This is a genomic window from Pseudocitrobacter vendiensis, assembly GCF_943590815.1.
GTDB classification, from domain to species: domain Bacteria; phylum Pseudomonadota; class Gammaproteobacteria; order Enterobacterales; family Enterobacteriaceae; genus Pseudocitrobacter; species Pseudocitrobacter vendiensis.
The window spans coordinates 57,672-288,357 of record NZ_CALSBS010000003.1; the positions used below are offsets into that span (position 1 = coordinate 57,672).

Sequence of the window (230,686 nt, forward strand, 5' to 3'; positions counted from 1 at the left end):
TTCGCAGTTTGCAGATTGGCCGCGTGATTCGCCATGAACAGGATGCGTTCGTGCTGCACGGACGTTTGCAGGGCGAAGAGCGCGAAACCACCATCGGCCTCACCAAAGATAAGCTGGGCGACAGCAAAGTACGCATCGACGGCACCGACGGTCATAAAGTTGCCGAACTGGCGCTGCTGATGCCGATGCAACTCATCACGCCCGAGGGGTTTACTTTACTCAACGGCGGCCCCAAATACAGAAGAGCATTCCTTGATTGGGGATGCTTCCACAACGAAGCCGGGTTCTTTACCGCCTGGAGCAACCTCAAGCGCCTGCTGAAGCAGCGCAACGCCGCGCTACGCCAGGTCAGCCGCTATGAACAGCTACGCCCCTGGGATAAAGAATTGATTCCCCTGGCGGAACAAATCAGCCGCTGGCGTGCCGAATACAGCACCGGTATCGCCGAGGATATGGCGGATACCTGCAAACAGTTTTTACCGGAGTTCTCCCTCACCTTCTCATTCCAGCGCGGCTGGGAAAAAGAGACGGATTATGCCGAGGTGCTGGAGCGGAACTTCGAGCGTGACAGAATGCTGACCTACACCGCGCACGGCCCGCATAAAGCGGACTTTCGCATACGCGCCGACGGCGCACCGGTGGAAGATACGCTGTCGCGCGGGCAGCTTAAGCTGCTGATGTGCGCACTGCGCCTGGCACAAGGCGAGTTTCTGACCCGCGAAAGCGGTCGGCGCTGCCTGTACCTGATAGATGATTTTGCCTCTGAACTTGATGACGCGCGTCGCGGGCTGCTGGCCAGCCGCTTAAAAGCGACGCAGTCACAGGTTTTTGTCAGCGCGATCAGCGCTGAACACGTTATAGACATGTCGGATGAAAATTCGAAGATGTTTACCGTGGAAAAGGGTAAAATAACGGATTAACCCAAGTTTAAATGAGCGAGAAACGTTGATGTCGAATTCTTATGACTCCTCCAGTATCAAAGTCCTGAAAGGGCTGGATGCGGTGCGTAAGCGCCCGGGTATGTATATCGGCGACACGGATGACGGCACCGGTCTGCACCACATGGTATTCGAGGTTGTGGATAACGCTATCGACGAAGCGCTCGCAGGGTACTGTAAAGACATCGTTGTCACCATCCATAGCGATAACTCCGTATCCGTACAGGATGATGGCCGTGGTATCCCAACCGGCATTCACCCGGAAGAGGGCGTGTCCGCCGCCGAAGTTATCATGACCGTACTGCACGCAGGCGGTAAATTCGATGATAACTCCTATAAAGTTTCCGGCGGTCTGCACGGCGTAGGCGTTTCCGTGGTTAACGCCCTGTCGCAGAAACTGGAACTGGTTATCCAGCGCGATAACAAAGTTCACCGTCAGATTTACGCGCACGGCGTACCAGAAGCACCCCTTGCTGTCACTGGTGAAACCGAAAAAACCGGGACAATGGTTCGCTTCTGGCCGAGCCTTGAAACCTTTACCAACGTCACCGAATTTGAGTATGACATCCTGGCGAAACGCCTGCGCGAATTGTCATTCCTCAACTCCGGCGTGTCTATTCGTCTGAAAGACAAGCGTGACGGCAAAGAAGACCACTTCCACTACGAAGGCGGCATCAAGGCGTTTGTTGAATATCTCAACAAAAACAAAACGCCAATTCACCCGAATATCTTCTATTTCTCCACTGAAAAAGACGGTATCGGCGTTGAAGTTGCGTTGCAGTGGAATGATGGCTTCCAGGAAAACATCTACTGCTTTACCAACAACATTCCGCAGCGCGACGGCGGTACGCACCTGGCTGGCTTCCGTGCGGCGATGACCCGTACCCTGAACGCCTACATGGACAAAGAAGGCTATAGCAAAAAAGCCAAAGTCAGCGCCACCGGTGACGATGCGCGTGAAGGCCTGATTGCGGTAGTCTCCGTGAAAGTGCCGGACCCGAAATTCTCTTCTCAGACCAAAGACAAACTGGTTTCTTCTGAGGTGAAATCGGCGGTGGAACAGCAGATGAACGAACTGCTGAGCGAATACCTGCTGGAAAACCCGTCCGACGCGAAAATCGTGGTTGGCAAAATTATCGATGCCGCGCGCGCGCGTGAAGCCGCACGTCGTGCTCGTGAAATGACCCGACGTAAAGGCGCGCTCGACTTAGCAGGCCTGCCGGGCAAACTGGCTGACTGCCAGGAACGCGACCCGGCGCACTCCGAACTGTACCTTGTGGAAGGGGACTCTGCGGGCGGCTCTGCAAAACAGGGGCGTAACCGTAAGAACCAGGCGATCCTGCCGCTGAAAGGTAAAATCCTCAACGTTGAGAAGGCGCGCTTCGACAAGATGCTCTCTTCTCAGGAAGTCGCCACGCTGATTACCGCGCTGGGTTGCGGCATTGGTCGTGACGAGTACAACCCGGATAAACTGCGCTATCACAGCATCATCATCATGACCGATGCGGACGTCGATGGTTCGCACATCCGTACCCTGCTGCTGACCTTCTTCTACCGTCAGATGCCGGAAATTGTGGAACGTGGCCACGTCTACATCGCGCAGCCGCCGCTCTACAAAGTGAAGAAAGGCAAGCAGGAACAGTACATCAAAGATGATGAAGCGATGGATCAGTACCAGCTTACCATTGCGCTGGACGGTGCAACGCTGCATACCACTGAAGGCGCGCCAGCTCTGTCGGGTGAAGCGCTGGAAAAACTGGTTTCTGAATACAACGCCACGCAGAAAATGATTGGCCGTATGGAGCGTCGATTCCCGAAATCCATGCTCAAAGAACTGGTTTATCAGCCGACGCTGACCGAAGCTGATCTGTCTGATGAACAGACCGTCACCCGTTGGGTGAATGCGCTGGTTACTGAGCTGAACGAAAACGAACAGCATGGCAGCCTGTGGAAGTTTGATGTTCGCCATAACAGCGAACAGAACCACTTCGAACCGATCATTCGCGTGCGTACACACGGCGTTGATACTGATTATCCGCTGGATCACGAATTCGTGGTTGGGCCGGAATATCGCCGTATCTGCACGCTGGGCGAGAAACTGCGTGGTCTGGTGGAAGAAGATGCGTTTATCGAACGTGGTGAACGCCGTCAGCCGGTTGCCAGCTTCGAGCAGGCGCTGGAGTGGCTGGTGAAAGAATCCCGTCGTGGTCTGGCTATCCAGCGTTATAAAGGTCTGGGCGAGATGAACCCGGAACAGCTGTGGGAAACCACCATGGACCCGGAAAGCCGCCGCATGCTGCGCGTTACCGTGAAAGATGCGATTGCCGCCGACCAGCTGTTTACCACCCTGATGGGTGATGCCGTTGAACCGCGTCGCGCGTTTATCGAAGAGAACGCCCTGAAAGCGGCGAATATCGATATCTAAACCGTTGGCAAATGCCCGGTGGCGCAGCGCTTACCGGGCCTACAATGATCTTTTGTAGGCCGGATAAGGCGTTTACGCCGCCATCCGGAAAAACAATGCCATCATGGAACGCCTGAATTTATTCAGGCGTTTTTTTTCGTCGACTGATGCAAGTTCGGAATCACAAACGAGTTGTAGCGGGGCGGTGACGATATCGACAGCGACGGATAGGGGTTAGAACGCCTTGCATTAAGCAGTACCCTCCTCTCTGATTTCGAAGGTAAAGGGCTTAGCAATGCGCTCGATTCGTTCACTCGCGTTTTTGGCAATAACATCATTCCTTGAAAGGTAAAAACTCAAATCAAAAACCCTGATGTTTTGTCCCTTTTGAATATCAGGTGCAAACGTTTGTACTTTCTTCAATTGCTGTTCATCGAACGAGCCTTGTTCTTTTTAGTTCATCTCTGGTTTAAAAAAACGCCACACCCTGCTTCTTCATCTGCTGGTGGAGCGCCTCAATGGCAATATCCGCCACCGCGCATTTCGCGTCCACTGCCAGTGCTGCGGCGATCCCGGCGGCCTGGCCCAGCGCAAAACAGGTAGGCATCACGCGTGCGGAAGAGAGCGCGACGTGACTCGCCGACAGGGTACGCCCGGCAACCAGCAAGCTTTTAATGTTTTGTGGCACCAGGCAGCGATAGGGGATGTCGTAGCTATCAATTTTTCGCTCATGACAGACTTTTTCACCCTGGGGGCTATGAATATCAATTTCGTAATTGGTTTGCGCGATAACATCTTCAAAGCGACGCGCGTTGAGCAGATCATCTTCCGTAAGCGTGTACATTCCGCAGATGCGATGGCTTTCGCGAACGCCCGTTTCGGCGGCGATATGCGACAAAATGTAGTTTTCAAAGCCGTTACGTTGCAGATAGTGGGCGACGGAAAAAACCTGCTTTAGCGCCTCAACTTCCGCGCGGCTGCTATCGGCAATTAGCGCGCCGTTGCCTTTTACGCGAGTCATATTAACGATAAGCGTACCGTCGGGTTTCAGTTCCCATAGCAAACGGCGCCCTTGCGGTAAATCCTCTACATTTTCATAGTGATAACATCCATCAGGCAACGCCGCCTGTACCGGACTGCCGGTATTCTGCATCTGGAACATCAGCGTCATCGGCTGTGTTAAGCCATCTTCATCGCGCCCGGTTTCATAAGGGGCTCCAGCGGCGATGGCGACTTCCGCATTGCCGGTGCAATCAATCACTACGCGACCTTTTAGCGTTTTCACGCCTTCCCGCGTTTTCACGATCACCGCGTTCACCGTACCGTTCTCCACTACCGGTGCGATAAAATCGGTGTGATAAAGCAGCTGAATATTTTCCTGCTCAATCATCCTGTTCAGGTGGTAGCGTAGCAGCAGAGGATTGAACTGAATTTTGAGTTTCTCTGGCTGCGTGTTTTGCAGCAAAAAATCGGGGCGAATGGCGGTAATAATTTCCCGATAAATCCCGGTCAGATTACCAATCGTCATAAAAATACTAACCGTACCAAGGGTAGCCATTCCCCCCGGTTGCCCGGAACGTTCAACCAGAATGACACTCGCACCGCTGCGAGCTGCGGAAATTGCCGCGGCGACGCCCGCTGGCCCGGCGCCGACCACGATAACGTCCGCTTCAGCATAAAGAGGGGCTTCCAGCAAAATTTGCGTTGTTCCTGACATCTCTCTTCCTTACGCCGTTTCAACGACGCTATCAAAGGCATCGCGATATTCGCTCACGCGCATGCCAAAAATAATATGAAATTCATCCGGGGCAGGATGTGTCACGCCGAGCGCATCGGTGATGGTTTTCATTCCGTTCATATCGACTTGCTGTGGGGAAATAATTTTGATACGCAGACGGGAAATACAGTTGTTAATTTCCTTTATATTTCCTTTACCACCCAGTTTTTCCAGGATCTCTTTCGCGACATCATCAGTAGAGGCATTTTGTCGTATGAGTTTTGATGATCGAATTTCCAGTTCTTTTACCGCGTCAGTATCTTCGGTACCCTCACGACCCGGTGTCGGAATATTGAATTTCTCAATATACCATTTAAAGGTAAAAAGGTAGATGAAGAACAACGCAATACCGAGAAGCACAATCGGTATCCATGTCGATTTATGACCCTGTAATATACCGTTGAAGAGAATTTCAATTAATGTGCTGCCGCCAAGATAAGATGTATTTGTTGCATCGAGAATAGCGAAAGAGAGCCCCTGCAATGTGCAATCGATTAAAAATAGCGGTGGCGCGAGGAACATATACATAAAAGTAAATGGCTCGACGACGCCAGCAAACATTGCCGCAACAGCAGCCGAGATAGCTACCGTTTTTACGCGCTGGCGATCTTTTGCCGCCAGCCAGATACCGATAAGCGCACCGGGAATACCAAACACTTTACCAGGCGTATCGCCCTGACCCAGCCATAACCGGGTAATTTGATGGATGTTCTCGCTAAAATCCGGCGTGGCAAGCGCCGCAACGGTAATGGCTTTTGTGCCAACGTACGTCTGTCCACCAATCTCAAGCGTGCCGCCGACCGGCGTGTAATGCACCAGTGAATACCAGACATGCTGTAGCCCGGTCGGCAACAGCAGTTTTTCAATAAACCCAAACATAAACGAACCGAATATTCCGGCCTTCGCCAGCGCTGAAGCTGCATAATATAGCCCGCCGCCAATCCACGGCCAGACGAACGGAATTAGCAAACCAATCACTAATCCGCTAAGACCTGCAAGAATAGGTGGGAGATGTCGACCTTGATAAAAACCGAAGATTAACGGTAGCTTACGCGTGCTGTTGTGATTTGTTATCGCAGCAGCCAGTGCGCCAATCAGGATTCCACCCAGAACACCGGTATCCACGGTTTGGATGCCCAGCACGACGTTTTGCATTGCCTGGCGCATTGCCATGGTTTGCGATATCGCCAGTACGTTACTTTGTGTGTTTACGGCTACATCCGGTTTCAACAGCATTCCGGCGGCATTAAGCATTAATCCGGAAAAAACCAGCATGAAGATGTAGCCAATAAGTGCTGAAAGCGCCGCGGTCTCTTTCTTACCTTTTTCCGCCATACCAATGGCGATAGAAAGGCAGAATATCAGTGGCATATAAGCAATAATCACCATTCCGGTTTGTGTCAGGAGGTTAGCGATAAACGCAATAACCGGTGATTGAAGCCAGGGTAGATCGGCAGCGAAGTGCGGATTTTTAAGTACCGCACCTATTGATAATAATAATGCAAAGCAGCTCATTACCGCGACGGCAGGAATAAATGAGCGACCGAGCGCAGAGAAATAGTCCTGTAATTTCGCTCTCATGGAATCATCCGTTATTTGAATGGCTGATAATATCTTGATGTCTTATAATCAACTTAATTAATATCTTTATTGTGAATGTGTTTTGATTGCTAATATTTATTAGTAAAGAGTATCAGCCGTAATAAAAAGAGTGAAAGGGAACGTTCCCTTATTTCGTTGGCGATCACAAAAATTCCCATAAATGTTTCATGGACAATAACCCAACACGCCTTCCACACTGACCTATACTTCTCTCATTATGTATTCACCACTAAAAGGAGTGGAAAATGGGACTTTTTGATGAAGTTGTCGGCTCGTTTCTGAACGGCGACGCCGGGAAGTATCAGGCTATCCTGAACTGGGTGAACGAGCAGGGCGGCATTCAGGCATTGCTGCAAAAACTGCAAAACGGTGGGTTGGGTGACATTCTGTCCACGTGGATTAGCAATCAGCACAGCAACCAGCCGGTGAGTGGCGATCAGCTTGAATCGGCATTGGGCACGCCAGCGGTCTCCGATCTCGGCCAAAAACTGGGTATCGATACCGGTTCTGCATCGACTATGTTGGCGGAATATCTGCCGAAAGTCATAGATGCGCTCTCGCCGCAGGGCGAAGTTGAACCGCAGGCGCATAACGATTTACTTAGTGCAGGAATGGATCTTCTGAAAAGCGGCAAACTTTTCGGCTAACTACGCAACAAAAGGGGAGCACGCCAGGCGCGTTGCATCCCCGTTTTAACCCGTCACGGCTGCTGTTTTTTGAGCGGAATCGCGTTAGCATGAGGAAGGACTCATCTAACCTGGGGTATTCATGGCTATCAAACTTATTGCAATCGACATGGACGGAACCTTGCTGTTGCCGGACCATACCATCTCTCCTGCTGTCAAAAAGGCGATCGCCGACGCGCGTGCGCGTGGCGTTAACGTGGTGCTGACCACGGGTCGCCCATACGCAGGCGTGCATAGCTATCTGAAAGAGCTGCACATGGAACAGCCGGGCGATTACTGCATCACCTACAACGGTGCGCTGGTGCAGAAAGCGGGTGATGGCAGCACGGTGGCGCAAACCGCACTGGGCTATGACGACTATCGCTATCTGGAACAGCTTGCGCGCGAAGTGGGCTCGCACTTCCACGCCCTCGATCGCAATACGCTATATACCGCCAACCGCGACATCAGCTATTACACGGTGCATGAATCCTACGTTGCGACAATCCCGCTGGTCTTCTGCGAAGCCGATAAAATGGACCCGGCGACGCAGTTCCTGAAAGTGATGATGATTGATGAGCCTGCCATCCTGGATAAAGCGATTGCGAAAATTCCGGCGGAAGTGAAAGAGAAGTACACCGTGCTGAAAAGTGCGCCGTACTTCCTCGAAATCCTCGATAAACGCGTCAATAAAGGCACTGGCGTGAAATCACTGGCCGATGCGCTGGGCATTAAAGCGGAAGAGATTATGGCAATCGGCGATCAGGAAAACGACATCGCCATGATTGAATTCGCCGGTGTCGGCGTGGCGATGGATAACGCTATTCCATCGGTAAAAGAGGCCGCGAACTTTGTCACTAAATCCAACCTTGAAGATGGCGTGGCCTACGCCATTGAAAAGTTTGCGCTGAATTAAGCACACACCCTACCTGATCCAAACCCGCATCCGATGCGGGTTTTTTTTATCTGATTTTCTCCATTCTTAACATTTTTCTTACGGATTGTCTTTTTTGTGATCTAAATTGTAGTACAACACAGTGTTGTTGTACTACATTGAACGCATGCGATGACAAAAAACACTCACTCTTGTAGTGCAAAAGTGAGGAGAAAGTCAGCGATCGCGGTAAAGTAGAGTGGTACATCCAGAGCATAAGGACTCTCCATGACTCTCAACAAAACCGATCGCATCGTTATCACGCTGGGGAAACAAATCGTCAGCGGTAAGTACGTACCGGGTTCGGCACTTCCGGCGGAAGCTGAACTCTGCGAGGAGTTTGAAACCTCGCGCAACATCATTCGTGAAGTCTTTCGCTCGCTGATGGCTAAGCGGTTGATAGAAATGAAACGTTATCGTGGGGCATTCATTGCGCCGCGTAACCAGTGGAACTACCTCGACACCGAGGTGCTGCAGTGGGTGCTGGAAAACGACTACGACCCTCGACTCATCAGTGCGATGAGTGAAGTGCGAAATCTGGTGGAACCCGCTATCGCGCGTTGGGCGGCTGAACGGGCAACGTCCAGCGATCTGGCGCTGATTGAATCGGCGCTGAACGATATGGTCGCGAATAACCAGGATCGTGACGCATTTAACGAAGCGGATATCCGCTATCACGAAGCGGTGCTGCAATCGGTACACAACCCGGTTTTACAACAGCTTAGCATCGCGATTAGCTCGCTACAGCGGGCAGTATTTGAACGTACCTGGATGGGAGATGAGGCCAACATGCCGCAAACCCTCCAGGAACATAAAGCGCTGTTTGATGCGATACGGCATCAGGACGGCAATGCGGCAGAGCAGGCGGCACTCACGATGATCGCCAGCTCGACACGAAGGTTGAAGGAAATCACATGACATCTCGCTATATCGCAATTGACTGGGGATCGACCAATCTGCGCGCCTGGCTTTATCAGGGCGAGCAATGTCTGGAAAGCAGGCAATCTGAAGCAGGTGTCACGCGCCTGAACGGGAAATCTCCTGACGCGGTGTTAGCAGAGGTCACACAAAACTGGCGTGAAAGCGGAACGCCAGTGGTTATGGCTGGAATGGTGGGAAGCAATGTGGGCTGGAAGATGGCGCCCTATCTCCCCGTTCCTGCTTTTTTTTCAACAATTGGCGAGACGTTAACGTCCGTTGGCGACAATATCTGGATTATTCCCGGATTATGCGTTTCTCGCGACGATAACAAAAACGTGATGCGCGGAGAGGAGACACAACTACTCGGCGCACGCACGCTTTCGCCTTCCTCTCTTTATGTCATGCCCGGCACGCACTGCAAATGGGTAAAAGCCGATCGTACACAGGTTCACGATTTTCGCACCGTAATGACCGGAGAATTGCACCATTTGCTGTTGAATCACTCCCTGATTGGCGCGGGATTACCCCCGCAGGAGAGCGCTCCCGGCGCTTTTGCCGCCGGTCTTGAGCGTGGCCTTAACGCCCCTGCTGTTTTGCCGCAGCTTTTTGAAGTTCGCGCCTCGCACGTACTGGGAACGCTTCCCCGCGAGCAGGTGAGTGAATTTCTCTCTGGCCTGCTGATTGGCGCGGAAGTCGCCAGTATGCGTGACGACCTTACGTGTCAGCAGGTTATCACCATCGTTGCAGGCACTGCGCTGTCGTCGCGTTATCAGCAGGCATTTCACGCAGTGGGTCAGCAGACAAATGTTGTCAGCGGCGATACCGCATTTCAGGCAGGCATAAGGAGCATCGCTCATGCAGTGGCAAACTAAACTACCGCTTATCGCAATACTGCGCGGCATTACGCCGGATGAAGCACTCGAACACGTTGGTGCGGTGATTGACGCAGGATTTGACGCCGTCGAGATCCCGCTTAATTCCCCTGAATGGGAGAGAAGCATTCCGGCCGTTGTGGATGCGTATGGGCAAAAAGCGCTGATTGGCGCCGGAACGGTACTCAAACCTGAACAGGTTGATGTACTTGCCAGAATGGGTTGCAAGCTTATCGTCACCCCTAACATTCACACCGATGTTATCCGCCGCGCGGTGAGTCACGGCATGACGGTGTGTCCTGGCTGCGCGACAGCGACGGAAGCGTTTAGCGCCCTTGAAGCCGGCGCGCAGGCGCTGAAAGTTTTTCCCTCCTCTGCTTTCGGACCGGAATACATCAAAGCGTTGAAAGCGGTACTTCCGCCTGATGTCCCCGTTTTTGCTGTGGGGGGCGTGACGCCGGAGAATCTGACGCAGTGGATCCACGCGGGGTGTGCTGGCGCGGGGTTAGGAAGCGATCTCTATCGCGCCGGGCAATCCGTTGAGCGTACCGCGCAGCAGGCAGTAGCATTTGTTAAGGCATATCGAGAGGCAGTGAAATGAAAATTACCAAAATCACGACGTACCGTTTACCCCCGCGCTGGATGTTCCTCAAAATCGAAACTGATGAAGGCGTTGTGGGCTGGGGCGAACCGGTCATTGAAGGGCGCGCCCGCACGGTAGAAGCGGCGGTTCATGAACTGAGCGACTATCTGATTGGCCAGGACCCTTCGCGCATCAACGACCTGTGGCAGGTGATGTACCGCGCGGGATTTTATCGCGGCGGCCCGATTCTGATGAGCGCCATTGCCGGGATTGACCAGGCATTATGGGATATCAAAGGCAAGGTGTTGAATGCCCCGGTCTGGCAACTGATGGGTGGGCTGGTGCGGGACAAAATCAAAGCCTACAGTTGGGTGGGCGGCGATCGTCCGGCAGATGTGATCGACGGCATTAAAACCTTGCGCGAGATTGGTTTTGATACCTTCAAACTGAACGGTTGTGAAGAAATGGGGTTGATTGATAACTCCCGCGCAGTGGATGCGGCGGTGAATACGGTGGCACAAATTCGCGAAGCCTTTGGCAATCAGATCGAGTTTGGCCTCGATTTTCACGGTCGCGTGAGCGCGCCGATGGCGAAAGTGCTGATAAAAGAGCTGGAGCCTTATCGCCCGCTGTTTATTGAAGAGCCCGTGCTGGCCGAACAGGCGGAATATTATCCGAAACTGGCGGCGCAAACCCATATTCCCATCGCGGCGGGTGAGCGTATGTTCTCGCGCTTTGAGTTTAAACGTGTGCTGGACGCGGGGGGTATTGCGATTCTACAGCCGGATCTCTCCCACGCTGGCGGTATCACCGAGTGCTACAAGATTGCCGGTATGGCGGAAGCGTATGATGTGGCACTGGCGCCGCACTGCCCGCTTGGTCCTATTGCGCTGGCGGCCTGTCTGCACATCGACTTTGTTTCTTATAATGCGGTGCTTCAGGAACAGAGTATGGGCATTCACTACAACAAGGGCGCAGAATTACTCGACTTTGTGAAGAACAAGGATGATTTCAACATGGATGGCGGTTTCTTTAAACCGTTGATGAAACCGGGGCTTGGCGTGGATATCGACGAAGCGAAGGTGATTGAATACAGCAAAAATGCGCCAGACTGGCGCAACCCGTTGTGGCGTCATGAGGATGGCAGCGTAGCGGAGTGGTAATTCACATTCCGTAGACCCATCCCCTTTTAAATATAAAAAAATACACACCCTCTGTAAATTACAGGGCATGGTGAGCGGCTTCGCTATGCCCAAAATCTGGAGACAGATTGCGATGGATATTTCAGTTACTGCTGCAAAACCCGGTCGTCGGCGTTATCTGACGCTGGTAATGATCTTTATTACAGTTGTGATTTGTTACGTTGACCGCGCCAACCTGGCGGTGGCTTCAGCGCATATTCAGGAAGAGTTTGGTATTACTAAAGCAGAAATGGGCTATGTTTTTTCGGCTTTCGCCTGGCTTTATACCTTGTGTCAGATACCTGGCGGTTGGTTTCTTGATCGCGTTGGTTCACGCCTGACTTACTTTATTGCAATATTCGGTTGGTCTGTCGCAACATTATTCCAGGGGTTTGCGACCGGGTTAATGTCGTTAATTGGTCTGCGTGCCATTACCGGTATTTTTGAAGCACCTGCGTTCCCGACGAATAACCGTATGGTGACCAGTTGGTTTCCGGAACACGAACGCGCCTCTGCCGTTGGATTTTATACTTCAGGGCAGTTTGTCGGGCTGGCGTTCCTGACGCCGTTGCTTATCTGGATTCAGGAGATGCTGAGCTGGCACTGGGTCTTTATTATCACGGGCGGCATCGGCATTATCTGGTCGCTGATTTGGTTTAAAGTTTATCAGCCGCCGCGCCTGACGAAGGGCCTTGGCAAAGCCGAACTGGATTATATCCGCGATGGCGGTGGTCTGGTCGATGGCGATGCGCCGGTGAAAAAGTCCGATCGCAAACCGCTCACCGGCGCCGACTGGAAGTTAGTGTTCCACCGTAAACTGGTGGGGGTATACCTGGGACAATTTGCGGTTACTTCGACACTATGGTTTTTCCTGACCTGGTTCCCGAACTATTTAACGCAGGAAAAAGGTATCACGGCGCTGAAAGCGGGTTTCATGACTACCGTACCTTTCCTGGCTGCGTTTGTTGGCGTTCTGCTTTCCGGTTGGCTGGCCGATAGACTGGTGAAAAGAGGCTTCTCACTAGGTGCGGCGCGTAAAACGCCAATTATCTGTGGATTGCTGATCTCTACTTGCATCATGGGTGCTAACTACACCAACGATCCCGTATGGATTATGGCCCTGATGGCGCTCGCGTTCTTCGGAAATGGCTTTGCCTCTATTACCTGGTCACTGGTGTCGTCACTGGCACCGATGCGCCTGATTGGCCTCACTGGTGGTGTATTTAACTTTGTTGGCGGTCTGGGAGGCATCACGGTTCCGCTGGTGATTGGCTATCTGGCGCAGGATTATGGCTTCGGCCCTGCGCTGGTCTATATCTCTGCGGTTGCGCTAATTGGTGCGCTCTCTTACATCCTGCTGGTGGGCGATGTAAAACGCGTCGGATAATCCTCTGAGTGATTTTGTGGAATATGCGCGATACCACTTTGCATAATCCACTTTCTCAAAGCCGGTGATGTTAAACACCGGCTTTTGATTATCTTGCTGTAGAGTTTGAACCGTAATTTTCGTGTGGCACACCAGTAAGCGCGATTAGCGTTATTTGGCTCATTTAGCAGCATGTTAGACAGAATTTCTGCACTATCCAGCGCATAACTGATCCCTTCCAGCGAACTGGCGCTGATGAATCCCGCCGCTTCGCCAATCAAAAACGCGTTCTCTTTTCCGCAGACAAAATCTCCCCAGCGCGAGGGAAACAGCACCGTGCATTTCTCGCTCTTAACTGGTTCGCCGAAATGAAATGCAAAATCTGTCATCTTTGCTTTCAACGCCTCAAAGCGTGCCTGACCATCTTTCATCGGATATGCGCCGCCAAAGATAAAATAGCCGTCTTTGCTGATGCTCCATGAGTAGCAATCTGTCACGGCGTTATCGAAAATGCAGGAGTAAAACGGCACGGCGTGCGCTTCGGGGAACCACTGTTGAATGGCAACGTATTTGCGGATTTGGTGATCCGGGTACAGATGACGCCTCACCAGGGAGTTAGCGCCGTCGGCGCCGACCAGCCAGCGGGCTGTGATGTGTTGTTCCTCACCGTTAACCTGAAACAGAACGTGCCACAACTCCCCTTCGCGCCACACCTTTCGACATAGGGTATCGTGATGAACGGTCACCACGTCTGGAATCAATGATTTCATCCATAAATCAAAGGCATGGCGATTAATATTGATATAGCTTCGCTGGTAATTGCGGGTCAGCCTGGCGGCAACATCGACCGTTTTAACGCTGAATATCTGTGGGTTGGCGATAACCTCAATGGGGAGGGTAATTCCGTCGCGAATAAACGCCCGTTGCGCATCCGGCGCTAACAGTCCACCGCAGGGTTTGCTGAAGCCTTCCGTGCCGCACTGACATTTTTTATCCAGTGCGATGACACGCATTTTCCCTGCCAGTTTCCGCGCCAGCGCAGAGCCAGCAGGGCCGAGGCCGATAATCGCCACGTCAAAATGTTCCATCTTTTTGCTCGCCAAAGTTGAGATGGCGATACGCTAATGCCTGAAAGTGAACTCTGTGTGAAGTATGATGACGGAAATTGTCTTGCATCAGGACTGCACCATGAAACAGGTCACCTTCGCTTCTCGCCATCATCAGCTCACCAACATCAATACCTGGACGCCAGACAGTCAGTGGCTGGTGTTTGATGTGCGTCCTTCGGGGGCCTCATTTACCGGTGAGACTATCGAACGTGTGAATATTCATACCGGCGAGCTCGACGTTATTTACCGCGCTACCCAGGGTGCGCACGTCGGCGTGGTGACCGTTCATCCTCTGCATGAGAAATATGTGTTTATCCACGGCCCGGAGAATCCGGATGCCGCCTGGCAGTACGATTTTCACCATCGCCGTGGTGTGATTACTGAAAACAGTACGACCACCAATCTGGATGCGATGGATATCACTGCGCCTTACACGCCTGGCGCGCTGCGTGGCGGGAGCCACGTGCATGTGTTTAGCCCTAACGGTGAGAATGTCAGCTTTACCTATAACGACCACGTGATGCACGAATACAACCCGGCGTATGACCTGCGCAATGTTGGCGTTGCCGTACCGTTTGGGCCGGTGAATGTCTCCGTTCAGCATCCGCGTGAATACAGCGGAAGCCACTGGTGTGTTCTTGTCAGTAAAACCACGCCTGCGCCGCAGCCGGGTAGCGATGAGATCAATCGCGCCTATGAAGAGGGCTGGGTAGGGAATGAGAAGCTGGCGTTTATTGGCGACACGCTGTCGGTGAAGGGCGAGAAAGTCCCTGAGTTGTTCATTGTTGATTTGCCGCAAAATGAGCAGGGGTGGAAACAGCCGGGCGAAGCGCCGCTGGCCGGAACGGAAACCACGCTGCCTGCGCCGCCCGCAGGTGTGGTGCAGCGTCGCTTAACCTTCACGCATCAACGGGCGTATCCTGGGCTGGTGAATGTGCCACGTCATTGGGTGCGCAGCAACCCGCAGGGTACGGAAATCGCGGTACTGATGCGCGATGAACGCGGTGTGGTTCAGCTGTGGCTGATATCCCCGGAAGGTGGAGAGCCGCGCCAGCTTACCCATCTTGAGAGTGATATTCAGTCGGCGTTTAACTGGCATCCGTCAGGGAATGCATTGGGCTTTGTGCTGGAAAATAGAATTGCGATAGCCGATGTGGCAAGCGGAAACGTGCGCTTTTTGACAACCGATCACGGTAACCCGCCGTCTGCCGATGCCGTCGTTTTCTCACCCGATGGCAATGATATTGCCTGGATGGAAGAGACGGCGGGCTTCCGTCAGCTATGGATAACCGAAACCGGCCTCTGAACTACGGCGAAGGCATTGGCGCTGGCGGAATGACAGAGTTTGTCGCCAGTGTCTCCTGCTCGCTCTTTTCGACACGCGAACGCACGGAGTTATCGGTGCGGAACATGTCCCACGGCAGCAACAGGGTATCCATCACCGCTGTGAATGGCATATCGAGCGCCACCAGCGACTTGGTGCCCCAGTTACTGTCATCATCGCCGAGCATGGTCGCGCTTGCCCGCGTACCCGGATACGTACCTTCTTTGCCACCCGTATGCGACATTACGCTTGAGCAGCCGCCTACTAACATCATCCCACTGAACAGAGCCAGCTTAAGCAAATTATTTTTTATCATGATTTAATCATCGTATCGGAGCCGGGAGGGCTCATCTGTACGGGTTATAGCCACCCGTAGCGAAAATGGATAGTCCTGGCTTCCCGCTCTGTGGCGGTTGTCGCACTTTAACCAAGAGTGCTCTACCCCAGTCTATGCCTTCAGCACGAAAGTGCAAAAAAAGTAAGACATATGCCCTTGAAAATCGCTCCTCAGAACACATTTTAAGAGTGTAGCCCAATGAGGAGCACGCCTGATGGGTGCTTCGGGTATCACCGCCTGTCCATGATGGAAGGCCGTAAAAATTCTCGCTGATTTCAGGAGCTATTGATTATGCGTAACTTTGATTTATCCCCGCTATACCGTTCTGCTATTGGTTTTGACCGCCTGTTCAATCTGTTAGAAAACAATCAAACCCAGAGTAACGGCGGCTACCCTCCGTACAACGTTGAGCTGGTAGACGAAAACCACTACCGCATTGCGATTGCCGTTGCCGGTTTTGCTGAAAGCGAGCTGGAAATCACCGCCCAGGACAACATGCTGGTGGTGAAAGGCGCTCATGCGGCTGAGCAGAAAGAGCGTACCTATCTCTATCAGGGGATCGCCGAGCGCAACTTTGAACGCAAGTTCCAGTTAGCGGAAAACATCCACGTGCGTGGCGCAAACCTGGTGAATGGCCTGCTCTATATCGAACTTGAGCGCGTGATTCCTGAAGCGAATAAACCGCGCCGCATCGAAATCAACTAATTCAGTGAGCCGCTACGGCGGCTCAAATTACCCAGGCTTGCCGTCAGGGAGCCTCATGCGAATCTTCATGATTCGCAGGACTTCACTCGCTTCTTAGAAGGAGAATGTATTATGCGTAACTACGATTTATCCCCACTGCTGCGTCAATGGATCGGTTTTGACAAAATGGCGAACGCGTTGCAAAACGCCGGTGAAAGCCAGAGCTTCCCGCCCTATAACATCGAGAAAAGCGACGATAACCACTATCGCATTACCCTCGCGCTGGCTGGTTTCCGTCAGGAAGATCTGGATATTCAACTGGAAGGCACGCGCCTGACCGTGAAAGGCACGCCGCAGCCGCAGGAAAAAGAGACTAAATGGTTACATCAGGGTTTGGTCACCCAGGCGTTCAGCCTGAGCTTCACACTGGCTGAAAATATGGAAGTGTCAGGCGCAACCTTCACGAACGGCTTGTTGCATATCGATTTAACCCGCAACGTGCCGGAAGAGATTGCCCCGCAGCGTATCGCCATCAGCGAGCGCCCGGCGTTGAACAGCTAGCAATGTATTGAATTTGCATGATTTTGTAGGCCGGATAAGGCGTTCACGCCGCATCCGGCAACAACAACGCGCACTTTGTCAGCAATCTAAAGCCTCGTCTTAAGACGGGGCTTTTTTGTGCCTGCTAAAAATCCAAAGTAATTGTGCGCAAATCCCCATACAACCCACCGCATTTCTGCGAGAATCCACACTACAGGTAATGTTATTCACAGGGAAAATAGTATGAGTGATATAGCAATGACCGTCAGTGTGCTTGCTCTGGTAGCCGTCGTCGGCCTCTGGATAGGCAACGTCAAGATCCGCGGCATTGGCCTCGGTATTGGTGGCGTGCTGTTTGGCGGGATAATCGTAGGACACTTTGTCGAGATGGCAGGCGTCGAGCTTAGCGGCCCGATGCTCCATTTTATTCAGGAATTCGGCCTGATTCTCTTCGTCTACACCATCGGGATTCAGGTGGGGCCGGGATTCTTCGCCTCATTACGCGTCTCCGGGCTTCGGCTTAACCTCTTCGCCATTTTGATTGTGCTGCTGGGCGGCGTCGTCACCACGCTGCTGCATAAAATCTTCGATATCCCGCTGCCTGTCGTATTAGGGATATTCTCCGGCGCGGTCACCAACACGCCAGCCCTGGGCGCGGGTCAACAAATTCTGCGCGATCTTGGCGTGCCGTTTGATGTGGTCGATCAAATGGGCATGAGCTACGCGATGGCTTATCCTTTCGGCATCTGCGGTATCCTCCTCACCATGTGGCTGCTGCGCCTGTTCTTTCGCATTAATGTCGAGAAAGAAGCCCGACGTTTTGATAAACAAGCCGGTAACAATCACGAAAATCTGCAAACCATCAACATTTGCGTCGAAAACCCAAACCTGCATAGCATGGCGATTCAGGATGTCCCCATTCTGAACAGCGACAAAATTATCTGCTCGCGCCTGAAACGCGGTGACATCTTGATGGTGCCATCGCCCGCTACGCTCATTGAGCAGGGTGATTTGCTGCATCTGGTGGGCCGACGAGCCGATCTGCACGATGCCCAACTGGTGATCGGTAAAGAGGTTGAAACGTCGCTCTCCACGCGCGGTACCGACATGAAAGTCGAGCGCATCGTGGTCACCAACGAGAAGGTGCTCGGCAAGCGAATCCGCGATTTGCACTACAAACAGCGCTATGACGTGGTTATCTCTCGTCTCAATCGTGCGGGCGTAGAACTGGTCGCCAGCAGCCACGCGACACTACAATTTGGTGACATCCTCAATCTGGTGGGGCGCCCGGCGGCAATCGATGCCGTGGCGGCTGAACTGGGCAACGCGCAGCAAAAACTGCAACAGGTGCAAATGCTGCCGGTCTTTATCGGTATCGGCCTTGGCGTACTGTTGGGTTCTGTGCCGTTGTTTATTCCCGGCTTCCCGGTGGCGTTAAAACTGGGCCTCGCCGGTGGGCCGCTGATTATGGCGCTGATCCTCGGGCGTATCGGCAGCATTGGGAAGCTGTACTGGTTTATGCCGCCGAGCGCCAACCTGGCGCTGCGTGAGCTGGGTATTGTGCTGTTTTTATCGGTGGTTGGCCTGAAATCGGGCGGCGAATTTGTTGATACCCTGGTGCACGGCGACGGTCTGAGTTGGATTGGCTACGGCATTTTCATTACCGCGATACCGCTTATTACCGTGGGTATTCTGGCGCGTATCTTTGCGCGCATGAACTACCTGACGTTGTGCGGCATGCTGGCTGGCTCGATGACCGACCCACCCGCGCTGGCCTTCGCCAACAATCTGCACGCGACCAGCGGCGCGGCCGCGCTCTCTTACGCCACCGTGTATCCGCTGGTGATGTTCCTGCGCATCATCACCCCGCAGCTACTGGCGGTGCTATTCTGGGGAATGGGTTAACGGGCTATTATCGGTGTGGACGCGCCGTAAATGGTAGTCCACCTGATATTCACTGGCATTACGAAACATCACCGAATAATTAAGAAACTCGCCGCTGTCGCTGTAGGAAAGAGAGGTAATACGCAGCAGCGGCGTCTGTTCCGGCACGTTCATCGACTGTGCCAGCTGCCTGTCTGCCAGCACGGGCGTCAGGCTTTCATAGTTACCGCTGATGGTGATTCCGCACTCCTTCTCAATGTAATCAAACTTTGACCCTTCCAGATGCCCCAGCGAGAGCGTACGAAACAGTTTCACCGGCATGTAGCTGTCTTCCAGCATTAATGGTTTCCCGTCTACATACCGCACGCGGCGTGAAAAGTAGATCCGCTCATTAATCTGGATGCGCAGCTGGCTGGCGATAGCGGGCGGCGCGGGCATCACTTCAAACACCAGTACCTTGCTCACCACCTCTTTCCCCTGCTGGCGCAGCACCTCCGCCAGCCCGGTGAGGTTGGTGGTCTCATGATGAACATCTTTGCGCGCCACGTAGGTCCCGCTGCCGTGGCGGCGGACGACCAGCCCCCATGCAATCAGCATATCCACCGCTTTGCGAATGGTCATGCGTGCAACGCCAAATTCCTGGGCGAGAATTTTCTCGGCCGGAAGCAGGCTTCCCACGCTGTAGTCGGAGGAGTTGAGCCGTAAACGCAGTTTGTCAGCGATTGATTTGTAGATCACCAGTAGACCTCTGTTTTAGGGTAAGCGGTAAGAATCGAACCTCTGTTTCTAATTATTAATTCATACATATCACTAAGATAAAACGTGTTCTCTCGGTGAATCTTTTCGCGCAAATTTATGTTGTCTATTTTTCTATGAAAAAGTAGACAACATCAGCGCAATTAAAACCATGAAAGGGATCACGAATCGAACCGGCGCGACATGTTGTCTGCCCGGCAAATTCCTATTCTCGAAGCAGGCTGATAGAGAAGATAAATAAAGCCACTCACCCTACAAGTTGTTAAATGAGGATTACCAAATGCTCAGTCAAATACAACGCTTTGGCGGCGCCATGTTTACCCCGGTATTGCTGTTTCCTTTTGCCGGGATCGTGGTGGGTATCGCCATTATGTTGCGTAACCCGATGTTTGTCGGCGAAGCGCTCACGGCTCCCGATAATTTATTTGCTCAGATTGTTCATATTATTGAAGAAGGCGGCTGGACCGTATTTCGCAACATGCCGCTTATTTTCGCCGTTGGCTTACCGATTGGCCTGGCAAAGCAGGCGCAGGGCCGAGCCTGTCTGGCGGTGCTGGTGAGTTTTCTCACCTGGAACTACTTTATTAACGCGATGGGAATGACCTGGGGCCACTTTTTTGGCGTCGATTTTTCCGTCGATCCTACCGCCGGTAGTGGCCTGACGATGATCGCCGGAATAAAAACGCTCGACACCAGTATTATCGGCGCGATCGTTATTTCCGGTATCGTTACTGCGCTGCATAACCGCTATTTTGATAAACCTCTGCCGGTATTTCTCGGTATTTTCCAGGGAACATCGTTTGTGGTGATTGTCGCTTTCCTGGCGATGATCCCCTGCGCCTGGTTAACCCTGCTTGGCTGGCCCAAAGTGCAATTAGGCATTGAATCACTGCAGGCATTTTTACGCTCTGCCGGGGCGTTGGGTGTATGGGTTTATATCTTCCTGGAACGTATTTTGATTCCAACCGGTTTACATCACTTCGTCTATGGCCCGTTCATCTTTGGCCCGGCAGTGGTTGAAAGCGGCATTCAGGTTTACTGGGCGCAGCATTTACAGGAATTCAGCCAGAGCACCGAACCGCTGAAAGCGCTGTTCCCGGAAGGCGGTTTCGCCCTGCACGGCAACTCGAAGGTCTTTGGCTCCGTTGGCATTGCGCTGGCGCTCTACTTCACCGCCGCGCCGGAAAACCGCGTCAAAGTCGCTGGTTTGCTGATTCCCGCCACGCTGACGGCGATGCTGGTTGGCATCACCGAACCGCTGGAGTTCACTTTCCTGTTTATCTCACCGCTTCTGTTCGCCGTACACGCCGTGCTGGCCGCGACGATGGCGACGGTGATGTATATGTGCGGTGTCGTCGGCAACTTCGGCGGTGGCCTTTTGGATCAGTTCCTGCCGCAGAACTGGATACCGATGTTCCACAACCATGCGTCGATGATGTTTATCCAGATTGGTGTTGGCGTATGCTTTACCGCGCTCTACTTCGTCATCTTCCGCACCCTGATTCTGCGCTTCAACCTGAAAACGCCGGGCCGTGAAGAAAGCGAAATCAAGCTCTACAGCAAAGCCGATTACCAGGCCGCACGCGGTAAAACCAGCGCCGCAGGTGCACCGGACACCAAACTGGGCCAGGCCGCCGGATTCCTGCAAGCGTTGGGCGGCGCGGCAAATATCGAAAGTATCAATAACTGCGCCACCCGACTGCGCATTGCCCTGAAAGACATGGCGCATACGCAAAGTGACGAGGTCTTTAAAGCGCTGGGCGCACACGGCGTCGTGCGCCGTGGCAACGGAATTCAGGTGATTGTCGGCCTGCATGTCCCCCAGGTTCGCGACCAGCTTGAAACCCTAATGAAAGAATCTTTCCCGACCGAACAATCCACCATGACGGAGGCAGTATCATGAAAAAATTCTCAGTTGTTATCGCAGGCGGCGGCAGCACATTTACTCCCGGTATCGTCCTGATGTTGCTGGCAAACCAGGATCGTTTCCCTCTGCGTTCACTGAAATTTTACGACAACGACGGGGCCCGTCAGGAAGTGATCGCCGAGGCCTGTAAAATCGTCCTCAAAGAGCAGGCACCGGATATCGAGTTCAGCTACACCACCGATCCGGAAACGGCTTTTACCGATGTCGATTTTGTGATGGCGCACATCCGTGTCGGTAAATATCCGATGCGTGAAAAAGATGAAAAAATCCCGCTGCGCCACGGCGTGCTCGGCCAGGAAACCTGCGGGCCTGGTGGGATTGCCTACGGTATGCGCTCTATCGGCGGTGTGCTGGAGCTGGTGGATTACATGGAAAAATATTCGCCGAACGCCTGGATGTTGAACTACTCCAACCCGGCGGCGATTGTGGCGGAAGCGACCCGTCGCCTGCGTCCGAATGCGAAAATCCTCAACATTTGTGATATGCCGATCGGTATTGAAGGGCGCATGGCGCAAATCGTGGGCCTGCAAGATCGCAAACAGATGCGCGTACGCTACTACGGCCTCAACCACTTCGGCTGGTGGACCTCTATCGAGGATCTGCAAGGTAACGATTTGATGCCGAAATTACGTGAATATGTGGCAAAACACGGCTATGTTCCGCCCTCTAACGATCCGCATACGGAAGCTAGCTGGAACGATACCTTTGCCAAGGCGAAAGATGTGCAGGCCCTCGACCCGCAAACCCTGCCCAACACGTACCTGAAATATTACCTGTTCCCGGACTACGTGGTGGCCCACTCCAACCCGGAACGCACGCGCGCCAACGAAGTGATGGACCACCGCGAGAAACACGTCTTCAGCGCCTGCCGGGCAATTATTGAAGCGGGTAACTCCTCTGCGGGCGAGCTGGAAATCGATGAACATGCGTCTTACATCGTCGATCTGGCGGCGGCGATTGCCTTCAACACCCAGGAGCGCATGCTGTTGATTGTGCCGAACAATGGCGCTATTTCTAACTTTGATGCTGACGCGATGGTCGAAATTCCGTGCCTGGTGGGCCACAACGGGCCAGAGCCGCTGACCGTTGGCGAAATCCCGCACTTCCAGAAAGGGATGATGGGCCAGCAGGTGATGGTTGAAAAACTGGTCGTGGATGCCTGGGAACAGCGCTCATACCAGAAATTGTGGCAGGCGATTACGCTGTCGAAAACCGTGCCGAGCGCGTCGGTGGCGAAAGCGATTCTTGATGATTTGGTTGAGGCGAATAGGGAGTATTGGCCGGAATTGAATTAACCGCCAGGGTCAGTGTCCTGTGGGCGCTGACCCTGATGTTTTAACACTGCCGAAGGAGCGTAGCCAAATTTCTGTTTAAATGCTTTGCTGAAATGAAAAGCATCAAAAAAGCTCAGCATATCTGCCACATTGCCTACCGTATTTCCCTCCTGCTTTAATAATGACAGTGCGAGATCCAGCCTGGCATCCAGATAATACTCATTAGGTGTTTTGCCGGTGTAACGAAGAAAAAGACGACGCAGCCACGCCTCACTACAGGGGATAAATCGTGCCATTTCGGTAACCGTCCAGCGCTTTTGTGGGCTGGCATGCAACGCGGTAATTAGCTTCTCGACCTGATTTCGCTGCGGATCTTTTTTCTCACTCTGGGAAATAAGATAAATCCACTGATATATAATTTTTGTGAGATAAGCAACGGCAAGATTATGCTGCATGGCATTATCGCTGGTAATTAAATCAGATACTTCTTTTAATTCAGCACTAAAGATTTCTCCGTTATAAATAATACCTTTCTGTAATATCGGAATTTCCATTACGCTGGTGGGGATAAACTCCATCCAGTACTGTTCCCAGAGTAAACCATCACAGTGATAGGATTGGATGTCTGTAGGCTTCAAAAAGATAATGCAATTGCCATTCAGTGTGATCAGCTCGTTGTTTTTAAGCAAGATTTTACCGCATCCCTGTACCGTGTAGACGGCCACCCATGAGTTCGCGATCAGCGGTTTTTTCTTATCGCTTGGCCAAAATACCTGATAACGCTCATCGGCAAAGGTATGCCAAAGAGAGAGCAACGAAATTCCGCTAGAGATCACATTTTCGTTAATCAGCAGCGGAATATTAAAAGTGGTTTCGTTTTTTACATGCGAAATACTCTTTTTTCCATTCATTTTAATTACTCGCCGGAGAATTATGCCTGCAACCTGGCGTAAACGTTAACAGAAAACGGTAAGGCCAGGGAAGCGATGTATTTATTTTTAAAAATCTATGCCTGTAGACCAGCGATATTTAGTCAACTAATCCGCTGGGGTTAGATTATCATTCAGGGCTAAAAAATGAATATTCAGCAAATTGTGAGCTTTATCGGATTTACGTTGTTGGTTGCCGTGATTACCTGGTGGAAAGTCCGCAAAGCAGATACCGGTTCCCAGCAGGGATATTTTCTGGCTGGTCGCTCGCTCAAAGCACCGGTGATTGCCGCTTCTTTGATGCTCACCAATCTGTCGACCGAACAACTGGTGGGGCTTTCCGGGCAGGCCTACAAAAGCGGGATGTCGGTGATGGGTTGGGAAGTCACCTCGGCGGTGACATTAATCTTTCTCGCGCTTATTTTCCTGCCGCGTTATCTGCAACGCGGCATTGCCACGATCCCTGATTTTCTCGAAGAGCGTTACGACAAAAAGACCCGTATTATTATCGATTTCTGTTTTCTTATTGCGACTGGCGTTTGCTTCTTACCGATCGTGCTCTATTCCGGGGCGCTTGCGCTCAATAGCTTGTTCCATATTGTTGAATCACTGGGATTGTCTCAGGGCGCAGCAATTTGGCTTTTGGTTATTTTACTTGGAGTCGCTGGAATTCTGTATGCGGTTATTGGTGGGTTACGCGCCATGGCGATAGCCGATTCTATCAATGGCATTGGTCTGGTCATTGGTGGGCTGATGGTGCCTGTTTTTGGGTTAATCATGATGGGGGATGGCAGCTTTTTAGACGGTATTGAGCGATTGACAACCGTGCATGCCGAGAAGCTCAATTCCATTGGTGCAAGCACAGATCCCTTACCGATTGGCGCGGCTTTTACGGGGCTGATTCTGGTGAATACGTTCTACTGGTGCACGAATCAGGGCATTGTACAGCGTACGCTCGCATCGAAGAGCCTCGCAGAGGGGCAGAAGGGCGCGTTACTAACCGCAGTACTGAAAATGCTCGATCCGCTTGTGCTGGTGCTACCTGGGCTTATTGCGTTCCATCTTTATCAGGATTTGCCCAGTGCGGATATGGCCTATCCCACGCTGGTTAACCGCGTCATGCCGACCCCGTTAGTGGGCTTTTTTGGCGCTGTATTATTTGGTGCAGTGATCAGTACTTTCAACGGATTTCTGAATAGTGCCAGTACATTGTTCAGTATGGGAATTTACCGTCGCATCATAAACACCAATGCAGAACCTACTCAGTTGGTACGCGTTGGTCGCCGCTTTGGATTGTTTATTGCACTTATCTCTATTCTCGTCGCCCCGTGGATTGCTAACGCGCCGCAGGGCCTTTATAGCTGGATGAAGCAGTTGAACGGTATTTACAACGTACCGTTAGTGACCATCATCATCATGGGCTTCTTCTTTCCTCGTATTCCGGCGCTTGCTGCCAAGGTCGCGATGGCACTGGGGATTGTCAGCTACATCACCATCAACTACCTGGTGAAATTCGATTTTCACTTTCTTTATGTGCTGGCCTGCACCTTCTGTATCAACGTGGTGGTCATGCTGATTATCGGCATCCTCAAACCCCGCGCTACGCCTTTTCAGTTTCAGGATGCATTTGCCGTCGACATGAAACCGTGGAAAAACGCGAAAATAGCCTCTATTGGCATCCTGTTCGCGATGATTGGTGTCTATACCGGCCTTGCTGAGTTTGGTGGTTATCCGACTCGTTGGCTGGCCATCGCCAGCTACAGCATTACCGCACTGGTCGTTATCTACCTCATTTTTGACAGCTTACGCAGTCGTAAAACAGCCACTTATGCGAAGGATTCCCTATGAAACGCCCAAATTTTCTCTTCATCATGACGGATACCCAGGCCACCAACATGGTGGGTTGTTATAGCGGGAAGGCGCTTAATACACAGCATATCGACCAGCTCGCCCGCGAAGGATTACGCTTTAACTCTGCCTATACCTGCTCGCCCGTATGCACACCTGCACGCGCCGGGCTATTTACCGGAATCTATGCCAACCAGTCTGGGCCGTGGACAAACAATGTCGCACCGGGGAAAAATATCTCCACCATGGGACGCTATTTCCAGGATGCGGGCTACCACACCTGTTATATCGGCAAGTGGCATCTTGATGGGCACGACTATTTCGGTACCGGCGTATGCCCGCCAGAGTGGGATCCGCAATACTGGTATGACGGTGCTAACTATCTGGCGGAACTGACCGATGAGGAGATTGGTCTGTGGCGAAATGGCCTGAATAGCGTTGAAGATTTGCAGAATCACCAGATTGATGAAACCTTCACCTGGGCCCATCGCATCAGCAATCGGGCGGTGGATTTTCTGCAACAACCACAACGCAACGATGAACCGTTTCTGATGGTGGTCTCCTATGATGAACCTCATCATCCTTTCACCTGCCCGGTTGAGTATCTGGAAAAGTATCAGGATTTCTATTACGACCTGGGGCCGAAAGCCCATGACGACCTCGCGAATAAACCCGAGCACCATCGCCTGTGGGCTGAGGCAATGCCTTCCCCGGTAGATGACAGCGGGTTGTACCATCATCCGATGTACTTTGCCTGCAATGATTTTGTCGATGATCAGATTGGTCGTGTTATCAACGCATTAACCCCTGAACAGCGTGAAAATACGTGGGTGATTTACACTTCCGATCACGGTGAAATGATGGGCGCACATAAACTGATCAGTAAAGGGGCAGCGATGTACGACGACATCACGCGTATTCCGCTGATTATTCGCGCCCCTCAAGGCGAAGCAGCGCAGGTGGACACCCCAGTTAGCCATATCGACCTGTTGCCTACAATGATGGCACTGGCGGGTATTGATAAGCCAGATATTCTACCTGGAGAAAATATACTTAAGGTGGATTCTCCACGCGGCGTGATGGTCGAGTTCAACCGTTATGAAATTGAACACGACAGTTTTGGCGGGTTTATTCCGGTACGCTGTTGGGTAGCGGAGAGCTTTAAACTGGTGCTTAATCTCTTCACCAGTGACGAATTGTACGATCGCGTGAATGACCCTGACGAACTAAACAACTTGATTAACGTCGCGGAATTCGCCGCGATGCGCGATAAAATGCACGATGATTTACTGGATTATATGGATAAAATCCGCGATCCGTTCCGTACCTATCAGTGGAGCCTGCGCCCATGGCGAAAAGGTGCGACACCGCGCTGGATGGGGGCATTTCGCCCGCGCCCGGAAGACGGCTATTCACCAGTAGTGCGAGATTACGACACTGGGCTGCCAACACAGGGCGTCAAAGTGGAAGAGAAAAAGCAGAAGTTTTGATGACCGATTAAGCCCAACGACAAGGAGCCACAATGAAAATTTCCCGCCTCGGAGAAGCCCCGGATTACCGTTTCTCGCTGGCGAATGAACGCACGTTTCTGGCGTGGATCCGTACATCGCTGGGCTTTCTGGCGGCAGGCGTCGGTCTTGATCAACTGGCGCCTGACTTCGCAACGCCGGTCATTCGTGAACTTCTGGCGTTATTACTGTGCCTGTTCGCGGGCGGGCTGGCGATTTACGGTTACCTGCGTTGGCTGCGTAATGAAAAAGCGATGCGGCTGAAGGAGGACCTGCCTTACACCCATAGCTTACTGATTATTAGTGTGATTTTAATGGTTGTTGCCGCCATTGTGATGGGCCTTGTGCTTTATGCCGGCTAACCGTAAAGCGCGCAGGGAGAGTGATCCAGGTCTGCAGCCTGAACGTACCTCGCTCGCCTGGTTTCGTACCCTACTTGGTTACGCTGCGCTGATGCTGCTGGCGATTAAACATAACTGGCATCAGGCCGGGATTTTGTTCTGGATCTCAATTGCGGTACTGGCAATAGCCGCACCGGTGCTTTGGCGATATACTCGAAATCGCATTTTAATGGACGTTACGCAAAATGATTTTGCGCAACCCCGCGTGGTGCGCGATAAGTTTTTTATCGCGCTTGCGGTTCTCTCACTGGCGTTGCTGTTTGCGGTAACGCATCTGCGTCAGGTGGGGTTATTGATAAAGGATTATCTATGACAGGCTGCCAGGTCATGGTCAAACCGGCCAGTTCTCGCTGTAATCTGCGCTGCAGATACTGCTTCTATATTGAAAAACCACAACAGAACGTAATGGATGACGACACGCTTGAAGCGTTTATTCGTCAACATATCGACGCGCAACCTGGCGATGAAGTGCTGTTTGCCTGGCAGGGTGGCGAACCTACGCTCTGCGGGTTGGATTATTTTAAACGTGTTGTTGCGCTTCAGCGGCGCTACGCAAATGGCAAACGCATTGCCAATGCCTTCCAGACCAACGGGATTCTGCTTAACGAGGCGTGGTGCCGGTTTTTCCGCGAACATAACTGGCTGGTGGGCATCTCTATCGATGGCCCCGCGCCGTTGCATGATGCATTACGTGTGAGCACTAGCGGCAAGCCTACCCATCATAAAGTTATTGAAGCTATCCATCTTTTGACCGCCCATCGCGTTGAGTTCAACCTGCTGGTGGTCGTCAACAGTCTCAACAGCCAGCATCCGCAGGCGCTTTATCGTTACTTACGTAAACTCGGTACACCGTTTATCCAGTTCATCCCACTGGTTGAGCAGGATGAAAACGGTAATTTAACGACAGAATCGTTGACCGAGCAGCGCTGGGGCGAGTTTCTGACGCGCGTCTTTTCCGTCTGGGTAAGAGAAGATATTGGCCGCGTTTACGTTCAACTCTTTGATTCTACGCTGGGCGTCTGGTCTGGCTATCCCGCGCAGATGTGCGCGCAAAGTGAGCTCTGTGGTCACGCCTTTGCGCTGGAGTCTAATGGCGATCTTTATCAGTGCGATCACTACGTTTATCCGGCGTATCGGTTGGGCAATATTCACGAGCAACCGCTGAAGGTGCTTAACGTACAGCCAGAGGTCGCGGCTTTTGGCGCAAACAAACAGCGTGCGCTTACGGATGCTTGCCGACAATGCCCTGTGCTACGCTTGTGTCAGGGTGATTGCCCAAAACACCGCCTGAATGCAGGCAAAAGCGCGTTATGCGAAGGCTATCGCCAGTTCTTCACCGATACGGCGCCACACATGAAAATTATGCGCGATCTGCTGAAGCACCACCGCTCGCCCGTTGAGCTGATGGTGATGCTTCAGCGAAGCTAGGGTTTAACGGCCTTTCGCCAGATACTGCGCCATCTCTTCTTCCGGCACCATGCCGCCGCCCGTCGCCCACACCAGGTGGGTGGCGTGGTTAAGCTGTTCGGCGCTGAAACCGTGCATCTGCTGATACGCGCTGGACGCGCAAACGCGCTGCGGCCCAGCCATACCCGCCAGCGCTGAAGGCTCAAGGCGGATATTTTCTTCCTGCGCCAGCCAGCCCAGCATGTCATACATTGTTTGATCGTCGAGCGTATAAAGCCCGTCGAGCAGACGTTCCATTGCGCGACCCACAAAACCGGATGCGCGGCCTACCGCCAGCCCATCCGCCGCTGTCAGGTTATCAATGCCGATGTCCTGAACGGAAAGCGCATCGTGCAGGCCGGTGTACACGCCCAGCAGCATGCACGGCGAGTGCGTTGGCTCAGCAAAGAAGCAATGAACGTTATCGCCAAAAGCCAGTTTCAGGCCAAACGCCACGCCCCCAGGGCCGCCGCCCACACCGCACGGCAGATAAACAAACAGCGGATGACCGGCATCGACCACGCGTCCCTGCTGAGCAAACTGCGCTTTCAGGCGCTGCCCGGCGACGGCATAGCCAAGGAATAACGTGCGGGAGTTTTCATCGTCGATAAAGAAGCAGTTCGGGTCTGACTCCGCCGCTTTGCGCCCCTGTTCAACCGCCACGCCGTAATCTTCTTCATACTCGACCACCGTCACGCCGTGGCTGCGCAGCTTCGCTTTTTTCCAGGCGCGGGCATCAGCGGACATATGTACGGTAACCTTAAACCCGATACAGGCGCTCATGATGCCAATCGACAAACCGAGATTGCCTGTGGAGCCCACCGCGATGCTGAACTGGCTGAAAAACTGTTTAAATTCAGGGGAAAGCAGCACGCTGTAGTCGTCTTCGGTGCTCAGCAGTCCCGCTTCCAGCGCCAGTTTCTCGGCGTGGGTCAGCACTTCATAGATGCCGCCACGGGCTTTAATCGAGCCGGAAATGGGCAGATGACTGTCTTTCTTGAGCAGAATTTCACCGCCCACTTTCTGACTGAACTGTTGTTCCAGGCGCTTTTGCATCGCCGGGATCGCCACCACGTCAGATTCAATTATCCCGCCGGTTGCGGCGGTTTCCGGAAACGCTTTTGCCAGATACGGTGCGAAACGCGTCAGACGGTCGTGCGCGGCCTTAACGTCTTGTTCCGTCAGGCCAACATAGGGTAAACCTTCCGCAAGAGAAGTGGTGCCGGGGTTAAACCAGGTGGTCTCTTTGAGCGCGACCAGGTCGTCCACTAAAGGATATTGAGCGATGAGTTTTTGAATGTTTTCCATAGTACGTCTCTTTGCGCTTAGATGATAAAGGAAAGCAGGAATGTGCATACCAGTGCAACGACGGAGGCAATAAATGTCGCCGTTGTGTAGTATTTAAACGTCTCGTTCAGGGTTGCGCCGCAATACTGTTTCACCAGCCAGAAGAGGGAATCGGTGACGATCGTGCAGCCAATTGCGCCTGAACCAATAGCAATGGCGATGATCTCCGGGCTCACGTTCGGATAAAGCGGCAGCATTGGGGAGACAATCGCTGTTGCGCCCATCATCGCCACCGTGGCGGAACCGACGGCCGCATGCAGAATCAGCGCCACCAGCCACGCCAGCAGAATCGGGTGCATATGCATGTTGGAGAGGATAAGCGCCAGCGTATCTGCCAGGCCGCTGCCTTTCAGAATTGCGTTGAATGCACCGCCTGCACCGATAATCAGCAGAATATTGGCGATGGAACCAAAACCGTTCTCTGTGTGGGTCAGTAGCGTGCTCATGCCAATATGCTGACGCAGGCCAAGGATGTAATAGGCCACAAACACGGCGATAAACATGGCGGTAATTGGGTTGCCGATAAATTCCAGCAGCGTATAAATCGTGCTGCCTTTTTCCATGTTCAATTCAGCGACGGTTTTCACCAGCATCAGGCCAATTGGCAGCAGAACAGTAAACAGTGTTGCGCCAAGTGACGGCAGCGTTTTTTCATCGCGTACTTCAAGGTCTGAAAACTCGGCCGGTACGGCCTTAAAGGGCAGACGATTGCCGAGGAATTTCAGGTACAGCGGGCCGCCGATAAGTGAGGCCATCAGCCCAACCAGTAGGCCGTAAACGATAACTGAACCTAAATCTGCCCCCAGTTTATTGGCGACAAACAGCGCAGCCGGGTGTGGCGGCACAACACAGTGCACGGCCATCAATGCGGTACACAGCGGAATCGCCAGCTTCAACAATGACGTATTGGTTTTTTTTGCGATGGAAAACGCCAGTGGGATCAAGAGCACGACGCCCACTTCCACAAACAGCGTAATTCCACAAATCAGCCCCACCAGCACCATAATGACGTCGGCAGAGAGCCAGCGGCAGCGCTGAAGCGTCAGCCCAATCCGCTCCGCCGCGCCGGAGACTTCCATCATTTTGCCCAGAATGGTGCCAAGGCCAATAACGGCGGCCAGGAAGCCCAGCGTGCCGCCAATTCCGCTTTCCACGGCGTTCACCATTTCCAGCGGGCCCATGCCCATCATCGCGCCCACGAAAAAGCTGGCTAATAACAGCGCCAGAAACGGGTGGAATTTAAACTTCACGATGGTCAAAACGATCAACACGATGCTTATCAACAGCGTGCTTACAACCCATATTTGAGAGTGCATATCTCACCTTGCCCTGTGATTAACCTCCCCCTATTGGACAAAAAACGGGCATAGCCTGACAAACGATGTATTTGTCCTTTCACATGAGCCAGATTGAATCAAAATGGTGATTTACGTCGAATAATGAAGGTAAATTGCGAGATGATTCACTCTAATTCATCCTTGCGCTGATTTTTGCAGCATATTTTTTTACACTGATAAGTACTATTTGGGTTGATGAGGCGGTTATGGATCCCCTGCGCGACGTGCGAAATCGGCTGCTGAATGGCTGGCAGTTATCGAAGCTCTACACCTTTGAGGTTGCGGCGAGGCATCAGTCCTTTGCGTTGGCGGCGGATGAACTCTCGCTGAGCCCCAGCGCCGTCAGCCATCGCATTAATCAGCTTGAAGAGGAACTGGGCATTCAGCTGTTTGTCCGCTCGCACCGTAAAGTAGAGCTGACGCACGAAGGGAAGCGGGTGTTCTGGGCACTGAAATCGTCGCTGGATACCCTCAACCAGGAAATTCTGGACATCAAAAACCAGGAGCTTTCCGGCACGCTCACGGTTTATTCGCGGCCGTCCATTGCACAGTGCTGGCTGGTACCCGCATTGGGTGATTTCACCCGCCGCTATCCATCGATTTCACTGACTATGCTAACCGGAAATGACAACGTTAATTTACAGCGGGCGGGCATCGACCTGGCGATTTACTTCGACGATGCGCCATCGGCACAGCTAACACACCATTTTTTGATGGATGAAGAAATTTTGCCGGTGTGCAGCCCCGACTATGCGCGGCGTTATGATCTGAATGGACGGCTGGTAAATCTTCCGCACTGTACATTGCTGCACGACAGGCAGGCGTGGAGCAACGACTCGGGCACCGATGAATGGCACAGCTGGGCGCAACACTTTACGGTAAATTTGCCGACATCATCGGGGATTGGTTTCGATCGTTCAGATTTAGCGGTGATTGCCGCGATGAATCATATCGGTGTGGCAATGGGGCGGAAGCGTTTAGTGCAAAAACGCCTCGACAGCGGGGAGCTGGTGGCTCCCTTCGGCGATATGGCGCTGAAATGTCATCAGCACTATTACGTCACCACGCTGCCTGGCCGTCAGTGGCCGAAAATCGAGGCGTTTATTGGCTGGTTGCAGGAGCAGGCGGCTTACACCGGCTGCTGATGATGATGAAAACGCGAAGCCAACGGCAGCCAGCACAGGAAAATCAGCAGGCCCATCAGCGTCATCAGCAGGCCAAGGCTGGCCTGGCCGGTTTGCGGCATCATGGCTGAAAGCCACGCCAGCACACCGGAACCAATATTTTGCAAGCCGCCGACCAGCGCGCCAGCGGTACCGGCGAGGAACGGGAAGGGTTCCATCGCACCGCTGGTTGCCAACGGAAAGAGCATCCCGGCGCCGAAGAAGAACAGCGCGGCGGGCACCAGCAGCGTCCAGACGGTCATCACGCCGAACAGGCCCGGTATCCACATCATCAGCCCGGCGACCAGGCAGCTCATCACCGACTGCCACATCAGCGTTGGGAAACGCTTATTCGGACGCCCGGCAAACCAGGCGCCAAAGAATGCCGCTGGGATCGGCAGAATAAACAGAATGCTTACCACCATACTGTTCAGGCCAAGCACTGCACCCATCAATACGCCAGAGCAGGCTTCAAACACCGCAATGCCTGCGAGGCCACCAATCAGCATCAGCAGATAGCAGTTGAACGCGCTGCTGCCAAAAAGCGTTTTGTAGTTGCTGATAAGCCGCGTTTTCGGCGCTCCGACAGGGCGCGTTTCCGGCATCCAGCGCGCCATGCTGAAGGTGACAATCACGCACAGGGTCAGCAGGAAGCCGTAGCACGCACGCCAGCTCCAGGCGGTATCAAGCAGCCCGCCAATCAGCGGCGCGAGCAGTGGGCTCACCAGAATACCCATATTCAACAGGCTGTTAGCGTGGCGAAGCTGGCTGCCCTCGTACAGGTCACGTGGTAGGGTACGCGCCATTACGCCGCCCACGCCGGTGCCCATTCCCTGTAGCGCGCTGGCGGCAATCAGCACCGTCAGGTCGTGGGTGGACATGGCGATAATCGTCGCCAGCATAAAAATCGACATCCCAACCAGAATCACCGGACGGCGACCTACGCGATCAGAAAGCGGGCCATAGAAAAGTTGCGAAACGCCATAGGTCAGCAGATAGGCTGCCATGACGCTTTGCACCGCGCCCTCGCGAACGTTGAGATCGCGTGCCATATCAGCAATTGCAGGAATATATATGGTTTGCGCCATCTGTCCGACGGCTACCAGCAACACCAGCATCAATAAGATAGTGACGTTTCTTTGGCTTTTCATTTCTCTGATATTTTATAAAAAAGGAAAATACAAGAATAAGCTGCTGCTTATTACCCTAAATGCGGGTGGAATCTACCATATCAAGATGACAATTTAACCATCAGATATGTGAATGATTTGTAGCAACCAGGCAGGATTTATAGACGGTGACGGCAACTAATCTTGCCAGTCTCAGCGTGGCTCTGGAGTGTGATCGCGCAAACATTTTCACGCAGATGAATTTTTTTCCGTTGCCAGCGCCCACAACCTGTGTTTGTATAAATTCAATTGATGAATTGATAAACAGGTCCCTAATGACTCCTTCCATGATGACGTCGACCCTACTAAAAACCGCGCTACCAGCCGCGGTGGTCGTCGTGCGTGTGGTGGTGGTCGTCGGCAATGCGCCGTAGGGTCCGGAACAACACACGATTCCAAAACCCCGCCGGCGCAAACCGGGCGGGGTTTTTCGTTTAAGGACCCTCCCCGGAAAGTCGGCTCAGAATAAAAGGACTGGAGCATGGCAAGTTCGGGCACAACATCACAGACCAGACGCTTTACCGGCGCAGAACTGATTGTCCATTTACTGGAGCGTCAGGGGATTACTATGGTTACCGGCATTCCAGGCGGCACCGTATTGCCCCTGTACGATGCATTAAGCCAAAGCAAAAAAATTCGCCATATCCTGGCGCGTCACGAGCAGGGTGCCGGGTTTATTGCGCAGGGCATGGCGCGTACGGCGGGGAAACCGGCGGTATGCATGGCCTGTAGCGGCCCCGGTGCCACCAACCTGGTGACCGCCATCGCCGATGCGCGTCTCGACTCGATTCCATTAGTTTGCATCACCGGGCAGGTGGCCTCCTCGTTAATCGGCACCGACGCGTTCCAGGAAGTCGACACCTACGGCATCTCTATCCCCATCACCAAACACAACTATTTAGTTCGCAACATCACGGAGTTACCGCAGGTTATTGCGGACGCTTTCCGCATTGCGCAGTCTGGCCGCCCGGGCCCGGTGTGGATAGACATTCCTAAGGATGTGCAGACCGCTGAAATCGAACTGAATGAACTGCCGGAGCCCGGCGATCGTGCGCCAACGCCTGAATTCAGTGCCGAGAGCGTGCGCGAAGCCGCCGCGATGATCAACGCCGCGCAGCGTCCGGTGCTCTATCTGGGGGGCGGCGTCATTAACGCGCCGGAGCGTGTGCGCGAGTTGGCTGAGAAAGCGAATTTGCCGACCACCATGACTTTGATGGCATTAGGCATGCTGCCTAAAGCGCATCCTCTGTCGTTAGGTATGCTGGGGATGCACGGCGCGCGCAGCACCAATTTTATTTTACAACAGTCTGATTTACTGGTTGTTTTAGGCGCACGTTTTGATGACCGGGCGACGGGGAAAGTGGCCGAATTCTGCCCGAATGCGAAGATCATTCACGTCGATATCGACCGCGCCGAGCTGGGGAAAATTAAGCAAGCCCACGTGGCGATTCAGGCCGATGTGGATGATGTCCTGGCGCAACTGTTGCCGCAGATTGACGCGCAGCCGCGTAACGCATGGCGTGAAAAAGTGGCTGAACTGCAACAGGAATTCCCGTGCGCGATCCCGCAGGAAACGGACCCATTAAGTCATTATGGCCTGATCAACGCCGTTGCCGCCTGCGTGAACGACGACGCGATTATCGCCACCGATGTGGGACAGCACCAGATGTGGACGGCCCAGGCGTATCCGCTCAATCGCCCGCGTCAGTGGCTGACTTCCGGCGGCCTTGGCACAATGGGCTTCGGCTTGCCTGCGGCGGTTGGCGCGGCGCTGGCGAACCCGGATCGCAAAGTTCTGTGCTTCTCGGGTGATGGCAGTTTGATGATGAATATTCAGGAGATGGCGACGGCGGCTGAAAATCAGCTGGATGTGAAAATTATCCTGATGAATAACGAAGCGCTGGGCCTGGTGCATCAACAACAGAGCCTGTTCTACAAACAGGGCGTATTCGCGGCGACGTATCCGGGCATGATCAACTTTATGCAAATTGCCGCAGGTTTTGGCCTGGCAACCTGCGACTTAAACAGCGAAACGGACCCACAGGGCGCGCTGCAGGCCATTATCAATCGACCGGGCCCGGCGCTGATCCACGTGCGTATCGACCCGCATGAAAAAGTGTATCCGATGGTACCGCCGGGAGCGGCCAATACTGAAATGGTGGGGGAATAAGCCATGCAAAACACAGCACACGATAACGTCATTCTCGAACTCACCGTTCGCAACCACCCCGGCGTCATGACCCACGTCTGCGGCCTGTTTGCCCGTCGCGCGTTTAACGTCGAAGGCATCCTTTGCCTACCGATTCAGGACAGCGATCAAAGCCATATCTGGCTACTGGTCAACGATGACCAGCGGCTGGAGCAGATGATGAGCCAGATAGACAAGCTGGAAGACGTGGTGAAAGTGCAGCGCAACCAGTCGGACCCGACGATGTTTAATAAGATTGCGGTGTTTTTTCAGTAGGTCATCTTGCAGTCGACAGCGCTGATATTCTCTTTATGATGTCGGGGTTGAACGACATTGAGAGGGCGCATGATCTGGATAATGCTGGCGACGCTGGTGGTGGTTTTTGTGGTGGGTTTTCGGGTGATGACATCCGGCCCGCGCCGGGCGATTCGTCGTTTGAGTGAACGCATGGGCATTACACCAATGCCCATAGAATCGATGATCGATCAACTGGGGAAGGAGCCTGGCAACGAGTACCTTCACTATCTTGAGCGCCCGAACGAGGCTCATTTGCAAAATGCCGCGCAGATGCTGCTGATTTGGCAGGTGTTTATCGTCGACAGCAGCGAAGAAAGTATGCATCGCTGGCACCGCCTGCTGCAAAAATCGCGTCTTGCGGCACCGATTACCGATGCGCAGGTGCGGCTGGCGCTGGGGTTTATGCGTGAGCTGGAGCCAAACGCCGGAGAGCTTAATGCGTTTCAGCTTCGCTATAACGCCCTGTTCCATGATGAAGATGGGGTGCGGTGGTTGCATTGATGCGAGCGGGCCTTCCCCCTCACCCTAACCCTCTCCCACTGGGAGAGGGGACCGAGAGTGCCAGAGGTTAAGCGGGTGCGGTTTTCTCCCTCTCCCTGTGGGAGAGGGCCGGGGTGAGGGCATCAGCGCGCTCGCTCCCCTCTCTTTCCCCCAAAAAGTTGTCAAAACGTTAAATAGGTCACACTCAGGATGTTACACTGCGCAACCTTCCCGCATGCGAACAAACATCAGGTGGCCTATGACCGACTCGCTCTCTTCTCCACAACCTAAAGATACTGTTACGCGGCCCAACTGGTCGGCCGTTTTTGCGGTCGCTTTCTGCGTCGCCTGCCTGATTACCGTTGAGTTTTTGCCCGTTAGCCTGCTGACGCCGATGGCGCAGGATCTGGGCATCTCTGAAGGCCTGGCGGGGCAGTCAGTCACCATGACCGCGTTTGTGGCGATGTTCTCCAGCCTGTTTATCACTCACATCATTGGCCGCACCGATCGCCGCTACGTGGTGGTGATGTTTGCGGTGTTACTTACGCTCTCCTGCCTGCTGGTATCGTTCGCCAACAGCTTTGCGCTGTTGCTGCTGGGGCGCGCCTGTCTCGGCCTGGCGCTGGGGGGATTCTGGGCGATGTCGGCGTCGTTGACCATTCGGCTGGTGCCAATGCGCGTGGTGCCCAAAGCGCTGTCGGTGATTTTTGGCGCGGTATCGATAGCCCTGGTGATCGCTGCGCCGCTTGGCAGTTTTCTCGGCGGAATTATTGGCTGGCGCAATGTGTTTAACGGTGCGGCGCTGATGGGCGCGCTGTGCATTGTCTGGGTGATTAAAGCGCTGCCCTCGCTGCCTGGCGAAGCGGCGCATCAGCAGCAGAACATGTTCAGCTTGATGAAGCGCCCCGGCGTACTGGCGGGAATGAGCGCTATCTTCCTGGTGTTCGTTGGTCAGTTTTCTTTCTTCACCTATATTCGCCCGGTTTATACCACGCTGGCAGGCTTTAGCGTGGATGGCCTGACGCTGGTGCTGTTGAGCTTTGGGGTTGCCAGCTTTGTTGGTACCTCGCTTTCATCCGCTATTCTGAAACGCTCGGTAAAAGGCACGCTGGCCTGCGCGCCCTTTGTTCTGACGCTAAGCGCGCTGGCGCTGATTTTCTGGGGGAACTCGCCCGTTGTCGCGTCTGCGGTGGCGATTATCTGGGGCTTCGCGTTTGCGATGATACCGGTCGGCTGGTCGACGTGGATCACGCGCTCGCTCTCCGATCAGGCCGAGAAAGCGGGATCTATTCAGGTGGCGGTGATCCAGTTCGCCAACACCTGCGGCGCGGCGCTGGGCGGCGTTGCGCTGGACCATTTCGGCGTGCTGTCGCCGCTGGTGCTTTCCGCCTGCCTGATGCTGCTGACGGCCACGCTGGTGGCGACGAAAGTGAAAGTGAGTTAATGAATATTGCCGGATTACGCTGCGCGTATCCGGCCATCATTTACGGGATATCACTCCGCTTTCGGACACTGTACCTGTTTCACCGCGGCGCCATAGCGTTCCGCATCATTGCGTTCCAGCGCCAGCGTCGCTTCCCGCACGCGCAGACGATTCTCTTCCGTCGCCAGCACCAGATTCGCAAATTGATCGTCCGACACCGCGCCCGCCGGGGTGCAGTTTTTCTTCACGTCCTCAATCACCTGCCGCTTTTGCTGCTCAAACTTAAGTCCTTCCATCGGTGACTCGGCATACGCCGCGCCGGAAGCTGCCAGACAGGTCGCCAGAGAAAACAGCACCGGAATCATTTTCATGCTCATATCCTTATCGGTAATTCATTTCCTTTAACTATACGTGCAGTTGGCGATTCTGGACAATTTAGTGGCGCTCTACCGGCGTACTGCGACGGCGGGAATCCAGAGAAATCAGGATAACCGAAGAGAGGATCAGCAGCGTGCCCAGCCAGTCCGGCAGAGTGAAGGTGATGCCGAGCAGCAGCAGTGACAGGAACGCGCTGCTCAGCGGTTCGGCGCAGCTCAAAATGCTGGCGCGTGGGCCGCCAATCATCTGCGCGCCTTTCAGATACAGGCTGAAGGTCAGTGAGGTGCCAATCACCACCAGATAAAAGAACGCCAGCACCACGTTGCCGGAAAGGGTAAAGCTCTCGCCCTGGCCTGCGTAGAACGGCAGCAGCACCGCGCCGCCAATGAGCATGCTCCAGCCGACAATCGGTAGCGTACCGTAACGCGCAATCAGCTGTGACGGATAGGTGGTGTAGAACGCCGCGGTAAAGGCGGAGACAATCCCCCAGAACAACGCCCCGCCGGAAATAGACAGTGATGTCGGGTTACCGTGAGTAACCAGCAAAAACGTACCGATTAACGATGTACCAATGGCGGCGAAAACAAACGAGCCGGGACGAGATTTACGCACCAGCGAGAACCACGCCACGATGATCGTCGGGGCCAAAAATTGCAGCACTGTCGCGGTGGCGGCGTTGGATTTCTCAATGGTCATCAGAAACGACAGTTGTACCGTCAGGGCGCCCACCAGAGTGAAGAACAGCAGGCTGAGCGCGTCTTTGCGGTTTTTCATAATGCGGAAGATGCGGTCGCCATGCACGAAAGAGAGCATTAGCAGGATCAGGCCGGCAAACAGCAGGCGCGTCATGGTCAAAAACTGCGAGGACATCTGGCTTTGTTCCATGATGTACTGCGCGCATACCCCTGAACTTCCCCATAGCACGGCGGCGATAAGGACGTTCATCATCCCTCTTCTGGTAGAACCCATGTTGTTGTGATCTCGTCTTTATTTTTATCAGACGGGAATCATAGCATGCAGAAATAGAAGCCCCCAGCGGTTGCCAGGGGTGGGAGGATTAACTGAGATCGACGTTTTTACTGCCGAACAACCAGGTGAGCAGGAAGCCGCAGAAGTAGGCTACCGCAAGGCCCGCGGCGTAAACCGCCATCCCGGCGTAGATACCGCTGTTGGAGGTCATTAATGGGAGCGCCACCAGACCCGACGGGCCGAATACGGTGTTCAGACCGACAGGCAGGCCCATCCACGCCACCAGGCCGATAAAGAAGCCGCCGCACGCACCGCCAAAACAGGCGGTAATAAACGGTTTCATGCGCGGCAGCGTGACGCCGTAGATCAGTGGTTCGCCGACGCCCAGCAGACCGGGAATGATCGCTCCTTTAATCTGCGTACGCAGCAGCGCGCCGTGCTTCGCGCGGAAGTAAAGCGCCAGCGCTGCGCCAACCTGGCCCGCGCCCGCCATCGACAAAATGGTGAACAAGGAGTTGAAGCCCTGTGCATCCATTAGTGCGAAATAGACAGGCACAAAACCCTGATGCACGCCAAACATGACCGCCAGCAGGAACAGCCCGGCCAGCACCGCAGAGCCGAACGGGTTGCCATTGAGGTGCAGGAACAACCAGGACATCCCGGTGAACAGGTAACCGCCGAGCGGCATAATCACCACAAAGGTGACCGCACCCATAATCAACAGCGTAATGGCGGAGGTGAGGATCATATCGAGGTTGGCGGGCATGATGCTGCGTACCCGTCTTTCTACCCATGCGCCGAGAATCGCCGCGATCAGCACGCCGATGATGTTACCGCGCGGGTCGATATCGTGACCGAAGAACTGCGTGATGCCGGAATAAAACCCCACCGTCGCTTCCGGGTTATAGCCCAGCACAAACAGCGAGGCGATAATCGCGCCGTTCACGCCCGAGCCGCCAAACGCTTTTTGCGTGTTGTAGCCAATGAGAATACTCAGGAAGGTGAACATCCCCTTGCTGAAGACCTTCATATAGCCGATCACTTCCACCAGCGTGGCGTTCGGATGAGCGCTTTTTAGCACAAACATCTGTTCTGCCAGCGTGGCAAAGCCCAGCAGCAGGCCGACGGCAATAAAGCCCGGGATTAATGGGGTAAAAATGGTGGCGAACTTCGCCAAAAACTTCTGAATTCCGCTGGTTTGTTTCTCTTTCAGCGCTTTTTTCTTATCGCTGGCGACGTCAGCCAGTGAAGGTTCAACGGCTGGCGAATCCTCCAGCAGCGTGTTCATCATCTCGGCGGCGGTCTGTGCTTTGCCGGGGCCGAGGATAATCTGGAACTGCTCTTCGCTGACTACCACACCCAGCACGCCTTCGACCTGGCGGATGTTGGCGATATCGGCCTGCTCTTCATTGCGCAAGGTTAAGCGCAGCCGGGTCATACAGTTCCCGGCCTGAACGACGTTTCCGGCTCCCCCCACCAGGGAGAGGAGGCGGGCTATCATCTCTTTATTTATTTTCGCCATTCAATCTGTTCTCCAGGACGGTTTAGCCTTGCTGTAACGCCTTGCGGATGTAGCCGTTGTTATCGGCCAGCAGTGTGGTGGCCTCGTCAGCGCTGAGATTTGCCAGCACCATCACGATGGCGGTTTTACAGTGGCGATGACAGGCGTTTAGCGCATTAATGGCGGTTTCGCGGTCACACTCGGTTGCTTCCATCACGATGGACACCTGGCGCTCAATCAGCTTGGCGTTAGTGGCTTCCACATCGACCATCAGGTTGCTGTAAACCTTGCCGCTGCGAATCATCGCGCCGGTGGTAATCATGTTCAGCACCAGTTTCTGCGCGGTGCCAGCCTTCAGGCGGGTTGAGCCGGTCACCACTTCCGGGCCCACAACCGGGGTAATCGCGATATCGGCCAGTTGCGCCATTTCGCCGTGCGGGTTGCAGGTAATGGTTGCGACTCGCGCACCCACGCTTTTGGCGTAGTTCATCGCGCCAATGACGTACGGCGTGCGGCCGCTGGCGGCGATACCGACCAGCACATCATTTGCCGTGAAATTCAGCGCTTTCAGATCTTCCGCGCCCTGAGCAACGTTATCTTCAGAGTTCTCAACGGCGCTAAGAATTGCTTTATGCCCGCCAGCAATCAGGCCAACGACCTGTTCCGGGCGAGTGCCGAACGTCGGTGGGCACTCGCTGGCATCAAGAATACCGAGGCGACCAGAGGTACCTGCGCCACTGTAAATCAGGCGACCGCCTTTCTGGAATGCTGCCGCGACGGCGTCAACCAGTTGGGCAATCTGCGGCAGATAAGGCGTGATTGCGTGGGCAACCAGCTGATCTTCGCGGTTGATCACCGCCAGCATCTCTTCGGTGGAGAGGGTGTCAATATTGGTACTGTTGGCGTTGCGGCGCTCGGTCAGCAGTTTGCTCAGGTCGATACTCATAGTGGCCTCGTCTTCATCAGTGGCAGTCAGTATAAGGAATTTTTTATTCCTCTCGTGTGAAGGGTATCACGATTAAAGCCAGGTGAATAAGAAGGAATGCAGATGGGTAGTGACTTACTGCGGTAATAAGTTTGGAATATTTTATTACCGCAGTGAATTTTAGCGGGCTTTGCAGAGAGAAAATAAAAGGGGTATGTACACTGAGTAACTACTCATGCCGCGTTTTCAACGGCGCTTCCTTCAGCAACCACGACAGCACAAACGCCAGCACCATAATGCACGCTGCCATAATGAATGCCGCGTGGATGGCCGAGCCGAAGGCATCCAGATAATCCGCGCGCACCGCATCAGGCAGATGGTGGATGGTGGACGGGTTCATATCGCGCGGTACTTCTGCGCCTTCAGGCAACAGACGCGTCAGGTTTGACTGCAGTACGGAGGTAAACACTGCACCAAACAGCGCCACGCCAATGGAACCGCCAATTGAACGGAACAGCGTTACACCGGAAGTTGCTACACCGTACAGATTCGGCGCGACGGTGTTTTGCACCGCCAGCACCAGAACCTGCATCACCAGCCCTAATCCCATTCCCAGCACGCCGGTAAAGAGATAAAGATGCCAGGTTGGCGAAGTGATTGTGATGCGCGTCAGCAACACCATGCCCACCGTGCCCAGCAGCGTGCCGAGAATCGGAAACAGGCGATATTTCCCGGTGCGGCTGATAATGCGCCCGCTGATGATCGAGGTCAGCAGCAGCCCGCCCATTAGCGGAATTAACTGCAAGCCCGCTTGCGTCGGTGTCGCCTCTTTGACGACCTGCAAATAGAGTGGCAGGAATGTCACCGAGCCAAACAGTGACATCCCGATGATAAATCCAATCATGCTGCACAGCAGGAAACTGCGGTTGCGGAAAAGCGAAAGGGGAATGATGGGCTCCCAGGCCAGCCGCTCTTCATAGATAAACCCGGCAATGCCCACCAGGCCAAAGGCGAGAATGCACCATAGCTGTGGGTCGTTCCATGGGCGAACGGTGCCGCCTTCGGTGGTGAACAGAATGATACAGACCAGCGCCATGGTCAGATAAATCGCGCCCAGCCAGTCAATCTCATGCTGGTTGCGTTTAGTGTTGCTGTGGAAGACCGTGCCGATCACCAAAAGGGCGAACAGCCCCAGCGGGATGTTGATGTAGAAAATCCAGCGCCACGACGCATGCTGGACGATAAAACCGCCAATCAATGGGCCAATCACCGTCGCCAGGCCGAACACACCGCCAAACAACCCCTGATAGCGGCCACGTTCAGCAGGAGGAATGACATCTGCGATAGCAGCCATGCTGATCACCATCAGCCCGCCGCCGCCAAGCCCCTGAAGGGCGCGCATGAGTACCAGTTGTGTCATATTCTGCGCTAAACCACACAGTGCGGAACCGACCAAAAACAGCACGATAGCAATCTGCAGAACCCGCTTACGGCCAAACAGATCGCCGAATTTACCGTACAATGGCACAACAATGGTGGAGGTCAGAATATATGCCGTGACCACCCAGGAGAGTTTATCCAACCCGCCCAGCTCGCCAACGATGGTTGGCAGCGCGGTCGAGACAATCGTCTGATCGAGCGCGGAGAGCAGCATCACCAGCAGCAATGCGCTGAACAGCAGGCGGATAGAAGGTGCGCCCGCATGTGATGATGACGTTTCTTGCGTCACGGTATCGGACTCCATAGTGTGCTCACTTGAAATTAATTAACTGTATAATTAATATTTATGGAAGATGCTTCACTGGTCAAGAGATCGCTCCCTTATGACGGCACAAAAAGACAACGGAAAAAACCTAAAAGCACGTAAACCGGGTCGCCCGCGCGGTAGCAAGCCGAGCGGCGATAACCGCGAGCATCTGCTCGATATCGCGCTGCGACTCTTTTCGCAGCAGGGTATTGGCCATACTTCACTGAACGCGATTGCCCGTGAGGCTGGCGTGACGCCCGCCATGCTGCACTACTATTTCAACTCGCGCGAACAACTGCTGGACGTGGTGATTGAAGAGCGTTTTTTACCGCTGAGAAGTGAGATCACAGCGATTTTTGCCGCGCATCCCGATGAACCGGTTACCGCGTTGACCGAGATGGTCAAGATGCTGGCGGAACTGGCTGCGCGCTACGAGTGGTTTGCGCCATTGTGGATGCAGGAGGTAATAGGCGAAATGCCGGTGCTGCGCCAGCATCTTAACGCGCGTTTTGGCGAGGATCGCTATCAACAGACGCTGGCATCGGTCAAACGCTGGCAGCAGGAAGGGAAAATAAACCCGCATTTGACGGCGGAATTACTATTTACCTCTTTACTCAGCCTGGTATTAGTACCCTTTTCCCGAATGCGAAACGATGAAAGGCTTGCCTCGCTGACAACAGAAATAATCATTAGCAATGCGTTAGCATTAATGCGTCAGGGAATAAATAATTAAACTTATTATTCTTTAAATCTTATTAATGGTGGTGCTTTTTAGAGAACTAATTAATAGCTATAAATCACCACTTCCCGCACCGGGCGAGAACCATGAAGTGCGATGTCTCTGACCGTGGAGACGACAGGAACTTCGCCCTCTTCGGCGCAGCGCTGGGCCTGCATGCGGTAAATCGCATCGTCGATGCATTTGCTGGTCGAGGATGCGGACTCGCCATAAATCGCACCGGAAAAATGTATGCTGCCCCTGGCGTGTGCCGGGGTAATTAACGTCGAAAAAAGGCAGAGAACTGCAATTGGCATGAAGCCATAGAGCTTATTCATTTGTGTATTACGCGTTATTTAAAAGTGCGCGAATAATAAGCCTATTCTTTAAAGTTACAATGTTTCTGGTTATTTTCTTTAATTACATAACCTGGCAATGTGAATAAAATGCAGACAGAACCTACCTTTGCGTTGATGAAAGGTAATTCCAGATTTTTATGAACAAAATCGCAATAGTCTATTGCCGGAATGACCGTTTATCCCGCCTGCTCACCGCCGTATTCTTGTCGCCATCGAGTTGCCGAACGCAACGTTATGCCGAATACAGGATACCCATTATGAAAACCCTCACTCAGATTGCAGCTGCTTCTCTTCTCTCCGTTATGGCCTTTGGTGCATCAGCGCAAAGCGTAACGGCAACCGCCTCTACCCTCGATTCTGCAGAAGCGGCGATTGCGCAGAAAGCGAAAGCGATGAATGCCTCTCAGTACAAAATCACCAGCGCCCACATGGGCAACCGCGTCACCATGAGCGCTGAACTCTACAAATAAGCGCGCGGCAAGACGGTTTTCCAAAAAACATGAGAACCGCCTGATTATTACCCTCACCAGGAGATGAAAATGTTATTTGAAAACTATGCCCTAAATGCCGTCGCGCTGAAAAACCGAATTGTTATGCCACCGATGACCCGCTCACGTGCCGGAGCGGGCGATGTCGCCACCGATATGATGGCGGAATATTACGCACAGCGCGCCAGCGCCGGGCTGATCATTAGCGAAGGTACGCAGATCAGCCAGCAGGGCCAGGGTTATGCCTGGACGCCGGGAATATACACCGAATCGCAGATTGCAGGCTGGAAAAAAGTGACCGATGCCGTCCATCAGGCGGGCGGTAAGATCTTCGCACAGCTGTGGCACGTTGGTCGCGTTTCGCATACCACACTTCAGCCGGGCCACGCTGCACCGGTTTCTTCATCTGCTATTCAGGCCGAAGGCGTGAAGGTGTTTGTGGATGTAAAAGGCTGCGGGCCGGAGAGCGGTGTGGGCGAGATGCTACAACATACGATGCCGCGTGCGCTGACTGCTGAAGAGATCCCCGCTATCGTGAATGACTATGCGCAGGCTGCGCGTAACGCGATTGCCGCCGGTTTTGATGGTATCGAACTGCATGGCGCGAACGGTTATCTCATCAATCAGTTTATTGATTCGCAGGCTAACCTGCGCGATGACCAATACGGCGGCGCATTGCAAAATCGCCTGCGCTTTATGAAAGAAGTGGTTACTGCCGTGTCGAATGCGATTGGCAAAGAACGCGTCGGTATTCGCCTGGCACCATTGACCACCCTGATGGGTTCCCGCGACGATACGCCGGAAGCGACCTATCTGGCGGCCGCCAGCGTGCTGAACGATCTCGGCATTGCCTATATTCATATTGCCGAAGCGGACTGGGAAGATGCGCCGGTGATGCCAGCGGCTTTTAAAGAAGCACTGCGTCTGATATTCCGCGGTACGCTGATTTACTCCGGTAAATACACCAGGGCGCGTGCGGAAGAGGCGCTGCAAAATGACTGGGCGGATTTGATTGGTTTTGGTCGTCCGTTTATCGCCAACCCGGATTTGCCGTATCGTTTACAGCATGATTTACCGCTCAATCAGCCAGTGAAAGAGCAGTTCTTTGGCGGCGGAAAAGCGGGATATATTGATTATCCGCCAGCGAAATAAAACAGGCTGCCGGGTCTCGCATCGTGCGGGCCCGGCACAGTGCGTTACCAGAACTTAACGGCCAGGCTCAGAATAAAGACAAAGCCGACAATGGCAACCGTCCAGCAAAACGCCAACATATGGGCTTCATGTTTTTGTTGTTTTAATACTGCTTCGTTTTCCATTTTTCTTTTCCTTGCTCACATCGTGTAGGGGCAGAGGTGCCCCATATTACCGTGGGACGTTAATCCCTCCCGGTACTCCGTGCGTCAGAACCACCTGCCAGAGCTGAATATTTCTGGCCCTGAAAGCACCGGCGCAGGCTTTCAGGTAGTAGGTGAACATCCGTTTAAAACGTGCTGAATAGACCTCTTCCAGTTGGCCCCATGAATCCTGGAATCGCTGCTCCCAGGCCATCAGGGTTTTATCGTAGTCAGAGCCAAAATTGTGCAGATCTTCAATCACAAAGAAGGGTTCGCAGGCAGAAGAGAGCTGCGAAACCGACGGCAGGCAGCCGTTCGGGAAGATGTATTTATCGATCCACGCGTCGACGTTCAGGTCGCTTTGATTGGAACCGATAGTGTGCAGCAGGAAGATACCGTCTTCCGCCAGATTTTTATTGGCCACGGTAAAGTAGGTTTTGTAGTTTTTCGGCCCGACGTGTTCAAACATTCCCACCGAGACAATGCGGTCAAATTTGCTGTCGAGGTCACGATAGTCCTGCAACAGAATTTCCACATCCAGCCCGGCGCAACGTTGTTGAGCAAGCTTTTGCTGTTCGGCGGAGATGGTGACACCGGTGACTTTCACACCGTAGTTTTCTGCCGCATACGCAGCCAGCCCACCCCAACCACAGCCGATATCCAGTAGCGTCATGCCTTTTTGCAGATTGAGTTTGCGGCAGATAAGCTCCAGCTTGTTTTGCTGCGCTTCAATCAGGTTGCTTGCTTCCCGCCAGTAGCCACAGGAGTATTGCATGTACGGGTCAAGCATCAGCGTGAAGAGGTCGTTGCCGAGGTCGTAATGCTCTTTACCCACAATCCATGCACGTTTTTTCGATTGCAGGTTGATTATCCTCGCGCTTACGACGTGCATTAAATCTTTCAGGTTGTGCTTAATCTGCGACTCGATATCGATTTTCAGCAGACGGGAGATAAACTCGTCGAGCTGCTCGCACTCCCACCAGCCATCCATATAGCTCTCGCCCAGGCCAAGAGAGCCCTGCTGAAGAACGCGTTTGTAGAAATGTTTGTTTTTGACCTGAATGTCGAAAGGACGTTTGCCGTTAATTTCGATGTCTGCGCGTTGCAGTAAGTCACGGCAGATGCGATACCACTGATTGCCGCCATCGGGCATGATTAATTTTTTGTTCATCGTTTGTCCGCCTGAGCGAGAATCTATTTGTCATACAAATGTACTAAGAGCAGGTTATACCTATGATGAATATTCGTAAAGTGAATCTCATCAATGGGAGGGATGCGGAAATGGAATGGGAGGGAGGTGCGCACTGATGCCCTCACCCCGGCCCTCTCCCACAGGGAGAGGGGGAAAACCGCGGACACTTAATCTTTGGCACCATCGGTCCCCTCTCCCTTGAGGGAGAGGGTTAGGGTGAGGGGGGATATGCGCACTGATGCCTTCACCCCGGCCCTCTCCCACAGGGAGAGGGGGAAAAGTCGGTAGGCCAGATAAGCGAAGCGCATCCGGCGTAACGTCAGAAGTCGTACTGCAACGTCAAACGGTTCTGCCAGAAGTCTTTCTCATACAGCGGTGAAGTCTGCACGCCGACAAAATCGCTCAGGCTCAGGCCTTTCAGCGCACCCTGGAAGTTCCAGATAAAGTAAACCAGATACTCAGACTGGCGCAGGCTACCGGTATTCACCGTCGGCGTCAGGTCCATCCACGAGTAACGCGCGCCCAGCGTCAGGTTCTCGTTAGCGTTCCAGTTCACGTTAGTGGCATATGCGTCACCGCTGCCCAGATCCTGCGTACTGGTGAAGTACGGCTGCGCGAAATACGGGCCCGATGAACTGTTATGCGCATACGGTGTAACCAGTGAACCATAGCCGTAGCTGTTGCCGCTGGAAGCAATGTGATCATAACCCGCTGCCCAGGAGAGCGCGGGCGTGAAGTTCAGCGACAGTTGTGCGCCGTAAGAGCGGTTATCTACCTCGCCCGCCAGCGCTTTGCCTTCGCTGGTACCGCGAATGTATTGCAGCGCCACATCCGGGGTGAACAGCGCCTGCTGCCACTGGAGGTGACCTTCGGTGTAGAAGATGTTGGAGAAATCGGCGTAGCTTTCGTACCACATCTGGCCGGTCAGCTTTTTGTCATCCCACATCATGTGGCGACCCGCGCCAATGGCCCACATGCCATCGGTCTCTTCGGTGACTTCGGTATAGGCGGTGGTGCGTTTCACCTGATCGCTGCCCCAGCCCTTATAGCGCCATATTTTGGTCGCGCGCAGGAAATCGTCGCCGCTGCCGTACTGCATATCCAGTGCCTGATAAAGAATCGGAGTAATACGCCAGTCATAGTCGCCGACAAACGGCAGATCCAAACGCTGGTTCCCGCCGGTGATGCGGAAATCGCCATAGCGCCAGTTGAGATACGCTTCACCAATATTGGTCTGGTTTTCGCCGATGTCGCTGATTACGCGCTCTTCCGGTGGATGGTTAATGCCGCGCAGGAACAGGCCACTCACACCCACGTTGAAGCCGTACATCGGCGCCGTTTCATACTTAAGGAAACCGCCGTAGCTGATGGTGTCCTGGTTAAAACCTTTGGCGAAATAGGCGTTGTGAGTGGTGTAGTAAAGTGAGCGAACGCTGCCGCTGACTTTACCGCAGCTAAATACATCGCTCAGGTTGCTGACGTTGCCGTTGGCGTCGAAACACTCGCTGTCGGACTTAAAGGAGAGAGCCGCTTCTGCGCTGGCGGGAAGCGCCAGAGCTGCAAGCGTGACCAGGGCGGTGAGACCACCGGTTAATCGTGATGGTTTAACTGCACCTGCTGCCCGACACATCTTCATGCTAATACCTTGTAAACAGAGATAAAAAAAGAAAAAGTGTGCGAATGTCGCCCCCGCTATGTCGCTACTCTCGCGGGTAGAGAGACCCCTGATAGACGCACTAAACGTATGGGCGGTTTCGCACAGGGCTGCGATTATCTTCATCGTAAGGGGAGTGATCCAGATCTAAACGCAAACGTTTGCTTTCTTTTTCCAGGCATTGATGCTGAATCAGTGATTCAAATTGAATTATTTATGATGCTAATTATTAATGGGCAGATATTTGAACTGCATATTGATTGGATGAATGGAAGATAGTGCTTATTTTGCTGTTTGGCTTAAACCGCACCGATTGGATAGTTTTCAGGCGCATCCCGCGCGTAAACGCGCGGGAAATCGGTCATCAAAAATAGTAGCCGATATTGACGTTGGTGCGGAAATACCATTTTCCGCTGCCTTCCGACTGCGTGCTGGTCCAGCCCGTGGCGTTAAGCGCGCCGCCCCACGGGTTAACGTTTTTCGCCCAGCTTAAATCGACCCAGAACATCACCGGTAGTGCGAAGACCTGCACCCCGACGGTGTTCATCTGGGAATCGCTCCAGCCGCTTTTATCTTTCCATAACACGCTGTAATCGTTATAGAACCGCAGCTTTGATACCGCGCCCCATTTGACGTCCACATCACGGGCCACGTTGAGCGACGCGGTGGTGGCTTTTGCCGGGATTAAATACGACGGCGTCAGGCCGTTGCCGCCCATCAGAATCGTATCGTCGCTTACGCCCGCCGGATTTTTCGGATCGTACTGGTAACGGATCACCTGTGAGGAGAGCTGCCACGGCCCGTTCTGCACGGTTCCGTGCAGGCCCGCCGCCCAGAAAGTGCCGTCATCATCGGTCTCGCGATTGTGCAATCGCGCCAGCGCCAGCGATCCGCCCAGCTCATTATTCCAGCCCCCGCCGTGGAAGTTTCGCGCCAGCCGCACGTTCACCTGATCGCGTTTCTCATTACGCTGCTGATGCTGGCTGGGATAATTGGTATTTTTTAAGCGGTCATAATCCCCGACATCGGGCGCATAGCGCAGGTTCTCAGGCTCCATCCACGGGAAATAAGCCACATCCAGCGACCAGTTATTATCGTGATATTGGTAATTTACCCCGCTACCGGCATTGACGCCGAACCCTAAATAAAAGGGAATGCCGTATGACCAGCCAAATTGTGGATACGGCTCCAGGCCAAAAGGCTTGCCGGGAATGCCAAGCTGTACACTATTATTCTGATCAAACCGATATCCCACATAGGCGCGGTCAATCGCATATTTATGGTGATCCTGAAACCAGAATCCGGCATCAAAGAAATAGTTATTATAAAAACCGCTGCTGTCGATACGGAATGTATCAAAACGCAGATGCGGCGGATCGCGATAATTACTGCCTTTCCAGTCTTCATAGCGATAATTTGCCCGTAATGCGCCGCCAATATCTAACCCGGCGTTACTGTCCGCACTGCGCCAGCCAATATGTGGGAAGGGCTTGCCGCCCTCAGCCAGCACGGGTGCGGCGATGCATGTGCCCAGCAGCAGCGCGAAAAATTGTTTACGCATAGCTCACCTCTCATTTCATATTCAATACGCAATAGCTCGCCGCCGCGGATAAAAATCAGCGAGAATTAATTGATGGCGTTTCGCCAGTGAAACTCAGAAATAAATTTATTGGTTTTTTATATTTGTCTCAAATATGAAACTAAGTTTATTATTTGATATATGGAAAATCGCACGCTATTCGCGTGTCGTCAAGGTGTAAAGTTTGAGCTATCGCGCAATGTTATTAAAGGCAGGCGTGAGTATTGCTATTTGTGAGGTAAAGAGGAAATTAATCTCATATATGGAACAAAAAATAATATTGTGTAATTTGATATATGGGGGAAGGGAAGCTTATGTTTAACGGTTTATATCATCGAGGCCGTTTCACGCGTGAGAAGGGAGCAAATTGGCGGAAGATCACAGGAGTCGTATTCGATAGTTAATTAATTGATTAAATGATGATATTTTATGTTTGGCAAATGAGTAACCCCCATAAGCACCCCCAAATGGATTTGTTTGTGGGGAGAGGGGGAACCCAGTGCTACGTTTTGACCTGTGTTTTCTATGATAGCAAAATGACAACCCCTTATTGCTTTAGGCTGTTTTTAAGTGGAGCAGTTGTCCTTTAAACCGGATAACAGTGTTATCGTGGGGTATTGTCTTCGACGTTGTTGGAGATTATTTCCGTGCCCCTGCAAATATTGTCGCGCAGCCAGCCGAACAGAATTTGCAGGGTTTCTTCGGAGGTTAAGGCTTGCACGGGAAAACCGTATCAGAGGAGGATACGTGGGTTACCAGTCGAAGATTTCTAATCCGGGCAGCATTTACCCTGCAGCATCAAAATGGATTATGTCGGGGGAATAACGATGCATAAGCGTAACAACCAGACGACGACAGGCTTTTGATAACCCCAGTCGCTTTAGTTCCAGTACGCGATGTAAACGGGCATTCAGCCTGAGAATAAATCCGTAGCCGGTATACAGTATCCAGTCGTAGTTGCCGCCGTCATGACGTTGAAGTGTTACCTGGTCAAGGATAGCGTTATCCTCACAGGTAATACGGGCGGTGCTACACTGGATCCCGTTCAGACGGGCGACACGTGGCAGAGGATCTTCAACAACCAACTTCCCGGGGGCGTCAGCAATGCGAAGTGAATAACCGTTATCGCAGACCACATCGATCAGGTTGGCCAGTTCAATACCGTCGATATCAACAGCGATCCGGCCCATGTTGAGGGCCAGTATATTGACGGCATCAGCCTCCACGGTCAGAGACAGCTTCATTGAGTCGCTCCGCTGTATTTGCCGGTGGTGATATCGGTTACCATTCTGTAGCCGTTACGCGTCATCAGTCCACAGTCCTTACGGGCGCGGAGGATATCAATACTGCTGATGAGTGGGGACTGTGTTTCTGCACTGAAACTGCGACGATCGATACGGACAAGATCGTATTTTTCGACGATGAAATTCACCGCGTCGCACAGTGAAATGCCTGCGTCAATATGTTCCGGAATGACACCATCGTTGCCAAACGGTGTGTCGTTAAGTGAAAGGCCATAATGCTGTTCCAGCAGATATACAAGAAGTTGCTGCCAGATTTCAACGGGCGTCGGACGTGGCGAATCCTCCTGCGTGGAGGATAGTGGTTGGGTTTGCATAGTGGGATCTCTTCGTTGACGGGTTAAAACGAGGGAAAATAGTGCGAAGGTTTACGCGGTTGCTTCAGATGGTGTCGGGTAAATCGCTACGTACACGTATCCATGCGAGCCGAGGCTGTCGGCCTCGCAGGTCAGCCCTGTTGCGTATAACGTGACACAGTGCTGATGGCGGGGACTGAGCTCACCGGAAACCAGCATGAGTTCCAGTTGTTTGAGCAGTACCGGGAATGCCTGGTCGAGAAGGCGTAAATCCGCGTCGCTGAACTGTCCGGTGATACTGGCGCGGTCAGCGAGATAGTGCAGCCGGTTGTCCTCCTGCACCAGGCGAGCGCCAAAACAGGGAGTGATACTGCGTTTAAGTCCCCACCAGGGTTCAGTGATATCGTGGTTTTCTGCCGGTATTTTATTCGACAATTTTAGCCTTCCTTAAACGTGTGTTAATTCAGTGTGACGCTGCGCAATACGACATACGGGCCGTTACGGTCCTGGCGGCGTTCAGCGAAGACGGCCAACACACCACCGATGTCCTGTACCTCGCGACCGGCGTAATGGCATATACTGCCACTCCACTTATATTTGCCGGTACAGAAGCGAAACAAGCGGGACTGCGGATGCTGCCGGTATATCGCCATGGCCTGACGCTTGCTGATAATCTTCATTTATTTCCCCCTACAGCCAGCCGCGTTCGGCAAAGGACACAATCTCCATCCCGCCGATGACCATGTGGTCCAGCAGGCGGATATCAACCAGCGCCAGGGCTTCACTGATGCGCCCGGTAATATTCCGGTCGTCCTGACTGGGCTCTGCATACCCTGAGGGATGGTTATGCACCACCACCACCGCAGCGGCATTATGCTGCAGGGCGGCTTTTACAATTTCCCGGGGATGAACCTGTGTATGATTGATGGTGCCGGTGAACAGCGTTTCATGCGCAATCAGCCGGTGCTGGTTATCGAGGAAGAGCGCAGCAAACTCTTCGCGCTCCTGTGTGGCAAGCTGCAGGCGCAGCCAGTCGCGAAGGGCATGGCTGGAGGTAAATGACGCCCCGGGTTCACGTAACTGTTGCTCCAGCAGGGTCAGTGCCGTCCTGACCGTCTGCTGTTCTGTGGGGGCCAGTTCACGGGCAAACAGCGGAAGTTGTTGTTCCATAATTTTGACCTCAGTCGATGATGTGCATAATGGTGTCGCATTCGGGATGGTTCAGTGCGTAGTCCCGCAGACGGTAATAGTGCTCTGTCATGGCGTCGCATTCCGTACGGCAGGCATGATGGCTATACTCCAGCAGACAGGCCGCGATACCCGCCGCCTCAGCGCTCATTTCAGCACTGTTGCCATTCATGGCATTGAACAGTGTCCATTTATCACCAGTGTCTCCATCCGGCTCCGGTGCCATAAACACGCCGCCGTTGCTGAGTGTGTAAAAATTCCAGATGCCGCCGTGGTAATCCTCACAAAGCCGGTCCATCCACGCGAAGATGCGGGGCTCCAGCAGTATCCACTGTGGAATGCCGCCAAAATGTTGCGGCCAGAAATGAAGCCGCTGTGCATCAGGCAGCAGCGTGGCGGTGATGGTCGGGACCTGTTCTGTGTCCGCTGTCACGGACGAATGATTCATGTTCATGGGTGTTCCTTGTATAAGAGTATGAGTACGCCGTTCAGAGAAGGGCGGTGGCGCGAGCAATAATGAAAATCAGGGGGAGAAGAGCAGATATGCGCATATGTGCGGAAAGAAACCGCAGCGCGTCAGTCTGGCATTAACAGCAGACATAACCGGGGGCAGGATTGTGCATAGCCATCGATATCGCTCAGACAGGGCCATACGCCACCGGCATCTGCCAGTCTGCACAAGCTGAGTTCGCCAGGCCGGTAACAGAGGTATGCGCACCAGGCACAGAGGTCATCATCGGAGATGGAACGGCAGAAAGCGGTATCGCTCAGGGAAGCCGGATAAACGCCGGCCTTGTGGGTATTTTCAGGAAGAACGGGCATCAGCTCAGTGCCTGCTGCAGCTCTTCAGCCATCACCCACAGCGCGCGGTTGAGCTTTATGTCACCGTCGATACCGTTCACTGCCCGCGTCCGGCTGCGTTTGCCCTGTGCTGAACGACCGGATAACCCGCCTTTCTGCAGGTTTTCCTGCAGACGATTGAAGACCGTCCACAGGTCATTCTGCTCATCCTGCCAGCGGCGTGGTGCCAGAATCTGTGTCTCTGTGACCGGTTGATGCTCTTCTCCAAAACGGTACGTCAGGGCCGCTTTCGCCAGCGCCTGCTGCGCCGGAGGGGGCAGCAACAGAGACTGCATGGCATCTCGCTTCTCCTCCACCCGGTCAAATACGCCGAGTACCTCATAAGCACCCTCGATGACTTTTTCCACCACATCGCCTTTATGCGGTACGCGTACTTCACCAAAGGACGTCCCGCAGACCAGGCCGTTACAGCAGACGCTACGGAACAGCCCCGGCAGCATCTGATAACTGCTGGAGCCGTCATGTGAGTTGAGCAGAATAATTTCCGGGACTTGCTGACCGGTGATTTGCCCGGCACGGCGCAGGCGCAGCATATGCTTCGTGTGCTCCCGGCGGGACGCATCGCGCACTCGGGTCTGACAGGCAAAGAACGGCTGAAAACCTTCGCGCTGGAGGCTCTCCAGCAGGGTGATGGTGGGGATATAGGCATACCGCTCGCTGCGGGAGGCATGCTTGTTTTCACCAAACACGCTCGGGGTGTGCAACATCAGTTCTTCGTGTGTTAAGGGACAGTCGCGACGGATCAGGTTCACACGACCAAAACGGCTGGCTAATTTCATGGGGTTACCTTTATGGATGACATAAACGAAAAAGCCCTGCTCATACGAGCAGGGCTTCAGAGGGGGTGTATCAGGGAATGGCGGGATTCTGTAATGACAGCGAACGTTACCGCGCGGTTATTTCGGGTCCGTGTCGGCCTGGCTATTTCCCGTCGGTAAAGTGGCTTCAGCAGGGGCTGTAGTTAAGCCACCCTGGATAATTTTGTGTTTAGCAAAAGCCTCCGGCATCGTGTTGATGCAGTAAGTGATATAAAAGACATTGAAGATAATGACGTAGAACACATTCATCTTCAGTTCGAACTTAAAGGTGTTCAGCACGTAGCTCTGCAGCGCTGTGCGGGCTTTAAAGGCCCAGATGATATACATCACACCACTGGCAATGGACAACACGCCGCCGAGCATGGCAATGGCATCCATGGTCGGGTCATAACCATAGAGTTCCGGGTCGGTGGTGCCCATCACACTGAGCTGGCGCGAAATACCGTAGCAGATGGCTATCCACAGAACATAAAGGTCAGAGGAAAACGAAACCTTCGTGGTGTCGATGATGATGCCTTGTTTTCGGTAGAGCCACATCAGTGGATAGATACCGAAGGTAACGAAAGAGAGTAAGACAAAATTCAGCGTTTTTGTATTCAGTCGGGCGCTGAGGTCGGTAATGACAGGCATGGTTTATCCTTAAAGGTGGAAGTTTCAGAAGCGGAAGTAAAAGAGACGGTATTCAGTCAGATGGCGACAGGTTATTTTCCGGAGTACATGTGGTTGCGGACTTTCACCCACCATTTACCGTTACTGATTTTGTAATCAACTTTTTCGTCATTACATTCATCAATTTCGGGGCCGACGTATTTTCCGGTTTCAAGGTTCAGGACAGCGATATTGCCCGCCGGGCAGGACATGCCCATATCGGTATGCAGAATAGCGAATTTGCCTCCGGAGGCTGTGACAGACGTTCCTGCGCCCAGCGTCATCATTTCATCGCTGTCGATATGGACCCAGCCCTGTTTTCCGCCGCAGCCATTGCACCACAGACCATCACCGTTGACGGTACTGGCCAGCGTATAGGTGCTGTCAGGGATACTGACCTGGGTTGTGATGGTGGCGGCAACCGCAGGGACTGCCAGGGGCAATATCGCGGCACTCAACACCACATTCATTAAACTTTTCATTATTTACCTCACTGATAGGCGTCCCAGAAATCTTTAAAGCCACGTCCGCTGATTTTAAATTCTCCGGTAATATCAGTGAGCGTGACGACATGACCATATTCGCGCAGATAATTCACCAGCCATTGCTGAGTGGCTTTACCCCGAATAATCAGGGATATCTGGCATTCGCCTTTTTTCTGCCATATATGGCGCTCACCCTGAACCGGGTGTTCATTCAGCGTCAGTGTGACGCTGTCAGCCTCCGGCGTCTGGCAGGCCTTCTTGTTTCTCTCATTGGTCTGAACCTGGATATATTCATATCCGGGTGTGTCATCCATGGAAAACGTGCTGTTTCGGTTAATCGTGTAGTAATACTCCCCACTGGCATATCCCCAGCCTCCGTCGGCTATAGCCGGTGCGGATGAGAGAGCCAGAAGAGCCAGTGCAGGCAGGGTCAGTTTCTTCATGTTTATTTCCCTATGGGGCAAAGGTATCGACGAGGAAAATCATGGCGAACACGATGAATATCGTGAGCAGAACGTTGATGATTAAGCAGCGGAAGATTTTCCGTGCCAGTCGGTGCGGGAATGCCATCGGGAACCTCAGTCTCTGACAATGAGAAAGAAGAGCAACCCGGCAAGAATCGGGTCAATTATCATTGCGAGAATAAACCATCCCCAGAATGACCTTCCGGCACCTTTGGCCAGAAACCCCAGCACAACGGCCAGAAAAATCCATAACAAAACCAGTGGCATGTCATCTCCTTACAATGTTTTAACGTGCGTCTCCATATCTGTTTTATTTCAATCAGATAGCAGCATTTCAGCTCAAGTTTATAACCATGATAGATGAAGGGATAATGAATAAAACCGATCGGAACGATCGACAAAATCGATCATGAACAAGCAAAACTCTTTATCGTTGGACGTGCAAAACTAATCGAAAAAGAAGGACCAGACGCTGCGGGCCACATGGGCAACGGTGTGTGTCACAGCCTGCAAGGCCTGCCGGACAAGCAGTGGCAGTGGTACGCTGTCAATGACGTGGTCAAGGGTATCAACAACGGCGTCGCCAAAGCTGCTGCGGGCGGTATCCTGTATGGGGGTTGAGTGATAGGACTGATGCAGGTGGGGCAGCAGCGGGCTGCGTGCCTGCTTTGGGAGGCGATTTATCATCCGCTCCACGATGTGGGCCAGGTGATAACGCCCCTTCACTGAAACAGGAATGACAGCATCTTTCTGTATACCCAACTGACTGGCGACGGCCTGCTGTTTACGTTTAATGTGTTCAAGCTGGCCGGGTGATGGCATCGCAGTGTGTCGGTTCCACTGCTCGGATGGCTCGACTTTATCCACCTGATTGAGCACCCAGAGTACCGGCGGCATGGTGTTACCGCACCGGGCCTGAATGAACTGATAAAACGTCTCTTCCACGGAGAATGCCCGGTCGTCCGCCTTTAGTACCCACAGCACCATATCCAGCTTCGGGAGCTGCTCCCGATAGAGCTCACGATATTCTTTATCCCGACTCTGGCTCTCGCCCACACCGGGCAGGTCCACCAGCGTCAGATAATGTTGGCCGAATCGCAGGCGTACACGCTGTGGTTTACGGGTACAGGCTTCCACAGCATTCACTGCGCAGACTTCACTGCGGAACAGGGCATTGCAGAGCGACGATTTACCTGCACCTGTTTTTCCCATAATACCGATGACTGGTTCGTAAGTAATAAGCTGGCTGAGCTCCTTAATCAGCGTGTGGCGTAATGTACGGGGATAGCGGCGTAAATGGCGGCGGATAATCTGATATCCTGATGGTTGTTTCATTGAATATTCCTCAGAAATAAAACAGGCCATCCCGGAGGATAGCCTGATGAGCAAATAGTCTGTTATTCAATGATGTAATATATATCTGAAAAATATTTAAAAAGGAGAGGGAGCATCTCTCCTTGCTGTATCAAGGAGGTTAGTCCACGGTACGAATTAAAGGGATTTTATTTGTTTTCTTTGCAATCCTCAGTAGGAAATCTTTATGTTCTGCTGGGGTGTTTTTTATTTTTTCGTATCCTTTAAGATAGCTGTTCTTTCCTGAATTTGACGCCTGAGATGATTTGTTCTCGCTGTCATCACGTGCCATTTTCCGTATTAATTGGTCGGGAAGGCTGAACGTTTGTCTGAAGTCATACCCGTGGACGGATGCATCAGGAAACGGAACCAGAATATCATTAATAAAGATATGAACCTGCTTATCAGACGAATGTCCTTCAGTATCTTTAGCCCGGTATGTATTGGTTTTATTCTCGATCAGGTGTTTCTGTAATCCCATGGTGAAATTAAAATCGAAACTGTAAATGCCTGCGTAGCAGTTATGCTCTGCCGGGATAAATGAACACCATGTAAGAATAAGTTCCTGTATGAAACTCTCATTAATAACACCATCCCGAATGTAAAAAAGCACATGTGCGCAGGGTAAGAAAGATTCATCAATTATCGCTATGCGCTGATAACCTGCTATTCGTTTATACATGGCACGGTATCTGATTTTACTGATCATGAAATTCAGTGCGCGATTCATGATACGTAGATCATCGACGATATGCCTGGCTTTACCCTCAGTCTTTTTCCCCAGACGAAGGCTGATACCAAATAGTGTTAATTTCTGATGATTTGCTTTCTTTTTTATTTTTGCATATTTTTGCAGCAGTTTATTGTAAACGGTCTCTTTATGAATAAGTGACGCCTTGAGAAAATTTCTCTGCACAGGCCGGGCCGGATGGCGCAGGTGTATTATGTCATCAGGTATATTAGGATTAGTATTGCGTTCTGAGAGTGGTATGTTTTCTATTTCTGATGCCAGTATTTCACGCAGTCTGTTTGTGGCGTGCCCCTGTATTTGAACTTCACTGTCAGTGTCATTCAGTTCATCATCGCTAAGCTCCTTCCCCTTTTCAATTTTTACATCATCAAAGCTGATAAAGCTGTAGATGCCAGCAAGTTTATTATATTTGATTTCAGGTGCCGGATATGTGTTGTCTTTCTCACGAAGCCTGAGGAAATTCACTTCGTAAAAATCATTCATTCCATCCTTTCGCATGAAACTTCCTTACAGAGGTGGTTTTTAGTTATTTTATCACCCTATTAATTATATGGCTATAAATGAAGCTTTAATAGTATTTATTAAGTGTAAAAATCCAATAATTAAGAGTATGCGTTTTTGGTTAACAAGTCACTAAAAACAATGGGTTAGTAACAATGATGTGAATTATTGGTAGTGTATATAATTATCGCTAATATTCATTTTGAATCCGTTGTTTTATCTCATAAAACAGATAAGAACAATCATGGCTTATCAGAAGCCATTCCTGATCATGATGTCTCCCCGACTGCACAGCATCCACAGCGCAGGAAAGGGCCATATCCGGAGATCTTTGGGGTACCGTAATGGATAACAGGAGATAAGGGCAGACTATGTGAGATACCGATTCAAAAAATACATATGAATGCTATTATCTGGATGCCTCACTGCTCCCTGGTTGTATCGAGACATATCCGAAAAAGATATCGATTGAAATCGTTTCTGAATTTGAAAAGTGGCAAGCAGTGCTTCAGATGCTATGGTAAGCGAACCACTGGATAAAAGTGACAGATTGGAATATCAGGATAGAGGGTGCTGTTGATGACTGTAAAGTGGTACCTAATAATTAATTTAGGTAATTATTGTTATTTTATATGGAAACAGTTTTTAAATCCATGAAACCCATTCACATCACCTCACTCATTGGTCACCTGTAACGCCATATCAATCCCACACTTATCCCCCTAAGTTACAGCCAATCAAAAATAACATCCCATACGTATCTCATGACTCACACACACGAGATATTCTACCCATGAAGCAAAATAACCGTTACATCCACTACAATCATCTGAAGAACAGACTATTCACTCACCTTGATACACTCTTTGATAATTACGCCAAGATCTTAATGCTACGTATTGACCTTGGGTATCTGCAATACAGTGAAGCATTCAGTCTACAAGACGAAAAGGACATGGCCTGGCAGATGACACTCCTGACTGAACAACTGAATATCCATACTGATATCATTGGATTTGCATGGGTAATGGAACGCTCAGAGAAACACGGGATACATATCCACGCCACCTTTTATCTCGATGGACAACGGCACCGTAAAGTCTGGAATACCTGGCAGGCAGTTGAATGCTTATGGGGGGACATAACTAATGGTGAAGGGCATGCACAATGGTGTAAACCTCAGGAGCATTATCGGGTTCGTGGGGAGAGGGTTATCTGTCATGATGACGATAAAGGTCGCAATGGGATGACCTATATCCTCAGCTATCTGAGCAAAGTGGACCAGAAAGAGGACAGATTAATTTATCAGTTCAGTGATATTCCTGAACGAAGCAGGAGAGGAAGGCCAAGGCGAAAGTCAGAATCTGAAATCACTGGTTGGTAATAATATCAGACACCATTTAAACCGGGGGATATCGTGAATATCAAAATTTATACCCCGCACTCATCATCTGAAGGAATCACATCTCACTCGTAATTCCTTCTCCATTCACTTTACGGAGAACAAGATGATGAATACCGATATCCCTGTCCTGAATGACCAGTTTGTCGACATGAAGTTTATTACCCGGTTAACCGGCTTAACGGATAAATGGTTCTACAAGCTTATTCAGGATGGGGTATTCCCTAAGCCTATCAAACTGGGGCGTAGCTCCAGATGGTTGCAGAGCGAAGTGGAAGCCTGGTTACAGCTGCGTATCGCTGAATCACGGGGCTGAGCACGCATGAAGAAGAAACATAACCGTAAGACATGGCAGGCTCCGGTACGCTGGATTTGTCTGCAGTGTCATCGCCAGTACTGTGGTGAGCGTATGTGCCCGCACTGCTACGGCACGGCCAATGTGATAGCTGCCACAGCTGGTTGAATCATCCCCCTCAGCATTACTCACTCATACACGTAAATCTATACCCCGCCAGTAACCACGCATGATGCTGCCCATACCGGGACGGCCTGTGCCTGCGTGTCATATGGCGGTAAGGACTATTACTATGTACGCAAAATGTTTCCTGGCCTGTAACAGTGCTGGTCGCCTGACCGGTGCCAGAACCGCACTGCGCTCTCCCGGCGAACGATACACCTGCCATCACTGTGGGAGTGACCTGGTGCTGCACACTGACGCTGAGCGCCCGTGGTTTACGCATACCGATGCTGCACTCACTGTAGGCAGGCAAGGCTGTCCGTACATCCAACCAGACATTGATGAAGTTCTGTTAATACTCCAGCTACGACGTTACGTACCGAATGCAATGCCGGTGATAGGGCCTGGTGTGCATCACTGCCCGTTATATGAATACCGCAGGGCCGGGGAGGTCTTATGCTTATGATGTCGTGCCACCTCGCTCTCAACAGCAAGGGGGCGATGAGCCGCTCCCGGGACGCCATTAGCGAATCTGCTGATGGCTGGCGCTGTACGTCCTGCGGATGTCGTCTGGTGCTGCACCCGGGAGACGATGATACCCCTCCCTGGTTTGAGCATGACCAGACGTCAGCAGATGCATCTGCTCTGGCATACTGCCAGTATCGTCAGCACCGTGACGGATTGCCGGGTGAACGCTTCAGAGTGATGTTGTACTCCGTTCATGGACAGGATATCCGCATGGCGACGGAGTCCTGGTACTGTGTCTGGTGCGGATGTCATTACGAGGGCGAGAAGCATTGCGCGGTCTGTAACACCGGTATCTACAGCATCGAAGACACGGTCGGGCAGGGTGACATCCATCCAATTGAAGATCCGGCACAGTGCCCACCAGCAGACCTGGGAGGATACTGACCATGGCGATACGGTTCAGACCAACAGAATATGTGATTACTGCTGATGGCGAATGGGTGGCTGTTGATGCGCTCTCATATCAGCATACCAAGCCGCTGTTATGTGGATCCTGCCATACGCCAGCCACCGTGACGCAGGGTGATAATGGCTGGCAGCTGGTTCACCGACCGCGTTCAGAAGCCGACAGACGGCGGGTGATTCGCTGTTGTTACCGTCCTCCCACATTTTCGACAGGGATCCGGGGATTGTAAGTCATCATCACTGGACAGTGCGTCGATACAGAATGCCGACATGCCGTGTTCAGCGAGAGCCAGATGCAATTAGCCGAACTCTGGCCAGTATGACCTGTATAGACACACCGTCAAAATACGCCCGATATCTCCCCACCCTGCTGGTGTCCATTCGCCGGCATCTTGTCTTCCGCTAAAAGAACAGAGAGTACCCTTTATGAATTATTACTCCCCCATTTCTGATGCGGGTAATGCGGTAACCCTGCGAACTTTTCTGTAGCAGGCAGTTGACCCTTATCCCATGCTGGTGGCATTGAGTGTTACCAACGGTGCGAAAGTGATCCATATCCGACACCTGAAATCTGTACAGTCCGGGGACATAGTGAACACTTGTTCGGGGACATGGTAGACACTTACAACTAAGGCATAAGAACCCGTTTATGGAGTCGCTTATGCCCTGGGATGCGAGAGATACCATGTCATTACGTTCCGAGTTTGTTCTGTCCGCCTCACAAGACGGGGCGAACATCCGTTCCCTCTGCCGTCACTACGGCATTTCTCCCGCCACTGGCTACAAGTGGCTTCGCCGCTGGGCTGAGGAAAGCACATCCGGTCTTCTGGACCGTCCCCGGACGCCTCATTATTCTCCCAACCGCTCGCCCGACGACATCACTGACCTGCTGCGTATCGCCCATGTCCGTCATGAGCGCTGGGGCGCGCGCAAGATAAAACGCTGGCTCGAAGACCAGGGGCACCGTATGCCCTCCTTCAGCACCGTCCATAACCTGATGGCCCGTCACGGTCTGCTGCCGGGTACGGCTCCGGGTATTCCGGCCGCAGGACGCTTCGAACATGACGCGCCGAACCGGCTCTGGCAGATGGATTTTAAGGGCCACTTCCCCTTCGGCGGGGGCCGTGCCTTCCGTTCACCCTGCTGGATGACCACTCCCGTTTCTCCCTGTGTCTGGCACCCTGCACCGATGAACGCCGTGAGACCGTGCAGCAACAGCTGGTCAGCGTGTTTGAACGCTACGGGTTGCCAGACCGGATGACGATGGACAACGGCTCACCGTGGGGCGACACCACCGGCACCTGGACGGCACTGGAGTTGTGGCTGATGCGCCAGGGTATCCGGGTGGGGCATTCCCGGCCATATCATCTGCAGACACAGGGTAAGTGGTTCACAGACAGCGGTGAGCTGCAGCGTGCTTTCGACCACTGGCGTACGGTGTATAACCTTGAACGGCCCCATGAAGCACTGGGTATGGCCGTTCCTACCTCGCGATATCAGCGGGACGCTGAGCATAAAAGGTATCAGTCTAAATGCAGGCAAAGCGTTCAGGGGGGAGCGGGTCGGGCTGAAGGAGACGCTGGAGGATGGCTGCTATGAAGTGTGGTGGTGCAGTACAAAGGTGGGGGTGATCGACCTGAAGAAAAAGTCGATCACCATGGGTAAAGGATGTTAAAAAGTGTTCACCATGTCCTCGGACCGTACAAACCAGAGCTAGGGGGATAAATCTGCTCTCCTGATTTGGGGGAGCTTATGGTTACTTTTGAGACAGTTATGGACATTAAAATCTTGCATAAGCAGGGGGCTGAGCATTCGTGCAATAGCCAGAGAACCGATTATCTCCCATAATACCGTAAAGCTTTAATATTGGGGTGCTGTCTGCTAATCAGGTATGATCAAGCGGATGATCATCTGAATGAGCGATCCCCGTAATAAATTTTTTGAGGTACAATGGCTTCCTTGATTTTCTAGGGATGAAGATAACGGAAAATACGTGATCTTGCAGACAATCGTCCTTTGCAACCATGCTAGATACCGCACTTTATATTTTCATGATGATTTTTATATTTTAGGGGGATGGCCGTGATAAAAAAAATTTGCCAGGTGATTGACGGGGAGTACGTCTGTGATATTGATATCAGCGTGGAGGAATGGAAAGATTTATTAGTGAATGAAAAAGTTTTTGATGAAAAGAGTATTACAGCGTTAAAAAAATGGTTCATTGAACCAAATCATTCTTGCACATGCTTCGATATTGGTAAAAAGTACGAACTGCACAGTATGAGTGCTAATGGTGTTATTAACGGACTGGGTGGGAGAGTTCAAAAAGAACTTGGTCGATTTGAAGTTGAAGGTATCGGAAATATCGCGTCCGGTACAAAATTTATTACAGTCATGAAGAGTAAAGAAATCGTCGGGAAACCCAAAAGAAATTTATGGACAATTCGTGAGGAACTTGTTCAGGCAATTAATGAACTTGATTTTTTTGGTACAACAGAAATGGCCTGCAGTGAGTATTACTCTGACGCTGAGTTGATCAATGCCATAGAGGAAAGTAATATCTTCGACGACGCTCAGACGTTTGAATATACAGGAGAAGCCAAACCAAAGAAAAATGCAATAGAAGTAAAAAATGGCCTCTCGTATCCCAGGAGTAAAGGGGTATCCAAAAATGCACTGAATAAAGCAGGTTACATATGTGAAATCAATAGCGATCACCCAACCTTCAGAAGGCGAAACTCATCCTTAAATTATACTGAACCTCATCACATTGTACCTATGTCCAGGCAAGATGATTTCGACACCTCTCTTGATGTCGAAGAAAATATAATATCTCTGTGTTGCAATTGCCATAAACAAATTCACCTTGGACAGGGTTATGAAGATATGCTGAAAGAAATATACACTGCGAGAAAAAGGTTATTAAAAAAAGTTGGTATTGATATATCACTGGAAAACTTGATTCTTTATTACAAAATGGAAAGTAAGTGAGTTTCAAACGAGAGTGATACCTTCGTTTTATTGGTCGGGATGAACAGCAGATGATGTTTCCGGCAAGTATCTGGTTCAGAAACTTTCTGTTAAAAAAGAGGTAAAAGTAGTCTTGAGCCCTGACTGCGAATTGCCATTGCGCATGACCAGAGAACAGGACGACCCCCTGCCAAACCCAGGCATGAGAAACACCTTTAAAACATAGACTTAATTAAAATCAGCAATTCCCATCGAAATAATAAGCAAGCAGAATTGGCTCAGGTGAATTTCACTCGGTGCAGTGCATGCGTTGGGGGGGTTAAAATGAAAAACCCGAAATTAATCGGGTTTTGATTAGTTAACGATTAACAGGTTCCCGTACCTGGGAACAATCTGACTATACGCGCAATATAATATTTCCACAATCATTATTTTTGACTGCTAAGCCATTTATTCATCTGCTCAATTTCTCCTTTTGTGCTTTAATGATGTCCTGCGCGAGTTTTCTCATTTCAGGATCTCTCCCGTACTTCAGCTCGGTTTCAGCCATTGCTATTGCCCCTTCATGGTGTGCAACCATGCCTTTTGCAAAAGCCTTGTCGGGATCGGATTCATTAACGGAACCCATCATTTTGTCATGCATGCTTTTCATCCCTGACATATATTTCTGTGAAGATGCCGATGAGGACACATTCAGAAATTTTCATTTCTGAATGTTATGCGGAAATTGCTGGCAGCGACAGCAACAATATAACAGAAAGAGTTTTTTTTATTTTCATAAAATAAATCCTTTTCGAGTAGGTATTGTTTAATTGTAGCAGAGTCAGATAAAAAAGCCCCCAGACGGGGGCCAAAATACAGCAACATAACAACATATTCCGCTTAAGGAATAATCCAAGGAAAGGGTAAATGCACGGGTATCTCAGTCACATTCAGCCAGCATTCATCATGCGGCGGTGTGCATCGGCCATAGCCTGATGCGGGCCGGACTGACCGTTATTCATGAATTCATGGGCAACAGCCGCTCTTTCATGGTCATTCATCGCCGCGTATGAGGTCGACGGGCTGGTAGCGGAAACGGGGTTATTCCCCATCATCTTCTGGTGACTTTCCGCGATTTTCTGGTGCGCATCAGCTGAACCATTATTCATAGTTTCATGGGCAATAATGGCTTGTTCATGCTGATCCATACCAGCTATACGGGAATCCCCCCCCTGAATCTGGGCAGGAGCGGAAGCAGACTGCATCTGATGAGCAGGTGCCTGTGCATTATTGACACGCTCATGGATATTCACGGTTTCAGCGGCCCATGTCGCAGAAATTAATCCAAAACCTAACACCGAAGCTATTACGATATTATTCATGGTAACTCTCCATTTTTAAATCAATGATGTCCGGGAAATCACGACCTGTTTCTTCAGTTGTATCTCTGAAAATGCCAGTCTTCTCTGGCAAGTGACTGTACATTCATTACCTGAGGTACTCTGACGCTATGTAATGATGGAGTCGTCCAGACTTCCTGATAAGTTGCAAAAATTATACCGAATGGCTTCTGTTCGTAGCATGACAGGCTGATGACATCTTTGTAATATTATCAGTGGGGTATGATCGGATTCATTTTGCTCAGTCTTGGTACAGATAAAATGAAACGAGTCGAGTGTATATCCGATTCCACGTGTACTTTTCCGTGATGGGCCTCCACGATTGACTTTACAATAGCAAGGCCTATGCCGCTGCCTTCGCCTTTTCGTTGTCTGGACGGATCCACCCGATAAAACCGGTCAAACAGCCGTGGTAAATGTTCTTCAGGGATTGGCCTTCCGGGATTTTCAATCATCAGCTTAAAACAGCAGTCCTGTTCACTTATTGAGACGTCGATCGCCTGTCCCTCCGGCGTATAGCGCAAGGCATTGGATAACAGGTTATTAATTGCTCTTCTGAACATCTGTGGATCCCCTTCTGCTAGACAGGACATCCCGTTAAACCTCAGTGTGATATTGCGTTCTTCCGCCCAGGCTTCGAAGAACTCAAAGACTTTCATGACTTCGGCACTCAGGTCAAACATGACCTTGTCAGGAATCAGTTGATTATTGTCCGCCTGAGCCAGAAACAGCATGTCGCTGACCATTTTGGTCATCCGGTTGTATTCTTCAAGGCTGGAGTAGAGAATATCCTCAAGCTCCTGCTGCGATCGATCCTGACTCAGTGCAATTTCAGTCTGCGTCACCAAGTTGGTGATCGGGGTTCTGATTTCGTGCGCAATATCGGCAGAGAAATTGGCCTGACGGGTAAAAACATCCTCTATCTTTTCAATCATGTGATTGAACGAGATAACCAGTTGCTCCAGTTCAATAGGAACGCGAGCGGGTTCCAGCCGCGCATCAAGGTTTTCAGAAGTAATATTTTTAATGGCGTTGCTGACATTGCGAAGGGGCAGATGCCCCTGGTGGACAGTAATTCGAATGATCAGAATAATCAGCAAGCTTATCACGACGGCAATGGCAATCAGATTCTTTTTCAGCGCATCGAGATAGTGAAGATGGAAATTAATAGAGAGTCCGGTCAGCATGACATAGTGCTGCTGTTTACCCTGAAATATCGCCTGACCAGAGGAGGCGATAATTCTGTAGGTTTCCATTTTCATTCCGGAGCCGGAAAACATCGGTTCAGCCGGATCTTCCACCGTCCAGAGAAACACGTCCCGGACGCGAGTGTGCTCGCTAAAGTCTGCTGAATTCAGGGCCGATCGTAATGCTGATCCCTGCGCTGAACTAAACAGCACCTCTCCCTGCGGGCTAAGGAGCAAAAGGGCAATATTACGGTAACTGGCAATCGACTCCTTTATTTTACTTATTTTTTTCTCATCCGCATCCGCCGGAGACTGCAGTATTCGGTTCAGTGTGGTGCTGATTTGCTGCAGATCGCTGACATCCTGCTCGGCAAAATGCTTTTCAACGGAATGCAGCATAAACCAGGTAAACGCAATAAAAGCCAGTATTGTGGACAGACTGATGAAAAAGGTCAGCCTCAGGGCAAGTGAAAATGGGCGTCTGGAAAACTTGTTACGCATCCGGAACCTCCAGCATGTAGCCCACGCCCCGGACTGTCTGGATCAGTTTTGCCTCGTAATCATTGTCTATTTTCGCGCGAAGCCGCTTTACAGCGACATCAATCGCGTTGGTATCACTGTCAAAGTTCATATCCCAGACCTGGGAAGCAATCAGCGAACGAGGTAATACTTCGCCCTGATGGCGAATGAAAAATTCCAGCAGGCTGAACTCCTTACTGGTGAGTACAATGCGGTTCCCCCCGCGGCTGACTTTTCTGGAAACGAGATCAACCGAGAGGTCAGCCACCTTAAACTGGCTTTCTGTGATCACCGTGTTCCCCCGTCTCAGAAGAGTTCTCACCCGGGCGAGCAGTTCGGCAAATGCAAAGGGTTTAACCAGGTAATCATCCGCCCCCAGCTCAAGTCCTTTGACCCTGTTTTCAATCGTGCCAAGGGCCGTCAGCAGTAATACCGGCATCCCCTTTCCGGCAGTGCGCAGCATGCGGATGATATCCCAGCCGTTCACATCAGGCAGCATGATGTCCAGAATGACTAAATCATACTCGGCTGTCATGGCGAGATGATATCCGGTAAGACCATTATCAGCGTGATCCACTATGAACCCTGCCTCTGTAAGCCCTTTGCTGAGATATTCACCTGTTTTAATTTCGTCTTCGACGATCAATATTTTCATCTTGCTCCCCGGCTGGCTGCTAAGGTCATTCTATTGCGCTCACGATCGTTATCAACGGATTACAGCAAAAATGACAACATTGTCATTATCCTGTCACCCGGCAAACAGAGAGCGTTCGGTAAAGTACCCCTATCAATACTCTGGACTTCATTTGAACCATTTACCAGGTCTGCCTGGAAGAGAAGCGTTATGTTCAAATTAAAATTACTCAGCATTAGCACGATATTCATCCTGGCCGGTTGTGTCTCTCTGGCACCAGAATATCAGCGCCCGGCAGCACCGGTACCCCAGCAGTTTTCGCTGTCCCGAAACAGCCTGACGCCAGCAGTGAATGGTTATCAGGATACGGGCTGGCGTAACTTTTTTGTCGATCCCCAGGTTACACGGCTGATTACTGAAGCTCTGAATAATAACCGTGATTTGAGAATGGCTGCCCTGAAGGTTGAAGAGGCCCGAGCCCAGTTCAACGTCACGGATGCAGATCGTTATCCGCAGTTGAATGCCTCATCAGGGATCACATACAGCGGTGGACTGAAAGGCGACAAGCCGACGACACAGGAGTATGACGCGGGTCTGGAGCTCAGCTATGAGCTCGATTTTTTCGGCAAGCTTAAGAACATGAGTGAAGCTGACCGTCAGAACTACTTTGCCAGTGAAGAAGCCCGTCGGGCCGTGCATATCCTGCTGGTTTCCAACGTTTCACAGAGCTATTTCAGCCAGCAACTGGCGTATGAACAACTCCGTATCGCGCGTGAAACGCTAAAAAATTATGAACAGTCCTATGCTTTCGTTGAGCAACAGCTGGTGACCGGGAGTACGAATGTCCTGGCGCTTGAACAGGCAAGGGGACAAATCGAAAGTACCCGCGCAGAGATAGCCAAACGAGAAGGCGATCTGGCACAGGCAAATAATGCCCTGCAGCTTGTACTGGGAACGTACCGTGCACTTCCGTCAGAAAAAGGGATGAAGGGCGGTGAGATCGCGCCAGTAAAACTGCCACCAAACCTGTCCTCACAAATTTTACTGCAGCGCCCGGATATCCTGGAAGCTGAATACCAGCTAAAAGCAGCTGATGCCAATATTGGCGCAGCGCGAGCGGCCTTTTTCCCGTCCATTACCCTGACCAGTGGCCTTTCCGCAAGCAGTACGGAGTTGTCCAGCCTCTTTACGTCAGGAAGCGGAATGTGGAATTTTATTCCTAAAATTGAAATTCCTATTTTTAATGCTGGCAGGAACAAAGCCAATCTGAAGCTGGCTGAAATTCGCCAGCAACAGTCGGTGGTTAATTACGAACAAAAAATTCAGTCAGCCTTTAAGGATGTTTCCGACACGCTTGCGCTGCGCGATAGCCTTAGCCAGCAACTTGAGTCACAGCAGCGTTATCTTGATTCACTTCAGATAACCCTGCAGCGTGCCAGAGGATTGTATGCAAGTGGTGCTGTCAGTTACATCGAAGTGCTGGATGCAGAACGTTCCCTCTTCGCGACACAGCAAACCATCCTCGATCTTACCTATTCCCGACAGGTTAACGAAATTAATCTGTTTACCGCGCTGGGTGGCGGCTGGGTAGAGTAAATTTATTCAATTAATCAGGAAATTAAAAATGCGTAATTCACTTAAAGCCGTTTTATTTGGTGCCTTCTCTGTCATGTTTTCTACCGGTCTTCATGCTGAGACACATCAGCATGGCGATATGAATGCTGCCAGTGATGCTTCGGTACAGCAGGTTATCAAGGGCACCGGTATCGTTAAAGAAATTGATATGAATAGTAAAAAGATTACCATTTCGCACGAAGCAATCCCGGCGGTGGGCTGGCCTGCAATGACCATGCGCTTCACTTTTGTTAATGCAGACGACGCTATCAATGCCCTGAAAACCGGCAACCATGTCGATTTCTCGTTTATTCAGCAGGGCAATATCTCCTTACTCAAAAGCATTAACGTTACGCAATCCTGATTAACAGTCCGGAGCGGATACATCCAGTGCGCCTGAACATTCATTATGGGATCACTGTGAATGAATGATCGGGCGCATATGCCAGGTGTTTTGATTTTTCAGCGAGAAATTGTATGGCTTCTTTAAAGATAAAATATGCTGCAATAATTATCAGCAGCCTCATAGCAGGAGGGCTGATATCGGTTACTGCCTGGCAGTATGTAAACTCATCACAAAAAACAGTACAAACAGAACAAAAGGCACCGGAGAAAAAGGTACTTTTCTGGTATGATCCGATGAAACCGGATACCAAATTTGATAAACCCGGAAAATCTCCCTTTATGGATATGGACCTGGTGCCAAAATATGCTGATGAAAGTGGCGATAAAAGCAGTAGCGGGATCCGCATTAACCCAACTCAGGTTCAGAACCTGGGATTAAAAACACAAAAAGTCGCTCGTGGAGCACTGAATTACTCCCAGACTATTCCGGCTAACGTCAGTTATAACGAATATCAGTTTGTCATTGTACAGGCGCGTTCTGACGGTTTTGTCGAAAAAGTGTATCCCCTGACGATTGGCGATCATGTAAAGAAAGGCACTCCGCTTATCGATATCACCATTCCTGAATGGGTTGAGGCACAAAGTGAGTTCCTGCTGTTATCCGGTACCGGTGGAACGCCAACGCAAACCCGAGGCGTTCTTGAACGGCTTCGCCTGGCCGGTATGCCGGAAGAGGATATTCAAAGGCTGCGTTCAACCCGTACAATCCAGACCCGTTTTACCATTAAAGCACCTATTGATGGTGTCATTACTGCATTTGACCTGCGCACCGGCATGAATATTTCGAAAGATAAGGTGGTGGCTCAGATTCAGGGGATGGACCCGGTCTGGATCAGCGCTGCAGTGCCGGAATCTATCGCCTATCTGCTGAAAGATACGTCGCAATTTGAAATTTCGGTACCGGCTTATCCGGATAAAACATTCCATGTCGAAAAATGGAACATTCTTCCCAGCGTGGATCAGACAACCCGTACGCTTCAGGTCCGTCTCCAGGTTTCTAATAAGGATGAGTTTCTTAAGCCGGGCATGAATGCCTACCTGAAACTGAATACCCAAAGCCAGGAAATGTTGCTGATACCAAGCCAGGCCGTTATCGATACCGGCAAAGAACAGCGCGTGATTACGGTCGATGATGAAGGCCATTTTGTGCCAAAACAGATCCACGTTTTGCATGAATCACAGCAACAGTCCGGCATTGGTTCCGGCCTGAATGAAGGGGATAACGTGGTAGTCAGCGGCCTGTTCCTCATTGACTCTGAAGCCAATATTACGGGCGCGCTGGAACGTATGCGTAATCCTGAAAAAGCAGAAAACAGTTTGCCAGTAATGCCTGAGCAGCCTGCAAATATGCATTCAGGACACTGAGGAGACGACGATGATTGAATGGATTATCCGGCGCTCTGTCGCCAACCGTTTCCTGGTCATGATGGGTGCCCTGTTTCTCAGCATCTGGGGCACATGGACGATTATTAACACGCCGGTTGATGCCCTGCCTGACCTGTCAGATGTGCAGGTAATCATTAAAACCAGCTATCCCGGCCAGGCTCCTCAGATTGTTGAAAACCAGGTCACCTATCCGCTCACGACTACCATGCTGTCGGTGCCGGGCGCAAAGACCGTGCGCGGTTTTTCTCAGTTCGGTGACTCTTATGTGTATGTCATTTTTGAAGATGGAACAGATCTGTACTGGGCCCGCTCGCGCGTGCTGGAATATCTTAATCAGGTTCAGGGTAAACTTCCTGCCGGCGTAAGTTCAGAAATCGGTCCAGATGCCACAGGCGTGGGCTGGATATTTGAATATGCGTTGGTTGATCACAGCGGGAAACACGACCTTTCAGAACTGCGCTCTCTGCAGGACTGGTTCCTGAAATTTGAACTGAAAACCATTCCGAACGTGGCTGAGGTCGCTTCGGTTGGCGGCGTGGTGAAACAGTATCAGATCCAGGTTAATCCGGAGAAATTGTCCCAGTACAGTGTCAGCCTGCCTGAAGTTAAACAGGCTCTTGGATCGTCTAACCAGGAGGCCGGTGGTTCGTCCGTTGAAATTGCAGAAGCAGAGTACATGGTCCGTGCCAGCGGATATCTTCAGTCCATTGATGATTTTAATAATATTGTTCTGAAAACAGGCGAGAACGGTGTACCGGTTTATCTGCGTGATGTCGCTCGCGTACAGATCGGGCCAGAAATGCGGCGCGGGATAGCAGAGCTTAATGGTCAGGGAGAAGTTGCCGGCGGCGTGGTGATTCTGCGGTCGGGTAAAAATGCGCGAGACGTTATCACAGCAGTAAAAGACAAACTGGAAACGTTGAAGGCCAGCCTGCCTGAGGGGGTCGAAATCGTGACCACCTACGATCGCAGTCAGCTTATCGACAGGTCAATTGACAATCTCAGTTATAAGCTCCTTGAAGAGTTCATCGTTGTTGCCATTGTCTGTGCCCTGTTCCTCTGGCATGTTCGTTCTGCCCTGGTGGCAATTATTTCTCTGCCACTTGGCCTGTGTATCGCCTTTATCGTCATGCACTTCCAGGGACTGAACGCCAATATTATGTCGTTGGGAGGGATAGCCATTGCCGTCGGCGCAATGGTGGATGCCGCTATTGTCATGATTGAAAATGCGCACAAACGGCTGGAGGAGTGGGATCATCAACATCCAGGAGAGCAGATTGATAACGCCACCCGCTGGAAAGTCATTACTGACGCCTCCGTGGAAGTGGGACCTGCACTGTTCATCAGTCTGCTGATTATCACCCTTTCGTTCATTCCTATCTTTACCCTTGAAGGACAGGAAGGGCGTCTGTTTGGCCCGCTGGCGTTCACGAAAACCTATTCCATGGCAGGAGCGGCCGCGCTGGCTATTATCGTCATTCCTATTCTGATGGGATTCTGGATCCGCGGGAAAATCCCTGCCGAGACCAGTAACCCCCTCAACCGGATGCTGATTAAAGCGTATCATCCGTTGCTGTTACGGGTATTGCACTGGCCAAAAGCAACCCTGCTGGTTGCGGCCTTGTCCATCTTCACGGTTATCTGGCCACTGAGCCAGGTCGGCGGTGAGTTTTTGCCGAAGATCAACGAAGGTGACCTGCTGTATATGCCGTCAACGTTGCCAGGCGTCTCTCCGGCGGAAGCAGCGGCGCTACTGCAGACCACGGATAAGTTAATCAAAACCGTTCCTGAAGTGGCCTCTGTATTTGGCAAGACCGGTAAGGCAGAGACCGCAACGGATTCCGCGCCACTCGAAATGGTGGAAACCACCATTCAGCTGAAACCTGAGGATCAGTGGCGGCCAGGCATGACTATTGACAAGATTATCGACGAACTTGATAAGACCGTCCGTCTGCCTGGTCTGGCTAACCTCTGGGTGCCGCCAATTCGTAACCGTATTGATATGCTCTCTACCGGTATCAAAAGCCCGATAGGTATCAAGGTATCCGGGACTGTTCTGTCCGATATCGATGCGACGGCACTGAGTATCGAAGCGGTAGCCAAAACCGTGCCGGGCGTGGTTTCTGCTCTCGCTGAACGTCTGGAGGGTGGGCGCTACATTGACATCGATATTAACCGTGAGAAAGCCTCCCGCTATGGAATGACTGTAGGAGATGTTCAGCTGTTCGTCTCCTCAGCTATAGGTGGCGCAATGGTAGGTGAAACCGTTGAAGGTGTGGCCCGGTACCCAATCAATATCCGCTACCCGCAGGATTACCGGAATAGCCCTCTGGCTCTGAAACAAATGCCAATCCTGACGCCAATGAAGCAACAAATCACGTTGGGAGATGTTGCTGACGTTAAAGTAGTTTCCGGGCCAACCATGCTGAAAACGGAAAACGCCCGACCAGCCAGCTGGATTTATATCGATGCACGCGACAGGGATATGGTGTCGGTGGTCAATGATATTAAGACAGCTATCAGTCAGAAAGTGAAACTGAAACCAGGTACCAGCGTGTCATTCTCCGGACAGTTTGAATTACTTGAACACGCCAACAAGAAACTGAAACTGATGGTGCCGATGACGGTGATGATCATTTTCATCCTGTTATATCTGGCATTCCGTCGGGTTGATGAGGCCTTACTTATCCTGATGAGTCTGCCGTTCGCCCTGGTTGGCGGGATATGGTTCCTGTACTGGCAGGGCTTCCATATGTCAGTCGCAACCGGAACCGGGTTTATCGCCCTGACCGGTGTGGCAGCAGAGTTTGGCGTGGTCATGCTGATGTATCTGCGTCATGCCATTGAAGCGCATCCGGAACTGTCAAACAAAGAAACGTTCACACCGGAAGGTCTTGATGAAGCCCTTTATCATGGTGCCGTGCTGCGTGTCCGGCCGAAAGCCATGACCGTGGCGGTGATCATCGCGGGTCTGCTGCCGATACTCTGGGGAACCGGCGCAGGTTCAGAAGTCATGAGCCGTATTGCGGCCCCCATGATTGGTGGGATGATCACGGCTCCGCTGCTGTCCCTGTTCATTATACCTGCCGCCTATAAACTCATCTGGCTGCGCAGACATAAAAAGAGCGTGTCATAACCCTGAAAGGGCACCCCTGCGGGTGTCCTTTTGCATAAATTCACCCTGACGTCAGGGTTTATATCGATAACATACAGAGGTGAGTATGAAAAAAATAATTTTAATGACCCTGGCTTTTGGCCTTTCACTGCCCGCGATGGCGAGTGAAAAAGTGATTGATATGTATAAATCTGAAAACTGTGGATGCTGTTCCCTGTGGGGTAAGGCGATGGAAAATGACGGGTTTGAGGTGCGGACCCACGTCATGAATGATCAGGCTCTGTCAGCCCTGAAAGAAAAATATGCTGTTCCTGCTGGACTGAGAAGCTGTCATACCGCGGTTGCTGGTAATTTGATCATTGAAGGCCATGTGCCTGCAGCCACGATACATAAGGCAATGCAGTCTGGTTCAGGGATTTATGGCCTTGCCACCCCCGGCATGCCTGCGGGGAGCCCGGGAATGGAGATGGGGGCCCGTAAAGAGGCTTACGATGTTATCGCATTCTCACCGGAGGGCAGTAAAAAGGTCTTCCAGCGAATCGAATAGTCAGCGGAACGGCTGATAACGGGACGCCGGCAGCAGGCACTCCTGTGCCGGCGACATTCGTGGTAATCGCATCCATGACATAACCTGAATACAGAAGATGCTTCAGGTTTGCATAAGGAGAGTTACTGTGAAAAATGACAATGCAGTGCAACACAACAACCAGACTGCTTCTGAACAGACATTATCCCCAGACGAGAGTCACGTATTGCATAAGGTGAGAGATCCCGTGTGCGGGATGGAAATCCTGCCCGACAAGACGCACAGCAGCATTCGATACCAGGAGCATCAGCTTTATTTCTGCTCCGCCAGCTGTGAGAGTAAATTTAAAGCCCATCCCGATCGTTATCTTACAGAAGATGCCAGTGAACATTCCCATCACCATCACCACGAAGTCATCCCTGATCAGATAAAACAGCCTCACCACCAGGCGGAGAACGATATTTCTGAAGGTGTGTGGACATGTCCGATGCACCCGGAGATACGCCGCAGTGGTCCCGGAAGCTGTCCTGTCTGTGGAATGGCACTGGAACCGCTCGTAGCCACGGCATCCACGGGGCCGAGTGATGAACTTCGCGACATGACAAGACGCTTCTGGCTGGGGTTGTTGCTGGCGTTTCCGGTTCTGATACTCGAAATGGGATCTCATCTGTTTCCCGCTTTGAGGAATACAGTATCACCACAGTACAACACATGGCTGCAGCTGCTTCTGGCCTCTCCTGTCGTGTTGTGGTGTGGCTGGCCATTTTTCGCCCGGGCCGGAATGTCGTTACGTAACCGCTCCCTGAATATGTTTACCCTTGTTGCTATGGGGACCGGCGTAGCCTGGGTTTACAGCGTCATTGCAACCGTCTTCCCCTCCTGGTTTCCTGCATCGTTCAGAAACATGGATGGCCTGGTGGCCGTTTATTTTGAAGCCGCGGCAGTAATTACGGTGCTTGTATTGCTGGGACAGGTTCTTGAGCTGCGGGCACGGGAACAAACCTCAGGTGCCATTACTGCGCTTCTGAACCTTGCCCCCAAAACCGCCAGGCGGCTGGATCATGACGGTCATGAAACGGATATTAATGCGGAAGATGTCCTGCCTGGCGATAAGCTCCGCATCAGACCTGGAGAGAGTATTCCGGTCGACGGTATCGTGGTCGAAGGCAAAACAACCGTGGATGAATCGATGGTGACCGGGGAGTCTATGCCGGTTACCAAAACGGAGGGTGAACCCGTCATTGGGGGGACGATTAATCAGACAGGTAGTCTTATCATCCGTGCAGAGAAAGTCGGTGATGAAACGATGCTCTCACGAATTGTTCAGATGGTCGCTGATGCACAGCGTTCGCGGGCCCCCATCCAGAGAATGGCTGACAGCGTTTCAGGCTGGTTTGTTCCTCTGGTGATACTTATCGCGGTTGTTGCTTTCATGATCTGGTCTGTCTGGGGGCCCGAGCCCAGGATGGCGCACGGTCTCATTGCGGCTGTGTCGGTCCTGATTATTGCCTGTCCCTGCGCGCTGGGGCTGGCCACGCCGATGTCGATAATGGTGGGGGTGGGCAAAGGAGCCCAGGCCGGGGTGTTAATTAAGAATGCCGAAGCCCTTGAGCGTCTTGAAAAAGTGGACACGCTGGTTGTCGACAAAACAGGCACGCTCACGGAAGGTTCGCCGACGGTGACAGGGATTATCAGTCTCAATCCGGGTGGGGAAACATCTCTTTTGCGTGTAACGGCCGCAGTGGAAAAAGGCTCGCAGCATCCGCTGGGTATGGCAGTAGTTAAAGCAGCGCAGGAAAAGGGGATCGCAATACCCGCAGTCACTCATTTCGATGCGCCGTCGGGTAAAGGTGTCACAGGCGATGTCGAAGGTCAATGGGTTGTTATTGGTAATGAACTGGCTATGCAGGAAAACAGTATCGTTATTGAAAATCAAAAGGCCATTGCGGATACGTTGCGGATGGAAGGCGCTACCGTTATCTATGTGGCCACGGACGGGGACCTTGCAGGCCTGATAGCTATCTCGGATCCCGTGAAAGCATCCACGCCGGATGCGCTTAAAGCGTTGCGTCAGGCGGGGATCCGCATTGTTATGCTCACCGGGGATAACCAGCTTACTGCTGAAGCAGTCGCACGGAAACTGGGAATAGATGAGGTTGAAGCAGGGATTCTGCCGGATGGCAAAAAAGCAGTGATAACCCGACTGAAAGAGTCTGGCCATGTGGTTGCGATGGCCGGAGACGGTGTGAATGATGCCCCGGCTCTGGCAGCGGCTGACGTGGGTATAGCCATGGGAACGGGTACAGATGTGGCAATTGAAAGTGCCGGAGTCACCCTTCTCAAAGGCGACCTGATGATACTGAACAGGGCCCGTCATCTGTCAGAGATCACCATGAAAAATATCCGACAGAATCTGTTTTTTGCATTTATCTACAACGCACTTGGTGTGCCTGTGGCTGCAGGTCTGCTTTATCCTGTGTATGGAATACTGCTGTCGCCAGTTATTGCGGCGGCGGCCATGGCTCTTTCTTCCGTCAGCGTCATTGTGAATGCGTTGCGTCTGAAAAGTGTCAGGCTCGGGAAATAACACTGGTGAAGGGGTTGTTACGAACAGAAGGAGTCCAGTATGAAAAGTACCACCTATGCGCTTATTGCTGTCGCCGCGATCGCGGCATTTGCCCTCCTGCGCGAACACTGGTCACATGTGGCAGGTTACTGGCCATATCTGTTATTGCTGGTCTGCCCGCTAATGCATCTTTTCCACGGCCACGGAGGGCATGGAGATCATCAACATCACGGAAGTGAAAACGATAAAAAAAATTAATCCGGCAAACGGGGCCGCGTCGCGGTCCCGTTATCAGTCCAGGTATCGTTCGTAGTCTCTGGCATGCGCAAAGGCATGCTGTTCAAGTTTGTTATCAGCGGGTGCCGCTGCCCGGAACGCCAGTGAGTTAACAGGATTGTTATTGATGACCAGCTCGTAATGCAGATGAGGACCGGATGAACGTCCACTGTTACCGGATAACGCAATAGCGCCTCCCCGGGTAACCCTGGCCCCTTTGGTAACGAGTATTTTATTGAGGTGGAGATAGCGAGTTTTAACACCGGCTTTTCCCGTTACTTCAACAAAATATCCCATGGTACTGTTGTATTCGGCCCGGGTGATTTTTCCGTCGATGACACTGACTATTTTTGTGTTCATGGGCATGGAATAATCAATGCCATTATGGGGACTCACTTTTCCCGATACAGGGTTAAGTCTTGCAGGATTGAAAGGCGAGCTGAGTCTTGCTGCGGCTGGTAACGGATAATCGAGACTGCCTTTCCCGGAAGTATCGGAAAGGTTATAGAACTTTTTGTCTGATATACGATACGCCGTGTAATTAAATGAACCGGACGTAAATTTATAGGCCACTACACGTGATTTTCCCGCTTTCTTTTGCAGTACGAGTTTTAATGATTCATTTTTTTTCAAATGCCGAAGATTAAACCGGGAAGGCAAAGAGCGCTGAAGGATAGCGATCTCGTTCGATTCCAGCCCCGAGCGCGTGGCTGAAAGGTAAGCATTTTCTTTTACGACATCGGTAGAATACATTTACTGGAATTCGCCGTTAGCATGAACACTGCGGCGTATGCTAGGGGTTTTCAGGAGGCGTGTCATCTGTCAGTTAATCGGGAGCACCGTTGATGGTCGTCATTTTTGTAACATATCTTGTTTCCCGTTTGCTCCTGAAGCTCTGGGAACTGTATGACCAGCCCGACGGTGATGATTAACGGGTCTGAAACAGGTTACGGCAGAGCAATATGAGGCTCATGTCCTGCGACGTAACCCGTCAGTGAAGCCCTGCTGCGCACCTGACGCTAAGCACTAACTCGCCTGCCGTTACCTGGACGAATAAAGGCCGCGAAGCTTTCTTGCCTGCGTCTGATGAGCTTCCGCACCGGCATTATTGACCTGCTCATGCACGAGGGCGGCTTTCTCTCCGGCATTCAGTTCGTTAAAAGAAGAAGAGGAGGTCTTTGAATTTGCACCACTGTCGGACAGCATTTTTTATGTTCCTCAATCATTTTCTGATGTGCATAGGACGCGCTGTTGTTCATAAATGAATGAGCAACAATGGCCCTTTCATGTTCATTCATTTCAGAGAATGAGGGCGTGCTGTTTTTATTAATCATGTCCGGCAAATTTTCATGCGTCGAGGAATTCACATGACTGACGGCTGAGGCATTATTAACAAATCGATGTGCTTCATGGGCAATATCACTGGACTGAGCAAAGCTGCCCCACAAAATAAAGCTGTAAACGCAGTGGTTGTGATTAATATATTCATGTGTAATTACCTTCTGAGGTACATAAAAGATGTCCTTACGATCATATATAAAAATAATCAACCTGTGGGGAAGATGACGTAAATGTAATACAGCTATGTACATTACACGATTGTAATGAATTTGTTTCTTAAGGTGTGCTAGCTTCATTTCATTGTAAGAGGATGAACCAGTAATTTAATTTAAATCGGTTCTCGAATTCTGTCAGTAACCATACTTTAAATAAGGGAACGCGCATGCTGTTGAAAACGTCTCGACGAACTTTCCTGAAGGGGTTAACCCTCTCTGGCGTAGCCGGAAGTCTTGGCGTATGGAGTTTCAATGCGCGTTCCAGTCTGAGCCTGCCAGTTGCCGCATCCCTGCAGGGTACTCAGTTTGACCTGACCATTGGTGAAACGGCCGTCAATATCACGGGCAGTGAGCGTCAGGCCAAAACAATCAATGGAGGCCTGCCGGGGCCCGTTCTTCGCTGGAAAGAAGGTGACACCATTACCCTGAAGGTCAAAAACCGTCTTAATGAACAGACGTCCATTCACTGGCACGGCATTATTCTTCCGGCCAATATGGATGGTGTTCCGGGGCTGAGTTTTATGGGCATAGAGCCTGATGATACCTACGCTTACACCTTTAAGGTTAAGCAGAACGGGACTTACTGGTACCACAGCCATTCCGGTCTGCAGGAACAGGAGGGGGTATACGGTGCCATTATCATCGATGCCAGGGAGCCAGAACCGTTTGCTTACGATCGTGAGCATGTGGTCATGTTGTCTGACTGGACCGATGAAAATCCTCACAGCCTGCTGAAAAAATTAAAAAAACAGTCGGATTACTACAATTTCAATAAACCAACCGTTGGCTCTTTTTTCCGTGACGTGAATACCCGGGGGCTGTCAGCCACCATTGCCGATCGGAAAATGTGGGCTGAAATGAAAATGAATCCGACTGACCTCGCGGATGTCAGTGGCTACACCTACACCTATCTCATGAACGGGCAGGCCCCGCTGAAAAACTGGACCGGACTGTTCCGTCCCGGTGAAAAGATACGCTTACGGTTTATCAACGGCTCGGCGATGACCTATTTCGATATCCGTATCCCCGGGCTGAAAATGACGGTCGTGGCTGCAGATGGCCAGTATGTAAACCCGGTTACCGTTGACGAATTCAGGATTGCCGTTGCCGAAACCTATGATGTCATTGTGGAGCCTCAGGGTGAGGCCTATACCATCTTCGCACAATCCATGGACAGGACCGGTTACGCTCGGGGGACACTGGCCACGAGAGAGGGGTTAAGTGCTGCCGTTCCCGCCCTCGATCCCCGCCCTCTGTTGACCATGGAAGATATGGGTATGGGAGGAATGGGACATGATATGGCAGGAATGGACCACAGCCAGATGGGAGGCATGGATAACAGCGGAGAGATGATGTCTATGGACGGTGCTGACCTTCCGGATAGCGGGACATCCTCCGCGCCCATGGATCACAGTAGCATGGCCGGTATGAATCATTCCCAGATGGCCGGAATGCCGGGTATGCAAAGTCATCCTGCGTCAGAAACGGATAACCCACTGGTTGATATGCAGGCGATGAGCGTCTCTCCGAAATTAAACGATCCGGGTATTGGTCTTCGAAATAACGGAAGAAAGGTTCTCACGTACGCGGATTTGAAAAGCCGCTTTGAGGATCCTGACGGACGTGAACCAGGCCGCACCATAGAACTGCATTTAACCGGCCACATGGAAAAGTTTGCCTGGTCATTTAACGGAATCAAGTTTTCAGATGCCGCACCGGTGCTGCTGAAATACGGTGAGCGGCTCAGGATCACGCTGATCAACGATACCATGATGACTCACCCCATTCACCTGCATGGTATGTGGAGCGATCTGGAAGATGAAAACGGTAATTTCATGGTTCGTAAACACACAATAGATGTTCCCCCTGGTACAAAACGCAGTTACAGAGTGACAGCAGATGCACTTGGACGCTGGGCGTATCACTGCCATTTGCTCTATCACATGGAAATGGGAATGTTTCGTGAAGTCCGGGTGGAGGAATGATGCGAATGAAGAGAAATTTGAAGGCCATACCTGTTCTGGTCGCCGGTTTGTTTACCTCACAGCTTTCTATTGCGGCGGGCTTCGTCTCTGCAGATCCCCACGCCGGGCACGACATGTCTGCCATGCAGATGCCAGCAGATGAGAATTTCACTGAGATGACGTCAATGGAGCCCATTGTAACCGAGAGCAGAACGCCAATTCCGCCTGTTACCGATGCCGACCGGAAGGCTGCATTCGGCAATTTACAGGGGCATGCGATTCACGACAGTGCGATTAATTATCTGGTTCTGCTGGATCAACTGGAATGGCAACGGTCGGATAACACCAACAATTTCAGCTGGAGTGTTAACAGCTGGATTGGAGGCGACACAGACCGGCTTTGGCTAAAGAGCGAAGGCGAACGAAGCAATGGGGAAACGGAGGCGGCTGAAGCGCAGTTACTCTGGGGACATGCGGTTGGCCCCTGGTGGGATTTGGTTGCGGGTGTCAGGCAGGATTTCAGACCTGCTTCTGCCCAGACCTGGGCTGCTGTCGGTTTTCAGGGGCTGGCACTCTATAATTTTGAATCTGAAATTACGGGGTTTGTCAGTAATGGCGGAAAAGCAGCCCTTCGTCTGGGAGGAGAATACGACGTTTTACTGACTAACCGGCTCATACTCCAGCCATCCTATGAGGTGAATTTCTACAGTCAGGATGATGAATCGCGGGGTCGCGGCAGGGGACTGACTGACACAGAACTGGGGCTCCGGCTGCGCTATGAAATACGCCGTGAGTTTGCACCCTATATAGGCGTTTCCTGGAATCAACTTTACGGGAAAACATCCGATATGGCGAAAAGAGAAGGTGAGAAAGACCATCAGGTAGTATTCCTGGCGGGAGCCAGAATCTGGTTTTAACGCACCGATATAAAACACTCAACTAAACAGGTAAATAAAATGTCGATTTTAAATAAAGCCATTCTTACAGGTGGCCTCGTTATGGGCGTTGCTTTCTCTGCTATGGCCCATCCTGAATTAAAAAGTTCTGTCCCGCAGGCAGATTCAGCCATAGCGGCCCCGGAAAAGATCCAGCTTAATTTCACAGAAGATCTGACTGTGAAATTCTCAGGGGCTAAATTAACAATGACCGGGATGAAAGGCATGTCATCCCATTCGCCAATGCCAGTCGCGGCAAAAGTGGCACCAGGTGCTGACCCTAAATCAATGGTCATTATCCCACGAGAACCTCTGCCAGCCGGCACTTATCGTGTTGACTGGCGCGCGGTTTCTGCAGATACACACCCTATTACCGGCAATTACACTTTTACAGTGAAGTAATATTATGAACGACCTGATTATGATTGTTATTCGTTTTCTTCTTTATCTTGATTTGATGGTAATATTTGGATTGCCATTTTTTCAGATATATGGAATAAGCAGTGTCAGACATGAAACGTATAACCTGACTAATTTCAGGTCGTTTATAACCTTTGCTGTTGTTGCAGGCATCATTCTTACTGGCATTAATATGCTCCTGGTATCTAATGCCATGAGCGGAGTAACTGATCTCAGAGAATTATCTATCCATATTATCGAGATGGTGATAGAAGAAACGGATGTAGGTATTAGCTGGATTGTCAGACTCTGTGCCCTGTTTACCACTCTCGGTGCTTTGTTCCTTTACACTAATAAGAGAGTATTGTCCTGCCTGCTGATGACGATGAGTGGGGGCGTGGCGCTGGCTACACTTGCCTGGGGAGGACACGCCGTCATGCATGACGGTCTGCATTACTATCTCCATTTACTGAGCGATCTGACTCATCTCGGCGCTGCAGGTGCCTGGACAGGTGCTCTGGTTGCATTTGCTATCCTGCTGATGCGCAGAAACGCGCATAATGCACAGAGCGTCATTGTGATATCTGACTCCCTGGCAAAATTTGCCACGGCAGGTACGGTGATTGTTGTAGCCCTGATCCTGAGTGCGCTGGTCAACTATCTGTATATTGCTGAGGGTAACTTAAACCCCTTATTCAACAGCTCCTGGGGGGGGATATTGCTTGCTAAGACGGCTCTGTTTGTTCTGATGCTTCTTCTGGCTGCAGCAAACCGGTTTCACCTGGGTCCCCGGCTTGAAGTTATGGTCAGGGAAGGGAATTATGATCGCAGCGTTGCCCTGATGCGAAACAGCATCCTGACAGAATTCGTTGTTGCGATTATCATTCTGGGCGCCGTTGCGTGGCTCGGAATGCTTGCTCCGTCTCAGGTCAGCTAGGGGACAGCCAAAGCTCATGCGTGAGATTTTTACTTTCATATCAGCGAGTTGACCATGCAGCGTATTTTAATCGTTGAAGACGAACAAAAAACAGGTCGTTACCTGCAGCAGGGACTGATTGAGGAAGGCTATCAGGCCGATCTCTTTAATAATGGCCGCGATGGTCTCGGGGCCGCGTCGAAGGGACAGTATGATTTGATAATACTGGACGTGATGCTGCCTTTCCTCAACGGGTGGCAAATCATCAGCGCACTGAGGGAGTCCGGGCATGAAGAACCGGTCCTGTTTTTAACCGCAAAGGACAACGTGCGGGACAAAGTGAAAGGACTGGAGCTTGGCGCAGATGACTATCTGATTAAGCCCTTCGATTTTACAGAGCTTGTTGCACGTGTAAGAACCTTGCTGCGACGCGCCCGCTCGCAGGCCGCCACAGTTTGCACTATCGCCGATATGACCGTTGATATGGTGCGCCGGACCGTGATCCGTTCGGGGAAGAAGATCCATCTCACCGGTAAAGAATACGTTCTGCTTGAGTTGCTGCTGCAACGCACCGGAGAAGTGTTACCCAGGAGTCTTATCTCGTCCCTGGTCTGGAATATGAACTTTGACAGTGACACGAATGTGATTGATGTCGCCGTGAGACGCCTGAGAAGTAAAATTGATGATGACTTTGAGCCAAAACTGATCCATACCGTTCGTGGTGCCGGATATGTCCTGGAGATCAGAGAAGAGTGAGGTTCAAAATTTCCCTGACCACGCGCCTGAGCCTGATTTTTTCTGCAGTGATGCTTACGGTATGGTGGTTATCCAGTTTTATGCTGGTGAGCACCCTGAATGGCTATTTCGATAATCAGGACCGCGATTTTCTGACAGGTAAACTTCAGCTCACCGAAGAGTTTCTTAAAACAGAGACGTTCCGGAACAAAACGGATATTAAGTCATTATCAGAAAAAATAAACGATGCGATGGTAGGGCACAATGGTTTATTCATTTCTATAAAAAACATGGAAAATGAAAAAATTGTTGAACTTTATGCCAAAAATTCTGTTGTTCCAGCGGTCCTGCTTAATAAGTCGGGTGATATTCTCGACTATATGATCCAGACGGAAGAAAATAACACCGTGTACCGCAGTATCTCGCGGCGGGTTGCCGTGACGCCGGAACAGGGTAAAAGTAAACATTTCATCATTACGGTTGCCACGGATACTGGGTATCACACCCTGTTTATGGATAAGCTCAGTACCTGGCTGTTCTGGTTCAATATCGGTCTGGTCTTTATTTCTGTTTTTCTGGGCTGGCTGACCACACGTATTGGTCTGAAACCGTTACGGGAAATGACCAGTCTGGCTTCCTCCATGACCGTACACAGCCTTGATCAGCGTCTTAATCCCGATCTGGCTCCACCGGAAATCTCTGAGACCATGCAGGAATTCAATAACATGTTCGATCGCCTGGAGGGGTCATTTCGGAAACTGTCAGATTTCTCGTCTGACATCGCGCATGAGCTGCGCACACCAATCAGTAATCTGATGATGCAGACGCAGTTTGCACTGGCTAAGGAAAGGGATGTTTCGCATTACCGCGAAATTTTATTCGCTAACCTGGAAGAACTGAAAAGGTTGTCACGAATGACCAGTGACATGCTTTTTCTGGCACGTTCAGAGCATGGTCTGCTGCAGCTGGATAAACATGATGTAGATCTGGCAGCCGAACTGAATGAATTACGTGAGTTATTCGAGCCCCTGTCAGACGAAACAGGAAAGACAATCACGGTTGAAGGAGAGGGCGTTGTTGCCGGAGACAGCGATATGCTGCGACGTGCTTTCAGTAACCTGCTTTCCAATGCAATCAAGTATTCTCCCGATAACACCTGTACAGCGATACACCTTGAGCGTGACAGTGACTGTGTGAACGTGATGATTACGAATACGATGTCTGGCCCGGTTCCCGCTAATCTGGAACGCCTGTTTGACCGGTTCTATCGCGCAGACTCATCTAGGGTCCACAATACGGAAGGTGCGGGGCTGGGATTATCAATTACAAGGTCGATCATTCATGCTCACGGCGGCGAGCTGTCAGCAGAACAGCAGGGGCGGGAAATTGTGTTCAGTGTGCGTCTGTTAACGGATTAATACTGTTATTCAGTAAAAATCCGGAAGGTGACAAAAATGTCATCATTTAGTCACGCGATAAACAGAGGCGGTTTTTTATAATCAGTCATAAATCAGGAGCAACGTGATAATTCAATCGCCCGGTTCCTGGCGTGATGATTAACCAGCCCTGAGATCAAATGCTTTCTCTGTTATAAGCATTGATTGTTCGGGTATGAAAACACCGGAGACCCAACCATGAAAAAAATTCTTGTATCCTTTATTGCCATGATGGCTGTCGCTTCATCTGCCTGGGCTGCAGAGACAATGAACATGCATGACCAGGTAAATAATGCCCAGGCGCCTGCCCATCAGATGCAGTCATCCGCTGAAAAAAGTGCAGTTCAGGGGGAGAGCATGAAAATGATGGATATGAGCGGTCACGATCAGGCCGCTATGTCCCATGAAATGATGCAAAACGGCAATTCTGCCGCCCATCAGGACATGGCTGAAATGCATAAAAAAATGATGAAAGCCAAACCTGAGAACACCCAAGAAACTGCTAAGCCATTTTCCGAAATGAGCGAGCATGAGAAAGCTGCTGTTGTGCATGAGAACGCGAAAAATGGCCAGTCTTCCGTTATTCATCAGCAGCAGGCGGAAAAGCATCGTAGCCAGGTTACCCAGAATTAACCCGCTGCTCCACTTGTCAGACCCTCATTTGATGCCGAAGTCACTGGTTTACGCTCCTTTCCGGGAGCGTTTTTTTGTAACATAAACCACTGTCATTGAGAATAAGCGTTGTTCCAGCACCGTCTAGCAGCTCCTGAAATTCCTGAGAGGATGCTGTGAGCCTCAAAAGTTAGACACCAGATCAAAAACTGAGGGCGTATGGCAAAATTTTCATTGGAATTCAAAAAGGAAGTGTCAGTGAAGTACCTGGAAGATGAGTTGAGTTTGAAATCTGTAGCCAGGATGTACGGCATCAGCCCCTGCACAGTAAGAAAATAGGTTTATGCCTACCGGGAGCATGGAATAGGCGTACTTACGGGTAAAGGTTCTGAACTTTAACTAGGGCTCTGTATGGGGTATGAGAAACCAGCTGTAAAAATCTTACCATCATGTGTCTCTAGGTGTTTGTATGATGGTACAAACTAGCTCGCTTAGGACTTAGATAAGGAAACGTAACCCGTCGAATTGGTGCTGTTGTCGGAAGATGCCCGACTAAATGGACTCTGTTTTATGGATTTTAGTGCAACGCTTATTCCACTCTATAGTCAGCGAGGAACGCTGATCCTACCCACGTAAGGTGGATACCATCTTAAGCGAAGATCTGTTTTTTCAAATTGTTCCGGGCTGAGACCACCACTGGCACTGCTGGCGTCGCCAGCGATTGTAATTACACTCGACGTAATTAAAACACTTTTTCTCTCAAGTTAGCAGTTAATTAGCTATGCCTGTTTTAACAGGGATAGTCTCAACTAATTTTTACCTGATAACATAACTGGCTGTTTGGTCTCGATGTTTTTGTAAATGGCGAGTTAATTAAAAAATACTTTAAAAACAGCATATTACAATGTTATTTTCTTCGGTGATTTACCAAAAAAGAACGGTGTAGGTGAAGCACAGCCCGCTTTGGGCTGTGCTATTATGCCGGTTGTTTTAGGCTATTGATATAATCCGCATACCACTGCATCATCTCTCTTCTCCCTTCCAGATACTGAGCATGGTTATATGTTCCACGAATCGCGTTTTTATCGACATGCGCAAGCTGTGTTTCAATCCACGCCGAGTTAAAGCCTTGCTCATGCAGAATAGTGCTCATTGTGTGGCGAAAACCGTGCCCAGTTATCCTGCCTTTATACCCCAGCAACTCAATCACCTGATTAACGCTTTCCTTGCTGATAGGCTTGAGAGGATCGTTTCGACCGATAAAAACCAGCGGATAATGCTTCGATATCGGTTCAAGCTGTTTAAACAGCGCAATGACCTGCTCTGAGAGCGGTACAACATGGGGCCGTTTCATTTTCATCACTTCTGCTGGGATTTCCCATAACTTTGCCTCAAAATTGATATCCTCCCAACGGGCGAAACGCAGCTCCTGTGTGCGTACACCGGTTAACATAATGATTTGAGTCGCTGTCTTCGTGATAACACTGCCGGTATAGCCCGCTAGATCGTTAAGGAAGTTAGGAAGTTCAATGGCAGAAAGGAAGGGGAAATGTACTTTTTTCGGCGTAGCTAAAGCGCTAGCAAGGTCGGGGGCGGGGTTGTAGTCGGCCCGACCAGTGACAATTGCATAGCGGAACACCTCACCGCAACGTTGACGGACTTTGCGCATCTTCTCGAGCGCTCCGCGTTTCTCCATTTTACGCAAAGTTTCCAGTAGTTCCATTGGCTTAATTTCAGCAATAGGGCGCTTGCCGATGTAGGGGAAGATGTCTTTCTCGAAGGTCTCGATGATTTCAATGCGGTAACGTAGTGACCAACGGTCGGCTTTAGACTGGTGCCATTCACGTGCGACAGCCTCAAAAGTGCTTTTCAGACTCATTTGCTTGGCTATTTTCCCCTCTTTCTTCACTTCGCCCGGGTCGCCTCCTGCGGCAAGGATTTTCCTAGCTTCACTACGTTTTTCACGTGCGTCAGCCAGAGATATATCAGGGTAGACACCAATAGAAAGCATTTTTTCTTTACCAGCAAAACGATACTTCATACGCCAGTACTTTGAGCCATTGGTATTAGTCAGCAGATACATACCTCCACCGTCAGCTAGCTTATAAGGCTTTTCTTTTGGTTTTGCTGTTTTGACTTTAACATCAGTTAGTGCCATCACGCCCTCCGGTTTTTGATGAGTTCATCCTCCATGGGGACTTACACTAGTAACCTATCTGATACCCCCACCCCTTGTATAACAAAGGTGTTGTTTAAACCTATTGTTATATATCATATTTTTCACATTATGGGGGTTCCGAAGTTTCGGTAGGGAAATAACACCCCCTAATGCACCCCCAAAAAATGCTTGATGTAGGTTTAGTTCGATTGAGTTTGGGACACGATGAAGCCTGATATACAAGGGGTTAAGAAAGAGTTATTGACTTCGAGAGAGCTCAGAAGAGGTTAATTGGCGGAAGATCACAGGAGTCGAACCTGCCCGGGACCGCTGGCGGCCCCAACTGGATTTGAAGTCCAGCCACCTCACCGGAGATGACGATCTTCCGCGCCTCGATTGCTACATGGAGGCGGGGCGCATTATAGCTACTTTCAGGCATTTACCACATCTTTTAATGCACCTTTTTTGGATTCATTTGGTACAAATCACGCGTGTGAATGTTCCCCTCAGAACAAAACCTCATAAAATCCGCAAGTTACACTTCGACACACCTTCCAGTCCTACTGCGATCACAGAAATTAAGAAACGTAATTTGATAACGAGATATCGGAATTCATCTTAGCGGTCGGATGGTTTACAAAACCGTAACCGGTACCAGCGTGGCGTCGGCTCAAGAAAGATTTCGACATGAAAAGCGAAGTTTTATCCGTCAAAGAGAAGATTGGCTATGGCGTGGGCCTGCTGGCTGGCCGTACCCGCAGTCGTTGGGGTAAGTTCCGCCCGTGGGTATTGTTTGGCGCGCTGCCGTTTGGCGAGGTGTGTGTACTGGCCTACAGCACGCCACCTCTCAGCCTGAACGGCAAAATGATCTATGCCGCCATAACTTACACGCTGCTGAGCCCAATCATTGCGAAGCGCTACTACACCCTGAAAACGCCTTTCTTGCTGAAAATTATGGGCGAGCTGGCGCAGGGCGCACGTCGCAATCAACAAGAATTTGAACACGTACCCGAATCAAAATTATTACAGAGTTAGGAGGACGAATTATGAAAATCAGTGATGGAAACTGGCTGATCCAACCGGGTCTCAATCTTATCCACCCCATCCAGGTGTTCGATGTCGAGCAACAGGGTAATGAGATGGTGGTTTATGCCGCGCCGCGCGATGTGCGTGAGCGTACCTGGCAGTTGGATACGCCAATGTTTACGCTGCGCTTTTTCGCCCCGCAGGAAGGCGTGGTCGGCGTACGTATCGAACACTTCCAGGGTGCATTAAATAACGGCCCACACTATCCGCTGAACGTCCTGAAAGACGTGAAAGTTGAAATGCAGAACACCGCGGAATTTGCCGAGCTGAAAAGCGGCAACCTGAGCGTGCGGGTCACGAAAGGTGAATTCTGGTCACTCGATTTCCTGCGCAACGGCGTACGCATTACCGGTTCTCAGGTGAAAAACAACGGCTATGTACAGGATGGCAACACCGGTAAAAACTACCTGTTTGAGCGTCTGGACCTGGGCGTGGGTGAAACGGTTTATGGCCTGGGCGAGCGCTTTACCGCACTGGTACGTAACGGTCAGACGGTAGATACCTGGAACCGTGACGGCGGCACCAGCACTGAACAGTCCTACAAAAACATTCCGTTCTACATTACCAACCGCGGTTACGGTGTGTTGGTAAATCACCCGGAAAACGTCTCGTTTGAGATTGGTTCTGAGAAAGTCTCGAAAGTGCAGTTCAGCGTGGAAGGCGAATATCTGGAATATTTCGTCATCGACGGCCCGACACCAAAAGAGGTGCTCAACCGCTACACGCAATTTACCGGCCGCCCGGCACTGCCGCCAGCGTGGTCCTTCGGCCTGTGGCTTACCACCTCGTTCACTACCAACTACGATGAAGCGACCGTAAATAGCTTTATCGACGGTATGGCAGAGCGCAACCTGCCGCTGCACGTTTTCCACTTCGACTGCTTCTGGATGAAAGCCTTCCAGTGGTGTGATTTCGAGTGGGACCCGGTGACCTTCCCTGACCCGAAAGGCATGATCCAGCGCCTGAAAGAGAAAGGGTTAAAGGTCTGTGTGTGGATCAACCCGTACATTGGCCAAAAATCACCGATCTTCCAGGAACTGAAAGAGAAGGGCTATCTGCTTAAACGCCCGGACGGTTCAATTTGGCAGTGGGATAAATGGCAGCCAGGATTAGCGATTTATGACTTCACCAACCCGGATGCCTGCCAGTGGTACGCCGACAAACTGAAAGGCCTGGTGGATATTGGCGTCGACTGCTTCAAAACCGACTTCGGCGAACGTATCCCAACTGATGTGCAATGGTTTGACGGTTCCTGTCCGCAGAAAATGCACAACCACTACGCCTTTATCTACAACGAACTGGTGTGGAACGTGCTGAAAGAGACCGTTGGCGAAGAAGAGGCGGTGCTGTTCGCCCGTTCCGCGTCCGTGGGTGCGCAACAGTTCCCGGTTCACTGGGGAGGGGACTGCTACGCTAACTACGAATCGATGGCGGAAAGCCTGCGCGGCGGCCTGTCGATTGGCCTCTCTGGCTTCGGCTTCTGGAGCCATGATATCGGCGGCTTCGAAAACACCGCCCCGGCGGATGTCTACAAACGCTGGTGCGCATTCGGCCTCTTCTCGAGCCATAGTCGCCTGCACGGCAGCAAATCCTACCGTGTACCGTGGGCCTACGACGAAGAGTCCTGCGACGTGGTGCGTTTCTTCACGGAAATGAAGTGCCGCATGATGCCGTACCTCTACCGCCAGGCTGCGCTGGCGCATGAGCAGGGCACACCGATGCTACGCGCGATGATGCTGGAGTTCCCCCACGACCCGGCATGCGACTACCTCGATCGCCAGTATATGCTCGGTGATGCCGTGATGGTGGCGCCAGTGTTCTCGGAAGTGGGTGATGTGCAGTTCTACCTGCCGGAAGGCCGCTGGACGCACCTGTGGCACAACGATGAAGTACAGGGCAGTCGTTGGCATAAACAACAGCACGACTTCCTGAGCCTGCCGGTGTATGTCCGCGACAACACTCTGCTGGCGCTGGGCAACAACAACCAGAAACCGAACTACGCGTGGCATGAAGGTACCGAATTCCAGCTCTTCTGTCTGGATGATGGCCGTGAAGCTCTCTGCATCGTTCCAGCGACGGAGGGTTCCGCTGCATTCACCCTGAAAGCGGTGCGCGCGGGTAACACCATTACGGTGACCGGTGAAGGCAGTGCGCGTGACTGGACGCTGTGCCTGCGCAACGTGCAGCAAATTAGCGGTATTAAGGGCGGCGCACATGCGGGAAGTGAGTTGGGCGTGGTGGTGAAAGCGCAGAGTAATACGCTGACGATCACACTTTAATTCACGCCTTATGCGTTAATCTGGCCCTCTTTGCTTTGCAAAGGGGGCTTTTTTTTATGTGTTCTCAACTCAGGGAGGAGTCATGGATCCGCAAATCATTTTCCGTGATGCAAAGCTAAGCAAAATCGATATCACCGTATTGCGCTGTATTCAGGACGATCCCGAACGTTGTTTGCGAGAGGGAATTCGTTCCGTGGCAACCCGCTGCTATAGCAATCCTTCTTCACTGGTGCGCCTGGCAAAAAAACTCAACTTTAGCGGCTGGCTGGAACTGGTCTATTTTATAAAATTCAATATCACGATGCCGAAGCTCGACGTCACTAATGACATTGATTTTATGAACATTCAGCCGTCGGAAGGCTTGCCGCTGTTGTTAGAGAGGCTGAAGCATGAACGCGTACTCATTCACGGCAGTGGGTTTTCGCAGCTTATTGCGCAATATATTTATAACAAATTTCTGGTGACCGGCGTGAACGCCAGCCTCGCACTTTGGCCGGACTACGAAATCCTTGAACAGAAATCGGCGTTGAAATTTGACTCTATCTGGATTGTGTCAAAATCCGGGCGCAGCAGTTCTGCACTGAATTGGGTTAATGCCATTCAGGGAAAGGGAATGAATTTGGTTTGCTTTACCGGCGATTATCAGAGCCCGCTTGCTCAGGCTGCGGATATGGCGTTTATCATTCATGACCCGCAAAAATTTGATGATGATATTTACTGGAGCAACCCGTTTTTTGGCTACTGTATTCTCGGCTTTGAACATGTGCTCAAGCTGTGGTTTATGCAAAATAACGGGGCGCGATGAGCGCCCCCTGGGAATGTTATTTCCAGTCAGAAAAATGCGCGTCGCTGAGATACTCGCTCGCCAGTTTCGTGGCCAGAGAAAAAGAACCCACTAACGGATGCGCCATCATGGCGCGGATAGCGAGCGCGCGATCTTTCTTGATAATGGCTTCTACCGCCAGCCTTTCATACTCTTTCACGCAGGAAATCATATTCTTTTGCGCGTCCGGGACATGTATCGGCGTAATCGGTTTTAAGCCGTCCTTGCTGAGATCGCAGCTGATCTCAATTACATCATCCGGGCGCAGAAAATCGAGCGTTTGGTTGTTCTGCAAGGAAACCACAATGCGCTTGGTTGTGGTGCTGTTTACGGCTTCGAGAATATCCAGCGCAACGCCTGCGTAACCACCGGTATCGGGTTCTTCAATAAACTGACGTAGCGTGATTGCCGTACGAGGATTGAATTTCTCCTGTTGGGATTCGCTCTGCATATAGCTGTTTTCGCGACGCAGATAATGTTTCATCCAGACATCGAATGCGACTTCAGGGTGTGCTTTTACATCAATGTGCTGGAGCTCATCACGCATTTCCTTGTTGATTCGCGCAATTTGCTCCCCGCGGGTCTCCGGAGCCTCGAGAATCGCATTTAACGCTTCGTCACGATAGTAGTAGTAATAGAGATATTCGTTCAGCAGTTGTTTATCGCAAAGCTGCACCAGCTCTGGCGAGAAGTATTGCATCGCGGTTTTGCTGTACAGGTCCGGATGGGTGACTAATTTGTCGGTAACATCTTCACCGCGCACCGTGAAATGGGTAAACCACGAGAAATGGTTGAGCCCATAGCATTCGACGCTCAGGTCGTCGCTGGCGCAGTTCAGGATCGCGGGTAATTCGCGAATGAGCTCCGACGGCGCGTCGCAAATACCGTAAACCCGGCGTTTAAAACCTGATTTGATAATGGCCTCGGTAACGAGCCCCGAGGGGTTCGTAAAGTTGAACAGAATGGCGTCTTCTGCGGCATGTTTTTCAATTAACTGGCAATACTCCAGAATAGCCGGAATCGAGCGCATGGCCATGGCAAAGCCGCCAACCCCGGTAGTTTCCTGCCCAAGCGTGTGGTGGTTGAGCGCAATGCGTTCGTCACGTACGCGGCTTTCGTCACCGCCCACACGTAGCGTGGTAATGACGTAATTGGTTTTTTCCAGCGCCGCAACCGGGTCGGTTGTCAGTGTGAATGTAATATCCGGACGAATGGTATTGAAAATATAGCGCGCGATTTCGCCAAATAGAGACAGATTTTTCTCTGAGCTGTCCTGGAAGACAACTTCCTGTAAATTAATGCGGTGGGCATTATAGGCCAGTGATTTTGCCAGGAATGCAGAGCGAACGCCGCCCCCGCCTAATACGGTTAATTTCATGTTTGTTACTCCCGTTAATGAGTGGTCAGCCAGCTATCCACTTTTGAGCGAATTTGCCCGACTTTGACACCATAAATGACCTGAACTTCATGTTGATTCCTGACGATACCGTTAGCCCCCGTACTTTTTAAAACGGCATCGTTCACTTTTTCCATATCGTGAACCGCTACGCGTAAACGGGTGAAACAGTTGTCGACGGAAATAATGTTTTCTCGTCCACCGAGCCCGGTAATAATATCGTCAGTGATATCCTGTTTTTTATCGGTTTTCTGCCGATAGTCTTCTTTGCTATACAAACGAACGCCTTCGTCATCTTCCCGACCTGGCGTTTTAAGATTAAGTTTCACAACCAGCGTGCGGAATATTACGTAATACGCGGCAAACTGACCGATACCAATAAGCACATAGCCCGGCCAGCGCGTCAGTGAAGCGGGAAGGGGCAGGTTGTAAATCAGAAATTCAATCAAGCCTGACGCTCCCCACGGACGGACAGTGAAGATATCGCAAAGCGCCTGTGAAGCAGCCGTCAGGGTCGCATGAATGAACCACAGCAGCGGTGAAATAAATAAAAAGGTAAATTCAATAGGCTCGGTGATCCCGGTCAGAATAGAGGTGATAATCGCGGGAAGCAGAATCGCTTTTGCCAGCGTTTTCTTTTCGGGCGTAGCCGTGTGGTAGAACGCCAGCGCGGCGCCTGACAGGCCGAACATGGTTGTCATCCCTTGCTGCGCGAATCTTAGCGCCTCGTTCATCACTGGGGTGAGATCAGGGTGACGCATATAAGCCAGGAAAATAGCCTGTGTACCAGACACGACCTGACCATCGACGCTGATGGTGCCGCCAATTTGTGTCAACTGGAACGGAGACCAGACGAAATGATGCAAACCGGTTGGGATCAGGAATTTTTCAAAGAAACCATACACAAAGACGCCTGCGATACCGGCATTTTTCATAAACCCGGTTAACGCTGAGATGCCATGGGTCATGAACGGCCAAATCCATGTGAAAGCGATGGCGTATAAAATGATAACCGGCGTCATGGCGATAAGCGTAAGCTTCGCGCCGCCATACATGGATAACGCACCCGGTAATTCGATTTCTGAAACTTTATTATGCACCCAGGCAATGGTACAGCCCAGAATAATACCCAGGAATACACCCATATCGACGACGACAAAACCTAATATCTGCGTCTGACCGGTACCATAGTATTCACCGTTAATTTTCTCGGCGATGGTGTTGGTATATTCAAGCCAGGAATGGTTGGCACCCAGGAACATAATAAAACACATTACGGAAACCAGCGCGACTTCCGTTTTTTTATCGCGGGCTAAACCGTAGCTTATCCCCACGCAAAATAACAGGCCGAGATTACCAAATAGCGGCCAAAAGGTATCACCGAGAAGTTGCCCCAGTTGATGTAAGAAACCTGTTTCAGAAACAATATTCGGATTGGTAAGGACAGAGCTTAGAGCAAGGATTAAGCCGATGACAGGCAAGAACAATACTGCGCCGATCATCGCTCTGGAGAACTTTTGCATATTCTCCAGCATACGTTGACGTATTGCAGACATAAATATTCCTTGAAGTTCAATTCACTATTTAGAATGTGAGTTTTTATTATAAAAATAACTTCCAGCGAAATAGTTATATCAGGCTTATTAATTGTGTGAAACCTGTTGCAGGAAATAGGTACAAAGCATCACAAAATGCACACAGGTTTCAGAATGGAAACGCCCCGAACAATAGCGTTCGGGGCGGAATTTTATTGGGTTATCTCACCATTGCGCAGGGTCTGTGTCACCTGCTCCTTCGCCATATTCACCGCGCTCAGTTGCCCATTTACCGTTGGCTTGAGCGGCGTGTCAGCCTGCACCGCGCCAGTGGCGGTGAGCTGAAGGTTACCGTCGCCACTGATGGGGAGCGCAGGCCATCCCCAGGCCTGCAACGTATTCAGCGGCACGCCGCGTGCGTCGAGGCTGACGTTCACCTGCCGTTGCGGCAACTGAGATACCGTGGCGGTGGCTTTGAGCATGCCTTTCTCTGTGTACGCCGCAAGTTCGCTGATATTGACCGTCGAGGCGTTTGCTGACAGCGCGAGGCTCGGTCGATTAACGTCTACGCGATTAAACGTCGCCGCCGCCGCATTGAGTTGCGCATTTCCGCCCCATACGCCCCACAGGCGATTCTTCACCAGTTGCAGGTTGGTGGCGCTGCCTTCCAGCGCCGTGATCTGCCACGGGAAAGCCGGGTCGATATCGATAACCAGATTGCGGCTGGCGGTAAATTTCTTCAGGGTGACGCTGTTGAGCCACTCCGGCAACGCGTCCATCCACAACTGTTTCCAGTTATTGGGTAACGTGTATTCAAGGCCCACAATCGACGCATCATCCAGCGTCAGCGCCTGTCCGTTGCGCAACCAGAAACCGGACGTTCTAACCGTGCTGCCTTCCCAACGGGTAGTAAACTGGCGCAGGGCGATGCCCTGGTCTGAGAGCTCGCCGTTGAAAATGGGGTCCAGCAGATGTAACGAGCCGTAGATAAACTCACTGGCGTTCAGAGTGATTTTGCCGTCCGTACTTTGCCATCCGCCCTGTGTTAGGGTCAGGTTGCGCACATTCATATCGAGATCGGTTACCGCCCAGTCCGGGCCCTGTAAACGGGCATCCACGACCTCAAGGCGGCCAATTTGCAGCGACGGAACGGTGCTGAGTGGGGCGAAGAAATCGATCAACGTTTTGTCGCTTTGCAGACGTATATCGTTCAGGCGCAGATTATCCACCACCCAACTTCCGTCGGCGTTGCGGCGGGCATTTCCGGCCAGTGAGCCGCGCGCGACCTCCGCGCCAAGGCTGGTGAGCGTCACAATACCGTTATCAATATCCCCTTCAATCACCGCGTTGCTGGTGGGTACGCCATTGAGCGTCAGGGAACCGGCATTCACCTGCAAATGCGTTTTCTTGCCCAGCACGTTACCTGCTTGCGGGGTCCATGGCGCAATGCTGCCGTTAACCCGTTGTGCACTCAATTCCCAGCCGGTTTCCGGGCTGTTGAAAGCCATATTGCTGAGCTGCAGCCGATCGGCGGCAAAGGGAAGCGGCGCGTTAGACGGCGAGAGATTTAACGTACCGTCTTGCAGCAGGATAGTGTCAACGTGCAGCGGGTCGGTCACCTGGCGGGTGCTCAGGCCGATGTCGACAGCTTTAGCGACCAGCGTCGCGGGTTTACCATCGCGCCCGAAGGTCACATTCCTGAACAAGATATGGGAAGGTGATGAGAAACGGTGATCCATCGCATCGAACGTCACCTGATAATCGGTGTTTTCCGTCAGCCACTGACTGACTTCGCGCGCGCCCCAGCGGGTTTGCAGCAGGAAGTAGAAGGCGAGAATAACCAGCAGCAGTGCGACGAGGAGCCAGAGAATCAGCTTTCCAATAAATTTCATGATCTTCCATCCTGAGAAGGGCACATAAGGCAGTTATGCACGAATTATGCGCAATGCTCAAGGCGAGAAGGGTGAAATTCGGTGTCAGCGTGCGGGGATGATGCCGGATGACGTCGCCGCCATCCGGCAAGGCGGATTACTCTTTCTCTGGCGGGAAGACCAGATTCAGAACAATCGCGGTGATACCGCCAGCAGCGATACCGGATGAGAGCAGGTTTTTCAGCCAGTCCGGCGCGAACTGGAGGATCTGCGGCTGCTGGGAAACACCGAGGCCGATAGCCAGTGAAAGGGCGATAATCAGGATTGCGCGGCGGTTCAGCGGTTCCCGGGAGACAATACGCACGCCGGACGCGGCGATGGTGCCGAACATCACCAGCGTTGCGCCACCCAGAACCGGCTCAGGGATGTGTTGTACAAAACCACTTACCGCCGGGAACAGACCAAGGACAATCAGCATCAATGCCACCACAAAACCAACGTAACGGCTGGCAACGCCGGTGAGCTGAATTACACCGTTGTTCTGGCCGAAGCAGGAGTTCGGGAAGGTGTTGAATACCGCAGAGACAAACGAGTTCAGGCCGTTGGCCAGCACGCCGCCTTTCAAACGTTTCATGTAAACCGGGCCGGAGACCGGTTGTTCAGAGACGTCAGATGTTGCCGTAATATCACCAATCGTTTCCAGTGAGGTGATCATAAACACCAGCATCAGCGGCAGCAGCAGGTTCCAGTCGATGCCCAGACCATAGTACAGCGGGGTTGGGATCATCAGCAGGTCGGTATTGGTTGGCGCGGTGTTTTCCGGCAGCATACCGAGGAACCAGGCCATCAGATATCCCGCCGCCATGGCGATCACCAACGATGCAATGCGCAGGTACGGGTTGCGCTGGCGGTTAAGCAGGATAATCAGGACCAGCACGATACCCGCCAGCAGCAGATTTTTCGGCGCGCCGAAGGTGTTGTTGCTCATTGCCGCATAACCACCGCCAATAGATGTCAGGCCAACCTGAATCAACGACAACCCGATTATCATCACCACCACACCGGAAACCAGCGGGGTGATAATGCGCCGCGCCAGGTGCAACACGCGCGACAGCACCATCTCTGTACAACTCGCCAGCATCAGCGTGCCAAACAGCGCCGCCATCATCGTCGGCACATCGGCACCACCGGTTTTCAGCGCGGTGCCGCCCATAATCAGCGGTGCCACAAAGTTGAAGCTGGTGCCCTGAATCGACAGCAATCCGGAACCCACCGGGCCCCAGGCTTTAATCTGGATAATGGACGCCACACCGGATGCGAACAGCGACATGCTGATAATGTGCTGAGTATCGGCCGCCGGCAGACCCAGTGCCTGACAAATCAGCAGGGCTGGGGTGATCACGGCGACAAACATAGCCAGCAGGTGTTGCAGGGCGGCAAAAAGCGTTTGTGGCAGCGGCGGACGGTCTTCTAAGCGGTAAATCAATTCGCTGTTTTGAGTATGCGCAACCGGTTGCGCATTTTCTGACTCAAGGGTGTTGGCGGACATCAGAGGCAATCTCATGGTGGAAAAGTGGCGATTTTATCGGACTGGCGAGCAAAAGCAAACGGTTGCTTTGTGATGGCGTTAAAAATTTCCCGGACTTTAATTTTTATCAATTATTCAGCATATAAATGGTTTGTCACAGTGATTACGCTTTTACTGTTATTTTTGCGCATTTATTGATTACAATCTGTTCCCTGATCTTACGAAGAGATCTCAACGACACAGGAAATACGTCGCGTATGAATGAATCATGCGTCTGGTAAGGAGCTTTAAATATGTTTCATCTCGATACGTTATCTACGCTGGTCGCGGCGACAATGGTGCTGCTGTTGGGGCGCAAACTGGTTCACTCTGTTCCCTTCTTTAAAAAATATACCATTCCCGAACCGGTCGCCGGTGGGCTGCTGGTGGCGCTGGCATTGTTGGTGCTGAAAAAAAGCATGGGCTGGGAAATTGACTTCGATATGAGTCTGAAAGACCCGCTGATGCTGGCCTTCTTCGCCACGATTGGTTTGAACGCCAACCTCGCCAGTCTGCGCGCGGGCGGCAAAGTATTAGGTACCTTTCTGATTGTCGTGGTGGGGCTGCTGCTGATGCAGAACGCCATTGGCATTGGCATGGCAAAAATGCTGGGGCTGGACCCATTAATGGGCCTGCTGGCAGGTTCGATTACCCTCTCTGGCGGCCACGGCACCGGGGCGGCGTGGGGTAAACTCTTTACCGAACGCTACGGTTTTACCAGCGCAACGGAAGTTGCGATGGCCTGCGCAACGTTTGGCCTGGTGCTGGGCGGCCTGATTGGCGGACCAGTAGCGCGTTACCTGGTCAAACACTCCTCCTCACCGGACGGTACGCCGGACGATCAGGAAGTGCCGACGGCGTTTGAAAAACCGGATGTTGGGCGCGTCATCACTTCTTTGGTGTTAATCGAATCGATTGCTCTTATTGCTATCTGCTTAACGGTAGGGAAGGCGGTTGCGCAACTTCTGTTGGGCACAATGTTTGAATTGCCGACCTTTGTCTGCGTACTGTTTATTGGCGTACTTCTTAGCAATGGCCTGGCGTTGATCGGTTTTTATCGCGTATTTGACAGGGCAGTATCCATCCTCGGCAACGTATGTCTGTCGTTATTCCTGGCAATGGCGTTAATGAGTCTTAAGCTTTGGGAACTGGCGTCTTTAGCCTTACCGATGCTGGCAATTCTGGGCGTGCAGGCTATCTCTATGGCGTTGTACGCCATTTTCGTCACGTACCGAATGATGGGCAAAAACTACGATGCGGCGGTGCTGGCGGCGGGCCACTGCGGGTTTGGCCTTGGTGCGACCCCTACGGCGATTGCGAATATGCAGGCGATTACCGAGCGTTTCGGCCCATCGCATACGGCGTTTCTGGTGGTGCCGATGGTGGGCGCGTTCTTCCTCGATATCGTTAATGCGCTGGTGATTAAGCTCTATTTGATGTTGCCGATGTTTGGCTAATCAGTGTGAGGAATGTGGCAGGGGCGCTTCGCTTGCCCGCCCTACAAAGAATTGCGATCGATGTAGGGCGGGCAAGCGAAGCGCCCCCGCCAACGTTTTTTACTCTCCGTGATCTTCCCACGCCAGCGCGCGTTTCACCGCTTTTTTCCAGCCGCTGTAACGATAATTACGTTCGGTTGTTTCGATCCCCGGACGGAATTCACGTTCAATCACCGCTTTCTCCTGCAATTCATCCAGATTCTGCCAGAAGCCTACCGCCAGGCCTGCAAGATACGCAGCACCTAACGCGGTCACTTCACGGACTTCCGGGCGCTCTACGCGGGTACCCAGAATGTCTGACTGAAACTGCATCAGGAAGTTATTGGCAACGGCGCCGCCATCCACGCGCAGGGCGTGCAGACGAATGCCGGAGTCTGCCTGCATCGCTTCCAGCACATCGCGGGTTTGATAAGCGATGGATTCCAGCGTGGCGCGAATAATGTGGTTCGAGTTGACGCCGCGCGTCAGGCCGAAAATCGCGCCGCGCGCATACGGGTCCCAGTAGGGCGCGCCGAGGCCGGTAAACGCCGGAACCACATACACCCCGTTGGTATCTTTCACTTTGGTGGCGAAATACTCAGAGTCGAATGCGTCGCTGATGAGTTTCATCTCATCGCGTAGCCACTGAATAGAGGCGCCAGCCATAAACACCGCGCCTTCCAGCGCATAATTCACTTCGCCGCGTGGGCCGCAGGCAATGGTGGTCAGCAGACCATGCTCAGATTTCACCGCTTTTTCGCCGGTGTTCATCAGCATAAAGCAACCAGTACCATAGGTGTTTTTCGCCATCCCTTCCTTCACGCACAGCTGGCCGAACAGCGCAGCTTGCTGATCGCCTGCGATCCCGGCGATCGGGATACGCGTGCCGCCTTTCCCGCCGATGTTGGTCTGGCCATACACCTCAGAAGATTTGCGCACTTCGGGCAGCATGGCGCGCGGGATGTCGAGCGCATCGAGCATTTTGTCATCCCAGTCCAGCTCGTTGATGTTGAAGAGCATGGTACGTGAGGCGTTAGTGTAGTCGGTGACGTGCACGCGTCCCTGGGTCATTTTCCAGATAAGCCAGGTATCGACGGTACCGAACAACAGTTCGCCGCGCTTCGCGCGTTCACGGGAGCCTTCAACGTGGTCCAGGATCCATTTCACTTTGGTGCCGGAGAAGTACGGGTCTACCACCAGACCCGTCGCGCTGCGCACGTACTCTTCCATGCCGTCGCGTTTCAACTGCTCACAGATATCAGCGGTACGGCGGCACTGCCAGACAATCGCGTTATAAATCGGTTTCCCGGTTTCGCGCTCCCACACGACGGTCGTTTCGCGCTGGTTGGTAATACCAATCGCGGCAATCTGATCGGAATTGATATCGGCTTTTGCCAGCACTTCAACCAGCGTGGAGCTCTGGGTCGCCCAGATTTCCATCGGATCGTGCTCAACCCAGCCTGGCTTAGGATAAATTTGTTCAAACTCGCGCTGTGAAACACTGATGATATTGGCATCGTGATCCATCACCACGGCGCGGGAACTGGTGGTGCCCTGGTCGAGCGCAACGATATATTTTTTGTCAGTCATAATGCGTGTTCCATAGTCAGATTACAGCGAAGCATTGTGTTGAGCGCTACCGGAGGTGGTTTCTTTCTCTTCAACCACACAGGTATCACACGGCAAATGGCGGCCAATCAGTTTGCGATAGCTGAATGCACCCAGCGCCGCGCCCACCACGGGTGCGAACATCGGCACCACGAAATAAGGAATGTCTTTGCCACCGGTGAAGGCGACATCGCCCCAGCCTGCCAGCCAGGCGAAGGTTTTTGGTCCAATATCACGCGCTGGGTTCATCGCAAAGCCGGTCAGCGGCCCCATCGATGCGCCGATAACCGCGATTAGCAGGCCAATCAGCAGCGGTGCCAATGGCCCGCGTGGAATGCCGTTGCCATCGTCGCCCAGCGCCATGATCACGCCCATCAGAATAGCGGTTATCACCATTTCTACCGCGAAGGCCTGCACAAAATTGATATGTGGGTTCGGGTAAGTGGAGAATATTCCAGCAAGATCAAGACTTTCTACGCTACCACGCACCATATGATGGGTTAATTCGTAGTCGTAGAAAAGATTGTAGTAAAGCCCGTAAACCAACGCCGCTGCGCAAAACGCGCCGGCAAACTGCGAAAGAATGAAAGGGACCACTTTACGGCGATCGAAACAGGCGAACAGCCACAGCGCAACGGTGACAGCCGGGTTAAGATGTGCGCCGGAAACCCCTGCGGTCAGGTAGATGGCCATCGCCACGCCCAGACCCCAGATGATACTGATTTCCCACTGGCCAAAGCTGGCCCCTGCGACTTTTAATGCCGCAACACATCCTACGCCGAAAAAGATCAACAGCCCGGTACCAAGAAACTCTGCAATGCACTGGCCTTTTAGGGTTGAAGTTTGGCTCATAATCGGTTCCTGAAGACAGTTTGCTAGTTATAGTGTCGTGGTGGTCGTAGACACCCACGCTGCCATGTAGGCATAGTGTTAATTTATCGTTAACGAACATAAACGAGAAATATCGAAATCGAAATGTGTGTACTGCGTCATAAAATGAGCGATTTCGCGCCACATTGTGTGTCTTTACGGAACTAAAAAAAGAGAGCTGAATCATTTCATGAACCTTCCGTGTTAACAAATAAGGGGTAAATGCGCCGAAAGCTCCAGGTCTAGACTGAAAATTGTTGCAAACCGCAATCTACGTGCCCTGGCGCTGGACAGGGGGAGCGGGGCTCCATACAATCGAAGGTCAGAAGTGCGCTTATTTTCGTTAAGGCGTCGCCGGGTTCCCGGGACGATATCAACGCCTTGCAAGATCAGGAGAGGTATGACGATGTCATTAGAAGTATTTGAGAAACTGGAAGCAAAAGTTCAGCAGGCGATTGATACCATCACCCTGTTGCAGATGGAAATCGAAGAACTGAAAGAGAAGAACAACGCGCTGGCGCAGGACGTTCAGTCTGCACAGCACAGCCGTGAAGAGCTGGAACGCGAAAACAACCAGCTGAAAGAACAGCAGAACGGCTGGCAGGATCGTCTGCAAGCGCTGCTGGGCCGTATGGAAGAAGTCTAATCTTCCAGTAAGTTCGCTGCCTTCATCGGGCGTTATGCCAGGAAGGCAGCGACTTCTCTCCGCGTTATTTCCCCGCTGTATATTTCAAAATCACATAATCAATCTGTTTTTATTCTTTAATGTTCGATTTGCTTTCTGGCACGCTAGCCTCATCAACGACACAACATAAGAGAGCGGGCGATGAACAAGTGGGGCGTGGGTTTAACGCTTTTGCTGGCTTCCACCAGCGTACTGGCTAAGGATATTCAATTACTTAACGTTTCTTACGATCCGACGCGCGAACTGTACGATCAGTACAATAAAGCTTTCAGCGCGCACTGGAAAAAAGAGACGGGTGATAACGTGGTGATTCGTCAGTCGCATGGCGGCTCCGGTAAACAAGCGACGTCGGTGATTAACGGTATTGAGGCCGATGTGGTGACGCTGGCGCTGGCCTATGACGTTGATGCGATTGCTGAGCGTGGCCGCATCGATAAAAACTGGATTAAACGTCTGCCGGATAACTCCGCGCCGTACACGTCGACCATCGTTTTCCTGGTGCGTAAAGGCAACCCAAAACAGATTCATGACTGGAACGACCTGGTAAAACCGGGTGTGTCTGTCATCACGCCTAACCCGAAAAGCTCCGGCGGCGCTCGCTGGAACTACCTTGCTGCATGGGGTTATGCGCTGCACCACAATAATGGTGACCAGGCCAAAGCTCAGGATTTCGTGAAATCGCTGTTTAAAAACGTTGAAGTGCTTGATTCTGGCGCACGTGGCGCAACTAACACCTTCGTTGAACGCGGCATTGGCGATGTGCTGATTGCCTGGGAGAACGAAGCGCTGCTGGCGACAAATGAGCTGGGTAAAGATAAATTTGAAATCGTCACGCCGAGCGAGTCGATTCTGGCAGAGCCAACCGTTTCTGTAGTCGACAAAGTGGTTGATAAAAAAGGCACTAAAGAAGTCGCTGAAGCCTATCTGAAGTACCTGTACTCGCCAGAAGGCCAGGAGATTGCGGCGAAGAACTTCTATCGCCCACGTGACCCGGAAGTGGCGAAGAAGTATGAAAGCGCGTTCCCGAAACTGAAACTGTTCACTATCGATGAAGAGTTTGGTGGTTGGGCGAAAGCGCAGCAGACGCACTTTTCTAACGGCGGTACGTTCGATCAAATCAGCAAACGTTAATCACGCATGAACCACGTAGCCCGGTAATGTTACCGGGCTTTTTTATTTGTCATGATTATGCGGTACCCTTGCCAGTCATCGAATTACAGGGAACGCACAATGAAAAAAGCTGGCTATCTTATTCTGGCGATGATCGTCATTGCTCTTGTGGCGGGCGCAGGCTACTGGAAGTGGGCCGGAAACCCGAACGCGCTGCGCACCATCGTCTTCGAACAGTGCCTTCCAAATCAACTGCAACACCAGAATCCCGCGCCATGCGCCGATGTGAAACCGGATGCCGGATACGTGGTTTTCAAGGACCGTAACGGCCCGCTGCAATATCTTCTGATGCCCACTTTTCGTATCAACGGTACTGAAAGCCCGATGCTGCTGGAGCCTTATACGCCGAATTTCTTCTGGCTGGCCTGGCAGGCGCGCAGCTTTATGAGCCAGAAATATGGCAAAGAGATCCCGGATAGCGCCGTGTCGCTGGCGATCAATTCACGCACTGGGCGTACGCAAAATCACTTCCACATTCACATCTCCTGCCTGCGCACAGACGTGCGCCATCAACTGGATATGAATATGGCAAAAATCAGCACCCGCTGGTTGCCGCTGCCGGGTGGTCTGCGTGGGAATGAGTATCTGGCGCGCCGTGTCACCGAAAGCGAAATGGTGAAAAGCAGCCCGTTTATGATGCTGGCGGAAGAGGTGCCTGACGCGCGCGACCATATGGGAAGCTACGCGCTGGCGATGGTTCGCTTAAGTGATGAAAGCTTTGTCCTGCTGGCAACGCAGCGTAATTTACTGGCGCTGAACCGCGCGTCGGCTGAGGAAATTCAGGATCATCAATGTGATATTCTGAAGTAACCTTACCCGTTCTGGCGTTTACCTGACTTGTCTGTCGTCGTATTCTTGCTGAAAAAAACGACAGGAGTCAGGTATGTCGCTCTGGTTTTCCCATCCTCTGTTCCTTCCATCACTGGTTGTTGGCATCACCATCATCCTCTGGGCGACTTCGCTGTTGCCTGAATTTATCACCGCGCTTTTATTCTTCACCGTTGCGATGGCAGCGAAAATCGCCCCGCCGGAGGTCATTTTCGGCGGCTTTGCTTCATCGGCCTTCTGGCTGGTGTTCAGCGGGTTTGTGCTCGGCGTAGCGATTCGCAAAACGGGGCTTGCCGATCGGGCGGCGAGGGCGCTGTCGGCCAGGCTGACTGATTCGTGGCTGCGGATGGTGGCGAGCGTGGTCTTGCTGAGTTATGCGCTGGCATTTGTGATGCCCTCAAACATGGGGCGAATCGCGCTACTGATGCCGATTGTCGCGGCGATGGCGTCTCGTGCGGGCATTAAAGAGGGCACGCGACCATGGTACGGGCTGGCGCTGGCGGTGGGATTCGGCACGTTCCAGCTTTCCGCTACCATCCTGCCCGCTAACGTACCCAACCTGGTGATGGGCGGTGCGGCGGAGGGGGCGTGGGGTATTCATCTGAACTATCTGCCTTATCTGCTGCTGCATACGCCGGTGCTCGGCTGGTTGAAAGGCGCGCTGCTTATCGGGCTGATTTGCTGGCTCTTCCCCGGAAAACCGCAGCCACCGAAATCGGTACAGGCGGCGCAGCCCATGAGCGTGGCAGAGAAGCGCCTGGCCTGGCTACTGGCGATAGTGTTAACCCTGTGGGTGACGGAAAGCTGGCACGGCATCGGCCCGGCGTGGACGGGGCTGGCGGCGGCATGTGTCACGCTGCTCCCGCGTGTTGGGTTTATCAGCGGCGAGGAGTTCTCGGCGGGTGTGAACATTCGCACCTGTATTTACGTCGCCGGGATTCTGGGGCTGGCTATTACCGTCACTCAAACGGGGATTGGCGATGCTGTAGGCGAAGCGCTGCTGCGCGTGATGCCGCTCGACCCGGAACGCCCGTTCACCAGCTTTGTCGCGCTGACCGGGATCACGACCGCGCTCAACTTCATTATGACCGCCAACGGCGTGCCTGCGCTCTACACCACCTTTGCGCAAAGTTTTGCTGAGGCGACAAACTTCCCGCTGTTGAGCGTGATTATGATTCAGGTATTAGGCTATTCCACGCCGCTTCTGCCGTATCAGGCGTCGCCGATTGTGGTGGCGATGGCGTTAGGGAAAGTGCCTGCAAGGGCGGGGATGATGCTGTGTCTGGCGCTGGCGGCAGCGAGTTATCTGCTGCTGTTGCCGCTGGATTACCTTTGGTATCAGGTGTTGGGAAAGTTGTGAGTTTTTGCCGGATGCGCTGCGCTTATCCGGCCTACATCGTCAGGACTGTAGGCCGGATAAGGCGAAGCCGCCATCCGGCGCGTAAACAGGATTAAGCCTGTTTAGCCGCTTCTGCTGCTTTAACGATCACCGCGAAAGCGTCTGCTTTCAGGGATGCGCCGCCAACCAGCGCGCCGTCGATGTCCGGCTGAGTGAACAGCTCTGCTGCGTTGCCCGCGTTTACGGAACCGCCGTACTGGATGATAACCTGTTCAGCGATTTTCGCGTCAGCTTTAGCAATGTGGTCACGGATGAATTTGTGAACCGCCTGAGCCTGAGCCGGGGTCGCAGATTTGCCAGTTCCGATTGCCCACACGGGTTCGTAAGCGATAACCACGCCTTCGAATGCCGCCGCGCCCTGAGTTTTCAGAACAGCGTCGATCTGACGTGCGCAAACTTCTTCAGTTTTGCCAGCTTCGTTTTCCGCTTCGGTTTCACCGATGCACAGAACCGGAGTCAGACCCTGCTCTTTCAGCACAGCGAATTTTTTCGCGATCAGTTCGTCAGACTCTTTGTGGTAAGTACGACGCTCAGAGTGACCGATAATGATGTACTGCGCACCGACATCTTTCAGCATTTCTGCGGAGGTTTCACCGGTGAATGCGCCAGACAGGTTCAGATCAACGTTCTGCGCGCCCAGAGCAATGTGGCTACCGGCAGCGGCGTGTTTCGCCATGTCGATGTACATTTCCGGCGGCGCGATCGCGACGTCACAGCCTGCAACGCCAGCCAGCTCTTTACGCAGGTTAGCAACCAGCTCGTTTACCATGTGGCAGCTGCCGTTCAGTTTCCAGTTACCCATCACTAAAGGATGTCGCATTTTAATTCTCCACGCTTGTTAGCGAATTAAGGAATATGGCCGCCCGTAAGGGCAGCATGGTCTGTGAATCAGTATAGAGAGTGTTCATGCTGAAGGCTTTGCTTTTTATCATTTATTCGCCTCCTTCAAGATTTTCAGATAGCGCCAGCTTAATCGGTTCAACAGCGAAGGTCAGCCCTTTTTCGCCATTATCGGCGACAACATAACGAATTGCGCCCTCGCTGGTGGTGAAGTAGTGCTTCCCTTTGCCCTGTGCCAGCAGCTTTTGCAGTTTCTGCTGGCTCTGCGCTTTGGTGAGCGTGGGGGTGAACAGACGCAGCACTGCGGTCATGTACTCCAGTGCTTTGGCTTTCGCCGCTTTTTGCTCAGGGCCGGGGATCGGCAGCCAGGTTATCTGCATCGACTTGATTTTCAGCGTTCCGCGTTCGAGCGCGGTGGACGCATACAGATTCTCGTTAATTTTGCTCGCTGCGCGCGTCAGATTCAGCTTGTCGCGGCTGGATGAAATTGAGCGAAACTCGCTGAGGGGCAGTGACGGATTATCAATATTAAACCGCTCGCGAAACTGACTGATGGAGAGATCGAATGTGGGCGCGCCGGAAAGCAAATAGGGCGCGGTGGTATCCGGAGACTCAACGGCAAACGCGAAGCGGCCAGCGCTCAGGGCGATGACGCCTGCAAGACACACAGCGATCCACTTCTTCATGTTTGTCGTCCTCATATTCTCCAGCAGACGATTAAAACGGGAACGGCCTCGCTTGTCAAAAAGAGAGCGTTTCAGGGTACACTACGCCGCATTATGAGAATAAGGAATCAGACATGACCTTACAGCAATGGTTGTTTTCAATTAAGGGCCGCATTGGTCGCCGCGACTTCTGGATCTGGATGGGGATCTGGCTGCTGGCGATGGTAATACTGTTTACGCTGGCCGGCGGTGAGATGCTCAGCATTCAGACCGCGGCGTTTATCCTGGTTTGCCTGCTGTGGCCTACGGCGGCGGTCACGGTGAAACGTCTGCACGATCGCGGTAAATCAGGCATCTGGGCCTTGCTGATGGTGCTGGCGTGGATGCTACTGGCCGGTAACTGGGTGATGCTGCCGGGTGTCTGGCAGTGGGGCGTGGGGCGATTCATTCCGACGCTAATTATCGTGATGATGCTGATTGACCTGGGCGCGTTTGTCGGCACCCAGGGGGAAAACAAGTACGGTAAAGACACGCAGGACGTGAAATACCGCTGATTACCAGTAATGCTCCGCCGTCATATGGCCTGGGCGGCGGCGCAGATGTTTGGTCATCTGGCGGGTATCTTTCAGTAATTGCTGGGTATCTCGCACCATCTGCGGATTACCACACAGCATCACGTGGCTGGTTTCGGCGTTCATTGGCAGGCCAACGGCCTCTTCCAGTGCACCGCTTTCGATCAGTGCGGGTACGCGTCCGGTCAGGGAATCCGCTACCGTTTCGCGGCTGACGACGGTTTTAATGCGCAACTTCCCTTCGTAGCGTTTCTCCAGTTCCTGCATCAACGGCAGGTAACTTAAGTCGGCAGCAAAGCGCGCGGCGTGAACCAGTACGATATTCTTAAAGCGCGCTAAATCTTTCCCTTCCTGCAGAATCGACAGATACGGGCCAATTGCCGTGCCGGTCGCCAGCATCCACAGGGTTTCGCAGTCAGGTACTTCATCCAGCACAAAGAAGCCAGCCGCTTCGCTGACAATCTGTACATCATCACCCGGCTTCAGCGCGGCGAGGCGTGGGCTCAATTTTCCCTCTGGTACGGTGACGAGATAGAACTCAAGATCGGGATTGCTGGGGGCGTTAACGTAGGAGTACGCGCGCTGCACGCGCTCGCCGTCGACATCCAGACCCAGCTTGGCGAACTGCCCGGCGGTGAAGGGATTAACGGGGGCGTGAACGGTGAGGCTAAACAGTGCATCGGTCCAGAAATGCACCTTTGTGACTTTACCTGTTACCCAATCGGCCATGATCGTCTCCTCTGCGCGTTGTTATTCTATCTTCGCTGTGTCAGGAGAAGATTTCCAGCCCTGTGGGGCTGGAAAGCTCAATTGAACAAATGATTTACAGGATGTGATTCTGGATCTCAGGGTCTTTGCGATCGAGATAATGAATCGACTGAATGCGGCGAATGGTGCGTGATTTACCGCGAATCAGCAGCGTCTCAGTGGTGGCGATATTGCCTTTGCGGCTGATGCCGTCCAGCAGATCGCCTTTGGTGATCCCGGTCGCGGAGAAAATAACGTTGTCGCTACGCGCCATATCATCCAGCGTCAGCACTTTCCCGGCTTCGATACCCATCTCATGACAACGGCGCAGTTCGTCTTCGCCAATGCGGCGGTTCTCTTCGCTGTCGCCTTTCACGTGATGACGCGCCAGCAGACGGCCATGCATATCGCCATCCAGCGCGCGGATCACTGCCGCCGAGACCACGCCTTCCGGCGCGCCGCCGATACCATAAAGCACATCAACTTCGCTGTCCGGCATGCAGGTCAGAATGGACGCCGCGACATCACCATCAGGAATGGCGAACACGCGCACGCCCAGTTTCTGCAACCCGGCTATCACCGCATCGTGGCGCGGTTTCGCCAGAATAGTGACCGTCAGCTCTTCAAACGGTTTATTCAGTGCGCTTGCGATATTACGCAGGTTTTCTTCCAGCGGCTTGTTGAGGTCGATAACACCTTTCGCGCCCGGCCCGACAATCAGCTTCTCCATGTACATATCCGGCGCGTTCAGGAAGCAGCCTTTATCGCCCACCGCCAGCACCGCCAGCGCATTCGCCTGGCCCATCGCAGTCATGCGGGTACCTTCAATCGGATCGACGGCAATATCGACCGCATCGCCTTTTCCTGTCCCCACATTTTCGCCAATGTAGAGCATCGGCGCTTCATCAATTTCGCCTTCGCCAATCACGATGGTGCCATCAATGTTGACCTTGTTGAGCATGATGCGCATCGCATTTACCGCCGCGCCGTCAGCGACATTTTTATCGCCCCGGCCCAACCATTTGTAACCTGCCAGCGCCGCCGCTTCCGTGACGCGCGAAAATTCGATAGCCAGTTCTCGTCTCATAGCAAACTCGTTTCAGAAGAAAAATTGCGCGAAGTTTAGCACAGCACCGAGAGGGCTGAAGGCTGCACTACGCGTTGGAATAACGTTCGGTTTCCGGCATCCAGCGCTCAATCAGCGCGGTGGCCTGCTGTGGGTATCGTTCATGAACGTGGCGGGCGATGCGCTGAACTTCGGGGATCATCGCCTGATCGCGCAGTAAGTCCGCGACTTTGAACTCAGCGTTGCCCGTCTGACGTGTACCAAGCAGCTCGCCAGGGCCGCGAATTTCGAGATCTTTTTGCGCAATCACAAAGCCGTCGTTACTGTCGCGCAGCACCTGCAGGCGCATTTGCGCGGTTTTCGACAGCGGCGATTTGTAGAGCAGCACACAATGCGAGGCCACTGCGCCACGGCCCACGCGGCCACGCAGCTGGTGGAGTTGCGCAAGGCCCAGACGCTCCGGGTTTTCGATAATCATCAGGCTGGCGTTGGGCACATCGACACCTACTTCAATCACCGTGGTGGCAATCAGCAGATGCAGCTCACCCTGCTTGAAGGATTGCATTACCGCCTGCTTTTCGGCAGGTTTCATACGCCCGTGAACGAGGCCGACGTTGAGTTCCGGTAGCGCCAGCTTTAACTCATCCCACGTAGCTTCTGCCGCCTGCGCTTCCAGCAGCTCTGACTCTTCAATCAGCGTACAAACCCAATACGCCTGACGCCCCTCTTCGGTACAAGCATGACGCACGCGATTGATGATGTCGCTGCGACGCGTGTCCGGGATCGCGACGGTGGTGACTGGCGTTCGGCCCGGTGGCAGTTCGTCAATCACCGAGGTATCGAGATCGGCATAGGCAGTCATTGCCAGGGTTCGCGGAATGGGTGTCGCGGTCATAATCAGCTGATGTGGATGGAAGCCCTGCTGCTGGCCCTTCTCCCACAGCGCCAGACGCTGGTGGACGCCAAAGCGGTGTTGTTCATCGATAATCACCAGCGCGAGGCCGTTAAACTGCACCTGCTCCTGGAAAATGGCGTGGGTGCCGACAATCATCTGCACCTGGCCGCTGGCGATGGCTTCCTGCTGCGCCTGACGCGCTTTCCCTTTTTGCTTCCCGGCGAGCCAGCCCACTTCGATACCAAGCGGCTCAAACCAGTTGCGGAAGTTATTGGCGTGCTGCTCGGCAAGCAGTTCGGTTGGCGCCATCAGCGCTACCTGCTTGCCGTGGGCAATCGCTCTTAGTGCTGCCAGTGCGGCGACAAGCGTTTTACCGGAGCCCACATCGCCCTGCACCAGACGCATCATCGGCACGTCGAGCGCCATATCGCGTTCAATTTCAGCCACCACGCGGGTTTGCGCCCCGGTAGGTTTAAACGGCAGTGAATTGAGGAACTGATTTTTCAGCTCGCCCAGTTCATTGAGCGGCAGGGCATGATAGCGCTGAGCCCCGGCGCGGAGCGCCAGCATGCTCAGGTTATGGGCGAGTAACTCTTCCAGAATTAAGCGCCGCTGGGCCGGATGCTTGCCGGTTTCCAGGTCGCTGAGCTGCAATGATGGTGGCGGGCGGTGCAGGGTGCGCAGCGCTTCAGGCAGGCTCATCATGCCGGAAGCCAGCTCTGGCGGCAGTAGCTCGGCAATGGCGCAGGTATCGAGGAGATCCAGCGCCTGATCGGTCAGCTTGCGCAGCGTCGCCTGCTTGATGCCTTCGGTGGTCGGATAAACAGGCGTGAGCGTTTCCTGCAATTCTGGCGTGCTCAAATCGCCCTGCACGCGATATTCCGGATGGATCATCTCCGCGCCAAATTTGCCGCGCTTCGCTTCGCCGTAGGCCAGCACGCGACGTCCGGCCGCAAGGCTGTTTTTCATCGCCGCGTTGAAGTTGAAGAAGCGCATGGTGAGGATGCCCGTGCCGTCGCTAATCTGACAGGTCATCATTCGCCGTCCGCCGAACGTAATGTTTGAATTGAGAACTTCGCCTTCTACCGTGGCATAGATACCGGGCAGTAGTTCGCCAATGGGATAGAGGTGAGTACGGTCTTCGTAACGCAACGGCAGGTGAAGCAGTAAGTCCTGCACCGTGTGCAGGCCAATTTTGGCGAGCTTCTGACTTTGCGCTGCGCCAACACCCGTTAGCGAACTGAGCGGAACAGCATCTAACAGGCGACTTTGCATGGATTACCTCGTGGCCTGCATGGTGGCCCACCAGGTCGCGTCGGCTTCAATCTCGCCGCGATCGTTGACGTGCGGATAGGGAAGGCCTTTGCGTTTCGCGACGTTTGCCAGCACCGGATAACCGCCTTCAAACAGCAGGCGCTGTTGTTCGTCGTCCGGCAGCATACTGTTTTCACGCTGATACATACCGGCGTTCTGCCGCTGCCGCTGTGCTTCATAGAGGATCAGCGCGGAGGCTACGGAGACGTTGAGTGACTGCACCATCCCGATCATCGGAATAATGATGTCCTGGTCTGCGAGTGCTAACGCTTCCTGTGTGATGCCGGTTTTCTCCTGACCCATTAAAATACAGGTCGGGCGGGTATAATCGATTTCGCGAAAATCTACGGCTTTATCAGAGAGATTGGTCGCCAGCACTTGCATACCGCGTCCTTTCAGGTGCGAAACTGCCTCACCAATCGTCGGATGCGTTTTAACCGAAACCCAGCTGTTGCTGCCTGCTGCCGTTGAAGCCATGGTGCGCATGCGGCTGCCCGGCCAGACGGCGTGAACTTCGTGTACGCCCACGGCGTCAGCGGTGCGCACAATCGCCGAAACGTTATGAGGTTTGTGGACCTGCTCCATGCAGACGGTCAGGTCAGGCTGTCGCCTGGCGAGCATCTCGCGGATACGCGCATAACGTTTAGGATTCATAAAACTAGTTTCGGTTACGTGTGACTTTAATGACGTCCGGCATTACGCGGATTTTGCGCATGATATTCGCCAGATGCACGCGGTCGCGCGCCGTCAGGCGAATAAAGGCGCTGTAAACACGGCCATCTTTCTCTTCAGTATTCAGGCTCTGAATGTTGGACGTCGCTGTATTGATTGCCGCCGTGAGGTTGGCCAGCGCCCCCTGATGATTGAACATATCAACCTTAATCTCGGTGATAAATTCCTGCTCAGTCTCTTTATCCCACTCAACCGCCATAAACTTCTCAGGCTCTTTCTGATAGCCACGGATGTTACGGCAGGATTCATGGTGGATAACCAGGCCTTTGCCCGGGCTGACGTGAGCAATAATCGGGTCGCCGGGAATTGGGCGGCAGCATTTTGCGAAGGTGATCAGCACGCCATCTGCGCCTTTGATAGGCAGATGCGCATGGCCGGAGGCACCCGGTGCGGAAGGTGTGGCTTCGCCCTGTTGCAGGTTTTTCGCCACCACCACGCTCATCGCGTTGCCGAGGCCGATTTCAGCCAGCAGATCGTCAAGCGAGGTGAGTTTCATACGCTCAAGTTCACGCTGGATATGCTCTGGCGGGATTTCCGCGAGCTTACGGCTGCCACCCAACGCATGGTTGAGCAGACGACGGCCCAGGCTTACTGAATCATCACGCTTGAGGTTTTTCAGCAACTGACGAATTTTGGCGCGCGCTTTCGAGCTGACGACAAAGTTCAGCCACGCGGCGTTCGGGCGAGCACCCGGTGCGGTAATGATTTCAACGGTTTGACCGCTGGTAAGCGGCTGCGACAGCGGGTAAGGCTGGCGGTCGACGCGTGCGCCCACGCAGGCATGACCGATATCGGTATGCACCGCATAAGCGAAGTCGACGGGCGTTGCACCGGCAGGCAGCTCGACAATGCGCCCTTCCGGTGTGAAAACGTAAATCTCATCCGGGAAGAGATCGGATTTAACGCTCTCGATAAATTCGAACGAACTACCGGCGCTCTGTTGCAGCTCCAGCAGGCTTTGCATCCAGCGCTGGGCGCGGATTTGTGCAGTCGTGCTGGTTTCGCCGTGCTCTTTATAAGCCCAGTGCGCGGCAACACCCATCTCCGCCATTTGATCCATATCTTCGGTACGGATCTGGACTTCAACCGGCACGCCGTGCGGGCCGATCATCGAGGTGTGCAAAGATTGATAGCCGTTCGCTTTTGGAATGGCGATGTAGTCTTTCACGCGACCCGGACGCGGCTTATACAGGCTGTGCATCTGGCCGAGCACGCGATAACAGGTGTCGGAATCATTGACGATCACGCGGAAGGCGTAGATGTCCATGATTGAGTGAAAACGCTGCTCTTTGAGCACCATTTTGCAGTAGATCGAATAAAGATGCTTCTCGCGACCACTGACGCGGCACGGTATTCCCGCTTCCTGCAAACGCCCTTCGATTTCTGAGAGGATTTTTTGGATCATCTCTTTACGGTTGCCACGCGCGGCTTTCACCACTTCTTTAATCACGCGGTAACGGTTGGGATACAGCGCTTCAAAACCCAGCTCTTCGAGTTCGGTTTTAATGTGGTGGATACCTAAACGGTGTGCCAGCGGGCTGTAAATTTCGAGTGTTTCACGGGCGATGCGGCGACGTTTGTCCGGGCGAAGTGAGCCCAGCGTGCGCATATTGTGGGTACGGTCAGCAAGTTTGATGAGAATGACGCGGATATCCTGCACCATCGCCATAATCATCTTGCGAAAGTTTTCGGCCTGCGCCTCTTTCTTATCGCGGAACTTGAGTTTATCAAGCTTTGATACCCCCTCTACCAGTTCGGCGACGCTTTTACCAAAAAGCTGTTCCATATCCTGGTAGGTGGCAGGGGTATCTTCAATCACGTCATGCAGCAGCGCCGCCATTAGCGTTTCATAGTCGAGTTTCATCTCGGCCAGAATGCAGGCAACCGCTACCGGGTGCGTGATATAGGGTTCACCGCTTGAACGTGTCTGGCCCTCGTGAGCGTCACGTGCAACGAGGTACGCCTGCCGAAGACGTTTGATTTGATCTTCCGGCAGGTAGTTTTGAATCAGCTGATTCAGGCTTTCAAACAGATACAAGGGCGACCCGCTCTGTAATTAACGACGACCTTCAGCAATAGCGGTAACGGCCTGTAATTCAGCGGCTTCCTGCTCTTGCTGTTCCTGGCGCTCGCGCACGTCGAGGATCTGGTTGTTGATCAGACCTTCTTCGATTTCACGCAGTGCGATGACTGTGGTTTTATCGTTTTCTTCCGGTACCAGCGGATCCTTTCCGCCTACCTGCATCTGACGAGCGCGACGCGCGGCGACCAGTACCAGGTCAAAACGGTTACCAATTTTCTCTACAGCGTCCTGAACAGTTACGCGTGCCATACTTTAATGCTCCACAGGTGAAGAAATGACTGGGCATGATACTGAAAGTGGGTTCAGTCTGCCAATAGTTTGCTGATTAAAGCGTCATGTCGCTGCTTTTGGCGGCTCATGCGCAGACGTTCAGCACGGATAATCGTTTTCAGATCGCCCAAAGCGGTATCGAAATCGTCGTTCACGATCAGGTAATCATATTCCGCGTAATGGCTCATTTCTGCAACTGCCTGCGCCATTCGTTTGGTGATCACCTCTTCGCTGTCCTGACCGCGGCCACGCAGGCGGCGATCCAGTTCAATTTTGGACGGCGGCAGGATAAAAATACTGCGCGCATGTGGCATTTTGGTGCGAATTTGCTGCGCGCCCTGCCAGTCGATATCAAGGAAAACATCGACGCCCGTTGCCAGCACTTGCTCAATGGTTTCACGCGAGGTGCCGTAGTAATTACCGAACACTTCCGCATGTTCAAGAAACGCGTCTCTGCCAATCATGGTTTTGAATTCGTCATGATTCACAAAGTAATAATGTTCACCGTGCACTTCACCCGGACGCGGCGCGCGCGTGGTATGTGAAACAGAAACCTGAGTGTCGTATAACGGTTGGGTTTTCAATAAAGCCTGAATCAGGCTGGATTTACCTGCGCCACTGGGGGCAGAAACAATATAAAGCGTGCCTTGAGCCATGAGTATTTGTGTATGTTGCCAGCAATGAAGTTCTACATACGGGCTTATTATACACGTCGGCGCATCGTGACGTAGTCTTTGTCACACTTTTTGCGCTGGTTTCTTTCATTTTGCGTGCCAGTTTCCTGATTTCCTTACCTGTTGCTGCAACAAATCAATTTCCCTGGAAGCCTCCTCGGGGATTTCGCAACAGGCGTTCGCAATCTTTTTCGCCGGGCGGTAAAACACCGCTACAGCGCAAATGGAGGGGCGAAAGTGAAAAGGATACTACTGCTGTTCATCGCGAGCGTAACGGGGGCTCAGGCAACTTGCCCTGCCTGGGCTCCCGCACGAGCGGAACGGGAAATTACGCAGCTTACGACGCAAATCGCACGCTGGAATGACGAATACTGGTGGCAGGGCGTGAGCGATGTGAACGATGATGTTTACGATCAGCTCTCGGCGCGGCTGGCACAGTGGCAGCGCTGCTTTGGTTATGCCGAGGGCGGCGAGGGTGTGACGCCGCGCCCGGTGTCCGGCGTCATGCATCCGGTTGCCCATACGGGCGTACAGAAGCTGGCAGATGTGCGTGCGGTGAGTCTGTGGATGGCGGGCAAACGTCATCTCTGGGTGCAGCCTAAGGTGGATGGCGTCGCGGTGACGTTGGTTTATCACCAGGGGCGCTTGCAACAGGCCATCAGCCGTGGCGATGGCCTGAAAGGGGAAGACTGGACCGAGAAAGCGCGGCACATTCCGGCAATTCCTAAAATGATAACGGGCAGGCTGGCGGAAAGCGTGCTGCAGGGGGAGATATTCCTGCAGCGCAGCGAGCATATTCAAAAGCAGATGGGCGGCATGAACGCCCGCGCTAAAGTTGCCGGCGCTCTGATGCGGCAGGGTGAAAGCAAAACGCTGGCAAACCTTGGTGTGTTTATCTGGGCGTGGCCGGATGGGCCGCAACTTATGGAAGAGCGACTCACCTTGCTGAGTCAGGCCGGTTTTTCGCTGGCGCAGCGTTACTCGCAACCGGTGACGCGGGTTGATGATATCGCGGGCTGGCGCGACCGCTGGTTTACCTTGCCGCTGCCGTTTGTGACCGATGGCATAGTGATTCGCTCAGCCGATGAGCCCGAAGGGAAACACTGGCTGCCTACGCAGGGGAGTTGGGTTGCCGCCTGGAAATATGTTCCGGCTGCACAGGTGGCTGAGGTAAAAACCGTAAGCTTCACGGTGGGGCGCACAGGAAAGGTTGCCGTCGTCGCGCAACTTTTTCCGGTGAAGCTGGATGATAAACAGGTTCAGCGGGTCAATATCGGTTCAGTCGCCCGCTGGCAAACGCTGGATATTGCCGAGGGTGACCAGGTGTTGGTCAGCCTGGCCGGACAGGGGATCCCACGCATTGATAGCGTGGTCTGGCGCAGTACGCAGCGCATCAAGCCCACGCCGCCTGCGCAGAAATACAATGCACTCACCTGCTTTTATGCCACACCCGGCTGCGAAGAACAGTTTATGGCGCGGCTGGAATGGCTGAGTTCAAAGGCGGTTTTTGATATTGATGGCCTGGGCCGCGCGGGTTGGCAGACGCTGCATCAGGCACAGCCTTTTGAGCATCTCTTCTCGTGGCTTGCATTGACACCGGAGCAGCTACGTGGCACGCCAGGGTTCACGCCATCTCGCGCGACGCAGTTGTGGCATCAATTCAACCTGGTGCGCCAGAAGCCGTTTAAGCGTTGGGTGACGGCGTTCGGTTTACCGCTGAGCAGAGCGGCGCTGGATGCGCTGGCGGATAACCACTGGGAGACGCTGGTGTCGAGAAGTGCTCAGGACTGGCAACGCCTGCCGGGGATGGGAAACCAGCGTGCGCAACGGATGGTGGAGGTGGTAAATCATCCGGACATTTCCCGGCTGGCGCAGTGGCTCGCCAGCCAGAAAATCCCCGGTTTTTAATCTCAGTGCGCGTTGTGCTTGTAATAAAACACCGGTAGACCCAGCTTCAGACGTAGTGCCAGCAGGCGGGCCGTGAAGCCAAACAGCAGGGTGGCAATCACCACGATATCCTGGTTGCTGACATAGTGCTGTAGCGCAACATAGAGCACGGCGGCGGAAAACGACACGCCTGCATAAAGCTCTTTCTGGAATACCAGTGGAATGCGTTTACAGAACATATCGCGCAGCACGCCGCCAAATACGCCGGTGACGACAGCAGCAATGGTCGCGATAACCGGGCCTTCGCCCATATCCAGCGCGATTTGTGCACCGATAATAGAAAACACCACCAGGCCAAGGGCATCCAGTACCAGAAACAGTTTACGCAAATAGGGCATTACCGGGGCCACGATGGTAGTCAAAACTGCCGCTGTCGCCACGATAATCACGTATTCCGGGTGCTTTACCCAGCCCAGTGGATAATGACCTAACAGGATATCGCGCACTGAACCGCCGCCCAGCGCGGTGGCGGTCGCAATAATGATGACACCAAAGGTGTCCATGCGTCGACGCCCGGCGGCCAGCGCGCCAGTCATGGCTTCGGCGGTAATGCCGATAAGGTAAAGAACGTGCAGTAACATATGAGCCCCCGAAATCGATGGCGGAAGGGTAGCGATTTGTGCGCGACGTCACGATTGAGATTTTCTAAGGTGAAGGGGTTTGGCTTAGAAAAAGTAATGAGTGGATTCTGCTTGGTTTAGGTTTAACGGGGTTTGAGCATTCTCATAAGAGGATTTTAGCTTAGAAAAACTAAAGTGGCCCACGTGGGGTGGGCCAACGGAGAACCGATTACTCAATATTCTGAATCTGCTCGCGCATCTGCTCGATCAGAACTTTAAGCTCAATCGCAGAATTGGTGACATCCGCATTGATGGATTTGGACGCCAGGGTATTCGACTCGCGATTAAATTCCTGCATCATAAAGTCGAGACGACGACCCACGGCCTCTTTCTTCTTCAGGATGTTATAGGTTTCTTTAACGTGCGCTTCCAGGCGGTCGAGCTCTTCGGCGACGTCGATGCGCTGCGCCATCAGCACCAGTTCTTGCTCGAGGCGGTTATTTTCCAGCTGAACTTCGGCATCTTCCAGTTTGGCGACCAGGCGTTCACGCTGCCATTGCAGAATTTCCGGCATGTGGGCGCGCACTTTGGCGACTTCATTGCTGACGCCTTCCAGGCGCTGTTCGATCAGCGCTTTCAGCGCCTGACCTTCCGTTTCACGGGCAATAATGAAAGCATCCAGGGCTTTATCCAGCGCCGACAGAATTTCAGCGGTAATGGCGTCCAGATCCTGTTCCTGTGCCGCCATCACGCCTGGCCAGCGCAGAATATCGACCGGGTTAATCTCGCCCTCATCGCTCTGCATTTTGACCCAGTTTGCCGCGTTAACCAGTTGTTTAGCCAGCTTCTCATTGAGGATCAGCTCGCCTTGCGCGCTGGCGTCAGGCTCAAAACGCAGAGTGCATTCGACTTTACCGCGCGTCAGACGCGTGCGCAGACGCTCGCGGACCACCGGCTCCAGGCTGCGGAACTGTTCTGGCAGGCGGAAATAAGTTTCAAGATAACGCTGGTTCACTGAGCGCAGTTCCCAGGCGGCGCTGCCCCACTGGCCCTTGATTTCATGGCGGGCGTAGGCGGTCATACTGCGGATCATAGACGTTCCTGTTTTTAAAGGAGTGATGGAGGGATTATAGCTATCCCTCACCTGCCAGGATAGGAATAACCGCCGGAAGTCCGTATAATGCGCAGCCACATTCGTTTCAAGCCGGAGATTTTATCATGCGTCCAGCAGGCCGTAGCGCTAACCAGGTGCGTCCCGTCACCCTGACCCGTAATTACACAAAACACGCTGAAGGCTCCGTGCTCGTCGAATTCGGTGAAACCAAAGTCCTGTGCACCGCGTCCGTTGAAGAGAGCGTGCCACGTTTCCTGAAAGGCCAGGGCCAGGGTTGGATCACCGCAGAATATGGCATGCTGCCGCGAGCCACGCACACCCGTAACGCGCGTGAAGCGGCGAAGGGCAAGCAGGGCGGCCGTACCATGGAAATTCAGCGTCTGATCGCGCGTGCGCTGCGTGCGGCGGTTGATTTGAAAGCGCTGGGCGAGTTCACCATCACTCTTGACTGCGATGTAATTCAGGCCGATGGCGGCACCCGTACTGCGTCTATCACCGGCGCTTGTGTGGCGCTGGCCGATGCGCTGAACAAGCTGGTCGCCGCCGGTAAACTGAAAACCAACCCAATGAAAGGGATGGTGGCCGCGGTTTCAGTCGGAATTGTGGGCGGTGAAGCAGTATGCGACCTTGAGTATGTTGAAGACTCGGCAGCAGAAACCGACATGAACGTGGTAATGATGGAAGATGGCCGCATGATTGAGGTGCAGGGCACCGCAGAAGGCGAGCCGTTCAGCCACGAAGAGCTACTTACCTTGTTGGCATTGGCCCGAGGGGGTATCGAATCCATTGTAGCGACGCAGAAGGCGGCGCTGGTAAATTGATTATTAAGGCGACTGAGAAGTCGCCTTTTTTTTGTCCGTAGAAAAGTAAGTAAGGAGCGAATCCATGAAACCGTATCAGCGCCAGTTTATTGAATTTGCGCTTAGCAAGCAGGTACTGAAGTTTGGCGAATTTACGCTGAAATCCGGGCGCAAGAGCCCCTATTTCTTCAACGCCGGGCTGTTTAATACCGGGCGCGATCTGGCGTTGTTAGGCCGCTTCTATGCCGAAGCGCTGGTCGATTCCGCGATTGATTTCGACCTGCTGTTTGGCCCGGCCTACAAAGGTATTCCAATTGCCACCACCACGGCCGTTGCGCTGGCGGAGCATCACGACCGCAATCTGCCCTACTGCTTTAACCGCAAAGAAGCGAAAGATCACGGCGAGGGCGGCAGCCTGGTGGGTAGCCCGCTTCAGGGGCGCGTAATGCTGGTGGATGATGTGATCACCGCTGGTACGGCGATCCGTGAATCAATGGAAATCATTCAGGCCAACGGCGCTACGCTTGCTGGCGTGTTGATCTCTCTCGACCGTCAGGAGCGTGGCCGTGGCGAGATTTCGGCGATTCAGGAAGTGGAGCGCGACTACGGTTGCAAAGTTATCTCCATCATCACCCTGAAAGACCTGATTGCGTATCTGGAAGAAAAACCCGACATGGCGGAGCATCTGGCCGCTGTTCGCGCCTATCGCGAAGCGTACGGCGTCTGATCCATCACGCTGCGGGTATCCGCCCGCAGCGTGATGTGCCGAGTGGTTTTCCCCGCAATGCCCATGCTATGCTTTCTGTGTCAGCAGTGGCGATAGCGTTTCTGGAGTAATCCAGAAGGGTCGGCGAGTCGCCGACTTAACGCCCGCAGTTCACTCATATACCCAAAGTCGTTCCATTGTACCTCAGCACGTTTCACGTGCGCGCGCGGTCGCGCGAAGTACAGTTCCACGCCTTCGGGATGGTTTTCGAGTATCGCCGCTGTTGGCACCCACTTTTCTCAGCAATGTGGAGCGTTGAATGGATGCGACCCGGGTTTGCCTTCTGGCGCTGGACTTATTTAGCGCTCCGGGCTGGAGCGCGAACGAAGAGATTCGCCGGCTGTACGCACTCAGCAATAGTACGTCGAAGCATTACCGGGCCATCGCGTTATCGAAGCGCAACGGCGGTGAGCGACAGATCCTGGCGCCTGATTATTTGTTGAAAACGGTGCAGCGCAACATCCTGAAGAATATCCTCGCGCATTTCCCTGTTTCCCCCTTTGCAACGGCCTATCGGCCAGGCAGTACGGTAGCGCACAACGCGCGGCCCCATCTTCATCAACCGCAGATTTTAAAGCTTGATATAGAAGCTTTCTTCGATAATATCAGCGGGTTACAGGTATGGCGGGTATTCCGTCAAACGACATTACCCAACGCTGTAGTGACAATGCTGACCCATCTTTGTTGCCATCGCGATGCATTACCGCAGGGGGCGGTCACCTCGCCTGCAATCTCTAATCTGGTCATGAAGAGTTTTGATGAACGGATGGGGGGCTGGTGTCAGGAACGTAATATTGTTTACACCCGTTACTGCGATGATATGACCTTTTCCGGCGCGTTTTCCGCTCGACAGGTGCGAAATAAAGCTTCAGCGCTGCTGGCTGAATGGGGGTTGCGGCTGAATAAACGTAAAACAGTGCAGATACCCGCGCATAAACAACAGACGGTGACGGGCATCGTGGTGAACGAAAAGCTGCAACTTTCCCGCGAGCAGCGGCGATTGTTGCGTCAGGAAGTGCATTTCTGCCGGAAATTTGGTGTTGCGTCGCACCTTAGCCGCAGCGGACAGCCGACAGAATCGGCGCTGTGTTATCTTCAGCGTTTGCAGGGGAAAATAGCCTGGCTGCTACAGGTTAACCCGGACGATCAGGGGTTCAGACAGGCGCTGCATGATGTGCAGCAAATGATAAGGCAGATTGCTCTGCCTGAGACACGTTAGCGAAGCTGCGTGGCCATGAGCGGCCAGCGGGCGTCAAAATCGTCGGTGGGGCGATATTTGAATTCGCTGCGGACAAAGCGAGAGAGCATTCCTTCACAGAAGGCGAGCAGCTGGCTTGCCAGCAGGGTTTCATCCGTCTCGTAGCCTTCACCTTCACGCATTTTTCGCTCGCGCAACACCTGACGCAGCTGGGCTTCAATGCGTTCAAAAAGCTGATTGATACGCCCCTGCAGGCGGTCCTGCTCGAACATCAACGCGTGGCCGGTGAGAATACGCGTCAGGCCAGGATTACGCTCACCAAACCCGAGGATCAGCAGAACAATCAGGCGCAGACGCGCGGTGGTGTCCTTTTCATCTTTTAAAATCAGGTTGATGCGGGTAATCAGGCTATCTTCGATAAACTCGATAAGGCTATCGAACATGCGTGTTTTGCTGGGAAAGTGACGATAGAGCGCCGCTTCGGAAACGCCAACTGAAGCCGCCAGTTTTGCTGTGGTAATGCGTTGGCTACCATCACTGGATTCAAGCATCAGCGCCAGAGATTGAAGTATTTCTTCGCGACGATTCCGTTTCGCAGTTTGCTTTTCTGCCATGTTCTAAAATACCCCTGAAAATAAATGCTCGTCAGGCAGACATCCACACAGTGACCGCAAATCCGAATTTGCAGTGATGTTATTGCATTATGACGCTGTGGGATGCGTTCAAATGTCTCCACCCTGCATGAAGCCGGGCAGAGACAGGACCGGTTACTGACGCCCGGAGTGGCCGAAGCCGCCCTCGCCACGTTCGGTGGCATCGAAATCTTCTACCAGATTAAACTCGGCCTGCACGACCGGGACAATAATCATTTGTGCGACGCGTTCACCAGGTTCGATGGTGAAGGTGGTTTGCCCACGGTTCCAGATTGAGACCATCAGTTGCCCCTGATAATCAGAATCGATAAGGCCCACCAGGTTACCCAGAACGATACCGTGTTTATGGCCCAGACCCGAGCGCGGCAGCATCATCGCCGCCAGAGAAGGATCGGCGATGTGAATCGCCAGACCGGTCGGCAGCAGCGTCGTTTGACCCGGCTCCAGTACGATTGCGCTATCAAGGCAGGCGCGCAGATCAAGCCCTGCAGAGCCAGGCGTTGCATAGGTAGGCAGCGGGAATTCCTGACCAATACGCGGGTCCAGAATCTTAACGTCGATTTTTTTCATCATAACGGGTAACGATCTCGTTCAGTAAAAGTTGGCCCAGCAGCGCTTTGCTGCTTAACGGTAAGCGCTTATCGCCGTCCTGCCAGAAAAGGTGTAATGCATTGTTATCGCTATTAAAGCCTTGATTTGCCTGTGATACATCGTTAGCGCAGATCAGATCGAGGTTTTTGCGGGCGCGTTTTTGCCGCGCATATTCTTCCACATTATTCGTTTCGGCGGCAAATCCGACAACATAAGGACGGTGCGTTTTTAGGGCTGCAACGCCTGCCACGATGTCCGGGTTTTTCACCATTTTAATAATGAATTCATCGCCCTGCGTGTCCTGCTTTTTAATTTTTTCATCGGCAATGACGGCCGCTCGATAATCAGCGACGGCGGCACAGCCAATGAAAATATGCTGCTTTTGCGCGCCAGCCTGCACGGCTGCATCCATCTCCTGCGCCGTGGTTACATCAATGCGCTGCACAAAGGCAGGCGTCGCGAGCGACACCGGGCCGCTCACCAGAGTGACATTTGCGCCGCGCTGAGCGGCAGCCTCCGCAATAGCAAAGCCCATCTTGCCGGAGCTGTGATTGCTGATATAGCGAACGGGATCTAACGGTTCGCGGGTTGGGCCCGCCGTAATCATGATGTTCAGATGTTGCAGATCTTTGACAGGCGAAAAATGCGCCGCAGCCATATCGACGATGGTTAACGGGTCGAGCATGCGGCCCGGTCCGATATCACTGCAGGCCTGGCTTCCGCTATCCGGGCCCCAGATAAGCAGGTTGCGAGATGCCAGAACGGACAGATTATGCTGCGTGGCTGACGCACGATACATCTGTTGATTCATCGCCGGCACGACGGCAACCGGTGATGGCGTCGCCAGACAGATGGTGGAAACCAGGTCGTTGGCCATACCGGCCGCTACGCGAGCAATGAGGTCAGCCGTGGCGGGGGCGAGAATCACGAGATCCGCCCATTTTCCCAGCTCAATGTGGCCCATTGCCGCTTCTGCCGCCGGGTCGAGCAGGCTGTCGGAAACCGGATAACCGGAGACGGCTTGCAGGCTCAGCGGGGTGATGAAAGCTTTCGCCGCCTCGGTCATGGCAACGCGTACTTCGGCGCCACGGTCGCGCAGACGGCGCACCAGTTCGGGGGCTTTATAGGCCGCGATACCGCCGCTCACGCCGAGAACAATTTTTTTTCCGGCCAGGCTCATCATGATTCTTTCCTGTCGAGTTCATCTGAAAGTGGGATTTTATCACAATATTTTCGGGGTCGTGCGGTTAGGGAGTATCCACTTTGCGAGGGGCTACGCAAGAGTAAAAAGTGACCCGCGCAGGTCGCACGTTGCTGTGGCAGGATGGCGAACATTGTCAGGGAGGAGCCGATATGGATAGCTCAGATGCGCTGATGCCGCGCGAAAAAATGCAGAAAATGGGCATCGAATCACTGTCCGATGTGGAGCTGCTGGCGCTGTTTTTACGCACCGGCACGCGGGACAAAGACGTTATGACCTGGTCGCGTGATTTGCTGCATCATTTTGGCTCACTGTATGAGCTGCTTTCGGCGTCGGAACAGGAAATCACCGAACAATACGGCATGGGGCTGGCGAAGTGCGCGCAATTAAAAGGCATCGCTGAACTGGCGCGACGCTATTTTAGCCTGCGGGTGCTGGCTCGAAACGCGCTACTGAGCCCGGAGATGACGCGTGAATTTTTGCAAAGTCAGCTCAGTGACGAAATGCGTGAGATCTTTATCGTGATCTTTCTCGACAACCAGAATCGGGTGCTGAAACACAGCCGACTTTTTGCCGGCACATTAAGCCACGTGGAGGTGCATCCGCGCGAAATTGTACGAGAAGCCATCAAAGTGAACGCGGCTGCGGTGATCCTGGCGCATAATCATCCTTCAGGGAGTGCTGAACCCAGTAAATCAGACAGACTTATCACTGAAAGGGTGGTAAAATCATGCCAATTCATGGATATACGCGTCCTTGACCACCTCGTTATTGGGCGTGGTGAGTATGTCTCTTTTGCCGAACGCGGTTGGATTTAGCCGATTATTACGCGATCCACCGGGATCTTTGTCTGTTCGGGACTTGAGCATAACGCCGGGTCAGCGTATACTACGCCACCTTTGAGAATCTCGGGTTTGGCATTTGGGCCTGGCAATCGAGAGTTCACTTAGAACTATGCGATGACCGGGCTGTAAAGCCTGACGAGGCGCCGATACCCCATACGAAGCTCGAGCTAATTTGATTTTTGGAGAATAGACATGTCCCGAGTCTGCCAAGTTACTGGCAAGCGTCCGGTGACCGGTAACAACCGTTCCCACGCACTGAACGCGACTAAACGCCGTTTCCTGCCGAACCTGCACTCTCACCGTTTCTGGGTTGAGAGCGAGAAGCGTTTTGTCACCCTGCGCGTATCTGCTAAAGGTATGCGTGTAATCGATAAAAAAGGCATTGATACAGTTCTTTCTGAACTGCGTGCCCGTGGCGAAAAGTACTAAGTACTTAGAGGAAATAAATCATGGCTAAAGGTATTCGTGAGAAAATCAAGCTGGTTTCTTCTGCTGGTACTGGTCACTTCTATACCACCACGAAGAACAAACGTACTAAACCGGAAAAACTGGAACTGAAAAAATTCGATCCAGTTGTCCGTCAGCACGTTCTGTACAAAGAAGCTAAAATCAAATAATTTTAGATTCGATGTCACGAAAAACCTCGCCTTGGCGGGGTTTTTTGTTTTCTGGCCGTCCCCATATTGAAGACATCAGTTAAACAGTCGGAGACGCTATGCCTGAATTACCCGAAGTTGAAACCAGCCGCCGCGGCATTGAACCGCATCTGGTTGGCGCAACCATCCAGTATGCGATTATCCGCAATGGACGTCTGCGCTGGCCCGTCTCCGATGAAATCCACCGCCTGAGTGACAAACCCGTTCTCAGCGTTCAACGTCGCGCCAAATATCTGCTGCTGGAACTGCCGGATGGCTGGATTATCATTCATCTCGGTATGTCGGGTAGCCTGCGCATATTGACGGAAGAACTCCCGGCCGAGAAACACGATCACGTCGACCTGGTGATGAGCAACGGCAAAGTGCTGCGCTATACCGACCCACGCCGCTTTGGCGCCTGGCTTTGGACTAAAGAGCTGGAAGGGCACAACGTGCTGGCACATCTCGGCCCTGAGCCGCTGAGCGACGAATTTAACGCCGAGTACCTGCAACAGAAGTGCGCGAAGAAGAAAACGGCGATTAAGCCCTGGCTGATGGATAACAAGCTGGTGGTCGGGGTAGGGAATATCTATGCCAGTGAATCACTGTTTGCGGCAGGGATTCATCCTGACCGACTCGCCTCGTCGCTGTCGCCGCAGGAGTGCGCGCTGCTGGTCAGCACCATTAAGGCGGTCTTGTTGCGTTCGATTGAACAGGGCGGAACCACCCTGAAAGATTTCCTGCAAAGCGACGGTAAGCCGGGCTACTTTGCCCAGGAGTTACAGGTATACGGTCGCAAGGGCGAGCCGTGTCGGGTTTGCGGAACGCCGATCATCGCCACCAAACACGCACAGCGCGCGACATTTTATTGCCGTCAGTGTCAGAAATGAGTGGGTTGCGAGCCGGATGATGTCATCCGGCAAACGGCTATTTGAGCTTTTCTATTAACGCCTGATGGACGTTAGGCGGCAGGAAGTCGGTGACATCACCCTGATGACGGGCCACCTCTTTGACTAAAGAAGAGGAAATAAACGACCACTCTTTTGACGGCATCAAAAACACGCTTTCCAGTTCCGGCATCAGATGACGGTTCATGTGCGCCAGCTGCATTTCATATTCAAAATCCGCCACCGCGCGCAGGCCGCGAATCAAAATAGTGGCCTGCCGATCGCGAGCAAAATTGGCCATCAAATCGCTGAAACCGACAACTTCTACGTTATCCAGATGCGCAATCGCCTGTTGCGCCAGCGCGACGCGTTCATTGAGATCAAACATCGGTTTCTTGCTGGGGCTGGCGGCAATTGCCAGAATCACCCGATCGAACATTTTGCTCGCGCGGGTAATGATATCGATATGCCCGTTAGTGATGGGATCGAACGTGCCTGGATAAATCGCCCGTTTTTGCATGACAGCCTCAGTGCGCTCTGGGTGGCAGATAAGGTTCCAGCAGTTGCAGCATGCGCTGTAGCGCGCCCTGGTTTTGGTAGAGCACTTCAACTGCGTGTCGACCGTAGAAATTACGATAATCTTCGTCGGTCAGTAAAGAGGAAATCTCTTTCACCAGCGATGCGGCGTCGGTTACCGTAATCAGACCGCTGGCCTGATCGAGACGCGCGCAGATGTCTTTAAAGTTGAACGTGTGTGGCCCCATGAGAACCGGAATGGCGTGCGCCGCCGCTTCCAGCGGATTATGTCCACCACGCTCAACCAGCGATCCGCCCACAAATGCGAGGTCTGCAATGCCGTATAACAGCATCAGTTCGCCCATCGTGTCACCCACTACAACCTGGGTGCCCGCCGAGGGAACTTCGCCAGAGGAGCGTGTGATAAAGCTTAAACCGGCCTGGCGGACCAGATTGATGGTGTCCGGGAAACGTTCCGGATGGCGCGGGACCAGAATCAACAGCAGGTCGGGGAAGGTTTTCAGCAGTTGCTGATGCGCTTCCAGCATGATGCTCTCTTCGCCTTCGTGCGTGCTGGTGGCAATCCATACTGGACGATGCGGCGCCCACTGGCGGCGCAGGGTAATGGCTTTTGTCGCCAGCTGTGGCGTCACGGAGATATCAAACTTCAGGCTGCCGGTGACCGATAGCTGATTGCGTTTCGCGCCCAGCGCAATAAACCGTTCGCCGTCTTCTTCGTTTTGCGCGGCAATGAGCGTTATTCGGCGCAGCAGCGTCTGCACAAACTTGCCGAGTTTGGCATAACCCGCAGCGGAACGCGCAGACAGGCGTGCGTTGGCAATTACCAGCGGGATTTTACGTTTATGCAGTGCGGCAATCAGGTTTGGCCACAGCTCGGTCTCCATAATCAGCACCAGCTTGGGATCGACTTTATCGAGGAAACGGTTGATGGCGTCCGGGAGATCGTAAGGAAGATAAACGTGCTGTACGTCGCTGCCGAAGGCGGAAAGGACGCGCTCAGAGCCCGTAGGCGTCATGGTGGTCACGGTAATCGGCAGATCGGGATAGCGATGGCGCAGGGCGCGCACCAGCGGAATGGCGGCCAGCGTTTCGCCGACGGAAACCGAGTGCAGCATAATGCCGCCCGGCATCAGCGGCTTACGATAAAAACCGTAGCGCTCGCCCCAACGTTTGCGATATGCCGGCGCTTTACGTCCACGCACCCAAAGCCGTATCCAGATCAACGGCTGAATAAGGTAGAGGAGTGATGTGTAGAGCAATTGAAGCATAGTACGCAGCTGGCTTAGGAATGTGCTGAGGATTCTAAGTATTTAGCCCAACCTTTACCATCATTTTTGCCGATTTGGGCTGATTTAGCGGGAAAAATGGCTTTGCGCCATTAAACGTTAAACTATATTTGCTTTTTTATATGATTAATTGAGGTTGTTCCGGCGCGACCCAACGGTCTCGCCCTTAAACAAAACCACTTATGCAATCATATTACTCATTGTTTTAACAGAGAATATACTTAAGTAAGGTTAAAAAATATTCAATTCGGTTTGCTCAGGAATAAGTGATACACTAAGCCGCAATTAGAGCACGACGTCAGTAATCAGGTAACTGTAAGCCTGGGGCGGTAGCGTGCCTTTTTTTCAATTCCGACTGGTTATTATCATAAAGAGCCGCTTGTGGAAAAAACGTTCACCCGAATTCTGGTTATTAAAATGCGTTTTCATGGGGATATGTTGCTGACTACGCCAGTTATCAGCACGCTGAAACGTAATTACCCTGATGCGAAAATCGATATGCTGTTGTATCAGGATACGATCCCCATTATTTCGGAAAATCCGGAAATCAATGCGTTATATGGCATCAGTAATAAAGGCACAGCGGCAACCGCAAAAATAGCGAATTTTTACGCGTTGGTGAAAACCCTGCGGGCGAATCAGTATGACCTGATTGTCAATCTGACCGATCAATGGATGATTGCGGTACTGGTGCGTTTGTTAAACGCCAACGTCAAAATCTCCCAGGATTTCGCCCATCGCCAGTCGGCGTTCTGGAAAAAAAGCTTTACCCATCTTGCGCCGTTTCAGGGCGAACACTGTGTGCTGCGCAACCTTTCTGCGCTGGCGCCGCTGGGGTTAACCCAAACCTGTCAGGAAACATCCATGCCCTACGCGCCGGAACATTGGGAGCGTATGCGAAAGCAACTGGATGCTTTCGGAGTAGGTGACAACTATGTCGTTATTCAGCCGACAGCGCGCCAGCCGTTCAAGTGCTGGGATAACGATAAATTCGCGCAGGTCATCGATTCGCTTCAGCAGCGTGGCTATCAGGTGGTGTTGACCTCCGGACCCGGTGCGGAAGACCTCGCCTGTGTAGAAGATATTGCGGCGCAGTGCGTATCACGCCCGGTGACGGGGCTTGCGGGTAAAACGCGCTTTCCCGAACTGGGCGCGTTAATCGACCATGCCGTACTGTTTATTGGCGTCGATTCGGCACCCGGTCACATTGCCGCAGCGGTAAAAACACCGGTGATTTGTCTGTTTGGCGCGACGGACCATGTTTTCTGGCGTCCGTGGACCGAAGACATTATTCAGTTCTGGGCCGGCAATTATCAGGCGATGCCGCCGCGCTCGCAGCTCGATCGCAATAAAAAGTATATGTCCGTTATTCCTGCCGCCGATGTGATTGCGGCAACGGAGAAAATGTTGCCGTCGGGAGAGGCGCTATGATCATCGCCTTCTGTCTCTATAAATATTTTCCATTCGGTGGCCTGCAGCGCGATTTTTTGCGCATTGCCCAAACCGTTGCGGCGCGCGGTCATCACGTGCGCGTCTATACGCAATCCTGGCAGGGTGACTGTCCGGCTGAGTTTGAGCTGGTAACCGTTCCGGTGAAATCGCGGACCAACCACGGGCGCAACGCCGAGTATTACGCGTGGGTGCAGACGCATCTGAAAGCACATCCGGCGGATCGTATTATTGGTTTTAATAAAATGCCGGGTCTGGATGTGTATTACGCCGCCGACGTCTGTTATGCCGAGAAAGTGGCGCAGGAGAAAGGCTTTTTCTATCGCCTGACCGCCCGCTATCGTCACTATGCGGCGTTTGAACGCGCCACGTTTGAGAAAGGCAAACCAACGCAATTACTGATGCTGACGAATAAGCAAATCGCCGATTTCCAGAAGCATTATCAAACCGAACCTGAGCGCTTCCATATTTTGCCACCAGGAATTTACCCGGATCGTAAATATAGCCAGCAAATTCCTGACGCCCGCGAAGTTTATCGCGCGAAAAACGGTATTGGCGAACACGATTTCCTGTTGCTTCAGGTCGGTTCCGATTTCAGCCGAAAAGGTGTGGACCGCTCGATTGAAGCGCTGGCCGCGTTACCGGATGCCCTTCGCTGCAAAACCACGCTGTATGTTGTGGGTCAGGATAAACCCGGGCGCTTTGAAGCGCTGGCAACAAAGCGCGGCGTGCGTGAGAACGTCCACTTTTTCTCGGGGCGTAACGACGTCTCTGAACTGATGGCTGCCGCCGATGTTTTACTGCATCCGGCCTATCAGGAAGCGGCCGGGATTGTTCTGCTTGAGGCGATTACCGGCGGCCTGCCGGTGCTGGTCAGTGAAGTTTGTGGCTATGCGCACTACATCGCGGCGGCAAATTGCGGTGAGGTACTGGGCGAGCCCTGGAAGCAGTCGGCGCTAAATGATGCGCTACGCAATGCATTGACGAATCCGCAACTCCGCCAGGCATGGGCTGAAAATGCCCGCCATTACGCGGATACGCAGGATCTCTACAGCCTGCCTGAGAAGGCGGCTGATATCATAATTGGTGATGTTCATGGTTGAGTTGAAAGAACCTCTTGCGACCCTCTGGCGCGGAAAAGATCCGTTTGAAGAGGTGAAAAAATTGCAGGGGGAAGTTTTCAGAGAGCTGGAAACGCGTCGTACGCTGCGTTTTGAACTGGCCGGGAAAAGCTACTTTCTGAAGTGGCACCGTGGCACTGCGATGAAAGAAGTGGTGAAAAACCTGCTTTCTTTGCGTATGCCGGTACTTGGCGCAGACAGAGAGTGGAACGCGATTCATAAATTGCGTGATGTCGGCGTGGATACCATGTGTGGCGTAGGATATGGCGAAAAAGGCCTGAATCCGGTGCGCAAAGTGTCGTTTATTATCACTGAGGATTTAACGCCAACCATCAGTCTGGAAGATTACTGTGCAGATTGGGTCAACAATCCGCCACAGCCGCGCGTAAAACGGATGATCATCAACCGTGTCGCGACGATGGTGAGAAAGATGCACCTGGCGGGGATTAACCATCGCGACTGCTACATCTGCCACTTTCTGCTGCATCTGCCCTTTGATGGCAATGAAGAGAATCTGAAGATTTCAGTTATCGATCTGCACCGTGCGCAAATGCGTAGCCAGGTACCGCTGCGCTGGCGTGATAAGGACCTGATTGGGCTCTATTTTTCTTCAATGAATATCGGCCTGACTCAGCGAGACATCTTCCGCTTTATGAAGGTTTATTTTGCGAAGCCGTTGCGAGAGATTTTGCACGACGAGAAAAATCTGATGGCGCAGGCGGCAGCAAAAGCTGAACGTATCAGAGAACGAACAGAAAGAAAGCATTTGTAGCCAAAGCTAATTATTTGTTTCGCAAGACGAAAATCTAACCTACGATTTATTCTGCAAGCCTGTCGGTTAGCCATAACAACAGATAACACAATTGCGAAACGTTGATTCATCGCGCTGATGAGAAAGAGTGATTAATGAACCAGACTTACTTTGATGAGAGAGACGTCATTCTCTCAGTCAATGACTACAATTATCTGCCTGATTCAGAGGGTAGCGCATTCGATATTGCTTACGGGATTGATAAAAACTTCCTGTACGGTTGCGGTATTTCAATGGCATCAATCCTGTTTGCTAATCGCAATAGTCGTCTGGCGTTTCACGTTTTTACTGATTTTCTGACCGACAGCGTGCGGGATAAGTTTGCTGCGCTCGCGAAGCAATATCAGACTCGCATTGTTATCTATCTGGTGAATTGCGATACGCTGAAGTCCTTACCCAGCACCAAAAACTGGAGTTACGCGACGTACTTCCGCTTCATCATCGCCGATTATTTTGCAGGTAAAAGCGATAAAGTGCTTTATCTGGATGCAGATATTGGCTGCAAAGGAAGTATTCAGGAGTTGATCGACCTTCGCTTTGCCGATAATGAGATTGCTGCTGTGGTGATGGAAGGCAATACCGCGTGGTGGACAAAACGCGCGGAAACGCTGTCGACGCCGGGCCTGGCTGAAGGTTACTTTAATGCCGGCTTCCTGCTCATTAACATCGCAGCCTGGAACGCTGAAGAGATATCGAAACAAGCGATTGAAATGCTGCGTGACCCAGAAGTTACCCGCAAGATAACGCACCTTGATCAGGATGTCCTGAACATGTTGCTGGTGGGCAAAGCGCGCTTTATCAATCCGAAGTTTAATACGCAGTACAGTCTCAACTATGAACTGAAAAAATCCGTTGTAAGGCCCGTGAATGATAAAACGGTGTTTATTCATTACATCGGCCCAACGAAACCGTGGCACCTATGGGGAGACTATCCGGTTTCAGCCTGTTTTCTGAATGCAAAAAATCATTCACCATGGAAGGATGATGCATTGCTGGCACCGAAAACCGCTGCCCAATACCGATACTGTGCCAAGCATCAGCTCCATCAGAAGCAATTTGTTAAAGGTACATTGAGTTACATTCTTTATTTTAAAAAGAAAATCACAAAATAATATATATATAGGTGATGCTGTGAACTCACTTCCTGTAATTGAAATATCTGAGTATAAAGTCTTTGATGATAGAACTCATACTCATGATGATAATGATGTGCTTAACATTGCGTATGGCGTAGACCGAAATTACCTCGATTGGGTCGGTATTTCTATTACGTCTGTCGTTATCAATAACAGTATCGATATCAATTATCATATTGTTGCTGATGAGTATAACTCATCTTTTCTTACCAATATCGAAGCATTAGCTAAAAAGTATAAACTTAAAATAAGTTTATACTTGATCAATGCCGAAAGGCTGGACTGTCTGCCGAGAACCAAAGTCTGGTCTCGCGCCATGTACTTCCGGTTATTTGCGTTCGAACTCTTTAGCAACAAACTGGATAAACTGCTTTATCTGGATGCAGATGTGTTCTGTAAAGGGCGACTTGATGACCTCGCCGCCTGTAATCTGACCGGAACGATTGCGGCAGTTGTAAAAGATGTCGACTCGATGCAGAAAAAAGTGGTCGATCGGTTAAAAGACCCTGAACTTCAGGGAAACTATTTTAACTCTGGTGTGGTTTATGCCAACTTGCAGGAGTGGGTGAAAAATGATTTAACTCACCGAATTCTGGCAATGCTGACACATGAAAACTACGACAATATTGTCTATAAATATCCTGATCAGGACGTATTAAATATTTTACTTAAAGGAAAAATAAAGTTCCTGCCGAGGAAATTTAATACTATTTATACAATAAAAAGTGAGCTAAAAGACAGAACGCATCAAAAGTATAAAGAAACTATCTTTGATGAAACGGTACTTATCCATTATACCGGTGTTACCAAGCCGTGGCATAAGTGGGCTGTTTACCCATCTGTACGTTATTACTTGCAGGCGCTTGCGGTATCTCCCTGGAAAGACCAGCCACCTCGCGATGCACAGACGATTGTTGAATTGAAAAAACGCTACAAACATCTGCTTGTTCAACACAAATATTACTCCGGATTTGTGGCTGGCGTGTCTTATCTACTGAGAAAACATTCCATTCGCTGAATATTTTATTAACTTTTGGTTTATTATGAGTATTAAACATCACATTAATGATTATGTCGTTTTCACAAAATCAGATGGTGAAAAATACATCGATGTGTTTAACGATTTTTTATCCTACAATATAAAAATCATAAAGGTCTTCCGTAATATTGAGGATACCAAGGTTTTGTTGATCGATACCCAGTACGGGAAAATGATCTTAAAAATCTTTGCACCAAAAGTTAAGCAGAATGAACGTTTCCTGAAAGCAATGGTAAAGGGCGATTACTACGAGAAACTGTTCGAACAAACTGAGCGTGTCAGAAAAGAAGGCCTCGACTCTGTTAACGATTTCTATCTCTTAGCGGAGAAGAAAACGTTACGCTTTGCGCATTACTACATCATGCTGATTGAGTATATTGAAGGTGTTGAACTGGTTGATATTCCTGAAATTGACGATGAACTTAAACAGAAAATAAAAGCATCAATTTCTGGATTACATCAGCACGGTATGGTTTCTGGCGATCCGCACAAAGGCAACTTTATCATTGAAGATGGCGTTGTCAGGATTATTGATTTATCGGGTAAGTCCCCTTCGTCTATGCGCATGGCCAAGGACCGTATTGATCTTGAACGTCATTATGGCATTGTTAATGAGGTTAAAGATGCAGGTTACTATCGCCTTATTTTTAAGAAAAAGTTCCGTAATTTTATTAGAAGACTTAAAGGAAAAGAAGTTCGGTAAACTCATTAGTTATTATATGCGTCGCCAATAGTTTTAGAAAAACTTATACTTAAAAATTATTGATGATCCAGAAATATAGAGTCAACTGTGGACAAATCCTGGTTTTAATTGTATATGCTTTATACGTTTTTGTGGAGTTCATCGTAGTTTAAGTTTGCTGCATTTGCCGGCGAAAAGTAGCCTATCTCTACAGGTTTTTTATGAAACACATTAAATATATTACACATGCTGATGTTCAGAGCCTGATTGAGCAGAAAACATCGGACGATGCGATCATTTTTCTGTCAGGCCCAACATCAAAGAAGACGCCACTTTCTGTGCTAGAAAGTAAAGATGTCATCACAGTAAATGGCTCTGCAGACTATCTACTCAGTCATAATATTGCGCCATTCATCTACATTTTGACGGATGCGCGTTTTTTGCATCAACGGCGTGACGATTTCTACCGTTTCAGCCGCGGTAGTCGCTTTACGATCGTAAATACGGATGTTTATGAAGAGGCTTCAGAAGAGGATAAAAAATATCTTCGCGAAAATTGCCATATCCTCAAAGCATTTTATAAGCGCGAGAAGGGTGGAATAGCGAAGAAAATTAAACTCGCGGTGTTAAGACGCTTGTATCGCAATTTATTGATTAAGGTACCCTTTTCGAAGAGAGGACGCCTTGTTGGTTTTTGTAAGGATATAGCGATCGGTTACTGCTCATGCCATACCGTTGCCTATACGGCGATTCAGATTGCTTACTCGTTGTGCTATTCGCGGATTGTATGTTCCGGACTCGATCTTACCGGTACCTGCCAGCGTTTTTACGATGAAAGCAATAATCCGATGCCGTCTGAGCTCAGTAAAGATCTGCATAAAATTTTGCCGTTCTTTGAGTTTATGAGCCACAACGTGCCTGATATGCGTATCTATAATCTGTCTGATGACACCGCAATCAGTTACGACATTATTCCTTTTATCAAAGTCTCAGAGCTGGCTGATGTGGCGCCTCAAAAGAGTGTGAATGCTAAAAAAAAATTCACTTCTGACGATACGCGTGTTCATGCATGATCAACATCAAGAACCTTATTGTTCAATAAAACCATGTGCTGGTAAACAAGATGCGCCTTGGAACATTTCATAAGAAAAAAAGATTATTAATAAATAAAATTAAAATCAACTTTCTCTCTTTTCTTTTTAGATCTAAAGGTGTGAGTCCTGTACCTGCAAACTGTATCAAAAGCTGTTTGCTTATTCATGATAATAGTAAGCTCGGCGATCTTATTGTATTGAGTGCACTTTATCGTGCTCTCGCTGAGAGAAATATATCTTTATCTATTATCTCCTGTGGTGTCGGGCATGCATTTTTGAAAGCCAACCCAGGCATTACCCACTTCTTTATCAAAGATTCAAATAATATTCCGGACGTTCTGAAGCTGCGCGGGGAGCTTGCGCGGCATCAATTCGATGTTGTGTTGGATCCTTTTGAAACGCAGCCCAGCTTCGGCCATGCGCTGCTTCTGTCAGGATTAAGAAAGCATTATATCCTTGGCTTTGATAAGTGGTACAAACGCTACTACTCCAGCTATCATCCGCATGATGAGCAGCTAACGGAGCACATGGCCACGCGTACACGCGTTATCTGTGAGCATCTCTTCGGCGAAGGCGTTCAATACGATGAGCGTTATGATTTGCCGCTTCCTGCTGATGTGGAACAGCAGTTACAAGAGTTTGTCGGGGATTCAAAGGTGGTGATTGTTAATCCCATCGGAGCAAAGAAAATTTGTCGGATGTCGAATCAGCAAATCCAGCTTATCGATAGCTGGTTAAAAGAGAATCACCCGGAACTGCGAATTATTTATACGGGGCATCCAAAAGACCTTCCGCTGATCCCGGTTGAGAATATCGAGACGCTGCCCTTTAAAGATTTCATCCATGCCGTCGCGCTGACTAAATATTGCCAGTACGTTATCTCCGTTGATACTGCGCTGGTTCATATTGCTTCTGCTTATGACAGACCCACGCTAGCCTTTTATCCGAAAGCGAGGCATGAAGATTATCCGTCACCGATCATTTGGGCGCCGAATAATCTACGAGCACAGCAGGTGATATCGCCAACCTGTAGCGCCTGCGATATCAAAGAGTCAGTCTTGCTGGATGCTTTAAAACGCTTATTCCAGTAAAAAAGTGAGCCATGATGGCTCACTTTTTTTTGGTTTTATTATTCCGGTCTGGCGGGGAGTTCTCGCTGGCTCTGGAAGAAGAGCAGTACCGTTGTACCGCAGATAATAATGATTGGCACACTGCGTGACCAGATCAGTACATCGCTTAACCCCAGGCCAATGACGGCCAGAGTAAACGTAAACAGGCCGAGCGAACGGTAGTAATAGACGGCGTAGAATAATCCGGCATAGAACAGCAGCGTTGATAATACCCCCACCAGTCCTTTCAGCGAGCCCGCTTCAATAAACTCATTATGCAGGTGCACATTGAGGAAGGGCATTATTCCCATCAATGATTTATCCTTTGCAACCAATGCCTTCGCGCTCTGAGCGCGTTCCTCCGCACTGCGCCATGCCAGCGGCGCCTCTTCAAAAATATCAAACCCGACCTGATACATCGCCAGGCGTGCGCCTAATGAAGACTGGCTGTTGTTTTTGGTCTGGTATTTCTCGATATCGTGCATTGCACTTTCATAGCGTTGAGATATCGGCTTACTGAAGATGAAGCTCAGGACAACGAGTAAAGCGAGGAAAGTAATAACGGATAAAAAGAGCTTTTTGGGTGCCTTACTAAAGTAGAGCACCAGCGTGATGGCACAAATTACCGGGAATAGCAGTACCGCAGAGCGAGTTTGCGTGAAGATTAGCGCCGTGAAGATAGCAGCAGTATTCAGCAGAAACAGCAGAGGATGGCTTTTCTCGACGTAGAGAATTGATATCGCGCTGATAATGCCAATCAGCATGATGGAGTAGGCCGCGCCCGTGGCCGTACCGATACCGAAATCAATTCGCGCCATACCGGCATTAAATTTAAGCCAGGCGGCATAGCCAAAAATAATAAATGACACTGCGTAAAAGAGATAAAGCAGCGCATCCTTCTTTACTTTAAATTTTGATGTCGATGCCAGTAGAACAATAAATGTCCCGAACAGAAAGATTTTCGCGGTGTTCAGATAGCTGTGATACGTGGCCCGAAAGGGTGAGTTATCCACTTTGAACAGGGAATACCAGATAACATCTACGATACCGATCAGTAAGATAGCCACTGGAAGAATGCAGGCTTTGCCTGTTAGTGCGGCTGTTTTTCCCCTTGCGATTAACGTCAATATGGCCAGAATCCCGGTAATATTAAATAACTTCATGCTTAAGTTATTATTAATTAGCGCGGTAATTAATGTCACAGCACAGAGCGCAAATGTGATGATTTCCAGGACAGAAGCGGTTTTTTGGGTATAACCCTTCCAGCCTGGTACGGTTGTAGAGGCTAACATACTGGTCCTTTATTTAAGGGCTGAGATCTCATGCCATACGGCGTTTGCAGTCAGATGTGCTAAATCACCATTGGTAGAACAGCACGCGACCTGGTTCTTCCCATAACCACCAATTAACCCAGGGTCCGTTGGGCCATACAACGTAATATTGGGTCGATCCAGTGCCGCCGTTAAATGGCTAAGCCCCGTGTCCACCGAGACAACATAGTTTGCGCCAGCCAGAACATGTGCGATGGCTTCGAGGCTCAGGCGCGGCAGTACTTCGACATAATCAAATCCTTCCGCTAACCGCTTTGCCCGCGCTTCTTCGTGCGGCGCGCCCCACGGCAACTTCACCTTTAGCCCGCTCTCTTTCAGCAAGCCAATTAACTCTCGCCAGTGTGTTTCCGGCCAGTGTTTGTCATCGCGCGTGGTGGCATGCAGGAATACGACGTAAGGCTCGGTCGCGGTTTGCGTCAGGAAATGACGTGCAATCGCGTAATCACCCTGCGTTTGCGGCTTCGCGTAACCCAGGCTTTTAGCAAACAATTCACGCGTGCGTTCGACGGCGTGTTGCTGCTTCGCAATATGATGACGACGGTTATAGAACAGGCTTGCCAGCGGTTCGCGGGCAGTTTGCCAGTCCATGCCGTGCTTGATGCCGTGGGCCAGGCGTGTGACGAGCGCGGCGCTTTTCACCAGCCCCTGCGCATCAATCACCGCATCGTATTTCACCGCCTGAAGCGTCTCACGAAACACTTTGCGCTCGGCTTTAATCGGCGCGGAGAACCACGCTTTGCGCCAGCGACGAATCGCCACCGGGATAACGCGCTCGACGGCTTCGTGCCACGAAGGGATCTGCGCGAACCCTTCCTCGACCACCCAGTCGAAGCGAATGCCCGGAATTGCCTGCATGGCGTCAGTCAGTGCGGGCAATGTATGCAATACGTCGCCCATCGAGGAGGTTTTTACGATCAATACCCGCATCCGTCAGGCTTCCTCGTCCAGCAGCAGGGCGTTCAGCTCTTCCAGCACACGGGCTGGTGTGATGTCGATCAGGCTTTGATGGTAGCCTTCTGCGGCATCGCCTTTGCGCACTTTGTGGTAGCCGGTAATCAGACGAATGACGCGGGCTTTGTTCGACAGCGGCGGAGTGAAATCCGGGCTGCTGGGGCCGTAAAGGGCAACCAGCGGGCGGTTCAGGGCAGCGGCGACGTGCATGAGACCGGAGTCATTGGTGACAACCGCTTTGCAGGCGGCAATCAGGACCACAGCCTGTTCCAGCTGGGTTTCTCCGGCCAGGTTACGACACCATGCCTGCTGTTCGGTACTCAGCGCGGCGAGGATTTCATTGCCGGCCTCATGATCTTTCGCGGAGCCAAACAGCGCGATTTGATAGCCTTCGTCGATCAGCTGTTTCGCCAGTTCAGCGTAATGGTAGTGCGGCCAGCGCTTCGCCGGGCCGAACTCTGCGCCAGGGCAGAAGCCAATTATCGGGCGTTCAGAGGAGATATTGAAGGTGTTGCACATCTGCGATTTCTCGCCTTCGGCAACGTGCAACTGTGGCCACAGCAGCGGCTGCGGTAAATCTTTCGCGCAGCGCATCACGCCTTTATCAAAGGCCAGCGCCACATAACGCTCGACCATCAGCGGCCAGGCGTCTTTATCCAGTACGCGCGCGTCGTTGAGCAGGCCATAGCGCATTTCGCCACGCCAGCCTGTACGCAGAGGAATACCGGCAAAGAAGGGAACCAGTGCCGATTTAAACGAATTTGGCAGCACGTACGCGCGGTCATAGCGGCGGCCACGCAGGCTGTGACCCAGCCTGCGACGTTCGCCCAACTCCAGCGCCCCGTGGCCAAGCGGCATCGGGATCGCGTCGTTGACTTCTGGCATACGTGCTAAAAGCGGACGGCACCACGCGGGTGCCATCACATCAATGACAGCCTGGGGATAACGCGCCCTGAGCGTGCGATAGAGACTTTGCGACATCATCATGTCGCCCACCCATGACGGGCCAATCACCAGTATCTTCATGTTGGCTTCTTACGCGTCGCGGTTCAACCAGGCCATATATTCCGCCACACCTTCGGCAACGGTTTTGAACGGTTTGTCGTAACCCGCAGCACGCAGGTTAGTCAGGTCTGCCTGCGTATATGCCTGGTAGCGGCCTTTCAGTTTTTCCGGGAACGGAATGTATTCCAGCGTGCCTTTTTTGTGATACGCCAGTGCAGCATCCGCCACGGCCTGGAAGGATTCCGCGCGACCGGTACCCAGGTTGTAGATGCCGGATACGCCGTTTTCCCAGAACCACAGGTTCACATCTGCCACGTCGCCCACATAGACGAAATCGCGTTTGAAGCCATCGCTGCCTTCGAACAGTTTCGGGCTTTCGCCGTTATTCAACTGAGTGTTGAGATGGAACGCCACGCTCGCCATGCTGCCTTTGTGGCCTTCGCGTGGGCCGTAGACGTTGAAGTAACGGAAGCCGACAATCGGCGAGTTCGCTTCTGGCAGGATCTGACGGACATATTCGTCGAACAGGAACTTCGAGTAGCCGTAAACGTTCAGCGGTTTCTCATATTCGCGGGATTCGATGAAGTCGCTGGTGCGACCGCCGTAGGTGGCTGCGGAAGAGGCGTACAGGAACGGAATTTCGCGCTCCAGGCAGTAGTGCAGCAGCTCTTTGGAGTACTGATAGTTGTTATCCATTATGTACTTGCCGTCCCACTCGGTGGTGGAAGAGCAGGCGCCTTCATGGAAGATAGCTTCGATTTCACCGAACTCTTCGCCCGCCATAATCTGGATCAGAAAATCTTCTTTATCCATATAATCGGCGATATCCAGGTCGACAAGGTTTACGAACTTAGTGCCGTCTTTCAGGTTATCTACCACCAGAATGTCGGTGATACCTTTGTCATTGAGCGCTTTAACGATGTTGCTGCCGATAAAGCCAGCGCCGCCGGTAACGATAATCATAAATGTAACCTTTGAAATGTGAGTACCCTGGACAATCCAGGGCGCTAATGACTCTTATCATAACATCACATCGACCCGCCTTCAGCCTTTCACCACCAAAGCCCCGGGCGACGCGTGATTTATGCTACAAAAAATGTAACTGGTGCTGCGTCATCTCGTACATACGTATAGCTTTAGGTAATATGTGCCGACATTTGCCGAATCTGGAGAGTTGCAATGCGTGGTGATTTTTACAAACAGTTAGCCGGTGACCTGGATACCGCCCGCGCGGAAGGGTTGTTTAAAGAAGAACGTATTATCACGTCAGCTCAGCAGGCGGATATCACCGTGGGTGATGGCAGCCACGTGATTAACTTCTGCGCCAATAACTACCTTGGCCTGGCGAACCATCCGGCGCTGATTGCCGCCGCGAAAGCGGGCCTCGACAGCCACGGTTTCGGTATGGCATCGGTGCGCTTTATTTGCGGCACCCAGGATAACCACAAAGTGCTGGAGCAGAAACTGGCGGAATTCCTTGGTATGGAAGACGCGATTCTCTATTCCTCCTGTTTTGACGCCAACGGCGGTCTGTTTGAAACGCTGCTCGGCCCGGAAGATGCGATTATCTCCGACGCCCTGAACCACGCCTCCATCATTGACGGTGTGCGCCTGTGTAAAGCGAAGCGCTTCCGCTACGCCAACAACGACATGCAGGAACTGGAAGCGCGTCTGAAAGAGGCGCGTGATGCCGGGGCGCGTCATGTACTGATCGCCACCGACGGCGTGTTCTCGATGGACGGCGTGATTGCCAACCTGAAAGGCGTCTGCGACCTGGCCGACAAGTACGATGCGCTGGTGATGGTCGATGACTCTCACGCCGTCGGTTTTGTTGGTGAAAACGGCCGTGGCTCCCACGAATATTGCGACGTGATGGGCCGTGTGGACATTATCACTGGCACGCTGGGCAAAGCGCTCGGTGGCGCATCCGGTGGTTACACCGCGGCGCGTAAAGAGGTGGTTGAGTGGCTGCGCCAGCGCTCTCGCCCGTATCTGTTCTCCAACTCGCTGGCCCCGGCGATTGTTTCAGCTTCTATCAAAGTGCTGGAAATGGTGGCGTCCGGCGCTGAACTGCGCGATCGCCTGTGGGCTAACGCCCGTCTGTTCCGTGAAAAAATGAGCGCCGCAGGGTTTACTCTGGCGGGTGCCGATCACGCAATTATCCCGGTAATGCTGGGCGATGCGGTTGTGGCGCAGGATTTCGCTCGCCTGCTGCAAAAAGAGGGGATCTACGTGACCGGTTTCTTCTATCCGGTAGTGCCGAAAGGTCAGGCGCGTATTCGCACCCAGATGTCGGCGGCACACTCCCCTGAACAAATCGAACGTGCGGTAGAAGCCTTTATCCGCATTGGTAAACAACTGGGCGTGATTGCCTGAGGAAGCCAGATGAAAGCGTTGTCGAAACTGAAAGCGGAAGAGGGGATCTGGATGACCGACGTGCCGAAACCGGACGTGGGCCATAACGATCTGCTGATTAAAATCCGTAAAACGGCGATTTGCGGTACGGATGTGCACATTTATAACTGGGATGAATGGTCGCAGAAAACCATCCCGGTTCCGATGGTGGTCGGTCATGAATATGTCGGCGAAGTGGTCGGCATTGGCCAGGAAGTGAAAGGCTTTAAAATCGGCGACCGCGTTTCCGGCGAAGGTCATATCACCTGCGGGCACTGTCGTAACTGTCGTGGCGGCCGCACACACCTGTGCCGCAATACCATTGGCGTGGGCGTAAATCGTCCGGGCTGCTTCGCGGAATATCTGGTGATCCCGGCGTTCAACGCCTTCAAAATTCCGGATAACATCTCCGATGATTTAGCCTCTATTTTTGACCCGTTCGGCAACGCGGTACACACGGCGCTCTCTTTCGACCTGGTCGGTGAGGATGTGCTGGTTTCCGGCGCAGGCCCGATTGGTGTGATGGCGGCGGCGGTCGCGAAACACGTCGGTGCGCGCAATGTTGTTATCACTGATGTGAATGAATACCGTCTGGACCTGGCGCGTAAAATGGGCGTCACCCGCGCAGTAAACGTCTCCAAAGAGAGCCTGACTGACGTAATGGCTGAACTCGGTATGACTGAAGGCTTTGACGTCGGCCTGGAAATGTCCGGTGCGCCGGCAGCCTTCCGCTCCATGCTCGACACCATGAATCATGGCGGGCGCATAGCCATGCTGGGTATTCCGCCGTCTGATATGTCGATCGACTGGACCAAAGTCATCTTCAAGGGGCTGTTTATCAAAGGGATTTATGGTCGTGAAATGTTCGAAACCTGGTACAAGATGGCGGCGCTGATTCAGTCTGGTCTGGATTTAACGCCGATTATCACCCACCACTATGGTATTGATGATTTCCAGAAAGGCTTTGACGCTATGCGTTCGGGTCAGTCCGGTAAAGTCATCCTGAGCTGGGATTAAGGCTCATCGCCTCATGTCTCTTCAGACATGAGGCGTATTTCCTGAAGGTAATCTTAAAATCGCCTGATATATGTAAAACTTTGTCATTGTCATAAATGTTTCGTATTCGGGCATTAGTCTTATTTCATTACAAATCCCTCTGTTGCACGCTAATTCCTGTTTATAAAAATAAACTTCGCCGGATCGACGGAATGACGCCGAAATATCTTTCACCCTTAATTCAATCTTAAGGTGAGAAAGGTACAACGTAACCTACACGTTAAGGTGATCAGGTAATGAAAAAGATGAATAGCCCAGGGACACTCAGTGTCATCGTCCCCCTTTATAACGCAGGCGATGCATTTAAAGCCTGTATGGAATCGCTGCTGGCGCAAACCTGGACGGCGCTGGAAATTATCATTGTGAATGACGGCTCTACGGATAATTCTGTCGATATCGCAACCTGGTATGCCGAGAATTACCCACAGGTTCGTTTGGTGCATCAGGCTAACGCCGGGGCGTCGGTTGCCCGTAATCGCGGTCTGGAGCTCGCACACGGCGAGTACATCGCGTTTGTGGATGCCGACGATGTGACGTATCCGCAGATGTATGAAACCCTGATGACCATGGCGTTGCAGGATAATCTCGACGTCGCGCAGTGCAATGCCGACTGGTGTGAACGTGAAACCGGCAAAACCTGGCAATCCATCCCGCAGGAACGCATCCGCTCAACCGGCGTGATGAGCGGCCCGGCGTGGCTGCGTATGGCGTTAGCCAGCCGTCGCTGGACGCATGTGGTCTGGATGGGTGTATATCGTCATGAATTAATTAAGCAATGTAATCTGAAATTTGTACCCGGACTGCATCATCAGGATATTCTCTGGTCGACGGAATTTATGTATAACGCTACACGTGCGCGATATACTGAAGAATCGTTGTATAAATATTTCCTGCATGATGTTTCGGTGAGCCGTAAAAAACGTTTCGGGCGTAAAAACCTTTCCTATCAACGTCATTACATTAAAATTACCCGCTTGCTGGATAAATTAAATCGTGATTATGCGGATAAAATTAAGATGCATCCCGAGTTTTACCAGCAAATAACCTATGAAGCATTGCGGGTTTGTCATGCGGTGCGTAAAGAGCAGGATGTGATTACACGTAAAATGATGATTGCCGAGATATTTGCGTCCGGAATGTATAAACGGATGGTGGCTAATATTCGTAGCCCGAAGCTGGCGTATCAGGTGCTGTTGTGGTCGGTGCGGTTATACGGCTGGCAGGATCGCGGTCTGGCGAGCCGCAGGTTGGCACGAAAGGCGCTTAGCCTGCGATGATGTTCAGGGAGATCTGCAGGCCCGGTAAGCGAAGCGCCACCGGGCGATTATGCGAGTTTGCCGGATGCGGCTACGCCTTATCCGGCCTACAGTAAACTTTACCTGTCAATGAGTTACGGCTTATCCCAACCCTGCCACTGTAGCCGTAGGTACTGCATCACGGTACTGTTGCTGATGCTGTCCGCCATCACGGTAAAGAACTGGGTAGCGTAAACCGGCTCCGGCGCTTTCTTCGTTTTACACAGCTTCACGCCGCGGAACGGATTGCGCGGTGCGTCTGGCGTTGTGCCTTTCGGTGGCGTCAGGTTTGGCGTGGAGGTATCCACTTGCGGTTCGTTAAGCAGATCGCTCGGGCGTACCAGGGTGATATCCGACGGCAATGTGGGCAGCATCTGCTGCAATACACGTACTGTCGACGGATGCGGGTGACCAATCGCAATCGCCGAACCATTACGGCGCGCCACTTCTACCGCCCGGTTAAACTGACGGCGAATATCGGCTTCGTTCTGCGTATCGTCGAGGAACACTTTGCGTTTAATCACCTTCACGCCCGTACCGTTGGCGGCGCGCATCGCCTGGCTGTTGCCAATCGTCATGCTATCGAGGAAATAAAGGTTATAGCGGCTCAGCGCCTGCATCACTTTCTGCATGCCGAACAGGCTTGAGGTCATCGCGCTGCCCATGTGGTTGTTCAACCCCACGGCATAAGGCACTTTGTTTACCGCTTCGCGAATGATGCGTTCGATTTCATCACTGCTCATTTCCGGGCGCAGCGTGTCTCTTTCCAGCGGCTGCTTGCTGAGTGGCGCCATCGGCAGATGGATGAGCACTTCATGCCCGCTGTTATGCGCTTTGGTGGCCATTTCATGGGCATGTGGCGCATTGGGTAGAACGGCGACGGAAACGGCTGACGGCATTGCCAGCACCTGATTTTCATTGTGCGGGCGATAGCCAAAATCATCAATGACAATCGCCAGCTTCCCCGCAAAGACTGGCGCCGCTAGGGTAAGGACGCCAAGAAGAAGGATTCTGCGAAATTGAAGCAAACTTATCTTCCCAACCACGGCAGTGGATTGACCGCCTGACCCTGGCGGCGAATTTCGAAATAGAGCGACGGTCGGCCCTGACCTCCGCTGTTACCAACCAGCGCAATCGGCTGTCCGGCGCGAACCTGCGTACCTACGCTGACCAGCGCACTCTGATTATAGCCGTAAAGACTCATATCGCCTTTCCCGTGCTCAACCACTACGACTAAACCGTAACCCTGCAACCAGTCGGCCAGAATGACGCGACCATCGGCGATGGCTTTAACCTCAGTACCTTCGGAGGCGCTGATCACCATCCCTTTCCAGCGGAGCTCGCCCTGCAACTGTTCGCCATAGCGGTGCAGCGTAGTGCCGCGAACCGGCCAGTATGCCTGACCTCTCGGTGCGCCGAGGCCGCCAGTACGCGACATCAGTGAGCGTTCGCTTTCGGTAGGTTTGTAGGTTTTGCCTTTGCTGGTGGCTTCTTTCTGACGGTCGCGAACCGCATCAGCTTCGCGGGCTTCGCGATCGGCGCGCGCTTTAGCTGCGGCAGCTGCGCGGGCGATGCTGTTACGCAAACGGGATTCGTTAGCCCGCAGTTCACTTAACTGCTGCTGACCTTTCTGGATAGAGGACTCCAGCCCGGCGATAGTTTTCTGCCGTTCGCTGCGCGCCTGCTCAAGTTTCGCCTGCTGCGCTTTTTGTTCATACAGCAGGGTTTGTTGCTGGCTTTGTTTCTCTTCCAGCTCTGCTTTCTGCGTGGTGACCAGTTCGCGTGTCTGTTTCAGCTCAGCGATGGTCTCCTGGCGCGCCTGGTTAAGGTAGCCAAAGTAAGCCTGCAAGCGCTGGCCGCGCTGGCTCTCTTCTCCGCTGAGAATGAGCTGAATACCGGTGTGTTCACCCTGACGGAATGCGGCGTCGAGCTGAGCGGCAAGATTACGCTCCTGCGTGGCGCGTTGTGCTTCCAGCTTCGCAATCGAGGCGTTCATTTCGTCGATTTGCTTATTGAGCTGCGTTAGCGTGGCTTGCGTTTCGCGAAGCTGACGCGCGGCGGCGGCGATGGCCTGATCCTGCGCTTTCAGTTGCGCGAGCAGAGAGGAACGTTGCTGTTGTTGCTGGCGTACTGCGCGCTCTTTAGCGGCAATATCGGCCTGAATAGATTGGAGCTGCGAGCGATCGTCGGCGTGGGCAGATGACGCGCACAGCAATACGCCAGCGCTGAGTGCGCTGGCGTATAATGTGGACCGCAGCGTAACCACGGCACCTTTAAGTACAAAAATCGCCTTTCCCCTCATGGGGAGGGATTATTCCACGATGAACAGCGGCTTACCAGTCATCTCTTTCGGGATTTCCATGCCCATCAGCGTCAACATGGTCGGCGCGATATCGGAAAGCTTACCACCATCGACAGCTTTCAGATTTTTCTCGCCAACGTAGATCAGCGGAACGGGCAGGTTGGTATGTGCTGTGTGCGCCTGGCCGGTAGCCGGATCACGCATCTGTTCTGCGTTACCGTGGTCTGCGGTGATGAGCAGTTGGCCACCAACAGATTCAACCGCTTTGGCAACCTGATCAACACAATTATCCAGTGCTTCAACGGCTTTGATTGCCGCATCCATCACACCGGTGTGGCCGACCATGTCGCCGTTCGGGTAGTTACAAATGATGGTGTCGTATTTACCGCTCTTGATTGCCGCGACCAGTTTTTCGGTCAGCTCTTCGGAGCTCATTTCTGGCTGCAAATCATAGGTAGCGACTTTCGGGGAGTTGATCAGAATACGGTCTTCGCCTTTGAACGGTTCTTCTACGCCGCCGTTAAAGAAGAAGGTGACGTGTGCGTATTTTTCCGTTTCGGAGATACGCAACTGGGTTTTGTCGTTCTTCGCCATCCACTCGCCGAAGGTATTTGCCAGAGATGCTGGCGGATACGCGCACGGTGCTTTGATGTCGGCAGCGTATTCGGTCAACTGGATGAAGTCGCCCAGTTTCACTTCTTTCTGACGTTTGAAACCGTCGAAATCAGCATTTACGAAGGCGCGGGTGATTTCACGCGCACGGTCAGCACGGAAGTTCATGAAAATCAGCGCATCGCCGTCTTCCATTGCCGCATCGGCCTGGCCTGCGGCGCGGATAACGGTCGCTTTCACGAATTCATCGTTTTCATCACGCGCGTAGGCTGCCTGCAGGCCTTCTACCGCGGTGTCGAACTGGAACTCGCCTTTGGCCTGGGTCATCAGGTTGTAGGCTTGTTCAACCCGATCCCAACGGTTGTCGCGGTCCATGGCGTAGTAACGACCAATGATGGACGCCACGCGGCCTTTGCCCAGTGCGGCAAATTTGTCTTCGAATTTTTTCAGTGAACCTTCAGCGCTACGCGGCGGGGTGTCGCGGCCATCCAGGAAAGCGTGCAGATAGATTTTTTCCGCACCGCGTTCGGCGGCCAGTTCAACCATCGCCAGAATGTGATCTTCGTGGCTATGAACGCCGCCCGCAGAAAGCAGACCCATGATGTGCACGGCTTTGCCTGCTTTCGCGGCTTTATCGACTGCGCCGCACAGAACCGGGTTAGCGAAGAAAGTGCGTTCTTTAATTTCCACGTCGAGACGGGTCAGGTCCTGATACACGATACGGCCTGCGCCCAGGTTAACGTGACCGACTTCGGAGTTGCCCATCTGACGATCCGGCAGGCCAACTTCCAGACCGGATGCGTCGATCAGGGTGTGAGGACGTTTTGCCCACAGGGCGTCCATGACAGGGGTTTTTGCGCTGAAGATAGCGTTATCCTGGTGTTCTTCGCGATAGCCGTAGCCATCAAGGATTACCAGTACCATAGGTTTTTTAGAAACCGACATTGCGACAACCTCATGCTCGAAGGAGATAAAAAATTTTGCGTAATTTTACTACAGCTGAATCGATCAAACAGCCACTGAAGATCAAAAAAAGAGGAAGGATTAAGCAATGAAAGGGCGCTTTTGTGGCATTTTTTCCGGAGTACGCCGCAGAAAATGCATTACATCGCGCGGCCTGGCTGTATTTGCTCCACTGCACAGGTATACTCCTTCCCTGGTTTTTTAATCATTAAGTCGGGAGTCGTTACCCCCCATGCAAGAAATTATGCAATTTGTTAGCCGTCATCCTGTGCTGAGCATCGCATGGATCGCCTTACTGGTGGCCGTTCTGTTCACCACATTCAAAGGCCTGGCGTCTAAAGTTAAAGTGATTACCCGTGGTGAAGCTACACGTCTTATCAACAAAGAAGACGCGGTGGTTGTCGACCTGCGTCAGCGCGATGATTTCCGTAAAGGCCACATCGCAGGCTCTGTTAACCTGCTGCCGGCGGAAGTGAAAGCCAACAACGTGGGTGAGTTAGACAAGCACAAGAACAAGCCGGTGATCGTCACCGACGCCTCTGGCATGCAGGCTCAGGAATCAGCAAACGCGCTGCTTAAAGCGGGTTTTGAACAGGTTTATGTGCTGAAAGAAGGTATTGCAGGCTGGAGCGGCGAAAATCTTCCTTTAGTTCGCGGTAAGTAAGGATAATTGTCATGGCTACTATCGAAATCTACACCAAAGCGACCTGCCCGTTCTGCCATCGTGCAAAAGCATTGCTGAGCAGCAAAGGCGTTACTTTCCAGGAGCTGCCGATCGATGGCGACGCGGAAAAACGCGAAGAGATGATTAAGCGCAGTGGCCGCACGACGGTTCCGCAGATTTTTATTGATGCACAGCACATTGGCGGCTGTGATGACTTGTATGCGCTTGATGCACGTGGTGGACTTGATCCCCTGCTGTAATAGCGCATGTGCGTGAGCGTCACGCCGACACGTATCGGCCTGAAGAATAACGCGTATTTTAAGGACAACACGAAAGGGTTTTTACACATGTCTGAGCAAAACAACACTGAAATGAATTTCCAGATCCAGCGTATCTACACCAAGGACGTATCTTTCGAAGCGCCAAATGCGCCGCACGTTTTCCAGAAAGATTGGCAACCAGAGGTTAAACTTGATCTTGATACGGCTTCCAACCAACTGGCGGAAGGCGTGTTTGAAGTGGTGCTGCGTGTCACCGTTACGGCGACGCTGGGCGAAGAAACGGGCTTCCTGTGTGAAGTTCAGCAGGGCGGTATTTTCTCCATCGAAGGTATCGAAGGTACTCAGATGGCGCACTGCCTGGGTGCATACTGCCCGAACATTCTGTTCCCGTATGCGCGTGAATGCATCACCAGCCTGGTTTCCCGTGGGACCTTCCCGCAGCTGAACCTTGCGCCGGTTAACTTTGATGCGCTGTTCATGAACTATTTGCAGCAGCAGTCCGGTGAAGGTGCAGAACAACATCAGGATGCCTGATGAACGCACTTAATGCTTCAATGACTGTGATCGGTGCCGGCTCGTACGGCACCGCTCTTGCCATCACGCTGGCAAGAAACGGCCACCAGGTCGTACTCTGGGGCCACGATCCTGAACATATCGCGACCTTACAGCGTGACCGCTGCAACGTGGCGTTTCTTCCCGATGTTCCCTTCCCGGATTCACTGCACCTCGAAAGCGATCTCGCGACGGCGCTGGCCGCCAGCCGCAATGTGCTGGTGGTGGTGCCGAGCCATGTCTTCGGTCTGGTACTGCGCCAGATGAAACCGCTGATGCGCAGCGATGCGCGCGTGGTGTGGGCGACGAAAGGGCTGGAAGCGGAAACGGGGCGTCTGTTGCAGGACGTCGCGCGCGAAGCCCTTGGCGATGATATCCCGCTGGCGGTTATCTCCGGGCCGACGTTTGCCAAAGAGCTGGCGGCAGGCTTGCCGACCGCGATCTCCCTGGCATCAACCGATCCGGTATTTGCCGACGACTTACAGCAACTGCTGCACTGCGGCAAAAGCTTCCGCGTTTACAGCAACCCTGATTTTATCGGCGTGCAGCTGGGCGGCGCGGTGAAAAACGTCATTGCCATTGGCGCGGGGATCTCTGACGGCATCGGTTTTGGCGCGAATGCCCGTACGGCGCTGATCACCCGTGGTCTGACCGAAATGTCACGGCTGGGTGCGGCACTGGGCGCCGATCCTGTCACCTTTATGGGGATGGCAGGGCTGGGCGATCTGGTACTGACCTGTACTGACAACCAGTCGCGTAACCGTCGTTTCGGCATGGCGCTCGGCCAGGGCGCAGACGTTCAGGATGCGCAGGATAAAATCGGCCAGGTGGTCGAAGGTTACCGTAATACCAAAGAAGTTCGCGAATTGGCGCACCGTGTGGGTGTCGAAATGCCAATAACCGAGGAAATTTATCAGGTATTATATTGCGGAAAAAGTGCGCGCGAGGCAGCATTGACGTTATTAGGTCGTGCTCGCAAGGACGAACGCAGCGGCAAGTAAATACAGGAAACCTTTGTCACCTCAAATGACCCGGCCGGCACAGAACTGGCCGGTCATTCATCATCGTCTGGAGTATGCAATGTCGTGTGAAGAACTGGAGATTGTCTGGAACAACATTAAAGCTGAAGCCCGGGCACTGGCAGATTGTGAGCCGATGCTGGCCAGCTTTTATCACGCGACGCTACTCAAGCATGAAAATCTCGGTAGCGCCCTCAGCTACATGTTAGCCAATAAACTGGCATCGCCGATTATGCCTGCTATCGCCATTCGCGAAGTGGTTGAAGAGGCCTACGCGGCTGACCCGGAAATGATCGCGTCCGCGGCGTGTGATATTCAGGCGGTGCGCACGCGCGACCCGGCGGTAGATAAATACTCGACGCCGCTGCTTTATCTGAAAGGTTTTCACGCGTTGCAGGCCTACCGAATCGGCCACTGGCTGTGGTTGCAGGGGCGTCGCGCGCTGGCGATTTTCCTGCAAAATCAGGTCTCTGTGACGTTCCAGGTTGATATTCACCCGGCTGCGAAAATCGGCCGCGGCATTATGCTCGACCACGCTACCGGAATCGTCGTGGGTGAAACGGCGGTGATTGAGAATGATGTCTCGATTCTGCAATCCGTCACCCTTGGCGGTACCGGGAAAACCAGCGGCGATCGTCACCCGAAAATCCGCGAAGGCGTAATGATTGGCGCAGGCGCGAAAATTCTCGGCAATATTGAAGTTGGTCGTGGTGCGAAAATTGGCGCGGGTTCTGTGGTTTTGCAACCTGTGCCGCCGCATACGACCGCCGCAGGCGTACCGGCACGTATTGTCGGTAAGCCAGACAGCGATAAGCCGTCGATGGATATGGACCAGCACTTCAACGGCATTCACCATACGTTTGAGTATGGCGACGGGATTTGATTTAACCGCGTAAAATGGCGCCCGGATATCCCAACTGGCGCCATGCTTCATACACCACTACCGACACCGCGTTAGACAGGTTCATGCTGCGGCTGTCCGGCATCATCGGAATACGAATTTTTTGTTCTGGCGGCAGGGCATCCAGAATAGACGCTGGCAGGCCGCGCGTTTCCGGGCCAAACATCAGATAGTCGCCATCCTGGTAGCTTACCGCGCTGTGCGCAGGCGTACCTTTGGTGGTCAGGGCAAACAGACGCTGGGGTTTCTCTGCCTCAAAAAACGCGTCATAGTTTTGATAACGCGTGACAGCAGTAAATTCGTGATAATCCAGCCCCGCGCGGCGCAGACGCTTATCGTCCCAGGTAAAACCCATCGGTTCGATGATGTGCAGACGAAAGCCGGTATTGGCGCAAAGGCGGATGATATTGCCGGTATTTGGCGGAATTTCTGGTTCGAATAAAACGATGTTAAGCATGCTGCCCCCTTAAGTGCGGTGGGCAGGATAGCAGAAAATAACGTCACCCTCACCCTAACCCTCTCCCTGAGGGAGAGGGGACAGATAGTGCAGGGTGAGGGTTTTCTCCCTCTCCCTGTGGGAGAGGGCCGGGGTGAGGGGCCTACGCCGCATTCCCCTTCGTCAGTGGCGCCAGCGCCGCAGGCAAGGTTTTCCCCAGTTCCTGCACAAGCGAATCACGGCTGATTTCGCTGATCGTTTTCGCGCCCGTCAGCGTCATCGCCACCTTCATCTCTTTCTCAATCAGGCTCAGCAGATTGGCTACGCCCGCCTGGCCCGCCGTGGCAAGCGCATAAAGATATGCGCGGCCCAGCAGAACGGTATCTGCGCCCAGGGCAATCATGCGCACCACGTCCAGCCCGTTACGAATACCGCTGTCGGCCAGAATCGCGATATCGCCTTTCACCGCATCGGCAATCGCAGGCAGCGCGCGGGCAGAGGAGAGTACGCCATCCAGTTGGCGGCCACCGTGGTTGGAAACCACAATACCGTCTGCCCCAAAGCGTACCGCATCGCGCGCATCTTCCGGGTCGAGGATCCCTTTGATCACCATCGGGCCATCCCAGAATTCACGGATCCACTCCAGGTCTTTCCACGAAATGGACGGATCGAAGTTGTTCGCCAGCCAGCCGATGTAATCTTCCAGTCCGGTCGGTTTGCCGAGGTAGGCGGAGATATTACCCAGATCGTGCGGACGCCCGTTCAGGCCCACATCCCACGACCATTGTGGATGCGTGACAGCCTGCCAGTAGCGGCGCATTGCGGCATTTGGGCCGCTCATGCCTGAGTGGGCATCACGATAACGAGCGCCCGGTGTTGGCATATCAACCGTAAACACCAGCGTGGAGCAGCCCGCCGCTTTTGCGCGTTCCAGCGCGTTACGCATAAAACCCCGGTCGCGCAGCACGTATAGCTGGAACCACATCGGGCGCTTGATGGTAGGCGCGACCTCTTCAATGGGGCAAACAGATACAGTAGAGAGCGTGAATGGAATACCGTGCGCATCGGCAGCTGCCGCAGCCTGTACCTCGCCGCGACGCGCGTACATACCGCACAGGCCCACCGGCGCAAGGGCGACCGGCATAGAGAGCTTTTCGTTAAACAGCGTAGTTTCCAGGCTGAGGTCGGCCATGTTCTTCAGTACGCGCTGGCGCAGGGCGACCTGAGATAAATCTTCCACGTTGCGGCGTAGGGTATATTCCGCATACGCGCCGCCATCGATGTAGTGGAACAGGAACGGCGGCAGAATGCGCTCGGCGGCGGCGCGGTAATCACTCGCGGCTGAAATAATCATGCTTTTTTCTCCCTGGAATTTTCAGCGTGGTCGTCGGGCAGGCGGGTGATGCGTGCCTGGCGAGCCAGATCTTCATCAAAACGTTTAATGGTGGTGTGAACGAAACCTAGATGGGCCATCATCGCCTGGCGTGCGCCTTCGGCGTCACCGGCCACAATGGCATCAAGAATGGCCTGATGTTGTTCGGTCAGGCGGGCGAAGACCGGCGGAACCAGATACATGCGCTGGCGGCTCTGCTTCACAGAGGATTGCAGCAAATCGAAGAAACCACGCATGGTTTGCAGCAGCACGACGTTGTGCGAGGCTTCGGCAATCGCCAGATGAAAACGCACATCGGCCTGCGAGGCAAGATCTGGGTCTTCACTGAGCGTCGCTTCAAAACAGAGGGCGATTTTCTCTTTGTCGGCATCCGTTGCGCGCATGGCGGCGTGCCAGGCGGTGCTGCCTTCAATGGCGTGGCGCGCTTCCAGAATATCGAAGCTGTAATCCGGGTCATCGGCCAGCAGGGTTTTTAGCGGCTGAACGATGTTTTGCTCTGACCACGCTTCATGTGGCCAGCGCACAAACGTGCCGCCGCCGCGACGGCTAAGCAACACGCCTTCACTGACCAGCGTCGCCAGCGCCTCGCGCAGGGAATTGCGCGACACGCCAAGCTGAGCGGCTAACTGGCGTTCAGCGGGCAACTTCATGCCCGCCTCCAGCTGTTGTTCTTCAATCAGCGCCCGCACGCGAGAGGCAATCTCGTCGGACAGGCGTCTGGGCATCACTATCATGGGATCATCCAGGTTAAGACATAGGCCTGAAGCGTGGTGATTACGCCCACCATGCAAGTGAAAATCAGGCTGTGTTTCACGGTAAAGCGGAACAGATCGGACTCTTTGCCCACCAGACCCACTGCCGCACAGGCGATGGCGATGGACTGTGGCGAAATCATCTTGCCAGTAACGCCGCCGGTGGTATTGGCGGCAACCAGCAGTACGTCAGAAACGCCAATCTGCTGTGCGGCGGTGGCCTGCAACGCGGCAAACAGGGCGTTGGATGAGGTGTCTGAACCCGTCAGGAAAACACCCAGCCAGCCGAGGAATGGCGAGAAGAAGGTAAACGCATGCCCGGTATGGGCCAGTGCCAGCGCCAGCGTTGAAGAGAGGCCGGAGTAGTTCGAGATAAACGCGAAGGCCAGCACCATCCCGATGGAGTAGATAGGCAGCGCCAGTTCTTTCAGTGTGGTACCGAAAGTGCTGATAGCGTCTTTCGGCTTCATGCGCAGCCAGACGATAGAGAGCAGCGCGGCAAACAGAATCGCTGTACCTGTAGCCGACAGCCAGTCGAATTTGTAGACCGCCGCGTAGGCCGTAGCTTCGCTCACAACAGGCGGCATGCGGGCCACGAGTTTGTCGAGGAACGGAACCGGAATATTAATTACAAACTCGTACATCGCCCCGCCCGGTGCGAAGAGGGCTTTAAACGGCGGAATACTCCACAGCGTAACGGTGGCGGTCAGGAACAGGAAGGGTGACCAGGCGCGAACAATCTGCCCGGCGGTATAATTGGTGCGCGCCAGCGTCTGATCGACCTGCGATGCGCCCATATCGCCAAAGCGGAAGATACGTACCGGCTGCCAGCGTTTCAGGAACAGCGTCAGGCACACCAGAGAAACCAGCGAAGAGATAATATCTGGCAGCTCCGGGCCAATAAAGTTAGAGCTCAGGTACTGGGCAATCGCGAACGAACCGCCCGCAACCATCACCGCAGGCCAGGTTTCTTTAATCCCGCGCCAACCGTCCATTATCGCCATGATCCAGAACAGTACGATAATCGTCAGGAACGGCAACTGGCGACCCACCATCTGGCCAATCTCAAAGCTATCCAGACCGGTGACCTGCCCGGCAACCAGAATCGGGATGCCCATCGCGCCAAAGGCGACCGGTGCGGTGTTGACGATCAGACACAGACCCGCGGCATACAGCGGGTTAAAGCCTAAACCGACCAACAGCGCAGCGGTAATGGCTACCGGAGCGCCAAACCCCGCGGCCCCTTCAAGGAAAGCACCGAAGGAGAAACCAACGATCAGCATCTGTAAACGCTGGTCGGGTGTAATTGACAATATTGATGAACGGATGATGTCGAACTGCCCGGTTTTCACCGAAATTTTGTAGACAAAAACGGCGGCGATGATGATCCACGCAATCGGCCACAGGCCGTAGAAGAAGCCATACACCACCGATGCCAGGGCGTTATCCACCGGCATTTTGTAGAACAGCAGGGCGACGGCGAGCGCGATGGCGACGGTCCAGCTGGCGGCGATGTAGCCTTTCAGCTTGAGCTTAATCAGCGCGAAGAAGAAAAAGAGAATGGGTAGCGATGCTATCAGGCTCGACAGCCAGATGTTATTGGCCGGGTCGTAGTTTTGTTGCCAGAGGCTCATTGTGCAGGTCTCCTGGGGGCCTAAACCCGTTTCGCGGTGAGTCTGCGCTCATCTCGGCGTCACAGATTTTGTAAAAGTGGCCCTTCCAATATGATGGTGTAGGGATAATGACAATGAATGGTTAACTAATTGTTATGTTCTAGCAACGGTATTGTATGAATAAATAGCGAAATTGTGAACCATTGGAAGGAAAGAGAGGAATTGGTTGGGCCAATTAGTGGCGGCTGGTGGCGATAAAAAGAAAGGGCAACGATGCTTTCGTTGCCCTTGGAGACTGATGACAAACTCAACATTGCCTGATGCGCTACGCTTATCAGGCCTACAAGGTTTCTGCAATATATTGAATTTGCAATTTTTTGTAGGCTGGATAAGGCGTTTACGCCGCATCCGGCAAGAACAAAGCGCACTTTGTCAGCATTTGAAAGGGCAACGATACCTTCGTTGCCCTTTACGACGCTAACTCACTATGTGATTACCACTGAATTCCCGCGCCGATCGCGGCAGAGTATTCACCCTGGCTATTGGTACTGCCCTGCAACTTGTAGACCCAACGGCCATTGTCACTCACCATTGACACGCCCAGCGCAACGGCGGATTCACCGTTGTATGAACCTCCGCCAATTGACGCCATGCTGGCTCCTGGCGTATAGGCCTGTGGCAGGCCGGTCATGGCCATCGCAGAGGCAATCCCGCCACTCAGCTTACTTTCGGTTTTGGATAATTTGCTATCCATCTGCGCCATCCGCTGATCGGTGTATTGCTTGGTTTCCTGAACGCTTTTCTTCAACTGCGCGTAGTTAACCGCGTCGTTGTTTTCCACGCCAGCGGACACGTTGCTGATACGCGTTGTCCCTCCGTTGCCGCCGCCAAGCGTGATATTGCTGTAGTCGATAGACCCGTCCGCTTTGGTGTCGTAACGTACGCTGCCCGCTTCAGAAGACTTCAACTGCGAAACGTTAACGGCATCGGTATCATTGATACCGGCAGCCACGTTGGTGATTCTGCGTTGGTTGGTTGAGGAGCCGACGGAGACGGTATTTGCTTCATTGGCGACAGACCCGGTCCCCAGCGCCACGCTGTTGTCAGCGGCGGCAATGGAGCCTGAGCCCATCGCAACACTGTCTGCGCCCTGCGCATTGGCATCCGCGCCGGTGCTGTTGGCCTTGAAGTACTTGGTGCTGCCGGTGGTGATAATGTCGCCCATTCCGTTCTCAAGGTCAGTCACACGGGTATCGAGATTGCTGACCTGATTGTTGAGATACGAGATGTTCTGGGTGTTTTGCGACACACGCTCATCGGTCACTTTCAACTGACCCACGTTAACGGCATCGGTATCCGCCGAACCCGCTGCAACGTTAGTGATCTGGCGCTGACCGTCTTCGCTACCTACGGAGAATTCACCGACGGAGTTTTGCGGTGCGTCCATATTGTATGCGGTATAGCCTGTCTGGGCCCCGCGCGTGGTTTGAGAACCGTTACCCATCGCAATACTATTCGCGTGATTTGCCTGGGCGTAGCTCCCTATCGCGATACCGTTGATGGCATCAGCCATCACCAGTGTATTCAGGCCAATACCAATACCGGCATTGCCGTTAACGATAGTTTTCGCGCCCATTGCCAGCGAGTCTTCACCGATAGCCAGTGAGTCTTCCGCCGTCGAATTGGCGTGATAGTATTTGGTCGGCGTGGTCGCGACTGCACCAATCGCATTCTGCAACTGGCGAACCGTAACGGCGTCATGGGCTTCAGAACCATCGGCTACGTTGATGATTTGACGATACTTACCGTCGTCACCGATCGACAGCGCGCCAAGCAGCTCGCCGTCAGTTGTGTCGTAACCGATCTCGACCCCATTTTCCGTCACGCGGGTATTACGGGAGCCTGTCTCAATGACACGGCTGGAAACGGAACTGCTACCCAGCGCGATACCTGTATCAACGCTGCTATAGCTGTCCTGACCGATGGCCACGCTGCTATCGCCTTTGGCCACAGAGTTATACCCCACGGCGGTAGAGCCAATACCCGCTGCACTGGCATCGGTGAAGGTTAAACCGGTGTCATTGGTGCGGACGTAGTTAATACCTGCACCGTTTTCTTCGATATAGGTGTTGTCGGTATTCCCGGCGAGTTGATTAATGATCTCACTGTTTTGAGTGATCAACATATTGGTGGCGTACAACTGAGAACCATTGACCGCGTCGGTACTGGTATCCGAAATCGTACCGGCCGCGACATTGGTGATTTTGCTGGTGGCCTCGGAACCATGAGCAGCACTGAACGCGCCCGCCGCACTATCCCATTGCAGCGCATCCTCACCAAGACTGTCCACAACGTCAGTCAGATTGGTGATATTGGTGGTGTTGGTGGCAATGTTGGTGGTGTTAGTCGCCACATTGTCGTTCGTGGCTTTTAACTGAGCGCCGTTCACGGCATCGGTGCTGTCATCACTGAGTTCACCCGCGGCAACGTTGGTGATTTTAGCGGTGGTTTCTGTGCCGTGTGCCGCGCTAAATGCGCCCGCTGTGCTATCCCACTGCAGAGCATCACCCAGAGAAGCGCTGGTGGAGGTGTTAATTGCCGTCAGCGCATCGCCGATACTGTTGTAACTTACACCGTCGATAGTATAGGTAGGGCCTGTAAAGGTGCCATTTGCATCAACTGTGGCGTTCCCCCCGAATGAGTTGGCGATTGAGCTACTCAAATCATAGAGTTGCCCACCGTTAATGGCATCGGTGCTGGATGATGACACTGTCCCTGCGGCGACATTCGTAATTTTATTGAGGGTATTGGCACCGTGAGAGGCACTGAATGCGCCTGCCGCACTGTCCCACAGCATAGCGTCATCGCCAAGGCTGTCCACGGCGTCGGTCAGGTTGGTGATATTGGTGGTGTTGGTGGCGATGTTGGTGGTGTTAGCCGCCACGTCGTCATTGGTCGCTTTTAACTGCGAGCCGTTAACCGCGTCGGTACTGGTGTCAGTGAGATCGCCTGCTTTGACGTTAGCGATTTTGCTGGAGGCCTCAGAGCCGTGCGCCGCACTGAAGTGCCCTGCCGTATTATCCCATAGCAGTGCATCACCCAAAGAGGTTCCAATTGAAGTATTAATTGCTGACAGGGCATCCCCAACACTGTTGTAGCTTGTACCGTCAATGGTATAGCTCGGGCCTGTAAAGTTCCCATTCGCATCAACGGAGGCATTTCCCCCTAAGTAGCTGGCGACGGAGCTGCTTAAGCCATAGAGTTGCCCACCATTAATGGCATCGGTACTGGACGATGACACTGCCCCGGCTGCGAGATTGGTAATTTTATTCATGGTGCTGCCGCTATGCGCGGCGCTGAATGCGCTCGCCGCGCTGTCCCACTGCAGGGCATCATCATTGAGACCATCTATGGCATTGGTCAGGTTGGTGATATTGGTGGTATTGCCAGCCACTTCGCTCGTCAGGTTAGTGATATTGCTAGTGTTGGTAGCGATATTAGTGGTGTTAGCCGCCACATCGTCATTGGTTGCTTTCAACTGCGAGCCGTTGACGGCGTCGGTGCTGGTGTCAGAGAGGTCGCCAGCGGTGACATTGGTGATTTTATTGGTGGCGTTAGTGCCGTGTGCAGCGGTGAATGCGCCTGCGGCATCGTCCCATTTCAGGGCGTCTTCACCGAGGTTAGTCACCGTATCCGTCAGGTTAGTGATACTGGTGGTGTTGCCAGCCACTTCGCTCGTCAGGTTAGTGATATTGCTAGTGTTGGTAGCGATATTAGTGGTGTTAGCCGCCACATCGTCATTGGTCGCTTTCAGCTGAGAACCGTTGACGGCGTCGGTACTGGTGGCGGAAAGGTCGCCAGCGGTGACGTTAGTGATTTTGCTGGTGGCATCTGTACCATGTGCCGCACTATATCCCTTTTTAAGAGCGTCCCATTGTATCGTATTCGTGTTTAGATCCGCTAAGGCGTCGCCAACATTGCCATAAATACCATTTTTCAGTCTGTAATTCGGGGAAGTCACGACGCCCTGTGAATTGACGGTCGCTCCTCCACCAAGATTATCCGCTACTGACTTACTGATAGCATAAAGCTGTGATCCATTGATGGCATCAGTACTGTTATTGTTGATATCACCTTTTGCCATATTGACAATTTTTCGCTGAACTGTTGTGCTACCCACAGAGACGGTATCCGCTTCAGTCGCGACAGAATCAGCACCCAGAGCAATTGAATTTTTACCTTGAGCACTGGCCTGAGCACCAATTGCAATGCCATTTTCTAAACCGGCATAACTGCCTTGTCCAAGAGCAATGGCATTTGCCCCACCGGTAATACTCCCATTTCCCAGTGCGATTGCATTTACGCCGTCAGCTTTATTCCCCTGACCGATGGCAATGGCACCCGCAGCGATTGCCTGGCTTTGATTACCCAGAGCAATCGTATTATCGGTATTTGCAATACTCCCGTAGCCCAATGCGATACTGTTAAGCCCATTTGCCTCAGCTTTAGTACCCACTGCCGTTGCATTTTCAGCGGCTTCGGTCTCAGCGCCAATCGCAACCGCGTTTGCTGCGCTGGCGAGAGATTTTCTGCCTAAAGCGAGGCTGTCTGTGCCGTTAGCTGCGCTGTTGCGGCCTACAGCGATCGCGTTAGCCTCTGCTGCAACGCTACTTGCTCCCAGCGCCATAGAATATTCTTTCGAGGCATTGGCACTGTCACCAAGAGCAATGCTCATAATTTCAGTAGCTTTAGTTGCGTTTCCTAGCGCAATAGCTTTCTCGCCCGCCGCATTACTGTTACTCCCCACCGCAGTGGCGTTCAAACCAGCTGCATTGGATTTATCCCCTTGCGCAACTGAATACTTACCACCCGAACTTGCATATCGTCCGAGCGCTATTGAAAACTCACCGAGTGAGCTTGATGATGCACCCATAGCAATACTTCGCTGACCGGTTGAAACGGCATTAACACCGAAGGCCATTGAAGCATCACCAATTGCACTGGTAAGTGCCCCAATAGCGGAACTCCAGGCGCCCTGGGCGTTAGATTTATAACCGACCGCAGTACTGGCACCACTACTATCTGTAAATGCGTTTGCCTTTGCGCCTTCACCAATAGCAACCCAGCCTGTGCCTGTTCCAATGCCCTGACCGTTGTCATTCCCGGCGTTTGCCCATACGTTCAAAGAAGACAATAACCCACCTGCGACCAGTGCAGAAATTAACAGCTTACTACGCCCCGACTTCTTTCCACGACTTTTCGCCGTTTCGCTGGCAACGCTATAGCTGCCCGTCGCCGGATTCCAGATAACTTTAAATATTTTGTTCATTGTTGATGCTCTCTATTCCTTGATATAAGCGCAGAAGCTGCATTTATTTTTTGTTTTTTCGCTGCCGATTTTCAGCAGGTTGAACAGTATCGAACTGAATATTGGCCATATTGATGGACAATTTCAGATACTTCAGGTTATTAGGTGAAACGCCTTTCAATGTCAGATTAATGTCTTGCCATTGACCAGGCATTAATTGCAGGGTGGAGTTCATGGTGGTGTTGAAAAGCAGTTGCTGCCATTTCGCTAGTGCGTTGATATCGACAGGGCGCTCATTTCCCCACGTGGCATTGAAACCGATATTTGATACAGGAACGCTTAATAAGTTGACCAGCGAGATGCGAATCGTGCTGCCGTTCTCGATGGCATCGATTGATAAGATACGCCCGGCTAAACCCACAGAGCCATTATTCAGGATGAAATATTTTGTTTGCGCGGGATTAAATTCTGTGAAGACAAATTCGTCCTGTTTGTTTTTAATTGTTCTTATAATGGTCGAAAGTGCCTTGTCATTGGATGACATTGCAAGTTGTTGTTTTTCAATTATTTCAATTTTATTTTTGTATTGTTCCTGCTGTTTTTCAATTGCAGCAATTTGATTTTTTTGTTGCTCTTGTTGTTTGGCAAGATCGTTAATAAGCGTTGTTTTTTCAACATAATCACATCCTGTTGAGGCAACGAGAAAAAATGTAAATAAAACACGTAATAACGCTCTATTGATATTCATATAATGAATCCCTTCATGGTCAAACTAAAGACATAGACGATGTAATCATTTTATGAATGATTTACGCGTCGTATGTTCGCAATGGGTTCTGCAAAGAGTGAGTGTAGAAAAGTTGCATCGCGAACAAGCGATCTAGTATCAAAAAAATATAAATTGCAGCCAAAGATATTAATCGCGCGGATTTTAATGATCGGTGCAGTTGAGTGTCAAATATTTAATGGTATCGGCAAACAAAGAGGATTTGTTTTTATTCATTTTATTGATGTTTTAATCTAAAAATTATAATTTTATTTGATGATCATATGAAAATAATATGGTTTTAAGCCGATTAATTTGAGTATTCATTTAGGAGGGGTATGTATTGGCATTTTGCAGACAACGCATTTTCGGAATTTTGCCTGAAAAATACCGCAGGTAAACAGGTGAGTTGTTTAAGAAAGGTGAATAGATTTAGCGGAATTTCCCCACAAAATTACGCTCCTGTAAAACAACAGGAGCGTAAAGCAAGAGGGCAAGCAACGTTGATATCGGCGTGAAAGAAAATCAGAACGCCGTTTTTGAGAAACCGGTCATTACCTGCAGGCCCATTTCACGGCCCAGTGCCGTCATTGGGTGAACCACAATCAGCCCGCGCACGCTTTTCTTCAGCTTGCCCATATCAGCCTGTTCTTTCTTGGTGATCGGACGGCTGAACGCCATTTTGGTGAGCTTTTGGGCCTCTTTACTGAGCTTCTGGGTATGAACCTCACGCAGACGCGCGATTTCCACTTCCAGTTTCTCTTTCTCGCTTTCGAGCTCGGCATACTTCTCGGCGTTTTCGACCAGCGACAGTTCTGCCTGCTGGTGACGGATGGCGTCCAGACGGTCGCTCAGGCGTTTAATTTCGTTTTTTTCGATTTCTTTCATTTGGCGTATATCTGATAAAAAATGACGTAATAGTGGGTAGTATGCGCGACAGCGTTCATAACCGATAGCGAAGAATCGTAAAAAGTCACCTTTTGTCGCGATCTCTCATGCTGCATATAAGAACTAATGTTATGAATTTATTATGAATTATTGAAAAGTGTTAGACAGGTCTCTTTTTGACGTTTTGCCAACAAGAATACGCACATTTACCCCAAACGAGTCACTTTAAATTGGTCATTCTTAAAGCAGGAATCATGAGGAGGATGACGTTATGGGCAAACTGGGTGAAAACGTACCGCTTGTCATCGATAAAGCCATAGATTTTATGGCATCCAGTCAGGCATTTATGGAATACCTGAAAAAATCGCCTCGCCTGAGCCACGTGCCGGAAGAGATCCCGGAAGAGAAAGCGGCAATGTTTCTGGAGCGATTAGAGCACTATCGCAAACTTTATCAGCCCGTCGAAAACCAGGCGAAAGAAGTTTGAGTCCGTTATTTCTGGAAGGCTTTTTTCAAGCTGATTCGGGAAATCAGCTCGGTCAGAGAAAGTACCATCGTTGAGCGAACGACCTGTTGATAACGCTGTTTTTGCATTGCCAGCAGGTCGGCATCGCTTTCGTCAAAGAGCGGCGCGGGCGGCAGGGCAGAGACACAGTGCAGCTCACCCAGCGGCCCGAGAATCTCATCATCGGTGAAGGCGTATTCGCTGCCATCATGGTTCAGCTCTTCACGTAACGCCATCAGCAATTCCGCATCTTCATACTCCGGTCGGCTGATTACGCCCAGCCCATAGATAAGCTTGAGCCGGACCGAAAGGTCGCCCAGCGGGCCGCTACCGTCCAGCAACGGTTCGACAGCGTATTTCACCGCGTAATCGTCTTTGCGGAACACCTGCAGCACCAGAATATTGACCGCCTCGGTCAGCAGCTCGACGGCGGCAATCAGGAAACTTCTGACGGTTTTGCCAGCATTCAGACGCTCAAGCACACGGTTTTCAAAAGCCTGTGTTTCTTCCATTATTGCCTGCATATCTGACAATCTAGTATTCAGGCGCAGGATAGCCTGCGCCGGATCTTGCATCATTTGCTGGCGTTATAGAGAGCGACAGCGGCTTTCACCACGTCGCTGTTAGCATCCAGACCAGAGATCTGCGCCAGCGCGGCCTGCGGGCCTTTTTCATCAATCAGTGCAGCCAGTTCCTGGGCCTGCGGATCTTCTTCACTGCGGAAATGCATCGCCGCGGCAATTCCTTTCACCAGATTAACGTGCGGCAAACCGTATTCCAGCGTACCCAGCAGCGGTTTAATCAGACGATCGCCCGCGCTCAGTTTACGCAGCGGCTGACGGCCCACGCGCTCAACGTCATCTTTCAGATACGGGTTTTCAAAACGACCGAGGATTTTCTGAATGTATGCCGCATGTTTCTGCGCATCAAAGCCGTAGCGTTTAATCAATACCGCGCCGCTTTCTTCCATCGCGCCTTTTACCACCGCGCGGATTTTCTCATCGAGGATCGCGTCGCGGATAGTTTGATGCCCGGTCATTTTGCCGAGGTACGCGGTTATAGCATGACCTGTGTTCAGCGTGAAGAGTTTACGTTCGACAAATGCCATCAGGTTATCGGTTAATTCCATACCTGGAATATTCGGCAACGCGCCCTTGAACTGGGTTTTATCGACGATCCACTCGCTGAAGGTTTCAACGGTTACTTCCAGTGGGTCGTTGGTTGCAGAGGCAGACGGCGGAACGATGCGGTCAACGGCGGAATCCACGAAACCGACATTGGCTTCTACCCACGCCTGATCTTCTGCTGCAACGGCAGCCATCACGTGGCCTTTCAGCTGGCTGGTGCCGCGCACCATATTTTCACAAGCGATGATGTTCAGCGGGGTATTTACGCCCTGGGCTTTACGTTTCGCGAGACCTTTGGCGATAGCCGGAGCAATACGCTCCAGTACAACCGGGCCCACCGCAGTGGTGACCAGGTCAACCTGGGCAATCAACTCCACAACGTCGTCACCGATGCTGCTGACGGCGTTTACGCCTGAAACCGTATCAACCTGCTCATTTTCACCCACGACGTGAACCTGATAGCTATGACGGGCATTCAGGGCATCCAGAACGACCTGGTTTACATCGGCGAACGTCAATGTAATGCCCGCGTCGGCCAGCAGTTTGCCGATAAAGCCACGTCCGATATTACCTGCGCCAAAATGTAATGCTTTCATAGTATTAACCTTCATTAATGTTTTTGACCCGAGAGGGCTGGGGTGAGGCTTTTCCCTCACCCTAACCCTCTCCCGATGGGAGAGGGTATAGCGTCTTACTTCTGCAACAGCGCCAGAACTTCGTCTACGCTGGTGGTGGTGGCCAGGCGTTCGATGACGGACTCGTCATCCAGCGCGTTGGTCAGGCCGGTAATCACCTGGATGTGCTCGTTGTTACGCGCGGCAATACCAATCACCAGGCGGGCAATGTCATCCTCGTCTTCGCCGAAGCGCACACCTTCCGGATACTGACAGAACACGATACCCGTTTTCAGCACGCGGTCTTTAGCTTCGATGGTGCCGTGTGGAACCGCGATGGACTCGCCCAGGTAAGTCGGGGTCAGTTTTTCGCGATCCAGCATCGCCTGCACATACTCTGGCTCGACGTAACCACCTTTTACCAGTTGCTCACCGGCAAACAGAATGGCTTCTTCTTTGGTAGCAGCTTTGCGGCCCAGGAAGATGTTTTCTGCACCCAGCTTGAACAGGTTAGCGTTGCTGTCGTCAAAGCTGTCTTTCAGGCTGTCTTTCACCTTCACTTCGTTGTCAGTATGGCGCTGTGCGGCAACCAGACGCTCGGTCAGGTTGGTATACAGACCGCTGTCGAGGAAGTTGGTCAGCGAAATATGCTGTGCCTGCGGAACCTGACGCATTGCACGCTCGGTCAGGTCGCGGTGGGTGATGACCAGGTCAACATCCGGCGGCAGGTTGTTAATCGCGCAGTTGGTGACCGAGATGTTGCTCAGGCCCGCATCCTGCACTTTCTTACGCAGCACGCCCGCACCCATTGCGCTGGAACCCATACCGGCATCGCAGGCAACGATGATTTTGCGCACGTGGCTCAGGTCGTTAGTGACATCGCCAGCCGCCAGCGGAGTACCGCCTTTGGATTCTGCTTTCATGTCATTCATACGACGAGTTGCCGCTTCAATGTCATCTTCTTCTTTCACTTTGCTGGTTTTCAGCAAGATGGCAGATACGACGAAGGAGACCGCCATTGCCGCAACGATAGCCGCGATGTTCGCGAAGTACGCTCCTTTTGGCGTCATCGCCAGTACGGCCAGGATGGAGCCAGGGGAAGCCGGAGATACCAGACCGCCGTTCAGCAGCGTCAGGGTGAACACGCCAGTCATTCCACCCAGAATGACCGCCAGGATCAGACGTGGGTTCATCAGCACATACGGGAAGTAAATTTCGTGGATACCACCCAGGAAGTGGATGATTGCCGCGCCGCCTGCAGACTGTTTAGCACTGCCGCGACCAAAGAACATGTACGCCAGCAGAACGCCCATACCCGGACCCGGGTTGGCTTCAATCAGGAAGAAGATAGATTTGCCAAGGTCATGAGACTGCTGAATACCCAACGGTGAGAAGATACCGTGGTTAATCGCGTTGTTCAGGAACAGGATTTTCGCCGGTTCTACAAAGACAGATGCCAGCGGCAGCATGTCGTGTACAACCATGAAGTTAACGCCAGTTGCCAGCAGCTTGGACAGGACTTCAACCGCCGGGCCGATGCCCATGAAGGCCAGAATGGCGAGGATCATACCAATGATGCCAGCGGAGAAGTTATTCACCAGCATCTCAAAACCAGATTTGATTTTACCGTCTACCCAGATGTCGAATTTCTTGATTGCCCAGCCGCCCAGCGGGCCTGCAATCATGGAACCCAGGAACATCGGCATGTCTGCACCGACGATAACGCCCATGGTGGTAATCGCACCGACCACGCCGCCACGTTCGCCGCCAATCAGCTTACCACCGGTATAACCGATGAGCAGCGGCAGCAGGTAGGTGATCATCGGGCCAACCAGCTTCGCCAGCGTTTCGTTCGGCAACCACCCTGTTGGAATAAATAACGCGGTGATAATACCCCACGCGATAAACGCGCCGATATTTGGCATCACCATGTTGCTGAGGAAGCGACCAAAGCTTTGCACCTTGATCTTGATATCGGATGACATAAAACACCCCTTGTTTCTGTTTGCCCGCAGGTGGATCACCTGAAGTTTATTGTTAATTGGCGGCAGAGGTAGTAGCCGAACCCTGGTTGATGATGCGAAATCTGGCACTGAATCGTTAAGCTGTCCAGATAGCGGGTCTTCATGTGACTTAGATCACACAAATATAGGAGATACCTGATGATTTTGAGTGATCATCATCACAAAACTACTGTGTAAAAAAACAACACAACGAGAAAAAGCACCGCAGAACACATGTAAATGTGATGTTAATCACATTTTGTTCTTGGCTGTTTGTTTCTTTTTTGTGATTGGGTTCACAAGATATTTTCAGGTCGCCAAATCAAGATGTGATCGGGGGCAAGTTCTGCCGCTGTGATGAGCGTTGTCTGTAACTGAGTAACATCACACAAAAAAGAATAATGAATGAGGAGTGTGGCAGAACGATAAAATGCCGATTATGTTCAAAGTAGACACCGTCTACGCTTTACATCTTATAGCGTGCTCACTATCGACAGCGTAAATTCGAGGTTACGGCTATGTTCCTGAATTACTTTGCGCTTGGCATTCTTGTCTTTGTTTTTCTGGTTATCTTTTACGGCATTATTATTATTCACGATATTCCCTACATGATTGCGAAGGCACGCAATCATCCCCACGCCGATGCGATTCACGTTGCAGGCTGGGTAAGTCTTTTTACATTACATGTTCTCTGGCCGTTCCTGTGGATTTGGGCAACGCTTTATCGTCCCGATCGCGGCTGGGGGATGCAGCATCCACCCGCGTCTGAAGGCGAGGATGCGCTGCGACAACGCGTTGAAGAGCTTGAAAAACAACTGAAAAAAATGCAAACGCCTTCAGGGGAATAGCCATCATGGATCTGCTTATTATATTGACCTACGTCGCGCTGGCATGGGCGATTTTTAAGATATTCAGGATCCCGGTAAATAAATGGACGGTGCCTACTGCAGTATTAGGCGGAGTATTTATTGTCGGTGCGCTGATATTAGGGATGAACTATAACCACCCCTATACCTTTCAGGCACAGAAGGCGGTTATCTCTATTCCGATCACCCCACAGGTGACCGGCGTGGTGAGTGAGGTGACGCATAAACAAAACCAGCTGATTAAAAAGGGCGAGGTGCTCTTTAAGATTGACCCGACACGCTACCAGGCGCGCGTTGACCGGCTGGAGGCCGATTTAGTCACAGCGGTGCACAATACGCAGGTATTAAAAGGGCAACTGGAAGAGGCGCTGGCAAATACCACGCGCGTCTCGGCAGAACGCGACCGTCTGTACAAAGATTACCAGCGCTATTTGCAGGGCAGTAAGGCGCGAGTGAATCCATTTTCGGAAAGCGATATCGATAACGCGCGGCAAAACTATCTGGCGCAGGACGCGCTGGTCAAAGCGTCTATTGCCGATCAATCGCAAATTAAAAGCCAACTGGACAGCGTGGTGAACGGTGATCAGTCGCAGGTTGCCAGCCTGCGCGCGCAGCTCACCGAAGCCAAATTCAATCTCGATCAAACCGTGATTCGCGCCCCCAGCGATGGTTTCGCCACCCAGGTGCTGATTCGTCCGGGCACGTATGCGGCGGCATTACCATTGCGCCCGGTAATGGTGTTCGTGCCGGAACAAAAACGCCAGATTGTGGCCCAGTTCCGCCAGAACTCATTGCTGCGCCTAAAACCGGGCGATGAAGCCGAAGTGGTATTTAATGCGCTACCGGGGCAGATTTTTAGCGGCAAGCTCACCAGCATTTTGCCCGTTGTGCCCGGTGGTTCTTATCAGGCTCAGGGCACATTACAGGCGCTGACGATTGTCCCCGGTACCGACGGCGTGATGGCCCTGATTGAACTGCAACCGAGTGAAGAGGTGGACTCCCTGCCGGACGGTATTTATGCGCAGGTCGCGGTCTATTCGGATCACTTAGAACACCTGTCGATTATGCGTAAGGTACTGCTGCGAATGACAAGCTGGATGCACTATCTTTACCTTGATCATTGAGGGTGAAGGCATCTTTTTGCCAATGGCTGGGCCATACTTACCCTTTCGTTGGCAAAAAGGACATGGCATGAAACTCATTGGCAGCTATACCAGCCCTTTCGTTCGCAAAATTTCTGTTTTATTGCTGGAAAAGGGCATCTCTTTCGAATTTATTAATGAACTGCCCTATAACCTGGAAAACGGCGTGGCGCAGTACAATCCGCTGGGCAAGGTCCCGGCATTGATGACGGATGACGGTGAGTGCTGGTACGACTCGCCGATCATTGCCGAGTACATCGAACTGCTGAACGTTGAGCCTGCCATGTTGCCGCGCGACCCGCTGGCGCGGCTGAAAGTGCGTCAACTGGAAGCGCTTGCCGACGGCATTATGGACGCCGGGCTGGTGGCGGTGCGTGAACTGGCCCGCCCGCCGGCACAGCAGTCGGAAGCGGAGTGTGTGCGCCAGCGCGAGAAAATCAGCCGCAGTCTCGATGCGCTTGAAACGCATCTCAAAGAAGGGACATTCAACACCGATACGTTAAACCTGGCGACGATCGCCATCGCCTGTGCGATTAGCTATCTCAACTTTCGTCGCATTGCGCCGGGCTGGTGCGTTGACCGGCCCAATCTCGTCAAACTGGTGGAAACGTTGTTCCAGCGCGAGAGTTTTGCCCGCACGGAACCGCCAAAGGCTTGATTCTACCCTATAACACTTCATGGTCGTACGCTGTACAATCCCTCCTCACTATGGACTCCCTCTCCCGTCGGGAGGGGGGAAAATCGTTAACCGCCAGGCCAACTCATGACTACCGATACTCGCTCACTCTACAGCCAGCTTCCTGCGACCGACCGCTTACTGCGCGATGCCGCCTTTGCTTCCCTTCTGGAAAACCACGGTCATTCGCAAGTGGTGGAACAGCTCCGCCAGCTTCAGGATGAAGCCCGCCTGGCTATCCGCGATACCGGCGCGCTGCCGGGCTGGTGCGGCGACTGGGCCGGTGAAGTGACGCGTCGGCTTGCGATGGGTACACAAAGCGCCATCCGCCCGGTCATTAACCTGACCGGGACGGTGCTGCACACGAATCTTGGGCGAGCCCAGCAGGCGGAAGCCGCTATTGCTGCCGTTTCGCAGGTGATGCGCGACCCGGTGACGCTGGAATATGACCTCGACGGTGCCGGGCGCGGTCATCGCGATCGCGCGCTGGCAGATTTACTCTGCCGTCTGACCGGTGCGGAAGATGCCTGCATTGTTAACAATAACGCTGCTGCCGTCCTGCTGATGCTGGCGGCAACGGCGAGCGGTAAAGAGGTCGTCGTCTCGCGCGGCGAGCTGGTGGAAATTGGCGGCGCGTTCCGCATCCCGGACGTGATGCGTCAGGCGGGGTGCGAATTGCATGAAGTGGGAACGACCAACCGCACGCACGCCAAAGATTATCGTCAGGCGGTGAATGAAAATACCGGGCTGCTGATGAAGGTGCATACCAGCAACTACAGCATCGAAGGATTCACCAAAACCGTAGAAGAAGCCGAGCTGGCCGAAATTGGCCGCGAGCTGAATATCCCGGTTGTCGCGGATTTAGGCAGTGGTTCGCTGGTGGATTTAAGCCAGTACGGTCTGCCGAAAGAGCCGATGCCACAGGAGATGATCGCCGCGGGCGTCAGCCTGGTGAGTTTCTCCGGCGACAAACTGCTGGGCGGCCCACAGGCGGGGATTATCGTTGGTAAGAAAGCGATGATTGCTAAGCTTCAGCAGCATCCGCTCAAGCGCGCGCTGCGTGCCGATAAAATGACGCTGGCGGCGCTGGAAGCGACATTGCGCCTCTATCTGCACCCTGAACGCCTGGCGGCTGACCTGCCGACGCTACGTCTGCTCAACCGCCGCGTGGATGCGATTCACGCACAGGCCGAACGTCTGCGTGAACCGCTGACGCAGCGCTACGGTGACGAATTTTCTGTTACGGTGATGGAATGTGCCTCGCAAATCGGCAGTGGCTCTTTGCCCGTCGATCGCCTGCCGAGCGCCGCCATCACCTTTACCCCTAAAGACGGGCGCGGTAGCCGCCTCGACGCGCTGGCTAACCGCTGGCGAAGTCTGCCGGTGCCGGTTATCGGGCGCATATACGATGGGCGATTATGGCTCGACCTGCGCTGTCTTGAGGATGAATCACGTTTTCTGGAGATGTTGCTGAAATGATTATTGCCACCGCCGGGCACGTTGACCACGGCAAAACCACGCTGTTGCAGGCGATTACCGGCGTTAACGCCGACCGCCTGCCGGAAGAGAAATCACGCGGGATGACCATCGACCTGGGCTACGCCTACTGGCCGCAGCCCGATGGACGGGTGCTCGGGTTTATCGATGTGCCCGGGCACGAGAAATTTCTCTCTAACATGCTGGCGGGCGTGGGGGGCATCGATCATGCCCTGCTGGTGGTGGCCTGTGACGACGGTGTGATGGCGCAAACGCGCGAACATCTGGCGATTCTGCAACTGACCGGCAAGCCGACGCTGACGGTGGCGCTGACTAAAACCGATCGCGTCGATGCGGCGCGCGTGGCGGAGGTGGGTCACGAGATAGACGCCGTATTGCGTGAATACGGTTTTGAAGACGCCACGCTGTTTGAAACTGCTGCCACGCAGGGGCTGGGTATCGATGAATTACGCGCGCATCTGCTGCAACTTCCGGAGCGTGTGAACCCGGAGAATCAGCGTTTTCGTCTGGCGATCGACCGCGCATTTACCGTGAAAGGCGCCGGGCTGGTGGTCACCGGTACTGCGCTTTCCGGCGATGTAAAAGTGGGCGACACACTGTGGCTGACGGGCGTCGATGAACCGATGCGCGTGCGTGGTATCCATGCGCAAAACCAGGCGACCGAACAGGCGCACGGCGGGCAGCGTATTGCGCTGAATATCGTCGGCGATGCGCAGAAAGAAGAATTGAATCGCGGCGACTGGCTGCTATCGCAGCAACCGCCCGCGCCCGTCGAGCGGGTTATTGTTGCGCTGCATAATCACGTGCCGCTAACCCAATGGCAGCCGCTGCATATTCACCATGCCGCCAGCCACATTACCGGGCGCGTCTCGCTGCTGGAGAACAATCTGGCCGAGCTGGTGCTGGATACACCGCTGTATCTGGCGGATAACGACCGCCTGGTGCTGCGCGATATCTCTGCACGTACCACGCTTGCTGGCGCGCGCGTGGTGACGCTCAACTCCCCTCGTCGTGGTAAACGTAAAGCCGATTATCTGGCGTGGATTGCTGAACTGGTGAATGCAGAGGACGACGCACAGGCACTCTCCATCCACCTGCAACGTGACGCGGTACAGCTTAGTGAGTTTGCCTGGGCTCGCCAGTTGAGCGATCAGGGTTTGCAACAACTGATTTCTCAGCCAGGTTACATTCTGGCCGGCAACGCGTTGCTGGATGCGCCACTCGCCGCCCGCTGGCAGCGTAAACTGCTGGATGCGTTGGCGACGTACCACGAACAACACAAAGATGAACCGGGGCCGGGCCGTGAGCGCCTGCGCCGCATCGCACTGCCGATGGAAGATGAAGCGCTGGTATTGACGCTGATTGAGCAGATGCGCGAAAGCGGTATCGTAGCCAGTCATCACGGTTGGCTGCATCTGCCGGATCACAAAGCCGGATTTACCGATGAACAAAATGCCGTATGGCAAAAAGCCGCACCGCTGTTTGCGGATGAACCCTGGTGGGTGCGCGATTTAGCGCAGCAAACCGGCACCGATGAGCAACTGATGCGCGCGGTATTACGCCAGGCGGCGCAGCAGGGGATGATTACGGCGATCGTCAAAGATCGTTATTACCGAAACGATCGCATTGTCACGTTTGCGAGCATGATCCGCGAACTGGATCAGGAAAAAGGCTCAACCTGCGCCGCAGATTTCCGCGATAAACTCAACGTCGGGCGGAAGCTGGCTATTCAGATTCTGGAATATTTCAACCGCATTGGTTTTACGCGCCGTCGGGGAAATGACCACTTATTACGCGATGCGTTACTTTTCCCTGACAATAAAAGTAACGATTAATTTAAATATTAAATGAATTAATACAAAAATCATATTGATTAATATCAGATGTGCAAAAATAGCGCATCTGATATTTTTTGAATTCCAAAAATAGAATATTGATCATACTTTTTATTTTTTCCTTCCCGTACGCTAGCCGCCAATTTTCTGTTAATTAAGGAACGATCATGGCAGCATCCACTTTTTATATTCCTTCTGTGAATGTTATTGGCGCTGATTCATTAAACGGTGCAATGGATACAATGCGCGACTACGGCTATCGCCGCGCGTTAATTGTAACGGATGCGATTCTGAATAAACTCGGCATGGCGGGCGATGTACAGAAAGGCCTGGCAGAACGTGATATTTTCAGCGTAATTTATGACGGCGTACAGCCGAACCCGACCACGGCGAACGTCAACGCGGGCCTGGCAATTCTCAAAGAAAATAACTGCGACTGCGTGATTTCTCTGGGCGGCGGTTCTCCGCACGACTGTGCCAAAGGTATTGCGCTGGTGGCCTCCAACGGCGGGAAAATTAGCGATTATGAAGGCGTTGACCGCTCGGCAAAACCGCAGTTACCGATGATTGCTATCAACACCACCGCAGGTACTGCTTCTGAAATGACCCGTTTCTGCATCATCACCGATGAAGCGCGTCATATCAAAATGGCGATCGTGGATAAACACGTGACGCCCATTCTGTCTGTGAATGACTCTTCCCTGATGACCGGCATGCCTAAATCGCTGACTGCAGCAACCGGGATGGATGCGCTGACCCATGCCATCGAAGCCTACGTGTCTATCGCAGCAACGCCAATCACCGATGCCTGCGCACTGAAAGCAATCACCATGATTGCAGAAAACCTGAGCGTGGCCGTCGCCGATGGCGCGAATGCCGATGCGCGCGAAGCAATGGCCTACGCGCAGTTCCTGGCGGGTATGGCATTTAACAACGCATCGCTCGGTTATGTTCACGCGATGGCACACCAGCTGGGTGGTTTCTATGACCTACCGCACGGTGTCTGCAACGCCGTTCTGCTGCCGCACGTTCAGGCGTTTAACAGCAAAGTGGCTGCTGCGCGTCTGCGTGACTGCGCACAGGCAATGAACGTTGATGTTGTGGGTCTGAGCGATGAGCAGGGGGCGAAAGCCTGCATCGACGCTATCTGCAAACTGGCGCGCGAAGTGAACATTCCGGCGGGCCTGCGCGACCTGAACGTGAAAGAAGAAGATATCCCGGTTCTGGCGACCAACGCCCTGAAAGACGCCTGCGGTTTCACTAACCCGATTCAGGCGACTCACGACGAAATTATGGCGATTTACCGCGCTGCAATGTAATTCGTGACCGTTGTCGTAAACCTATGAACGGCTGGCGAAAAAAACGCCAGCCGCGTCTACCCTTGTAAGACTGCAACAGCAAGGAGAGACGGCGATGACTAACAATCCCCCTTCAGCCCGCATTCAACCGGGCGAGTACGGTTTTCCCCTGAAGCTTAAACCTCGTTATGACAACTTTATCGGCGGCGACTGGGTTGCGCCTGTCGACGGCGAGTATTACCAGAATTTGACACCGGTAACCGGGCAACTGCTTTGCGAAGTGGCCTCATCCGGCAAGCGTGATATCGACCTGGCGTTAGATGCCGCGCATAAAGCGAAAGAAAAATGGGCGCAGATATCGGTGCAGGATCGCGCGGGGATCTTGCTGAAAATTGCCGATCGCATGGAGCAAAACCTCGATCTGCTGGCGACGGCGGAAACCTGGGATAACGGCAAACCGATCCGCGAAACCAGCGCCGCTGATGTGCCGCTGGCGATTGACCATTTCCGCTACTTTGCGTCGTGCATCCGCGCGCAAGAGGGCGGTATCAGTGAAGTGGATAAAGATACCGTGGCGTATCATTTCCATGAACCACTCGGCGTGGTGGCACAAATCATTCCGTGGAACTTTCCGCTACTAATGGCGAGCTGGAAAATGGCCCCGGCGCTGGCCGCAGGCAACTGCATCGTGCTGAAACCAGCGCGATTAACGCCGCTGTCGGTGCTGCTGCTGATGGAAATCATCGGTGATTTACTGCCGCCGGGCGTCATCAACGTGGTGAATGGCGCGGGCGGGGAAATTGGCGAATATCTGGCGACCTCTAAACGCATCGCCAAAGTTGCCTTCACCGGCTCGACCGAAGTCGGCCAGCAAATCATGCAGTATGCGACCCAGAACATCATTCCGGTCACGCTGGAGCTGGGCGGAAAATCGCCGAACATCTTCTTTGCCGACGTGATGGATGAAGAGGACGCATTCTTTGATAAAGCGCTGGAGGGCTTCGCACTCTTCGCCTTCAACCAGGGCGAAGTCTGTACCTGTCCAAGCCGCGCGCTGGTGCACGAATCTATTTACGATCGCTTTATGGAGCGGGCGATTCGCCGGGTGGAAAGCATTCGTAGCGGTAACCCGCTGGACACCGTCACGCAAATGGGCGCGCAGGTGTCGCACGGTCAGATGGAGACCATTCTCAACTATATCGACATTGGCAAAAAAGAGGGCGCGGATGTGCTGACCGGCGGGCGACGCAAACGCCTCGACGGCGAGCTTCACGACGGCTATTACCTGGAGCCGACAATTCTGTTTGGCCAGAACAGTATGCGTGTCTTCCAGGAGGAGATCTTCGGCCCGGTGCTGGCGGTCACCACCTTTAAAACCACCGAAGAAGCGCTGGCGCTGGCTAACGATACTCAGTATGGCCTGGGGGCAGGTGTCTGGAGTCGTAATGGCAACCTGGCGTACAAAATGGGGCGCGGCATTCAGGCCGGACGCGTCTGGACCAACTGCTATCACGCCTATCCTGCACACGCGGCATTTGGCGGTTATAAGCAGTCAGGCATTGGCCGCGAGACCCACAAAATGATGCTGGAGCATTATCAGCAAACCAAATGCCTGCTGGTAAGCTACTCGGACAAACCGCTCGGTCTGTTCTGATTAGCCTGCGTTAACGGCCCGGCGGTGATTCCCTCCGGGCTTGCTGTATATTGAAACCCATATGGCATTATATAAATTAGATATTTGCATCAGGTCTAATAACTCCTCTATTATTTCCCATCCCCCGATTATTTATTTTAATCTCTGAGGATTTATGTTTCTTAATTATTTTGCGCTGGGTGTACTGATATTTGTATTCCTGGTAATTTTCTATGGGATTATCATCTTACATGATATTCCCTATTTGATTGCTAAAAAGCGCAATCATCCCCACGCTGACGCTATTCATGTTGCGGGCTGGGTGAGTCTTTTTACGCTGCATGTTATCTGGCCTTTCCTGTGGATTTGGGCAACGTTATACCGTCCTGAACGCGGCTGGGGAATGCAAACCCCGGATTCGTCGCTTATCCAGCTTCAGGCACGCGTGGCTGGGCTGGAGAAACAACTGGCTGAGGCGAAGGCTTCCTCAGCGGAGTAATAGTTATGGATTTATTGATCATCCTGACCTATGTGGCTTTCGCATGGGCGCTGTTTAAAATATTCAAAATTCCCGTTAATAAATGGACCATTCCGACAGCGGCATTGGGCGGTATATTTATTGTCAGTGGTCTAATTCTGCTTATGAATTATAACCATCCTTATACCTTTAAAGCGCAAAAAGCGGTGGTATCTATTCCTGTTGTTCCGCTGGTTACCGGTGTGGTAACGGAGGTCACGGACAAGAAAAATACTCTGATTAAAAAAGGGGAGGTGTTATTTAAGCTTGATCCCACTCGCTATCAGGCGCGCGTAGACCGCCTGAAGGCCGATATTGTGACGGCGGAGCACAAGCAACAGGCGCTGGTGGCACAGCTTGATGAGATGATGGCCAACACCCAGCAGGCGAAAGCGACGCGTGACAAACTGGCGAAGGATTATCAGCGCTATCTTCAGGGGAGCCAGGCTAAAGTAAACCCGTTCTCTGAACGCGATATCGACGCAGCGCGGCAAAATTACCTGGCACAGGAAGCGTCGGTTAAGTCATCGGCGGCGGAACAGAAACAGATTCAGAGCGAGCTGGACAGCATGGTTATGGGCGAGCATTCGCAAATCGCCAGCCTGAAAGCGCAGCTTGCGGAAGCGAAGTTTAACCTGGATCAGACGGTTGTTCGCGCCCCCAGCGACGGCTACATCACGCAGGTTCTGATTCGACCGGGGACCTACGCTGCCGCGCTGCCGCTGCGCCCGGTGATGGTCTTTATTCCAGACCAGAAACGGCAGATCATCGCCCAGTTCCGCCAGAACTCTCTGCTGAGGCTGGAGCCAGGCGATGAGGCTGAAGTGGTGTTCAATGCGCTGCCGGGCCAGGTATTCAGCGGCAAGCTGGCGGCCATCAGCCCGGCGGTACCCGGCGGGACTTATCAATCCACGGGCGTGTTGCAGTCGCTGAATACGACGCCGGGTTCGGAAGGGGTGATTGCGACGATTGAGCTGGACGAAAATGCTGACCTCAGCGCGCTACCCGACGGTATTTACGCGCAGGCGGCGGTTTACTCCGACCATTTCAGTCATGTATCGGTGATGCGTAAAGTGCTGCTGCGAATGACCAGTTGGGTGCATTACCTCTATCTCGACCACTAATTATCGTTTGAAGGCACTTGCTGTGGCGGCAACTGATGCGCCACAGCAAGCTGTTTGCGTATTTCATTGAGCATGGCATCCAGAATAAACTGCACCCGCCACGGCTGATATTCGCGTTTGCGGAAGATAGCCACCAGATCCAACCACCACTCCTGCTGGTCAGGGAAACAGGCTACCAGCGTACCCGCCTGAATATCGTTTCTGACGCTCTCTTTGGGCGCAAAAACGATACCAAGATCGTTACGCGCCAGCTCCAGTGCAGACTGCGTATTATCACAAACGTAATTGCCTTTCACCCGATAGTCGACCGCAGATTTATTTTCTCCGTCACTGAACCGCCAGATATTTGACTCACCAATCATCATCGAATCAATCAAAATACACGAATGCTGCACCAGTTCTTCCGGGCCACGAATCGGATGTTTATTGAGATAATTGGGGCTGGCAAACGCGGTAACGGAATATTTTGTAATAAAACTGGCGACTAATGATTCATCTTTGGGTTGTGCGTAAGTAATTAAAACATCGCAATCCTCTGGAAACTCCACACCATCATAAAATGCTTTAGGTTCCAGATTGTATGTTTTTAGCGAAAAGGTAATGTCACCAATATCCATAATATTGGCAATGACATTCTTTGCCAGATAAGCGACTATCCCGGTGGGGGCATAAACCGTCACCCGACCACGTTTCTCATGCTTATAGTCAGCAATGAAATTGTTAAGCTGCTCGTGTCTATCGAGCATGTCATTGATGTAGGGAAGCAAGGCCGTACCAAAAGGCGTCAGGGTCAGTTTTCGCGGTGAACGCTCAAAAACTTTAAGCCCAACTTTTGATTCAAAATCAGCAAGATACTTACTGACGTTAGCCTGTGCAATGCCAAGGATTGTGGCGGCATGGCTGATATTTTCACTGGCCGCGATGACCGAGATAATCTTCAGTTCCCGGGGCTTAAGTTGTAAATTATTCATCGCTAAACCTAATATATATATGATTTTATATATTACTATATAAATATGAACGTTGCATGGGTGAATTTGTAAACATTATTATTCCCGCGATTTATTTTCCTATACCCTAAATAATTCGAGTTGCATGAAGGCGGCAAGGGAGAGAGTCCCGATGAGCTTACTCAGGTAAGTGATTCGGGCGAGCGAGCGCAGCCAACGCACAGGCAACTTGAAGTATGACGGGTATATTTTAAAATGGACAGCCGGGAATGTTAAATACACGCAATGTTACGGCGCTGATTGCTTTGTCGTTTATGGCAACTGCAACAGCGTCTGAATTATCTATTGGTGCGGGGGCGGTATATAATGAATCACCGTACCGTGGTTATAATGAAAATACCCATGTCGTGCCGCTTATCAGTTATGAAGGTGAATCGTTATATATTCGCCAGACAACCTTAGGTTACATTCTTGCAAAGAGTGAAAAGAATGAAATTAGTATCACTGCGTCATGGATGCCGCTGGAGTTTTCGCCTTCCGATAACGACGATCATGCGATGAGCCGTCTGGATAAGCGTGACAGCACAGCGATGGCGGGCGCCGCGTGGTATCACCACCAAAAATGGGGCAGCCTGAAGGTCTCTGCCGCGACCGATATTCTGGATAACAGCGATGGTTGGGTGGCTGAAATGTCATTGTTCCGCGTGATGCCGCTCGGCAAGCTGACGCTCACGCCTTCTGCGGGCGTGCTCTATTACGATAAAAACTTTAACGATTACTACTACGGCATCTCTTCCGGGGAGTCTCACCGTAGCGGGCTTTCCTCTTATTCTCCGGACGACAGCTGGACGCCATACGTAGCTATCGGCGCGAAATACCCTTTAACGAAGAACATCATTTTACAGGCGAGCGCGATGTACAGCGTGCTGCCAGATGACATTAAAAACAGCCCGATGGTCGATCGTGAGGACAGTTTTACCTTTCTGACCGGTGCGAGCTGGCGTTTCTGATGAGCATGCTAACCCGGCGAGTGTTGCCGGGTTAATCCAACGTTTTCACCTCAAGCGGGCGGAAACGGCTGTAGATCCACAACCCCAGACAAGCGACTGAGCCCAGGAATGCGGTAAAGAGAACAGTAACGAACAGGGCGCTGAATATCGCGGCAGGCAGCGCGAGAATGCCATGTACCGGCTGATTATTCCATTTCACCATATCGGCGCCAAAGATCCCCATCACGCCGCACACCACCGCAAAAATTTGCAATGGAATACCCAGACCTATCAGCATCAGCCGATAGATAGATGACGGTTTGATACGTTTCAGGGTGACGTTGGTGCTGCTGTCCTTGCTCATTTTTATTTTCTCATGGGAAGGTAAGGTGGCGTGATTGTATCATGAGGAAATGAGATTGACCCGGCAAGCACCTGTTATGCTGCCGGGTGGGTAATGAGTTACTGCCCGTAATACGCCTTGGCCCCATGCTTACGCAGATAATGTTTATCAAGCAGCGTATTTTGCATTTCTGGCAATGTTGGCGCGAGCTGACGAGAGAACAGCCCCATATACGCACACTCTTCCAGCACAACGGCGTTGTGAACGGCATCGGCGGCATTTTTTCCCCAGGCAAACGGGCCGTGAGAATGGACCAGCACTGCCGGAATCTGTATCGGATTCAGCGCGCGTTCCTCGAAGGTTTTAATGATGACTTCACCGGTCTGATATTCGTATTCGCCGTTGATTTCATCGTCGGTCATCAACCGCGTGCAGGGAATGGCACCGTAAAAATAGTCGGCGTGCGTGGTGCCCCAGGCCGGGAGGTCCAGCCCGGCCTGCGACCAGATGGTGGCGTGGCGCGAGTGGGTATGCACAATGCCGCCAATCTCTGCGTAACGACGGTAGAGCGCCAGATGCGTCGGCGTATCGGATGAGGGTTTTTTGTTGCCTTCAACGACCTGACCCGTGGCGATATCGACAACGACCATATCCTGCGCACTCATCACGTCGTATTCAACGCCGGACGGCTTAATCACCATCAGTTTACGCGTTTCATCCACCGCGCTGACGTTGCCCCAGGTGAAGGTCACCAGTTGATGTGCAGGTAGCGCCAGATTTGCCGCCAGCACTTCAGCTTTCAGTTGTTCTAACATGTGAGTCCTCCTTCCTGCATGCGCGCCTCAATCCAGCGGCGCGCTTGAATAATTTCCAGCACCGGCTCTTTGGCTTTTTCCGTCCACATCTCAATCAGGAAGGCGCCGCGATAGTTGAGTTTTTGCAGCGTATTGAAGACGCCGACAAAATCCACGCACCCTTCGCCAAAGGGCACATCGCGGAACTGGCCAGGGCTTTGCTCGGTAACCGGCTGCGTGTCTTTCAGGTGGATTGCGGCGATGCGGTCAATGCCTAACGCCAGCTCAGCAGGTACGTCGTTGCCCCATGCGCTCAGGTTGCCGACGTCCGGGTAGACGCTGAACCACGGTGAAGAGAGCATCTCATCCCATTTCTTCCACTTGCTGATGGAGTTCATAAACGCGGTGTCCATGATTTCCACCGCCAGCATGACTTGTGCGGCGGCGGCTTGCTCTACCGCCCACGCCAGCCCTTCGGCGAAGCGTTGCTGTGTGCCCTCGTCATGATCTTCGTAATAGACGTCATAGCCGGCGAGCTGGATGGTGCGAATGCCGAGGTCGCGCGCCAGCTTGATAGCTTTGGTCATGATCTCGCGCGCACGTTCGCGCGCATTTTCATCGCGACTGCCAAACGGAAAACGGCGGTGTGCTGACAGGCACATCGATGGGATCGCGACGCCGGTTTCCAGCATCGCTTCTACCAGTGAGGCGCGTTGTGCGGTGCTCCAGTCGAGGCGGGACAGACGTTCATCGGTCTCATCAACGGACATCTCGACAAAATCAAAGCCGCAGCTTTTTGCCAGCACCAGGCGTTCTGGCCAGGTGAGATCTTTCGCCAGCGCTTTCTCATAAATGCCTAACGGGTGACGACGCATTATTTCTCTCCCCAGATAGCGTGGATCTGCGCGTGGAATTCCGCCGCGACCTGCGCAGGGTTCGCCGCGCCAGCCAGCGCTCGTCCGGCAATAAAGGCTTTGGCGTTGATCTCTTTAAACAGCGGCAGGTCAGCAGGTGTTACGCCGCCGGTGATGGAGAGTTCCAGCCCGATATCGGAGAGCGCTTTCATGCGCGACAGGTCAGCTTCGCCCCACTGTTGCCCGCTGGCCTGCGCATCGCGGCCCCGATGGTAGATGGCCTGACGGATACCAGCAGCATACCAGGCACGCGCGTCGTCGAGCGTCCAGTTGCCGAACAGCTCAATCTGAATTTCAGCGTTGTGTTGCTGCGCCACTTCGTGACCTTTAATGACGGTCGCCAGTGGGGCGGCGCAGATAATAGTCATCCAGTTTGCACCGGCATTAAACGCTTGCTGCGCCAGGGTTTCACCGGCGTCCGCGACTTTCCAGTCGGCAACAATGATTTTATCGGGGCATAGCTCACGCAGTGCGCGAACGGCGTTCAGCCCTTCGGTGAGGCAGAGGATGGTTCCGGCTTCGACGATATCCACATGGTCGCGCAGTAGCGCAACGTCGTGCTGGGCAGCCTGAAGGCTGGTGTGGTCGAGCGCCAGTTGTAACAGAGGGATGCTCATGCGTTGGACTCCTTGATGCGGGCATGGAAGCCCTGAAGGGCTTCAATAAGAAATTGATAGTGCTGATATTTTTTCTGATAGGCCGCGTGAGCAGCGGCGTCGGGCTCAAGCGTGCGGACGGTCAACTGACGGCTACGTTGCGCCGCACGAAAATCGGCAAAGAGGCCTGTTCCCACCTGAGCGGCCAGCGCCGCGCCAAAACAACCAGTCTCTTCAACCTGCGGCAGTTCGACCGTCAGGCCGCTGACGTCGGCGAGCATTTGCATCCAGACATCGGAGTGGGCCGGGCCACCGGTGACGCGCAGAGCGTGAACGTTGGTGAAGCGCTCGCGCATCCGGTTGAGATGGGTCATGTGGCAGAACACTACGCCTTCGTAAACGGCCTGAAGTAAGTGCGCGCGCGTATGCAGCGACTGCATGCCGTAGAAGCCGCTGGTCATCTCCAGCCCGGCGTTACTGCCGTAGAGAAAAGGCAGGAAGAAAAGGTCACTTCCCGCTTTTGGCAGGCTGGCGACGGACTGGTTTATCTCGTCAAACGAGATATCACCCCATTGCGCCGTGAGCCATTCCAGATTGCCGGATGACGTGGGGCTGGCTTCGTGCACGATGTATTCGCCATCGTTGACATAGCGGCCATAAACATAAGGGTGTGGTTCATGGTTGCGCAGCCCCCGGGTGATTCCGCTGGTCACCGCCCAGGTGCCCATTACGGCGTTGAGGGTGTGCTCATCTTCCAGACCCGCGCAGAGTGCGGTAGAAACCACGTCAAACAAACCGCCGACAACGGGAGTTCCCGCCGCCAGACCGGTAATAGCGGCCGCCTGAGGCGTGATTTCTCCGCAAATTTCTGCTGAGCCGATGACAGGGTGCAGCGCGTCGTCGATTTCGCTGATACCCAGCCAGTGCGTTAACTGCGGGTCGTAGCGCCCGGTGTTCATGTTGTAGAGGTTGGATTCAGAGATATTGCTCTCTTCCGCGCCTTTCACGCCGGTAAGACACCAGCGCAGGTAGTCATGGGTCATTAATACGCAGCCGATATCTGCGTAGCGTTGTGGATCGTTCTCTTTTACCCAGCGTAATAAAGAAACCGGATGCCCTGTCCACAGTGTTTGCCGGGTAATGGGGTAAATCTTTTCGGGAATGTTATCTGCCTGCCAACGGCGTACCACCTCCGTCGCCCGGCGATCGGATGAGAGAATAGCGTTTCCCAATGGGCGGTCATTTTTGTCCAGTAAAAATAGCCCCTTACCCTGAGCAGAAATTCCGACTCCACGGATTTGCTCCGCAGGGATGCCCGTATTGTTGAGTAGTGCGCGGATGACAGAACTGCCACATTCCCACAGTTCTGTCATGTCGCGTTCAGCCCAGCCTGGGTGCGGGCTCAATGCGCGTAACGGCAGGCGTTCGACGCCTGCCTCCCGACCTTCACGATCGTATAATCCTGCTTTGAGCCAGCTGCCGCCGCAATCTAACCCAAGCCAGTAGCCATTCATTCTTTATTGCACCTCATCAACGGCTTTCAGCAGGTCTGCGCCTTGTGGTACATCCTTCACAAACATGTCGCGAACCTGACTACCTAATGCGTCGCTAAAGGCTTTACGATCGATATCCGTTAAAACCTCGACGCCTGCGGTTTTCATTCCATCTATGATTTTTTGCTGATCTTCTGCCACCAGTTTGCGCTGGTAGTCTCCCGCTTCTTTTGCCGAGCTTAAAAGTGCTTGCTGGAATTCCGGGCTCAGCGCATCAAATTTAGCTTTGTTGATGACAACCAGCAGTGGGGAATAGGCATGGTGGGTGAGGGAAAGATATTTTTGAACCTCATAGAATTTTGCCGACCAAACCACATTGATAGGATGTTCCTGAGCATCAATGGTCCGCGTTTCCAGCCCGGTATAAACTTCGGCAAAAGGCATAGGGATTGGATTTGCCCCGAATACTTTAAAGGCAGCAATATTCATTGGGCTGTTATTTGTGCGGATTTTTAACCCTTTCAGGTCTGCTGGCGTTTTTACCGGAGCGCGTGAGTTTGTTACATCACGCCAGCCATTCTCCCAGTAAGCCAGTACTTTCAGTCCCTTAGGTTCGAGAGAGTTTTTCAGCTCATCGCCCACTTTACCATCAAGCGTTTTATGTGCATGTGCGGTATCACGGAACAGGAATGGAACGTCCAGAAGATTAATCACCGGAGCCAGGCCGGTAAAGTTGTTGGAGCCAGACATTTCCATATCAATGGTGCCGCCGCGTACGCCGCTGATCATGGCCTGCGCATTACCGAGCGTACTATCAGGGAACAGTTTAAGCGTTAACTCTCCACCCGTTTTTTCCTTCAGCAGGTCATTAAATTTTTTGGCGGCGATATGTTGAGAGTCCGTCTGTGATGTTTCATAACCGAAACGTAAAGACTGCGCTGATAATGCGGAGGCACTAAACGCAACCAAACCTGAAATTAATAAAGCATGGGCTACAGAACGCAATTTCATATTATTTTCCTTTTAATTAATCCATTTCAGTGGAACGGTAATAAGCTCAGGGATGAAAATGAATAACGTTAGCAATACGAATAAAACAAAGACGTAAGGAATGACACCTTTTACGGCATCATCAAATTTTAATTGTGCAACACCAGAAATAACGTTAAGGACATTGCCAATGGGCGGAGTAATTAAACCAATTGAACAGTTGATAATAAACATGACACCGAAATAGATCGGGTCAATGCCGGCCTCTTTGACAAGCGGCATCAATACCGGTGTTAAAATTAACACTGTCGGCGTTAAGTCCATGACCATGCCGACCACCATAATCGACAGCATGATGACGATGAACAGTAAGCGCGGTGAATCAACCAAAGGCTGGAGCAGATCCGAAACCATCATGGGGAGTTCAGCCATCGTAATAAGCCATGCTGAAACCTGCGCGGAAGCCACCAGGAACATCACGACGGAGGTGGTTTTTGCGGCATTGACAAGGACACGGTAGAACGCGGAAAAGGTGAGCTCGCGGTAAATGACGACAGCAACAAAAAGTGCATAAAATGCAGCAACAGCACCGGCTTCAGTTGGGGTAAATATGCCGGAGCGGAAACCCCCAATAATAATGACGGGTAAGAACAGGGCCCAAATCCCGGACACCAAAGACTGCCAAACTTCTCTCAGTGATGCCTTTTTTTGCCGCGGCAGATTAAGTCGGCTCGCCTGCCACCACCAGGTGAGCATGAGTGTTGCCCCCATCATGATGCCTGGCGCAATACCGGCCATAAACAATTTACTGATTGATAACCCGCTGGATACGCCAAAGATAATAAACGGGATTGATGGCGGAATAATGGGGGCAATAATGCCGCCTGAAGCAATAAGCCCTGCCGCACGGTTAACCGGGTAATTCGCGCTACGCATCATTGGCACCAACAAGGCGGCAACGGCCGCTGTGTCTGCTACCGCTGAACCGGATAGGCTTGCCATAATCATTGCGGCAAGTACGCCGACGTAACCCAGTCCACCCGCTTTGTGCCCCACCAGTTTCATCGGTAGGTCGACAATGCGTTTAGACAACCCTCCGGCATTCATTAACTCTCCGGCCAGAACAAAGAAAGGAATTGCCAGTAGAGAAAAACTATCCGCGCCGTTAACGAGTGTCTGTGCCAGGATTTGAACATTGAACATGTCCAGCCACGCCATTAAAGCCATGCCACACAGCAAAAGTGACCAGGCGATGGGTAATCCAATGGCGATCCCACCGAGCAAACAACATAAAAATATGACGACGGCCATCATTAAACTCCCTGTTTAGCGTGGTGAGTGGCGTGCGTGATCAGTTGAAATATCCGGCGAATTTCAAAAACGGCTATCACTACGCTTGTGGGCAAACAGGCGGCATACATCAGGCCGACGGGTAAGCCAAGAATGGGGGAGAAGTCACTCCAGTCCTGGAGTGTTTTTTGCAGTGCGCCCCATGCGAGGGCGAGACACAGTAGAAGAATTAAAGAGTGAGTGACTATAGCCAGGCGTTTTTGATTGGCCGGGGATAGCTTTTCGACCAGAAACGTCACCTGAACATGAGCGTTATCCATAAAAGCAACGATAGCGCCAATAAATGTCAGCCAGACGAATAAATAACGTGATAATTCATCTACCGATAATATACTTGTTTGAAAACCATAACGTAAAATAATATTTGTGAACACGATGCAGGACAATATTGCAATGATGATTGCAAGAATGCCTTCGAGAACTCTCTTCATTTTACTTCCTTCAGGCTGGGTAATATTTCATCAATACCCACGATTTTTTTATACTTTCTGTCGTGTGGTCGTCGTTTTTTATATGGATAAGTTTATTCTTTGTAGAGTGTTTATCCCCTGGCGTAATATTTCTATTCGATGTTTAACGTCAGCATTAGCATTAATTTCCAGTAATTTGATACCGGAGAATTGTAAGGTTGCAGGCCCCGCCGCATTAAAGAGTGATTTGGCGTGTTCTTCGGTCATTAAACTGTCCGGGCAGAAGGGCGCAAACGGTGCGTGCAGATCCTGCCACTCGCCATACTCGCCCTCCAGCGTAGTGCCGGAGAACATCAGCGCGCGCAGTTTCCCGGCCTGTTTGGCCTTCAGGGTATGCTCAAGCGGTAAAGCGGTGTTGCGGCCTTCAATGGCGGAGCGTGCCCAGTTGATGCAGACGCCAACGTCTCGGTCGGAGAGCACGTCCAGCACGTTTTCCAGCGGAAGAAAGCCTTTGCGCGGCGCGGCGGAGGTCATCGCATCGCAATGTTCCAGCACCAGTTCGCACGGCCAGTCCCAGGTTGTGATCTCAGTGATTGAGCGGGCAAAAGCATCGGTGGCCTGTTGTACATTGCTGTTTCCCGCCTGCGGCGCGGCCTGCATTTCCAGTGCGATAACTTTGCCGGGGTGTGCCTTATTTACCGCCGTAATTTTATTGAGCAGATGGCGATAATACGCCACGCACTGCTGGCGCTGTTCTTCATCTGCGGAAGCCAGGCCAAAGGCACCATTTCCCCCACGGCGGCGCATGGTTTCCATGACGGCCGTGACCACAATTTGCCACTCGCCTGGCGTATGTTGCCATAACCATTCATCGCCAAAAGGATGCAGATTTTCCAGGCACGGTTGTTCCAGCCCGCGAATATGCGGCGTGTCGGCAAGTTGCTTCCAGAATTCAGCTTCCTGCTCTTCACTTTGCTGTTGGAATGATGGCGCGCAGGGATACGCACCGATAATATAACCGGCGTTATGAGTATTCATTTTTCACTCCTGAAAATTGAGTTCGTTAATTCAGTGCCGACACCGCGACTTTAACCACAATTTTCCTGATTGGCGTTGCCCCGTTTTTATTACACGCCGGGCGATGAACGTCTTGTGGGAAAAAGATGGCGTAGCTTCCGGGAATCATTTCAATAAACGATTCATTTTCGCTGTGGTGATAGAAAATAATATCGCGCTGTTCAAGAAGATCTTCGCTCACTTCATTATTGCCGGTGTCGATGGCAATACCGATTTTCTCTTCTCCCCACGCCAGAAACTGAATATCCAGATAGCGGCGGTGTACTTCAGGGCGATTTTCATGTGGTTCGCGCGTGGTTAAATCGATGACCTGGGCAAAAATCGTTTTACCGTCGATTTCCACCACGCCCGGGGATAATTCGCTGAAATCGGTCGTGCGCAGGAAATTGAGCGCTGTTTCAATCGCTGCCGGAAGTCGGCAGAGATTTGGCTGAGAAATATGACCAAAAATCATGGCGTATCTCCTTACAGGGCTTTAATTTTCGCCCATACGCTGTCGTCAACGGTAATACCGTTGCGGCGATTTTCTTCCAGCAGTCGGGTAAATTCATGGCCCGGCAGGCGAATGGCGACGTTCTCATCCGCGCGTTCGGCGCTGGTGATGTAATCCATGATACGTTGCAGCTTGGCGTCGCGAGTTTCGCCGTCGATCAGCTTGTCGACTTCAATGGCGATGAAGATTTGCGAGATACCGTATTCGTCGCTGTTGTCTTCGGTGACTTCGGCAACGGATGCACCGTTAGAGAGGAGGGTGGCAATCATGTCGAGCACGATAGAGAGGCCGGAACCTTTCCAGTAACCCATCGGCAGAATGCGGCGGTTTTTCTCAATCACGCCCGGTTCTTTGGTGAGATTGCCTTCGTCGTCAAAGCCGCCATCGACCGGAAGCTGGCGACCTGCCAGACGATTCACTTCCAGCATGCCGTAAGAGAACATCGACATCGACATATCCACCATGGTGATCGGCGAGGATGGAATGGCGACGATCAGCGGATTGGTGCCGATGTTACACTCTTTTGCGCCCCAGGACGGCATCACCGCGATAGAGTTCGTCCAGCAAATGCCAATGTAGCCTTTCTCCGCCGCCTGCCAGCCGTAGCTGCCGCCGCGCATCCAGTGGTTGGCGTTACGCACCGCAACCAGCCCAATGCCGTGATCGGAAGCCAGTTCAATGGCCCGATCCATCATCTTTTTCGCCGTCAGGTTGCCGATAGAACGCTGCGCATCCCACTGCTCAATCGCGCCAAGGCTGGTGATGCGCTCAGGTAAGGCATCGGGAATGATATCGCCATTTTCCAGTTGTTGGATAAAGCGCGGGAAGCGGTTGACGCCGTGTGAATAGACGCCTGACTCGGTGGTGCGGGCGAACATGTCGGCACAAGCTTCTGCTGTATCTGTCGCCACGCCACGCGTCAGCAGGACGCGGGTGAACTCGTTTTTCAGGTCTGCAAAGCTAACTAACATACGTCATCTCCAGTACATCTTGCTCGATTTTTCATCAGCGCAAGCATCCGTTTGGAAGCTGTTTCTGGGTGCTTGTTGATCTGTATATTTCACATTGCGAAATCTGATTTCAAATATATCGATCGTTTTTTAACAAAGCAATCTGTTCCATATTTTTCAAAACGCTTTAAAATCATGTGCTTACAAATTTTCTGTCCAGATCGTGAACTGAGACACACTTTGCGCTACCATCAGAGCGCGATAAAAACGGGAGCAGTGGCATGAGCGATAAAGAGAGTGAGATGGCGTCGGAAAAAGAGCGGCCAGCAGGAAGTCAGAGCCTGTTTCGTGGGTTGATGCTGATTGAAATCTTAAGTAACTACCCCAACGGTTGCCCGCTGGCGCATTTGTCTGAGCTGGCGGGGTTAAACAAGAGTACTGTTCACCGCCTGCTGCAAGGTTTGCAGTCCTGCGGTTATGTGACGCCTGCGCCCGCAGCCGGAAGCTATCGGCTGACCACGAAATTTATCGCCGTCGGGCAAAAAGCGCTGTCGTCGCTCAATATCATTCACGTCGCCGCGCCGCATCTTGAGGCGCTTAACCTCGCGACGGGTGAAACGGTGAACTTCTCCAGCCGTGAAGACGACCACGCGATTTTGATCTATAAGCTGGAACCGACCACCGGTATGTTGCGTACCCGTGCCTATATCGGCCAGCACATGCCGCTCTACTGCTCGGCGATGGGCAAAATTTACATGGCATTTGGTCATGCGGACTATGTCGAAAGCTACTGGGAAAGCCACAAGGAACAAATTCAGCCGTTGACCCGCAATACCATTACCGGCCTGCCGGCGATGTACGATGAGCTGGCGCAAATCCGCGAAAGCAGCATGGCGATGGACCGGGAAGAGAATGAGTTAGGCGTGTCCTGTATCGCGGTGCCGGTGTTTGATATCCATGGCCGCGTGCCTTACGCCATTTCAATTTCGCTCTCGACATCGCGCCTTAAACAGGTCGGCGAGAAAAATCTGCTGAAGCCGCTGCGTGAGACGGCGCTGGCTATCTCTAACGAACTCGGGTTTAGCGTTCGCGATTAGCGTTTCAGGCATACCGCCAGATCCTCTCTGGCGTCTGACAAAAAACACGCCTTTCCCGCGCGGGATCAAGGCGTGCCTGCCATCCGCTCTGGCACTCTTAAGGCTGGAGCCCCGGATGGAGTGGAGTATGAACCCGTTTATTGTTGCAGATGCGCAGAAGTGCATCGGTTGCCGTACCTGCGAAGTGGCCTGCGTGGTGTCGCATCAGGAACAGCAGAATTGCGCAGCCGTGTCGCGCGAGGCTTTCCTTCCCCGCATTCAGGTGGTGAAAGGCGATACCTTCTCGTCTGCCGTGGCGTGTCATCAGTGTGAAGATGCGCCGTGCATGAACGTGTGCCCGACGGGCGCGATTAAGCGTGAAAAAGATTGCATTACCGTCGAACAGAATCGTTGCATTGGTTGTAAAAGCTGTATGGTGGTGTGCCCGTTTGGCGCGATGCGTGTGGTGGTGCAGAATGCGCGGCCCCAGGCGATTAAATGCGATTTATGTCAGCATCGCGCGCAGGGGCCAGCGTGTGTTGAGGCGTGTCCAACATCGGCATTACGCTGTGTGGACACGAGTAAGATTGGCATCAAGGCCATGTTTGCCTGAAGCGGTCAGATACAGTTACTTTCCTGCCACGCGCGTTCCACTTCTTCGGCCAGAATTTTCACGCCAGCTTCGATTTTATCCGGCTCCGGCACGTAGTTCATGCGCATGCACTGGTGCGTATGCGGCCACGGTTTTTCCAGACCCGGGAAGAAGTAGTCGCCAGGTACCATCAGTACGCCGCGTTTTTTCAGGCGCTGGTACAGCAGTTCGGTGGTGATCGGCAGATCTTTAAACCACAGCCAGAGGAAAATCGCCCCTTCGGGTTTGTGAATTAAGCAGCGTTCTTCTGGCAAATAGCGGCGAATAATCGCGATCGTTTCCTGTACGCGCTGATAGTAGAACGGTTTAATCACTGTTTCCGACAGCTTAAGCAGGTCGCGGCGTTTGATCATTTCGCACATCATCGCCGGGCCCATTCCGCCAGGCGCGAGGCTGATAATGCCGTTCATGTTACTGATGGCGGTGATGATCTCTTCGTTGGCGATGATAATCCCGCAACGGCTGCCCGGTAGGCCGAGCTTGGAAAGGCTCATGCACAGCACAATGTTCGGGTTCCACAGCGGGCGCGCTTCGCTGAAAATAATGCCCGGGAACGGCAGACCATAGGCGTTATCAATCACCAGCGGAATGCCGTGTTGATTCGCCAGCGCGTCCAGACGCAGTACTTCTTCATCGGTGATGACGTTGCCGGTTGGGTTAGTTGGGCGTGAAACGCAAATCATCCCCGTTTCATCGTTGATCGGCAGGCGGTCAAAATCGACGTGATATTTAAACTGGCCGTCTGGCAGCAGCTCGATATTGGGGCGCGTAGAGACGAACAGTTCATCTTCCAGGCCGGAATCCGCATAGCCGATATACTCCGGCGTCAGCGGGAACAGCACCTTGCGGGTGGTACCATCGGCACGACGACCGGCGAAGAGATTGAACAAGTAGAAAAACGCGCTCTGGCTGCCGTTTGTCAGTGCAATGTTCTGCGGTTCAATATCCCAACCTAATTCCTCACGCAGCATTTCCGCCAGCGCCGCGAGTAGCTCACTTTTCCCCTGAGGACCATCGTAATTACAGAGCGCATCCGTGGCTTTACCGCTTTCAAGCATATCCGCCAGCAGGTTTTTAAAGTACGTATTCATCTGGGGGATTTGCGCGGGGTTACCGCCGCCGAGCATGATTGCGCCGGGAGTGCGCAGGCCATCGTTCAGGTCTTCCATCAGGCGGGTAATGCCTGAATGGCGGGCGAATTTATCGCCGAAAAGTGAAAATTTCATCGCGGATCATCGACTGCTATTGCTGTAAAGAGGCTCACCATAACGCCACCGCCCGCGCGGTGCAAATGGCTTAATGACAGGTGCGTCGGAATAACTACCTACGATTATCTACGTATGTGGAGCTTTATGTTGCGGTGGCCCGCTCTGCGTAGAACGGGCCACATAGCGGATTTTTAGCGAATCCCGGCCCAGATAACCATCACGCTATCGTCACCGTTTTGCCGCACAAAACCATAGCCCTGCGGGAGCGTTAGCGTCGTCTGTTTGCCTGCGCCCACCGCCGGGTGGCGCGCGCGGAACTGGCCTAAACGCTGCCAGTGCGCGACGCTGGCGGCCGATTTCCCGCTGACATCCTGCCAGTTCATCCCTGAGCGCGTACCCTGAAGCGGGTCCGAGCCGGTTGGGCCAAACGGACGATTCGACTCGTCGCCATAGAAAATCTGCACCGCACCAGGGGCCAGCAGCAGAAGCTCGGCGGCATTGTTACCCTTCTCGCGGAACAGGCGGGTGTCGTGCGACGAAAGGTAGCTCAGCACATTGAACGACTGTAATTTGTCGGCCATTTGTTGCCAGGTGAGGTCGATATTCGCCAGGCAATCTGCTGCCTTCGCCGCCTGATCCTGATAATCGAAGTTAATCATCGCGTCAAAGCCGTGGCGGTAATAGTCGCTCTCCATCACACCGTGGCCCCAGGCTTCGCCGGTCATCCAGAACGGGGCATTATCCAGCGCTTTGTCCGGGTTGGCTTTTTTCCACTCGGCCAGCGCCTGGCTGGATTGCGTCTTCAGTTGCTGCCAGCCCGCCATTTCCACGTGTTTGGCGGTGTCCACGCGGAAACCGTCGATGCCGTAATCGCGCACCCATTGGCTCAGCCAGTGAGTGAGGTAATCGCGCGGCGTGAAGCCGGTCAGGGCTTTGGCCTGCGTATCGGGTTTATGGGCATAGAAATTGGGCAACCCCACGGCAGTGGTGGATTCGGTTTTTAAATCTGGCAGGAAGGCCAGCGACATGGTGAGATCGTCAAAACCGGGGCTGTCGTAATCGCCGATATCGGTGCGAATCCAGCCTTTCCCCCACCATTTTTCCCATGCGGCTTTATCGCTGAAGTTGATGTAATCGTTAAAGCTATGCCAGGTTTGACCTGGGCCCGGCGTCCAGTCCGTCCAGTTCTTCCCCAGCGTTTTTTCGATATCGTTACCTTCCAGATAGAGCGCGCCAAACTGGAACGCTTGCATATCGGCAAGCGTGGCATACCCCGTGTGGTTCATCACCACGTCAAACAGAATGCGCATGCCGCGCTGATGAGCGCCCTCAACCAGGTTACGCAGGTCGTTTTCGTCGCCCATATTGGCGTCGAGTTTTGTCCAGTCCTGGGTGTAGTAGCCGTGATAGGCGTAGTGGGGGAAATCGCCTTTGGTTCCGCCGCCGACCCAGCCGTGAATTTGCTCTAGCGGCGAACTTATCCACAGTGCGTTAACGCCCAGTTGTTGCAGGTAATCCAGCTTGCTGGTGAGTCCTTTCAGGTCACCGCCGTGGAAAGTGCCTATCTCCTGCATGCCGTCTTTGCGACGACCATAGCTGTTGTCGTTACCCGGATCGCCGTTAACAAAACGGTCAGTCAGTACGAAATAGACCGTGGCATTGTGCCAGCTAAAGGGGGCCGGTTTGGTGGTGTCTGCACTTTCCAGCAGCAACAGGCCGTTGCTTTCTGGCGCCGGTTGCAGCGTGATTTTTCCCTGTTTTACCTGCGCCGTTTGGCCGCTGTAGAAATCCCGCACGCTGCTGCCTTCGGCAAAGGTCTGGCTCACATCAAGGGTTAACGGTTTGCCATCCCAGCGCGGACACTGGCGAGTCGCTGCCTGTACGCTGCTGCTTTGCGCTGCGCTTTGTACCGACATTGACAGCGTCGGCGTGCCGGAGCGGGTGTCTATCTCCAGTTGATAATTGCCGTCGCGGAAGATGCGCCACTGCGGTGCATCGCCTTTGCAGGGCTCCAGCGATAGCATCTGATTAAGTTTAATGCCCGCGGCAGGCTGCCAGCACTGTTGGTCAAAATTTAACGTCAGGGGACGAGTACCCTTCGTGAGTGTTTTTTGACTGACGAATTTGCCAGTTCCTTCGGGAGTAAATGCCGGGAAGTCATTCACTGTCCAGGCGGCGAAGGCGTAAGTCGGAAGCAGTAGCGGTACAAGCGCAGCGAGTTTCATGTCGGGTCCTGTCGCGGTTTTTTTCAACAGTGTGGCAGCAATTGAATGCGCAAGCCTCATCCTCTCAGGGGGAGGATAAAAAGGGGTGAGTGACGGGCGTCAAAATTCAGTAAAAAGTGCGATAACCGTATCATTTCTAATGATTACTATTAGGACTATGGTTTTTGCCCATGGCAAAGTTGTGCCATTGTTTAGGACTAGGACTATTCAGCAAGGTGCGCAGGCGGGCTATTTTTGGTATGATTTGAGATTCAACTCTCAATTTCGAGACAAAAATAAGGTGTTGGAATGCATAAATCCGACCAGGAGACCTAATGATATCGACTCCCATTCGACGATATGGGGCAGCGATACTTATGTTACTCACCATGATTTTTTCTGGTGGGGTGTTAGCGAAGACTCACACAGTAACAGAGCATCATAAAGCCTCAGTTAAAAAGGTTAGTAGTACTAAGGTTAGCAGTAAACAAGAGTATTCTCGCAATAGTGTAAAGAGCAGTTCACTTCCTGATTTGCGAAAATACCCTTCCGGAACCCCAAGGAAAAGAGCGTTTCTCCGGACGGTAATGCCTTATATTACAAGCCAAAATGCAGCAATCACTGCCGATCGTAACTGGCTGGTTTCAAAGCAGTACGAAGGCCGCTGGTCGCCGTCTGAGCGTGCGCGTTTGAAAGACATCACCACGCGCTACAAGGTGAAGTGGAACGGTAACACCCGCAAGGTGCCGTGGAATTCACTGCTTGAACGTGTCGACATCATCCCTGGCAGCATGGTCGCAACCATGGCTGCGGCAGAAAGCGGTTGGGGGACGTCAAAACTGGCGCGCGCCAACAATAATCTATTCGGGATGAAGTGTGGTTCCGGTAAGTGTAAAAATGGTTCCGGTAAAGTGAATGGCTACTCGCACTTTGATTCTGTCAAAGCGTCTGTGCAGGCCTACGCGATGAACCTGAATACCCATCCGGCGTACTCGTCATTCCGTAAGTCTCGCGCGCAGTTGCGTAAGACGGACCAGGAAGTGACCGCCAGCGCGATGATTCATAAGCTGAAGGGTTATTCCACCAAAGGTTCGAGCTACAACAACTATCTGTTCGCGATGTACCAGGATAACCAGCGTCTGATTGCGGCGCATATGTAATCCTCATCTGGAATGCTAAAGGGAGCGAAAGCTCCCTTTTTTACACCCCTGACAATGCATTCTCCAGCATATCCAGAAACGGCCTTAACCCGCCTGGCTGATACTCCCGCGGCAAATACATGCCATAAATCGCCAGCCTGGCCGGCTCATACTCTGCCAGCAGCGCTACCACACTCCCTTTTGCCAGGGCTTCCCGGGCTTCCATTTCCGGCACCATCGCAATGCCACAGCCTGCTACGGCCGCATCCAGTAACACCGTTGAAATCGTGGCGCTGAAATTGCCGCTGATATCGACCGACACCGCTGTTCCTTCGGCAGTGGTAAAGTGCCAGCTCTGCCCGGCGAAACGGCTGTAGTGCAGGCAGTTATGATGGGCGAGCTCGGCAGGCGTTTGCGGCGTGCCGTGGCGTGCCAGATAACCCGGTGCGGCGCAAAGCACTGAACGGCACTCGCCGAGGCGGCGGGCGATGGTACCGGGCTCCGGGTTATTGGTAATGCGCACTGCCACGTCAATGCGCTCGCCCACCAGGTTCACCGGATGGTTGTTCACGTCCAGTTCCAGACGTAGCGCTGGATAGCGCGTCAGAAATTCGCTGACAATCGGCCCAATGATGCAGGTAGCCGTCAGGTGCGCACAGGCAACGCGCAGCACGCCGGAGGGTTCATCCTGCTGATTACGCAGCTCAATTTCCTGAGCGAGCTGAATCAGATGGCGCGTCTTAAGCAAAATCTCCTCGCCCGCTGGCGTCAGCGTTAGACGACGCGACGTGCGATGAATCAGGCGCGCGCCTGCCCATTGTTCCATCTGTTCCAGATAGCGGCTGACCATGGGCCGCGAAATCCCCAGTGCGCGTGATGCGGCGCTCAGGCTGCCCAGTTCGCAGATGCGATTAAATACGCGTGCGGCGGTGACTCTATCCATGAACGGCTCCAGCTGATCGTTTTATGAAACCAAGCATATCGGTTTTCGGGAATTCTGACAGGTGGTGAAATCCGTAAAATGGACGGTCTCACACATAACAACATCAGGTTCATCATGAAACGTGCATTCACCGCCATCGCCGCCCTTGTTATCAGCAGCACGACTTTTGCCGCTCCGCTGACGATGAAGACGTATAACCCTCAGGAAAATGCCGTTTTTCCGGTCTCATCGACGCTGGTCTACGGCCCCTCAGAAGCCGTGCTGTTTGATGCCCAGTTCAGCGTGAAGGACGGTGAAAAGCTGGTCGCCATGATTCGCGACAGCGGTAAAAAACTCTCGCGCATTGTGATTACCTCGGGTGATCCTGATTTCTATTTTGGCCTTGAGCCGATCGTCAAAGCCTTCCCAAATGTGGAGATTGTTGCGACGCCTGCGGTGGTCTCTCACATTGAGGCCACGCGTGATGCCAAACTGGCCTACTGGGGGCCACAGCTGAAAGCCGATGCGCCGCACCAGTTGTATACGCCTAAACCGCTCCACGACATGCGTTTCACCATTGATGGTGAAGCGGTCGAAATTAAACACCCTGAAAGCTATGCCGCCTACGTTTGGATCCCGGCGAATAAGGCGATTCTTGGCGGCACTGGCGTGGCGTCCGGCATTCATATCTGGAGCGCCGATACACAGACTGTGACACGCCGTAATGAATGGCGCAGCGTGCTGAAAGCGATGCAGGCTGAACAGCCGCAGACGGTGATCCCGGGCCATTACCTTGGCAAGTTGCCCTCCGGAGCGAAAGCCATCACCTTTACCCTTGATTATCTGCAAAAATTTGAGCTGGCGCTGAACAGCCAGAAAGATTCGGCTGGCGTGATTGGGGTGATGAAAAAGGCATATCCGGATCTCGCCGATGAGAGTTCGCTGGAACTGAGCGCAAAGGTCAATACCGGCGAGATGGCCTGGAAGTAAGCCGGACGCGCGCAGCGCCATCCGGCATCAAAGCGGCTACAACCGCACTTCGCTGTGTTGTTCGCGGTACTCTTTCGGCGTGGTGTCGTACTCTTTTTTAAACACCGAATAGAAATATTGCAGGGAAGGGTAGCCGCACATTTGCGAAATTTCGTTAATCGACAGCGAGGTGGAAATAAGCAAACTGCGTGCTTTTTCCAGCTTTTCGCTGTGGATCACGGCGTGAATGGTTTCGCCCACTTCTTCTTTGAAGCGTTTCTCAAGGTTTGAGCGTGAAATGCCGACAGAATCGAGCACCTGCTCCACTTTAATGCCTTTGCAGGCGTTGTTACGGATGTAGTGCATCGCCTGAATAACCGCCGGGTCGTTTAACGAGCGGTAGTCGGTGGAGCGTCGTTCGATGACGCGCATCGGGGGCACCAGCAGGCGCTGTAGCGGTAATTCCTCGTTATCCAGCAGGCGGTGCAGCAGTTTGGCGGCCTGATACCCCATCTGCCGCGCGCCCTGTGCCACAGATGACAGCGCCACCCGTGAAAGATAGCGGGTAAGCTCTTCGTTATCGATACCAATGACGCACAGCTTCTCCGGCACCGGAATGTGCAGGTGTTCGCAGGCTTGCAGAATATGGCGTGCGCGCGCGTCGGTTACGGCGATAATGCCGGTTTGCGGCGGCAGCGTTTGCAGCCAGTCCGCCAGGCGGTTCTGCGCGTGCTGCCAGTTCTCTGGCGCGGTCTCTTGCCCCTGATAAATCACGCCGCGATATTTCTCTTTAGCCACAATCTGGCTAAAGGCATATTCTCGCTCAACCGCCCAGCGTTTACCGCTGGAGCCCGGCAAGCCGTAGAACGCGAATCGATGTACGCCTTTCTCTTTCAGGTGCAGGAAAGCGGTTTCCACCAACGCATAGTTATCGGTGGCGATGTAATGGACGGGCGGATACTGGTCCGGGCGATGATAGGAGCCTCCTACGCCGACAATGGGCACTTTCACGTCGGCCAATAACGCTTCGATGTGGGGATCGTCATAATCGGCAATCACGCCATCGCCAAGCCACTCTTTGATGTTTTCGATACGCGCGCGGAAATCTTCCTCAATGAAAATATCCCACTCCGACTGCGACGCCTGTAAATACTCGCCAACCCCTTCGACCACCTGTCGGTCATAGGCTTTATTCGCGTTGAATAACAGGGTAATACGGTGACGCTTTTCAAACATGGTTCAATTTCCCTGGTGAATCATGAATGACAATACCGGCATCATTCGCCGGTATCGACATTATTACATCGTATCAAGCGCGGCGTTTGGTGGCCGAATCCATCCAGACTGCCAGCAGCAAAATGGCGCCCTTAACGATATATTGCCAGAAAGTGGGCACGTCCATCATGCTCATTCCATTATCCAGCGATGCCATGATAAACGCGCCCATTACCGCTCCGGCCACACTCCCCACGCCGCCCGCCAGACTGGTGCCGCCAATCACGCAGGCGGCGATAGCGTCCAGCTCGGCAATATTGCCTGCCGACGGTGAACCTGCGCCAAGGCGCGAGCTGAGGATTAACCCGGCAATCGCCACCATCAGGCCGTTGATGGCGAAGACGGCAAGCTTGGTGCGCTCGACGTTAATCCCTGACAGGCGCGCGGCTTCGATATTACCGCCGATGGCGTAAATGCGACGTCCAAACGCCGTGCGCGTTGCCATAAACATCCCGCCCAACAGCAGCAGCGTCAGCAGCAGAACCGGCGTCGGCACGCCGCGATAATCGTTCAACAGCCAGATCGCACCCAGTACAATTATCGCCGTCAATGCCTGACGCCCGACCACGCCGGTAGAGGCCGGTGTAGCGAGCCCAAGATTCTGACGACGCATGCGCCCGCGCCACTGCCAGACAACAAATGCCATCAGGCCAATCGCCCCGAAGGAGAAGCCAATGCCATCAGGCAGGTAGCTTTGACCAATTTGCGACATCGCGGCGCTGGTAGGCGACACGGTGGTACCGTTGGTGATGCCAATCAGAATACCCCGGAAGGCCAGCATCCCGGCGAGGGTGACGATAAACGACGGGACTTTCCGATAGGCAACCCACCAACCGTTCCATGCGCCGAGTACCAGGCCCATCGCCAGCGTCACGATGATGGTCAGCGGCAACGGCCAACCGAGCCAGACGTCGAAAATCGCCGCTACACCACCGAGCAGACCCATCATTGAGCCGACAGAGAGGTCGATTTCGGCGGAGATAATCACAAACACCATCCCCACCGCCAGAATGCCAGTGATGGCTGTCTGGCGCAGCAGGTTAGAGACGTTACGGGCGCTGAGGTACGCGCCTTCGGTCGTCCAGGTGAAGAACAGCATGATGACCACAATGGCGGCAATCATCACGAATACCTGCAAGTTCAGCGACTTCAGGCTAAATGCTGGCGCTGGCGTCGGTGCCGCCAGCTTGATTTCAGACGGGTTGTTTTTCGACATGACGTTCGCTCCTTAATGCGGCTTCCATCACTTTTTCCTGCGTCAGGTTGTGGTTCACCAGGTCCGCTTTCAGTTTTCCTTCGTGCATCACCAGCACCCGGTCGCTAAGACCCAGTACTTCCGGCAGTTCGGAAGAGATAACGATAACGGCGATCCCCTGTTGCACCAGTTGGTTGATCAGCTTGTAGATTTCATATTTCGCGCCAATGTCGATACCGCGCGTCGGTTCGTCGAGGATCAGAATGCGCGGGTTGAGCAACAGGCAGCGTGCCAGAATTGCTTTCTGTTGATTACCGCCGCTGAGGCGACCAATCGCCAGCTCTGGTGAGGATGTTTTGACTTTAAGCCGTTGCAACGACTGTAAAATACATTGCTGCTCGCGGGCATCATCCAGGCTGCTCAGCGCGCCGCTGAACTGATCAAGTGCCGCAAGCGTCATATTTTTACCCACAGCCATCACCGGCACGATGCCATCTTTTTTACGATCTTCTGGCACCATTGCAATACCGTGGGCAATCGCCTGCTGGCAGGTGTTAATGGTCACGGGTTTGCCATCCAAAAAGATTTTTCCCTCCCAGCGCCCGCGCCAGACGCCAAACAGGCACTGTACCGCCTCGGTACGTCCGGCGCCGACCAGCCCGGCAATCCCGAGAATTTCCCCGCGCCGAAGGCTGAAAGAGATATCGTTTACCCGCTTGATGTGGCGGTTAACCGGATGCCACGCCGTGAGGTGTTCCACGCGCAGGATCTCGTCACCGGTAGTGTGCGGTTCGTTGGGGTAGAGCGCCGTCAGTTCGCGGCCCACCATCATGGTGATGATGTCGTCCTCGCTCATGCTGCTGGCGTCGCGCGTGCCGATGTGCTGACCATCGCGGATCACGCAGATGGTGTCGGAGATAGCCTTCACTTCATTGAGCTTGTGCGAAATATAGATGCAGGCAATGCCGTGGTGCTGAAGGTCGCGGATGATATCCAGCAGCACGGCCGTTTCCTGCTCGGTGAGCGAAGCGGTTGGCTCGTCGAGGATCAACAGGCGCACCTGTTTATTCAGCGCTTTGGCAATTTCGACCAGTTGCTGTTGCCCCAGACCTAAATCGCCCACGCGAGTGTCGGGCGAAATTGCCAGACTGACCTGGGCAAGTAATTTTTCGCAGCGCAGGGTCATAGCGTCGTAGTCGAGAATACCGTGGCGGCTGATTTCCGCGCCAAGAAAAATATTCTCCAGCACCGTAAGGTGTTTCACCAGCGCCAGCTCCTGGTGAATTATGGCGATACCTTTGCGTTCGGTGTCGCGGATATGCGTCGGGGTAAGCGTTTCTCCGGCAAAAATAATCTCGCCGTCGTAGCTGCCGTGCGGGTAAATCCCGCACAGCACTTTCATGAGCGTCGATTTTCCGGAGCCATTTTCACCACACAGTGACACTACTTCGCCAGGATTTAAACGCAAGCTGACGTTATCCACTGCTTTCACCGCGCCAAAGGCTTTGGTGATATTTTTCATTTCAAGTAAATAAGACATAGCTGCTCCACGTAAGCCGATAATTCAGGCCGAACGAGAACGACTGCCCCGTTACCGGGGCAGAGAAATTAAAGTTCGCTCTTCTTATGGAACCCATCTTTAACGACGGTTTGGTCGATATTGCTCTTATTCACTTCGATTGGCGTCAGGAGGCGAGACGGCACATCTTTCAGGCCATTATTCAGCGTGGCATCTGACTTCGGCTGTTGATCGTTGCCGAGCTCAACAGCGATTTCAGCGGCGGTTGTTGCAAGCGTGGTGATCGGTTTATACACAGTCATGGTTTGCGTGCCCGCAATAATGCGTTTCACGCCCGCAAGGTCCGCATCCTGCCCGGAGATAGCGACTTTGCCCGCCAGGCCCTGTGCGCTCAGTGCCTGAATCGCACCACCTGCGGTCGCATCATTAGACGCCACCACAGCATCAATTTTGTTGTTATTGGCGGTGAGGGCGTTTTCCATAATTTTCAGGGCGTTTTCAGGTAACCAGCCATCGGCCCATTGATCGCCTACGACTTTAATTTTGCCGCTATCGATATACGGTTTTAAGACTTTCATTTGACCCGCGCGGAACAGTTTGGCGTTATTATCCACCGGTGAGCCACCCATCAGGAAATAATTACCTTGTGGAACCTGATTGACCAGGCTTTGGGCCTGCATTTCGCCCACTTTTTCATTGTCGAAAGAAATATAAAAATCGATATCAGCGTTATTGATCATGCGATCGTAAGCCAGGACTTTAATACCTTCCTGTTTGGCTTCTTTAATGACGTTACTGAGTACCTGACCGTTGTAAGGAATAATGACCAGAACATCGACGCCACGGTTGATCATATTTTCAATCTGCGACATCTGGGTTTCTTCGTTACCGTTAGCCGACTGTACAAATACTTTGGCGCCTAACGATTCTGCTTTGTTCACAAAAATATCGCGGTCTTTCTGCCAGCGTTCCAGACGCAGATCGTCGATAGCCATACCGATTTTGACTTCTTTTGCACTGCTCGCCATGCTGGTAAGCAGAAGGGATGCGCAGAGCGTGAGGCAAAGGTTCTTGATTTTCATAGTCGTAATGCCTTTTGTAGGGTAGGTAATGAGATTGGCGATAAAAGAAACAAGCACGACTTAACACGCAGCAAATTTTTAACATAGAAAGCGGTGCTGGCAATTACAGATTTTTATCTTCCCATTACGATATTTGGTTTAATTGTCAATTTATGAGCTTGATCGAGTTTTATATATCGCCTAAGGGAAATTTACATAAATTTTGCGAGCCGCTTTATTTTGCGAGCCAGCGCACGTTTGTGGATTCTCTTAATCGCAGTGTGAAATAACGTAATTGAGGAACAGGAAATCTGAACTCAGTATTAGACAACGAATTATTCCTCGCCGCGTATCTGATTATGGAGTTCATTATGCAAGCTTATTTCGACCAACTGGATCGTGTTCGTTTCGAAGGCCCTAAAACGGAAAACCCGCTGGCTTTCCGCCACTACAACCCTGACGAACTGGTGCTGGGTAAACGGATGGAAGATCACCTGCGCTTCGCCGCCTGCTACTGGCACACCTTCTGCTGGAATGGCGCAGATATGTTCGGCGTGGGCGCATTCGACCGCCCGTGGCAGCAGCCGGGTGAAGCCATTGCCCTGGCGAAACGCAAAGCGGATGTCGCATTTGAATTCTTCCATAAGCTGAACGTGCCTTACTACTGCTTCCATGATGTTGACGTATCGCCGGAAGGCGCGTCGCTGAAAGAGTATCTGAACAACTTCGCGCAGATGGTAGACGTGCTGGCCGAAAAACAGCAGCAGAGCGGTGTGAAGCTGCTGTGGGGTACGGCGAACTGCTTTACTAACCCGCGCTACGGTGCAGGCGCGGCCACGAACCCTGACCCGGAAGTCTTTAGCTGGGCGGCGACGCAGGTCTTCACCGCCATGAACGCCACCCACAAACTGGGCGGCGAGAACTACGTGCTGTGGGGAGGCCGTGAAGGCTACGAATCCCTGCTGAACACCGACCTGCGTCAGGAACGCGAGCAGATTGGCCGCTTCATGCAGATGGTGGTTGAGCATAAACACAAAATCGGCTTCCAGGGCACCCTGCTTATCGAACCGAAACCGCAGGAACCGACCAAGCATCAGTATGATTACGATGCATCGACCGTTTATGGCTTCCTCAAACAGTTCGGCCTGGAAAAAGAGATTAAACTGAACATTGAAGCGAACCACGCGACGCTGGCGGGGCACTCTTTCCATCACGAAATTGCCACCGCGATCGCGTTGGGCCTGTTCGGTTCCGTTGATGCCAACCGTGGCGACGCGCAACTGGGCTGGGATACTGACCAGTTCCCGAACAGCGTGGAAGAGAATGCGCTGGTGATGTACGAAATTCTCAAAGCGGGCGGCTTCACTACCGGTGGCCTGAACTTCGATGCGAAAGTACGTCGTCAGAGCACCGACAAATATGATCTGTTCTATGGTCACATTGGCGCGATGGACACCATGGCGCTGTCGCTGAAAGTGGCGGCGCGTATGATTGAAGGCGGCGAGCTGGATAAACGCGTGGCGAAACGCTACGCGGGCTGGAACGGTGAACTGGGCCAGCAAATCCTGAAAGGGCAGATGTCGTTGCAGGACCTGGCAAAATATGCCGAGCAGCATCAGCTGGCGCCGCAGCATCAGAGCGGTCACCAGGAGCTGCTGGAAAACCTGGTCAATCACTATCTGTTCGACAAATAATGGAAACCGCCGGGCGATTATTTCGCCCGGCCTGATTATGCAGGCCCGGTAAGCGCGAGCGAAACCGGGCTTTTTTTAAGGAACGATCGCTATGTATATTGGGATTGATCTGGGTACTTCTGGCGTCAAAGCTATCCTGCTCAATGAGGCGGGAGACGTTGTCGCCTCGCAAACGGAAAAACTTACCGTTTCTCGCCCGCATCCACTGTGGTCTGAACAGGACCCGGAGCAGTGGTGGCTGGCGACCGACCGCGCGATTAAAGCGCTCTCGCAGCAGCACAGTTTACAGGGCGTTAAAGCGCTGGGCATTGCCGGGCAGATGCATGGCGCAACCCTTCTCGACAAGCAGCAGCGCGTCCTTCGCCCGGCGATTCTGTGGAACGATGGCCGCTGTGCACAAGAGTGCCAGTTGCTGGAAGACGCGGTGAAAAATTCACGCCAGATTACCGGCAACCTGATGATGCCGGGCTTTACCGCGCCGAAACTGCTGTGGGTGAAGCGCCATGAGCCGGAGATTTTTGCCCAGGTCGATAAGGTCCTGTTGCCAAAAGATTATCTGCGCCTGCGTATTACCGGTGAATTCGCCAGTGATATGTCCGACGCGGCGGGTACGATGTGGATGGACGTGGCAAAACGGGACTGGAGCGATGTGATGCTCGCGGCCTGTGGACTGAGCCGTGACAACATGCCTGGGCTATTTGAAGGCTGTGAGATTACTGGCACGCTGCTGCCATCCGTCGCGCAGGCGTGGAATATGCCCGCGGTGCCTGTGGTTGCGGGTGGCGGTGACAACGCGGCGGGCGCAGTCGGTGTAGGTATGGCCGATGCCGGGCAGGCGATGCTCTCGCTCGGCACGTCAGGTGTTTACTTTGCGGTAAGCGAAGGATTCCTCAGCAAGCCAGAAAGCGCGGTGCACAGTTTCTGCCATGCGCTGCCAGGGCGCTGGCATTTAATGTCGGTGATGCTTAGCGCAGCGTCGTGCCTCGACTGGGCAGCAAAACTCACCGGGCTGGAAAACGTACCTGCGCTGATAAGCGCGGCGCAATCAGCGGATGAAAATGCCGAGTCGGTGTGGTTCCTGCCGTATCTTTCCGGGGAGCGTACGCCGCACAATAACCCGCAGGCAAAAGGCGTCTTCTTTGGCCTGACGCACCAGCATGGCCCGGCTGAACTGGCGCGCGCGGTGCTCGAAGGCGTAGGTTTCGCACTGGCCGACGGGATGGATGTGGTTCACGCCTGCGGCGTTACGCCAAAAAGTGTCACTCTGATTGGCGGCGGTGCGCGTAGCGCTTACTGGCGTCAGATGCTGGCGGATATCAGCGGTCAGCAACTGGATTACCGCACCGGCGGCGATGTTGGCCCGGCATTGGGCGCGGCGCGCCTGGCGCAACTGGCGATTCACCGCGATAAACCGTTCGCTGATCTGCTGCCGCAGTTGCCGCTTGAGCAGGCGCACTACCCGGACGCACAGCGCCATGCGCAATATGCCCCGCGTCGTGAAACCTTCCGCCAACTTTATCAGCAGCTATTGCCGTTGATGTCCTGATGTTTTCCGCCCCTTATGGGGCGGATCTCCCGTCTGAATTGATGAATTCCGAATTTGCTGGAAATTTCGTGTTGCTCTAATGTTGCGCTGCGGTTTCCGTTCATAATGCATTTGCTATGGATAAGGAGATCGCCATGAAGTTAGCGCTAAAGGCCCCGCAGGGTGTGTTGTTTTTTGGAGTTATTCTCTACGTCGTATGTCTATGGGGCGACTGCCCGCAGTTAACCGATAAAGGCTATTTCCTGGCCGTGCTGGTCCTTGGTGTGTTCACCGTGCTGGCGTACCAGCGATTATCCGGAAAAGACAAGGACGAGACACGTTTTGCCGGGCTGTGTCGCCTGGTGCTACTGCTGGCAACAGGATTAATGCTGGTGGGCATCTGGAACTTACCCCTTAACCTGACAGAAAAGGGGCTTAGCGTTATCGCCTGGTTTGCCGCGATGTCCGGCGCGGCGCGCTGGCGTTAGCTGACAAATCGCTTGCTATCCACGCGTTGTACCAGCATCGAAAGCAACAAACTCCCCGCCAGCGTGGCGCAGAAAATCCACACAATATCGAGCAGCGGCCAGCTTTTAATGTCTGCGCCGCTGCTTCGCAGGGCATGAATAATCAGGGCATGAAAACCATAAATACCCAGCGAATGGCGCGAAATCAGCGCTAATCCCGGCAACACGCGATGATTAAGACAATTTTTGACGACCACAAACAGCGTCGCCGCGCAGATAAATACCATTGGCCCACAGTACAGATACCAGGTGTCGGCAAAGTTGCCGCGCCAGTTCAATTCATGCAGCGTGCCACGCGAAATCACCGCCACCGCCAGCACAAAACCGATCCCGCACAGCCAGCTTAATCCACGTTTTTGCGTCTCCATCATACCGATAGCGCGCCCTAACAGGCCGTAAATCAGGTAGTAAAAGGTGTCGCCGTTGATATAGAGATTTACCGGCAGCCATTCGATGCCGTCGGCTTTCAACGTCACTGTATTCGGGTTAGCAACAATACCAATCACCACCATCAGCGCCAGTAGCATTTTGCCGCTTATCGCTTTCACCTCAATCAGCGGCGAGACCAGATAAATCACGATAATGGCAAAGAAAAACCACAGGTGATAGAAAACAGGCTTCTGTAGGATGTTCTTAAGCGACCCTTCGATATTGATATGCGTGAAGGCCGCGATATAAATAAGCGCCACGACGCTGTAAAACAGCAGGCACAGTGCAATCCGCAGAAAATGGCGCGGCTGGGCGCTGCGTGGCCCGAAAAAAAGATAGCCGGAAATCATGAAGAACAGCGGCACGCTTACGCGTGAGGCAGAGTTGAAAACATTAGCAATATCCCAGTTCACCGGGCTGATACTATGCGCGTTGGTAATGTACCAGGTTGTCGTATGGATCATCACTACCATCAGGCAGGCTATTCCGCGTAGGTTATCAATCCAGTTTATTTTGGGCTGCATTAGGGCCGGTTTCTCCTTTCAAACAAAGTGTGACTCAATATTTATTAGGCTATTTGACTGGATTATTCTGAGTTTTTCACCCCACACTTGTATACCCTTCATATTTCGAGTTGCCTATGCGTTGGCTGCACTCGCTCACCCCAGTCACGTACTTATGTACGCTCCTGGGGTGAGCTCGTTTGCCGCCTTCAGGCAACTCGAACTATTTTGGGTATAAGATTGTGGTGTGATTCGCAAAATGCGGGCGCATCAGAGACCACAAACTAAAATAACAGCCCGATCGTAAGGCGGTAATGAAAAATGATGATGAAGCGACTTCTTCCCCTGTTAATGGGGCTATTACTGGCGGGATGCGCTACGCACGAAAATGCTGCGCCGATGAAAGCGCAAAATGCGAAAGCGAACCCCGCGCGCTCGCTGGGCATGGAAAATTTATGCAAGGAGCGGGCAGCGGAGCGCTATAACACAGCGGCGCAGAAAATTGATGTCACGGGCTTTGAGCGTTTTCAGGGCAGCTATGAATTACGCGGCTATACTCCCCGCAATGAAGGTTTTGTCTGCTCATTTGACGCAAATGGTGATTTTTTACACTTATCGATGCGTTAAACGCGGCAATATGGCACGAAAAGACGGCCTGTTTTCCTCTATTTTCCCTAAACAGGCCGCTTTCATACTGTATATCTTCCAGCCAGCGGGTATACTGATCCCTTCCTTTAAATCCACACGTATCCAGCACGAAATAATATGCAAAAGTTTGATACCAGGACCTTCCAGGGCTTGATCCTGACCTTACAGGATTACTGGGCTCGCCAGGGCTGCACCATTGTTCAACCATTGGACATGGAAGTTGGCGCGGGTACCTCTCACCCAATGACCTGCCTGCGCGCGCTGGGCCCAGAGCCGATGGCGACTGCTTATGTGCAGCCTTCTCGTCGTCCGACCGATGGCCGCTACGGCGAAAACCCGAACCGTTTACAGCACTACTATCAGTTCCAGGTGGTCATCAAGCCATCGCCGGACAACATTCAGGAGCTGTACCTCGGTTCACTGAAAGAGCTGGGCATGGACCCGACCATCCACGATATCCGTTTCGTGGAAGATAACTGGGAAAACCCGACGCTGGGTGCCTGGGGTCTGGGTTGGGAAGTGTGGCTGAACGGCATGGAAGTGACGCAGTTCACTTACTTCCAGCAGGTTGGCGGCCTGGAATGTAAACCGGTTACCGGCGAGATCACCTACGGTCTGGAACGTCTGGCGATGTACATTCAGGGCGTAGACAGCGTTTACGACCTGGTCTGGAGCGACGGCCCGCTGGGTAAAACCACCTACGGCGACGTGTTCCATCAGAACGAAGTGGAGCAGTCCACCTACAACTTCGAATACGCGGATGTGGACTTCCTGTTCACCTGCTTCGAGCAGTACGAGAAAGAAGCGCAGCAGTTGCTGGCGCTGGAAAATCCGCTGCCGCTGCCAGCCTACGAGCGTATTCTGAAAGCCGCCCACAGCTTCAACCTGCTGGATGCGCGTAAAGCCATCTCCGTCACCGAGCGTCAGCGCTATATCCTGCGCATTCGCACCCTGACCAAAGCAGTGGCAGAAGCTTATTATGCTTCCCGTGAAGCCCTCGGCTTCCCGATGTGCAACAAAGACAAGTAAGAGGCGGCCATGTCTGAGAAAACTTTTCTGGTGGAAATCGGCACTGAAGAGCTGCCACCAAAAGCACTGCGCAGCCTGGCTGAGTCCTTTGCTGCGAACTTCACTGCGGAGCTGGATAACGCCGGCCTCGCACACGGCAACGTTGAATGGTTTGCTGCCCCGCGTCGTCTGGCGCTGAAGGTTGCCAACCTGGCGGAAGCTCAGGCCGATCGCGAAGTTGAAAAACGCGGCCCGGCGATTGCGCAGGCGTTCGACGCCGAAGGCAAACCAAGCAAAGCGGCAGAAGGCTGGGCGCGTGGCTGCGGTATTACCGTTGACCAGGCTGAGCGTCTGACCACTGACAAAGGCGAATGGCTGCTGTATCGCGCCCACGTGAAGGGCGAAAGTACCGAAGCGCTGGTGCCGAATATGGTCGCTACTTCACTGGCGAAGCTGCCAATTCCGAAACTGATGCGCTGGGGCGCGTCTGACGTGCACTTCGTGCGTCCGGTTCACACTGTGACCCTGTTGCTGGGCGACAAAGTCATTCCGGCAACCATTCTGGGTATTCAGTCCGATCGCGTGATTCGTGGCCACCGCTTTATGGGCGAACCGGAATTTACTATCGACAATGCCGATCAGTATCCGGAAATTCTGCGCGAGCGCGGGAAAGTCATCGCCGATTACGCTGAGCGTAAAGCGAAGATTAAAGCTGATGCCGAAGAAGCCGCGCGTAAGATTGGCGGTAACGCTGACTTAAGCGAAAGCCTGGTGGAAGAAGTCACCTCGCTGGTGGAATGGCCGGTTGTATTGACTGCGAAGTTTGAAGAGAAATTCCTCGCGGTGCCGTCCGAAGCACTGGTTTACACCATGAAAGGTGACCAGAAGTACTTCCCGGTGTATGCGAACGACGGCAAACTACTGCCGAACTTTATCTTCGTCTCTAATATTGAGTCGAAAGATCCGCAGCAAATTATCTCCGGTAACGAAAAAGTCGTTCGTCCGCGTCTGGCCGATGCGGAGTTCTTCTTCAATACCGACCGTAAAAAACGTCTGGAAGATAACCTGCCGCGCCTGCAAACTGTGCTGTTCCAGCAACAGCTGGGTACGCTGCGCGACAAAACTGACCGCATCCAGGCGCTGGCTGGCTGGATCGCAGAACAGATTGGCGCTGACGTCAACCACGCTACCCGTGCGGGCCTGCTGTCCAAGTGTGACCTGATGACCAACATGGTCTTCGAGTTCACCGACACCCAGGGCGTGATGGGTATGCACTACGCGCGTCACGATGGCGAAGCGGAAGATGTCGCCGTGGCGCTGAACGAGCAGTATCAACCGCGCTTTGCCGGTGATGACCTGCCGTCTAATCCTGTGGCTTGTGCGCTGGCGATCGCTGACAAGATGGACACCCTGGCGGGTATCTTTGGTATCGGCCAGCATCCGAAGGGCGACAAAGACCCGTTTGCGCTGCGTCGTGCCGCGCTGGGCGTGCTGCGCATTATCGTTGAGAAGAACCTCAACCTCGATCTGCAAACACTGACTGAAGAAGCGGCGCGTCTGTACGGTGATAAGCTGACTAACGCCAACGTGGTTGATGACGTTATCGACTTCATGTTGGGCCGTTTCCGCGCCTGGTATCAGGATGCCGGTTACACCGTCGACACCATCCAGGCTGTGCTGGCTCGTCGTCCGACGCGTCCGGCAGATTTCGATGCGCGTATGAAAGCGGTATCTCACTTCCGTACTCTGGAAGCGGCATCTGCGCTGGCTGCGGCTAATAAGCGTGTTTCTAACATCCTTGCGAAAACAGACGAAGTGCTGAATGACCGCGTAAACGCCGCCACGCTGAAAGAGCCGGAAGAAATAGCGCTGGCCATGCAGGTTGTGGTTTTACGTGACAAACTGGCACCTGCTTTTGCAGAAGGGCGTTATCAGGAAGCGCTGGTAGAACTGGCGGAACTGCGTGAGCCAGTCGATGCCTTCTTCGACAAAGTGATGGTTATGGTTGATGACAAAGAACTGCGTATCAACCGTCTGACTATGCTGTCGAAACTGCGTGAACTGTTCCTGCAGGTTGCGGATATTTCGCTGCTGCAGTAAGTTTACTGCTGATAAATAAAAAACCTGCCGAGCGGCAGGTTTTTTTATGCGCTAATATAAACAAGTAATAATTATTTGAATAATATGTGTATGCTTACACATTTATTTCGCAGAAACTTTTTCAGAATACATTCATTCTTTAGCGTGAGCGGTGTTTGCTAGAATAGCGGCGGGTGCTTGAGACTGTTTGTCTCAGGTATCACCGAAAGGCAGACAGAGAAAAGCCCCACCTGACTATAAATCAAAGTGAGGCCCCTCTATGCATAGACACCATAAAGGTAGCCTCTTGCTTGTTGGAAATCAACACCGGAGGCTGGGAATGCCGCAAAAATATTTGTTATTTAGCTTAGTAGTGATTTGTTTCACGCTATTATTATTTACCTGGATGGTGAGAGATTCACTGTGTGAATTACACATCAAACAGGGAAGTAATGAGCTGGCGGCATTTTTAGCCTGTGGGAATAAAAAGTAAGGGCAACTGGCGGGGAGAAATCTCCGCCTTTCTTGTGGCGTGATGCATTTTCAATGCACCCTTTTTATTTATGATGTGAATATCACTAAAGTCTACGACGACAAATCGCAGGCAAAAAAAATCCCCGCCCGAGGGCAGGGATTCGAATTCTTGCGGCTTAAACTTACAGAGAAGTTACGTTGCCAGCTGCCGGGCCTTTAGCGCCGCTTTCGATGGTGAAGGACACTTTCTGACCTTCGTCCAGAGATTTGTAACCATCGTTCTGGATAGCAGAGAAGTGTACGAACACGTCTTTAGAACCATCGTCAGGAGTGATGAAGCCGAAACCTTTATCAGCGTTGAACCATTTTACGATACCAGTCATTTTACCGGACATAGAAATTACCTTTATAAATTAAGTGAGCCTTACGGCGTTATGGCATGCTTTACAGAATTTAAAGCGTAAAGGAAATGTCGCTACGAGGGGTACCAATGGATAACCTTGAAGGGAACTGCTTTACTCAACTGCTTTGTGGTCTGTGCGTCAAACCGTGAAGCTATTAACGCATACTTCGGCCACTAAACGCAAACGTTATCTGAGAAAAACATAAAACGGCCCAAGAAAAGGACCGTTAAATAAGAGATAAATACATATGAATCAGTTTGTTATCTGTTTGTGATTTGTTGGTCGGCCTGAATCAGACGGAGCAATTTAAGTTCGGTAACTGAAGGTTTTACTCGTCTGGACTCCCATTCCTGCACCAGAGAAACACTTACGCCCATCGCTTTAGCGAACTCAACCATCTGCAAACCGGTGCCTTTGCGTAGCTCCTCAAACTCGTAAAAGATCGATGGCTTTGGTGTCAGGTTAATCATTGATGAAGCATCTTTGAAGACAATCTCTTCCAGACTGCTCAGCAGTTCAAATGTAGGATCTTTTTCTTCCATTGATAACTCCTATATACACACAGCGTGATCGTGAATAGGTACAGCCAGTTAAGAATAGTCGGGAAATCCGTTCAAAAGTTGGTTGCTGAAGTGATTATTCGTGAGATCGATTTCTATACAGCGCAAATAGCGTAAAAATCGTACATAAATCAAGGCCAGTGGCGGGAGGTATAATTTTGTAAAAAAGCGCTAAAACCGACGGCTGAGCCGCCGGTTCGCTTTATCAGGCCTTCTGCGTATTGTGGTTTAACGCAGGCGTGTCCGCTTCATTCTTTCGCATCTGCCGCTGGCTGACGATGTGTTTTACCAGCAGCGCAAGCGCTGACACCAGGGCGGGAATGGCCAGCAGTGTGAAAATGGTCTGGAAGGAGAGTTCCGCTTGCATCAGGAATGCCCCGCTGAATGCGCCCAGAATGCCACCGAACCGGCCCAGCCCCAGCATCCACGCCACGCCCGTTGCGCGCCCCTGCGTCGGGTAGAAACCCGCTGCAAGAGCCGGCATCGAGGATTGCGCGCCGTTCATGATGGTACCGGCAATAAAGACCATCACGCCCATCAGCACCAGGCTGTTGGTTGAGAAACCGACCAGACAGACAAAAACGCCTGTCAGTACGTAGCCTACCGCCACCACTTTATTGGGATTGAGTTTATCCATCAGCACGCCGAGGATAAGCACGCCAATGCCGCCGCCCAGCGGAAACAGGGCAGTGATGACCGACGCCTGGCTCAACGATGCGCCGGTTTCGCGAATTAACAGCGGTAGCCAGCTGGTCAGCAGATAAAAAATCAGCAGGCCCATGAAGTAGGTCAGGCATAACATTACCGTACCGACGGCATAGCGAGGTGAGAAGATCACCCCCAACGCCGATTTCTCTTTCACCTGTCCGGCTTCCTGCAGGACAAAACTCGCGTTATCGGCCAGCGGGGCGATACGTTTGAGAATGGCGGCAATTTTATGTTGAGGCTGGTTTTTGACCACCATATAGCGCGCGGATTCCGGCAGCAGGAAGATCAGCAGCACCGCCAGCGCCAACGGCATGACGCCGCCAAGGATCAGCACGCTCTGCCAGCCGTAGTGTGGAATGAGCCACGCTGAGATAAACCCACCCATCGACGAGCCAATGGGGAAGCCCACAAACATCAGATTCACCAGCAGTGCGCGGCGACGCTCTGGTGCATATTCGCTCATCAGCGTGGCGGCATTGGGCATCGCCGCACCCAGCCCCAGTCCGGTCAGGAAACGCAGCAGCGTAAGCTGGGTGAGGTTGGTGGCAAACGCGGTGACAAGGCTAAAGCCTCCGAAAACCAGAATCGACAGCACCAGTACTTTCTTGCGGCCAATACGGTCCGCCATTGGGCCTGCCGTTAATGCACCCACCGCCAGGCCAACCAGCGCGGCGCTCATCACCGGCCCGAGATCTGATTTCTGCACGCCCCATTCCTGCACCAGGTCAGAGGCGATAAAGCCGATAATCGCAGTGTCGAAACCGTCCATGGCGACGGTCACAAAGCATAATGCGAGGATCATCCACTGATATTTAGAAAAGGGATGATCGTTGATAAAAGCCTGAATATCCGTGGTTGTCTTCGTCATGCGGCAATTCCTGAAAACAGCGGGGAGAAGGATTCTCCCGCATGCGGTTGTGCGATTATCGAACCTATTTCCGGTAATCGTTCAATTCATCAAAACACTTAACGTATGCGGCGACAATGCAGGGGAAATCAGGAAGTGTGCGATTATCGTACTCCCTACGGGAAAGGATTTAAGAAATAAGATTAAAGTCATTTTAAAACAATGGATTAATGACAATATTTCGCATAAATGTTGTGGTCATAAATGTGATGTATGCAACATTGCATTAACATCTTGAAATTCTCCCTTTCCTCATCGTTATTTCATGCCATAACTTGTCAGGAAAAGGTATCCTGCGGCGCGCTGCTGGACTATCCTTGTCAGCGTCGGGCACGCGGGTGCCTGTTTGCGTTTTTTTGGCTGAAGGAGTAATAAAATGGCGACAGGAAAGTCCTGCTCTCGCTGGTTTGCGCCTGTTGCGGCGTTATTGATGGTTGTTAGCCTGAGTGGGTGTTTTGATAAAGAAGGCGATCAGCGCAAAGCGTTTGTCGATTTCCTGCAAAATACAGTGATGCGCGGGGGCGAACGTCTGCCAACGCTGACCGCTGACCAGAAAAAACAGTTTGGTCCCTTTGTCTCCGATTACGCCGTCATTTACGGCTATTCGCAGCAGGTGAGCCAGGCGATGGATGCGGGTTTGCGTCCGGTTGTCGATAGTGTTAACGCCATTCGCGTTCCGCAGGATTATATGACTCAGCGCGAGCCGCTGCGTCAGGCGAACGGTTCGCTGGGTGTACTGAGTCAGCAACTGGAAAATGCAAAGATGCAGGCCGATGCGGCACATGCCGCGCTGAAACAGGCGGATGATCTGAAGCCGGTCTTTGATCAGGTATACAGCAAAGTGGTGACGGCACCTGCAAATGCGATGCAACCGTTGATTCCGGCGGCGCAAATCTTCACGCAGCAGCTGGTTCAGGTGGGGGATTTTGTCGCACAGCAGGGAGAGCAGGTGAGCTTCGTGGCGAACGGCATTCAGTTCCCGACTTCGCAGCAGGCAAGCCAGTACAACTCGCTGATCGGCCCGCTGGCTTCCCAGCATCAGGCATTTACTCAGGCCTGGACTGCGGCGGTCGACGCGACCAAATAAAATAAGCCGTGTCGACGTAACACACCTGATGTGATGCGTCGTCTCCTGACACCGGGTTTGATTTCAGGCCCGGTATTATCTTTAGTCTGTACCTTTCGCCCTTATTCCCCCCTGAAAACCGAAACCAGTATTCAAACTGAGATGCTTTGTACCTATTTTTTGGCACAGGTTTAAACGCCAATCGTTGATTGATATAAAACAAGCGTAAAAGAAGTCATGAATTTATTTTCTATATAAATACATGGATTGCTTTAATTGTTTTGAATGATAAATAAATATCATTAATGTTTTGTTTATCGTGGGAACAGATATCTCAATCGGCAATCCGAATGATTCGGTGTCTATATTTCAGGGATTCTTATGAAAGAAAGATTGCAAATGTACGGCAAGTCGATGCTGGTACCTATATCACTGGTTGCTATTGGTGGTTTGTTATTGGGTGTGGGTGGGGCGCTGACTTCTGAGACAACGATAAACTCTTTTGGGCTTGATTGGGGAAGTTATTCTCACTCTGTATGGTATAAATGCTTCACCGTTATTAAAGGGCTCGGTGATGTTATTTTTAAAAACCTGGGGATCCTTTACGCAGTTGGTGTGGCGTTTTCATTAGCAAAAAAAGAACAGGGATGGGCGGCATTTTCTGCAATGGTCGCATACTTGTCGATGCTTATGACCCTTTCTATTTTACTGAAAAATGAAGGGCTGAATGCCGAAAATACCACGATAGCGGGTTTCGTTGCTCAGGGGCAGAGCGCTATAGACGCGACGAAATCCTCGGCGCTTTTCACGACTGAATTAGGCTATTTTAGCTATCGGACGGGTGTCTTTGGCGGTCTGGCAATCGGGTTCTGCATCGCCGCTATTCATGCGCGCTTTTACAATACGAAGCTCCCGCTGGCGCTATCATTCTTCTCCGGAACGCGCACGGTGCCTATTCTTTCGTTGCTGGCAGGCGGCGTTTTGGGGGCATTTTTCTTTGTCTGCTGGCCATTTATCGGCGGAACACTGGGCAGTTTTGCAGGATTCGTACATGACTCAGGATTGTTAGGCACATTTGTTTATCGGGCCGTAAACGAAATTCTGATTCCGTTCGGTATGCATCCCATGATTTCTCTCCCGATCCGCTGGACTCAACTGGGGGGATCGGAAATGGTTGATGGCGTTCTTGTTTCCGGTACGTCAGCGATACAAATGGCGCAACTTGCCTCACCTGAACCAGGTAAGCTGTTGGTTCGCGGATTTATGGGGGGCAATGCCATCATCAACTTTGCTATTTATCCAGGTATTGCGTTAGCGATGTATCATGCCACGCGAAAGGAAAATAAGAAAAAAGTCGCTGCTTTGTTGATTTCAGTTGTTATCTCTACCATCGTTTTTGGTATTACTGAGCCTATTCTATTTACTTTTCTGTTTATTGCGCCATGGTTATATTTCTTTATCTATGCACCGCTTGCGGCGTTAGGTGAAGTGCTTTCTGAACTGTGTAAGGTGTCGATTTATCAGGGTAATATCAAAGACTGGATACCCTTCTTTTTTAGACCGGAAAAGCTCAATATCTGGCCTTTTCTCTATCTTTTCCCTGCTTTTTTTGTTGCCTCTTATGCCTTATTCAGAGTGCTTATTACTCGCTTTAATATTCAAACGCCGGGGCGTGAAGATGTTGGCAGTGATGATGAAATAAGGTTATATACCAAACAAGATTACAGCGAAAAAGTGAACAAGAAATCGACTGGTGGTGAAATTAAGAAAGCGAGCACAGAGGGTTCTCTGGCCGAAGGAATTATCTCCGCATTAGGCGGACGTGAAAATATCGTTGAGGTTGATAACTGCATCTCACGGTTGCGAATTGTGCTGGTGAATGCTGAGCTGATGGCTCCCGATCGTCACTGGAAAGAGAATCTGGAAGCGATGGGTATTGTTCGTATCGGCAAGAATGGCGTCCAGATTGTGTACGGTCCAAACGTATGCAGTATTGCGGTTGATGTGCGTGAATTGCTGGAGGGACATTAATGCGCATAAGGTTCGCGTTTTCGTCTGAACCTTTCGAGGTGCAGTCAGCAACTTTTACGGTTCAGCATGCAACATGTATTGATATTTTTCTCGCGGATGTCCCCTTTGAACATCTCTTTTTAGTGTTGAAAGATCCTGAACAGCAAACACGAGCTTTATTGACCTGTAAAACGCGAACGAAACATTTCATCGTAAGCGAATCGGCAGCATCAAGTTCTAACAATACCCTGGCAGGAAAAATCCTGCCGGGTAACTGGACAATAACATTCGTAAGGCCTGCGCTACATGTGGGGGCCGTGGTGCTCGACGTCATTCCTGGCGATACGCCGACCGGCGTGACGACGCCGGATAATTTTTCAGTGTTGTCGCAGCGCTCAAACCGTGTTCTTCAGCACGGTGAAAAATGGTATCGCGGCGATCTCCATTGCCATAGTTATTACTCTGATGGCCGAGTTTCGTTGTCTGATATTTGCGATAGTGCAGAGGACAACGGTTTTGATTATCTGGCGGTCACCGATCATTCAGTCATCACGACGCGTTTACCTCATCGTCCTTTTTTGGTGCTTCCGGCAACGGAACTCACGCTGGACAATGAAGTGCATTACAACGCGTTTGGCTTCAACAAGCTCATCGATTACGGCCATTATTTCTCGTGGCAGAATGTGTCAAAAAATACGATTTTGACCCAACTGTTTCATGATCTGAGTGGTGAAGGGGTTTTAATTTCCATTAATCACCCCTTTTCTGAGGGAATGACGTTACAGCACGATTTTGATGTGCGAGATATACATTTATTCGAAGTCATTAATGCACCACATCTTGCAGGGCATCCTATTGATAACGATAAGGCGATACGGTTTTACGATTTTTTGTGGAACCAGGGTTTTAGGCTGACGGCGACCGGTGGAAGCGATGCGCATAAACCTGACGGTAATGGTGTCTATCCTTTGGGGAAACCGACAACAGCCATATTTTCCAGAGAACTGAGTATTGCCGGGCTATTGGCTGGCCTCAGGGCTGGCAGAACAACAATAAGCAACGAGGTCGATTGCCAATTACATCTACGGCAGAGTGGCCGGACGATATATCCGGGCGATGAAGTCTCTGGAGAGGTTAATTTTGCCGCCAGCTGTTCCGCGCATGCACTGTCCTGGCGATTAATGAAAAATGGCGACTGTGTTGAGGAAACGTATGCTCAAACGTTCATACGGAATATCTCTTTACAAAAAGGTGATGTAATTCGTCTGGAGGCCCGCAGGAACGAAGAAATTGTCTTTTTTATGACACCGATATACTGCGGGATAACCCTACCGTCAGTGTTCCAGTTTGCTGCACTACTCGCGCAGTTTTTACTAACCCAGAAAGATTAGCTATTCGTTTTTGCGTCTGATTACTGTTCAATACGTCATTTTCGGGCTCAGAATGATCGATTCTGAGCCCGAAATAATTAGCCTAACACCTGCGGATTCACACAGTTCTTCTCAACTTTTCCCTGCAACGCATCAATCAGGTTATCCACCGCGCAGGCCGCCATATTAAAGCGCGTCTCATGCGTGGCAGAGCCAATATGTGGTAGCGCAACGACGTTCGGCAGCGTCAGCAGAGGGGAATCGACAGACAGCGGTTCCTTCTCAAAGACATCCAGCCCGGCGGCATGAATTTCACCCGCTTGCAGCGCGGCAATGAGCGCCTGTTCGTCCACTACCGGGCCACGCCCAGCGTTGATAAAGATGGCGGAGGATTTCATCTTCGCGAACTGTTCTTTACCGAAAAGATGATGCGTCTCTTCGCTGAGTGGCAGGATCAGACACACGAAATCGGATTCCTGCAATAGCGTGTCGAGGTCACAGTAACGCGCGCTGAAGCGCTCTTCGGCCTGCGGATGCTGGCGGCGAGCGTTATACAGAATCGGCATGCCGAAACCGCAGTGCGCGCGCTGAGCCAGCGCCATACCGATGCGGCCCATCCCGACAATACCCAGCGTTTTATGGTGCACATCGGTACCGAACCAGTCCGGCCCGATGCTTTTTTTCCATTCGCCGGCTTTTACGCGATCGGCGACTTCCACCACCCGGCGCGCGGTACTGAGCATCAGCGCCATCACCGTATCCGCGACGGTTTCCGTCAGAACAGTGGGGGTATGCATCAGCAGAATGTGACGCGCGTTGAGGGCATCGACATCAAAGTTGTCATAGCCCACGGAGACGGTCGAGGTCGCACGCAGCTTCGGCATTTTCTCCAGTAGCGCTTCGTTAACGGCTTCGCTGGAGCCCAGCAGGCCGACGGCGTTAGCAAACACCTCTGCATGCTGTTGGACGGTTTCCGGGCGCAGGTTAGGCACCTGCGTAACGGTAAAGTGGGCTTCCAGGCGATGCAATAAATCGTCAGGCAGTGCCTTGTAGAGAATAATGGACGGCTTCATGCGACTCTCCGTAAGTGTGATTTAAGCGTGGCGTGCGCCAACGGGAAGTTGTTGATTCTTAGCAGGCTTAACAATCAGAGTAAGCCATACCGAGGCGAAAAGTGCCACTCCCATAAAAATGTAAGAGGCGGACGGCGAACCGGTCGCGCCGTTGAGGTAGCCGACGAACCAGGAGCCAAAGAACGATCCCAGCGCGCCCATACTGTTGATTAAGGCCATGGCGCCGCCAGCGACGTTGCGCGGCAGCATTTCCGGGATGATGGCAAAGAACGGGCCATACGGCGCGTACATTGCGGCACCGGCGACAACCAGCAGAGTGTAGGAAATCCAGAAGTGGTTAGCGCCCACCGCCCATGAGCCGATAAAGGCGAAACCGGCAATCAGCAGCAGCGGCCAGACAAACAGCTTGCGGTTCTGCATCTTATCGGAAGCCCAGGAGACCAGAATCATCGCCGCTGTGGCGGCCAGATACGGCACAGATGACAGCCAGCCCACTTCTACCATCCCCAGGTTTGCGCCACCGCTGCGAATAATTGACGGCAGCCACAGCACGAAACCGTATACGCCGATGCTCCAGGCGAAATACTGCATGCACAGCAGAATCACGTTGCGGGAACGGAACGCTTCGCCGTAGTTACGCACCGCTTTAATGCCCTGCTGCTCTTTATCGAGCTCGGCCTGCAACGCCGCTTTTTCGGATTCAGACAACCAACCCACCTGCGCCGGTTTGTCTTTTACCAGCACCCACCAGCAGAACGCCCAGATGATGGCCGGGAAGCCTTCGATAATGAACATTTCACGCCAGCCGAGCGCCTGAATCAGGTAGCCGGAAACGACCGACATCCACAGCACCGTCACTGGGTTACCGAGTATCAGGAAGGTATTGGCGCGCGAGCGTTCAGATTTGGTGAACCAGTTACTGATATAAATCAGCATGGCGGGCATCACCGCCGCTTCCACCACGCCGAGAATAAAGCGAATGGCGGCAAGCATTGGAATATTGTTGACCATCCCGGTGAGCGAGGCGCAGGCTCCCCACAGGATAAGGCAGACGAAAATCAGTTTGCGCACGCTGCGGCGTTCCGCATACATCGCGCCGGGGATCTGGAAGAAGAAGTAGCCGAGGAAGAAAAGGGCGCCCAGCAAGGAAGAGATCCCTTTGGTGATGCCTAAATCTTCGTTAATGCCTGCGGCGGAAGCGAAACTGAAGTTTGCGCGGTCGAGGTACGCCAGGCTGTACGTGATAAACACGATTGGCATGATGTACCACCAGCGTTTGGCTGCATTGGTTGAGCTATTCATAGTCCTGCCTCTGTAGTTGTAGGGTCAGAGTGTTATTAGGGGAAGGTGCGCGCTGGTGCCCTCACCCCGGCCCTCTCCCACAGGGAGAGGGGGAAAACCAATAATGTGCACATTCCGTTCCCCTGCCTTGAGGAAGGGGGAAAACCAATAATGTGCACATTCCGTTCCTCTGCCTTGAGGAAGGGGGGAAAACCAATAATGTGCACATTCCATCCCCTCTCCCTTGAGGGAGAGGGTTAGGGTGAGGGGGACGGCACTATTCCCCCAACGCCTCACGCGTCGGTAATCCTTCACTGTCGCCCTGAACCTGAATGGCCAGTGCGCCAATCTTATTTCCGCGGGTTACTGCATCACGCAGTGAGCGTCCTTCCAGCAGGGCGCTAATAACCCCGACGGCGAAGCCATCGCCCGCGCCCACCGTATCAACCACCTTGTCGACTTTTACTGGCGCGACGCAGCCTTTTTCGCCCTCTGCGGTTTTATACCAGGCACCGTCTGCACCGGTTTTCAGTACCACCGCTTTTACACCACGCGTCAGATAGAAATCGGCAATAGCTTCCGGCGTTTGTTGACCGGTCAGAATCATGCCCTCTTTCAAACCGGGTAAAACCCAGTCGGCCTGGAACGCCAGGTGGTTGAGTTTTTCCACCATCTCCGCTTCGCTTTTCCACAGCACCGGGCGCAGGTTCGGATCGAAGGAGATTGTTTTGCCCAGCGCTTTCATCGTACGGGCCGTGTGATCGAGCAGGGCGTAGGACGAGTCAGAGAGCGCCGCCGCAACGCCGCTTAAGTGTAGATGGCGTGCGCTGGCGAAATAATTGTCATTGAAGTCACCGAGCGAAAGATGGCTGGCCGCTGAGTTTTTACGGAAGTATTCCACAATGGGATCGGTTCCATTTTCGACCTTAGATTTAACCTGAAAGCCGGTAGCGAAACGCGCGTCGCAGGTGACGCCTGTCGCATCAATACCCTCTTTTTTAAGGCTATTGATCACGAACTGGCCGAAGCTGTCGTTGCCAACGCGGCTCACCCAACCCACGTTCAGACCCAGGCGCGCCAGCCCGGTCGCGACGTTGAGCTCAGCCCCGGCGACACGTTTGATAAACTGCTCAACCTCACTGAGATCGCCCGTTTGTGTTGCCACAAACATTGCCATGGCTTCACCGATTGTGATGACATCCAGTTGTTTATTCATTGCTTAATCCTCGCGTAACAGTTCGACATAGCGACGGGTTACTGCGGTCAGGTCGTTGCCTTCGAGCGGAAACTCAATTCCACGCGGCGCGTCGGCAGGCAGGGCGCGCAGTACGTCCAGCCAGTCGGTATTGATGGGGTCCGGCGGCACGGCGCGGAAGCTGTCATGGTGAGGCGTCGCCGCTTTAACGTGGATGTAGCACACGGCCGGAGCCAGTTGCTGTGCGGCTTCCTGCGGGCAATTCCCCACCCACAACCAGTTACCCATATCAAAGGTCAGACGCACAGGCAGATTGAGTACACGGCAGGCGGCTTTGAAACGCTGCATCGGCGGCAACTGGCCGCATTCGGTTTGGTCGTTTTCCACCACCAACGCCATGCCGCTGACTTCCAGCCAGGTACGCAGGGTTTCCAGCGGCGCTTTGCGCTCAAAATGGCCAAGGGAGACTTTCAGCCATAGGGCGTTCAGCGTGCGGGCTTCTTCGAGCAGGGCGGGAAGGTGCGGGTTAAGCGTGCCGTCGGCAAGAAACAGTGGCTCAGGGGCCGAATAGCAGGCCAGTAATTTTTGCGTTTCTATCGCGCGGGCCAGCTCTGGCAGGGCATTTAGTTCGGCGTCGTTAAACATCTCGCGGCGGATTTCAACACCATCCGCGCCCGCTTTCGCGATTATCGGCAGCATCGCCGCCTGGCCACCCGCGGCGCGGACCTGGTCATGTCCGTAAGCGGCGGTAACCACGATAATTTGTCTTTTCATGGAGAACTCCAGCGTCATCGTATAGTGAATACGCTAGATGGAACCGGTTCCAAAGAAAAGCTCAGAATGTTGAATTTATGATCGTCATCACGAAGGATCGTTAACGGGAGGTTGATCCCCTGATAATCAGTTCGCCGGAGAAAACCTGTTCATGGATGGCGGTGCTACCGCCTTCGATGCGGCGCACGACCTGTTCGACCGCCGCAAAACCGATCTGCCAGGTGGGCTGTTTGAGGGTGGTGATGCCGACGCCCGCCAGCTCTGCCCATTCGAGTTCATCGAAACCCAGCAGCCCAATGTCGCTGCCCCAGTTCAAGCCGATGCGTTTGAGCGAGCGGGCAACCTGTAGCGTGAGCGCGCCGTTGGCAGAAATAATCGCTTTGCGCATACCGCGATACCGTGTGTGGAACTGACGCAGGGTGTTATCTAGCTGCGCATTTTCGGCCAATGGCACTTCTGCATTTTCAGCCAGCACCCCGGGGTGGCGCGCCAGCGTGGCATTAAACGCCGCCAGACGCTCGCGGCGGGTATTGACGGTGCCCAGCGGTTCGCTGAGAAACAGCAGGGCTTCGAAGCCCTGGTCAATCAGATGTTCGGTAGCGGTCGTTGCCGCCTGGGTGTTATCGAGCCCCACCACGTCGCAGGCGAAATCGGGAATTTTGCGGTCAATGAGGACCATCGGCAGCGAGGATTGTTGCAGGCGATTGAGCGCCTCTTCGCGCATCCCGACGGCGTTGACCACAATCCCTTCCACCTGATAACTGCGCAGCAGGTCGAGGTAATGCTGCTCCTGATCGACCTCGTTGTTGGTGTTACACACCAGCGGGGTGAAACCTTTCTCGCGACAGGCGGCCTCGATACCGCTTAACACGTTAACCGAGTAGGGGTTGGTGATATCGGCGATAATCAGGCCAATCAGGCGAGTGCGGCCACGCTTCAGGCTGCGCGCCATCAGGCTGGGGCGATAATCGAGTTCGGCGATGGCGTTTTCAATACGCGCCAGAAGCGCATCGGAAAGCAGATGTTTCTCGCCGTTAAGGTAACGGGAGATGCTGGTTTTACCGGTTTTTGCTGCTTTTGCGACGTCGCTTATAGTCGGGCGTGTTGATTTCGCCATAGATGCCTCTCTTTGCAAAGTGAGAACACCTTAGCGCGAAAATCTGGCTAAGCAAGTGATTTGCCCGGTAAACGAGGCGTTACCGGGCCGTTGTATTACTGAAGAGGGCTTAAGGTGATTTCAACGCGACGGTTCTGCGCTTTGCCTGCTTCGGTGCTGTTGCTGGCGATAGGATTAGCCGGGCCCATCCCGCTGGTGCGAATACGTGTTGCCGCTACGCCCTGAGTAATCAGCGAGCTGGCGACGGAATCAGCACGCTGCTGAGACAGTCGCATATTCAGGTCCTGGCCGCCGGTGCTGTCGGTGTAGCCAATCACATTTACCGCGGTTTTTTCATACTCTTTCAGTACCATCGCCACGCCGGTCAGGGTATTTGCGCCCGCCGGTTTCAGCGTTGCGCTGCTGCTGTCGAAGGTGACATTGCTCGGCATGTTTAACACGATGTTGTCGCCATTTCGCGTCACGCTGACGCCCGTTCCCTGCATTTTATCGCGCAGTTTGGCTTCCTGCACATCCATGTAGTAACCGACGCCGCCGCCGAGGGCCGCGCCTGCTGCCGCACCAATCAATGCACCTTTACCGCGATCTTTCTTCGACGAAGAGAGTGCGCCAACGCCCGCCCCGACCAGAGAGCCGATCCCGGCGCCAATGCCGGATTTGCCCGCTTCGCGCTCACCGGTATAAGGGTTAGTGGTGCAGCCAGAAACTGCCAGAGCTCCGCTCACAACGGCAGCAATCATCAGTACGCTTTTTTTCATCTTAATTCCTTAATCCTTTTTTATTCTTTGCCACGGTGACCGTGACGGTTGATTATGACGTGGAAAGAAGCGGAAAATTCCCTCTATAACTCCGATTTATGTAAAAAATAATGAGTGATGGTTAATTCATCACCACAACACCTGCATCGAATACTCAGGAGCACGCTTTGGCTACTACAGCGAAAACGCACACCATCTTAACTGCCGCCCACTGGGGCCCCATGCTTGTCGAGACGGACGGTGAAACCGTTTTTTCCTCGCGCGGGGCGCTTGAAACCTCGTTTGTTAACTCTTTGCAAAGCGCCGTGCGCGATCAGGTGCACAGTAAAACGCGGGTACGTTACCCGATGGTGCGCAAAGGCTATCTGGCCTCGCCAGCGTCACCTAAGGGGGTGCGCGGGCAGGATGAATTCGTGCGGGTGAGCTGGGACGAGGCGCTGGATCTCATACACGCGCAGCACAAACGTATTCGCGAAACGTATGGACCGTCCTCAATTTTTGCCGGTTCCTACGGCTGGCGATCCAATGGCGTGCTCCACAAAGCGGCGACGCTGCTACAGCGCTATATGAGCCTGGCGGGCGGTTACACCGGGCACCTGGGGGATTACTCGACCGGCGCGGCACAGGCCATCATGCCGCACGTGGTCGGCGGCAACGAAGTGTATCAGCAGCAAACCAGCTGGCCGCTGGTGCTGGAGCATACGGACGTGGTGGTGCTGTGGAGTGCCAACCCGCTGAATACCCTGAAAATTGCCTGGAATGCTTCGGATGAACAAGGCATTCCTTACTTTGAACAACTGCGCAAAAGCGGCAAGCGCCTGATCTGCATCGATCCGATGCGATCGGAAACGGTTGATTTCTTCGGCGAGTCGATGGAATGGATTGCGCCACACATGGGCACTGACGTGGCGATGATGCTTGGCATTGCCCATACGCTGGTGGAAAACGACTGGCATGATGCGCAATTCCTCGCACGCTGTACGACCGGATTCGACACATTTGCAAAATACTTGCTCGGTGAGCGCGACAATCAGCCGAAAACCGCCGAATGGGCATCAGCCATTTGTGGCGTAAGTGCGGCTAAAATCCGTGAACTGGCGAAACTGTTCCGCGAAAATACCACCATGTTAATGGCGGGCTGGGGCATGCAGCGTCAGCAGTTCGGCGAACAAAAGCACTGGATGGTGGTGACGCTCGCCGCCATGCTGGGGCAAATCGGTACGCCGGGCGGGGGCTTTGGGCTCTCCTATCACTTTGCCAACGGCGGCAACCCGACGCGCCGCGCAGCCGTGCTGGCGTCGATGCAGGGCGCGGTAAAAGGGGGAGTGGATGCGGTTGATAAAATTCCCGTCGCGCGGATTGTCGAGGCACTGGAAAACCCCGGCGCACCGTATCAGCACAACGGCATGGACAGGCACTTCCCGGATATCCGTTTTGTCTGGTGGGCGGGTGGGGCTAACTTTACCCATCATCAGGACACCAACCGCTTAATTCGTGCCTGGCAGCGCCCGGAGCTGGTGGTGATTTCCGAGTGCAACTGGACGGCGGCGGCGCGTCATGCCGATATTGTTCTGCCCGCCACCACCTCTTTTGAGCGCAACGATCTGACTATGACCGGTGATTACAGTAATCAGCACCTGGTGCCGATGAAGCGCGTGGTGATGCCACGGGGTGAAGCGCGCGATGATTTTGAGGTATTTGCTGAGCTGAGTGAGCGCTGGGAAACGGGTGGGCGTGAGCGTTTCACCGAAGGCAAAAGTGACCTGCAATGGCTGGAAACGTTCTATCGCATCGCCGCAGAGCGGGGCGCCAGCCAGCAGGTTACGCTGCCGCCGTTTACAGATTTCTGGCAGGCGAATCAGCTAATCGAAATGCCGACCAGCGAACAAAACGCGCAGTTTGTCCGTTTCGCGGCCTTCCGTGCCGATCCGCAGGCCAATCCGTTGAAAACACCGAGCGGGAAAATCGAAATTTATTCTGAACGTATCGCCAGCTTCAACTATGCCGATTGTCCGCCGCATCCGATGTGGCTGGAACCGGATGAATGGCACGGTAATGCCGAGCCGCAGCAGTTGCAGTTGCTCTCCGCGCATCCGGCGCATCGCCTGCACAGCCAGCTCAACCATACGTCCCTGCGCGAGCAGTATGCGGTCGCGGGGCGTGAACCGCTTACCCTGCATCCGCAGGATGCGCGTGCACGAAATATTCAGGATGGCGATGTGGTGCGCGTATGGAATCACCGCGGGCAGGTGCTGGCGGGCGCGGTGGTGAGCGATGGCATAAAGCCTGGCGTGATGTGCCTGCATGAAGGCGCATGGCCGGATCTGGATCTTAAGGCCGGGGGCATCTGTAAAAACGGTGCAGTCAACGTACTGACCAAAGACCTCCCCAGCTCGAAGCTGGGGAATGGCTGCGCGGGCAATACGGCGCTGGCGTGGGTAGAGAAATACAGCGGCCCGGCGCTTACGCTAACGGCGTTTGATCCGCCTGCCAACGCATAATCCAGGTGGGATGTTTGGTCTCCTCCTGCCATGCGCCGTCTTCAATGCGAAAGCCGAGCGCATGGTAGA

At 52.6% G+C, this 230,686-nt stretch carries 214 protein-coding genes, 1 tRNA gene, 6 pseudogenes and 1 other annotated feature (2 of these 222 only partly in view); of the genes and pseudogenes, 111 read left to right on the forward strand and 110 right to left on the reverse strand.

Annotated features, from left to right (window positions below; translation table 11 throughout):
• From recF to NMC31_RS26255, 3 genes and pseudogenes are all read left to right on the forward strand, one after another.
• Positions 1-920, forward strand: the 3' portion of a protein-coding gene (recF, locus tag NMC31_RS04860; RefSeq protein ID WP_253897148.1) for a DNA replication/repair protein RecF. It extends 154 nt beyond the left edge of the window; the window shows 920 of its 1,074 coding nt (coding positions 155-1,074); its start codon lies beyond the left edge, outside the window; its stop codon occupies positions 918-920.
• A 28-nt stretch (positions 921-948) separates the two neighbouring features.
• A complete protein-coding gene (gene gyrB, locus NMC31_RS04865) occupies positions 949-3,363 on the forward strand; it encodes a DNA topoisomerase (ATP-hydrolyzing) subunit B (protein ID WP_149463785.1) in 2,415 nt (804 codons plus the stop codon).
• A gap of 11 nt (positions 3,364-3,374) precedes the next feature.
• Positions 3,375-3,479: pseudogene (locus NMC31_RS26255) on the forward strand (hypothetical protein); the annotation flags it as partial.
• Between the two features lie 112 nt (positions 3,480-3,591).
• On the opposite strand, the gene NMC31_RS04870 reads toward NMC31_RS26255, so the two are convergent.
• Genes NMC31_RS04870 through NMC31_RS04880 form a run of 3 tightly spaced genes read right to left on the reverse strand, consistent with a single transcriptional unit; the run spans position 3,592 to position 6,700 of the window.
• Entirely contained in the window at positions 3,592-3,765 is a 174-nt protein-coding gene (locus NMC31_RS04870) for a hypothetical protein (protein ID WP_253897149.1), read from the reverse strand.
• Between the two features lie 46 nt (positions 3,766-3,811).
• The gene (locus NMC31_RS04875; protein ID WP_253897150.1) at positions 3,812-5,059 is read right to left on the reverse strand and encodes an FAD-dependent oxidoreductase; all 1,248 of its coding nucleotides are present in this window, start codon (positions 5,057-5,059) and stop codon (positions 3,812-3,814) included.
• Between the two features lie 9 nt (positions 5,060-5,068).
• Complete coding sequence (locus tag NMC31_RS04880) at positions 5,069-6,700, reverse strand: PTS transporter subunit EIIC (protein ID WP_253897151.1); 1,632 nt, start codon at positions 6,698-6,700, stop codon at positions 5,069-5,071.
• Between the two features lie 266 nt (positions 6,701-6,966).
• Between NMC31_RS04880 and NMC31_RS04885 the strand changes: the two genes are divergently transcribed.
• From NMC31_RS04885 to NMC31_RS04915, 7 genes are all read left to right on the forward strand, one after another.
• Positions 6,967-7,368: a YidB family protein gene (locus NMC31_RS04885; RefSeq protein WP_253897152.1), complete on the forward strand. Its 402-nt coding sequence runs from the start codon at positions 6,967-6,969 to the stop codon at positions 7,366-7,368.
• Between the two features lie 121 nt (positions 7,369-7,489).
• The gene (gene yidA / locus NMC31_RS04890) at positions 7,490-8,302 is read left to right on the forward strand and encodes a sugar-phosphatase (protein ID WP_015343933.1); all 813 of its coding nucleotides are present in this window, start codon (positions 7,490-7,492) and stop codon (positions 8,300-8,302) included.
• Between the two features lie 246 nt (positions 8,303-8,548).
• Positions 8,549-9,238 (forward strand): D-galactonate utilization transcriptional regulator DgoR, encoded by a 690-nt coding sequence (dgoR, locus tag NMC31_RS04895; RefSeq protein WP_149463780.1) that lies wholly within the window; start codon positions 8,549-8,551, stop codon positions 9,236-9,238.
• Positions 9,235-10,113, forward strand: a complete 879-nt coding sequence (locus tag NMC31_RS04900) for a 2-dehydro-3-deoxygalactonokinase (RefSeq protein WP_149463779.1) — start codon at positions 9,235-9,237, stop codon at positions 10,111-10,113. The genes dgoR and NMC31_RS04900 overlap by 4 nt, the downstream gene beginning before the upstream one ends.
• Complete coding sequence (locus NMC31_RS04905) at positions 10,097-10,714, forward strand: 2-dehydro-3-deoxy-6-phosphogalactonate aldolase (RefSeq protein ID WP_253897153.1); 618 nt, start codon at positions 10,097-10,099, stop codon at positions 10,712-10,714. Before NMC31_RS04900 ends, NMC31_RS04905 begins: the two co-directional genes overlap by 17 nt.
• Positions 10,711-11,859: a galactonate dehydratase gene (gene dgoD, locus NMC31_RS04910; RefSeq protein WP_253897154.1), complete on the forward strand. Its 1,149-nt coding sequence runs from the start codon at positions 10,711-10,713 to the stop codon at positions 11,857-11,859. The genes NMC31_RS04905 and dgoD overlap by 4 nt, the downstream gene beginning before the upstream one ends.
• 67 nt (positions 11,860-11,926) lie before the next feature.
• On the forward strand, positions 11,927-13,264 hold the full coding sequence (locus tag NMC31_RS04915; protein ID WP_253897155.1) for an MFS transporter: 1,338 nt from the start codon (positions 11,927-11,929) through the stop codon (positions 13,262-13,264).
• Here NMC31_RS04915 and cbrA read toward each other — a convergent pair.
• Positions 13,225-14,331: a colicin M resistance lipid reductase CbrA gene (gene cbrA, locus NMC31_RS04920; RefSeq protein WP_253897156.1), complete on the reverse strand. Its 1,107-nt coding sequence runs from the start codon at positions 14,329-14,331 to the stop codon at positions 13,225-13,227. The two genes, NMC31_RS04915 and cbrA, sit on opposite strands and share 40 nt — an antisense overlap.
• Positions 14,332-14,431: 100 nt before the next feature.
• Here cbrA and NMC31_RS04925 point away from each other — a divergent pair, with 100 nt between their 5' ends.
• Positions 14,432-15,658 (forward strand): YidR family protein, encoded by a 1,227-nt coding sequence (locus tag NMC31_RS04925; protein WP_253897157.1) that lies wholly within the window; start codon positions 14,432-14,434, stop codon positions 15,656-15,658.
• Position 15,659: 1 nt separating this feature from the next.
• Here the strand turns inward: NMC31_RS04925 and NMC31_RS04930 are convergent, their stop codons facing one another.
• Positions 15,660-15,992 (reverse strand): YceK/YidQ family lipoprotein, encoded by a 333-nt coding sequence (locus tag NMC31_RS04930; protein WP_149463773.1) that lies wholly within the window; start codon positions 15,990-15,992, stop codon positions 15,660-15,662.
• A gap of 244 nt (positions 15,993-16,236) precedes the next feature.
• Positions 16,237-16,311 (forward strand) — a sequence feature (ROSE (Repression Of Heat Shock gene Expression) occurs in the 5'-region of heat shock genes and acts as an RNA thermometer to modulate expression.).
• On the opposite strand from NMC31_RS04930, the gene ibpA reads away from it, so the two are divergent.
• The 3 genes from ibpA to NMC31_RS04945 all read left to right on the forward strand — a co-directional run bounded on the left by ibpA (position 16,305) and on the right by NMC31_RS04945 (position 19,142).
• A complete protein-coding gene (gene ibpA, locus NMC31_RS04935) occupies positions 16,305-16,718 on the forward strand; it encodes a small heat shock chaperone IbpA (protein WP_015343937.1) in 414 nt (137 codons plus the stop codon). It overlaps the preceding feature by 7 nt.
• A 111-nt stretch (positions 16,719-16,829) precedes the next feature.
• Complete coding sequence (ibpB, locus tag NMC31_RS04940; protein ID WP_253897158.1) at positions 16,830-17,258, forward strand: small heat shock chaperone IbpB; 429 nt, start codon at positions 16,830-16,832, stop codon at positions 17,256-17,258.
• 222 nt (positions 17,259-17,480) lie between these two features.
• Complete coding sequence (locus NMC31_RS04945; protein WP_253897159.1) at positions 17,481-19,142, forward strand: putative transporter; 1,662 nt, start codon at positions 17,481-17,483, stop codon at positions 19,140-19,142.
• Here NMC31_RS04945 and NMC31_RS04950 read toward each other — a convergent pair.
• A complete protein-coding gene (locus tag NMC31_RS04950) occupies positions 19,122-19,859 on the reverse strand; it encodes a GntR family transcriptional regulator (protein WP_253897160.1) in 738 nt (245 codons plus the stop codon). The two genes, NMC31_RS04945 and NMC31_RS04950, sit on opposite strands and share 21 nt — an antisense overlap.
• 298 nt (positions 19,860-20,157) lie before the next feature.
• Here NMC31_RS04950 and NMC31_RS04955 point away from each other — a divergent pair, with 298 nt between their 5' ends.
• Together NMC31_RS04955 and NMC31_RS04960 are read left to right on the forward strand one after the other, a co-directional pair.
• Entirely contained in the window at positions 20,158-21,780 is a 1,623-nt protein-coding gene (locus NMC31_RS04955) for an alpha-glucoside-specific PTS transporter subunit IIBC (RefSeq protein WP_015343941.1), read from the forward strand.
• Positions 21,777-23,099, forward strand: coding sequence for a 6-phospho-alpha-glucosidase (locus NMC31_RS04960; protein WP_253897161.1), 1,323 nt, complete (start codon positions 21,777-21,779; stop codon positions 23,097-23,099). The genes NMC31_RS04955 and NMC31_RS04960 overlap by 4 nt, the downstream gene beginning before the upstream one ends.
• Here NMC31_RS04960 and NMC31_RS04965 read toward each other — a convergent pair.
• Positions 23,096-23,989, reverse strand: coding sequence for a helix-turn-helix transcriptional regulator (locus NMC31_RS04965; protein WP_253897162.1), 894 nt, complete (start codon positions 23,987-23,989; stop codon positions 23,096-23,098). The genes NMC31_RS04960 and NMC31_RS04965 overlap by 4 nt on opposite strands.
• Positions 23,990-24,154: 165 nt before the next feature.
• On the opposite strand from NMC31_RS04965, the gene NMC31_RS04970 reads away from it, so the two are divergent.
• The 5 genes from NMC31_RS04970 to NMC31_RS04990 are packed head-to-tail and all read left to right on the forward strand — an operon-like array spanning position 24,155 to position 29,192.
• The gene (locus NMC31_RS04970) at positions 24,155-25,855 is read left to right on the forward strand and encodes a solute:sodium symporter family transporter (protein ID WP_253897163.1); all 1,701 of its coding nucleotides are present in this window, start codon (positions 24,155-24,157) and stop codon (positions 25,853-25,855) included.
• Positions 25,852-27,345, forward strand: coding sequence for a sulfatase-like hydrolase/transferase (locus NMC31_RS04975; RefSeq protein WP_253897164.1), 1,494 nt, complete (start codon positions 25,852-25,854; stop codon positions 27,343-27,345). Before NMC31_RS04970 ends, NMC31_RS04975 begins: the two co-directional genes overlap by 4 nt.
• A gap of 32 nt (positions 27,346-27,377) precedes the next feature.
• Positions 27,378-27,725, forward strand: a complete 348-nt coding sequence (locus tag NMC31_RS04980; RefSeq protein ID WP_015343946.1) for a YidH family protein — start codon at positions 27,378-27,380, stop codon at positions 27,723-27,725.
• The gene (locus tag NMC31_RS04985) at positions 27,715-28,077 is read left to right on the forward strand and encodes a DUF202 domain-containing protein (protein WP_149463767.1); all 363 of its coding nucleotides are present in this window, start codon (positions 27,715-27,717) and stop codon (positions 28,075-28,077) included. Before NMC31_RS04980 ends, NMC31_RS04985 begins: the two co-directional genes overlap by 11 nt.
• Entirely contained in the window at positions 28,074-29,192 is a 1,119-nt protein-coding gene (locus NMC31_RS04990) for an anaerobic sulfatase maturase (protein ID WP_253897165.1), read from the forward strand. The genes NMC31_RS04985 and NMC31_RS04990 overlap by 4 nt, the downstream gene beginning before the upstream one ends.
• A gap of 3 nt (positions 29,193-29,195) precedes the next feature.
• On the opposite strand, the gene dsdA is transcribed toward NMC31_RS04990, so the two are convergent.
• Positions 29,196-30,518 (reverse strand): D-serine ammonia-lyase, encoded by a 1,323-nt coding sequence (gene dsdA, locus NMC31_RS04995; protein WP_253897166.1) that lies wholly within the window; start codon positions 30,516-30,518, stop codon positions 29,196-29,198.
• Positions 30,519-30,535: 17 nt separating this feature from the next.
• Positions 30,536-31,873 (reverse strand): D-serine transporter DsdX, encoded by a 1,338-nt coding sequence (dsdX, locus tag NMC31_RS05000; RefSeq protein WP_253897167.1) that lies wholly within the window; start codon positions 31,871-31,873, stop codon positions 30,536-30,538.
• 227 nt (positions 31,874-32,100) lie between these two features.
• Between dsdX and dsdC the strand changes: the two genes are divergently transcribed.
• Positions 32,101-33,039: a DNA-binding transcriptional regulator DsdC gene (dsdC, locus tag NMC31_RS05005; protein ID WP_253897168.1), complete on the forward strand. Its 939-nt coding sequence runs from the start codon at positions 32,101-32,103 to the stop codon at positions 33,037-33,039.
• Here dsdC and emrD read toward each other — a convergent pair.
• The gene (gene emrD, locus NMC31_RS05010; RefSeq protein WP_149463764.1) at positions 33,024-34,208 is read right to left on the reverse strand and encodes a multidrug efflux MFS transporter EmrD; all 1,185 of its coding nucleotides are present in this window, start codon (positions 34,206-34,208) and stop codon (positions 33,024-33,026) included. The two genes, dsdC and emrD, sit on opposite strands and share 16 nt — an antisense overlap.
• A 293-nt stretch (positions 34,209-34,501) precedes the next feature.
• On the opposite strand from emrD, the gene ivbL reads away from it, so the two are divergent.
• The 5 genes from ivbL to nepI all read left to right on the forward strand — a co-directional run bounded on the left by ivbL (position 34,502) and on the right by nepI (position 38,635).
• On the forward strand, positions 34,502-34,600 hold the full coding sequence (ivbL, locus tag NMC31_RS05015; RefSeq protein WP_072277096.1) for an ilvB operon leader peptide IvbL: 99 nt from the start codon (positions 34,502-34,504) through the stop codon (positions 34,598-34,600).
• Positions 34,601-34,707: 107 nt separating this feature from the next.
• Positions 34,708-36,396 (forward strand): acetolactate synthase large subunit, encoded by a 1,689-nt coding sequence (ilvB, locus tag NMC31_RS05020; RefSeq protein WP_253897169.1) that lies wholly within the window; start codon positions 34,708-34,710, stop codon positions 36,394-36,396.
• Between the two features lie 3 nt (positions 36,397-36,399).
• Positions 36,400-36,690: an acetolactate synthase small subunit gene (gene ilvN, locus NMC31_RS05025; RefSeq protein WP_015343952.1), complete on the forward strand. Its 291-nt coding sequence runs from the start codon at positions 36,400-36,402 to the stop codon at positions 36,688-36,690.
• A gap of 69 nt (positions 36,691-36,759) precedes the next feature.
• Positions 36,760-37,212 carry a DUF1198 family protein gene (locus NMC31_RS05030; protein WP_253897170.1) on the forward strand — a complete coding sequence of 151 codons (453 nt, stop codon included), beginning with the start codon at positions 36,760-36,762 and terminating at the stop codon, positions 37,210-37,212.
• Between the two features lie 238 nt (positions 37,213-37,450).
• Positions 37,451-38,635 (forward strand): purine ribonucleoside efflux pump NepI, encoded by a 1,185-nt coding sequence (gene nepI / locus NMC31_RS05035; RefSeq protein WP_253897171.1) that lies wholly within the window; start codon positions 37,451-37,453, stop codon positions 38,633-38,635.
• Between the two features lie 50 nt (positions 38,636-38,685).
• Here the strand turns inward: nepI and NMC31_RS05040 are convergent, their stop codons facing one another.
• The 5 genes from NMC31_RS05040 to NMC31_RS05060 form a co-directional block, all read right to left on the reverse strand.
• On the reverse strand, positions 38,686-38,985 hold the full coding sequence (locus tag NMC31_RS05040) for a YicS family protein (protein ID WP_253897172.1): 300 nt from the start codon (positions 38,983-38,985) through the stop codon (positions 38,686-38,688).
• Between the two features lie 64 nt (positions 38,986-39,049).
• Positions 39,050-39,961, reverse strand: coding sequence for a carboxylate/amino acid/amine transporter (locus NMC31_RS05045; protein WP_253897173.1), 912 nt, complete (start codon positions 39,959-39,961; stop codon positions 39,050-39,052).
• An 88-nt stretch (positions 39,962-40,049) separates the two neighbouring features.
• A complete protein-coding gene (murP, locus tag NMC31_RS05050) occupies positions 40,050-41,483 on the reverse strand; it encodes a PTS N-acetylmuramic acid transporter subunit IIBC (RefSeq protein WP_253897174.1) in 1,434 nt (477 codons plus the stop codon).
• Between the two features lie 22 nt (positions 41,484-41,505).
• Positions 41,506-42,408 (reverse strand): N-acetylmuramic acid 6-phosphate etherase, encoded by a 903-nt coding sequence (gene murQ / locus NMC31_RS05055; RefSeq protein ID WP_149463753.1) that lies wholly within the window; start codon positions 42,406-42,408, stop codon positions 41,506-41,508.
• Positions 42,409-42,616: 208 nt separating this feature from the next.
• Complete coding sequence (locus NMC31_RS05060; RefSeq protein WP_253897175.1) at positions 42,617-44,131, reverse strand: MDR family MFS transporter; 1,515 nt, start codon at positions 44,129-44,131, stop codon at positions 42,617-42,619.
• Between the two features lie 79 nt (positions 44,132-44,210).
• Here NMC31_RS05060 and NMC31_RS05065 point away from each other — a divergent pair, with 79 nt between their 5' ends.
• Positions 44,211-44,867: a TetR/AcrR family transcriptional regulator gene (locus NMC31_RS05065; protein ID WP_149463751.1), complete on the forward strand. Its 657-nt coding sequence runs from the start codon at positions 44,211-44,213 to the stop codon at positions 44,865-44,867.
• Between the two features lie 50 nt (positions 44,868-44,917).
• On the opposite strand, the gene NMC31_RS05070 is transcribed toward NMC31_RS05065, so the two are convergent.
• Positions 44,918-45,190: a hypothetical protein gene (locus NMC31_RS05070; protein ID WP_253897176.1), complete on the reverse strand. Its 273-nt coding sequence runs from the start codon at positions 45,188-45,190 to the stop codon at positions 44,918-44,920.
• 278 nt (positions 45,191-45,468) lie between these two features.
• Here NMC31_RS05070 and NMC31_RS05075 point away from each other — a divergent pair, with 278 nt between their 5' ends.
• Together NMC31_RS05075 and NMC31_RS05080 are read left to right on the forward strand one after the other, a co-directional pair.
• A complete protein-coding gene (locus tag NMC31_RS05075) occupies positions 45,469-45,681 on the forward strand; it encodes a YdgH/BhsA/McbA family protein (protein ID WP_149463749.1) in 213 nt (70 codons plus the stop codon).
• A 69-nt stretch (positions 45,682-45,750) separates the two neighbouring features.
• Positions 45,751-46,851 (forward strand): alkene reductase, encoded by a 1,101-nt coding sequence (locus NMC31_RS05080; RefSeq protein ID WP_253897177.1) that lies wholly within the window; start codon positions 45,751-45,753, stop codon positions 46,849-46,851.
• A gap of 210 nt (positions 46,852-47,061) precedes the next feature.
• On the opposite strand, the gene cfa is transcribed toward NMC31_RS05080, so the two are convergent.
• The 17 genes from cfa to NMC31_RS05165 all read right to left on the reverse strand — a co-directional run bounded on the left by cfa (position 47,062) and on the right by NMC31_RS05165 (position 60,121).
• Entirely contained in the window at positions 47,062-48,204 is a 1,143-nt protein-coding gene (gene cfa, locus NMC31_RS05085) for a cyclopropane fatty acyl phospholipid synthase (RefSeq protein ID WP_149463747.1), read from the reverse strand.
• A gap of 340 nt (positions 48,205-48,544) precedes the next feature.
• The gene (locus tag NMC31_RS05090; RefSeq protein WP_149463746.1) at positions 48,545-49,861 is read right to left on the reverse strand and encodes an OprD family outer membrane porin; all 1,317 of its coding nucleotides are present in this window, start codon (positions 49,859-49,861) and stop codon (positions 48,545-48,547) included.
• 382 nt (positions 49,862-50,243) lie between these two features.
• Complete coding sequence (locus tag NMC31_RS05095; RefSeq protein ID WP_253897178.1) at positions 50,244-51,440, reverse strand: OprO/OprP family phosphate-selective porin; 1,197 nt, start codon at positions 51,438-51,440, stop codon at positions 50,244-50,246.
• 803 nt (positions 51,441-52,243) lie between these two features.
• Entirely contained in the window at positions 52,244-52,702 is a 459-nt protein-coding gene (locus tag NMC31_RS05100; RefSeq protein WP_253897179.1) for a DUF5983 family protein, read from the reverse strand.
• Positions 52,699-53,076, reverse strand: coding sequence for a TA system toxin CbtA family protein (locus NMC31_RS05105; protein WP_253897180.1), 378 nt, complete (start codon positions 53,074-53,076; stop codon positions 52,699-52,701). Before NMC31_RS05105 ends, NMC31_RS05100 begins: the two co-directional genes overlap by 4 nt.
• A gap of 51 nt (positions 53,077-53,127) precedes the next feature.
• Positions 53,128-53,490: a type IV toxin-antitoxin system YeeU family antitoxin gene (locus tag NMC31_RS05110; protein WP_276219177.1), complete on the reverse strand. Its 363-nt coding sequence runs from the start codon at positions 53,488-53,490 to the stop codon at positions 53,128-53,130.
• 23 nt (positions 53,491-53,513) lie between these two features.
• Entirely contained in the window at positions 53,514-53,735 is a 222-nt protein-coding gene (locus NMC31_RS05115) for a DUF987 domain-containing protein (protein ID WP_253897181.1), read from the reverse strand.
• A gap of 10 nt (positions 53,736-53,745) precedes the next feature.
• Positions 53,746-54,225 (reverse strand): RadC family protein, encoded by a 480-nt coding sequence (radC, locus tag NMC31_RS05120; protein ID WP_253897182.1) that lies wholly within the window; start codon positions 54,223-54,225, stop codon positions 53,746-53,748.
• Between the two features lie 10 nt (positions 54,226-54,235).
• Positions 54,236-54,697 carry an antirestriction protein gene (locus tag NMC31_RS05125; protein ID WP_253897183.1) on the reverse strand — a complete coding sequence of 154 codons (462 nt, stop codon included), beginning with the start codon at positions 54,695-54,697 and terminating at the stop codon, positions 54,236-54,238.
• Positions 54,698-54,819: 122 nt separating this feature from the next.
• Positions 54,820-55,065 (reverse strand): hypothetical protein, encoded by a 246-nt coding sequence (locus NMC31_RS05130; protein WP_253897184.1) that lies wholly within the window; start codon positions 55,063-55,065, stop codon positions 54,820-54,822.
• Positions 55,065-55,883, reverse strand: coding sequence for a DUF932 domain-containing protein (locus tag NMC31_RS05135; protein WP_253897185.1), 819 nt, complete (start codon positions 55,881-55,883; stop codon positions 55,065-55,067). Before NMC31_RS05135 ends, NMC31_RS05130 begins: the two co-directional genes overlap by 1 nt.
• A 117-nt stretch (positions 55,884-56,000) precedes the next feature.
• Positions 56,001-56,552: a DUF4234 domain-containing protein gene (locus tag NMC31_RS05140; RefSeq protein WP_253897186.1), complete on the reverse strand. Its 552-nt coding sequence runs from the start codon at positions 56,550-56,552 to the stop codon at positions 56,001-56,003.
• A gap of 71 nt (positions 56,553-56,623) precedes the next feature.
• Positions 56,624-57,052 (reverse strand): hypothetical protein, encoded by a 429-nt coding sequence (locus tag NMC31_RS05145; RefSeq protein WP_253897187.1) that lies wholly within the window; start codon positions 57,050-57,052, stop codon positions 56,624-56,626.
• An 8-nt stretch (positions 57,053-57,060) separates the two neighbouring features.
• Positions 57,061-57,498, reverse strand: a complete 438-nt coding sequence (locus NMC31_RS05150; RefSeq protein ID WP_253897188.1) for a hypothetical protein — start codon at positions 57,496-57,498, stop codon at positions 57,061-57,063.
• A 135-nt stretch (positions 57,499-57,633) separates the two neighbouring features.
• The gene (locus NMC31_RS05155) at positions 57,634-57,786 is read right to left on the reverse strand and encodes a hypothetical protein (protein ID WP_167809833.1); all 153 of its coding nucleotides are present in this window, start codon (positions 57,784-57,786) and stop codon (positions 57,634-57,636) included.
• 180 nt (positions 57,787-57,966) lie between these two features.
• Entirely contained in the window at positions 57,967-58,854 is an 888-nt protein-coding gene (locus NMC31_RS05160; protein ID WP_253897189.1) for a GTPase family protein, read from the reverse strand.
• A gap of 139 nt (positions 58,855-58,993) precedes the next feature.
• Positions 58,994-60,121: a hypothetical protein gene (locus NMC31_RS05165; protein WP_253897190.1), complete on the reverse strand. Its 1,128-nt coding sequence runs from the start codon at positions 60,119-60,121 to the stop codon at positions 58,994-58,996.
• 796 nt (positions 60,122-60,917) lie between these two features.
• On the opposite strand from NMC31_RS05165, the gene NMC31_RS05170 reads away from it, so the two are divergent.
• The 8 genes and pseudogenes from NMC31_RS05170 to NMC31_RS05205 all read left to right on the forward strand — a co-directional run bounded on the left by NMC31_RS05170 (position 60,918) and on the right by NMC31_RS05205 (position 65,907).
• Positions 60,918-61,508: a YagK/YfjJ domain-containing protein gene (locus tag NMC31_RS05170; RefSeq protein WP_253897191.1), complete on the forward strand. Its 591-nt coding sequence runs from the start codon at positions 60,918-60,920 to the stop codon at positions 61,506-61,508.
• A 127-nt stretch (positions 61,509-61,635) separates the two neighbouring features.
• Positions 61,636-61,842 (forward strand): helix-turn-helix transcriptional regulator, encoded by a 207-nt coding sequence (locus NMC31_RS05175; RefSeq protein WP_253897313.1) that lies wholly within the window; start codon positions 61,636-61,638, stop codon positions 61,840-61,842.
• Between the two features lie 6 nt (positions 61,843-61,848).
• Entirely contained in the window at positions 61,849-61,989 is a 141-nt protein-coding gene (locus tag NMC31_RS05180; RefSeq protein ID WP_253897192.1) for a hypothetical protein, read from the forward strand.
• Between the two features lie 124 nt (positions 61,990-62,113).
• Entirely contained in the window at positions 62,114-62,449 is a 336-nt protein-coding gene (locus NMC31_RS05185) for a DUF7828 domain-containing protein (RefSeq protein ID WP_253897193.1), read from the forward strand.
• Entirely contained in the window at positions 62,440-62,895 is a 456-nt protein-coding gene (locus NMC31_RS05190; protein WP_253897194.1) for a zinc-ribbon domain-containing protein, read from the forward strand. Before NMC31_RS05185 ends, NMC31_RS05190 begins: the two co-directional genes overlap by 10 nt.
• Before the next feature lie 682 nt (positions 62,896-63,577).
• Positions 63,578-64,591, forward strand: a pseudogene (locus NMC31_RS05195) (DDE-type integrase/transposase/recombinase).
• A 77-nt stretch (positions 64,592-64,668) separates the two neighbouring features.
• Positions 64,669-64,774: pseudogene (locus NMC31_RS05200) on the forward strand (helix-turn-helix domain-containing protein); the annotation flags it as partial.
• 224 nt (positions 64,775-64,998) lie between these two features.
• Positions 64,999-65,907 (forward strand): HNH endonuclease, encoded by a 909-nt coding sequence (locus NMC31_RS05205; protein ID WP_253897195.1) that lies wholly within the window; start codon positions 64,999-65,001, stop codon positions 65,905-65,907.
• 407 nt (positions 65,908-66,314) lie between these two features.
• Here the strand turns inward: NMC31_RS05205 and copM are convergent.
• From copM to silR, 4 genes and pseudogenes are all read right to left on the reverse strand, one after another.
• A pseudogene (copM, locus tag NMC31_RS05210) lies at positions 66,315-66,593 on the reverse strand (CopM family metallochaperone).
• 225 nt (positions 66,594-66,818) lie between these two features.
• Entirely contained in the window at positions 66,819-67,250 is a 432-nt protein-coding gene (gene silE / locus NMC31_RS05215) for a silver-binding protein SilE (RefSeq protein WP_253897196.1), read from the reverse strand.
• Positions 67,251-67,480: 230 nt separating this feature from the next.
• Positions 67,481-68,956 (reverse strand): Cu(+)/Ag(+) sensor histidine kinase, encoded by a 1,476-nt coding sequence (locus tag NMC31_RS05220; protein WP_253897197.1) that lies wholly within the window; start codon positions 68,954-68,956, stop codon positions 67,481-67,483.
• Positions 68,949-69,629 (reverse strand): copper/silver response regulator transcription factor SilR, encoded by a 681-nt coding sequence (gene silR, locus NMC31_RS05225; protein WP_253897198.1) that lies wholly within the window; start codon positions 69,627-69,629, stop codon positions 68,949-68,951. The genes NMC31_RS05220 and silR overlap by 8 nt, the downstream gene beginning before the upstream one ends.
• A gap of 189 nt (positions 69,630-69,818) precedes the next feature.
• Here silR and silC point away from each other — a divergent pair, with 189 nt between their 5' ends.
• The 7 genes from silC (at position 69,819) to NMC31_RS05260 (ending at position 79,478) form a co-directional block, all read left to right on the forward strand.
• Positions 69,819-71,204 carry a Cu(+)/Ag(+) efflux RND transporter outer membrane channel SilC gene (silC, locus tag NMC31_RS05230; RefSeq protein WP_253897199.1) on the forward strand — a complete coding sequence of 462 codons (1,386 nt, stop codon included), beginning with the start codon at positions 69,819-69,821 and terminating at the stop codon, positions 71,202-71,204.
• Between the two features lie 28 nt (positions 71,205-71,232).
• Positions 71,233-71,586, forward strand: coding sequence for a cation efflux system protein CusF (cusF, locus tag NMC31_RS05235; protein ID WP_253897200.1), 354 nt, complete (start codon positions 71,233-71,235; stop codon positions 71,584-71,586).
• Between the two features lie 113 nt (positions 71,587-71,699).
• On the forward strand, positions 71,700-72,992 hold the full coding sequence (silB, locus tag NMC31_RS05240) for a Cu(+)/Ag(+) efflux RND transporter periplasmic adaptor subunit SilB (RefSeq protein WP_253897201.1): 1,293 nt from the start codon (positions 71,700-71,702) through the stop codon (positions 72,990-72,992).
• Between the two features lie 10 nt (positions 72,993-73,002).
• Complete coding sequence (gene silA / locus NMC31_RS05245) at positions 73,003-76,149, forward strand: Cu(+)/Ag(+) efflux RND transporter permease subunit SilA (RefSeq protein ID WP_253897202.1); 3,147 nt, start codon at positions 73,003-73,005, stop codon at positions 76,147-76,149.
• Between the two features lie 85 nt (positions 76,150-76,234).
• Positions 76,235-76,675 (forward strand): DUF411 domain-containing protein, encoded by a 441-nt coding sequence (locus NMC31_RS05250; RefSeq protein ID WP_253897203.1) that lies wholly within the window; start codon positions 76,235-76,237, stop codon positions 76,673-76,675.
• Positions 76,676-76,772: 97 nt separating this feature from the next.
• A complete protein-coding gene (gene silP / locus NMC31_RS05255; protein ID WP_253897204.1) occupies positions 76,773-79,241 on the forward strand; it encodes an Ag(+)-translocating P-type ATPase SilP in 2,469 nt (822 codons plus the stop codon).
• A gap of 39 nt (positions 79,242-79,280) precedes the next feature.
• Positions 79,281-79,478: a DUF2933 domain-containing protein gene (locus NMC31_RS05260; RefSeq protein WP_000843494.1), complete on the forward strand. Its 198-nt coding sequence runs from the start codon at positions 79,281-79,283 to the stop codon at positions 79,476-79,478.
• Positions 79,479-79,511: 33 nt separating this feature from the next.
• Here NMC31_RS05260 and NMC31_RS05265 read toward each other — a convergent pair whose 3' ends face one another.
• A complete protein-coding gene (locus NMC31_RS05265) occupies positions 79,512-80,249 on the reverse strand; it encodes a peptidoglycan DD-metalloendopeptidase family protein (protein ID WP_253897205.1) in 738 nt (245 codons plus the stop codon).
• 288 nt (positions 80,250-80,537) lie between these two features.
• Positions 80,538-80,985: pseudogene (locus NMC31_RS05270) on the reverse strand (PcoE/SilE family metal-binding protein).
• 234 nt (positions 80,986-81,219) lie between these two features.
• On the opposite strand from NMC31_RS05270, the gene pcoA reads away from it, so the two are divergent.
• From pcoA to NMC31_RS05305, 7 genes are all read left to right on the forward strand, one after another.
• Complete coding sequence (pcoA, locus tag NMC31_RS05275; RefSeq protein WP_253897206.1) at positions 81,220-83,037, forward strand: multicopper oxidase PcoA; 1,818 nt, start codon at positions 81,220-81,222, stop codon at positions 83,035-83,037.
• 5 nt (positions 83,038-83,042) lie between these two features.
• Positions 83,043-83,933, forward strand: a complete 891-nt coding sequence (gene pcoB, locus NMC31_RS05280) for a copper resistance outer membrane transporter PcoB (RefSeq protein ID WP_253897207.1) — start codon at positions 83,043-83,045, stop codon at positions 83,931-83,933.
• 39 nt (positions 83,934-83,972) lie between these two features.
• On the forward strand, positions 83,973-84,353 hold the full coding sequence (pcoC, locus tag NMC31_RS05285) for a copper resistance system metallochaperone PcoC (RefSeq protein WP_253897208.1): 381 nt from the start codon (positions 83,973-83,975) through the stop codon (positions 84,351-84,353).
• A gap of 55 nt (positions 84,354-84,408) precedes the next feature.
• Complete coding sequence (gene pcoD, locus NMC31_RS05290; protein WP_327621812.1) at positions 84,409-85,287, forward strand: copper resistance inner membrane protein PcoD; 879 nt, start codon at positions 84,409-84,411, stop codon at positions 85,285-85,287.
• 54 nt (positions 85,288-85,341) lie between these two features.
• Entirely contained in the window at positions 85,342-86,022 is a 681-nt protein-coding gene (gene pcoR, locus NMC31_RS05295) for a copper response regulator transcription factor PcoR (RefSeq protein WP_061284930.1), read from the forward strand.
• A complete protein-coding gene (gene pcoS, locus NMC31_RS05300; RefSeq protein ID WP_253897209.1) occupies positions 86,019-87,419 on the forward strand; it encodes a copper resistance membrane spanning protein PcoS in 1,401 nt (466 codons plus the stop codon). The genes pcoR and pcoS overlap by 4 nt, the downstream gene beginning before the upstream one ends.
• A gap of 216 nt (positions 87,420-87,635) precedes the next feature.
• Positions 87,636-88,070, forward strand: a complete 435-nt coding sequence (locus NMC31_RS05305) for a PcoE/SilE family metal-binding protein (RefSeq protein WP_253897210.1) — start codon at positions 87,636-87,638, stop codon at positions 88,068-88,070.
• A 955-nt stretch (positions 88,071-89,025) separates the two neighbouring features.
• Here NMC31_RS05305 and NMC31_RS05310 read toward each other — a convergent pair.
• The gene (locus NMC31_RS05310) at positions 89,026-90,207 is read right to left on the reverse strand and encodes a tyrosine-type recombinase/integrase (protein WP_253897211.1); all 1,182 of its coding nucleotides are present in this window, start codon (positions 90,205-90,207) and stop codon (positions 89,026-89,028) included.
• Between the two features lie 292 nt (positions 90,208-90,499).
• Positions 90,500-90,594: transfer RNA gene (locus tag NMC31_RS05315), tRNA-Sec, on the reverse strand.
• Between the two features lie 300 nt (positions 90,595-90,894).
• Here NMC31_RS05315 and NMC31_RS05320 point away from each other — a divergent pair.
• The 3 genes and pseudogenes from NMC31_RS05320 to NMC31_RS05330 form a co-directional block, all read left to right on the forward strand.
• A pseudogene (locus tag NMC31_RS05320) lies at positions 90,895-91,107 on the forward strand (MFS transporter); the annotation flags it as partial.
• A 146-nt stretch (positions 91,108-91,253) separates the two neighbouring features.
• Complete coding sequence (gene yicI, locus NMC31_RS05325) at positions 91,254-93,572, forward strand: alpha-xylosidase (protein ID WP_253897212.1); 2,319 nt, start codon at positions 91,254-91,256, stop codon at positions 93,570-93,572.
• Between the two features lie 82 nt (positions 93,573-93,654).
• A complete protein-coding gene (locus NMC31_RS05330; RefSeq protein WP_253897213.1) occupies positions 93,655-94,377 on the forward strand; it encodes a MurR/RpiR family transcriptional regulator in 723 nt (240 codons plus the stop codon).
• A gap of 16 nt (positions 94,378-94,393) precedes the next feature.
• Here NMC31_RS05330 and NMC31_RS05335 read toward each other — a convergent pair whose 3' ends face one another.
• The 4 genes from NMC31_RS05335 to NMC31_RS05350 form a co-directional block, all read right to left on the reverse strand.
• Positions 94,394-95,773 carry a family 4 glycosyl hydrolase gene (locus NMC31_RS05335; protein ID WP_253897214.1) on the reverse strand — a complete coding sequence of 460 codons (1,380 nt, stop codon included), beginning with the start codon at positions 95,771-95,773 and terminating at the stop codon, positions 94,394-94,396.
• A 14-nt stretch (positions 95,774-95,787) separates the two neighbouring features.
• The gene (locus NMC31_RS05340) at positions 95,788-97,347 is read right to left on the reverse strand and encodes a PTS transporter subunit EIIC (RefSeq protein WP_253897215.1); all 1,560 of its coding nucleotides are present in this window, start codon (positions 97,345-97,347) and stop codon (positions 95,788-95,790) included.
• A gap of 191 nt (positions 97,348-97,538) precedes the next feature.
• Positions 97,539-99,218: an AsmA family protein gene (locus tag NMC31_RS05345; RefSeq protein ID WP_253897216.1), complete on the reverse strand. Its 1,680-nt coding sequence runs from the start codon at positions 99,216-99,218 to the stop codon at positions 97,539-97,541.
• A gap of 136 nt (positions 99,219-99,354) precedes the next feature.
• On the reverse strand, positions 99,355-100,746 hold the full coding sequence (locus tag NMC31_RS05350) for a nucleobase:cation symporter-2 family protein (protein ID WP_015343983.1): 1,392 nt from the start codon (positions 100,744-100,746) through the stop codon (positions 99,355-99,357).
• Between the two features lie 272 nt (positions 100,747-101,018).
• Between NMC31_RS05350 and gltS the strand changes: the two genes are divergently transcribed.
• Positions 101,019-102,221, forward strand: coding sequence for a sodium/glutamate symporter (gene gltS, locus NMC31_RS05355; protein ID WP_253897217.1), 1,203 nt, complete (start codon positions 101,019-101,021; stop codon positions 102,219-102,221).
• Positions 102,222-102,320: 99 nt separating this feature from the next.
• Here the strand turns inward: gltS and glpK are convergent, their stop codons facing one another.
• Both glpK and NMC31_RS05365 read right to left on the reverse strand, forming a co-directional pair.
• Entirely contained in the window at positions 102,321-103,829 is a 1,509-nt protein-coding gene (gene glpK / locus NMC31_RS05360) for a glycerol kinase GlpK (RefSeq protein ID WP_149463732.1), read from the reverse strand.
• Positions 103,830-103,850: 21 nt separating this feature from the next.
• Positions 103,851-104,699, reverse strand: a complete 849-nt coding sequence (locus NMC31_RS05365; RefSeq protein ID WP_149463731.1) for an MIP/aquaporin family protein — start codon at positions 104,697-104,699, stop codon at positions 103,851-103,853.
• A gap of 418 nt (positions 104,700-105,117) precedes the next feature.
• Between NMC31_RS05365 and zapB the strand changes: the two genes are divergently transcribed.
• The 4 genes from zapB (at position 105,118) to NMC31_RS05385 (ending at position 108,760) form a co-directional block, all read left to right on the forward strand.
• Entirely contained in the window at positions 105,118-105,363 is a 246-nt protein-coding gene (gene zapB / locus NMC31_RS05370; RefSeq protein WP_108476554.1) for a septal ring assembly protein ZapB, read from the forward strand.
• A 180-nt stretch (positions 105,364-105,543) separates the two neighbouring features.
• Positions 105,544-106,533 carry a sulfate ABC transporter substrate-binding protein gene (locus NMC31_RS05375; protein WP_253897218.1) on the forward strand — a complete coding sequence of 330 codons (990 nt, stop codon included), beginning with the start codon at positions 105,544-105,546 and terminating at the stop codon, positions 106,531-106,533.
• A gap of 99 nt (positions 106,534-106,632) precedes the next feature.
• Positions 106,633-107,382, forward strand: coding sequence for a CDP-diacylglycerol diphosphatase (locus tag NMC31_RS05380; RefSeq protein ID WP_253897219.1), 750 nt, complete (start codon positions 106,633-106,635; stop codon positions 107,380-107,382).
• 73 nt (positions 107,383-107,455) lie between these two features.
• Positions 107,456-108,760 (forward strand): SLC13 family permease, encoded by a 1,305-nt coding sequence (locus NMC31_RS05385; RefSeq protein WP_253897220.1) that lies wholly within the window; start codon positions 107,456-107,458, stop codon positions 108,758-108,760.
• Positions 108,761-108,851: 91 nt separating this feature from the next.
• Here the strand turns inward: NMC31_RS05385 and tpiA are convergent, their stop codons facing one another.
• Positions 108,852-109,619, reverse strand: a complete 768-nt coding sequence (gene tpiA, locus NMC31_RS05390; protein ID WP_253897221.1) for a triose-phosphate isomerase — start codon at positions 109,617-109,619, stop codon at positions 108,852-108,854.
• Between the two features lie 112 nt (positions 109,620-109,731).
• On the reverse strand, positions 109,732-110,325 hold the full coding sequence (locus NMC31_RS05395; RefSeq protein ID WP_149463726.1) for a YiiQ family protein: 594 nt from the start codon (positions 110,323-110,325) through the stop codon (positions 109,732-109,734).
• A gap of 113 nt (positions 110,326-110,438) precedes the next feature.
• Here NMC31_RS05395 and NMC31_RS05400 point away from each other — a divergent pair, with 113 nt between their 5' ends.
• A complete protein-coding gene (locus NMC31_RS05400; RefSeq protein WP_149463725.1) occupies positions 110,439-110,858 on the forward strand; it encodes a DUF805 domain-containing protein in 420 nt (139 codons plus the stop codon).
• Here NMC31_RS05400 and fpr read toward each other — a convergent pair whose 3' ends face one another.
• The 7 genes from fpr to gmk form a co-directional block, all read right to left on the reverse strand.
• Complete coding sequence (gene fpr, locus NMC31_RS05405) at positions 110,859-111,605, reverse strand: ferredoxin--NADP(+) reductase (RefSeq protein WP_149463724.1); 747 nt, start codon at positions 111,603-111,605, stop codon at positions 110,859-110,861.
• Between the two features lie 94 nt (positions 111,606-111,699).
• Positions 111,700-112,710: a class II fructose-bisphosphatase gene (glpX, locus tag NMC31_RS05410; RefSeq protein WP_253897222.1), complete on the reverse strand. Its 1,011-nt coding sequence runs from the start codon at positions 112,708-112,710 to the stop codon at positions 111,700-111,702.
• Between the two features lie 67 nt (positions 112,711-112,777).
• Positions 112,778-114,859, reverse strand: coding sequence for an ATP-dependent DNA helicase RecG (recG, locus tag NMC31_RS05415; RefSeq protein WP_253897223.1), 2,082 nt, complete (start codon positions 114,857-114,859; stop codon positions 112,778-112,780).
• Between the two features lie 3 nt (positions 114,860-114,862).
• Complete coding sequence (gene trmH, locus NMC31_RS05420) at positions 114,863-115,552, reverse strand: tRNA (guanosine(18)-2'-O)-methyltransferase TrmH (RefSeq protein ID WP_149463721.1); 690 nt, start codon at positions 115,550-115,552, stop codon at positions 114,863-114,865.
• A 4-nt stretch (positions 115,553-115,556) separates the two neighbouring features.
• On the reverse strand, positions 115,557-117,668 hold the full coding sequence (spoT, locus tag NMC31_RS05425; RefSeq protein WP_149463720.1) for a bifunctional GTP diphosphokinase/guanosine-3',5'-bis pyrophosphate 3'-pyrophosphohydrolase: 2,112 nt from the start codon (positions 117,666-117,668) through the stop codon (positions 115,557-115,559).
• An 18-nt stretch (positions 117,669-117,686) separates the two neighbouring features.
• Positions 117,687-117,962, reverse strand: coding sequence for a DNA-directed RNA polymerase subunit omega (gene rpoZ / locus NMC31_RS05430; RefSeq protein ID WP_000135058.1), 276 nt, complete (start codon positions 117,960-117,962; stop codon positions 117,687-117,689).
• 53 nt (positions 117,963-118,015) lie between these two features.
• Entirely contained in the window at positions 118,016-118,639 is a 624-nt protein-coding gene (gene gmk / locus NMC31_RS05435) for a guanylate kinase (protein WP_015962457.1), read from the reverse strand.
• 255 nt (positions 118,640-118,894) lie between these two features.
• On the opposite strand from gmk, the gene ligB reads away from it, so the two are divergent.
• Positions 118,895-120,565 (forward strand): NAD-dependent DNA ligase LigB, encoded by a 1,671-nt coding sequence (gene ligB / locus NMC31_RS05440; protein WP_253897224.1) that lies wholly within the window; start codon positions 118,895-118,897, stop codon positions 120,563-120,565.
• A 2-nt stretch (positions 120,566-120,567) separates the two neighbouring features.
• Here ligB and NMC31_RS05445 read toward each other — a convergent pair whose 3' ends face one another.
• Together NMC31_RS05445 and NMC31_RS05450 are read right to left on the reverse strand one after the other, a co-directional pair.
• Positions 120,568-121,185, reverse strand: coding sequence for a trimeric intracellular cation channel family protein (locus tag NMC31_RS05445; protein ID WP_015962459.1), 618 nt, complete (start codon positions 121,183-121,185; stop codon positions 120,568-120,570).
• Positions 121,186-121,393: 208 nt separating this feature from the next.
• Positions 121,394-122,257 carry a YicC/YloC family endoribonuclease gene (locus NMC31_RS05450; protein ID WP_015962460.1) on the reverse strand — a complete coding sequence of 288 codons (864 nt, stop codon included), beginning with the start codon at positions 122,255-122,257 and terminating at the stop codon, positions 121,394-121,396.
• A 125-nt stretch (positions 122,258-122,382) separates the two neighbouring features.
• Between NMC31_RS05450 and rph the strand changes: the two genes are divergently transcribed.
• The 3 genes from rph (at position 122,383) to NMC31_RS05465 (ending at position 125,063) form a co-directional block, all read left to right on the forward strand.
• Positions 122,383-123,099, forward strand: coding sequence for a ribonuclease PH (gene rph, locus NMC31_RS05455; RefSeq protein WP_253897225.1), 717 nt, complete (start codon positions 122,383-122,385; stop codon positions 123,097-123,099).
• A 64-nt stretch (positions 123,100-123,163) separates the two neighbouring features.
• Positions 123,164-123,805 carry an orotate phosphoribosyltransferase gene (gene pyrE, locus NMC31_RS05460; protein ID WP_253897226.1) on the forward strand — a complete coding sequence of 214 codons (642 nt, stop codon included), beginning with the start codon at positions 123,164-123,166 and terminating at the stop codon, positions 123,803-123,805.
• 298 nt (positions 123,806-124,103) lie between these two features.
• Positions 124,104-125,063, forward strand: a complete 960-nt coding sequence (locus NMC31_RS05465; protein WP_253897227.1) for a reverse transcriptase family protein — start codon at positions 124,104-124,106, stop codon at positions 125,061-125,063.
• Here NMC31_RS05465 and slmA read toward each other — a convergent pair.
• From slmA to coaBC, 3 genes are all read right to left on the reverse strand, one after another.
• Positions 125,060-125,656 (reverse strand): nucleoid occlusion factor SlmA, encoded by a 597-nt coding sequence (gene slmA, locus NMC31_RS05470; protein ID WP_108476537.1) that lies wholly within the window; start codon positions 125,654-125,656, stop codon positions 125,060-125,062. The genes NMC31_RS05465 and slmA overlap by 4 nt on opposite strands.
• Positions 125,657-125,809: 153 nt before the next feature.
• A complete protein-coding gene (gene dut / locus NMC31_RS05475) occupies positions 125,810-126,268 on the reverse strand; it encodes a dUTP diphosphatase (protein ID WP_015962466.1) in 459 nt (152 codons plus the stop codon).
• Positions 126,246-127,466 carry a bifunctional phosphopantothenoylcysteine decarboxylase/phosphopantothenate--cysteine ligase CoaBC gene (gene coaBC, locus NMC31_RS05480; protein ID WP_253897314.1) on the reverse strand — a complete coding sequence of 407 codons (1,221 nt, stop codon included), beginning with the start codon at positions 127,464-127,466 and terminating at the stop codon, positions 126,246-126,248. Before coaBC ends, dut begins: the two co-directional genes overlap by 23 nt.
• A 173-nt stretch (positions 127,467-127,639) precedes the next feature.
• Here coaBC and radC (NMC31_RS05485) point away from each other — a divergent pair, with 173 nt between their 5' ends.
• The 4 genes from radC (NMC31_RS05485) (at position 127,640) to mutM (ending at position 129,857) form a co-directional block, all read left to right on the forward strand.
• Positions 127,640-128,305: a RadC family protein gene (gene radC / locus NMC31_RS05485; RefSeq protein ID WP_253897228.1), complete on the forward strand. Its 666-nt coding sequence runs from the start codon at positions 127,640-127,642 to the stop codon at positions 128,303-128,305.
• Positions 128,306-128,524: 219 nt separating this feature from the next.
• A complete protein-coding gene (gene rpmB / locus NMC31_RS05490; protein WP_002436699.1) occupies positions 128,525-128,761 on the forward strand; it encodes a 50S ribosomal protein L28 in 237 nt (78 codons plus the stop codon).
• Between the two features lie 20 nt (positions 128,762-128,781).
• Positions 128,782-128,949, forward strand: a complete 168-nt coding sequence (gene rpmG / locus NMC31_RS05495) for a 50S ribosomal protein L33 (RefSeq protein ID WP_003024094.1) — start codon at positions 128,782-128,784, stop codon at positions 128,947-128,949.
• Between the two features lie 98 nt (positions 128,950-129,047).
• A complete protein-coding gene (gene mutM, locus NMC31_RS05500; protein ID WP_015962469.1) occupies positions 129,048-129,857 on the forward strand; it encodes a bifunctional DNA-formamidopyrimidine glycosylase/DNA-(apurinic or apyrimidinic site) lyase in 810 nt (269 codons plus the stop codon).
• A gap of 37 nt (positions 129,858-129,894) precedes the next feature.
• Here the strand turns inward: mutM and coaD are convergent, their stop codons facing one another.
• Positions 129,895-130,374 (reverse strand): pantetheine-phosphate adenylyltransferase, encoded by a 480-nt coding sequence (gene coaD, locus NMC31_RS05505; protein WP_253897229.1) that lies wholly within the window; start codon positions 130,372-130,374, stop codon positions 129,895-129,897.
• A gap of 7 nt (positions 130,375-130,381) precedes the next feature.
• Positions 130,382-131,659 (reverse strand): lipid IV(A) 3-deoxy-D-manno-octulosonic acid transferase, encoded by a 1,278-nt coding sequence (gene waaA / locus NMC31_RS05510; protein ID WP_253897230.1) that lies wholly within the window; start codon positions 131,657-131,659, stop codon positions 130,382-130,384.
• Between the two features lie 399 nt (positions 131,660-132,058).
• Here waaA and rfaQ point away from each other — a divergent pair, with 399 nt between their 5' ends.
• The 8 genes from rfaQ (at position 132,059) to NMC31_RS05550 (ending at position 140,100) form a co-directional block, all read left to right on the forward strand.
• Positions 132,059-133,108 carry a lipopolysaccharide core heptosyltransferase RfaQ gene (gene rfaQ, locus NMC31_RS05515; RefSeq protein WP_253897231.1) on the forward strand — a complete coding sequence of 350 codons (1,050 nt, stop codon included), beginning with the start codon at positions 132,059-132,061 and terminating at the stop codon, positions 133,106-133,108.
• Complete coding sequence (locus tag NMC31_RS05520) at positions 133,105-134,229, forward strand: glycosyltransferase family 4 protein (protein ID WP_253897232.1); 1,125 nt, start codon at positions 133,105-133,107, stop codon at positions 134,227-134,229. Before rfaQ ends, NMC31_RS05520 begins: the two co-directional genes overlap by 4 nt.
• Positions 134,222-135,019 carry a lipopolysaccharide core heptose(I) kinase RfaP gene (rfaP, locus tag NMC31_RS05525; protein WP_253897233.1) on the forward strand — a complete coding sequence of 266 codons (798 nt, stop codon included), beginning with the start codon at positions 134,222-134,224 and terminating at the stop codon, positions 135,017-135,019. The genes NMC31_RS05520 and rfaP overlap by 8 nt, the downstream gene beginning before the upstream one ends.
• A 134-nt stretch (positions 135,020-135,153) precedes the next feature.
• A complete protein-coding gene (gene waaO, locus NMC31_RS05530; protein WP_149463703.1) occupies positions 135,154-136,170 on the forward strand; it encodes a lipopolysaccharide 3-alpha-galactosyltransferase in 1,017 nt (338 codons plus the stop codon).
• Between the two features lie 19 nt (positions 136,171-136,189).
• On the forward strand, positions 136,190-137,212 hold the full coding sequence (locus tag NMC31_RS05535; protein ID WP_253897234.1) for a glycosyltransferase family 8 protein: 1,023 nt from the start codon (positions 136,190-136,192) through the stop codon (positions 137,210-137,212).
• 25 nt (positions 137,213-137,237) lie between these two features.
• Entirely contained in the window at positions 137,238-137,936 is a 699-nt protein-coding gene (rfaY, locus tag NMC31_RS05540) for a lipopolysaccharide core heptose(II) kinase RfaY (protein WP_149463701.1), read from the forward strand.
• Positions 137,937-138,136: 200 nt separating this feature from the next.
• Entirely contained in the window at positions 138,137-138,988 is an 852-nt protein-coding gene (gene waaZ / locus NMC31_RS05545) for a 3-deoxy-D-manno-oct-2-ulosonate III transferase WaaZ (protein ID WP_253897235.1), read from the forward strand.
• Positions 138,989-139,038: 50 nt separating this feature from the next.
• Positions 139,039-140,100, forward strand: coding sequence for a glycosyltransferase family 9 protein (locus tag NMC31_RS05550; protein ID WP_253897236.1), 1,062 nt, complete (start codon positions 139,039-139,041; stop codon positions 140,098-140,100).
• Positions 140,101-140,138: 38 nt separating this feature from the next.
• Here NMC31_RS05550 and NMC31_RS05555 read toward each other — a convergent pair whose 3' ends face one another.
• The 4 genes from NMC31_RS05555 to rfaD form a co-directional block, all read right to left on the reverse strand.
• Complete coding sequence (locus tag NMC31_RS05555; RefSeq protein WP_366938206.1) at positions 140,139-141,281, reverse strand: O-antigen ligase family protein; 1,143 nt, start codon at positions 141,279-141,281, stop codon at positions 140,139-140,141.
• A gap of 138 nt (positions 141,282-141,419) precedes the next feature.
• Positions 141,420-142,376: a lipopolysaccharide heptosyltransferase RfaC gene (rfaC, locus tag NMC31_RS05560; protein ID WP_149463697.1), complete on the reverse strand. Its 957-nt coding sequence runs from the start codon at positions 142,374-142,376 to the stop codon at positions 141,420-141,422.
• A gap of 3 nt (positions 142,377-142,379) precedes the next feature.
• Positions 142,380-143,426, reverse strand: coding sequence for an ADP-heptose--LPS heptosyltransferase RfaF (rfaF, locus tag NMC31_RS05565; RefSeq protein ID WP_253897238.1), 1,047 nt, complete (start codon positions 143,424-143,426; stop codon positions 142,380-142,382).
• 9 nt (positions 143,427-143,435) lie between these two features.
• Positions 143,436-144,368: an ADP-glyceromanno-heptose 6-epimerase gene (gene rfaD, locus NMC31_RS05570; RefSeq protein ID WP_253897239.1), complete on the reverse strand. Its 933-nt coding sequence runs from the start codon at positions 144,366-144,368 to the stop codon at positions 143,436-143,438.
• Positions 144,369-144,584: 216 nt separating this feature from the next.
• Here rfaD and kbl point away from each other — a divergent pair, with 216 nt between their 5' ends.
• From kbl to NMC31_RS05585, 3 genes are all read left to right on the forward strand, one after another.
• Complete coding sequence (kbl, locus tag NMC31_RS05575) at positions 144,585-145,781, forward strand: glycine C-acetyltransferase (protein WP_149463694.1); 1,197 nt, start codon at positions 144,585-144,587, stop codon at positions 145,779-145,781.
• A gap of 9 nt (positions 145,782-145,790) precedes the next feature.
• Positions 145,791-146,816, forward strand: coding sequence for an L-threonine 3-dehydrogenase (tdh, locus tag NMC31_RS05580; protein ID WP_149463693.1), 1,026 nt, complete (start codon positions 145,791-145,793; stop codon positions 146,814-146,816).
• A gap of 284 nt (positions 146,817-147,100) precedes the next feature.
• Positions 147,101-148,132, forward strand: a complete 1,032-nt coding sequence (locus NMC31_RS05585) for a glycosyltransferase (protein WP_253897315.1) — start codon at positions 147,101-147,103, stop codon at positions 148,130-148,132.
• 113 nt (positions 148,133-148,245) lie between these two features.
• Here NMC31_RS05585 and NMC31_RS05590 read toward each other — a convergent pair whose 3' ends face one another.
• From NMC31_RS05590 to gpmM, 3 genes are read right to left on the reverse strand one after another with little or no spacing between them, the layout of a single operon-like run.
• Positions 148,246-149,178 (reverse strand): divergent polysaccharide deacetylase family protein, encoded by a 933-nt coding sequence (locus tag NMC31_RS05590; protein WP_253897240.1) that lies wholly within the window; start codon positions 149,176-149,178, stop codon positions 148,246-148,248.
• Positions 149,179-149,180: 2 nt separating this feature from the next.
• Positions 149,181-150,452 carry a murein hydrolase activator EnvC gene (envC, locus tag NMC31_RS05595; RefSeq protein ID WP_253897241.1) on the reverse strand — a complete coding sequence of 424 codons (1,272 nt, stop codon included), beginning with the start codon at positions 150,450-150,452 and terminating at the stop codon, positions 149,181-149,183.
• A 9-nt stretch (positions 150,453-150,461) separates the two neighbouring features.
• On the reverse strand, positions 150,462-152,009 hold the full coding sequence (gene gpmM, locus NMC31_RS05600) for a 2,3-bisphosphoglycerate-independent phosphoglycerate mutase (protein WP_149463690.1): 1,548 nt from the start codon (positions 152,007-152,009) through the stop codon (positions 150,462-150,464).
• 250 nt (positions 152,010-152,259) lie between these two features.
• On the opposite strand from gpmM, the gene NMC31_RS05605 reads away from it, so the two are divergent.
• The 5 genes from NMC31_RS05605 to cysE all read left to right on the forward strand — a co-directional run bounded on the left by NMC31_RS05605 (position 152,260) and on the right by cysE (position 155,426).
• The gene (locus NMC31_RS05605) at positions 152,260-152,691 is read left to right on the forward strand and encodes a rhodanese-like domain-containing protein (protein ID WP_149463689.1); all 432 of its coding nucleotides are present in this window, start codon (positions 152,260-152,262) and stop codon (positions 152,689-152,691) included.
• Between the two features lie 11 nt (positions 152,692-152,702).
• Positions 152,703-152,951, forward strand: a complete 249-nt coding sequence (gene grxC, locus NMC31_RS05610; protein ID WP_015962491.1) for a glutaredoxin 3 — start codon at positions 152,703-152,705, stop codon at positions 152,949-152,951.
• Between the two features lie 87 nt (positions 152,952-153,038).
• Positions 153,039-153,506, forward strand: a complete 468-nt coding sequence (gene secB / locus NMC31_RS05615) for a protein-export chaperone SecB (protein WP_041686358.1) — start codon at positions 153,039-153,041, stop codon at positions 153,504-153,506.
• Positions 153,506-154,525, forward strand: coding sequence for an NAD(P)H-dependent glycerol-3-phosphate dehydrogenase (gene gpsA, locus NMC31_RS05620; RefSeq protein WP_149463687.1), 1,020 nt, complete (start codon positions 153,506-153,508; stop codon positions 154,523-154,525). The genes secB and gpsA overlap by 1 nt, the downstream gene beginning before the upstream one ends.
• A 79-nt stretch (positions 154,526-154,604) precedes the next feature.
• Positions 154,605-155,426, forward strand: a complete 822-nt coding sequence (gene cysE / locus NMC31_RS05625) for a serine O-acetyltransferase (protein WP_015962494.1) — start codon at positions 154,605-154,607, stop codon at positions 155,424-155,426.
• Position 155,427: 1 nt separating this feature from the next.
• Here the strand turns inward: cysE and trmL are convergent, their stop codons facing one another.
• From trmL to NMC31_RS05660, 7 genes are all read right to left on the reverse strand, one after another.
• A complete protein-coding gene (trmL, locus tag NMC31_RS05630; protein WP_015962495.1) occupies positions 155,428-155,901 on the reverse strand; it encodes a tRNA (uridine(34)/cytosine(34)/5-carboxymethylaminomethyluridine(34)-2'-O)-methyltransferase TrmL in 474 nt (157 codons plus the stop codon).
• A 142-nt stretch (positions 155,902-156,043) separates the two neighbouring features.
• Positions 156,044-157,234 (reverse strand): quinone-dependent L-lactate dehydrogenase, encoded by a 1,191-nt coding sequence (gene lldD, locus NMC31_RS05635; RefSeq protein WP_149463686.1) that lies wholly within the window; start codon positions 157,232-157,234, stop codon positions 156,044-156,046.
• Positions 157,231-158,007 (reverse strand): transcriptional regulator LldR, encoded by a 777-nt coding sequence (gene lldR, locus NMC31_RS05640; protein ID WP_231825922.1) that lies wholly within the window; start codon positions 158,005-158,007, stop codon positions 157,231-157,233. The genes lldD and lldR overlap by 4 nt, the downstream gene beginning before the upstream one ends.
• The gene (gene lldP, locus NMC31_RS05645) at positions 158,004-159,659 is read right to left on the reverse strand and encodes an L-lactate permease (RefSeq protein ID WP_149463684.1); all 1,656 of its coding nucleotides are present in this window, start codon (positions 159,657-159,659) and stop codon (positions 158,004-158,006) included. The genes lldR and lldP overlap by 4 nt, the downstream gene beginning before the upstream one ends.
• A 472-nt stretch (positions 159,660-160,131) precedes the next feature.
• Positions 160,132-164,967 (reverse strand): YadA-like family protein, encoded by a 4,836-nt coding sequence (locus tag NMC31_RS05650; RefSeq protein WP_253897242.1) that lies wholly within the window; start codon positions 164,965-164,967, stop codon positions 160,132-160,134.
• 43 nt (positions 164,968-165,010) lie between these two features.
• Positions 165,011-165,694 (reverse strand): SadB/YajI family lipoprotein, encoded by a 684-nt coding sequence (locus tag NMC31_RS05655; RefSeq protein WP_253897243.1) that lies wholly within the window; start codon positions 165,692-165,694, stop codon positions 165,011-165,013.
• A gap of 543 nt (positions 165,695-166,237) precedes the next feature.
• Positions 166,238-166,600, reverse strand: coding sequence for a YibL family ribosome-associated protein (locus tag NMC31_RS05660; protein ID WP_149463681.1), 363 nt, complete (start codon positions 166,598-166,600; stop codon positions 166,238-166,240).
• Positions 166,601-166,871: 271 nt separating this feature from the next.
• Between NMC31_RS05660 and NMC31_RS05665 the strand changes: the two genes are divergently transcribed.
• Complete coding sequence (locus NMC31_RS05665; protein ID WP_253897244.1) at positions 166,872-167,087, forward strand: hypothetical protein; 216 nt, start codon at positions 166,872-166,874, stop codon at positions 167,085-167,087.
• Between the two features lie 5 nt (positions 167,088-167,092).
• Here the strand turns inward: NMC31_RS05665 and mtlR are convergent, their stop codons facing one another.
• From mtlR to mtlA, 3 genes are all read right to left on the reverse strand, one after another.
• A complete protein-coding gene (gene mtlR, locus NMC31_RS05670; protein ID WP_253897245.1) occupies positions 167,093-167,683 on the reverse strand; it encodes a mannitol operon repressor MtlR in 591 nt (196 codons plus the stop codon).
• A complete protein-coding gene (mtlD, locus tag NMC31_RS05675; protein ID WP_253897246.1) occupies positions 167,680-168,828 on the reverse strand; it encodes a mannitol-1-phosphate 5-dehydrogenase in 1,149 nt (382 codons plus the stop codon). The genes mtlR and mtlD overlap by 4 nt, the downstream gene beginning before the upstream one ends.
• Before the next feature lie 95 nt (positions 168,829-168,923).
• On the reverse strand, positions 168,924-170,831 hold the full coding sequence (gene mtlA / locus NMC31_RS05680; protein ID WP_253897247.1) for a PTS mannitol transporter subunit IICBA: 1,908 nt from the start codon (positions 170,829-170,831) through the stop codon (positions 168,924-168,926).
• Between the two features lie 536 nt (positions 170,832-171,367).
• Here mtlA and NMC31_RS05685 point away from each other — a divergent pair.
• From NMC31_RS05685 to NMC31_RS05725, 9 genes are all read left to right on the forward strand, one after another.
• Positions 171,368-171,697, forward strand: a complete 330-nt coding sequence (locus tag NMC31_RS05685; protein WP_253897248.1) for a DUF3302 domain-containing protein — start codon at positions 171,368-171,370, stop codon at positions 171,695-171,697.
• 5 nt (positions 171,698-171,702) lie between these two features.
• Positions 171,703-172,839, forward strand: a complete 1,137-nt coding sequence (locus tag NMC31_RS05690; RefSeq protein ID WP_253897249.1) for an HlyD family secretion protein — start codon at positions 171,703-171,705, stop codon at positions 172,837-172,839.
• A 67-nt stretch (positions 172,840-172,906) separates the two neighbouring features.
• On the forward strand, positions 172,907-173,515 hold the full coding sequence (locus tag NMC31_RS05695) for a glutathione S-transferase (protein ID WP_253897250.1): 609 nt from the start codon (positions 172,907-172,909) through the stop codon (positions 173,513-173,515).
• A gap of 105 nt (positions 173,516-173,620) precedes the next feature.
• Complete coding sequence (gene selA, locus NMC31_RS05700) at positions 173,621-175,012, forward strand: L-seryl-tRNA(Sec) selenium transferase (protein ID WP_253897251.1); 1,392 nt, start codon at positions 173,621-173,623, stop codon at positions 175,010-175,012.
• On the forward strand, positions 175,009-176,865 hold the full coding sequence (selB, locus tag NMC31_RS05705; RefSeq protein ID WP_253897252.1) for a selenocysteine-specific translation elongation factor: 1,857 nt from the start codon (positions 175,009-175,011) through the stop codon (positions 176,863-176,865). Before selA ends, selB begins: the two co-directional genes overlap by 4 nt.
• Before the next feature lie 167 nt (positions 176,866-177,032).
• Positions 177,033-178,184, forward strand: a complete 1,152-nt coding sequence (gene yiaY, locus NMC31_RS05710) for an L-threonine dehydrogenase (RefSeq protein ID WP_149463670.1) — start codon at positions 177,033-177,035, stop codon at positions 178,182-178,184.
• Positions 178,185-178,278: 94 nt separating this feature from the next.
• Positions 178,279-179,817: an aldehyde dehydrogenase AldB gene (gene aldB / locus NMC31_RS05715; protein WP_253897253.1), complete on the forward strand. Its 1,539-nt coding sequence runs from the start codon at positions 178,279-178,281 to the stop codon at positions 179,815-179,817.
• A gap of 154 nt (positions 179,818-179,971) precedes the next feature.
• Positions 179,972-180,295, forward strand: a complete 324-nt coding sequence (locus tag NMC31_RS05720) for a DUF3302 domain-containing protein (protein WP_149463668.1) — start codon at positions 179,972-179,974, stop codon at positions 180,293-180,295.
• A 5-nt stretch (positions 180,296-180,300) separates the two neighbouring features.
• Positions 180,301-181,437 (forward strand): HlyD family secretion protein, encoded by a 1,137-nt coding sequence (locus tag NMC31_RS05725; protein ID WP_253897254.1) that lies wholly within the window; start codon positions 180,301-180,303, stop codon positions 181,435-181,437.
• Here NMC31_RS05725 and NMC31_RS05730 read toward each other — a convergent pair.
• Positions 181,434-182,408 (reverse strand): LysR family transcriptional regulator, encoded by a 975-nt coding sequence (locus NMC31_RS05730; RefSeq protein WP_253897255.1) that lies wholly within the window; start codon positions 182,406-182,408, stop codon positions 181,434-181,436. The genes NMC31_RS05725 and NMC31_RS05730 overlap by 4 nt on opposite strands.
• A 248-nt stretch (positions 182,409-182,656) precedes the next feature.
• Here NMC31_RS05730 and NMC31_RS05735 point away from each other — a divergent pair, with 248 nt between their 5' ends.
• Positions 182,657-183,397: a MipA/OmpV family protein gene (locus NMC31_RS05735; RefSeq protein WP_253897256.1), complete on the forward strand. Its 741-nt coding sequence runs from the start codon at positions 182,657-182,659 to the stop codon at positions 183,395-183,397.
• Positions 183,398-183,428: 31 nt separating this feature from the next.
• Here the strand turns inward: NMC31_RS05735 and NMC31_RS05740 are convergent, their stop codons facing one another.
• The 11 genes from NMC31_RS05740 to yiaK form a co-directional block, all read right to left on the reverse strand.
• On the reverse strand, positions 183,429-183,740 hold the full coding sequence (locus tag NMC31_RS05740; protein ID WP_149463665.1) for a hypothetical protein: 312 nt from the start codon (positions 183,738-183,740) through the stop codon (positions 183,429-183,431).
• 98 nt (positions 183,741-183,838) lie between these two features.
• Positions 183,839-184,534, reverse strand: coding sequence for an L-ribulose-5-phosphate 4-epimerase (araD, locus tag NMC31_RS05745; RefSeq protein ID WP_253897257.1), 696 nt, complete (start codon positions 184,532-184,534; stop codon positions 183,839-183,841).
• Entirely contained in the window at positions 184,528-185,388 is an 861-nt protein-coding gene (locus tag NMC31_RS05750; RefSeq protein ID WP_253897258.1) for an L-ribulose-5-phosphate 3-epimerase, read from the reverse strand. The genes araD and NMC31_RS05750 overlap by 7 nt, the downstream gene beginning before the upstream one ends.
• On the reverse strand, positions 185,388-186,044 hold the full coding sequence (gene ulaD / locus NMC31_RS05755) for a 3-keto-L-gulonate-6-phosphate decarboxylase UlaD (protein WP_253897259.1): 657 nt from the start codon (positions 186,042-186,044) through the stop codon (positions 185,388-185,390). Before ulaD ends, NMC31_RS05750 begins: the two co-directional genes overlap by 1 nt.
• Complete coding sequence (locus NMC31_RS05760; RefSeq protein WP_253897260.1) at positions 186,041-187,537, reverse strand: FGGY-family carbohydrate kinase; 1,497 nt, start codon at positions 187,535-187,537, stop codon at positions 186,041-186,043. The genes ulaD and NMC31_RS05760 overlap by 4 nt, the downstream gene beginning before the upstream one ends.
• A gap of 3 nt (positions 187,538-187,540) precedes the next feature.
• Complete coding sequence (gene yiaO, locus NMC31_RS05765) at positions 187,541-188,527, reverse strand: 2,3-diketo-L-gulonate TRAP transporter substrate-binding protein YiaO (RefSeq protein ID WP_253897261.1); 987 nt, start codon at positions 188,525-188,527, stop codon at positions 187,541-187,543.
• Between the two features lie 12 nt (positions 188,528-188,539).
• Positions 188,540-189,817, reverse strand: a complete 1,278-nt coding sequence (gene yiaN / locus NMC31_RS05770; protein WP_253897316.1) for a 2,3-diketo-L-gulonate TRAP transporter large permease YiaN — start codon at positions 189,815-189,817, stop codon at positions 188,540-188,542.
• A gap of 2 nt (positions 189,818-189,819) precedes the next feature.
• Positions 189,820-190,287 (reverse strand): 2,3-diketo-L-gulonate TRAP transporter small permease YiaM, encoded by a 468-nt coding sequence (gene yiaM, locus NMC31_RS05775; RefSeq protein WP_253897262.1) that lies wholly within the window; start codon positions 190,285-190,287, stop codon positions 189,820-189,822.
• A 78-nt stretch (positions 190,288-190,365) separates the two neighbouring features.
• Positions 190,366-191,304, reverse strand: coding sequence for a DUF4862 family protein (locus tag NMC31_RS05780; protein ID WP_253897263.1), 939 nt, complete (start codon positions 191,302-191,304; stop codon positions 190,366-190,368).
• Positions 191,305-191,329: 25 nt separating this feature from the next.
• Complete coding sequence (locus tag NMC31_RS05785) at positions 191,330-191,797, reverse strand: YhcH/YjgK/YiaL family protein (RefSeq protein WP_253897264.1); 468 nt, start codon at positions 191,795-191,797, stop codon at positions 191,330-191,332.
• An 11-nt stretch (positions 191,798-191,808) separates the two neighbouring features.
• Positions 191,809-192,807 (reverse strand): 3-dehydro-L-gulonate 2-dehydrogenase, encoded by a 999-nt coding sequence (gene yiaK / locus NMC31_RS05790; RefSeq protein WP_253897265.1) that lies wholly within the window; start codon positions 192,805-192,807, stop codon positions 191,809-191,811.
• 260 nt (positions 192,808-193,067) lie between these two features.
• Between yiaK and yiaJ the strand changes: the two genes are divergently transcribed.
• Both yiaJ and NMC31_RS05800 read left to right on the forward strand, forming a co-directional pair.
• Positions 193,068-193,883 carry an IclR family transcriptional regulator YiaJ gene (gene yiaJ / locus NMC31_RS05795; RefSeq protein ID WP_253897266.1) on the forward strand — a complete coding sequence of 272 codons (816 nt, stop codon included), beginning with the start codon at positions 193,068-193,070 and terminating at the stop codon, positions 193,881-193,883.
• A 127-nt stretch (positions 193,884-194,010) separates the two neighbouring features.
• Entirely contained in the window at positions 194,011-194,475 is a 465-nt protein-coding gene (locus tag NMC31_RS05800) for a 4Fe-4S binding protein (protein ID WP_253897267.1), read from the forward strand.
• A gap of 5 nt (positions 194,476-194,480) precedes the next feature.
• On the opposite strand, the gene avtA is transcribed toward NMC31_RS05800, so the two are convergent.
• Complete coding sequence (avtA, locus tag NMC31_RS05805; RefSeq protein ID WP_253897268.1) at positions 194,481-195,740, reverse strand: valine--pyruvate transaminase; 1,260 nt, start codon at positions 195,738-195,740, stop codon at positions 194,481-194,483.
• Positions 195,741-195,913: 173 nt separating this feature from the next.
• Positions 195,914-197,947 carry an alpha-amylase gene (locus tag NMC31_RS05810; RefSeq protein WP_253897269.1) on the reverse strand — a complete coding sequence of 678 codons (2,034 nt, stop codon included), beginning with the start codon at positions 197,945-197,947 and terminating at the stop codon, positions 195,914-195,916.
• Positions 197,948-198,261: 314 nt separating this feature from the next.
• Here NMC31_RS05810 and NMC31_RS05815 point away from each other — a divergent pair, with 314 nt between their 5' ends.
• The gene (locus NMC31_RS05815; RefSeq protein ID WP_149463653.1) at positions 198,262-199,086 is read left to right on the forward strand and encodes a protein bax; all 825 of its coding nucleotides are present in this window, start codon (positions 198,262-198,264) and stop codon (positions 199,084-199,086) included.
• 40 nt (positions 199,087-199,126) lie between these two features.
• Here the strand turns inward: NMC31_RS05815 and NMC31_RS05820 are convergent, their stop codons facing one another.
• A complete protein-coding gene (locus NMC31_RS05820; RefSeq protein ID WP_253897270.1) occupies positions 199,127-200,008 on the reverse strand; it encodes a LysR family transcriptional regulator in 882 nt (293 codons plus the stop codon).
• A 114-nt stretch (positions 200,009-200,122) separates the two neighbouring features.
• Here NMC31_RS05820 and NMC31_RS05825 point away from each other — a divergent pair, with 114 nt between their 5' ends.
• A complete protein-coding gene (locus NMC31_RS05825; RefSeq protein ID WP_253897271.1) occupies positions 200,123-200,977 on the forward strand; it encodes a Vmh family MBL fold metallo-hydrolase in 855 nt (284 codons plus the stop codon).
• A gap of 36 nt (positions 200,978-201,013) precedes the next feature.
• Here the strand turns inward: NMC31_RS05825 and xylR are convergent, their stop codons facing one another.
• From xylR to xylF, 4 genes are all read right to left on the reverse strand, one after another.
• Complete coding sequence (gene xylR, locus NMC31_RS05830; protein ID WP_149463650.1) at positions 201,014-202,192, reverse strand: D-xylose utilization transcriptional activator XylR; 1,179 nt, start codon at positions 202,190-202,192, stop codon at positions 201,014-201,016.
• Positions 202,193-202,265: 73 nt separating this feature from the next.
• The gene (xylH, locus tag NMC31_RS05835) at positions 202,266-203,447 is read right to left on the reverse strand and encodes a xylose ABC transporter permease XylH (protein WP_253897272.1); all 1,182 of its coding nucleotides are present in this window, start codon (positions 203,445-203,447) and stop codon (positions 202,266-202,268) included.
• Positions 203,425-204,966, reverse strand: coding sequence for a xylose ABC transporter ATP-binding protein (locus NMC31_RS05840; RefSeq protein ID WP_015962537.1), 1,542 nt, complete (start codon positions 204,964-204,966; stop codon positions 203,425-203,427). The genes xylH and NMC31_RS05840 overlap by 23 nt, the downstream gene beginning before the upstream one ends.
• A gap of 68 nt (positions 204,967-205,034) precedes the next feature.
• Positions 205,035-206,027, reverse strand: a complete 993-nt coding sequence (gene xylF, locus NMC31_RS05845) for a D-xylose ABC transporter substrate-binding protein (RefSeq protein ID WP_149463647.1) — start codon at positions 206,025-206,027, stop codon at positions 205,035-205,037.
• Positions 206,028-206,377: 350 nt separating this feature from the next.
• Between xylF and xylA the strand changes: the two genes are divergently transcribed.
• The 3 genes from xylA (at position 206,378) to NMC31_RS05860 (ending at position 209,713) form a co-directional block, all read left to right on the forward strand.
• Positions 206,378-207,700, forward strand: coding sequence for a xylose isomerase (xylA, locus tag NMC31_RS05850; RefSeq protein WP_253897273.1), 1,323 nt, complete (start codon positions 206,378-206,380; stop codon positions 207,698-207,700).
• Between the two features lie 91 nt (positions 207,701-207,791).
• Positions 207,792-209,246: a xylulokinase gene (xylB, locus tag NMC31_RS05855; RefSeq protein ID WP_253897274.1), complete on the forward strand. Its 1,455-nt coding sequence runs from the start codon at positions 207,792-207,794 to the stop codon at positions 209,244-209,246.
• Positions 209,247-209,380: 134 nt separating this feature from the next.
• Complete coding sequence (locus NMC31_RS05860) at positions 209,381-209,713, forward strand: YiaA/YiaB family inner membrane protein (protein WP_188016868.1); 333 nt, start codon at positions 209,381-209,383, stop codon at positions 209,711-209,713.
• Here the strand turns inward: NMC31_RS05860 and NMC31_RS05865 are convergent.
• Positions 209,710-210,705, reverse strand: coding sequence for an acyltransferase (locus NMC31_RS05865; protein WP_253897275.1), 996 nt, complete (start codon positions 210,703-210,705; stop codon positions 209,710-209,712). The genes NMC31_RS05860 and NMC31_RS05865 overlap by 4 nt on opposite strands.
• 300 nt (positions 210,706-211,005) lie before the next feature.
• On the opposite strand from NMC31_RS05865, the gene NMC31_RS05870 reads away from it, so the two are divergent.
• The 4 genes from NMC31_RS05870 (at position 211,006) to hokA (ending at position 214,912) form a co-directional block, all read left to right on the forward strand.
• Complete coding sequence (locus NMC31_RS05870; RefSeq protein ID WP_253897276.1) at positions 211,006-211,311, forward strand: YsaB family lipoprotein; 306 nt, start codon at positions 211,006-211,008, stop codon at positions 211,309-211,311.
• Positions 211,312-211,449: 138 nt separating this feature from the next.
• Positions 211,450-212,361 (forward strand): glycine--tRNA ligase subunit alpha, encoded by a 912-nt coding sequence (gene glyQ / locus NMC31_RS05875; protein WP_001168551.1) that lies wholly within the window; start codon positions 211,450-211,452, stop codon positions 212,359-212,361.
• Positions 212,362-212,370: 9 nt separating this feature from the next.
• Complete coding sequence (glyS, locus tag NMC31_RS05880) at positions 212,371-214,440, forward strand: glycine--tRNA ligase subunit beta (protein ID WP_149463641.1); 2,070 nt, start codon at positions 212,371-212,373, stop codon at positions 214,438-214,440.
• 319 nt (positions 214,441-214,759) lie between these two features.
• Positions 214,760-214,912: a type I toxin-antitoxin system toxin HokA gene (hokA, locus tag NMC31_RS05885; RefSeq protein WP_149463640.1), complete on the forward strand. Its 153-nt coding sequence runs from the start codon at positions 214,760-214,762 to the stop codon at positions 214,910-214,912.
• A 163-nt stretch (positions 214,913-215,075) separates the two neighbouring features.
• On the opposite strand, the gene cspE is transcribed toward hokA, so the two are convergent.
• From cspE to NMC31_RS05900, 3 genes are all read right to left on the reverse strand, one after another.
• A complete protein-coding gene (cspE, locus tag NMC31_RS05890; protein WP_000014594.1) occupies positions 215,076-215,288 on the reverse strand; it encodes a transcription antiterminator/RNA stability regulator CspE in 213 nt (70 codons plus the stop codon).
• A 269-nt stretch (positions 215,289-215,557) separates the two neighbouring features.
• Positions 215,558-215,839 (reverse strand): HTH-type transcriptional regulator, encoded by a 282-nt coding sequence (locus NMC31_RS05895; RefSeq protein ID WP_253897277.1) that lies wholly within the window; start codon positions 215,837-215,839, stop codon positions 215,558-215,560.
• Positions 215,840-216,062: 223 nt separating this feature from the next.
• Complete coding sequence (locus NMC31_RS05900) at positions 216,063-217,433, reverse strand: MFS transporter (protein WP_253897278.1); 1,371 nt, start codon at positions 217,431-217,433, stop codon at positions 216,063-216,065.
• A 415-nt stretch (positions 217,434-217,848) separates the two neighbouring features.
• Between NMC31_RS05900 and NMC31_RS05905 the strand changes: the two genes are divergently transcribed.
• The 3 genes from NMC31_RS05905 (at position 217,849) to NMC31_RS05915 (ending at position 221,939) form a co-directional block, all read left to right on the forward strand.
• On the forward strand, positions 217,849-218,559 hold the full coding sequence (locus NMC31_RS05905) for a DUF3053 domain-containing protein (protein WP_149463636.1): 711 nt from the start codon (positions 217,849-217,851) through the stop codon (positions 218,557-218,559).
• Positions 218,560-218,919: 360 nt separating this feature from the next.
• On the forward strand, positions 218,920-220,569 hold the full coding sequence (locus tag NMC31_RS05910) for a PTS transporter subunit EIIC (RefSeq protein WP_253897279.1): 1,650 nt from the start codon (positions 218,920-218,922) through the stop codon (positions 220,567-220,569).
• Positions 220,569-221,939 (forward strand): CehA/McbA family metallohydrolase, encoded by a 1,371-nt coding sequence (locus tag NMC31_RS05915; protein WP_253897280.1) that lies wholly within the window; start codon positions 220,569-220,571, stop codon positions 221,937-221,939. The genes NMC31_RS05910 and NMC31_RS05915 overlap by 1 nt, the downstream gene beginning before the upstream one ends.
• A 77-nt stretch (positions 221,940-222,016) precedes the next feature.
• Here the strand turns inward: NMC31_RS05915 and ghrB are convergent, their stop codons facing one another.
• From ghrB to NMC31_RS05945, 6 genes are all read right to left on the reverse strand, one after another.
• Positions 222,017-222,991 carry a glyoxylate/hydroxypyruvate reductase GhrB gene (gene ghrB / locus NMC31_RS05920; protein WP_253897281.1) on the reverse strand — a complete coding sequence of 325 codons (975 nt, stop codon included), beginning with the start codon at positions 222,989-222,991 and terminating at the stop codon, positions 222,017-222,019.
• A gap of 21 nt (positions 222,992-223,012) precedes the next feature.
• Positions 223,013-224,293, reverse strand: coding sequence for an MFS transporter (locus NMC31_RS05925; protein WP_149463632.1), 1,281 nt, complete (start codon positions 224,291-224,293; stop codon positions 223,013-223,015).
• 256 nt (positions 224,294-224,549) lie between these two features.
• Positions 224,550-225,488 (reverse strand): sugar kinase, encoded by a 939-nt coding sequence (locus NMC31_RS05930; protein WP_253897282.1) that lies wholly within the window; start codon positions 225,486-225,488, stop codon positions 224,550-224,552.
• Between the two features lie 3 nt (positions 225,489-225,491).
• A complete protein-coding gene (locus tag NMC31_RS05935; protein ID WP_149463630.1) occupies positions 225,492-226,241 on the reverse strand; it encodes a sugar phosphate isomerase/epimerase family protein in 750 nt (249 codons plus the stop codon).
• A 100-nt stretch (positions 226,242-226,341) separates the two neighbouring features.
• Positions 226,342-227,358: a LacI family DNA-binding transcriptional regulator gene (locus tag NMC31_RS05940; RefSeq protein WP_149463629.1), complete on the reverse strand. Its 1,017-nt coding sequence runs from the start codon at positions 227,356-227,358 to the stop codon at positions 226,342-226,344.
• A gap of 95 nt (positions 227,359-227,453) precedes the next feature.
• The gene (locus NMC31_RS05945) at positions 227,454-228,116 is read right to left on the reverse strand and encodes an OmpA family lipoprotein (protein WP_015962556.1); all 663 of its coding nucleotides are present in this window, start codon (positions 228,114-228,116) and stop codon (positions 227,454-227,456) included.
• A gap of 221 nt (positions 228,117-228,337) precedes the next feature.
• On the opposite strand from NMC31_RS05945, the gene NMC31_RS05950 reads away from it, so the two are divergent.
• The gene (locus NMC31_RS05950) at positions 228,338-230,617 is read left to right on the forward strand and encodes a molybdopterin guanine dinucleotide-containing S/N-oxide reductase (RefSeq protein ID WP_436649739.1); all 2,280 of its coding nucleotides are present in this window, start codon (positions 228,338-228,340) and stop codon (positions 230,615-230,617) included.
• Here NMC31_RS05950 and NMC31_RS05955 read toward each other — a convergent pair.
• A protein-coding gene (locus NMC31_RS05955) for an N-acetyltransferase (protein ID WP_149463627.1) crosses the window boundary here: on the reverse strand, positions 230,580-230,686 show its 3' portion. It continues 340 nt past the right edge of the window; only the last 107 of its 447 coding nucleotides appear in the window; its start codon lies beyond the right edge, outside the window; the stop codon is at positions 230,580-230,582. The genes NMC31_RS05950 and NMC31_RS05955 overlap by 38 nt on opposite strands.

What these genes read in the sequence shown, in the direction of transcription:
- gyrB (WP_149463785.1), top strand. Translation starts at nt 949, where the DNA reads ATGTCGAATTCTTATGACTCCTCCAGTATCAAAGTCCTGAAAGGGCTG.
- NMC31_RS04875 (WP_253897150.1), bottom strand. Translation starts at nt 5,059, where the DNA reads ATGTCAGGAACAACGCAAATTTTGCTGGAAGCCCCTCTTTATGCTGAA.
- NMC31_RS04880 (WP_253897151.1), bottom strand. Translation starts at nt 6,700, where the DNA reads ATGAGAGCGAAATTACAGGACTATTTCTCTGCGCTCGGTCGCTCATTT.
- NMC31_RS04885 (WP_253897152.1), top strand. Translation starts at nt 6,967, where the DNA reads ATGGGACTTTTTGATGAAGTTGTCGGCTCGTTTCTGAACGGCGACGCC.
- yidA (WP_015343933.1), top strand. Translation starts at nt 7,490, where the DNA reads ATGGCTATCAAACTTATTGCAATCGACATGGACGGAACCTTGCTGTTG.
- dgoR (WP_149463780.1), top strand. Translation starts at nt 8,549, where the DNA reads ATGACTCTCAACAAAACCGATCGCATCGTTATCACGCTGGGGAAACAA.
- NMC31_RS04900 (WP_149463779.1), top strand. Translation starts at nt 9,235, where the DNA reads ATGACATCTCGCTATATCGCAATTGACTGGGGATCGACCAATCTGCGC.
- NMC31_RS04905 (WP_253897153.1), top strand. Translation starts at nt 10,097, where the DNA reads ATGCAGTGGCAAACTAAACTACCGCTTATCGCAATACTGCGCGGCATT.
- dgoD (WP_253897154.1), top strand. Translation starts at nt 10,711, where the DNA reads ATGAAAATTACCAAAATCACGACGTACCGTTTACCCCCGCGCTGGATG.
- NMC31_RS04915 (WP_253897155.1), top strand. Translation starts at nt 11,927, where the DNA reads ATGGTGAGCGGCTTCGCTATGCCCAAAATCTGGAGACAGATTGCGATG.
- cbrA (WP_253897156.1), bottom strand. Translation starts at nt 14,331, where the DNA reads ATGGAACATTTTGACGTGGCGATTATCGGCCTCGGCCCTGCTGGCTCT.
- NMC31_RS04925 (WP_253897157.1), top strand. Translation starts at nt 14,432, where the DNA reads ATGAAACAGGTCACCTTCGCTTCTCGCCATCATCAGCTCACCAACATC.
- NMC31_RS04930 (WP_149463773.1), bottom strand. Translation starts at nt 15,992, where the DNA reads ATGATAAAAAATAATTTGCTTAAGCTGGCTCTGTTCAGTGGGATGATG.
- ibpA (WP_015343937.1), top strand. Translation starts at nt 16,305, where the DNA reads ATGCGTAACTTTGATTTATCCCCGCTATACCGTTCTGCTATTGGTTTT.
- ibpB (WP_253897158.1), top strand. Translation starts at nt 16,830, where the DNA reads ATGCGTAACTACGATTTATCCCCACTGCTGCGTCAATGGATCGGTTTT.
- NMC31_RS04945 (WP_253897159.1), top strand. Translation starts at nt 17,481, where the DNA reads ATGAGTGATATAGCAATGACCGTCAGTGTGCTTGCTCTGGTAGCCGTC.
- NMC31_RS04955 (WP_015343941.1), top strand. Translation starts at nt 20,158, where the DNA reads ATGCTCAGTCAAATACAACGCTTTGGCGGCGCCATGTTTACCCCGGTA.
- NMC31_RS04960 (WP_253897161.1), top strand. Translation starts at nt 21,777, where the DNA reads ATGAAAAAATTCTCAGTTGTTATCGCAGGCGGCGGCAGCACATTTACT.
- NMC31_RS04965 (WP_253897162.1), bottom strand. Translation starts at nt 23,989, where the DNA reads ATGAATGGAAAAAAGAGTATTTCGCATGTAAAAAACGAAACCACTTTT.
- NMC31_RS04970 (WP_253897163.1), top strand. Translation starts at nt 24,155, where the DNA reads ATGAATATTCAGCAAATTGTGAGCTTTATCGGATTTACGTTGTTGGTT.
- NMC31_RS04975 (WP_253897164.1), top strand. Translation starts at nt 25,852, where the DNA reads ATGAAACGCCCAAATTTTCTCTTCATCATGACGGATACCCAGGCCACC.
- NMC31_RS04980 (WP_015343946.1), top strand. Translation starts at nt 27,378, where the DNA reads ATGAAAATTTCCCGCCTCGGAGAAGCCCCGGATTACCGTTTCTCGCTG.
- NMC31_RS04985 (WP_149463767.1), top strand. Translation starts at nt 27,715, where the DNA reads ATGCCGGCTAACCGTAAAGCGCGCAGGGAGAGTGATCCAGGTCTGCAG.
- NMC31_RS04990 (WP_253897165.1), top strand. Translation starts at nt 28,074, where the DNA reads ATGACAGGCTGCCAGGTCATGGTCAAACCGGCCAGTTCTCGCTGTAAT.
- dsdA (WP_253897166.1), bottom strand. Translation starts at nt 30,518, where the DNA reads ATGGAAAACATTCAAAAACTCATCGCTCAATATCCTTTAGTGGACGAC.
- dsdX (WP_253897167.1), bottom strand. Translation starts at nt 31,873, where the DNA reads ATGCACTCTCAAATATGGGTTGTAAGCACGCTGTTGATAAGCATCGTG.
- dsdC (WP_253897168.1), top strand. Translation starts at nt 32,101, where the DNA reads ATGGATCCCCTGCGCGACGTGCGAAATCGGCTGCTGAATGGCTGGCAG.
- emrD (WP_149463764.1), bottom strand. Translation starts at nt 34,208, where the DNA reads ATGAAAAGCCAAAGAAACGTCACTATCTTATTGATGCTGGTGTTGCTG.
- ivbL (WP_072277096.1), top strand. Translation starts at nt 34,502, where the DNA reads ATGACTCCTTCCATGATGACGTCGACCCTACTAAAAACCGCGCTACCA.
- ilvB (WP_253897169.1), top strand. Translation starts at nt 34,708, where the DNA reads ATGGCAAGTTCGGGCACAACATCACAGACCAGACGCTTTACCGGCGCA.
- ilvN (WP_015343952.1), top strand. Translation starts at nt 36,400, where the DNA reads ATGCAAAACACAGCACACGATAACGTCATTCTCGAACTCACCGTTCGC.
- NMC31_RS05030 (WP_253897170.1), top strand. Translation starts at nt 36,760, where the DNA reads ATGATCTGGATAATGCTGGCGACGCTGGTGGTGGTTTTTGTGGTGGGT.
- nepI (WP_253897171.1), top strand. Translation starts at nt 37,451, where the DNA reads ATGACCGACTCGCTCTCTTCTCCACAACCTAAAGATACTGTTACGCGG.
- NMC31_RS05040 (WP_253897172.1), bottom strand. Translation starts at nt 38,985, where the DNA reads ATGAAAATGATTCCGGTGCTGTTTTCTCTGGCGACCTGTCTGGCAGCT.
- NMC31_RS05045 (WP_253897173.1), bottom strand. Translation starts at nt 39,961, where the DNA reads ATGGGTTCTACCAGAAGAGGGATGATGAACGTCCTTATCGCCGCCGTG.
- murP (WP_253897174.1), bottom strand. Translation starts at nt 41,483, where the DNA reads ATGGCGAAAATAAATAAAGAGATGATAGCCCGCCTCCTCTCCCTGGTG.
- murQ (WP_149463753.1), bottom strand. Translation starts at nt 42,408, where the DNA reads ATGAGTATCGACCTGAGCAAACTGCTGACCGAGCGCCGCAACGCCAAC.
- NMC31_RS05060 (WP_253897175.1), bottom strand. Translation starts at nt 44,131, where the DNA reads ATGGAGTCCGATACCGTGACGCAAGAAACGTCATCATCACATGCGGGC.
- NMC31_RS05065 (WP_149463751.1), top strand. Translation starts at nt 44,211, where the DNA reads ATGACGGCACAAAAAGACAACGGAAAAAACCTAAAAGCACGTAAACCG.
- NMC31_RS05070 (WP_253897176.1), bottom strand. Translation starts at nt 45,190, where the DNA reads ATGAATAAGCTCTATGGCTTCATGCCAATTGCAGTTCTCTGCCTTTTT.
- NMC31_RS05075 (WP_149463749.1), top strand. Translation starts at nt 45,469, where the DNA reads ATGAAAACCCTCACTCAGATTGCAGCTGCTTCTCTTCTCTCCGTTATG.
- NMC31_RS05080 (WP_253897177.1), top strand. Translation starts at nt 45,751, where the DNA reads ATGTTATTTGAAAACTATGCCCTAAATGCCGTCGCGCTGAAAAACCGA.
- cfa (WP_149463747.1), bottom strand. Translation starts at nt 48,204, where the DNA reads ATGAACAAAAAATTAATCATGCCCGATGGCGGCAATCAGTGGTATCGC.
- NMC31_RS05090 (WP_149463746.1), bottom strand. Translation starts at nt 49,861, where the DNA reads ATGAAGATGTGTCGGGCAGCAGGTGCAGTTAAACCATCACGATTAACC.
- NMC31_RS05095 (WP_253897178.1), bottom strand. Translation starts at nt 51,440, where the DNA reads ATGCGTAAACAATTTTTCGCGCTGCTGCTGGGCACATGCATCGCCGCA.
- NMC31_RS05100 (WP_253897179.1), bottom strand. Translation starts at nt 52,702, where the DNA reads ATGAAGCTGTCTCTGACCGTGGAGGCTGATGCCGTCAATATACTGGCC.
- NMC31_RS05105 (WP_253897180.1), bottom strand. Translation starts at nt 53,076, where the DNA reads ATGCAAACCCAACCACTATCCTCCACGCAGGAGGATTCGCCACGTCCG.
- NMC31_RS05115 (WP_253897181.1), bottom strand. Translation starts at nt 53,735, where the DNA reads ATGAAGATTATCAGCAAGCGTCAGGCCATGGCGATATACCGGCAGCAT.
- radC (WP_253897182.1), bottom strand. Translation starts at nt 54,225, where the DNA reads ATGGAACAACAACTTCCGCTGTTTGCCCGTGAACTGGCCCCCACAGAA.
- NMC31_RS05125 (WP_253897183.1), bottom strand. Translation starts at nt 54,697, where the DNA reads ATGAACATGAATCATTCGTCCGTGACAGCGGACACAGAACAGGTCCCG.
- NMC31_RS05130 (WP_253897184.1), bottom strand. Translation starts at nt 55,065, where the DNA reads ATGCCCGTTCTTCCTGAAAATACCCACAAGGCCGGCGTTTATCCGGCT.
- NMC31_RS05135 (WP_253897185.1), bottom strand. Translation starts at nt 55,883, where the DNA reads ATGAAATTAGCCAGCCGTTTTGGTCGTGTGAACCTGATCCGTCGCGAC.
- NMC31_RS05140 (WP_253897186.1), bottom strand. Translation starts at nt 56,552, where the DNA reads ATGCCTGTCATTACCGACCTCAGCGCCCGACTGAATACAAAAACGCTG.
- NMC31_RS05145 (WP_253897187.1), bottom strand. Translation starts at nt 57,052, where the DNA reads ATGAAAAGTTTAATGAATGTGGTGTTGAGTGCCGCGATATTGCCCCTG.
- NMC31_RS05150 (WP_253897188.1), bottom strand. Translation starts at nt 57,498, where the DNA reads ATGAAGAAACTGACCCTGCCTGCACTGGCTCTTCTGGCTCTCTCATCC.
- NMC31_RS05155 (WP_167809833.1), bottom strand. Translation starts at nt 57,786, where the DNA reads ATGCCACTGGTTTTGTTATGGATTTTTCTGGCCGTTGTGCTGGGGTTT.
- NMC31_RS05160 (WP_253897189.1), bottom strand. Translation starts at nt 58,854, where the DNA reads ATGAAACAACCATCAGGATATCAGATTATCCGCCGCCATTTACGCCGC.
- NMC31_RS05165 (WP_253897190.1), bottom strand. Translation starts at nt 60,121, where the DNA reads ATGCGAAAGGATGGAATGAATGATTTTTACGAAGTGAATTTCCTCAGG.
- NMC31_RS05170 (WP_253897191.1), top strand. Translation starts at nt 60,918, where the DNA reads ATGAAGCAAAATAACCGTTACATCCACTACAATCATCTGAAGAACAGA.
- NMC31_RS05175 (WP_253897313.1), top strand. Translation starts at nt 61,636, where the DNA reads ATGAATACCGATATCCCTGTCCTGAATGACCAGTTTGTCGACATGAAG.
- NMC31_RS05180 (WP_253897192.1), top strand. Translation starts at nt 61,849, where the DNA reads ATGAAGAAGAAACATAACCGTAAGACATGGCAGGCTCCGGTACGCTGG.
- NMC31_RS05185 (WP_253897193.1), top strand. Translation starts at nt 62,114, where the DNA reads ATGTACGCAAAATGTTTCCTGGCCTGTAACAGTGCTGGTCGCCTGACC.
- NMC31_RS05190 (WP_253897194.1), top strand. Translation starts at nt 62,440, where the DNA reads ATGCTTATGATGTCGTGCCACCTCGCTCTCAACAGCAAGGGGGCGATG.
- silE (WP_253897196.1), bottom strand. Translation starts at nt 67,250, where the DNA reads ATGAATAATATCGTAATAGCTTCGGTGTTAGGTTTTGGATTAATTTCT.
- NMC31_RS05220 (WP_253897197.1), bottom strand. Translation starts at nt 68,956, where the DNA reads ATGCGTAACAAGTTTTCCAGACGCCCATTTTCACTTGCCCTGAGGCTG.
- silR (WP_253897198.1), bottom strand. Translation starts at nt 69,629, where the DNA reads ATGAAAATATTGATCGTCGAAGACGAAATTAAAACAGGTGAATATCTC.
- silC (WP_253897199.1), top strand. Translation starts at nt 69,819, where the DNA reads ATGTTCAAATTAAAATTACTCAGCATTAGCACGATATTCATCCTGGCC.
- cusF (WP_253897200.1), top strand. Translation starts at nt 71,233, where the DNA reads ATGCGTAATTCACTTAAAGCCGTTTTATTTGGTGCCTTCTCTGTCATG.
- silB (WP_253897201.1), top strand. Translation starts at nt 71,700, where the DNA reads ATGGCTTCTTTAAAGATAAAATATGCTGCAATAATTATCAGCAGCCTC.
- silA (WP_253897202.1), top strand. Translation starts at nt 73,003, where the DNA reads ATGATTGAATGGATTATCCGGCGCTCTGTCGCCAACCGTTTCCTGGTC.
- NMC31_RS05250 (WP_253897203.1), top strand. Translation starts at nt 76,235, where the DNA reads ATGAAAAAAATAATTTTAATGACCCTGGCTTTTGGCCTTTCACTGCCC.
- silP (WP_253897204.1), top strand. Translation starts at nt 76,773, where the DNA reads ATGCTTCAGGTTTGCATAAGGAGAGTTACTGTGAAAAATGACAATGCA.
- NMC31_RS05260 (WP_000843494.1), top strand. Translation starts at nt 79,281, where the DNA reads ATGAAAAGTACCACCTATGCGCTTATTGCTGTCGCCGCGATCGCGGCA.
- NMC31_RS05265 (WP_253897205.1), bottom strand. Translation starts at nt 80,249, where the DNA reads ATGTATTCTACCGATGTCGTAAAAGAAAATGCTTACCTTTCAGCCACG.
- pcoA (WP_253897206.1), top strand. Translation starts at nt 81,220, where the DNA reads ATGCTGTTGAAAACGTCTCGACGAACTTTCCTGAAGGGGTTAACCCTC.
- pcoB (WP_253897207.1), top strand. Translation starts at nt 83,043, where the DNA reads ATGAAGAGAAATTTGAAGGCCATACCTGTTCTGGTCGCCGGTTTGTTT.
- pcoC (WP_253897208.1), top strand. Translation starts at nt 83,973, where the DNA reads ATGTCGATTTTAAATAAAGCCATTCTTACAGGTGGCCTCGTTATGGGC.
- pcoD (WP_327621812.1), top strand. Translation starts at nt 84,409, where the DNA reads ATGGTAATATTTGGATTGCCATTTTTTCAGATATATGGAATAAGCAGT.
- pcoR (WP_061284930.1), top strand. Translation starts at nt 85,342, where the DNA reads ATGCAGCGTATTTTAATCGTTGAAGACGAACAAAAAACAGGTCGTTAC.
- NMC31_RS05305 (WP_253897210.1), top strand. Translation starts at nt 87,636, where the DNA reads ATGAAAAAAATTCTTGTATCCTTTATTGCCATGATGGCTGTCGCTTCA.
- NMC31_RS05310 (WP_253897211.1), bottom strand. Translation starts at nt 90,207, where the DNA reads ATGGCACTAACTGATGTTAAAGTCAAAACAGCAAAACCAAAAGAAAAG.
- yicI (WP_253897212.1), top strand. Translation starts at nt 91,254, where the DNA reads ATGAAAATCAGTGATGGAAACTGGCTGATCCAACCGGGTCTCAATCTT.
- NMC31_RS05330 (WP_253897213.1), top strand. Translation starts at nt 93,655, where the DNA reads ATGGATCCGCAAATCATTTTCCGTGATGCAAAGCTAAGCAAAATCGAT.
- NMC31_RS05335 (WP_253897214.1), bottom strand. Translation starts at nt 95,773, where the DNA reads ATGAAATTAACCGTATTAGGCGGGGGCGGCGTTCGCTCTGCATTCCTG.
- NMC31_RS05340 (WP_253897215.1), bottom strand. Translation starts at nt 97,347, where the DNA reads ATGTCTGCAATACGTCAACGTATGCTGGAGAATATGCAAAAGTTCTCC.
- NMC31_RS05345 (WP_253897216.1), bottom strand. Translation starts at nt 99,218, where the DNA reads ATGAAATTTATTGGAAAGCTGATTCTCTGGCTCCTCGTCGCACTGCTG.
- NMC31_RS05350 (WP_015343983.1), bottom strand. Translation starts at nt 100,746, where the DNA reads ATGTCCGCCAACACCCTTGAGTCAGAAAATGCGCAACCGGTTGCGCAT.
- gltS (WP_253897217.1), top strand. Translation starts at nt 101,019, where the DNA reads ATGTTTCATCTCGATACGTTATCTACGCTGGTCGCGGCGACAATGGTG.
- glpK (WP_149463732.1), bottom strand. Translation starts at nt 103,829, where the DNA reads ATGACTGACAAAAAATATATCGTTGCGCTCGACCAGGGCACCACCAGT.
- NMC31_RS05365 (WP_149463731.1), bottom strand. Translation starts at nt 104,699, where the DNA reads ATGAGCCAAACTTCAACCCTAAAAGGCCAGTGCATTGCAGAGTTTCTT.
- zapB (WP_108476554.1), top strand. Translation starts at nt 105,118, where the DNA reads ATGACGATGTCATTAGAAGTATTTGAGAAACTGGAAGCAAAAGTTCAG.
- NMC31_RS05375 (WP_253897218.1), top strand. Translation starts at nt 105,544, where the DNA reads ATGAACAAGTGGGGCGTGGGTTTAACGCTTTTGCTGGCTTCCACCAGC.
- NMC31_RS05380 (WP_253897219.1), top strand. Translation starts at nt 106,633, where the DNA reads ATGAAAAAAGCTGGCTATCTTATTCTGGCGATGATCGTCATTGCTCTT.
- NMC31_RS05385 (WP_253897220.1), top strand. Translation starts at nt 107,456, where the DNA reads ATGTCGCTCTGGTTTTCCCATCCTCTGTTCCTTCCATCACTGGTTGTT.
- tpiA (WP_253897221.1), bottom strand. Translation starts at nt 109,619, where the DNA reads ATGCGACATCCTTTAGTGATGGGTAACTGGAAACTGAACGGCAGCTGC.
- NMC31_RS05395 (WP_149463726.1), bottom strand. Translation starts at nt 110,325, where the DNA reads ATGAAGAAGTGGATCGCTGTGTGTCTTGCAGGCGTCATCGCCCTGAGC.
- NMC31_RS05400 (WP_149463725.1), top strand. Translation starts at nt 110,439, where the DNA reads ATGACCTTACAGCAATGGTTGTTTTCAATTAAGGGCCGCATTGGTCGC.
- fpr (WP_149463724.1), bottom strand. Translation starts at nt 111,605, where the DNA reads ATGGCCGATTGGGTAACAGGTAAAGTCACAAAGGTGCATTTCTGGACC.
- glpX (WP_253897222.1), bottom strand. Translation starts at nt 112,710, where the DNA reads ATGAGACGAGAACTGGCTATCGAATTTTCGCGCGTCACGGAAGCGGCG.
- recG (WP_253897223.1), bottom strand. Translation starts at nt 114,859, where the DNA reads ATGCAAAGTCGCCTGTTAGATGCTGTTCCGCTCAGTTCGCTAACGGGT.
- trmH (WP_149463721.1), bottom strand. Translation starts at nt 115,552, where the DNA reads ATGAATCCTAAACGTTATGCGCGTATCCGCGAGATGCTCGCCAGGCGA.
- rpoZ (WP_000135058.1), bottom strand. Translation starts at nt 117,962, where the DNA reads ATGGCACGCGTAACTGTTCAGGACGCTGTAGAGAAAATTGGTAACCGT.
- gmk (WP_015962457.1), bottom strand. Translation starts at nt 118,639, where the DNA reads ATGGCTCAAGGCACGCTTTATATTGTTTCTGCCCCCAGTGGCGCAGGT.
- NMC31_RS05445 (WP_015962459.1), bottom strand. Translation starts at nt 121,185, where the DNA reads ATGTTACTGCACGTTCTTTACCTTATCGGCATTACCGCCGAAGCCATG.
- NMC31_RS05450 (WP_015962460.1), bottom strand. Translation starts at nt 122,257, where the DNA reads ATGATCCGCAGTATGACCGCCTACGCCCGCCATGAAATCAAGGGCCAG.
- rph (WP_253897225.1), top strand. Translation starts at nt 122,383, where the DNA reads ATGCGTCCAGCAGGCCGTAGCGCTAACCAGGTGCGTCCCGTCACCCTG.
- pyrE (WP_253897226.1), top strand. Translation starts at nt 123,164, where the DNA reads ATGAAACCGTATCAGCGCCAGTTTATTGAATTTGCGCTTAGCAAGCAG.
- NMC31_RS05465 (WP_253897227.1), top strand. Translation starts at nt 124,104, where the DNA reads ATGGATGCGACCCGGGTTTGCCTTCTGGCGCTGGACTTATTTAGCGCT.
- slmA (WP_108476537.1), bottom strand. Translation starts at nt 125,656, where the DNA reads ATGGCAGAAAAGCAAACTGCGAAACGGAATCGTCGCGAAGAAATACTT.
- dut (WP_015962466.1), bottom strand. Translation starts at nt 126,268, where the DNA reads ATGATGAAAAAAATCGACGTTAAGATTCTGGACCCGCGTATTGGTCAG.
- coaBC (WP_253897314.1), bottom strand. Translation starts at nt 127,466, where the DNA reads ATGAGCCTGGCCGGAAAAAAAATTGTTCTCGGCGTGAGCGGCGGTATC.
- radC (WP_253897228.1), top strand. Translation starts at nt 127,640, where the DNA reads ATGGATAGCTCAGATGCGCTGATGCCGCGCGAAAAAATGCAGAAAATG.
- rpmB (WP_002436699.1), top strand. Translation starts at nt 128,525, where the DNA reads ATGTCCCGAGTCTGCCAAGTTACTGGCAAGCGTCCGGTGACCGGTAAC.
- rpmG (WP_003024094.1), top strand. Translation starts at nt 128,782, where the DNA reads ATGGCTAAAGGTATTCGTGAGAAAATCAAGCTGGTTTCTTCTGCTGGT.
- mutM (WP_015962469.1), top strand. Translation starts at nt 129,048, where the DNA reads ATGCCTGAATTACCCGAAGTTGAAACCAGCCGCCGCGGCATTGAACCG.
- coaD (WP_253897229.1), bottom strand. Translation starts at nt 130,374, where the DNA reads ATGCAAAAACGGGCGATTTATCCAGGCACGTTCGATCCCATCACTAAC.
- waaA (WP_253897230.1), bottom strand. Translation starts at nt 131,659, where the DNA reads ATGCTTCAATTGCTCTACACATCACTCCTCTACCTTATTCAGCCGTTG.
- NMC31_RS05520 (WP_253897232.1), top strand. Translation starts at nt 133,105, where the DNA reads ATGATCATCGCCTTCTGTCTCTATAAATATTTTCCATTCGGTGGCCTG.
- rfaP (WP_253897233.1), top strand. Translation starts at nt 134,222, where the DNA reads ATGGTTGAGTTGAAAGAACCTCTTGCGACCCTCTGGCGCGGAAAAGAT.
- waaO (WP_149463703.1), top strand. Translation starts at nt 135,154, where the DNA reads ATGAACCAGACTTACTTTGATGAGAGAGACGTCATTCTCTCAGTCAAT.
- rfaY (WP_149463701.1), top strand. Translation starts at nt 137,238, where the DNA reads ATGAGTATTAAACATCACATTAATGATTATGTCGTTTTCACAAAATCA.
- waaZ (WP_253897235.1), top strand. Translation starts at nt 138,137, where the DNA reads ATGAAACACATTAAATATATTACACATGCTGATGTTCAGAGCCTGATT.
- NMC31_RS05550 (WP_253897236.1), top strand. Translation starts at nt 139,039, where the DNA reads ATGCGCCTTGGAACATTTCATAAGAAAAAAAGATTATTAATAAATAAA.
- NMC31_RS05555 (WP_366938206.1), bottom strand. Translation starts at nt 141,281, where the DNA reads ATGAAGTTATTTAATATTACCGGGATTCTGGCCATATTGACGTTAATC.
- rfaC (WP_149463697.1), bottom strand. Translation starts at nt 142,376, where the DNA reads ATGCGGGTATTGATCGTAAAAACCTCCTCGATGGGCGACGTATTGCAT.
- rfaF (WP_253897238.1), bottom strand. Translation starts at nt 143,426, where the DNA reads ATGAAGATACTGGTGATTGGCCCGTCATGGGTGGGCGACATGATGATG.
- rfaD (WP_253897239.1), bottom strand. Translation starts at nt 144,368, where the DNA reads ATGATTATCGTTACCGGCGGCGCTGGCTTTATCGGCAGCAACATCGTT.
- kbl (WP_149463694.1), top strand. Translation starts at nt 144,585, where the DNA reads ATGCGTGGTGATTTTTACAAACAGTTAGCCGGTGACCTGGATACCGCC.
- tdh (WP_149463693.1), top strand. Translation starts at nt 145,791, where the DNA reads ATGAAAGCGTTGTCGAAACTGAAAGCGGAAGAGGGGATCTGGATGACC.
- NMC31_RS05585 (WP_253897315.1), top strand. Translation starts at nt 147,101, where the DNA reads ATGAATAGCCCAGGGACACTCAGTGTCATCGTCCCCCTTTATAACGCA.
- envC (WP_253897241.1), bottom strand. Translation starts at nt 150,452, where the DNA reads ATGAGGGGAAAGGCGATTTTTGTACTTAAAGGTGCCGTGGTTACGCTG.
- gpmM (WP_149463690.1), bottom strand. Translation starts at nt 152,009, where the DNA reads ATGTCGGTTTCTAAAAAACCTATGGTACTGGTAATCCTTGATGGCTAC.
- NMC31_RS05605 (WP_149463689.1), top strand. Translation starts at nt 152,260, where the DNA reads ATGCAAGAAATTATGCAATTTGTTAGCCGTCATCCTGTGCTGAGCATC.
- grxC (WP_015962491.1), top strand. Translation starts at nt 152,703, where the DNA reads ATGGCTACTATCGAAATCTACACCAAAGCGACCTGCCCGTTCTGCCAT.
- secB (WP_041686358.1), top strand. Translation starts at nt 153,039, where the DNA reads ATGTCTGAGCAAAACAACACTGAAATGAATTTCCAGATCCAGCGTATC.
- gpsA (WP_149463687.1), top strand. Translation starts at nt 153,506, where the DNA reads ATGAACGCACTTAATGCTTCAATGACTGTGATCGGTGCCGGCTCGTAC.
- cysE (WP_015962494.1), top strand. Translation starts at nt 154,605, where the DNA reads ATGTCGTGTGAAGAACTGGAGATTGTCTGGAACAACATTAAAGCTGAA.
- trmL (WP_015962495.1), bottom strand. Translation starts at nt 155,901, where the DNA reads ATGCTTAACATCGTTTTATTCGAACCAGAAATTCCGCCAAATACCGGC.
- lldD (WP_149463686.1), bottom strand. Translation starts at nt 157,234, where the DNA reads ATGATTATTTCAGCCGCGAGTGATTACCGCGCCGCCGCCGAGCGCATT.
- lldR (WP_231825922.1), bottom strand. Translation starts at nt 158,007, where the DNA reads ATGATAGTGATGCCCAGACGCCTGTCCGACGAGATTGCCTCTCGCGTG.
- lldP (WP_149463684.1), bottom strand. Translation starts at nt 159,659, where the DNA reads ATGAGCCTCTGGCAACAAAACTACGACCCGGCCAATAACATCTGGCTG.
- NMC31_RS05650 (WP_253897242.1), bottom strand. Translation starts at nt 164,967, where the DNA reads ATGAACAAAATATTTAAAGTTATCTGGAATCCGGCGACGGGCAGCTAT.
- NMC31_RS05655 (WP_253897243.1), bottom strand. Translation starts at nt 165,694, where the DNA reads ATGAATATCAATAGAGCGTTATTACGTGTTTTATTTACATTTTTTCTC.
- NMC31_RS05660 (WP_149463681.1), bottom strand. Translation starts at nt 166,600, where the DNA reads ATGAAAGAAATCGAAAAAAACGAAATTAAACGCCTGAGCGACCGTCTG.
- NMC31_RS05665 (WP_253897244.1), top strand. Translation starts at nt 166,872, where the DNA reads ATGGGCAAACTGGGTGAAAACGTACCGCTTGTCATCGATAAAGCCATA.
- mtlR (WP_253897245.1), bottom strand. Translation starts at nt 167,683, where the DNA reads ATGATGCAAGATCCGGCGCAGGCTATCCTGCGCCTGAATACTAGATTG.
- mtlD (WP_253897246.1), bottom strand. Translation starts at nt 168,828, where the DNA reads ATGAAAGCATTACATTTTGGCGCAGGTAATATCGGACGTGGCTTTATC.
- mtlA (WP_253897247.1), bottom strand. Translation starts at nt 170,831, where the DNA reads ATGTCATCCGATATCAAGATCAAGGTGCAAAGCTTTGGTCGCTTCCTC.
- NMC31_RS05685 (WP_253897248.1), top strand. Translation starts at nt 171,368, where the DNA reads ATGTTCCTGAATTACTTTGCGCTTGGCATTCTTGTCTTTGTTTTTCTG.
- NMC31_RS05690 (WP_253897249.1), top strand. Translation starts at nt 171,703, where the DNA reads ATGGATCTGCTTATTATATTGACCTACGTCGCGCTGGCATGGGCGATT.
- NMC31_RS05695 (WP_253897250.1), top strand. Translation starts at nt 172,907, where the DNA reads ATGAAACTCATTGGCAGCTATACCAGCCCTTTCGTTCGCAAAATTTCT.
- selA (WP_253897251.1), top strand. Translation starts at nt 173,621, where the DNA reads ATGACTACCGATACTCGCTCACTCTACAGCCAGCTTCCTGCGACCGAC.
- selB (WP_253897252.1), top strand. Translation starts at nt 175,009, where the DNA reads ATGATTATTGCCACCGCCGGGCACGTTGACCACGGCAAAACCACGCTG.
- yiaY (WP_149463670.1), top strand. Translation starts at nt 177,033, where the DNA reads ATGGCAGCATCCACTTTTTATATTCCTTCTGTGAATGTTATTGGCGCT.
- aldB (WP_253897253.1), top strand. Translation starts at nt 178,279, where the DNA reads ATGACTAACAATCCCCCTTCAGCCCGCATTCAACCGGGCGAGTACGGT.
- NMC31_RS05720 (WP_149463668.1), top strand. Translation starts at nt 179,972, where the DNA reads ATGTTTCTTAATTATTTTGCGCTGGGTGTACTGATATTTGTATTCCTG.
- NMC31_RS05725 (WP_253897254.1), top strand. Translation starts at nt 180,301, where the DNA reads ATGGATTTATTGATCATCCTGACCTATGTGGCTTTCGCATGGGCGCTG.
- NMC31_RS05730 (WP_253897255.1), bottom strand. Translation starts at nt 182,408, where the DNA reads ATGAATAATTTACAACTTAAGCCCCGGGAACTGAAGATTATCTCGGTC.
- NMC31_RS05735 (WP_253897256.1), top strand. Translation starts at nt 182,657, where the DNA reads ATGTTAAATACACGCAATGTTACGGCGCTGATTGCTTTGTCGTTTATG.
- NMC31_RS05740 (WP_149463665.1), bottom strand. Translation starts at nt 183,740, where the DNA reads ATGAGCAAGGACAGCAGCACCAACGTCACCCTGAAACGTATCAAACCG.
- araD (WP_253897257.1), bottom strand. Translation starts at nt 184,534, where the DNA reads ATGTTAGAACAACTGAAAGCTGAAGTGCTGGCGGCAAATCTGGCGCTA.
- NMC31_RS05750 (WP_253897258.1), bottom strand. Translation starts at nt 185,388, where the DNA reads ATGCGTCGTCACCCGTTAGGCATTTATGAGAAAGCGCTGGCGAAAGAT.
- ulaD (WP_253897259.1), bottom strand. Translation starts at nt 186,044, where the DNA reads ATGAGCATCCCTCTGTTACAACTGGCGCTCGACCACACCAGCCTTCAG.
- NMC31_RS05760 (WP_253897260.1), bottom strand. Translation starts at nt 187,537, where the DNA reads ATGAATGGCTACTGGCTTGGGTTAGATTGCGGCGGCAGCTGGCTCAAA.
- yiaO (WP_253897261.1), bottom strand. Translation starts at nt 188,527, where the DNA reads ATGAAATTGCGTTCTGTAGCCCATGCTTTATTAATTTCAGGTTTGGTT.
- yiaN (WP_253897316.1), bottom strand. Translation starts at nt 189,817, where the DNA reads ATGGCCGTCGTCATATTTTTATGTTGTTTGCTCGGTGGGATCGCCATT.
- yiaM (WP_253897262.1), bottom strand. Translation starts at nt 190,287, where the DNA reads ATGAAGAGAGTTCTCGAAGGCATTCTTGCAATCATCATTGCAATATTG.
- NMC31_RS05780 (WP_253897263.1), bottom strand. Translation starts at nt 191,304, where the DNA reads ATGAATACTCATAACGCCGGTTATATTATCGGTGCGTATCCCTGCGCG.
- NMC31_RS05785 (WP_253897264.1), bottom strand. Translation starts at nt 191,797, where the DNA reads ATGATTTTTGGTCATATTTCTCAGCCAAATCTCTGCCGACTTCCGGCA.
- yiaK (WP_253897265.1), bottom strand. Translation starts at nt 192,807, where the DNA reads ATGTTAGTTAGCTTTGCAGACCTGAAAAACGAGTTCACCCGCGTCCTG.
- yiaJ (WP_253897266.1), top strand. Translation starts at nt 193,068, where the DNA reads ATGAGCGATAAAGAGAGTGAGATGGCGTCGGAAAAAGAGCGGCCAGCA.
- NMC31_RS05800 (WP_253897267.1), top strand. Translation starts at nt 194,011, where the DNA reads ATGAACCCGTTTATTGTTGCAGATGCGCAGAAGTGCATCGGTTGCCGT.
- avtA (WP_253897268.1), bottom strand. Translation starts at nt 195,740, where the DNA reads ATGAAATTTTCACTTTTCGGCGATAAATTCGCCCGCCATTCAGGCATT.
- NMC31_RS05810 (WP_253897269.1), bottom strand. Translation starts at nt 197,947, where the DNA reads ATGAAACTCGCTGCGCTTGTACCGCTACTGCTTCCGACTTACGCCTTC.
- NMC31_RS05815 (WP_149463653.1), top strand. Translation starts at nt 198,262, where the DNA reads ATGATATCGACTCCCATTCGACGATATGGGGCAGCGATACTTATGTTA.
- NMC31_RS05820 (WP_253897270.1), bottom strand. Translation starts at nt 200,008, where the DNA reads ATGGATAGAGTCACCGCCGCACGCGTATTTAATCGCATCTGCGAACTG.
- NMC31_RS05825 (WP_253897271.1), top strand. Translation starts at nt 200,123, where the DNA reads ATGAAACGTGCATTCACCGCCATCGCCGCCCTTGTTATCAGCAGCACG.
- xylR (WP_149463650.1), bottom strand. Translation starts at nt 202,192, where the DNA reads ATGTTTGAAAAGCGTCACCGTATTACCCTGTTATTCAACGCGAATAAA.
- xylH (WP_253897272.1), bottom strand. Translation starts at nt 203,447, where the DNA reads ATGTCGAAAAACAACCCGTCTGAAATCAAGCTGGCGGCACCGACGCCA.
- NMC31_RS05840 (WP_015962537.1), bottom strand. Translation starts at nt 204,966, where the DNA reads ATGTCTTATTTACTTGAAATGAAAAATATCACCAAAGCCTTTGGCGCG.
- xylF (WP_149463647.1), bottom strand. Translation starts at nt 206,027, where the DNA reads ATGAAAATCAAGAACCTTTGCCTCACGCTCTGCGCATCCCTTCTGCTT.
- xylA (WP_253897273.1), top strand. Translation starts at nt 206,378, where the DNA reads ATGCAAGCTTATTTCGACCAACTGGATCGTGTTCGTTTCGAAGGCCCT.
- xylB (WP_253897274.1), top strand. Translation starts at nt 207,792, where the DNA reads ATGTATATTGGGATTGATCTGGGTACTTCTGGCGTCAAAGCTATCCTG.
- NMC31_RS05860 (WP_188016868.1), top strand. Translation starts at nt 209,381, where the DNA reads ATGAAGTTAGCGCTAAAGGCCCCGCAGGGTGTGTTGTTTTTTGGAGTT.
- NMC31_RS05865 (WP_253897275.1), bottom strand. Translation starts at nt 210,705, where the DNA reads ATGCAGCCCAAAATAAACTGGATTGATAACCTACGCGGAATAGCCTGC.
- NMC31_RS05870 (WP_253897276.1), top strand. Translation starts at nt 211,006, where the DNA reads ATGATGATGAAGCGACTTCTTCCCCTGTTAATGGGGCTATTACTGGCG.
- glyQ (WP_001168551.1), top strand. Translation starts at nt 211,450, where the DNA reads ATGCAAAAGTTTGATACCAGGACCTTCCAGGGCTTGATCCTGACCTTA.
- glyS (WP_149463641.1), top strand. Translation starts at nt 212,371, where the DNA reads ATGTCTGAGAAAACTTTTCTGGTGGAAATCGGCACTGAAGAGCTGCCA.
- hokA (WP_149463640.1), top strand. Translation starts at nt 214,760, where the DNA reads ATGCCGCAAAAATATTTGTTATTTAGCTTAGTAGTGATTTGTTTCACG.
- cspE (WP_000014594.1), bottom strand. Translation starts at nt 215,288, where the DNA reads ATGTCCGGTAAAATGACTGGTATCGTAAAATGGTTCAACGCTGATAAA.
- NMC31_RS05895 (WP_253897277.1), bottom strand. Translation starts at nt 215,839, where the DNA reads ATGGAAGAAAAAGATCCTACATTTGAACTGCTGAGCAGTCTGGAAGAG.
- NMC31_RS05900 (WP_253897278.1), bottom strand. Translation starts at nt 217,433, where the DNA reads ATGACGAAGACAACCACGGATATTCAGGCTTTTATCAACGATCATCCC.
- NMC31_RS05905 (WP_149463636.1), top strand. Translation starts at nt 217,849, where the DNA reads ATGGCGACAGGAAAGTCCTGCTCTCGCTGGTTTGCGCCTGTTGCGGCG.
- NMC31_RS05910 (WP_253897279.1), top strand. Translation starts at nt 218,920, where the DNA reads ATGAAAGAAAGATTGCAAATGTACGGCAAGTCGATGCTGGTACCTATA.
- NMC31_RS05915 (WP_253897280.1), top strand. Translation starts at nt 220,569, where the DNA reads ATGCGCATAAGGTTCGCGTTTTCGTCTGAACCTTTCGAGGTGCAGTCA.
- ghrB (WP_253897281.1), bottom strand. Translation starts at nt 222,991, where the DNA reads ATGAAGCCGTCCATTATTCTCTACAAGGCACTGCCTGACGATTTATTG.
- NMC31_RS05925 (WP_149463632.1), bottom strand. Translation starts at nt 224,293, where the DNA reads ATGAATAGCTCAACCAATGCAGCCAAACGCTGGTGGTACATCATGCCA.
- NMC31_RS05930 (WP_253897282.1), bottom strand. Translation starts at nt 225,488, where the DNA reads ATGAATAAACAACTGGATGTCATCACAATCGGTGAAGCCATGGCAATG.
- NMC31_RS05935 (WP_149463630.1), bottom strand. Translation starts at nt 226,241, where the DNA reads ATGAAAAGACAAATTATCGTGGTTACCGCCGCTTACGGACATGACCAG.
- NMC31_RS05940 (WP_149463629.1), bottom strand. Translation starts at nt 227,358, where the DNA reads ATGGCGAAATCAACACGCCCGACTATAAGCGACGTCGCAAAAGCAGCA.
- NMC31_RS05945 (WP_015962556.1), bottom strand. Translation starts at nt 228,116, where the DNA reads ATGAAAAAAAGCGTACTGATGATTGCTGCCGTTGTGAGCGGAGCTCTG.
- NMC31_RS05950 (WP_436649739.1), top strand. Translation starts at nt 228,338, where the DNA reads ATGCTTGTCGAGACGGACGGTGAAACCGTTTTTTCCTCGCGCGGGGCG.